This is a genomic window from Streptomyces sp. NPDC015131 (genome assembly GCF_043079975.1).
In the GTDB taxonomy this organism is placed as follows: Bacteria; Actinomycetota; Actinomycetes; order Streptomycetales; family Streptomycetaceae; genus Streptomyces.
The window spans coordinates 711208-940594 of sequence record NZ_JBIBVB010000001.1; the positions used below are offsets into that span (position 1 = coordinate 711208).

General features: G+C 74.4%; 197 protein-coding genes, 1 tRNA gene and 3 pseudogenes (2 of these 201 running past the window's edge). 99 read left to right on the forward strand and 102 right to left on the reverse strand.

Going from position 1 to position 229387, the window contains the following annotated elements; translation table 11 throughout:
- The 3 genes from ccrA to ACF08D_RS02875 all read right to left on the reverse strand — a co-directional run.
- Positions 1–311: the beginning of a crotonyl-CoA carboxylase/reductase gene (gene ccrA, locus ACF08D_RS02865; protein ID WP_392220705.1), read on the reverse strand. It extends 1027 nt beyond the left edge of the window; the window shows 311 of its 1338 coding nt (coding positions 1–311); the start codon lies at positions 309–311; its stop codon lies off the left edge, out of view.
- A gap of 406 nt (positions 312–717) precedes the next feature.
- Entirely contained in the window at positions 718–1566 is an 849-nt protein-coding gene (locus ACF08D_RS02870; RefSeq protein WP_392220706.1) for a TetR family transcriptional regulator, read from the reverse strand.
- Between the two features lie 149 nt (positions 1567–1715).
- A complete protein-coding gene (locus tag ACF08D_RS02875; protein ID WP_392220707.1) occupies positions 1716–3500 on the reverse strand; it encodes a 3-hydroxyacyl-CoA dehydrogenase family protein in 1785 nt (594 codons plus the stop codon).
- A 363-nt stretch (positions 3501–3863) separates the two neighbouring features.
- Here ACF08D_RS02875 and ACF08D_RS02880 point away from each other — a divergent pair, with 363 nt between their 5' ends.
- Positions 3864–4454, forward strand: coding sequence for a HEAT repeat domain-containing protein (locus tag ACF08D_RS02880; RefSeq protein WP_392221198.1), 591 nt, complete (start codon positions 3864–3866; stop codon positions 4452–4454).
- Between the two features lie 34 nt (positions 4455–4488).
- On the opposite strand, the gene ACF08D_RS02885 is transcribed toward ACF08D_RS02880, so the two are convergent.
- A complete protein-coding gene (locus ACF08D_RS02885) occupies positions 4489–6111 on the reverse strand; it encodes an alpha/beta hydrolase (RefSeq protein ID WP_392220708.1) in 1623 nt (540 codons plus the stop codon).
- Between the two features lie 108 nt (positions 6112–6219).
- Positions 6220–7254, reverse strand: a complete 1035-nt coding sequence (locus tag ACF08D_RS02890; protein ID WP_392220709.1) for an Rv2578c family radical SAM protein — start codon at positions 7252–7254, stop codon at positions 6220–6222.
- A gap of 143 nt (positions 7255–7397) precedes the next feature.
- Here ACF08D_RS02890 and ACF08D_RS02895 point away from each other — a divergent pair, with 143 nt between their 5' ends.
- The 3 genes from ACF08D_RS02895 to ACF08D_RS02905 all read left to right on the forward strand — a co-directional run bounded on the left by ACF08D_RS02895 (position 7398) and on the right by ACF08D_RS02905 (position 12096).
- A complete protein-coding gene (locus ACF08D_RS02895) occupies positions 7398–7841 on the forward strand; it encodes an SRPBCC family protein (RefSeq protein ID WP_392220710.1) in 444 nt (147 codons plus the stop codon).
- Between the two features lie 635 nt (positions 7842–8476).
- On the forward strand, positions 8477–10837 hold the full coding sequence (locus tag ACF08D_RS02900; RefSeq protein ID WP_392220711.1) for an MFS transporter: 2361 nt from the start codon (positions 8477–8479) through the stop codon (positions 10835–10837).
- Positions 10838–10920: 83 nt separating this feature from the next.
- A complete protein-coding gene (locus ACF08D_RS02905; RefSeq protein ID WP_392220712.1) occupies positions 10921–12096 on the forward strand; it encodes a glutamate--cysteine ligase in 1176 nt (391 codons plus the stop codon).
- On the opposite strand, the gene ACF08D_RS02910 is transcribed toward ACF08D_RS02905, so the two are convergent.
- Positions 12083–12826, reverse strand: coding sequence for a 2OG-Fe dioxygenase family protein (locus tag ACF08D_RS02910; RefSeq protein ID WP_392220713.1), 744 nt, complete (start codon positions 12824–12826; stop codon positions 12083–12085). The genes ACF08D_RS02905 and ACF08D_RS02910 overlap by 14 nt on opposite strands.
- A 137-nt stretch (positions 12827–12963) precedes the next feature.
- Here ACF08D_RS02910 and ACF08D_RS02915 point away from each other — a divergent pair, with 137 nt between their 5' ends.
- From ACF08D_RS02915 to ACF08D_RS02930, 4 genes are read left to right on the forward strand one after another with little or no spacing between them, the layout of a single operon-like run.
- A complete protein-coding gene (locus ACF08D_RS02915; RefSeq protein WP_392220714.1) occupies positions 12964–13797 on the forward strand; it encodes a M55 family metallopeptidase in 834 nt (277 codons plus the stop codon).
- The gene (locus ACF08D_RS02920; RefSeq protein WP_392220715.1) at positions 13790–15130 is read left to right on the forward strand and encodes a M20/M25/M40 family metallo-hydrolase; all 1341 of its coding nucleotides are present in this window, start codon (positions 13790–13792) and stop codon (positions 15128–15130) included. The genes ACF08D_RS02915 and ACF08D_RS02920 overlap by 8 nt, the downstream gene beginning before the upstream one ends.
- A 14-nt stretch (positions 15131–15144) precedes the next feature.
- Complete coding sequence (locus ACF08D_RS02925; protein ID WP_392220716.1) at positions 15145–17145, forward strand: prolyl oligopeptidase family serine peptidase; 2001 nt, start codon at positions 15145–15147, stop codon at positions 17143–17145.
- Positions 17142–18074 (forward strand): LD-carboxypeptidase, encoded by a 933-nt coding sequence (locus ACF08D_RS02930; protein ID WP_392220717.1) that lies wholly within the window; start codon positions 17142–17144, stop codon positions 18072–18074. The genes ACF08D_RS02925 and ACF08D_RS02930 overlap by 4 nt, the downstream gene beginning before the upstream one ends.
- Before the next feature lie 35 nt (positions 18075–18109).
- On the opposite strand, the gene ACF08D_RS02935 is transcribed toward ACF08D_RS02930, so the two are convergent.
- The 3 genes from ACF08D_RS02935 to ACF08D_RS02945 form a co-directional block, all read right to left on the reverse strand.
- On the reverse strand, positions 18110–19180 hold the full coding sequence (locus tag ACF08D_RS02935) for an AI-2E family transporter (protein WP_392220718.1): 1071 nt from the start codon (positions 19178–19180) through the stop codon (positions 18110–18112).
- Between the two features lie 247 nt (positions 19181–19427).
- Positions 19428–20522, reverse strand: a complete 1095-nt coding sequence (locus tag ACF08D_RS02940; RefSeq protein WP_392220719.1) for an adenosine deaminase — start codon at positions 20520–20522, stop codon at positions 19428–19430.
- Between the two features lie 75 nt (positions 20523–20597).
- Positions 20598–21356 (reverse strand): GntR family transcriptional regulator, encoded by a 759-nt coding sequence (locus tag ACF08D_RS02945; protein WP_392221199.1) that lies wholly within the window; start codon positions 21354–21356, stop codon positions 20598–20600.
- Positions 21357–21692: 336 nt separating this feature from the next.
- Here ACF08D_RS02945 and ACF08D_RS02950 point away from each other — a divergent pair, with 336 nt between their 5' ends.
- Positions 21693–23153, forward strand: a complete 1461-nt coding sequence (locus ACF08D_RS02950; RefSeq protein WP_392220720.1) for an MFS transporter — start codon at positions 21693–21695, stop codon at positions 23151–23153.
- Positions 23154–23298: 145 nt separating this feature from the next.
- Positions 23299–23865, forward strand: coding sequence for a GNAT family N-acetyltransferase (locus tag ACF08D_RS02955; RefSeq protein ID WP_392220721.1), 567 nt, complete (start codon positions 23299–23301; stop codon positions 23863–23865).
- Between the two features lie 37 nt (positions 23866–23902).
- Here the strand turns inward: ACF08D_RS02955 and ACF08D_RS02960 are convergent, their stop codons facing one another.
- The 13 genes from ACF08D_RS02960 to ACF08D_RS03020 form a co-directional block, all read right to left on the reverse strand.
- Positions 23903–24076 carry a CsbD family protein gene (locus tag ACF08D_RS02960; protein ID WP_392220722.1) on the reverse strand — a complete coding sequence of 58 codons (174 nt, stop codon included), beginning with the start codon at positions 24074–24076 and terminating at the stop codon, positions 23903–23905.
- A gap of 140 nt (positions 24077–24216) precedes the next feature.
- Positions 24217–24618: a gas vesicle protein K gene (locus tag ACF08D_RS02965; protein ID WP_392220723.1), complete on the reverse strand. Its 402-nt coding sequence runs from the start codon at positions 24616–24618 to the stop codon at positions 24217–24219.
- Positions 24608–24886: a gas vesicle protein GvpJ gene (gvpJ, locus tag ACF08D_RS02970; RefSeq protein WP_392220724.1), complete on the reverse strand. Its 279-nt coding sequence runs from the start codon at positions 24884–24886 to the stop codon at positions 24608–24610. Before gvpJ (ACF08D_RS02970) ends, ACF08D_RS02965 begins: the two co-directional genes overlap by 11 nt.
- Positions 24883–25734 (reverse strand): GvpL/GvpF family gas vesicle protein, encoded by an 852-nt coding sequence (locus ACF08D_RS02975; protein ID WP_392220725.1) that lies wholly within the window; start codon positions 25732–25734, stop codon positions 24883–24885. Before ACF08D_RS02975 ends, gvpJ (ACF08D_RS02970) begins: the two co-directional genes overlap by 4 nt.
- Positions 25731–26300 (reverse strand): gas vesicle protein GvpJ, encoded by a 570-nt coding sequence (gene gvpJ / locus ACF08D_RS02980; protein ID WP_392220726.1) that lies wholly within the window; start codon positions 26298–26300, stop codon positions 25731–25733. Before gvpJ (ACF08D_RS02980) ends, ACF08D_RS02975 begins: the two co-directional genes overlap by 4 nt.
- A gap of 33 nt (positions 26301–26333) precedes the next feature.
- Positions 26334–27473: an SRPBCC family protein gene (locus tag ACF08D_RS02985; RefSeq protein WP_392220727.1), complete on the reverse strand. Its 1140-nt coding sequence runs from the start codon at positions 27471–27473 to the stop codon at positions 26334–26336.
- On the reverse strand, positions 27470–28252 hold the full coding sequence (locus tag ACF08D_RS02990) for a hypothetical protein (RefSeq protein ID WP_392220728.1): 783 nt from the start codon (positions 28250–28252) through the stop codon (positions 27470–27472). The genes ACF08D_RS02985 and ACF08D_RS02990 overlap by 4 nt, the downstream gene beginning before the upstream one ends.
- A gap of 22 nt (positions 28253–28274) precedes the next feature.
- Entirely contained in the window at positions 28275–28526 is a 252-nt protein-coding gene (locus ACF08D_RS02995) for a gas vesicle protein GvpG (RefSeq protein WP_392220729.1), read from the reverse strand.
- 7 nt (positions 28527–28533) lie between these two features.
- The gene (locus tag ACF08D_RS03000) at positions 28534–29256 is read right to left on the reverse strand and encodes a GvpL/GvpF family gas vesicle protein (RefSeq protein WP_392220730.1); all 723 of its coding nucleotides are present in this window, start codon (positions 29254–29256) and stop codon (positions 28534–28536) included.
- Between the two features lie 3 nt (positions 29257–29259).
- Positions 29260–29739 (reverse strand): gas vesicle structural protein GvpA, encoded by a 480-nt coding sequence (locus ACF08D_RS03005; RefSeq protein ID WP_392220731.1) that lies wholly within the window; start codon positions 29737–29739, stop codon positions 29260–29262.
- A gap of 47 nt (positions 29740–29786) precedes the next feature.
- Positions 29787–30119: a gas vesicle protein gene (locus ACF08D_RS03010; RefSeq protein WP_392220732.1), complete on the reverse strand. Its 333-nt coding sequence runs from the start codon at positions 30117–30119 to the stop codon at positions 29787–29789.
- 140 nt (positions 30120–30259) lie between these two features.
- Entirely contained in the window at positions 30260–30607 is a 348-nt protein-coding gene (locus ACF08D_RS03015; RefSeq protein WP_392220733.1) for a VOC family protein, read from the reverse strand.
- A gap of 112 nt (positions 30608–30719) precedes the next feature.
- Entirely contained in the window at positions 30720–31526 is an 807-nt protein-coding gene (locus ACF08D_RS03020; RefSeq protein ID WP_392220734.1) for a methyltransferase domain-containing protein, read from the reverse strand.
- Between the two features lie 310 nt (positions 31527–31836).
- On the opposite strand from ACF08D_RS03020, the gene ACF08D_RS03025 reads away from it, so the two are divergent.
- The gene (locus tag ACF08D_RS03025; protein WP_392221200.1) at positions 31837–33165 is read left to right on the forward strand and encodes an NAD(P)/FAD-dependent oxidoreductase; all 1329 of its coding nucleotides are present in this window, start codon (positions 31837–31839) and stop codon (positions 33163–33165) included.
- A gap of 1 nt (position 33166) precedes the next feature.
- The gene (locus tag ACF08D_RS03030; RefSeq protein WP_392220735.1) at positions 33167–35029 is read left to right on the forward strand and encodes a transketolase; all 1863 of its coding nucleotides are present in this window, start codon (positions 33167–33169) and stop codon (positions 35027–35029) included.
- 148 nt (positions 35030–35177) lie between these two features.
- On the opposite strand, the gene ACF08D_RS03035 is transcribed toward ACF08D_RS03030, so the two are convergent.
- Complete coding sequence (locus tag ACF08D_RS03035) at positions 35178–35711, reverse strand: GNAT family N-acetyltransferase (protein WP_392220736.1); 534 nt, start codon at positions 35709–35711, stop codon at positions 35178–35180.
- An 83-nt stretch (positions 35712–35794) separates the two neighbouring features.
- On the opposite strand from ACF08D_RS03035, the gene ligD (ACF08D_RS03040) reads away from it, so the two are divergent.
- The 10 genes from ligD (ACF08D_RS03040) (at position 35795) to ACF08D_RS03085 (ending at position 41213) form a co-directional block, all read left to right on the forward strand.
- Positions 35795–36706 (forward strand): non-homologous end-joining DNA ligase, encoded by a 912-nt coding sequence (ligD, locus tag ACF08D_RS03040; protein ID WP_392220737.1) that lies wholly within the window; start codon positions 35795–35797, stop codon positions 36704–36706.
- Between the two features lie 66 nt (positions 36707–36772).
- Complete coding sequence (locus tag ACF08D_RS03045) at positions 36773–37177, forward strand: gas vesicle protein (protein WP_392220738.1); 405 nt, start codon at positions 36773–36775, stop codon at positions 37175–37177.
- A gap of 18 nt (positions 37178–37195) precedes the next feature.
- Positions 37196–37597, forward strand: coding sequence for a gas vesicle structural protein GvpA (locus ACF08D_RS03050; RefSeq protein ID WP_392220739.1), 402 nt, complete (start codon positions 37196–37198; stop codon positions 37595–37597).
- Positions 37594–38310 (forward strand): GvpL/GvpF family gas vesicle protein, encoded by a 717-nt coding sequence (locus ACF08D_RS03055; protein WP_392220740.1) that lies wholly within the window; start codon positions 37594–37596, stop codon positions 38308–38310. Before ACF08D_RS03050 ends, ACF08D_RS03055 begins: the two co-directional genes overlap by 4 nt.
- Before the next feature lie 60 nt (positions 38311–38370).
- Positions 38371–38607, forward strand: coding sequence for a gas vesicle protein GvpG (locus ACF08D_RS03060; protein ID WP_392220741.1), 237 nt, complete (start codon positions 38371–38373; stop codon positions 38605–38607).
- Positions 38604–38924, forward strand: coding sequence for a gas vesicle protein (locus ACF08D_RS03065; protein WP_392220742.1), 321 nt, complete (start codon positions 38604–38606; stop codon positions 38922–38924). Before ACF08D_RS03060 ends, ACF08D_RS03065 begins: the two co-directional genes overlap by 4 nt.
- Positions 38921–39739 (forward strand): GvpL/GvpF family gas vesicle protein, encoded by an 819-nt coding sequence (locus tag ACF08D_RS03070; RefSeq protein WP_392220743.1) that lies wholly within the window; start codon positions 38921–38923, stop codon positions 39737–39739. The genes ACF08D_RS03065 and ACF08D_RS03070 overlap by 4 nt, the downstream gene beginning before the upstream one ends.
- On the forward strand, positions 39736–39990 hold the full coding sequence (locus ACF08D_RS03075) for a gas vesicle protein (RefSeq protein WP_392220744.1): 255 nt from the start codon (positions 39736–39738) through the stop codon (positions 39988–39990). The genes ACF08D_RS03070 and ACF08D_RS03075 overlap by 4 nt, the downstream gene beginning before the upstream one ends.
- A complete protein-coding gene (locus tag ACF08D_RS03080) occupies positions 39987–40262 on the forward strand; it encodes a gas vesicle protein K (RefSeq protein ID WP_392220745.1) in 276 nt (91 codons plus the stop codon). The genes ACF08D_RS03075 and ACF08D_RS03080 overlap by 4 nt, the downstream gene beginning before the upstream one ends.
- A 171-nt stretch (positions 40263–40433) precedes the next feature.
- Positions 40434–41213, forward strand: a complete 780-nt coding sequence (locus tag ACF08D_RS03085) for a hypothetical protein (RefSeq protein ID WP_392220746.1) — start codon at positions 40434–40436, stop codon at positions 41211–41213.
- 16 nt (positions 41214–41229) lie between these two features.
- Here the strand turns inward: ACF08D_RS03085 and ACF08D_RS03090 are convergent, their stop codons facing one another.
- A complete protein-coding gene (locus ACF08D_RS03090) occupies positions 41230–42738 on the reverse strand; it encodes a bifunctional phosphatase PAP2/diacylglycerol kinase family protein (protein ID WP_392220747.1) in 1509 nt (502 codons plus the stop codon).
- A 182-nt stretch (positions 42739–42920) separates the two neighbouring features.
- Here ACF08D_RS03090 and ACF08D_RS03095 point away from each other — a divergent pair, with 182 nt between their 5' ends.
- Complete coding sequence (locus ACF08D_RS03095) at positions 42921–43508, forward strand: TIGR03086 family metal-binding protein (RefSeq protein ID WP_392220748.1); 588 nt, start codon at positions 42921–42923, stop codon at positions 43506–43508.
- A gap of 111 nt (positions 43509–43619) precedes the next feature.
- Here ACF08D_RS03095 and ACF08D_RS03100 read toward each other — a convergent pair whose 3' ends face one another.
- The 3 genes from ACF08D_RS03100 to ACF08D_RS03110 form a co-directional block, all read right to left on the reverse strand.
- The gene (locus ACF08D_RS03100) at positions 43620–44165 is read right to left on the reverse strand and encodes a type 1 glutamine amidotransferase domain-containing protein (RefSeq protein WP_392220749.1); all 546 of its coding nucleotides are present in this window, start codon (positions 44163–44165) and stop codon (positions 43620–43622) included.
- A 66-nt stretch (positions 44166–44231) separates the two neighbouring features.
- Positions 44232–44606: a DUF2795 domain-containing protein gene (locus ACF08D_RS03105; RefSeq protein ID WP_392220750.1), complete on the reverse strand. Its 375-nt coding sequence runs from the start codon at positions 44604–44606 to the stop codon at positions 44232–44234.
- A gap of 88 nt (positions 44607–44694) precedes the next feature.
- Positions 44695–46485, reverse strand: a complete 1791-nt coding sequence (locus ACF08D_RS03110) for a thiamine pyrophosphate-requiring protein (RefSeq protein WP_392220751.1) — start codon at positions 46483–46485, stop codon at positions 44695–44697.
- Between the two features lie 316 nt (positions 46486–46801).
- On the opposite strand from ACF08D_RS03110, the gene ACF08D_RS03115 reads away from it, so the two are divergent.
- From ACF08D_RS03115 to ACF08D_RS03125, 3 genes are all read left to right on the forward strand, one after another.
- Positions 46802–47596 carry an RNA polymerase sigma factor SigF gene (locus ACF08D_RS03115; RefSeq protein WP_392220752.1) on the forward strand — a complete coding sequence of 265 codons (795 nt, stop codon included), beginning with the start codon at positions 46802–46804 and terminating at the stop codon, positions 47594–47596.
- Between the two features lie 158 nt (positions 47597–47754).
- Positions 47755–48981: an aminotransferase class I/II-fold pyridoxal phosphate-dependent enzyme gene (locus tag ACF08D_RS03120; RefSeq protein ID WP_392220753.1), complete on the forward strand. Its 1227-nt coding sequence runs from the start codon at positions 47755–47757 to the stop codon at positions 48979–48981.
- Between the two features lie 13 nt (positions 48982–48994).
- Positions 48995–50038: an MBL fold metallo-hydrolase gene (locus tag ACF08D_RS03125; protein ID WP_392220754.1), complete on the forward strand. Its 1044-nt coding sequence runs from the start codon at positions 48995–48997 to the stop codon at positions 50036–50038.
- 17 nt (positions 50039–50055) lie between these two features.
- Here ACF08D_RS03125 and ACF08D_RS03130 read toward each other — a convergent pair whose 3' ends face one another.
- Together ACF08D_RS03130 and ACF08D_RS03135 are read right to left on the reverse strand one after the other, a co-directional pair.
- Complete coding sequence (locus tag ACF08D_RS03130) at positions 50056–50673, reverse strand: DedA family protein (RefSeq protein WP_392220755.1); 618 nt, start codon at positions 50671–50673, stop codon at positions 50056–50058.
- Positions 50670–51452 carry an MBL fold metallo-hydrolase gene (locus tag ACF08D_RS03135; RefSeq protein ID WP_392220756.1) on the reverse strand — a complete coding sequence of 261 codons (783 nt, stop codon included), beginning with the start codon at positions 51450–51452 and terminating at the stop codon, positions 50670–50672. Before ACF08D_RS03135 ends, ACF08D_RS03130 begins: the two co-directional genes overlap by 4 nt.
- A gap of 96 nt (positions 51453–51548) precedes the next feature.
- Here ACF08D_RS03135 and ACF08D_RS03140 point away from each other — a divergent pair, with 96 nt between their 5' ends.
- The 5 genes from ACF08D_RS03140 (at position 51549) to ACF08D_RS03160 (ending at position 56091) form a co-directional block, all read left to right on the forward strand.
- Positions 51549–51953: a hypothetical protein gene (locus ACF08D_RS03140; RefSeq protein WP_392220757.1), complete on the forward strand. Its 405-nt coding sequence runs from the start codon at positions 51549–51551 to the stop codon at positions 51951–51953.
- A gap of 18 nt (positions 51954–51971) precedes the next feature.
- Positions 51972–54077 carry a phage holin family protein gene (locus tag ACF08D_RS03145; protein ID WP_392220758.1) on the forward strand — a complete coding sequence of 702 codons (2106 nt, stop codon included), beginning with the start codon at positions 51972–51974 and terminating at the stop codon, positions 54075–54077.
- A gap of 66 nt (positions 54078–54143) precedes the next feature.
- The gene (locus tag ACF08D_RS03150; RefSeq protein WP_392220759.1) at positions 54144–55496 is read left to right on the forward strand and encodes an amino acid permease; all 1353 of its coding nucleotides are present in this window, start codon (positions 54144–54146) and stop codon (positions 55494–55496) included.
- A gap of 75 nt (positions 55497–55571) precedes the next feature.
- Complete coding sequence (locus ACF08D_RS03155; protein ID WP_392220760.1) at positions 55572–55901, forward strand: hypothetical protein; 330 nt, start codon at positions 55572–55574, stop codon at positions 55899–55901.
- A gap of 58 nt (positions 55902–55959) precedes the next feature.
- Positions 55960–56091, forward strand: coding sequence for a hypothetical protein (locus ACF08D_RS03160; protein WP_392220761.1), 132 nt, complete (start codon positions 55960–55962; stop codon positions 56089–56091).
- A 49-nt stretch (positions 56092–56140) separates the two neighbouring features.
- On the opposite strand, the gene ACF08D_RS03165 is transcribed toward ACF08D_RS03160, so the two are convergent.
- Genes ACF08D_RS03165 through tdh form a run of 3 tightly spaced genes read right to left on the reverse strand, consistent with a single transcriptional unit; the run spans position 56141 to position 59350 of the window.
- Positions 56141–57061, reverse strand: coding sequence for a LysR substrate-binding domain-containing protein (locus tag ACF08D_RS03165; protein ID WP_392220762.1), 921 nt, complete (start codon positions 57059–57061; stop codon positions 56141–56143).
- Between the two features lie 21 nt (positions 57062–57082).
- Positions 57083–58264: a glycine C-acetyltransferase gene (locus ACF08D_RS03170; RefSeq protein ID WP_392220763.1), complete on the reverse strand. Its 1182-nt coding sequence runs from the start codon at positions 58262–58264 to the stop codon at positions 57083–57085.
- A gap of 57 nt (positions 58265–58321) precedes the next feature.
- Positions 58322–59350, reverse strand: coding sequence for an L-threonine 3-dehydrogenase (gene tdh / locus ACF08D_RS03175; RefSeq protein WP_392220764.1), 1029 nt, complete (start codon positions 59348–59350; stop codon positions 58322–58324).
- Between the two features lie 138 nt (positions 59351–59488).
- Between tdh and ACF08D_RS03180 the strand changes: the two genes are divergently transcribed.
- Entirely contained in the window at positions 59489–60112 is a 624-nt protein-coding gene (locus ACF08D_RS03180) for a histone deacetylase (RefSeq protein WP_392220765.1), read from the forward strand.
- A gap of 150 nt (positions 60113–60262) precedes the next feature.
- Positions 60263–60679: a hypothetical protein gene (locus tag ACF08D_RS03185; protein WP_392220766.1), complete on the forward strand. Its 417-nt coding sequence runs from the start codon at positions 60263–60265 to the stop codon at positions 60677–60679.
- On the opposite strand, the gene ACF08D_RS03190 is transcribed toward ACF08D_RS03185, so the two are convergent.
- A complete protein-coding gene (locus ACF08D_RS03190) occupies positions 60676–61476 on the reverse strand; it encodes a helix-turn-helix domain-containing protein (protein ID WP_392220767.1) in 801 nt (266 codons plus the stop codon). The genes ACF08D_RS03185 and ACF08D_RS03190 overlap by 4 nt on opposite strands.
- Positions 61477–61580: 104 nt before the next feature.
- On the opposite strand from ACF08D_RS03190, the gene ACF08D_RS03195 reads away from it, so the two are divergent.
- The gene (locus ACF08D_RS03195) at positions 61581–61886 is read left to right on the forward strand and encodes a 4a-hydroxytetrahydrobiopterin dehydratase (RefSeq protein ID WP_392220768.1); all 306 of its coding nucleotides are present in this window, start codon (positions 61581–61583) and stop codon (positions 61884–61886) included.
- A gap of 83 nt (positions 61887–61969) precedes the next feature.
- Here ACF08D_RS03195 and ACF08D_RS03200 read toward each other — a convergent pair whose 3' ends face one another.
- The 3 genes from ACF08D_RS03200 to ACF08D_RS03210 form a co-directional block, all read right to left on the reverse strand.
- Complete coding sequence (locus tag ACF08D_RS03200) at positions 61970–62803, reverse strand: aldo/keto reductase (RefSeq protein ID WP_392220769.1); 834 nt, start codon at positions 62801–62803, stop codon at positions 61970–61972.
- A 114-nt stretch (positions 62804–62917) separates the two neighbouring features.
- Complete coding sequence (locus ACF08D_RS03205; RefSeq protein WP_392220770.1) at positions 62918–64741, reverse strand: AMP-dependent synthetase/ligase; 1824 nt, start codon at positions 64739–64741, stop codon at positions 62918–62920.
- Positions 64742–65036: 295 nt separating this feature from the next.
- Positions 65037–65912 (reverse strand): LysR substrate-binding domain-containing protein, encoded by an 876-nt coding sequence (locus ACF08D_RS03210; RefSeq protein ID WP_392220771.1) that lies wholly within the window; start codon positions 65910–65912, stop codon positions 65037–65039.
- 128 nt (positions 65913–66040) lie between these two features.
- Here ACF08D_RS03210 and ACF08D_RS03215 point away from each other — a divergent pair, with 128 nt between their 5' ends.
- On the forward strand, positions 66041–67081 hold the full coding sequence (locus tag ACF08D_RS03215; RefSeq protein WP_392220772.1) for a bile acid:sodium symporter family protein: 1041 nt from the start codon (positions 66041–66043) through the stop codon (positions 67079–67081).
- 85 nt (positions 67082–67166) lie between these two features.
- On the opposite strand, the gene fdhD is transcribed toward ACF08D_RS03215, so the two are convergent.
- The gene (fdhD, locus tag ACF08D_RS03220) at positions 67167–68009 is read right to left on the reverse strand and encodes a formate dehydrogenase accessory sulfurtransferase FdhD (RefSeq protein ID WP_392220773.1); all 843 of its coding nucleotides are present in this window, start codon (positions 68007–68009) and stop codon (positions 67167–67169) included.
- Positions 68010–68293: 284 nt separating this feature from the next.
- On the opposite strand from fdhD, the gene ACF08D_RS03225 reads away from it, so the two are divergent.
- The 16 genes from ACF08D_RS03225 (at position 68294) to ACF08D_RS03300 (ending at position 89419) form a co-directional block, all read left to right on the forward strand.
- The gene (locus tag ACF08D_RS03225; RefSeq protein WP_392220774.1) at positions 68294–69232 is read left to right on the forward strand and encodes a beta-ketoacyl-ACP synthase III; all 939 of its coding nucleotides are present in this window, start codon (positions 68294–68296) and stop codon (positions 69230–69232) included.
- A gap of 212 nt (positions 69233–69444) precedes the next feature.
- Positions 69445–70626, forward strand: a complete 1182-nt coding sequence (locus tag ACF08D_RS03230) for an ROK family protein (RefSeq protein ID WP_392220775.1) — start codon at positions 69445–69447, stop codon at positions 70624–70626.
- A 228-nt stretch (positions 70627–70854) separates the two neighbouring features.
- Positions 70855–72405, forward strand: a complete 1551-nt coding sequence (locus tag ACF08D_RS03235; protein WP_392220776.1) for a sugar ABC transporter ATP-binding protein — start codon at positions 70855–70857, stop codon at positions 72403–72405.
- Positions 72402–73418, forward strand: a complete 1017-nt coding sequence (locus tag ACF08D_RS03240) for an ABC transporter permease (RefSeq protein WP_392220777.1) — start codon at positions 72402–72404, stop codon at positions 73416–73418. Before ACF08D_RS03235 ends, ACF08D_RS03240 begins: the two co-directional genes overlap by 4 nt.
- A 53-nt stretch (positions 73419–73471) precedes the next feature.
- Entirely contained in the window at positions 73472–74509 is a 1038-nt protein-coding gene (locus ACF08D_RS03245; protein ID WP_392220778.1) for a substrate-binding domain-containing protein, read from the forward strand.
- Between the two features lie 172 nt (positions 74510–74681).
- Positions 74682–75842, forward strand: a complete 1161-nt coding sequence (locus ACF08D_RS03250) for a Gfo/Idh/MocA family protein (RefSeq protein WP_392221201.1) — start codon at positions 74682–74684, stop codon at positions 75840–75842.
- Positions 75843–75852: 10 nt separating this feature from the next.
- On the forward strand, positions 75853–76893 hold the full coding sequence (locus ACF08D_RS03255) for a sugar phosphate isomerase/epimerase family protein (protein WP_392220779.1): 1041 nt from the start codon (positions 75853–75855) through the stop codon (positions 76891–76893).
- A 398-nt stretch (positions 76894–77291) separates the two neighbouring features.
- The gene (locus ACF08D_RS03260; RefSeq protein WP_392220780.1) at positions 77292–80990 is read left to right on the forward strand and encodes a ThuA domain-containing protein; all 3699 of its coding nucleotides are present in this window, start codon (positions 77292–77294) and stop codon (positions 80988–80990) included.
- Between the two features lie 97 nt (positions 80991–81087).
- Positions 81088–82224: an inositol-3-phosphate synthase gene (locus tag ACF08D_RS03265; RefSeq protein WP_392220781.1), complete on the forward strand. Its 1137-nt coding sequence runs from the start codon at positions 81088–81090 to the stop codon at positions 82222–82224.
- Positions 82221–83390 (forward strand): SCO3242 family prenyltransferase, encoded by a 1170-nt coding sequence (locus tag ACF08D_RS03270; RefSeq protein WP_392220782.1) that lies wholly within the window; start codon positions 82221–82223, stop codon positions 83388–83390. Before ACF08D_RS03265 ends, ACF08D_RS03270 begins: the two co-directional genes overlap by 4 nt.
- Entirely contained in the window at positions 83387–84268 is an 882-nt protein-coding gene (locus tag ACF08D_RS03275) for a sugar phosphate isomerase/epimerase family protein (RefSeq protein ID WP_392220783.1), read from the forward strand. The genes ACF08D_RS03270 and ACF08D_RS03275 overlap by 4 nt, the downstream gene beginning before the upstream one ends.
- Positions 84265–84885, forward strand: coding sequence for an EboA domain-containing protein (locus ACF08D_RS03280; protein WP_392220784.1), 621 nt, complete (start codon positions 84265–84267; stop codon positions 84883–84885). Before ACF08D_RS03275 ends, ACF08D_RS03280 begins: the two co-directional genes overlap by 4 nt.
- Entirely contained in the window at positions 84885–85733 is an 849-nt protein-coding gene (locus ACF08D_RS03285; protein WP_392220785.1) for a TatD family hydrolase, read from the forward strand. Before ACF08D_RS03280 ends, ACF08D_RS03285 begins: the two co-directional genes overlap by 1 nt.
- A gap of 13 nt (positions 85734–85746) precedes the next feature.
- A complete protein-coding gene (gene eboE / locus ACF08D_RS03290) occupies positions 85747–86916 on the forward strand; it encodes a metabolite traffic protein EboE (RefSeq protein ID WP_392220786.1) in 1170 nt (389 codons plus the stop codon).
- Positions 86913–88301: an alkaline phosphatase family protein gene (locus ACF08D_RS03295; RefSeq protein ID WP_392220787.1), complete on the forward strand. Its 1389-nt coding sequence runs from the start codon at positions 86913–86915 to the stop codon at positions 88299–88301. The genes eboE and ACF08D_RS03295 overlap by 4 nt, the downstream gene beginning before the upstream one ends.
- Before the next feature lie 53 nt (positions 88302–88354).
- Positions 88355–89419 (forward strand): sugar phosphate isomerase/epimerase family protein, encoded by a 1065-nt coding sequence (locus tag ACF08D_RS03300; RefSeq protein ID WP_392220788.1) that lies wholly within the window; start codon positions 88355–88357, stop codon positions 89417–89419.
- 126 nt (positions 89420–89545) lie between these two features.
- Here ACF08D_RS03300 and ACF08D_RS03305 read toward each other — a convergent pair whose 3' ends face one another.
- Positions 89546–90847: a DUF2254 domain-containing protein gene (locus ACF08D_RS03305; protein ID WP_392221202.1), complete on the reverse strand. Its 1302-nt coding sequence runs from the start codon at positions 90845–90847 to the stop codon at positions 89546–89548.
- 257 nt (positions 90848–91104) lie between these two features.
- On the opposite strand from ACF08D_RS03305, the gene ACF08D_RS03310 reads away from it, so the two are divergent.
- A tRNA-Leu gene (locus ACF08D_RS03310) sits at positions 91105–91192 on the forward strand.
- A 58-nt stretch (positions 91193–91250) separates the two neighbouring features.
- Here ACF08D_RS03310 and ACF08D_RS03315 read toward each other — a convergent pair.
- From ACF08D_RS03315 to ACF08D_RS03345, 7 genes are all read right to left on the reverse strand, one after another.
- The gene (locus ACF08D_RS03315; protein WP_392220789.1) at positions 91251–91469 is read right to left on the reverse strand and encodes a hypothetical protein; all 219 of its coding nucleotides are present in this window, start codon (positions 91467–91469) and stop codon (positions 91251–91253) included.
- Between the two features lie 121 nt (positions 91470–91590).
- Positions 91591–94446: an NHLP bacteriocin export ABC transporter permease/ATPase subunit gene (locus ACF08D_RS03320; protein WP_392220790.1), complete on the reverse strand. Its 2856-nt coding sequence runs from the start codon at positions 94444–94446 to the stop codon at positions 91591–91593.
- Between the two features lies 1 nt (position 94447).
- Positions 94448–96688 carry an NHLP family bacteriocin export ABC transporter peptidase/permease/ATPase subunit gene (locus ACF08D_RS03325; protein ID WP_392220791.1) on the reverse strand — a complete coding sequence of 747 codons (2241 nt, stop codon included), beginning with the start codon at positions 96686–96688 and terminating at the stop codon, positions 94448–94450.
- A complete protein-coding gene (locus tag ACF08D_RS03330; RefSeq protein ID WP_392220792.1) occupies positions 96685–97491 on the reverse strand; it encodes an HlyD family efflux transporter periplasmic adaptor subunit in 807 nt (268 codons plus the stop codon). Before ACF08D_RS03330 ends, ACF08D_RS03325 begins: the two co-directional genes overlap by 4 nt.
- A 125-nt stretch (positions 97492–97616) precedes the next feature.
- Positions 97617–97838, reverse strand: coding sequence for a type A2 lantipeptide (locus ACF08D_RS03335; RefSeq protein ID WP_392220793.1), 222 nt, complete (start codon positions 97836–97838; stop codon positions 97617–97619).
- 462 nt (positions 97839–98300) lie between these two features.
- Positions 98301–99593: a polyprenyl synthetase family protein gene (locus ACF08D_RS03340; RefSeq protein WP_392220794.1), complete on the reverse strand. Its 1293-nt coding sequence runs from the start codon at positions 99591–99593 to the stop codon at positions 98301–98303.
- Positions 99590–100633 (reverse strand): tetratricopeptide repeat protein, encoded by a 1044-nt coding sequence (locus ACF08D_RS03345; RefSeq protein WP_392220795.1) that lies wholly within the window; start codon positions 100631–100633, stop codon positions 99590–99592. The genes ACF08D_RS03340 and ACF08D_RS03345 overlap by 4 nt, the downstream gene beginning before the upstream one ends.
- A gap of 390 nt (positions 100634–101023) precedes the next feature.
- Between ACF08D_RS03345 and ACF08D_RS03350 the strand changes: the two genes are divergently transcribed.
- Together ACF08D_RS03350 and ACF08D_RS03355 are read left to right on the forward strand one after the other, a co-directional pair.
- The gene (locus tag ACF08D_RS03350; RefSeq protein ID WP_392220796.1) at positions 101024–101776 is read left to right on the forward strand and encodes an HAD family hydrolase; all 753 of its coding nucleotides are present in this window, start codon (positions 101024–101026) and stop codon (positions 101774–101776) included.
- Positions 101773–104172, forward strand: a complete 2400-nt coding sequence (locus tag ACF08D_RS03355; protein WP_392220797.1) for a glycoside hydrolase family 65 protein — start codon at positions 101773–101775, stop codon at positions 104170–104172. The genes ACF08D_RS03350 and ACF08D_RS03355 overlap by 4 nt, the downstream gene beginning before the upstream one ends.
- 26 nt (positions 104173–104198) lie before the next feature.
- Here ACF08D_RS03355 and ACF08D_RS03360 read toward each other — a convergent pair whose 3' ends face one another.
- From ACF08D_RS03360 to ACF08D_RS03405, 10 genes are all read right to left on the reverse strand, one after another.
- Positions 104199–104975: a helix-turn-helix domain-containing protein gene (locus ACF08D_RS03360; protein WP_392220798.1), complete on the reverse strand. Its 777-nt coding sequence runs from the start codon at positions 104973–104975 to the stop codon at positions 104199–104201.
- Between the two features lie 112 nt (positions 104976–105087).
- On the reverse strand, positions 105088–106521 hold the full coding sequence (locus ACF08D_RS03365; RefSeq protein ID WP_392220799.1) for a family 2B encapsulin nanocompartment shell protein: 1434 nt from the start codon (positions 106519–106521) through the stop codon (positions 105088–105090).
- 273 nt (positions 106522–106794) lie between these two features.
- Complete coding sequence (locus tag ACF08D_RS03370) at positions 106795–107460, reverse strand: lactate utilization protein C (RefSeq protein WP_392220800.1); 666 nt, start codon at positions 107458–107460, stop codon at positions 106795–106797.
- Positions 107457–108875 carry a lactate utilization protein B gene (locus tag ACF08D_RS03375; RefSeq protein WP_392220801.1) on the reverse strand — a complete coding sequence of 473 codons (1419 nt, stop codon included), beginning with the start codon at positions 108873–108875 and terminating at the stop codon, positions 107457–107459. The genes ACF08D_RS03370 and ACF08D_RS03375 overlap by 4 nt, the downstream gene beginning before the upstream one ends.
- Positions 108872–109582: a (Fe-S)-binding protein gene (locus ACF08D_RS03380; protein WP_392220802.1), complete on the reverse strand. Its 711-nt coding sequence runs from the start codon at positions 109580–109582 to the stop codon at positions 108872–108874. The genes ACF08D_RS03375 and ACF08D_RS03380 overlap by 4 nt, the downstream gene beginning before the upstream one ends.
- Before the next feature lie 198 nt (positions 109583–109780).
- On the reverse strand, positions 109781–112834 hold the full coding sequence (locus ACF08D_RS03385; RefSeq protein WP_392220803.1) for a tetratricopeptide repeat protein: 3054 nt from the start codon (positions 112832–112834) through the stop codon (positions 109781–109783).
- The gene (locus tag ACF08D_RS03390) at positions 112831–114669 is read right to left on the reverse strand and encodes an HSP90 family protein (protein WP_392220804.1); all 1839 of its coding nucleotides are present in this window, start codon (positions 114667–114669) and stop codon (positions 112831–112833) included. Before ACF08D_RS03390 ends, ACF08D_RS03385 begins: the two co-directional genes overlap by 4 nt.
- 294 nt (positions 114670–114963) lie before the next feature.
- Positions 114964–115350, reverse strand: coding sequence for a barstar family protein (locus ACF08D_RS03395; protein ID WP_392220805.1), 387 nt, complete (start codon positions 115348–115350; stop codon positions 114964–114966).
- A gap of 46 nt (positions 115351–115396) precedes the next feature.
- Complete coding sequence (locus ACF08D_RS03400) at positions 115397–116596, reverse strand: ABC transporter substrate-binding protein (RefSeq protein WP_392220806.1); 1200 nt, start codon at positions 116594–116596, stop codon at positions 115397–115399.
- 79 nt (positions 116597–116675) lie between these two features.
- A complete protein-coding gene (locus ACF08D_RS03405; RefSeq protein WP_392220807.1) occupies positions 116676–117629 on the reverse strand; it encodes an NADP-dependent oxidoreductase in 954 nt (317 codons plus the stop codon).
- A gap of 70 nt (positions 117630–117699) precedes the next feature.
- Here ACF08D_RS03405 and ACF08D_RS03410 point away from each other — a divergent pair, with 70 nt between their 5' ends.
- The gene (locus ACF08D_RS03410) at positions 117700–118686 is read left to right on the forward strand and encodes a GlxA family transcriptional regulator (protein ID WP_392220808.1); all 987 of its coding nucleotides are present in this window, start codon (positions 117700–117702) and stop codon (positions 118684–118686) included.
- Positions 118687–118701: 15 nt separating this feature from the next.
- Here the strand turns inward: ACF08D_RS03410 and ACF08D_RS03415 are convergent, their stop codons facing one another.
- Both ACF08D_RS03415 and mmuM read right to left on the reverse strand, forming a co-directional pair.
- Positions 118702–120582 (reverse strand): DUF2264 domain-containing protein, encoded by a 1881-nt coding sequence (locus tag ACF08D_RS03415; protein ID WP_392221203.1) that lies wholly within the window; start codon positions 120580–120582, stop codon positions 118702–118704.
- Positions 120583–120666: 84 nt separating this feature from the next.
- Positions 120667–121611: a homocysteine S-methyltransferase gene (gene mmuM / locus ACF08D_RS03420; RefSeq protein ID WP_392220809.1), complete on the reverse strand. Its 945-nt coding sequence runs from the start codon at positions 121609–121611 to the stop codon at positions 120667–120669.
- A 102-nt stretch (positions 121612–121713) separates the two neighbouring features.
- Between mmuM and ACF08D_RS03425 the strand changes: the two genes are divergently transcribed.
- Positions 121714–121947 carry a DUF5133 domain-containing protein gene (locus ACF08D_RS03425; protein WP_392220810.1) on the forward strand — a complete coding sequence of 78 codons (234 nt, stop codon included), beginning with the start codon at positions 121714–121716 and terminating at the stop codon, positions 121945–121947.
- Positions 121948–122044: 97 nt separating this feature from the next.
- Here ACF08D_RS03425 and ACF08D_RS03430 read toward each other — a convergent pair whose 3' ends face one another.
- The 5 genes from ACF08D_RS03430 to ACF08D_RS03450 form a co-directional block, all read right to left on the reverse strand.
- A complete protein-coding gene (locus tag ACF08D_RS03430) occupies positions 122045–122743 on the reverse strand; it encodes an ester cyclase (protein WP_392220811.1) in 699 nt (232 codons plus the stop codon).
- Between the two features lie 92 nt (positions 122744–122835).
- Entirely contained in the window at positions 122836–125607 is a 2772-nt protein-coding gene (locus ACF08D_RS03435) for an AAA family ATPase (RefSeq protein ID WP_392221204.1), read from the reverse strand.
- Positions 125608–125885: 278 nt separating this feature from the next.
- On the reverse strand, positions 125886–127694 hold the full coding sequence (locus ACF08D_RS03440) for a S8 family serine peptidase (RefSeq protein WP_392221205.1): 1809 nt from the start codon (positions 127692–127694) through the stop codon (positions 125886–125888).
- Positions 127695–128482: 788 nt separating this feature from the next.
- The gene (locus ACF08D_RS03445) at positions 128483–128914 is read right to left on the reverse strand and encodes a hypothetical protein (RefSeq protein WP_392220812.1); all 432 of its coding nucleotides are present in this window, start codon (positions 128912–128914) and stop codon (positions 128483–128485) included.
- Positions 128908–129378: an ATP-binding protein gene (locus ACF08D_RS03450; RefSeq protein WP_392220813.1), complete on the reverse strand. Its 471-nt coding sequence runs from the start codon at positions 129376–129378 to the stop codon at positions 128908–128910. Before ACF08D_RS03450 ends, ACF08D_RS03445 begins: the two co-directional genes overlap by 7 nt.
- Positions 129379–129587: 209 nt before the next feature.
- Between ACF08D_RS03450 and ACF08D_RS03455 the strand changes: the two genes are divergently transcribed.
- The 3 genes from ACF08D_RS03455 (at position 129588) to ACF08D_RS03465 (ending at position 131580) form a co-directional block, all read left to right on the forward strand.
- Positions 129588–130451, forward strand: coding sequence for a helix-turn-helix domain-containing protein (locus ACF08D_RS03455; RefSeq protein ID WP_392220814.1), 864 nt, complete (start codon positions 129588–129590; stop codon positions 130449–130451).
- Positions 130452–130697 carry a DUF397 domain-containing protein gene (locus ACF08D_RS03460; protein ID WP_392220815.1) on the forward strand — a complete coding sequence of 82 codons (246 nt, stop codon included), beginning with the start codon at positions 130452–130454 and terminating at the stop codon, positions 130695–130697. It begins immediately after the preceding gene.
- A gap of 94 nt (positions 130698–130791) precedes the next feature.
- On the forward strand, positions 130792–131580 hold the full coding sequence (locus tag ACF08D_RS03465) for an SAM-dependent methyltransferase (protein ID WP_392220816.1): 789 nt from the start codon (positions 130792–130794) through the stop codon (positions 131578–131580).
- Here ACF08D_RS03465 and ACF08D_RS03470 read toward each other — a convergent pair.
- The 5 genes from ACF08D_RS03470 to tgmA all read right to left on the reverse strand — a co-directional run bounded on the left by ACF08D_RS03470 (position 131577) and on the right by tgmA (position 138027).
- On the reverse strand, positions 131577–133487 hold the full coding sequence (locus ACF08D_RS03470; RefSeq protein ID WP_392220817.1) for a M64 family metallopeptidase: 1911 nt from the start codon (positions 133485–133487) through the stop codon (positions 131577–131579). The genes ACF08D_RS03465 and ACF08D_RS03470 overlap by 4 nt on opposite strands.
- A 66-nt stretch (positions 133488–133553) precedes the next feature.
- Positions 133554–134876: a 6-phospho-beta-glucosidase gene (locus ACF08D_RS03475; protein WP_392220818.1), complete on the reverse strand. Its 1323-nt coding sequence runs from the start codon at positions 134874–134876 to the stop codon at positions 133554–133556.
- Positions 134877–134908: 32 nt separating this feature from the next.
- A complete protein-coding gene (locus tag ACF08D_RS03480) occupies positions 134909–136690 on the reverse strand; it encodes an FAD-dependent oxidoreductase (protein ID WP_392220819.1) in 1782 nt (593 codons plus the stop codon).
- A gap of 171 nt (positions 136691–136861) precedes the next feature.
- Positions 136862–137809 carry an ATP-grasp ribosomal peptide maturase gene (gene tgmB, locus ACF08D_RS03485; RefSeq protein WP_392220820.1) on the reverse strand — a complete coding sequence of 316 codons (948 nt, stop codon included), beginning with the start codon at positions 137807–137809 and terminating at the stop codon, positions 136862–136864.
- 23 nt (positions 137810–137832) lie between these two features.
- On the reverse strand, positions 137833–138027 hold the full coding sequence (gene tgmA / locus ACF08D_RS03490; RefSeq protein ID WP_392220821.1) for a putative ATP-grasp-modified RiPP: 195 nt from the start codon (positions 138025–138027) through the stop codon (positions 137833–137835).
- A gap of 130 nt (positions 138028–138157) precedes the next feature.
- On the opposite strand from tgmA, the gene ACF08D_RS03495 reads away from it, so the two are divergent.
- Positions 138158–138637: a YchJ family protein gene (locus tag ACF08D_RS03495; protein WP_392220822.1), complete on the forward strand. Its 480-nt coding sequence runs from the start codon at positions 138158–138160 to the stop codon at positions 138635–138637.
- A 133-nt stretch (positions 138638–138770) separates the two neighbouring features.
- Here the strand turns inward: ACF08D_RS03495 and ACF08D_RS03500 are convergent, their stop codons facing one another.
- Positions 138771–139031, reverse strand: coding sequence for a hypothetical protein (locus ACF08D_RS03500; RefSeq protein WP_392220823.1), 261 nt, complete (start codon positions 139029–139031; stop codon positions 138771–138773).
- 194 nt (positions 139032–139225) lie between these two features.
- Positions 139226–140455, reverse strand: a complete 1230-nt coding sequence (locus ACF08D_RS03505; RefSeq protein ID WP_392220824.1) for a helix-turn-helix domain-containing protein — start codon at positions 140453–140455, stop codon at positions 139226–139228.
- A 591-nt stretch (positions 140456–141046) separates the two neighbouring features.
- Between ACF08D_RS03505 and ACF08D_RS03510 the strand changes: the two genes are divergently transcribed.
- The 16 genes from ACF08D_RS03510 (at position 141047) to ACF08D_RS03585 (ending at position 157083) form a co-directional block, all read left to right on the forward strand.
- Positions 141047–141700 carry a hypothetical protein gene (locus ACF08D_RS03510; protein WP_392220825.1) on the forward strand — a complete coding sequence of 218 codons (654 nt, stop codon included), beginning with the start codon at positions 141047–141049 and terminating at the stop codon, positions 141698–141700.
- Between the two features lie 490 nt (positions 141701–142190).
- Complete coding sequence (locus ACF08D_RS03515) at positions 142191–143576, forward strand: DUF6801 domain-containing protein (protein ID WP_392220826.1); 1386 nt, start codon at positions 142191–142193, stop codon at positions 143574–143576.
- A gap of 186 nt (positions 143577–143762) precedes the next feature.
- Positions 143763–144746 (forward strand): ABC transporter ATP-binding protein, encoded by a 984-nt coding sequence (locus ACF08D_RS03520; RefSeq protein WP_392220827.1) that lies wholly within the window; start codon positions 143763–143765, stop codon positions 144744–144746.
- Complete coding sequence (locus ACF08D_RS03525) at positions 144743–145618, forward strand: MlaE family ABC transporter permease (RefSeq protein WP_392220828.1); 876 nt, start codon at positions 144743–144745, stop codon at positions 145616–145618. Before ACF08D_RS03520 ends, ACF08D_RS03525 begins: the two co-directional genes overlap by 4 nt.
- Positions 145619–145620: 2 nt before the next feature.
- Positions 145621–146427 carry an MlaE family ABC transporter permease gene (locus ACF08D_RS03530; protein WP_392220829.1) on the forward strand — a complete coding sequence of 269 codons (807 nt, stop codon included), beginning with the start codon at positions 145621–145623 and terminating at the stop codon, positions 146425–146427.
- Positions 146424–147659 (forward strand): MCE family protein, encoded by a 1236-nt coding sequence (locus tag ACF08D_RS03535; protein ID WP_392220830.1) that lies wholly within the window; start codon positions 146424–146426, stop codon positions 147657–147659. The genes ACF08D_RS03530 and ACF08D_RS03535 overlap by 4 nt, the downstream gene beginning before the upstream one ends.
- Complete coding sequence (locus ACF08D_RS03540) at positions 147656–148687, forward strand: MCE family protein (RefSeq protein WP_392220831.1); 1032 nt, start codon at positions 147656–147658, stop codon at positions 148685–148687. Before ACF08D_RS03535 ends, ACF08D_RS03540 begins: the two co-directional genes overlap by 4 nt.
- Positions 148684–149808 carry an MCE family protein gene (locus tag ACF08D_RS03545; protein ID WP_392220832.1) on the forward strand — a complete coding sequence of 375 codons (1125 nt, stop codon included), beginning with the start codon at positions 148684–148686 and terminating at the stop codon, positions 149806–149808. Before ACF08D_RS03540 ends, ACF08D_RS03545 begins: the two co-directional genes overlap by 4 nt.
- Entirely contained in the window at positions 149805–151046 is a 1242-nt protein-coding gene (locus ACF08D_RS03550) for an MCE family protein (RefSeq protein ID WP_392220833.1), read from the forward strand. Before ACF08D_RS03545 ends, ACF08D_RS03550 begins: the two co-directional genes overlap by 4 nt.
- Positions 151043–152176: an MCE family protein gene (locus ACF08D_RS03555; RefSeq protein WP_392220834.1), complete on the forward strand. Its 1134-nt coding sequence runs from the start codon at positions 151043–151045 to the stop codon at positions 152174–152176. Before ACF08D_RS03550 ends, ACF08D_RS03555 begins: the two co-directional genes overlap by 4 nt.
- Complete coding sequence (locus tag ACF08D_RS03560; protein ID WP_392220835.1) at positions 152176–153333, forward strand: MCE family protein; 1158 nt, start codon at positions 152176–152178, stop codon at positions 153331–153333. The genes ACF08D_RS03555 and ACF08D_RS03560 overlap by 1 nt, the downstream gene beginning before the upstream one ends.
- Positions 153334–153344: 11 nt before the next feature.
- Positions 153345–153833: a hypothetical protein gene (locus ACF08D_RS03565; protein ID WP_392220836.1), complete on the forward strand. Its 489-nt coding sequence runs from the start codon at positions 153345–153347 to the stop codon at positions 153831–153833.
- Complete coding sequence (locus tag ACF08D_RS03570; protein WP_392220837.1) at positions 153830–154381, forward strand: hypothetical protein; 552 nt, start codon at positions 153830–153832, stop codon at positions 154379–154381. Before ACF08D_RS03565 ends, ACF08D_RS03570 begins: the two co-directional genes overlap by 4 nt.
- 27 nt (positions 154382–154408) lie before the next feature.
- Complete coding sequence (locus ACF08D_RS03575; protein ID WP_392220838.1) at positions 154409–154933, forward strand: hypothetical protein; 525 nt, start codon at positions 154409–154411, stop codon at positions 154931–154933.
- A gap of 12 nt (positions 154934–154945) precedes the next feature.
- Complete coding sequence (locus ACF08D_RS03580; protein ID WP_392220839.1) at positions 154946–155788, forward strand: hypothetical protein; 843 nt, start codon at positions 154946–154948, stop codon at positions 155786–155788.
- Positions 155785–157083, forward strand: a complete 1299-nt coding sequence (locus ACF08D_RS03585; protein ID WP_392220840.1) for a lytic transglycosylase domain-containing protein — start codon at positions 155785–155787, stop codon at positions 157081–157083. The genes ACF08D_RS03580 and ACF08D_RS03585 overlap by 4 nt, the downstream gene beginning before the upstream one ends.
- On the opposite strand, the gene ACF08D_RS03590 is transcribed toward ACF08D_RS03585, so the two are convergent.
- On the reverse strand, positions 157057–158136 hold the full coding sequence (locus ACF08D_RS03590; protein WP_392220841.1) for an ATP-dependent DNA ligase: 1080 nt from the start codon (positions 158134–158136) through the stop codon (positions 157057–157059). The two genes, ACF08D_RS03585 and ACF08D_RS03590, sit on opposite strands and share 27 nt — an antisense overlap.
- 74 nt (positions 158137–158210) lie before the next feature.
- Here ACF08D_RS03590 and ligD (ACF08D_RS03595) point away from each other — a divergent pair, with 74 nt between their 5' ends.
- Positions 158211–159221 (forward strand): non-homologous end-joining DNA ligase, encoded by a 1011-nt coding sequence (ligD, locus tag ACF08D_RS03595; RefSeq protein ID WP_392220842.1) that lies wholly within the window; start codon positions 158211–158213, stop codon positions 159219–159221.
- 112 nt (positions 159222–159333) lie between these two features.
- On the opposite strand, the gene ACF08D_RS03600 is transcribed toward ligD (ACF08D_RS03595), so the two are convergent.
- Positions 159334–161544 carry an OmpL47-type beta-barrel domain-containing protein gene (locus ACF08D_RS03600; RefSeq protein WP_392220843.1) on the reverse strand — a complete coding sequence of 737 codons (2211 nt, stop codon included), beginning with the start codon at positions 161542–161544 and terminating at the stop codon, positions 159334–159336.
- A 14-nt stretch (positions 161545–161558) separates the two neighbouring features.
- A complete protein-coding gene (locus ACF08D_RS03605) occupies positions 161559–164054 on the reverse strand; it encodes a ThuA domain-containing protein (protein ID WP_392220844.1) in 2496 nt (831 codons plus the stop codon).
- A gap of 195 nt (positions 164055–164249) precedes the next feature.
- Between ACF08D_RS03605 and ACF08D_RS03610 the strand changes: the two genes are divergently transcribed.
- The 3 genes from ACF08D_RS03610 to ACF08D_RS03620 all read left to right on the forward strand — a co-directional run bounded on the left by ACF08D_RS03610 (position 164250) and on the right by ACF08D_RS03620 (position 166948).
- A complete protein-coding gene (locus tag ACF08D_RS03610; protein ID WP_392220845.1) occupies positions 164250–165218 on the forward strand; it encodes a multicopper oxidase domain-containing protein in 969 nt (322 codons plus the stop codon).
- A gap of 174 nt (positions 165219–165392) precedes the next feature.
- Positions 165393–166421 carry a helix-turn-helix domain-containing protein gene (locus tag ACF08D_RS03615; protein WP_392220846.1) on the forward strand — a complete coding sequence of 343 codons (1029 nt, stop codon included), beginning with the start codon at positions 165393–165395 and terminating at the stop codon, positions 166419–166421.
- Between the two features lie 257 nt (positions 166422–166678).
- Positions 166679–166948 carry a WhiB family transcriptional regulator gene (locus ACF08D_RS03620; protein ID WP_392220847.1) on the forward strand — a complete coding sequence of 90 codons (270 nt, stop codon included), beginning with the start codon at positions 166679–166681 and terminating at the stop codon, positions 166946–166948.
- 84 nt (positions 166949–167032) lie between these two features.
- Here the strand turns inward: ACF08D_RS03620 and ACF08D_RS03625 are convergent, their stop codons facing one another.
- Positions 167033–167449, reverse strand: a complete 417-nt coding sequence (locus ACF08D_RS03625) for a DoxX family protein (protein WP_392220848.1) — start codon at positions 167447–167449, stop codon at positions 167033–167035.
- 204 nt (positions 167450–167653) lie between these two features.
- Here ACF08D_RS03625 and ACF08D_RS03630 point away from each other — a divergent pair, with 204 nt between their 5' ends.
- Entirely contained in the window at positions 167654–169024 is a 1371-nt protein-coding gene (locus ACF08D_RS03630) for an SDR family NAD(P)-dependent oxidoreductase (protein WP_392220849.1), read from the forward strand.
- On the opposite strand, the gene ACF08D_RS03635 is transcribed toward ACF08D_RS03630, so the two are convergent.
- The 5 genes from ACF08D_RS03635 to ACF08D_RS03655 form a co-directional block, all read right to left on the reverse strand.
- Positions 168996–169928, reverse strand: coding sequence for a chitosanase (locus tag ACF08D_RS03635; RefSeq protein ID WP_392221206.1), 933 nt, complete (start codon positions 169926–169928; stop codon positions 168996–168998). The two genes, ACF08D_RS03630 and ACF08D_RS03635, sit on opposite strands and share 29 nt — an antisense overlap.
- 302 nt (positions 169929–170230) lie before the next feature.
- On the reverse strand, positions 170231–171202 hold the full coding sequence (locus ACF08D_RS03640; protein ID WP_392220850.1) for an acyl-ACP desaturase: 972 nt from the start codon (positions 171200–171202) through the stop codon (positions 170231–170233).
- A gap of 372 nt (positions 171203–171574) precedes the next feature.
- Positions 171575–173863, reverse strand: a complete 2289-nt coding sequence (locus ACF08D_RS03645; RefSeq protein WP_392220851.1) for an ATP-binding cassette domain-containing protein — start codon at positions 173861–173863, stop codon at positions 171575–171577.
- A gap of 136 nt (positions 173864–173999) precedes the next feature.
- Positions 174000–175634 (reverse strand): ABC-F family ATP-binding cassette domain-containing protein, encoded by a 1635-nt coding sequence (locus tag ACF08D_RS03650; protein WP_392220852.1) that lies wholly within the window; start codon positions 175632–175634, stop codon positions 174000–174002.
- 359 nt (positions 175635–175993) lie between these two features.
- On the reverse strand, positions 175994–176410 hold the full coding sequence (locus ACF08D_RS03655; RefSeq protein WP_392220853.1) for an SsgA family sporulation/cell division regulator: 417 nt from the start codon (positions 176408–176410) through the stop codon (positions 175994–175996).
- Between the two features lie 149 nt (positions 176411–176559).
- Here ACF08D_RS03655 and ACF08D_RS03660 point away from each other — a divergent pair, with 149 nt between their 5' ends.
- Both ACF08D_RS03660 and ACF08D_RS03665 read left to right on the forward strand, forming a co-directional pair.
- The gene (locus ACF08D_RS03660) at positions 176560–177783 is read left to right on the forward strand and encodes an oxidoreductase (RefSeq protein ID WP_392220854.1); all 1224 of its coding nucleotides are present in this window, start codon (positions 176560–176562) and stop codon (positions 177781–177783) included.
- Positions 177784–177830: 47 nt separating this feature from the next.
- Positions 177831–178523, forward strand: a complete 693-nt coding sequence (locus tag ACF08D_RS03665) for an endonuclease V (protein WP_392220855.1) — start codon at positions 177831–177833, stop codon at positions 178521–178523.
- Positions 178524–178648: 125 nt separating this feature from the next.
- On the opposite strand, the gene ACF08D_RS03670 is transcribed toward ACF08D_RS03665, so the two are convergent.
- Positions 178649–179866, reverse strand: a complete 1218-nt coding sequence (locus ACF08D_RS03670; RefSeq protein ID WP_392220856.1) for a saccharopine dehydrogenase family protein — start codon at positions 179864–179866, stop codon at positions 178649–178651.
- 172 nt (positions 179867–180038) lie between these two features.
- On the opposite strand from ACF08D_RS03670, the gene ACF08D_RS03675 reads away from it, so the two are divergent.
- The 4 genes from ACF08D_RS03675 to ACF08D_RS03690 all read left to right on the forward strand — a co-directional run bounded on the left by ACF08D_RS03675 (position 180039) and on the right by ACF08D_RS03690 (position 185839).
- Positions 180039–181184 (forward strand): CaiB/BaiF CoA transferase family protein, encoded by a 1146-nt coding sequence (locus tag ACF08D_RS03675; protein ID WP_392220857.1) that lies wholly within the window; start codon positions 180039–180041, stop codon positions 181182–181184.
- On the forward strand, positions 181181–182323 hold the full coding sequence (locus ACF08D_RS03680) for an acyl-CoA dehydrogenase family protein (protein WP_392220858.1): 1143 nt from the start codon (positions 181181–181183) through the stop codon (positions 182321–182323). Before ACF08D_RS03675 ends, ACF08D_RS03680 begins: the two co-directional genes overlap by 4 nt.
- Before the next feature lie 89 nt (positions 182324–182412).
- A complete protein-coding gene (locus ACF08D_RS03685; RefSeq protein ID WP_392220859.1) occupies positions 182413–183627 on the forward strand; it encodes an acetyl-CoA C-acetyltransferase in 1215 nt (404 codons plus the stop codon).
- Positions 183628–183667: 40 nt separating this feature from the next.
- Complete coding sequence (locus ACF08D_RS03690) at positions 183668–185839, forward strand: 3-hydroxyacyl-CoA dehydrogenase NAD-binding domain-containing protein (protein WP_392220860.1); 2172 nt, start codon at positions 183668–183670, stop codon at positions 185837–185839.
- 172 nt (positions 185840–186011) lie between these two features.
- On the opposite strand, the gene ACF08D_RS03695 is transcribed toward ACF08D_RS03690, so the two are convergent.
- Together ACF08D_RS03695 and ACF08D_RS03700 are read right to left on the reverse strand one after the other, a co-directional pair.
- Entirely contained in the window at positions 186012–186422 is a 411-nt protein-coding gene (locus ACF08D_RS03695; RefSeq protein WP_392220861.1) for a RidA family protein, read from the reverse strand.
- A gap of 142 nt (positions 186423–186564) precedes the next feature.
- Positions 186565–187352: pseudogene (locus ACF08D_RS03700) on the reverse strand (maleylpyruvate isomerase N-terminal domain-containing protein).
- Positions 187353–187915: 563 nt separating this feature from the next.
- On the opposite strand from ACF08D_RS03700, the gene ACF08D_RS03705 reads away from it, so the two are divergent.
- Both ACF08D_RS03705 and ACF08D_RS03710 read left to right on the forward strand, forming a co-directional pair.
- Positions 187916–188323, forward strand: coding sequence for a hypothetical protein (locus ACF08D_RS03705; RefSeq protein WP_392220862.1), 408 nt, complete (start codon positions 187916–187918; stop codon positions 188321–188323).
- Positions 188324–188516: 193 nt separating this feature from the next.
- Positions 188517–194720, forward strand: coding sequence for an SDR family NAD(P)-dependent oxidoreductase (locus ACF08D_RS03710; RefSeq protein ID WP_392220863.1), 6204 nt, complete (start codon positions 188517–188519; stop codon positions 194718–194720).
- 437 nt (positions 194721–195157) lie between these two features.
- Here ACF08D_RS03710 and ACF08D_RS03715 read toward each other — a convergent pair whose 3' ends face one another.
- From ACF08D_RS03715 to sph, 7 genes are all read right to left on the reverse strand, one after another.
- The gene (locus tag ACF08D_RS03715; RefSeq protein WP_392220864.1) at positions 195158–195925 is read right to left on the reverse strand and encodes a MerR family transcriptional regulator; all 768 of its coding nucleotides are present in this window, start codon (positions 195923–195925) and stop codon (positions 195158–195160) included.
- Between the two features lie 159 nt (positions 195926–196084).
- On the reverse strand, positions 196085–197209 hold the full coding sequence (locus ACF08D_RS03720; RefSeq protein WP_392220865.1) for a methyltransferase domain-containing protein: 1125 nt from the start codon (positions 197207–197209) through the stop codon (positions 196085–196087).
- A 1-nt stretch (position 197210) separates the two neighbouring features.
- Positions 197211–197339 carry a hypothetical protein gene (locus ACF08D_RS03725; RefSeq protein WP_392220866.1) on the reverse strand — a complete coding sequence of 43 codons (129 nt, stop codon included), beginning with the start codon at positions 197337–197339 and terminating at the stop codon, positions 197211–197213.
- Between the two features lie 27 nt (positions 197340–197366).
- Positions 197367–197537: a hypothetical protein gene (locus ACF08D_RS03730; protein WP_392220867.1), complete on the reverse strand. Its 171-nt coding sequence runs from the start codon at positions 197535–197537 to the stop codon at positions 197367–197369.
- Complete coding sequence (locus tag ACF08D_RS03735) at positions 197534–197701, reverse strand: hypothetical protein (RefSeq protein WP_392220868.1); 168 nt, start codon at positions 197699–197701, stop codon at positions 197534–197536. The genes ACF08D_RS03730 and ACF08D_RS03735 overlap by 4 nt, the downstream gene beginning before the upstream one ends.
- Positions 197702–197787: 86 nt before the next feature.
- Positions 197788–199035 carry a helix-turn-helix domain-containing protein gene (locus tag ACF08D_RS03740; RefSeq protein WP_392220869.1) on the reverse strand — a complete coding sequence of 416 codons (1248 nt, stop codon included), beginning with the start codon at positions 199033–199035 and terminating at the stop codon, positions 197788–197790.
- A gap of 124 nt (positions 199036–199159) precedes the next feature.
- Positions 199160–200164, reverse strand: a complete 1005-nt coding sequence (sph, locus tag ACF08D_RS03745; protein WP_392220870.1) for a sphingomyelin phosphodiesterase — start codon at positions 200162–200164, stop codon at positions 199160–199162.
- Between the two features lie 146 nt (positions 200165–200310).
- Between sph and ACF08D_RS03750 the strand changes: the two genes are divergently transcribed.
- Complete coding sequence (locus ACF08D_RS03750; protein WP_392220871.1) at positions 200311–201279, forward strand: oxygenase MpaB family protein; 969 nt, start codon at positions 200311–200313, stop codon at positions 201277–201279.
- Here ACF08D_RS03750 and ACF08D_RS03755 read toward each other — a convergent pair.
- From ACF08D_RS03755 to ACF08D_RS03770, 4 genes are all read right to left on the reverse strand, one after another.
- A complete protein-coding gene (locus ACF08D_RS03755; RefSeq protein WP_392220872.1) occupies positions 201251–202621 on the reverse strand; it encodes a GH1 family beta-glucosidase in 1371 nt (456 codons plus the stop codon). The two genes, ACF08D_RS03750 and ACF08D_RS03755, sit on opposite strands and share 29 nt — an antisense overlap.
- Before the next feature lie 182 nt (positions 202622–202803).
- Complete coding sequence (locus tag ACF08D_RS03760; RefSeq protein WP_392220873.1) at positions 202804–203643, reverse strand: carbohydrate ABC transporter permease; 840 nt, start codon at positions 203641–203643, stop codon at positions 202804–202806.
- Positions 203640–204581: a carbohydrate ABC transporter permease gene (locus ACF08D_RS03765; protein ID WP_392221207.1), complete on the reverse strand. Its 942-nt coding sequence runs from the start codon at positions 204579–204581 to the stop codon at positions 203640–203642. Before ACF08D_RS03765 ends, ACF08D_RS03760 begins: the two co-directional genes overlap by 4 nt.
- 61 nt (positions 204582–204642) lie before the next feature.
- Entirely contained in the window at positions 204643–205974 is a 1332-nt protein-coding gene (locus ACF08D_RS03770; RefSeq protein WP_392220874.1) for an ABC transporter substrate-binding protein, read from the reverse strand.
- Between the two features lie 362 nt (positions 205975–206336).
- Here ACF08D_RS03770 and ACF08D_RS03775 point away from each other — a divergent pair, with 362 nt between their 5' ends.
- Positions 206337–209141: a glycosyl hydrolase gene (locus tag ACF08D_RS03775; protein ID WP_392220875.1), complete on the forward strand. Its 2805-nt coding sequence runs from the start codon at positions 206337–206339 to the stop codon at positions 209139–209141.
- A gap of 23 nt (positions 209142–209164) precedes the next feature.
- Here the strand turns inward: ACF08D_RS03775 and ACF08D_RS03780 are convergent, their stop codons facing one another.
- Positions 209165–210220: a LacI family DNA-binding transcriptional regulator gene (locus tag ACF08D_RS03780; protein ID WP_392220876.1), complete on the reverse strand. Its 1056-nt coding sequence runs from the start codon at positions 210218–210220 to the stop codon at positions 209165–209167.
- Positions 210221–210371: 151 nt separating this feature from the next.
- Positions 210372–211898, reverse strand: a complete 1527-nt coding sequence (locus ACF08D_RS03785) for a M1 family metallopeptidase (protein ID WP_392220877.1) — start codon at positions 211896–211898, stop codon at positions 210372–210374.
- Positions 211899–212100: 202 nt separating this feature from the next.
- On the opposite strand from ACF08D_RS03785, the gene ACF08D_RS03790 reads away from it, so the two are divergent.
- From ACF08D_RS03790 to ACF08D_RS03800, 3 genes are all read left to right on the forward strand, one after another.
- On the forward strand, positions 212101–214095 hold the full coding sequence (locus ACF08D_RS03790) for a Xaa-Pro dipeptidyl-peptidase (protein WP_392220878.1): 1995 nt from the start codon (positions 212101–212103) through the stop codon (positions 214093–214095).
- Positions 214092–215501 carry a M14 family zinc carboxypeptidase gene (locus tag ACF08D_RS03795; RefSeq protein ID WP_392220879.1) on the forward strand — a complete coding sequence of 470 codons (1410 nt, stop codon included), beginning with the start codon at positions 214092–214094 and terminating at the stop codon, positions 215499–215501. The genes ACF08D_RS03790 and ACF08D_RS03795 overlap by 4 nt, the downstream gene beginning before the upstream one ends.
- 109 nt (positions 215502–215610) lie before the next feature.
- Positions 215611–217335: a BCCT family transporter gene (locus ACF08D_RS03800; RefSeq protein WP_392221208.1), complete on the forward strand. Its 1725-nt coding sequence runs from the start codon at positions 215611–215613 to the stop codon at positions 217333–217335.
- A 58-nt stretch (positions 217336–217393) separates the two neighbouring features.
- Here ACF08D_RS03800 and ACF08D_RS03805 read toward each other — a convergent pair whose 3' ends face one another.
- On the reverse strand, positions 217394–218326 hold the full coding sequence (locus ACF08D_RS03805) for an NAD(P)/FAD-dependent oxidoreductase (protein WP_392220880.1): 933 nt from the start codon (positions 218324–218326) through the stop codon (positions 217394–217396).
- A 100-nt stretch (positions 218327–218426) separates the two neighbouring features.
- Here ACF08D_RS03805 and ACF08D_RS03810 point away from each other — a divergent pair, with 100 nt between their 5' ends.
- Together ACF08D_RS03810 and ACF08D_RS03815 are read left to right on the forward strand one after the other, a co-directional pair.
- On the forward strand, positions 218427–220067 hold the full coding sequence (locus ACF08D_RS03810; RefSeq protein WP_392220881.1) for an ABC-F family ATP-binding cassette domain-containing protein: 1641 nt from the start codon (positions 218427–218429) through the stop codon (positions 220065–220067).
- Positions 220064–220489 (forward strand): hypothetical protein, encoded by a 426-nt coding sequence (locus tag ACF08D_RS03815; RefSeq protein WP_392220882.1) that lies wholly within the window; start codon positions 220064–220066, stop codon positions 220487–220489. The genes ACF08D_RS03810 and ACF08D_RS03815 overlap by 4 nt, the downstream gene beginning before the upstream one ends.
- Positions 220490–220725: 236 nt before the next feature.
- Here the strand turns inward: ACF08D_RS03815 and ACF08D_RS03820 are convergent, their stop codons facing one another.
- The 3 genes from ACF08D_RS03820 to ACF08D_RS03830 all read right to left on the reverse strand — a co-directional run bounded on the left by ACF08D_RS03820 (position 220726) and on the right by ACF08D_RS03830 (position 224348).
- Positions 220726–223188 carry a Tex family protein gene (locus ACF08D_RS03820; RefSeq protein ID WP_392220883.1) on the reverse strand — a complete coding sequence of 821 codons (2463 nt, stop codon included), beginning with the start codon at positions 223186–223188 and terminating at the stop codon, positions 220726–220728.
- Positions 223189–223273: 85 nt separating this feature from the next.
- The gene (locus tag ACF08D_RS03825) at positions 223274–223405 is read right to left on the reverse strand and encodes an LPFR motif small protein (RefSeq protein WP_260604312.1); all 132 of its coding nucleotides are present in this window, start codon (positions 223403–223405) and stop codon (positions 223274–223276) included.
- A 79-nt stretch (positions 223406–223484) separates the two neighbouring features.
- Positions 223485–224348, reverse strand: a complete 864-nt coding sequence (locus ACF08D_RS03830; protein ID WP_392220884.1) for a hypothetical protein — start codon at positions 224346–224348, stop codon at positions 223485–223487.
- A 143-nt stretch (positions 224349–224491) separates the two neighbouring features.
- On the opposite strand from ACF08D_RS03830, the gene ACF08D_RS03835 reads away from it, so the two are divergent.
- Positions 224492–225475, forward strand: coding sequence for a GlxA family transcriptional regulator (locus ACF08D_RS03835; protein WP_392220885.1), 984 nt, complete (start codon positions 224492–224494; stop codon positions 225473–225475).
- 36 nt (positions 225476–225511) lie between these two features.
- Positions 225512–226144, forward strand: a complete 633-nt coding sequence (locus tag ACF08D_RS03840) for a DJ-1/PfpI family protein (RefSeq protein WP_392220886.1) — start codon at positions 225512–225514, stop codon at positions 226142–226144.
- A 25-nt stretch (positions 226145–226169) separates the two neighbouring features.
- Here ACF08D_RS03840 and ACF08D_RS03845 read toward each other — a convergent pair whose 3' ends face one another.
- Entirely contained in the window at positions 226170–226916 is a 747-nt protein-coding gene (locus ACF08D_RS03845; protein ID WP_392220887.1) for an enoyl-CoA hydratase/isomerase family protein, read from the reverse strand.
- Positions 226917–227113: 197 nt separating this feature from the next.
- On the opposite strand from ACF08D_RS03845, the pseudogene ACF08D_RS03850 reads away from it, so the two are divergent.
- Positions 227114–227560: pseudogene (locus ACF08D_RS03850) on the forward strand (ATP-binding protein); the annotation flags it as partial.
- A gap of 265 nt (positions 227561–227825) precedes the next feature.
- Here the strand turns inward: ACF08D_RS03850 and idi are convergent.
- From idi to ACF08D_RS03865, 3 genes and pseudogenes are all read right to left on the reverse strand, one after another.
- Complete coding sequence (idi, locus tag ACF08D_RS03855; protein ID WP_392220888.1) at positions 227826–228419, reverse strand: isopentenyl-diphosphate Delta-isomerase; 594 nt, start codon at positions 228417–228419, stop codon at positions 227826–227828.
- 101 nt (positions 228420–228520) lie between these two features.
- A pseudogene (locus ACF08D_RS03860) lies at positions 228521–229096 on the reverse strand (GNAT family N-acetyltransferase); the annotation flags it as partial.
- A 128-nt stretch (positions 229097–229224) separates the two neighbouring features.
- Positions 229225–229387: the end of a cation diffusion facilitator family transporter gene (locus ACF08D_RS03865; RefSeq protein WP_392220889.1), read on the reverse strand. It continues 785 nt past the right edge of the window; 163 of the gene's 948 nt are visible here — the last part of the coding sequence; its start codon lies off the right edge, out of view; the stop codon is at positions 229225–229227.

Here is a 229387-nt window from a genome sequence, read left to right on the forward strand (position 1 = left end):
GACGTCCTGCCGTACCGCTCCAGGAAGCCGAAGGTCGGCAGCGGCTCGAAGAGGGCGGTCCACACGGAGTTGTAGTTCACCGAGGAGGCCATCACGGCCACCAGCGCCTCACCCGGGCCCAGGGCGGGCAGGGGCACCTGGTCGAGGTGCAGGGACGCACGGGGGTCCTTCTCGCGGGTGGTGAGACCGGCGAACATCCCGGTCTCGTCCTTGTGCACGGTCACCGCGCGGAAGGACTCGGGGAGCGGCAGAGCGGCGAAGTCCGCGGACGTGGTGTCCGGCGACTGGATCGCGTCCAGGATTTCCTTCACGGTGTCGCCTCCGGTGAGGAACGTCTTGAGGGGCGGGCGGGGCCGCGGGGGAGGGGTGCCGTCGGTCCGGCGGGGCGGGGCGGGAGGGTGCCTGTGACGCAGGCGTCCGGGCGCGCGGGGCGCGGTGGCTCCCGCGGGGACAGCCGGCGTACGGAGGTGTCCGCGGGCCGGCCGCCCGGACACCCTCAACGTATGACACCGGGTGTCAGGCGACAAGACACTCAGTGCCAACAATTTCTCTCAGATGTCATCTGCCGATCACGGATGAGCGATGATCGAGCGGGTGGGGCCCGGGTACGCGGACGGCCCGACCGTCCCGGCGGAGGTCGCCGGGCCGGACGGGCCGTGGAAGCGGGGGCGGGGGCCGGGGGTCCGGCCGTCGGGGGAGTGCCGTCAGGGGGTGACGTCAGGGGGTCTTGAGCGTCTGCTCGATGGTGCGCATGATCTCGGCCAGCGGGGTGTCCGTGCGCGCCACCGTCACCAGGACGTCGCCCGAGGTGCTCGCCGTCGCGGTGGGGGGCTTGGCCGGGGCGCTCGCGCCGGCCGTGCGCCCCGCGCCTATGCCCGTGCCGAAGGTGTCCCGGACGATGGCGAAGGCGTGGTCGAGCTGGGTCTCCAGGTCCCCCTGGCCGCCCGCCCGCAGCCAGCGCCGCAGCACATGGTTGTGCGCCGTGACGACCGCCGACGCGGCCACCTCCGCCAGCAGCGGGTCGTCGTTGCCGTCGTGGTGGTCCCGCTCGTCGAAGTGACCCAGCAGATACCGGGTGAACAGCCGCTCGTAGCGGGCCACCGACGCGATCTCCCGCTCCCGGAGGGTGGGCACCTCCCGGGTGAGGCGGTAGCGCTCCACCGACACCGCCGGGGAGGCCGCGTACATCTTCATGACCTCCTTGATGCCGCGGCACACCGTGTCGAGCGGATGCTCGTGCGCGGGGGCGGCGTGCAGGACGGCCTCGGCCCGCACCAGCGTGTCGTCGTGGTCCGGGAAGATCGCCTCCTCCTTGGAGCGGAAGTGGCGGAAGAACGTACGGCGGGCCACGCCGGCGGCGGCGGCGATCTCGTCCACCGTCGTCGCCTCGTACCCCTTGGTCGCGAACAGCTCCATGGCGGCGGCGGCCAGTTCACGGCGCATCTTGAGCCGCTGGGCGGCGGCACGGTTGCCCGCGGCGCTCTCCGGGGCGTCGGGCGGAGAGAGGGTACGGGCGGGTCGGCGGGCGGCGTCAGCGGGCTGGGACATGACCTGAACGTACTGCATTTGTGCAGGACCGCGCCCGTGGGGCCGGGCCGCCCACCGGCCCCGGGGCCCGCCCGGACGGCCCGCCGCGCGGCCCGGGAGGCGGCCCTGGTGGCCCGCTCCGGTGACCGGACGGCCGCCCTGGTGGCCCGCCCCGCCGGCCGCCCGGTTCAGCGCCGGGCATGCTCACGGAAGCCGCGTCCCGTTTTGCGGCCCAGGCACCCCGCGGCCACCAGGTGCTCCAGGAGGGGCGCCGGGGCGAGGCCCGGGTCGCGGAACTCGCGGTGCAGCCCGCGCTCGATCGCCAGCGAGACGTCCAGCCCGACCACGTCCAGCAGCTCGAAGGGGCCCATCGGGTAGCCGCCGCCCAGCTTCATGGCCGTGTCGATGTCGTCGGGCGACGCGTAGTGCTGCCCGACCATCTTGATCGCGTTGTTCAGGTACGGGAACAGCAGCGCGTTCACGATGAAACCGGCCCGGTCGCCGCAGTCCACCGGGTGCTTTCCGGCCCGGGTGGCGACCGCGCGGGCGGTGGCGCGGACGTCGTCGGCGGTCAGCACCGTGCGCACGATCTCCACCAGCCCCATCGCCGGGGCGGGGTTGAAGAAGTGCATCCCGACCACGTCCTGCGGGCGCGAGGTGGCACGGGCGCAGGCGACGACCGGGAGGGACGAGGTGGTGGTGGCCAGCACCGCGCCCGGCCGGCAGACCTTGTCCAGGATCCCGAACAGCTCCCGCTTGACCGCCAGGTCCTCCGCGACCGCCTCCACCACCAGGTCCGCGCCGCCCAGCGCGTCGGGCGACCCCGCCGGGACGATCCGGGCCAGGACCTCGTCCCGGGCGCCGGACGCCATCCGCCCCCGGGCGACCGCGCGGCCGAGGGACGCGGCGACCCGGTCCCGCGCCGCCGCCGCCCGCTCCGGCGACCGGGCGGCCAGCACCACCCCGTATCCGGCCCCGGCGCACACCTCCGCGATGCCGGCCGCCATCACGCCCGAGCCGGCGACCCCCACCGACCGGACCTCGCGCGCCCCGGCCACCGGGCCGGTCACCGCCGGCGGGGTCAGCGCGTCCCGCACCACCGCACCGCTGCCCGGCGCCTCGTAGGTGTAGAAGCCCCGTCCCGTCTTCCGCCCGGCCAGGCCCGCCTCGCCGAGCTGCCCCAGGATCGGCGCGGGCGCGTGCAGCCGGTCGTGCGACTCGGCGTACATGGCCTCCAGGACCGTACGGGCGACGTCGATGCCGATCAGGTCCAGCAGGGCCAGCGGGCCCATCGGCAGCCCGCAGCCCAGCCGCATCGCGGCGTCGATGTCCTCCCGCGAGGCGTACCGGGACTCGTACATCGCGGCGGCCTGGTTGAGATAGCCGAACAGCAGGCCGTCCGCCACGAAACCGGGGCGGTCGCCGACCGCGACCGGCTCCTTGCCGAGCAGCCGGGCCAGCTCGGTGACGGCGGCGACGGCCCGGGGAGCGGTCAGCACCGAGGAGACCACCTCGACCAGCCTCATCGCCGGCGCCGGGTTGAAGAAGTGCAGGCCCAGCACCCGTTCGGGGCGCGCCGAACCGGCCGCCAGCCGGGTCACCGACAGGGCGTTGGTCCCGGTGGCGAGGATTGTGTCCGGGCGGACGACGGCGTCGAGCGCCCGGAAGACCTGCTGCTTCACCTCGTACGACTCCGGCACGACCTCGATCACCAGGTCGGCGCCGGCCGCCGCGTGGATGTCGGTGTACGTGCGGAAGCGGGCGAGGGCGCCGCGGCGCTCCTCCCCGGTGATCCGCCCGCGCGCCACCGACCGGGCGGTGGACGCCTCCAGGGCGGCGGTGGCGCGGGCGGCGGCGCCCTCGGCGGTGTCGATGCCGACGACCTCGCGTCCGGCCCGGGCGAGGACCTCGGCGATTCCGGCGCCCATCGTGCCGAGGCCGACGACGGCGACGGTGGAGAGAGGGATGTCCATCAGGGGACTCCAGGGATGAGTGACGACTGATGAGGGGTGCGCGGTACGGGTGGCGCGCGCGGCGGTACGGCCACGGAGGGCGTACGTACCGGAATGCCGCGGAGGAGGGCGCGGGCCGCCCGGGGGCGGGCCGCTGTCGCGGTGGGAGAAGGCGGCGGGCTCTGTCCCGGAGTCCCGCCGTACCACGTGCCGAACCGACTGGGTACTCGCGGCGGCTGCGTCACCAGGCCGCCGGCGAGGACGCGGGGGATACCCGCTCCCGCGAGCTTAACCGGCGGGTAACGTCCGCGCCAGACCCGGGAACCGGCCCGAAAACGGTGATGGCGAACCCGCCCGCGCCGGATACTGGCACCCATGGACGCCATGGACGAGGAGTTCCGGTCGCTCACGCACCGCCTGGCGCCGGAGGCGGCCGGGGCGCCCGCCTTCGCCCGGCTGGCCGCCGCCCGCGACCCCGACGAACTGGCGGCCGTGCTCACCCGGCCCGGCGAGCCGCTGTGGGCCCGGGAGATGGCCGCCTTCCGGCTCGGCCTCGCCGGCGACCGGCGCGCCTTCGAGGCGCTCGTCCTGCTCCTCAACCACCGCGACCCCGACCGCTGTGTCTCCGCCGCCTACGCCCTCACCCGGCTCGGCGACCCGCGCACCCCGAGGGCCGCGGCGGCGCTCGCCACCAATGAACTCCGCGTCGCCTACGCCCTGTTACCGGTACGGCTCCTGGCCGACCTGCGCGCACCGGAGTCCGTACCGGCGCTGATCACCGTCCTGGAACGCCGGCTGGCCCTCGGCGACCCGCACTGGCGCGTCGGCGTGGCCTGCGCCGAGGGCCTGGGCGCCCTGGGCGACCCCCGCGCCCGCCCGGTCCTCGAAGCCGCCCGCGCCCGCCCCCGGCTCGCCGCAGCGGCAGCGGCCGCCCTCCGCCGCCTGCCCCCTCACCCGGCCGGCCCCCGGACGTAACGCACCTCCGCCACGGTGACGCCCTCCGGGGCGGTCAGGCGCGGTGGCCGCCGTGGCCCAGGAGGCCGTGCAGGACCGCGCCGCCGGTTCTGCCCGCCGAGCCCGGCGCCTTCGGCGTGCCGGCGGCGCGTGCCGTGTCGTCCGGGAGCGGGTCGGGGAGCGCCGCGCAGGTCGCGTCCGCCGCCGCGCCGGTCCCGGCCGCCGGGGGAAGCGCGCCCGCCTCCAGGTACCGCACCAGGTGCCGGTCCAGGCAGGTGTTGCCGCCCAGCGTCACCGCGTGGTTGCCGCCGCCGCGCTCGACCACCAGGCGCGAGCCGCGCAGCGCCCGGCGGACGGCGACACCGCCCTCGTACGGGGTGGCGGCGTCCTCCGTCGCCTGGAACAGCAGGACCGGCGGCAGGGCGTCGTTCGTCACCGCCATCGGTTCCCCGCCCGGCACCGGCCAGAACGCGCACGGCGCGTTGTACCAGGCGTTGTTCCAGGTGGAGAAGGGCGCCTTGCCGTACACGGACCAGTTGTCCCGGTGCCAGACGCCCCAGTCCCGGGGCCACCGCGCGTCCCGGCACTGGACGGCCGTGTAGACCGAGTAGCTGTTGTCGTCCGACGCGTCGGAGGCCGCCAGCGTCCGGTGGGCCGCCACGAGCGGCTCGGCGTCCTTGTCGTTGGCGTACGCGGAGAAGGCCCCGGCGAGCATCGGCCAGAAGCCGTTGAAGTACCCGCCCGGCAGGAAGGTGTCCTCCAGCTCCGCCGGGCCCACCTTCCGCCCGGCGGGCTTCCGGCGCAGCGCCTCCCGCATCGCGTACCAGCGGGCCTCCACCTTCGCCGGGTCGGTGCCCAGCCGGTACGTCCCGTGGTGCTTGGCCACCCAGGCCATGAACGCCTTGTGGCGGGCGTCGAAGGCCACGTCCTGGGCCAGGTTGAGGCGGTACCAGACCCCGCGCGGGTCGACCACCGAGTCCAGCACCATCCGCCGTACCCGCTGCGGGAACAGCTTGGCGTACACCGTGCCCAGGTACGTGCCGTACGAGTACCCGAAGTAGTTGATCCGCTCCGCGCCGAGCGCCCGCCGGATCACCTCCAGGTCCCGGGCCGCGTCCACCGTGCCCATGTGGGCCAGCAGGCTCCCGTGCCGCTCCCCGCACGCCCGGGCGAACGACGCCGCCCGCGCCAGGTTGACCCGCTCGTCCCGCTGGTCGCGCGGCACCGAGTCCGGCCGTACGGGCGCGAAGTACCCCGGCTTGCAGTCCAGCGCCGGCCGGCTCGCGCCGACGCCCCGGGGGTCGAAGCCGATCACGTCGTACTGCGCCGCGACCCGGGCGGGCAGCGACGCCGCCACGAACCCGGCCATCGACCGCCCCGACGCCCCGGGGCCGCCCGGGTTGACGAGCAGGGGGCCCTGGAAGGTCTTCGCGGTGTGCGGGATCCGGGACAGCGCCAGGGTGACCCGCGCGCCGTCCGGGTCGGCGTGGTCCAGCGGGGCCCGGACCGTCGCGCACTGGAGCCGCGGGTACTGCTTGGTGGCGCACGCCTGCCACGCGAGCGTGGCGCCCCGCTCCTGTCCGGCGGCGGCGGCCGGTTCCGCCGCCGACGGGGCGGCCGTGACGGCCCCCGCCACCAGCGCTCCGGCGGCGATCAGCACTCCAGCGCGTTTCTGCATACGGGCCTCCCGGACGAGCGGAACGAAAGCGGCGAGGGCGTGCGGCCCTCGGCGGATCGTCCCCCCATCCGGGCCCTCGCGGGCCCGCCCGCCGCAGACTTGACCCGATCAGAGGAGGGTGAGTTGTGTGCCCGCGGTCCCGGCGTCCTCCCCGCGCGCCGGGGTCACGCGCCGCGACGCGCCCGGCCGGGCCGGGCCCATGCCGAACTCGGCCGCCAGTTCGTGCACCTGACGGGTGATCCGGCGCTGGTACCACTTCGGGGCGTAGGCGCCGTCCGCGTACAGCCGCCGGTAGCGCGGCACCAGGAGCGGATGGGTGCGCTCCAGCCACGCCATGAACCACTCGCGGGCCCCCGGCCGCAGATGCAGGACGAGCGGGGTGACGGAGGTGGCCCCGGAGGCGGCGATCGCCCGCACGGTGGCGCGCAGCTGCTCCGGGCGGTCGCCGAGGAACGGCACCACGGGCGCCATCAGGACCCCGCAGCCGATGCCGTGCTCGCCGAGCGTCCGTACGACGTCCAGCCGGCGCTCGGGGGAGGGGGTGCCCGGCTCGACGGTCCGCCACAGCTCGGTGTCGGTGAAGCCGACGGAGACGGAGATCCCCACGTCGGTCACCTCGGCGGCCCGCACCAGCAGGTCGAGGTCGCGCAGGATCAGCGTCCCCTTGGTGAGGATCGAGAAGGGGTTCGCGCGGTCGCGGAGGGCGTCGATGATGCCGGGCATCAGCCGGTAGCGGCCCTCGGCGCGCTGGTAGCAGTCGACATTGGTGCCCATGGCGATGTGCGCGCCGTGCCAGCGGGGCGAGGCGAGCTGCTTGCGCAGCAGCTCCGGGGCGTTGGTCTTCACCACGATCTGGCTGTCGAAGCCCAGCCCGGTGTCGAGGTCCAGGTAGCTGTGCGTCTTGCGGGCGAAGCAGTACACGCACGCGTGCGTGCAGCCCCGGTACGGGTTGACCGTCCATTCGAACGGCATGCGCGAGGCGCCGGGCACCCGGTTGAGGATCGAACGGGCCCGCACCTCGTGGAAGGTGATCCCGCGGAACTCGGGCGTGTCGAACGTACGCGTGGTCACGGCCTCCGCGCCGAACAGCGCGGCGTCCCCGGTGGCGGCGGTGGGGTGGTCGCTCAGGTTGTCCCAGCGCATGACGCCTCCTCGATAGCACTGGCCCCCACAATAGAACATCTGTTCGCATGATCGCCTCTGCCCGCCGGGCCCAGGATTTGGGCGGCAACCGCGCAGGTGGTTGGCTGGTGCTCCCCTGAGGAACGAGTGCTGGAGGACGAGGCATGGCGCAGGTCGAAGCCACCACGGAGCGGGTCGTCGCGGCGGACGCGGAGACGGTGTTCGATGCTCTGGCCGACTACAAGGAGACCCGCGAGAAGCTGCTCCCCGAGCACTTCAGCGAGTACGAGGTGCGCGAGGGCGGCGACGGCGAGGGCACCCTCGTCCACTGGAAGCTCCAGGCCACCAGCAAGCGCATCCGCGACTGCCTGCTGGAGGTCACCGAGCCCTCCGACGGCCGGCTGGTCGAGAAGGACCGCAACTCCTCGATGGTCACCACCTGGACCGTCACCCCGGCCGGCGAGGGCCGGGCGAAGGTCGTCGTGACCACCGTCTGGAACGGCGCCGGCGGCATCGGCGGGTTCTTCGAGAAGACCTTCGCCCCCAAGGGCTTCGGCCGTATCTACGACCAGGTGCTCGCCAGGCTCGCCACCGAGGTCGAGAAGTAGCGACACGGTCACCCGGTCGGGTGGTCTTCCCGTCCGCCCCCGGCCCCTGACGCTCCCCGGTCCCCGCGCGGGGACCGGGGAAAAGCGCCTGGTGAGGCCCCGGACGCACGGCGGACGGCCCCTCCCCGGCCCGCGCCGCGACCCCCGGCTCCCCGTCGCTCCCCGACGGCGCGCGAAGCGAAGAATGACGCCGCCGTGTCGGTACGACTGAGGGGAGCGGTCACGTGGGTGGGAGCACGCCGGCGAACGAGGGCCGGACACCGCCCGCACCCGGGCGCGGCGGCGCGCCCGCGACCGGGCACCCGCTTCCGCCCGGCGAGCCCCGGGCCCGCCCCCAGGCGCCGGAGACGGCCGGGTGGGCGGCGCACGGCGTACCGGCGCCCAGAGGAGCGGCCACCGGCGCGGCCCGCGACCCCGGTCCCGGGCCTTCGCCGGACTCCGGTGCCGGCGGGTTTCTTCCGGGTGCGGGTCCGGGCCCCGCTACCGGTTCCGCCGGGTTCCTTGCGGGCCGGAGCGCCGGCCCCGGGTCTTCTCCGCCTTGCGGTCCCGGCCCCGGGGCTTCGCCGGGGCCCGGACCTTTCGCGGGGGAGGCGGTGGACCTCTCGGGCGGGACGGCGACGACCGTTACGGAGGCGGTGACCCCGCCGCACACGGACCCGCCCCCCGCGGACCCCGCCGCACGGCCCGCCGACGGACCGCCCCTCGGTCCGCGCCGTACGCGCCTCGCCGCCCTCGGGCCGGCCCTCGCCCTGGCGCTCGCGGTGCTGGAGCACCCGGTCACCACCACCGCCCTCCCCGCGATCACCGGCGACCTCCCGGGAGCGGGCCGGGCGGCGTGGGTGACGACCGCCTACCTCCTCGCCGCCGCCGTGACCCTCCCGGTGTACGCCAAACTCGGCGACCTGCACGGGCGCGTGAGGCCCCTGCGCTTCGCCCTGCTGACCTTCCTCGCCGGATCGGTACTGGCCGGCTGGGCGAGCACCATGGACCAGCTCGTCGCCTTCCGCGCCGTCCAGGGCGCCGGGGCCGGCGGGCTGCTGGTGGGCGCTCAGGCGCTCACCGCCGACCTCGCCCCCGCCCGGCGGCGCGGCCCGCTCCTCGGCGCCATGTGCGCCGCCCTGGGCCTCGCCTGCGTCGCCGGGCCGCTCCTCGGCGGGCTCGTCACCGAGCACGTCTCCTGGCGCTGGTGCTTCTGGGGCGCCGTCCCGCCCGGCCTCGCCGCGCTGCTCCTCACCGGTGCCGCGCTGCGCCCGCTCGCCGCGCGCCCGGCGCCCGCCCGCGGACGGCCCGACGTCCTGGGCGCGCTCCTGCTGGGCGCCGCCACCGCCTTCCTGGTGCTGCTGGCCGGCCGCGCGGGGGACGGCCACGCCTGGGACTCCCGCACCACGCTGGGGCTCGCCTGCGGCGCGGCGGGCACGCTCCTGCTGTTCGTCGTCGTGGAGAACCTCGCGCCCGAACCGGTCGTCCCGCCCCGCCTGCTGCGCGACGCGACGTTCCTGGCCGGGGGCGTCGCCGCCGCCACCGCCGGTACCGCCCTGTTCGTCGTCGCCGACTGCCTGCCGGCCTACCTCCGGCTCACCGGCGGGGCGAGCGCCACCGGGGCCGCACTGTCGCTGCTGCCGCTGGCGGGCGGCGCGGTGGCCGGCTCCCTGCTGTCGGGGCACCTCATCGGCCGGACCGGCCGCTGGACGGTCCCCCCGGTGCTCGGCGGCGCGATGGCGGTGGTCGGCGCCTGGCTGCTGTCCCGGCTGGAGCCCGGCACCCCGTACCTCACCCACGGGGTGTGGCAGGCCCTGCTCGGCGCCGGTGCCGGTCTCGTCCTGCCCGCGCTGGTCCTCGCCGTCCAGAACACCGCGCCGCCCGGCACGGCCGGCGCCGCCACCGGCGCGCACACCCTGCTGCGCTGGACGGCCGGCCTGGCGGGCGCCTCGGCCGTCGGCGCCCACCTCGACCACCGCCTGGCCCGCGCGCTCGGCGCGACGCTCCCGGACGGCACCGCCCCGCCCGGCCCCTGGGGCGTCACCCCGGCGCTCCTGGAGGCGCTGCCCCCGGCCGTACGGGACGCGTACACCGAGGCGTACGCCGAGACCCTTCCCCGGACCTTCCTCCATCTGGTGCCGCTCCTCGGCCTGGGCCTGCTCGTCGCCTTCCTCCTCAGGGAACAACCGCTGATGACCCACGACACCACCCCCACCCCCACCCCCGCCCCCGGCCCCACTCCCACTCCCACACCCGCCCCCGCCGTCCCGGTCCGCGGCACCGTCCGGCACCACGACGGCACGCGCGTGCCCGGCGCCGCCCTCACCCTCGTCGACGCCCGGGGCCGGCAGGCCGGGCGCGGGACCAGCGGCGAGGACGGGCGGTACGCGCTGAGCGCGCCCGGCACCGGCCCGTACCTGCTGATCGCGGCGGCGGGCGGCCACCAGCCGCAGGCGGTGCCCGTCGCGGTGGGCGAGGGGCCCGTCGAGGTCGACGTGGTGCTGGGCGGCGCGGGCCGCCTCGCCGGCACCGTCCGCACCGCCGGGGGCACCCCGCTGGGCCAGGCCGTGGTCACCCTCACCGACGTCCACGGGGAGGTCGTCGCCGGCACCCGCAGCGGACCGGACGGCGGGTACGCCCTGACCGCGCTGGTCGCGGGCGAGTACACGCTCGCGGCCAGCGCGCCCGGCTGCCGTCCGGCCGCCCTGCCGGTGAGCGTCCAGGCGTCCCGGGAGACCCGGCAGGACGTCGAGCTGGCGGGCGGCGCGATGCTGCGCGGGACGGTCCGGGCGCCCGACGGGCGGGTCGTGGGGGACGCGCGCGTGACGCTGCTCGACGCGGCGGGCGACGTCGTCGGCACGCTCACCACCGGCCCGGACGGGGCGTTCCGCTTCGTGGACCTCCCCTCCGGCGAGTACACCGTGCTGGCGGCCGGCTACCCGCCCGCCGCCACCGTGCTGCGGGTGGCGGCCGGCGGACGCACCGAACGCGACCTCCGCCTGAGCCACGGGGACTGACGGGCGGTCGGGCGGCGGTGTCTCGGGGGAAGGTCGGGAGCCTTCCCCGAGACACCGCCGCCCGGAGGCGTGATGCTGAAGCGGTGAACGGTCCCCCGAGCACCCCGAGTCCCCCGAACACCGCGAGTACCCCGGCCACCCCGCCCTCCCCGCCCACCATCGGCGTCGAGGAGGAGTACTTCCTCGTCCACCCCACGACCCGTCAGCTGGAACCGGCGGCGCCCCGCGTGCTCGCGCGCGCCTCCGCCACCGTCGGCGACCTCGTCACGGGCGAGTTCACCGCGTACCAGATCGAGGGCAGGACCCCGCCCTGCGCGGGCGCCGGGGACCTCAGGGAGGAGCTGCGCCGGGTGCGGGCGGCGGCCGTGTCGGCGGCCCGCGCCGAAGGACTGCGGCTGTACGCCTCGGGCACGCCCGTCCTGGGCGCCCCCGGCCCCGCCTCGTCCCGCGACGGGCTGGGCGACCACCCCCGCTACCGTGCCGGTGCCGACCAGTACCGGGCCATGCTGGACGACTTCGCCATCGGCGCCCTCCACGTCCATGTGCACGTCCCGGACAAGGAGCTGGCCGTCCTCGCCGGCAACCACCTGCGGCCCTGGTTGCCGCTCCTGGTGGCCCTGAGCGCCAACTCGCCGTTCCACGAGGGCACCGACACCGGGTACGCCAGCTGGCGGGCCGTCATCCGGGGGCGCTTCCCCTGCCTGGGGCCCCCGCCGTACGCCGAGTCCCTCGACCACCACGAGCGGCTGGCAGTGGCGATCGCCGGGACGGAGGCGATGCTGGAGCCGGGCATGCCGTTCTGGGACCTCCGCCCCAACCCGCGCCTGCCCACGCTCGAAGTGCGCTCCATGGACGTCCTCCCCGGCATCGACGACACCGTGGCCCTGGCGGTGCTGGTCCGGGCGCTGGTGGTGACGGCGGCCGAACGGGTCGTGCGCGGCGACCCCGGCCCCCCGGTGGGCGCCGAACTGCTGCGCGCCGCCTACTGGAGGGCTGCCCGCGACGGCTGGGCCGGCGGCGGTGTGGACGCGCTCTCCGGCCGCGTCCTGCCGGCGCCGGAGCAGGCGGAGCGGCTGGTACGGCATGTGCGGCCGGTGCTGGAGGCGTACGGCGACCTGGACGAGGTGACGGCGTTCCTGCGGCGCCTCGCGGAGCGGGGGAGCGGCGCCGAGCGGCAGCGCGCCCGGGCCCGCGAGACGGGCCCGGCCGGGGTGGTGGACGCCCTGGTGGCCGCCACCGAACGGGTCAGCGGGCCGTGAGGGTGGTGACCAGGACGTCCCGGTGGGCGGGCCGGGCCGGGTCGGCCGGCCGGATCGGCGACACCCCGTGCAGGGTGGCCCGGTCGTCGCCCAGCATCAGGGTGCCCCGCTCCGCGAGGGTGGTGGTGAGCACCTCGCGGCCGTCCGGGTCGTACACGGTGCTCTCGCCGCCGGCCGCGTTCTCCCGGCCGATCAGCAGCGACGTCACCAGGGTGACACCGTCGCGGTGCCTGCCCTCCGGAGTGGGCGCGCCCTCCGCGCCGGAGGAGGCGACGACCCGGAAGGGGTGCACCTTCACGCTCCACTCGGCCGCGTCGTCGAGGCAGGCCGCCACGTCGCCCAGCATCCTCAGCAGCGGGGTCAGCAGCGGATCGGCCAGGAACGCCTCGGTCAGGGGCTCGAAGTGCCGGTCCCTGTCCACGTACAGCGGATTGGTGTCCTCCGGCTGGACGAACGCGATGTGCGGCTGCGCGGTCAGCTCCCCGCCGCGGGTCAGCAGGAAGTGCCCGTAGCGCCGCAGCCGGCGGGTGCCCCGCTCCGCCGCGTACGCGTCCGGCGCCAGGTCCTCCCAGTGGGCGGCGAAGGCCGCCCAGTCGTGCTCGTCCACGCCGAGGCACGCCGACAGGGCGGCCGGCGGCATCACATACGCGCCCTCCGACAGCAGCGCCCGGTGGGCGCCGGCGACGGGGGAGGCGGGTGCCGTGCTCGGGTCTTCGGCCACATCGTCCATGGCCCCATGGTCCGGTGTCCGCCGCGCGAGCGCATCCGGCGCGCCACCACGGGTTCCCCGGCCCCGTCCGCGGGGCGCGGCCGGCGGTTATCCACAGACCTGGGCAGACGCGGCGCGACCGCGTACGGTTTCGAGGCATGAAGATCCTTGTCAGCGCCGACATGGAAGGCGCCACCGGAGTGACCTGGCCGGCCGACGTGCTGCCCGGCTCCCCCCAGTGGGAGCGGTGCAGACCGATGTTCACGTCCGACGTGGACGCGGCGGTGCGGGGATTCTTCGACGGCGGTGCCGACGAGGTCCTCATCAATGAGGCGCACTGGACGATGCGCAATCTGCTGCTGGAGCGGCTGGACGAGCGGGCGGAGATGCTCACCGGCCGGCACAAGTCCCTGTCGATGGTGGAGGGCGTGCAGTACGGCGACGTGGACGGGGTCGCCTTCGTCGGGTACCACACCGGGGCCGGCGCCGAAGGGGTCCTCGCCCACACCTACCTCGCCAACTCCGTCACCGGCGTCTGGCTCAACGGTGTGCGCGCCAGCGAGGGCCTGCTCAACGCCCATGTCGTCGCCGAGTACGGAGTGCCCGTCATCCTCGTCACCGGCGACGACCTCACCTGCGAGGACGCCCTCGGATACGCCCCCGAGGCACGCAAGGTCGCGGTCAAGGACCATGTGTCGCGGTACGCGGCGGTGTGCCGCACCCCCACCCGGACGGCCGCCGACATCCGCGCCGCAGCCAAGGAGGCGACCGCTCTCGCCGTACGGTACGAACCGGTGCGCGGCGGACCGTTCACCGTGGAGCTGGAGTTCGACGCGGCGCACCTCGCGGCGGCGGCCACCGTCGTCCCGGGCGTCGTGGCCGGAGGGGAGCGGCGCGTCGCGTACACCAGCGAGACGATGTACGAGGCCATCCGCACCTTCAAGGCGGTCACCACGATCGTCTCGGCCGCAGTGGAGGAGCAGTATGGCTGACGTGACGGCACCTTTCGACACGGATTCCCAGGCGCTCGACGAGGTGGTGACCTTCACCTCCGAGCTGATCCGCATCGACACCACCAACCACGGCAGCGGCGACTGCCGGGAGAGGCCCGCCGCCGAGTACGTGGCCGAGCGGCTCGCCGACGCCGGGCTGGAACCGGTGATGCTGGAGCGCACCCCGGGCCGCACCAACGTGGTCGCCCGCATCGAGGGCACCGACCCGTCCGCCGACGCGCTGCTCGTCCACGGACACCTGGACGTGGTCCCGGCCGACGCCGCCGCCTGGCAGGTCCACCCCTTCTCCGGGGAGATCCGCGACGGGCTGGTCTGGGGCCGGGGCGCCGTCGACATGAAGAACATGGACGCGATGGTCCTGTCGGTGGTCCGCGAATGGGCCCGCCACGGCATCCGGCCGCGCCGCGACATCGTCATCGCCTACACCGCCGACGAGGAGGCCAGCGCCGCCGACGGCGCCGGATTCCTCGTCCGGCAGCACCGCGAGCTGTTCGAGGGCTGCACCGAGGGCATCGGCGAGTCCGGCGCGTACACCTTCCACGCCGGACCCGACCTGGAGATCTACCCCGTCGGGGCGGGGGAGCGGGGCACCGCCTGGCTGCGGCTGACGGCGGAGGGCCGGGCCGGCCACGGATCGAAGGTCAACCGGGAGAACGCGGTCAGCCGCCTCGCCGACGCCGTCTCCCGGATCGGGCAGCACGAGTGGCCGGTGCGGCTCACACCGACCGTGCGCGCCGCCCTCACCGAACTGGCCGCGCTCCACGGCCTCGAACCGGACCTCGACGCCGAGGACTTCGACGCCGACGCCCTGCTCGCCAAGCTCGGCCGCGCCGCCGCCCTCGTCGAGCCGACCATCCGCAACAGCTCCAACCCGACCATGCTGCACGCCGGTTACAAGGTCAACGTGATCCCGGACAGTGCCAGCGCCCATGTCGACGGGCGGGTGCTGCCCGGAGCGGACATCGAGTTCGCCGAGACCATGGACATGCTCACCGGGCCGGACGTCCAGTGGGAGTTCCAGCACCAGGAGATCGCCCTCCAGGCACCGGTCGACTCGCCGACCTTCGCCAAACTCCGCGCCGCGCTCAAGCACTTCGAGCCGGACGCGCACGTGGTGCCGTTCTGCATGTCGGGCGGCACCGACGCCAAGCACTTCGCCCGGCTCGGCATCACCGGCTACGGCTTCGCACCCCTGCGGCTGCCCGTCGGCTTCGACTACCAGGCGCTGTTCCACGGCGTCGACGAGCGGGTCCCGATCGAGGCCCTGCACTTCGGCATCCGCGTACTCGACCACTATCTGCAGACCGCCTAGGGGGGAAACCCGGCATGGTGCCCACGGGGGCTTACGGAACCTGGCCGTCACCGATCGACGCGCGTCTCGCCGCCGCGCACGACGGACGTCCCGAGTACGTCGGAGTCGTCGGCGACGAGGTGTGGTGGACCGAGCCGCGCCCCGCCGAGGGAGGCAGACGCACCCTGGTGCGCCGGCGCGCCGACGGCACCGAGGAACCGGTCCTGCCGGCGCCGTGGAACGTCCGCAGCAGGGTCGTCGAGTACGGCGGGACGCCCTGGGCCGGAGCCGTCCGGGAGGAGGGTCCGGGCGCCGGCGGCCCGCTGGTCGTCTTCAGCCACTTCCCCGACCAGCGGCTGTACGCCTACGAGCCCGACAACCCCGGCGGCGGCACCGGGCCGGTGCCGCTCACCCCGGTGTCACCCGTGGGCGGCGGGCTGCGCTGGGTGGACCCCGTCGTCCACCTCGACCGGGGCGAGGTCTGGTGCGTACTGGAGGAGTTCACCGGCCCCGGGCCCGGTGACGTCCGGCGGGTCGCCGCCGCCGTCCCCCTCGACGGGTCGGCGGCCGCCGACCGGGCCGCCGTACGGGAACTGACCCACGGACACCACCGGTTCGTCACCGGGCCGCGCCTCTCGCCCGACGGCCGGCGGGCCGTCTGGCTCGCCTGGGACCACCCCCGGATGCCGTGGGACGGCACGGTCGTGATGACCGGCGAGGTGACCGACGGCGGCCCGTTCGCCGAAGTGCGGGCCGTCGCCGGGGGACCCGAGGAGGCCGTCTGCCAGGCCGACTGGGCACCGGACGGCTCCCTGCTGTACGTCTCCGACGCCGGCGGATGGTGGGAGCCCTACCGGGTCGCGCCGGGCCGGGAGCCCGCCCCGCTGTGCCCGGGCCGGGCCGAGGAGTTCGGCGGGCCCCTGTGGAAGATCGGGATGAAGTGGTTCCAGCCGCTGGACGACGGGACCATCGCCGTCATCCACGGCCGGGGCGCCACCGCCCTCGGCATACTCGACCCCGAGACCGGCGAGGTCGTCGACGCCGCGGGCCCCTGGACCGAGTGGGCCGCCACCCTCGCCGGCCAGGGCTCCCGCGTCGTCGGCGTGGCCGCCAGCCCCCGCAGCGGCTACGAGGTCGTGGAGCTGGACACCCGCACCGGACGCACCCGGGTCGTCGGCGCCGCCCACCACGACGCCGTGGACCCCGCGTACTACCCGGAGCCGCAGATCCGCACCTTCACCGGCCCGGACGCCCGCGAGATCCACGCCCACATCTACCCGCCGCACAACCCCGACCGGATCGCCCCCGACGACGAACTGCCGCCCTACGTGGTCTGGGCCCACGGCGGCCCCACCGGGCACGCGCCGCTCGTCCTCGACCTGGCGATCGCCTACTTCACCTCCCGCGGCATCGGCGTCGCCGAGGTCAACTACGGCGGCTCCACCGGCTACGGCCGCTCCTACCGCGAGCGGCTGCGGGAGCAGTGGGGCGTCGTCGACGTCGAGGACTGCGCCGCCGTCGCCGAGGCGCTGACCGCCGAGGGCACCGCCGACCCCGGCCGCCTCGCGATCCGGGGCGGCAGCGCCGGCGGCTGGACCGCCGCGGCCTCGCTCGCCGCCACCGGCGTCTACGCCTGCGGCACCCTGATCTACCCCGTCCTCGACCTCACCGCATGGGCGGACGAGACACACGACTTTGAATCCCGCTACCTGGAGTCGCTGATCGGACCGCCCGCCGAGGTTCCCGGCCGCTACCGGGAGCGCGCCCCGCTCGCCCAGGTCGAGCGGATCGACCGGCCGTTCCTGCTGCTCCAGGGGCTGGACGACGTGATCTGCCCGCCCGCCCAGAGCCGGCGGTTCCTGGCGGCGATGGCCGGGCGGGGCATCCCGCACGCCTTCATCGCCTTCGAGGGGGAGGGCCACGGCTTCCGGCGGGCCGACACCGTGACCCGCGCCCTGGAGGCGGAACTGGCGCTGTACGCCCGGGTGTTCGGCATCAACCGGCTCGACGTCCCCCCGCTGGAGCTGCGGAAATGACGCCGGCCGAACTGGCCAGGCCGCGGCGGCTGCGCCCCGGCGACCGGGTCGCCCTCGTCTCGCCCAGCGGGCCGGTGCCCGAGGACCGCGTCCGGGAGGGCGCCGCCGTGCTGCGCGGCTGGGGGCTCGACCCGGTGGTGATGCCGCACGCCCTGGACGTCCACCCGGAGCTGCCCTACCTCGCCGGCACGGACCAGGACCGGGCCCGCGACCTCACCGACGCCTGGTGCGACCCGTCCGTGGCCGCCGTGATCTGCGCCCGCGGCGGCTACGGCGCCCAGCGCATGGTGGACCTGCTCGACTGGCCGGCCATGCGCGCCGCCGGCCACAAGGTCTTCGTCGGCTACAGCGATGTGACCGCGCTGCACGAGGCGTTCGCCACCCGCATGGGCCTCGCCACCCTGCACGGGCCGATGGCCGGCGCGGTCACCTTCCTCAAGGACGCCACCACCCGGGAGTCCCTGCGCGCCACCCTGTTCGAGCCCGAGACGGTCCGCACCCTGGGCCTGCCCGGGGCCCGCACCATGGTGCCCGGCCGGGCCCGGGGCGTCACCCTCGGCGGCTGCCTCGCCCTGCTCGCCGCGGACCTCGCCACCCCGCACGCCCGCCGCTCCCTGACGGGCGGGCTGCTCCTGCTGGAGGACGTCGGGGAGGAGGCGTACCGCGTCGACCGCATCCTGACCCAGCTGCTGCGCTCCGGACTGCTCGACGGGGTCGCGGGCATCGCCCTCGGCTCCTGGGAGGAGTGCGGCCCCTACGCCGAGATCCGCGCCACCCTGCTGGACCGGCTCGCCCCGCTCGGCGTGCCGGTGGTGGAGGAGCTGGGGTTCGGCCACGGCCCGGTCGGTCTGACCGTCCCCCTGGGCGTCCCCGCCGTCCTGGACGCGGACGCGGCCACGCTCACGCTGGAGGTGCCCGCACTGCGCTGACCCGCGCCCCCCGGGCCGCACCGGGCGCGCGGGGCTCAGGGCGTGTCCGCCACCGGGCTCGGGCCCGCGCGGCGGTGGTCGCGCAGCGCGGTGAAGACCGACCAGACCACCGACACCAGCGGCACCGCGACCACCGCGCCCACCACCCCCGCCGCGATGGCGCCCCCGATCACCGAGACCGCCACCACCAGCGGATGGAGCCGGACCGCCCAGCTCATCACCAGCGGATGCAGCAGATGCCCCTCGATCTGGCCGATGATCACGATCAGCGCGATCACGATGGCGGCCGTCAGCGGCCCCTTCGCCGCCAGGGCCACCACCGCCGCCACCGCCAGCGCGACCGGCGACCCGATCAGGGGGACGAACGCGGCCACGAACTCCAGCAGCGCCAGCGGCACGGCCAGCGGCACCCCCAGGAAGTACAGCGCCACGCCGACCAGGATCGCGTTGGTCGCGGCGACGAGCACGATCCCGCGCGTGTAGCCGGTGAAGGTGTGCCACGCCGCCCGGCCCGCGATCGCCCACCGCTCCCGTACCCGCTCCGGGAGCTGGCCGGTGAACCAGTCCCACTGCCGGTCGCCCGAGTGGATGAAGAACACCGAGGCGAACAGGCCGAGCGCGAGGGCCGTCAGCACGTGCACCGCCTCGCTCGCCCCGCTCACCGCCTTGCTCAGGAGCGTGGAGCGATGGGCGGAGAGCCACTGGGTGACCCGGCCGTGCAGATCGGACAGCACATCGGGGTTCAGCCGGAACGGCGGCTTCTCCAGCCACTCCTCGATCCGGTCGATGCCCTCGCGGAACTCCCGCACCAGGGTCGTCGTCTCGCCCGCGACCGCCTCGCCGACCCCCGCCAGCACCCCGAGGACCAGCGCGATCCCCGCGATCAGCGTCACGGCCACGGCGAGCCCCCGGGGCAGCCGGCGCGCCACGAGGTCGGCGACCGGCCGCAGCACCGCCGTGATCACCAGGGCGAGGAAGAGGGCCACCCCGATCTCGTGGAACCTGCCGAGCACGGCGAACACGGCGTAGACGGCCACGCCGACCACCAGAAGGCGCCACGCGTGGGCCGCGGCCGAGCGGAGGAACGGTGACACCTGGGGCTCCATGCCCAGCGAGGTACCACCCCGGGGCGCGCCCGCCACGCGCCCGGGCGGACGTTCGCCCGGCCGGGCGCCCCGGCCGGCGCGGATGCCACACGGGCCCGCCACCCCCGAGGGGGCGGCGGGCCCGGGCGCCGGTCGTGAACCGGGGCCGCGCGACGCGCGAGGAGACGAGAACCGCGCGAGGAGACGAGAACCGCGCGAGGAGCGGGAACCGCGCGAGGGACCGGGGCCGTGCCCGGCCCCGGGCGGCTCAGAGCGCGGCGTACCCCGGGCGGATCACCTCGTCGATGATCCGGCGGCGCTCCGGGAGCGGCAGGAAGGCCGACTCCACCGCCGCGACGGTGAACTCCTCGAACACCTCGGGGCCGTACCCGAAGGCGTCCGCCATGTGCCGGAACTCCTGGCTCATGGTGGTGCCGGACACCAGCCGGTTGTCGGTGTTCAGGGTGACGCGGAAGCCCAGGCGGCGCAGCAGGTCGATGGGGTGCGTCGCGTAGTCCTTGGCGGCGCCGGTCTGGAGGTTGGAGGTCGGGCAGACCTCCAGGGCGATGCGGTTGTCCCGGACGTACGCGGCCAGGTGGCCCAGGGTGGCCGTGCCGTCCTCGGCGACCTGGATGTCGTCGGTGATCCGCACCCCGTGGCCGATCCGCTCGGCGCCGCACACCTGCACGGCCTCGTGGATCGACTCGGCGCCCACGGCTTCGCCGGCGTGGATGGTGAAGTGGCAGTTGTGCCGCTTGAGGTGCTGGAAGGCCGGGAGGTGGCGCGAGGGCGGGTTGCCGATCTCGCCGCCCGCGATGTCGAAGCCCGCCACCCCGCGCTCGCGGTGGGCGACAGTCAGCTCGGCTATCTCCAGCGACCGGTCCGTGTGGCGCATCCCGGTCAGCAGGGTGCCGACGGTGATCCGGCCGCCGGCGCGGCGCTCGCCCTCGCGGAAGCCCTCGTTCACGGCCTCGACGACCTCGTCGAGGGTCAGCCCGCCCTCCAGGTGCTGCTCGGGGGCGTACCGCACCTCGGCGTAGACGACACCGTCGGCCGCCAGGTCCTCGGCGCACTCGGCCGCGATCCGGAACAGCGCCTCGCGGGTCTGCATCACCGCACAGGTGTGGGCGAACGTCTCCAGGTAGCGCTCCAGGGAGCCGGAGTCGGCGGCGTCCCGGAACCAGACGCCCAGGGCGTCCGGGTCCTCGGTGGGCAGGCCGGTGTAACCGCACGCGCGGGCCAGCTCGATGATCGTGGCGGGGCGCAGGCCGCCGTCCAGGTGGTCGTGGAGGACCGCCTTGGGGGCGCGGCGGATCCAGTCGGCGGAAGGAGCGTCGGCAGCGACGTTGTCAGACAAGTGCATGCTGCGGGAGTGTACGGCACCCCCGGCGGTGGCGCCGTGACGCAGCCGACAGCGCCTCGCCGCCCCGCCGCCGCGTCAGTTGGACTGCAGGACCGGGAGGGCCGCCGCGCCCGTCGGGAGCATGTGCTTGGCCGCCAGGACGGGGGTCTCGCCGACCCGTACGACCTGCGTGATCAGCACCGCCGGGGTGTCGGCGGGCCGGCCGAGCTGCTCCCCGCGCCGCTGGCCCACCAGGGTCGCGGTCACACTGCTGTGCGCGCTCAGGGACACCCCGCGCGAAGCCCCGGCGAGCACCGCGAGCATCGACGTCCGCCCGGCGTCCGGGGTGGCCGCCACCGCGTCCAGCGCCCGGGCGAAGGCGGGGTGCGCCCGCTCCAGCACGTCCCCGGCCGCCGCCCACTCCTGGCTGAGCGCGGCGGCGGTGCCGTCCGCCGCCAGCAGCGACTCCCAGAACCGCAGCCCGGCGCGGGCGGCGGCGAGCAGGTGCTGGGTGGTGAAGTCGGTGGGCTCCTCGACGGCCCGCAGCAGGGCCCGTACGCGGACCGGGGCCCCGGCGCCGATCAGCTCCTCCAGCGGCTGGATGTGCTCGAAGCCCCGCCGCGGGGGCCGGTCGGCGACCGTCCGGCCGACGCCCCGGCGCACGGACAGCAGCCCGTCCTCCTGGAGGAGCAGCAGCGCCTCGCGCAGCGCGGGCCGGCTGACGCCCAGCTCCGCGGCGAGCCGGGGCTCGGACGGAAGGGTGGACCCGGGCGGGTAGGTGCCGGCGTGGATGGCGTCCACGATCCGCTCGTACAGCACCACCACCGGTCTGCGCCGCTCCGCGCTGCTGACCACCACTGCCCCTCCTCGGTTCACTTGTCTGCAAGCTAAGCCCCCGGCGAGGGGGCGGGCAATGACCCCGAGGTCTCGATTCGGCCGCGTGGACCGGGCCCTGAGCGCCGGGCCTGAGCTGCCGGAACGGCGCCGCTGAGCTGCGGTGACGGTGCCGGTGAGCCGTCCCGGCGACGACGAAATCCGAAAAGTTCTCCGGGAGGTATTGACGTTTACGCGCGTAGATCTCAGAGTGACTCAGCGGTACTTGTCTGACAAGAGATCGGCATGTGCCGCTGTGCGCGGTTTCGCCGTTCCCGGCACCGCACCCGACATGACATCAGAGGCAAAGGGGCCGACATGTCCATCTCGCTCGGCCGGACACGTTCCGGAGCCGACTCCGACCTCGCGGGCCGCGGCCCGATGCTGCTGGCGATGGTCCTGGCCGTACTCGGCTACCAGATCAACGCCACCATGCTCAGCCCCGCACTGCCCGATGTCATCGAGCGCCTCGGCACCACCACGGCCGCCGCCGGACTGTCGCAGACCCTGTTCTTCCTGATGGCCGCCATCGGCCAGGTGACGATCGCCCGCCTCAGCGACCAGCGCGGCCGCAAGCCGATGATGGTCGTCTGCGCGGTCGTCCTGATCGCGGGCAACCTGCTCTGCGTCTTCGCCCCGAACATCGAGATCTTCATCGCCGGCCGCGTCCTCCAGGGCGTCTCGGCGGCGATGTTCACCCTGGCCTTCCTCACCCTGAACCAGCTCCTCACCCCGGCCGGCTTCGGCAAGGCCGCCGGAATCATCACCGCCGTCAACGGCGGCCTCGCCGGGGTCGACGCCATCGCGGGCGGCCAGATCGCCGACACCATCGGCTTCCGCGGCATCTTCGTCTGCTCCACCCTGATCGCCGTCGCCGGCCTGATCGGGGTCCGCCGGTACGTCCCCGACGTCCCGCCCACCGCAGACGCCGGCGCCCGCTTCGACTCGCGCGGCATCGCCGCCCTCGCCCTCGGCCTCACCGGCGTCCTCGTCGGCCTCGCCCAGGGCGGCGCCTGGGGCTGGACCTCGGCCCTCACCCTCGGCTTCCTGCTCGGCGGTCTCGCCTCCCTGGTCTTCTTCGTCGTCTCGCAGAAGAGCGCCCCCAACCCGGTCATCGACCTCGACGTCCTCGCCTCGCGGCGCGCCTGGCCGCTGCTGCTCACCACCGTCTGCACCCTCGGTGGCGCCTTCGGCGCGATCGCGCTGACCATCCCGCTGTTCTCGCAGGACGCCCGGGTCGGCCTGGGTCTGAGCGCCGTCACCGCGGCGGTCCTCTTCCTCACCCCGATCCAGCTGATCGGAGTGATCTCCGCCCCGCTGACCGGCCGCCTCGGTCCCCGGATCGGCTGGCGGAAGGTCGTGGTCGCCGGAGCCGTCGCCAACTTCGTGATCTTCGTCTTCGCGACGGTGTTCCTGCACAGCGAGTGGATCCTGGTCGCCGCGCTGGCGGCGCTGGGTGTCACCTACGGCGGCTTCATGCTCACCGGCCTCAACGGCCTCGCCGTCACCACCGCGCCCAAGGACAAGCCCGGGTCGCTGTCCGGCCTGAACGGCGCCTGCTTCGGCATCGGCGCCTCCCTCGGCATCGCCCTCGCCTCCGCCATGATCAGCGCGGGCAGCGACGCCCGGGGAGTCACCGAGGCCGGGTACCAGCACGCGATGTACGCCGCCCTCGCCCTGCTCGGCATCGGCGTCGTCACCGCGCTGCTCATCCAGCGCCCCGACCCGGCGGACACCGCCGAGGACGGCGAGCAGCGGCTGGTCGTCGCCCACCACTGAGGCCGCCGCCGCTCATCCGTACGGCCCCTCACACCGCCCCCGGCGACCGGGATCCACCGATCCTGGTCGCCGGGGGCGGCAGTCGTGCAGCACCCGGCACGCGCCGCTGCCGTCGCCGGCCCGGCCCCGTCACTACCCTGACCGGATGTCCATGAAGGCACCCCGTCCCCCGTACGTCGCCGAAGGCGGGCGCGTCGGCATCCGGCCCTTCCGGCACGAGGACGCCGACGAGTTCACCGCCCGCGCGCGCGAGAGCCGTGCGCTGCACCGGCCGTGGCTGTTCCCGCCGGACACCGCGCAGGCGTACGCGGCCTACGCGCGCGCCCGCATCGAGAGCCCGGACGCCGAGCCGCTGCTGGTCTGCGAGCGCGACGCGGACGGCGCCATCGCCGGGTACATCAGCATCAACAACATCGTCCGCGGCGGCTTCCTCAACGGCACCCTCGGCTACGGCGCCTTCGCGCACGCGGCCGGGCGCGGTCTGATGGGGGAGGGGCTCGGGCTCGTCCTCCGCCACGCCTTCGGCCCGCTCGGGCTGCACCGGCTGGAGGCGAACATCCAGCCCGGCAACGAGCCCTCCCGGGCGCTGGTGCGCCGCGCCGCTTTCCGGCTGGAGGGGTTCTCCCCGGCGTTCATCCTGGTCGACGGGGCGTGGCGGGACCACGAGCGCTGGGCGATCACCGCCGGTGAGGTGCCGGCGGCCGGCGGGTGAGGTCGCACCCGCCGGCCGCCGGCCCGTACTCCCGCGGTCAGTGCCTGAACGCGTCCTTGGTCTTCTCCACCGCCTGTCCGGCGTCACCCTTGGCCTGCTCGGCCCGGCCCTTCGCCTCCAGGCTCTCGTTGCCGACCGCCCTGCCGGTGGCCTCCTTGGCCTTGCCCTTGGCGGTCCGCGCCACATTCTTGGCCTTCTTGCCCGTGGCCATGTGCGTCACCTCCCGGGCGGTCGCTCGCAACGGCGGGGCGCCGGTGCGGAACACGCCCCACGGGGCCTCCTACCCGTCGGTCACCCGGTGAAGCGGGCAAATCGTACAAATTTCCCGGTGGTGAGCGCGGTCGGGAGCGGTCAGGGCTGATCGGCCGGCGGCAGCAGGGTGCCCAGCGGGCCCAGGTCCAGGTTCAGGTCGTCCATCGTCAGCCCGTACTGCGCGCACAGGCCGGTCATCCGGTCGTACAGCACCATCAGCGTCGACCCGAGGCGCTCTTCCTCCTCCTCGCTGAGGTCGCCCGCGTCCACCCGGTGCAGGGCCTGCCGCTCCATCAGCTGCCGCAACAGCTCCACCAGGGTCAGCACCAGCTTCATCAGGTCCCGCTCCACGGTGTCCGGGTCGGCGTTGATCCGCCGGGCCGGATGCGCCGGCCGCTCCCCGGCCGGCCGGGGCAGCTCGCCCGGAGCGGCCGGCAGCAGCCGGAAGGCGCGGCCCGCCGCGTCGGCGACCTCCTGGTAGCGGTCCGGGTCAGGCGGCATGCCGCTCCCGCGCCCCGCCGTCCCCGCCGCCACCACCGGGGAGGGCATCGCGGGGGAGGGCCCGGTCGAAGGGGCTCGGCGTCTCGGCGCTGATGGAGACGATCAGCGCGCGCAGCGACACCCGGACGAGGTCGATGTCGGCGATCGACAGGACGACGTCCCCCGTCACCACCACCCCGCCGGTCAGCAGCCGGTCCAGCAGGTCGATCAGCGCGACCTGGCGCTGGGGGAGGGGCGCGGAGCCGGACGCCCGGTCGTCCAGGGTCATCGGGGAGCCGCCTCCTCCCGGTCCGTCCCGCCGGACCCGGGCACCCCGGCCTCCGGCACGTCCGCCGCGAAGGAGTACGGAGCCCAGGGCCCGGTGATCTCCGCCCGTACCGGCGAACCGCTCCCGGCCGCCTCCCGCACGGCCGCCAGGAAGGCGTCGGCGCGGCCGGACGGCACGAGGTAGGCGTCATTGCCGACGTTCTCCGCCGGGCCCCCGGCCAGCGGGCCCTGCTGGACCCGGTGGCGCACATGGTCGACGGCGTACGCCAGCGCGGCCTCGTCGACGCGCCGCGCGGCGTCGGCGGCGGCGCGGTGGGCCTCGTCCCGGGCGGTACGTTCGTTACGGCGGCTGCGCAGGTACGCCCGCCCCGGGCTCAGCCCCGGCGCCCCGCCGCTCCCGCCGCCCTCGTCCTCCGTGGCGCCCCCGGCCGGCGGGGCGTCCAGGTACAGCTTCACGCCCCACTCGACATGGCCGGCGAGCCGTGCGAGGCGGGAGCGGAACGCGGCGCCCGAGGCGTCCAGCAGGGCCCCGACCCCCGCGTCGTCCCGGTAGATGGTGGCCAGCCGCAGCGGGAGCACGGTGACCCGCGCGGCGACCGCGTCGACCACCCCGTGGTGGGCCCGTGCCACGGCCTCCAGCCAGGTCAGGTCCTCCAGGTGGGCGGCCAGCGGCCGTTCCTCGAACTCGGCGGCCGGCACCCCGCTCACCACGGCCGCGACGCCCTCGCCGGACAGGACGCGCACCGGCGCGCCCCCGACGCCCCGGAGGTCCCGCACCGTCTCGCGCAGGGCGGGCGCGTCGTCCGCGACGGCGTAGAGATACGTGACCTCGCCGGACCCGCCGGTCATGACTCGTCCGCCTCGGGGCCACCGGTCCGCCGCCGGCCCTCGGCGCGTCCGCGCTCACCGCGCCCGTTCGCACCGCGCCCGTTCTCGGTGCGCCGCGGCTCCGTGCGCCGGGGCTCCGCGCGCCGTCCTTCCGTCCGTCCGCGGGCCGGGCGGTCCTCGGTGCGCCGGCCCTCGGCGGAGCGGCCCTCCACGGAGCGGCGGCGGGCGGAGGGAGCGCGGTCGAGCGGCGCCCGCTCGTCGCGCAGCGCCTCGATCTCCTCCCGCAGCCGCCGGTTCTCCTCGGCGAGGCTGGGGCGGTCGTCGGCGCGCGACGAGAGCGACGGGTCGTGCTCCCACCAGTCGATGCCCATCTCCTTCGCCTTGTCGACCGAGGCGACGAGCAACCGCAGCTTGATGGTGAGCAGTTCGATGTCGAGGAGGTTGATCTGGATGTCGCCCGCGATGACGATGCCCTTGTCGAGGACGCGTTCCAGGATGTCGGCGAGGTTGGCGGACGAGCCCTGCCCGTAGGCGGGCGCCGCCCGCGACGGATAGGAGCCGAGATTGCTGGGGACGGGTTCTGTCACGGCCGGTCGACCTCGATTCGGCGTCGGAGTCGGTCAGCGCCGGGTTCCGGCCCGGCGGCGTGGGCGGTCCTCTTCGAATGGCTCCTCGTCCTCCTCCTCGTCCCACTCCTCGTCGTCGTCCCGCGGGGCGTCCTCGTCGTCCTCCTCCCAGTCCTCGTCCTCCTCCCGCGGATCGCGCTCGTACGCTTCGTCCTCGTCCTCGTCGCGGTACTCGCCGTCCTCCTCCTCGTCGTAACCGTCGTCCTCGTCGTAGCCGTCCTGGTCGTCGTGCTCGTCCGCCGCCCCGCCGGAGTCCTCGCCGGAGTCCTCGCCGTCCCGCTCCTCGTCCGCCACGGCCTCGTCGTGGTCGCGGACGACCTCGCCGTCGCGGATCTCACCGCGCCAGCCCTCGGCGGGCTCGCCCTGCATGGTGACGAACTTGCGGAACAGCTTCAGGTCCAGCCGGGCGCGCCGGCCCTGGGCCCGCCAGATGTTGCCGGTCTTCTCGAACAGCCCCTTGGGGAAGTACTCCAGGACCAGCAGCACCTTGGTGAGGTTGTCGCCCAGGGGATGGAAGGTCACCGCGCCCTTGGTGGTGCCCTTGGCGCCCTCCGAGCTCCACACGATCCGCTCGTCCGGGATCTGTTCAAGGGTCTTGGCCTGCCAGCTCCGGTTGGACTTGGCGACCTTGGCCTGCCAGTTGGTGGTGACCTCGTCGGACTGCTCGACGTTCACCACGCCCTTGGCGAAGCGCCCGAACTCCTGGAACTGCGTCCACTGCCCGTACGCCTGGCGTACGGGCACCCCCACGTCGATGTCCTCGATGACGACGACGCTCTTCCCGCGGGTCTCGCCCTTGCCGCTCTTGCCGGTGAGCTTGCCGACCAGCCCGGACACCTTGTCCTTGACGCCGCCCGCCACATGGGACAGCGCCATCGACGCGGCGGCGCCGCCCGGCGACTTGCCCTTGCCGAGGGCCTCGCCGCCCTTGGAGAGGGTGCCGAGCACATTGCCGAGGGAGTTGCCCGGGTCGCCGAGCTGCTTGGTGGCCTCGCCCAGGCGCTCGCCCATGGTGCCGACCGCCCGCTCGGCGCGGGCCTCCAGGTACTGGCGCAGCTCGTCCTTGAGCCGGTCGCCCGCGCCGGCGACCGCGTCCGTGGCCCTGTCGCCGTTGTCGCCCTTGTCGGCGGTCATGTCCGGGACCTCCTCGCCGTACCGCCGCCACGGCCCTCACCTCGCGCCGAGGCGGACGTGCCGGTCTTCTTGCTGGTGGACTTGCTCGCCGTCCTGCCGGCGGTGGACTTGGCCGCGGAGCCCGCGCTCGCCGTCTTCTTCCGGGCGGCCGTGCCGGTGGACTTCGTGCCGCTCCCCGTGCCGCTGCCCGACCTCGATCCGGTGGACTTCTTCGCGGGGGCCTTCTTCGCCGCGGGCTTCGCTCGGCCGGTCCCGGTTCCGGTGGACTTCGCGCTTCCGGCCCCGCCGGTAAGGGACTTGGTTCCGGTTCCGCGACCGCCGCGCTCCTCCTCGTGCTCCTCGCGCTCCTCGTCCTCGTCGTGCTCGTCGGACTCGTCGGACTCGTCGTGCTCCTCGTGGTCGTCGTCCCGCTCGTCGAACTCGTCGTCCCGTTCGTCCCGTTCGTCCTCGTACTGGTCCTCGTCCTCGTCCTCGTCGGAGCCCGCCGCCGGGAGGTCGCGCAGCCCCCGGGTGCGGTCGTGCAGGGAGTCGGCCAGCCGGTCGGCCCGGGCGGCGACGGCGGTGGCCGCGGCCTGCTTCCCGGCCGCGAGGAGGTCGTTGCGCACCCGGTCGCCGAGGGCGTCGAACGCCGGCGACCCGGTCACGGCCGAGGCGACGTCCTTGGGGTTGATCTTCTTGCGGAGCATCCAGGTCGCCACGGCGATGGCGAGCTTGCCCTTCTTGGTCCGTCCCAGCACATAGCCGCTCAACAGGGCCGCGCCGGTGGTGGCGTTGTTCATCGCGGGAAGTCCTCCTCGCACGTCATGGTCCGCGGCCTTCCCAGAAGCGCTGGATCTCCTCGAGCCGGTCAAGCAGCTCGTCCTCGCGCCGGTCGAAGGTCTCCTGGTCGATCTCTCCGGATGTCAGTTGCTTCTCCAGCTCCGCCAGTGCCGCCACTACCGGCCGCGCGTCGTAGTACTCCTCCTCGGCGGCCTCGGTGACCCGCTGGATCACCCATCCGAAGCCCCGCACGGGCGCGAGCGGGAGGGTGACCAGCTGTGTGAAGAGACCCATGGCCCGCTCACTCCCCCTCGACGAAGCTGTACGGCGGCAGGGGGCCGTGCAGCCGGAAGGAGAACTCGTCCCCGTACTCGGCGGCGATCTCGCCATGGCGTTCGAGGAAGGCGCTCTGCCGGGCGCGTTCGACGAGGAAGGAGACGCTCACGAAGTCGTCGCCGGCGGCGTCCGACATCCGCAGCTCCCGCGCCAGCGGCCGCAGGGCCGAGACGACGGCGGAGCCCAGGGCCTCGCGGCGGGCGGTGACCTCGGCCGACACCAGCTCGCCGAGGGCCATCTTCAGCTGCTGGCCGCCGTGTCCGCCGCGTATCTCTTCGTTCATCCGCCGGGCGTCCTCCGACTCGGTCAGCACGTCCCGCAGCAGGACGTCCTCCTCGCAGGACGCCTTCAGGTGGTACTCCGCGCAGCCGTCCAGCGCCGCGAGCCGCTCCTGATAGGCGCCGGCCCGCTCGCCGAGCGCCGAGCGCACCGCGTCGGTGTCCGGGGCGAGGGCGCCGAACCGCAGCGGCAGCACACCGCCCTGCTCCTGGAGTCCGGCGAGCACCTCCTGGTGGGCCAGGACGTCCCGGCGCTTGGCGCGCAGCCCCTCCGGGGCGTCACTGACCACCGCGGCCAGGTCGCCCTCGGTCACCAGGCTCAGCTCCTCGGCGGGCTCTCCCACGCCGGTCATCCCGTCCAGGTGGAGAGGATGGCTGGTGGGGGCGATGGCGTACACGTAGACCGGCATGGCTCAGTCCTCCCGGTCGTCCCGGCTCTCCCGGCGGCGGGACGGCCGGCGCGGCCGTGACCTCTCCCGCTCCCGTACCGGCTCGGGCTCCTCTTCCTCTTCCTCGTCCGCGTCGTCGCGGCCCTTGCCGAAGGCGTCGGAGACGGCCTCGACCGCGCCGCTGAGCGCGCCCTTGCTCTTGCCCCGGGCCCCGCCCTCGGTCATCTCGCCGACCAGCTCGGGCAGCTGGGTGGGAGCCTTGCGCCCGCTCTCGAGGTCGAGCCGGTTGCACGCCTCCGCGAACCGCAGATACGTGTCCACGCTGGCGACCACCACACGGGCGTCGATCTTGAGGATCTCGATGCCCACCAGGGACACCCGCACGAACACGTCGATGACGAGTCCGCGGTCCAGAATCAGTTCGAGTACGTCGTACAGCGACGACCCGCCGCCGCCCCCACCCTGTGCGACGGGGCCTCCGCCTCCCTGCGGCACCACCGTCATGGTGCCTCCTTCCACGGGCCGCCCGGTGTGCGGCCCGGTCCGGTGCCTCAGGCGCGCCGGTCGATCTGGCCGCGCGTGTAGCGGCGGATCCGTTCGTACGCCATGAGCTCGCCCTCCGTGTCGAGCGTCACCCGGTAGCTGGCCAGCACGCTGGTCGTCTCGGGGATCCGCTCCAGCTCCAGCACTTCCACCTCGGCCTCCCACCCGTCGTCGGTGGGCCGGATCGCGGAAACCGACTCCGGTGACCTGCCCAGCAGCTCGTGGAGTTGCTCGGCGGCGGAGCGCATGGCCTTCGGCGCCGACACCCGGCGAGGGCGGCCCTCCCCGTGGCCGCGGCTTCTGCGCGGCGGAGGTCCGTCACCGTGTCGTTCCGAAGGCATCACAGTCACTCACCCAGTGTCACAACAGACATAGGGGCCTATTACCCATCTTCATCAGCATATCGGACAAGAGGGGTGGGTGACGGGGGCGCGTGACGGGGGTGAGTGGCAGGGGAGCGGGGGCGGAGGGCCGGGTGCGCTCAGCGGCGCTGGTCGACGTATTCGAAGACCGACCCGTCGGGGTGCACCGCGATGAGATTGCGCCCCGCGGGCGTCGGCACCGGGCCCGCCAGCACCCGCGCGCCCGCGTCGGTGAGCGTGGCGTGGGCGGCGTCCACGTCCTCGACCGCGATCGTCGCCGCCACCTTGCGTAGGATCTCCAGCTCCGCCTCCGGGCCGCTCATCAGCAGGAAGCAGCCGACGGCCGCCACCGACACACCGCCGCGCTCGAAGCGCAGCGCGGGGCTGCCGGTGAGGCGTTCGTAGAAGACCACCGAGGTCTCCAGGTCGTCGACGCAGACGCGCAGCGTGGTGCCGAGGATCTCCATGACGGTGAGGGTAGTTGACGGCGCGTGGGCATGAGATCGGTTCCGGGGGCGGCCTGTTGCCGCCCCGCCCCGCCCCGCCCGGCCCCGGCCCGTTCCGCCGTCGACCGCGGTGTCACACCCGGCAGAGCACCTCGCCGTGCGGGACCAGGAACCAGCCGTCCTCCCGCCGCCCCCACGCGCGCCAGCCCTCCGCGATCGCGGCCAGTCCGGCCCGGGTGGCGTGGCCGCCGTCGACCGCGCGGGTCGCGTAGTCCGAGGACGTCGTACGGTCCGCCCACAGCCCGCTCCACCAGGCCCGCTCCTCCGGCGAGGCGAAGCACCAGACGCCGGCGCCGGCCGTCACGTCCGTGAAACCGGCCCGCCGGGCCCAGGACGCCAGGCGGCGGCCCGCGTCCGGCTCGCCGCCGCACCCCCGGGCCACCCGCCGGTACAGCGCCAGCCAGGTGTCCAGCTCCGGGACCTCCGGGTACCAGGCGAACGCCGCGTAGTCGCTGTCCCGCGCGGCCACCAGGCCCCCGGGGCGGCACACCCGCCGCATCTCGGCGAGCACGCGCACCGGATCGCCCACGTGCTGGAGCACCTGGTGGGCGTGGACCACGTCGAAGGAGGCGTCCGGGAAGGGCAGCGCCCCGGCGTCGGCGACCGTGAACCGCACCTGGTCCAGGCCCCGTTCGCGGGCCACCTCCCGCGCCCCCTCCAGTACGCCGGGCGCCGCGTCGACCGCCGTCACGCTCCCGCCCGGGGCGACGAGCGCGGCCAGGTCGGCGGTGATGGTGCCGGGGCCGCAGCCCACGTCCAGGACGTCCAGCCCGGGGCGCAGCTCTCCGACGAGGTACGCCGCGGAGTTGGCGGCCGTGCGCCAGCGGTGCGAGCGCAGTACCGACTCGTGGTGCCCATGCGTGTAGACAGCGTCGGCCATCGCCGTGCCCCCTCGGGGTGGAAGGTGGGTGGTGGCCCCACCGTACGCCGCCCGGACCGCATGGTGATACGCGCATCTCGGATGTCAAGACGGCGGATGAGTTCCCCGCGCCGGTCCCGGACCGGTATGCCGCGTTTGGGAGGCGGGGTCGGGGGCACCGGGAAGGTCCGTCCGCTTCACGCGGCCGTGCCGTGCCCGCAGACATGACGCTGGAGGCCCTGTGACCCCGTCCGTCAGCCCGTCCGGCCCCTTCCCGGGCCCCTCCGGCCGCGCCGGCCGGCCCGGCGGCTCCCGCGCCCTGCCGCGCGTCGTGATCGTCGGAGCCGGCTTCGCCGGTTACCAGACCGCCCGGCACCTGTCCCGCACCCTGCGGGGCCGCGCCGAGATCGTGCTGCTGAACCCCACCGACTACTTCCTGTACCTGCCGCTGCTGCCGCAGGTCACCGCCGGTGTGCTGGAGCCCCGGCGGATCACGGTCTCGCTGCCCGGCACCCTCCGCCACGTACGCCTCGTCCTCGGCCAGGCCGACCACGTCGACCTCGACGCGCGCGCCGTCCACTACACCGACCCCGAGGGCACCGAGGGGACGCTCACCTACGACCGGCTCGTGCTGGCCGTCGGCAGCGTCAGCAAGCTGCTGCCGATCCCGGGTGTCGCCGAGAACGCCACCGGCTTCCGCGGTCTGCCCGAGGCGCTGTACCTGCGCGACCACATCACCCGCCAGATCGAGCTGGCCTCCGCCTCCGGCAACCCCGCCGAGTGCACCTCGCGCTGCACCTTCGTGGTCGTCGGCGCCGGCTACACCGGGACCGAACTGGCCGCGCACGGCAAGATGTTCACCGATGCCCTGGTCCGCAGGCAGCCCGCCTGGCCGGCCGGTGTACGGCCCCGGTGGCTGCTCCTCGACGTCGCCGACCGCGTCCTGCCCGGACTGGACGAGAAGCTCTCCCGCACCGCCGACGAGGTGCTGCGCGCCCGCGGGGTCGACGTACGCGTCAAGACGTCCGTGAAGGAGTCCACCGCCGACGGAGTCCTGCTGGACGACGGCGAGTTCGTGGAGACCCGGTCGCTGATCTGGTGCGTCGGCGTACGCCCCGACCCGCTCGTCTCCGAACTGGGCCTGCCCGTCGAGCGCGGCCGGCTCGTGGTGACCCCGCAGCTCGGGGTGCCCGGCCACCCGGACGTCTTCGCGTGCGGCGACGCCGCCGCCGTACCCGACCTCACCCGGCCCGGCGAGTACACGCCCATGACCGCCCAGCACGCCTCCCGCCAGGGCAAGGTCGCGGCCCGCAACGTCGCCGCCTCCCTCGGATACGGCGAGCCCGCCCCGTACCGGCACCACGACATGGGCTTCGCCGTGGACCTCGGCGGGGTCAAGGCGGCGGCCAACCCGATGGGCGTCAAGCTGTCCGGCCCGGTCGCCGGCGCCGTGACGCGCGGCTACCACCTGGCCGCCATGCCCGGCAACCGGGTCCGCGTCGCCGCCGACTGGCTGCTGGACGCCGCCCTGCCGCGCCAGGCCGTCCAGCTCGGCCTGCTGCGTTCCTGGCAGGTGCCCCTCGACACCGCCTCGCCCGAACTGGTCCGCACCCCCGCGGGCCCCGGCGGCGGCACCGGCACCAGCACCGGCAAGGAGTGACATGCGGAACGACGAACTGGCCACCCTCGGACAGCAGTTGCGGGTCGACGCCGTACGCGCCGCCGACGCCGCCGGCTCCGGCCACCCCACCTCGTCCATGTCGGCGGCCGACAGCGCCGCCGTCCTCCTCGCCCACCACCTGCGCTTCGACTTCGCCCACCCCGAGCGCCCCGGCAACGACCGGCTGGTGCTCTCCAAGGGGCACGCGTCCCCGCTCCTCTACGCCCTGTACAAGGCCGCCGGAGCCGTCGACGACGACGAACTGCTCACCTTCCGCACCCTGGGCAGCCGCCTCGAGGGGCACCCCACGCCCCGGCTGCCCTGGGTGGACGTCGCCACCGGCTCCCTCGGCCAGGGCCTGCCCGTCGGCGTGGGCATCGCGCTCGCCGGGAAGCGCCTGGACGAGGTGCCCTACCACGTTTACGTCCTGTCCGGCGACAGCGAGATGGCGGAGGGCTCCGTCTGGGAGGCCGCCGAGCACGCCGCGTACAACCACCTCGACAACCTGACCCTGATCGTGGACGTCAACCGGCTCGGCCAGCGCGGCCCCACCCGGCACGAGCACGACCTCGCCGCCTACGAGCGGCGGCTGCACGCCTTCGGCTGGCACACCATCGAGGTCGACGGCCACGACGTGGAGGCGCTGGACCGGGCGTTCGCCGAGGCGCGCTCCACGATCCGGCAGCCCACCGCGATCCTCGCCGCCACCCGCAAGGGGCGCGGCGTGGCCGCCGTCGAGGACCTGGAGGGCTTCCACGGCAAGCCGATCAAGGACGCGGCCGCCGCGATCGACGAGCTGGGCGGCCCGCGCTCGATCCGGGTCGAGGTGCAGGCCCCGCCCGAGGCGCCCGGCCGCAAGCCGGCCGTCGACGGCGACGGCGAGCCGCCCCGGGCCGAGCTGCCGCGCTTCGACGTCGGCGACACCGTCGCCACCCGTACCGCCTACGGGCACGCCCTCGAAGCGCTCGGCTCGGCGCGCGCGGACGTCGTCGCGCTGGACGCGGAGGTCAGCGACTCCACCCGCACCGAGTTCTTCGCCAAGGCGCACCCCGACCGGTACTTCGAGTGCTACATCGCCGAGCAGCAGCTCGTGGCGGCCGCCGTCGGCCTCCAGACGCGCGGCTACGTGCCGTACGCGTCGACCTTCGCGGCCTTCCTGACCCGGGCGTACGACTTCGTCCGGATGGCCGCCGTCAGCCGGGCCGGGATCAACCTCGTCGGGTCGCACGCGGGCGTCGCCATCGGCCAGGACGGGCCGTCGCAGATGGGCCTGGAGGACCTCGCCATGATGCGCGCGGTGCACGGCAGCACCGTGCTGTACCCCTGCGACGCCAACCAGACCGCCCGGCTGGTCGCCACCATGGCCGACCTGGACGGCGTCCGCTATCTGCGCACCTCCCGGGGCGACATGCCCGTCCTGTACGGGCCCGACGAGACGTTCCCGGTGGGCGGCAGCAAGGTGCTGCGCACCCACGGCGCCGACGACAAGGCGACGGTCGTCGCGGCCGGGGTCACCGTCCACGAGGCGCTCCAGGCGGCCGACCTGCTGGAGGAGTACGGCATCCCGGTCCGCGTGATCGACCTGTACTCGGTCAAGCCGGTGGACACCGAGGCGCTGGAGGCCGCCGCCGGGGACACCGGGTGCCTGCTCACCGTGGAGGACCACCACCCGGAGGGCGGCCTCGGCGACGCGGTGGCCGAAGCCTTCTCCGACGGCCGCCCCGTGCCCCGGCTGGCCCGCCTCGCGGTGCGCGACATGCCGGCGTCGGCGACCCCCGAGGAGCAGCTCGGCAAGGCGGGCATCGACGCCGAGTCGATCGTGGCGGCCGTGCGGCTGCTGGTCGACCGGGTGATCGCGCCCTAGCAGCGGCCCGCCCCGGCCCTGCCTCCGCACCGGAGCCCGAGCCCCGGGCACAGGAGCCCCCCGCCCCGGGCACGTGAGCCCCGAGCACAGGAGCCCCGCGCCCCGCGCCCCGGTCCCGCAGTCGGCGGGGCCGGGGCGCGGGGGCCTGTCAGGGGCGTGCGCGCAGCCACTCCTCGCGGGTCAGCGCGTACTCCACGTCCCCGTGCTCGGAGCCCTCGATCACCTCGGGCCACTCCTCGAAGAACGTCCGCACGTGGCGCAGCCCGCACTTCTCCATGACGCGCCGCGACCCGGCGTTCACCGTCATCGTGGTCGCGGTCACCCGCCGGACGGCCGGGTCGCGGAACGCCGCGCCGACCAGGGCGCGCGCGCCCTCGGTCGCGTACCCCCGGCCCCAGGCCGACCGCCGCAGCCGGTACCCCAGCTCCACCACCCCCGGCTCGACCGGCTCCAGGGCGAACCAGCCCAGCCACGCGCGCGTGGCGCGGTCCTCCGCCGCCCAGAAGCCGGGCCCCATGAGCCGCCGCAGCGACCCCGTCCGCACCTCCTCGCGCGTCACCGGCCGCCCGCCGTTCAGATACCGCATCACCTCGGGGTCGCCGTCCAGCGCCACCACCTCGTCCAAGTCGCTCTCCGCGACCGTGCGCAGCCGCAGCCGGGCCGTTTCCAGGAAGACGTCCATGCCCCGATCCCTACGCCCCCGCCCCCGGGCCGCGCAACGGGATTGCGGCGTGTGCGCCCGGTCCGCCCGGGTACGCGCAGACGATGAGGACGAGCAGCGCCAGGGCCGTGCGAGCCGGCCGCCGGACCGTCGACGTCCACCGTCCCGACAAGGTCCTCTTCCCCGAGGACGGGATCACCAAGGCGGACCTCGCCGACTACTACCGCTCCGTCGCGCCCTTCATGCTCCCGCAGCTGCGCGGCAGGCCCCTGATGCTGGAGCGGCACCCGGACGGCATCGACGGGCCCCGCTTCATGCAGAAGGACACGCCCGACCACTACCCGGACTGGGTCCACCGCGTGGAGCTGCCCAAGGAGGGCGGCACCGTCACCCACACCGTGTGCGACGACACCGCCACCCTGGTCCACCTCGCCGACCAGGCGTGCGTCACCCTGCACCGCTGGCAGTCCCGCGCCGCGACGCCGCACCGGCCCGACCGGATGGTCTTCGACCTCGACCCGCCCGAGGACGACTTCGAGGCCGTACGGCGCGCGGCCCACCGGCTCGGCGAACTCCTCGACGCGATCCGGCTGCCCTCGGCGCTGATGACGACCGGCTCCAAGGGGCTGCACGTCATCGTCCCGCTGGACGGACGCGGCGACTTCGACGACGTCCGCGCCTTCGCGCACGACGTCGCCGAGACCCTCGCCGCCGCCCACCCGGACGAACTCACCACCGCCCCGCGCAAGAAGGCCCGAGGCGACCGCCTCTACCTGGACGTCCAGCGCAACGGCTACGCCCAGACCGCCGTCGCCCCCTACTCCGTACGGGCGCGGCCCGGCGCGCCGGTGGCCACCCCGCTGCGCTGGGACCAGCTGGACGACCCCGCCACCCACGCCCGCCGCTGGACCGTCGCGACGGTGCTCGAACAGGCCCGCAGCACCCCGTGGGAGGGCGCCGCGACCCGGCCGCGCGCCCTCGGCCCGGCCCGCCGGCGCCTCGACGCGCTGCGCTGAACCGCACCAACCACAGGCCAAGGGTTTGCGGACCCGAGTCACGGCAACCAGAAGAGCGAGGCAACCATGGCGAACACATCCGAAGACACCCAAGACACCCCAGACACCCAGAAATCCGGGAGCGGCTCCTCCGGCACATCGAGGAGCGGCACACGGAAGACCACCAGCGCCCGGGCGAAAAGCGCCCGGGCACAACAACAGCCCGAGGAACGACCGCCGAGCCCCATGCAGGTGCTGCGCGGCGCATGCGCCCAGCTCGCCGAACTCACCGGCATGGAAGCCGAGTCGGTGTCGTCGTTCGAACGCACCGACGACGGCTGGAGCCTGAACGTCGAGGTGCTCGAACTGGCCCGTGTCCCCGACACGATGAGCCTGCTCGCCTCCTACGAGGTCGAACTCGACGAAAACGGCGAACTCAGTGGCTACCGGCGTGTCCGCCGCTACGAGCGCGGCAGGTCGGACCGTTCCTAGGGAGGGAGGCACTCCACCATGACCGTAGTCCCGGCACAGCAGAGCGGCGGCGGCAGCAGCGGCCTGTACGACGTCCTCGAACTCGTCCTCGACCGGGGACTCGTGATCGACGCGTTCGTCCGGGTGTCGCTGGTCGGCATCGAGATCCTGAAGATCGACGTGCGGGTCGTCGTCGCCAGCGTCGACACCTACCTCCGCTTCGCCGAGGCGTGCAACCGCCTCGACCTGGAGGCCGGCCCCCGCAAGAACCCCGGACTCCCCGACCTGGTCGGCGAGATGACCGAGTCCGGCGCCCGCGGGAAGTCCAAGGGGGCGCTGTCCGGCGCCGCCGAGACCATCTCTGACGCACTGAAGGGGTCGTCCACCGGCGGCAGCTCGTCCAGCCGCTCGACGTCCCGCAAGAAGGAGGAGCAGGAGTGAGCACGTACGTCTACGGAATCGCGCGGAGCTCACACCCCGGACTCCCCGAGAAGATGGGCGGCATCGGCGACCCGGCGCAGCCCGTCCGGGTGCTCAAGCACGGCGCGCTGGCCGCGCTCGTCAGCGACGCCCCCGACGACCTGCGGCCCAAGCGCCGTGACCTGATGGCCCATCAGAACGTGCTCGCCGAGGCGGGCGCGGGCGGTGCCGTCCTGCCCATGCGCTTCGGCGGCGTCTCGCCCGACGACGACGCGGTCCTCACCGTCCTCTCGGAGCGCGAGGAGCACTACCTCGAACGGCTGCGCGCCCTCGACGACAAGGTCGAGTACAACGTCAAGGCCAGCCACGACGAGGAGGCCGTCCTCCACCGCGTGCTCGCCGACAACCCCGAGCTGCGCAAGCTCAGCGAGGCCAACCGCGCCGCGGGCGGCGGCACCTACGAGCAGAAGATCGCCCTCGGCGAGCGCGTCGCCGCCGCCGTGCAGCAGCGCGAGTCCGGCGACGCCGTGCTCATCCAGCAGACGCTGGAGACCGAGGCGGCCGACCTGCGGCCGGGACCCGAGAGCGGCGGCTGGCTGGCGAACATCTCGTTCCTGGTGGACCGTGAGCGCGCCGACTCCTTCGTCGCCGCGATCGACTCGTTCCAGAAGACGCACACCCACCTCGTGCTCCAGGTGAACGGACCGCTGCCGCCCTACAGCTTCGTGGAGTGAGCCCGCGGGGGCCGACCCCGCCGGGCGCGCTCACCGGAGCGACGACCGGAAGGACCGAGCATGGGCCTGCTGGGTGAGCTGCTGCTCCTGCCCGCCGCCCCCCTGCGCGGCACCGCCTGGGTGCTGCGCCAGGTGGTGGCGGAGGCGGAGCGGCAGTACTACGACCCCGCCGCCGTGCAGCGCGAACTCGCCCGCCTCAACCAGCTCCTCGAGGCGGGCGAGATCGACGAAGAGGAATTCGACCGCCGGGAGGACGAGCTGCTCGACCGCCTGGAGAAGGGCCCGAGACAGCCATGACCACCCCCCGCCCCGGCGGACTGCCCAGCCCGTACGCCTCCGAGGGCAGCAGCGCCAACCTGGCCGACATCCTCGAACGCGTCCTGGACAAGGGCGTCGTCATCGCCGGCGACATCAAGATCAACCTGCTGGACATCGAGCTGCTCACCATCAAGCTGCGCCTCGTCGTCGCCTCCGTCGACCGGGCCAAGGAGATGGGCATCGACTGGTGGGAGAGCGACCCCGCCCTCTCCACCCGCGCCCGGAGCAGCGAACTCGCCCGGGAGAACGCCGATCTCCAGCGCCGCATCGCCGAACTGGAGGAACGCACCGCATGAGCACCGACCGGCTGCGTTACGTCTACGCCGTCACCCGCCCCTTCGACGGCGTCCTGCCCGAGGGCGCCCACGGCATCGGCGGCGAACCGCCCCGGCTGCTGCGCCACGGCGACCTGGTGGCCGTGGTGGGCGCCGTGCCCGCCGAGGACTTCGACGAGGCGCCCCTGCGCGCCCGGCTGGAGGACCTCGACTGGCTCGCCGCCACCGCGCGCGCCCACGACGCGGTCGTCGCCGCCCTGTCCACGGTGACGTGCCCGCTGCCACTGCGGCTCGCGACCGTCTGCCGGGACGACAGCGGGGTGCGGCGCCTGCTGGAGGACGGCGAGGAGCGGTTCGTCCGGGCGCTGGAGCGGCTGGACGGCCGGGTCGAGTGGGGCGTCAAGGTGTACGCGGAGCCCGGCGCGCCCGCCGCGCCGGAGGCCGGGCAGCCGGACGCGCCGGCCGCCGGGGCGAGCGGGCGCGACTACCTGCGCCGCCGGCTCCAGGAGCGCCGCAGCCGTGACGGCGACTGGCAGCGCGCGGACGCCGTGTGCCGCCGGCTGCACCAGGAGCTGGCCGGGCGCGCCGAGGCCGCCACCGTCCACCGCCCGCAGGACACCCGCCTGTCCGGCGCGGCCGGCGTCAATGTGCTGAACGCCGCCTATCTGGTGGACCGCGACCACAGCGAGCGGTTCGTCGAGCTGGTCGAGGCGGTCGCCGAGCCGGGCGTACGGGTGGAGCTGACCGGGCCCTGGGCCCCGTACTCCTTCGCCGGGATCGCCGAGGAGGCCCCCGCACCGCACGGCGGCCCCGCGCCGCAGGAGGCGGGCCGATGACCGTCCCGGCCCCCACTGTCCCCGAGCCCCTCGCCGAACGGCGCATCGCCTTGGTCGACCTCCTCGACCGGCTGCTGGCCGGCGGCGTGGTCCTCGCGGGGGACCTCACCCTCCGGATCGCCGACGTCGACCTCGTACGCGTCGACCTCAAGGCCCTCATCAGCTCGGTCAACGAGAACGTCCCCTCGCCCTGGGGGGACGCGGCCGACGAGGAGCCCGGGCGGCAGCAGCCCTGGGAGGTGCGCCCATGACCACGTCACGCCGCCGGGTGGAGCTGGACCCCGACACCGTCGAACGCGACCTCGCCCGGCTCGTCCTCACCGTCATCGAGCTGCTCCGCCAGCTCATGGAGCGCCAGGCCCTGCGCCGGGTCGAGGGCGGCGACCTCACCGAGGAGCAGGAGGAGCGGATCGGGACCACGCTCATGCTGCTGGAGGACCGCATGGAGCTGCTCCGCACCCGCTTCGGACTCGAACCGGAGGACCTCAACCTCGACCTCGGCCCGCTCGGCCCCCTCCTCTAGCCGGGCCGGGCGGGGCGCGGGCGGAGCCCCGGGCCGCTACGGGGACCGGGGGAACTTGCCGCGCGTCGCCCCGCCACCGCCGTGCTCCGGCGGCCGGATCAGCCGATCATCGGACCCGTGGTCGCCAGTCCGCGCCGCACGGCCGCCGGCAGATGAGGGAAAGGCTCCGACATGCCCGCCGATTCGCCCGTCGACACGCCCGTCGTCACCCGCGCGGGACGCCGCGCGCTCATCGGCGCGGCCTGCGCCGGGCTCCTCCTCGCCGGGTGCGCCGGCCCCCAGGCCGGGCAGCGGCCCGCCGGGGGCCGCACTCCGGCGGCCAGCGCCCCGGCGCCCGGAGCCCCCGCGCTCACCGCGCCCGCCGAGATCCCCGGCATCGGCCCCGCCACCCGCGCCCGCATCCCCGGCTCCAGCTCCCAGGCCCTGGTCGTCAAGGGCGACGGCCCCCACGCGCACCAGTCGACCGCCGTGCTGTACGAAAGGGACCCCGCGACCGGCTGGAAGGCCGTCAGCCAGCCCTGGCCCGCGCACAACGCGCTGCGCGGCTGGACCGCCGACCACCGCGCCGGGGACCTGCGCTCGCCGATCGGGGTGTTCGCCCTCGGTGACGCCGGCGGACGCCTGCCCGACCCCGGGACCAAGCTGCCCTACGATCGCAGCGAGGAGTTCAACATGCCCGGCACGGGCTTCCTCGGCGAACCGCTGGAGGGCTCCTTCGACCATGTGGTGGCGATCGACTACAACCGCGTCCCCGGCACCTCGCCACTGAACAAGGTCCGCCCCCTCGGCGCCGCCAAGGGCGGCGGCGTCTGGATCCACGTCGACCACGGCGGGCCCACCCGGGCGTGCGTCTCCCTGCGGCGCGACGACATGCGCCGGCTGCTGCTCGCCCTCGACCCGGCCAAGGAGCCCGTCATCGTCATGGGCGACACCGGGACCCTCGGCCGCTGACGCGCCTTCAGGAGCTTCAGGAGCCGGTGCGCGGGCGGTAGACCGTCAGCGCCTCGTCCGCCTTGTCGATCAGCAGCTCCCGCGGCGCCCGGGTCACCTCGCCGTCGTACGCCAGGGGCGTCCCCGGCGCCAGGCCCGTCACGCGCAGCCGCCGCAGGTGCTCCGCCGCGTGCACCGGCGAGCGGCTGAGCGGGCCCGCCAGCGCCGCCGCCAGCAGCCGCAGCCCCGGCAGCCGGCCGCCGTGCACCACCCGCACGTCCAGCACCCCGTCCGCCAGGTCGTGGCGCCGGCCCGGGGTCGGGCCCATCCGCCGGTAGGCGCAGTTCCCGGCGAACAGCAGCCACAGCGGGCGCCGCCGCCCGTGCACCTCCGCCTCCAGCGGGTGCTCGCCGCGCAGCACCCGCAGCGCCGCCAGCACCCCGGCGGGCCAGCCGCCCACCCGGGGTGCCCAGCGCTCCCGGAGCCGTACCAGCTCCGGGTAGACACCCAGGCTGAAGGTGTTGACGAAGTAGCCGTGCGCGGCGCCCTCCGGGCCCGGGGTGAAGCGCCCCAGGTCCACCCGGACCGCGTCGCCCCCGGCCAGCGCGCGGCAGGTGTCGTGGACCGTCTCGATGCCCAGGTCGTACGCGAAGTGGTTGAGCGTGCCGCCCGGGAACACCGCGAGCGGCAGGCCGTACCGGGCGGCCAGCGCCGCCGCCCGGTTGACGGTGCCGTCGCCGCCCAGCACGCCCAGCGCCCGGCACCGCCCGGACGCGGCGGCCTTCTCCATCGCCTGCGGCATGTCCTCGGGCGCGCACTCCAGCACCTCGGCGCGCGGCAGCGCGTCCCGGACCAGGGCGGCCTGGTCGGCGGAGCCGGAAGCCCGGTTGACGACGACCACCAGCTCCTCGCCACCGGGCAGGGCGGGCGCGTCGGCGTGCGGACGGCCCGGCGCGGGCAGCTGCGACCGGGTGGGCACGATGCCGCGTACGGCGAAGGCGGCGCCGACCCCGAGGGCCGCGCCGGCGAGTACGTCGCCCGGGTAGTGCACGCCCGTGTAGACGCGGGACAGCGCCACCGCGGCGGCGACCGGCACCACCGCCGCGCCCCAGCCCCGGGACTCCAGCAGCACACCGGTCGCGAAGGCGGCGGCCGAGGCGGAGTGCCCGGACGGGAACGACGTGGTGAACGGCTGCTTCTTCAGCTGCCGCACCATCGGCACGGCGTCCCGCACCGGCCGGGCGCGGCGCACCGAACGCTTGCCGACCGTGTTGATGGCCGCCGACGCCAGGGCCAGGGACGCCACCCCGCGCACCGCGGCCCGGCGGGACCGGGCACCCCGGCCGAGGACGGCCATCCCGGCGGCGGCGCCGAACCACAGCAGCCCGTGGTTGGCGGCGTGGCTCAGCCGGGGCAGCACCAGGTCGCCACCCGGCCAGTGCCGGGTGGCGACCCGGTGGAAGACCTCCCGGTCCCAGTCGCCGAGCCGGGCGGTCACCCGGTCGCGGACGGAGTCGGCCGGCTGCGGGGCAGAGGTGTCGGACATGCCCGGCGCGTACCCACTCGCCCCACCGCCCACGCGTACCGCCCCGCCCTGGCGACGAAGATCACACCGGAGGAGGGCGGTACGGCGTCCGTCCGCCGCACAGGTCCCCCGCGTGGCGCGGGGCGGCGGTGCCGGGAAGAGTGGACCGGGTGACAGCAGCGGAACGACGGAGGTGACCAGCGGTGCCGAACCCCCATGTGCCCAGCACGCTCCTCGCCCGGCACGGCGAGGCTCTCGACCTGTTCGGCGCGCGGGTGCACGCCGTACGGCAGGACCAGTGGGACAGGCCGACCCCCTGCACGGACTGGTCGGTGCGGGACCTGGTCAACCACCTCACCGCCGAGCAGCTGTGGGTGGCGCCCATGGTCCGGGAGCACCGCACGATGGAGCAGGTCGGCGACGCCTTCGACGGGGACGTCCTGGGCGACGACCCGGTCGGCGTGTGGGACCGGGCCGCCGCCGAGTCCCGGGACGTCTTCCTGGAGAAGGGCGCCCTGGACCGCACGGTGCACCTCTCGTCGGGCCAGGCCCCGGCCACCGCGTACTGCGCCCAGATGGTGGCCGACCTGGTCGTCCACGCCTGGGACCTGTCGCGGGCCATCGGCGCGGACGAGCGGCTCCCGCACGACCTGGTGGCGTTCACCCTGCGGGAGGTCTCGCCGTACGCGGACAGCCTGGCCGGGAGCGGGCTGTTCGCCCCGCGGCTCACCCCGCCGCCGGACGCCGACGACCAGACGAAGCTGCTCGCCCTGGTGGGCCGCCGGGTCTGACCGCACGCCGGCCGGGCCGGCCGGCGGGGCGGTCCGGCGGGGGTCCGTACACGACGAGGCTCCTCGTCCGCCGCGCGGGACGAGGAGCCGGTCCGGGGGAGTCCCGGGGCCTCAGCCGTCCGAGACCTTCGCGAACTCCGCCGTGAACGCCTCGCAGAACGCCTTCAGGTCGTCCGGCTTGCGGCTGGTGATGAGCGTGCCCGGCCGCGCCTCGCACACCTTCACCTGCTCGTCCACCCACTCGCCGCCGGCGTTGCGGATGTCGGTGCGCAGGCTCGGCCACGAGGTGAGCGTCCGGCCGCGCACCACGTCGGCCTCCACGAGGGTCCAGGGCGCGTGGCAGATGGCCGCCACCGGCTTCCCCGCCTCGAAGAAGTCCCGGACGAAGGCGACGGCCTTGTCGTCCATCCGCAGGAAGTCCGGGTTGGCGACACCGCCGGGCAGCACCAGGCCGCCGTAGTCCGCGGCCGAGGTGTCCGCGACGGTGCGGTCGACCGGGAAGGTGTCCGCCTTGTCCAGGTGGTGGAACGCCTGGATCTCACCGTCGTCGGTCGAGACGAGGACGGGGGTATGTCCGGCGTCCTTCACCGCCTGCCAGGGGTCGGTGAGCTCCACCTGTTCGACGCCTTCGGGCGCCACGAGAAACGCGATCTGCACAGTGGTTCCTTTCTGGCTGTCGGGCCGGTACGGGTACCCGTACCGGCCGTCGGCATGTCCGGCCGGTCAGGCCGGGTGCGGCGGCCGCTCCAGGGCCACCGCCACGTCCTGGACGCTCCGGTAGGTGCGGTCGCCGGACAGCGCCGCCACCCGCTCCACGAGCGGGTCGGGCGCGTGCCGCTCCCGCAGCATCCGCAGCAGGTCGCCGCGGTGGGCGGGGAACGGCGTCCGGGCCAGGTGCCGGCCCAGCTCCAGGCGCAGCGCCTCGAACCGGTCGGTGTGGGCCCGGGGCGGTGCCAGCTCCGGGTCGTCCTCGGCAACCGGCTCCGGGTCGTGCCACTCCTCGGTCCGCGTCGGGTGCCCGGACCTGAGCAGCCCCTTGAGCTGGTGCTTCATCTCGTCGTCCTGGCGGCGGCTGAGCCGGTCGCTGCCTCGCTGCATGGGGGGCCCTCCACGATCTTCCGTGTGCGGTCGCCCGGCGGGTACCCGGCGGGACGGCCGCAAACCCGGGTGGACCCGCCCGGATCGGTCACGTCCTGCGGCCCGGCAGGAACTCCTGGACCTTCGCCTTCAGTCCCTGCTTCACCACCGCGCCCCGGTCGGCGTCGCCCTTCACCAGGGCCGCGACGGTCGACTCCATCTGCTGCCAGGTGGCGTGCGGCGGGATCGGCGGTACGGACGGGTCGGTGACGAACTCGACGACCGCCGGGCGGTCCGCCGCCAGCGCCGTCCGCCAGGCGCTCTCCACCTCGTCCGCCTTCTCCACCCGCAGGCCCATCAGCCCGACGGACTCCGCGAACAGCGCGTACGGGACGTCCGGCAGCTCCTGCGAGGGCAGGAACGACGGGGAGTCGCCCATCGCGCGCAGCTCCCAGGTCACCTGGTTGAGGTCCCGGTTGTTCCACACGCCGATCACCAGGCGCGGATCGTCCCACTGGTGCCGGTACTTCGCCGCGGTGATCAGCTCGGCCAGCCCGTTCATCTGCATCGCCCCGTCGCCGACCAGGGCCACCACGGGCCGGTCGGGATGGGCGAACTTGGCGCCGATCGCGTACGGCACCCCGCAGCCCATGGTGGCGAGCGTGCCGGACAGCGAACCGCGCATGTCGCCGCGCATCGTGACGTGCCGCGCGTACCAGTTCGCCACCGAGCCGGAGTCGCAGGTCAGCAGCGCCCGGTCCGGCAGCAGCGGCGACAGCGTCCGCGCCACGTACTCCGGGTTGATCAGCTCGCTGCTCACCGCCGCCCGCCGGTCCATGACCTCCGCCCAGCGGCGCACCGACTTCTCGGTTTTCTCCCGCCAGCCGCGCTTCCGGTTGCGCCGCAGCAGCGGGATCAGCCGGCGCAGCGTGGCGCGCGCGTCGCCGATCAGGTTCACCTCGTACGGGTAGCGCATCCCGGCCATGTGCGGGTCGATGTCGATCTGCACCGCACGCGCCTGCCCGTACTCCGGCAGGAACTGGCTGTACGGGAAGCTGGAGCCGACCGTCAGCAGGGTGTCGCAGCCCTGCATCAGCTCCCACGACGGCCGGGTGCCCAGCAGCCCGATCGACCCGGTGACATAGGGCAGTTCGTCGGAGAGGGCGTCCTTGCCGAGCAGCGCCTTGGCGACGCCCGCGCCCAGCAGGTCGGCGACCTCCTCGACCTCCGCGCGCGCCGTCGCGGCGCCCTGCCCGATCAGGAGGGCGGGCTTCTCCCCGGAGTTGAGCACCTCGGCGGCCCGCTCCAGGGCGTCGTCGGAGGGCACCGCGGTCCACGCGCTGCGGTCCAGGCTGGACGGCACCATCTTGAACTCGTGGGTGGGCGGGGTGTATTCGAGCTCCTGCACATCGCCCGGGACGATCACCACGGTGGGGCAGCGGCGCGCGTAGGCGGTGCGGACGGCCCGGTCGAGGACGTTGGGCAGCTGCTCGGGCACGTTGACCGTGGCGATGAAGTCCGACGCGACGTCCTTGAACAGGGAGTGCAGGTCGACCTCCTGCTGGTACGAGCCGCCCATCGCGCTGCGCGCGGTCTGGCCGACGATCGCGACGACCGGGACGTGGTCCAGCTTGGCGTCGTACAGCCCGTTCAGCAGATGGATCGCGCCCGGCCCGGAGGTCGCCACGCACACCCCGAGGCGGTGGGCGAACTTCGCGTACCCGACCGCCTGGAAGGCGGCCATCTCCTCGTGCCGGGCCTGGACGAAGCGGGGCCGGTTCTCCGCGCGGCCCCAGGCGGCGATGAGCCCGTTGATGCCGTCGCCCGGATAGCCGAACACGTACTCCACGTCCCACTCGCGCAGCCGTTCGAGGATCTGGTCGGCGACGTCCTTGCTCATCTGCGGTCCTCCCGGGCCTCACGGTGGTGTCCGCGCGGAAATCCGCGCACGGAACTACTCGTCGGTAACGGCAATGCGCCGGAGCAGTACCAGCCCGGGTACCGCGCCCCCGAGGGGCGGAAACGCCCGATCGCGGCCAGCATGGAAGCACGGAGTTTGCCCGGGACCGCCCAGGGCAGGCGCACCTCGTGCTTCGGACCGGAGGCACGTCCGTGGGAGCGGCGAACCGTTCCGGGCGTGTCCTGTGCCCGGGGAAAGGAGCTCTCCTCGGGGTGACAGTCAACCGTCAGCGCCGTTCAGGGAGCTGAAAAGCATCATGCGTACTCTCGCTCACACGAAGCATCCGCACGACGACGCCCCGGACACCGCCGCGGCCTTCCAGCGCCTGGCGACCCTGCCCGAGGGCGAGGAGCGGGAAGCCGTCCGGCAGGACATCGTCCGTGCCTGGCTCCCCATGGCCGACCGGCTCGCCGGCCGGTTCCGCAACCGGGGCGAGTCCCTGGAGGACCTCCGGCAGGTCGCCGCCCTCGGGCTGGTCAAGGCCGTCGACCGGTACGACCCCGAACGCGGCGCCGCCTTCGAGAGCTTCGCCGTCCCCACCATCACCGGCGAGATCAAGCGCCACTTCCGCGACCACATGTGGACCCTCCACGTCCCGCGCCGCGTCCAGGACCTGCGCGGCCGCGTCCGCGCCGCCTACCAGGAGCTCTCGCACACGGTCGGAGGCCGCGCTCCCACCGTGTCCGAGATCGCCAAGAAGGCCGGCATGACGGAGGAGGAGGCGATGGCCGGGCTCGAAGCCCTCGACAGCTTCACCGCCCTCTCCCTGGACGCCGAACTCCCCGGCACCGAGGACGGCTACACCCTCGTCGACGCCCTCGGCGGACCCGACCCCGCCCTCGACGTCGTCATCGACCGCGAGTCGGTCAAACCGCGCCTGCGCAGCCTGCCGGAGCGCGAGCAGAAGATCCTCTACATGCGGTTCTTCCGCGACATGACGCAGAGCAGGATCGCCGAGGACCTCGGCATCTCCCAGATGCACGTCTCCCGCCTGATCAGCCGCTGCTGCACCCAGATGCGGGAGGACATCATGCGGGACGTCGCCGCCTGAGGAGCCCGCCGCCCCCGCCACCGCGGGGGCGGCACGCTCTGGAGCGGCGCGCCGCGCGGAACCTCCGTATAAAGGGCCGTGGGGCCGGGCACCTGCCCCCGCCCCGGACCACCAGCGGACCACCAGCGGCACGGCTCCACGGCGGCGGAGGTGAGCACATGCGGCAGCCGGACACGCGAGGACGCGGACCCGTCCGGTACGGACCGCCCGCACCCGGCACCGGGCTCCCCGTCCTGCCCGAACTGGCCGGCGTGCTCGCCCGGGCCGCCCACCGCACCGAACCCGAACCGCCCGGCGGCGGCCCCGTCCTGCGCGACGCCGCCTGCGGCTACTGGTGGCGCCGCGGACTGCGCTGCCACCCCGAGGACCTCGCCGCCGCCCCCGGCGCCCAGCCGCTGCTGTCCGCCCTGATGGCCGCGCACGGCGGCGACGTCCTGATGCCCCGGCCCTGCCCCGCCTGGTGGACCCCGCAGGCCCGGCTCCTGGGGCTGCCCGCCTACCACGTGCCGACGCCCGCCGAGTGCGGCGGAGTGCCCGACCCGTTCGCGCTCCTGGAGACCGTACGGCGCGTCCGCGCCGAGGGCGGCCACCCGGCGGTCCTGCTGCTCTCGGTGGCCGACGACCCCACCGCCACCGTCGCCCCGCCCGAGGTGGTCCGCGAGACGTGCGAGGCCGCCGTCGCCGAGGGCCTGCACATCATCAGCGACGAGACCTGGCGCGACACCCTGCACGACCCCCACGACACCATGTTCGTCAGCCCCGCCGAGATGTGCCCCGAGGACGTCACCGTCCTGCACGACCTCGCCGGCGCGCTCACCCCCGCCGCCTGGCCCGTCGCCGTGGCCCGCTTCCCGCCCGGCGCGCCCGGCCGCGCCCGGACGGCCCGCACCCTCGACCGGCTCACCGCCATCGGCGCCCAGGTGGCCGCCCCCGTCGCCGCGGCCGCCGCCCACGCCCTGGGCGAACCCGGCCCCGTCACCGCCCGCACCGCCGCCGGCGCCGCCCTGCACGCCCGGGTCGCCGCCGCCCTGCACCGCACCGTCCTGGACGCCGGCGCCCTGGCCCTCCCGCCCCGCGCGGGACGCCACCTCTACGCCGACCTGAACCCGCTGCGCGGCCGGCTCGCCGCCCGGGGCGTCACCGACTCCATGGAGCTGGAGACCTGGCTCGCCGACCTGCTGGGCGTCCCCGCCCCCGGCGGCCACCGGTTCGGCGACGAACTCGGCGCCCTGCGGGTACGCCTGGCCACCGGCCCCCTGCTGGGCGCGACGCCCGAGGAGCGCGCCGAGACCCTCGCCGCCGCCGACCCGCTCGCACCGGCGCACGTGGCCCGGGCGCTGGACGGCATCGGTGCGGCACTGCTCGACCCGCACGACCCACGGTGAACGGAGCTGGCAGATGACGGAACAGACGGCACCCACCGGCGAGCAGCCCCGCGCGGACCGGCCCGGCACCGCCGACGACCCCGGCCGCCCCCGCGCCACCGACCCCCACCTGCCCGCCCGCGACCGCCCCTGGCCCCGGACCTTCGCCGACCGGCTCACCGCCCCGCTCCCCGGCGTCCGCGCCATGGCCCGGCTCGCCCGGGAGGGCACCCTGCGCCCCACCGCCGAGGGGCTCCGCGACATCCCGCACCTCCCGTACGCCCCCGGGCCGCTGCCCGCCGCCGGCCCCGGCACGGTCGCCGTCACCTGGGCCGGGCACGCCAGCTGGGTCGTCCGCATCGGCGGGCTCACCGTCCTCACCGACCCCGTCTGGTCCCGCCGCATCCTCGGCACGCCCGCCCGTGTCACCCCCGTCGGCGTCCCGTGGGAGGACCTCCCGCCCGTCGACGCCGTCGTCATCAGCCACAACCACTACGACCACCTCGACGCGCCCACCGTCCGCCGGCTGCCCCGCGACACCCCGGTCCTGGTCCCCGCCGGCCTCGGCCGCTGGTTCCGCCGCCGCCGCTTCACCCGCGTCACCGAACTCGACTGGTGGGAGAGCACCGAGGTGGGCGGCGTCCGCTTCGACTTCGTCCCGGCCCACCACTGGTCCAAGCGGACCCTCACGGACACCTGCCGCACCCTGTGGGGCGGCTGGGTGCTGCGCGACCCGGGCGGGCACCGCGTGTACTTCGCCGGGGACACCGGCTACGGCCACTGGTTCCGCGAGATCGGCCGCCGCCACCCCGGCATCGACCTCGCGCTCCTGCCCATCGGCGCGTATGCCCCCCGCTGGTGGCTCCGCGACGTCCACACCGACCCCGAGGAGGCCGTCCAGGCGTTCCAGGACCTCGGCGCCCGCACCATGGCCCCCATGCACTGGGCCACCTTCGTCCTCTCCTCCGAGCCGGTCCTCGAACCGCTCCTGCGCGTCCGCGCCGCCTGGGAGAGGGCGGGCCTGCCCCGCGACCGCCTCTGGGACCTGCCGGTCGGCGGCTCCGCCGTGCTCGGCTGAGCCCCGGGCCGCGACCCTCAGGCCGGCGCCCGCACCCGCCGCCAGGCCGACGGCGCCGTGGCCACGACCACCGTCAGCACGACCGCCGCCAGCACCCCCTGCCACGGGTGGGGGAACAGCGAGCCGCCGAGGACCCCGATGAGCTGGTACGTCGCCGCCCACGCCAGGCACGCCGGCAGGTTGCCGCGCACGAACCGGCTCAGTGGCATCTCCGCCAGCAGGCACGCCAGCATCACCGGTATCCGCCCGGCCGGCACCAGCCGCGACAGCACCAGCACGGAGACCCGGTGCTCCGCGAGCCGCGCCTGCGCCTGCTCCAGCCGGTCCGGCGCGGCCCGCTCACGCAGCTTCGCCAGCCGGCGCGAACCGATCCGGGAGTGCGCCCCGCGCCGCCCCAGCCAGTACAGCGCCACGTCCCCCGCGAACGCCGCCCCCGACGCCAGCAGGAACACCACCAGCAGCGACACCGCGGGCGCCGACTGGTGGAACGCCACCACCGCGGCCGAACTGACCACCGCCCCCGTCGGCACCACCGGGACCAGCGCGCCCACGACCACCAGCAGGAACAGCGCCGGATAGGCCACCGCCTGCTGGGTCGACTCGGAGGGCACCGCGCCCACCAGGGACTCGATCACCCGGACACCTCCGGCCGTACCGTCTCGCCGTGCCCCGGTCGGAGCACGGCCACCTCCGGCGCGAGCCGCGCCGCGTGGCGCGCGAACTCGTCACCGGGGGAGTGGAACTCGTGCGGGCGCACCCCGTCCATGCCGATCGGCCAGTACGTGCCGTAGTGCACCGGGACCGCCACCCGGGGCGACAGGGCCGCCAGCGCCTCGGCCGCCCGGTGCGCGTTCAGGTGCCCCGGCCCCAGGAACGGCCCCCAGCCGCCCACCGGCAGCAGCGCCACGTCCACCTCGCCCACGGCCGCGGCCATCCCGTCGAACAGCCCCGTGTCACCGGCGAAGTACGTCCGGGCCGTCCCGCGGATCACATACCCGAGCGCGGGGGAGCGGTGCGGCCCCACCGGCAGGCGCCGCCCGTCGTGGCGGGCCGGCACCGCCCGTACCACCAGCTCCTCGACCTTCACCTCGTCCCCGGCCACCACCTCCGTGACCGGCAGCCCGCGGGCCGCCGCCAGCCGCCGCAGCCCCGGCACCGCGGCGGTCGCCCCGCGCGGCACGACCAGCCGGGTCCCCGGGGCGAGCCGGGCCAGGGACGGCAGGTGCAGATGGTCGGAGTGCAGGTGCGACACCAGCACGGCCGCCGCCCGCGCCGCCTCCGGGGGCGGCAGGGCCCCGCGCCGCCGCCTCAGGTGCGCCAGCCGGCGCGCGAACAGCGGGTCGGTCAGCACCCGCACCCCCGAGTCCCGCACCGTACAGGTGGCATGACCCCACCACGTGACCTCCACCGCCACCGCCCGCCCTCCTCGCTCCCGCACCGCCCGTCCACGCTCCTACGAGCGTAGATGCGCGCCTCCTACCCCGGACACGTTCGGAGTAGTGTCGGCGGCATGAACGACGTACGCGTGGCGGCGATCGCGAGCCTGACGCCGCTCGAGGAGCTCGACCTCGACCCCTTCCTGGTCGACACCCGCAGCCAGCACGCCATGTGCGAGCGGTGGGCCGCCGGCCGGGGCTACGTCGTCCGCCGCGAACTGCTCCTCTACGACATGCGGCCCGACCACCGGGTGCTGTGGGCCGACGTGGAGTCCGGCGCCGTCGACCTGTTCGTCGCGCCCAACGCCCGTGTCCTCGACCGCGCCCTCACCTCCGCGCGCGACTTCACCGCGGAGTGCGCCCGCCGGGGCGTACGGCTGGAGACGGCGGGCCTGGACGAGCCGGCGTACGACGCCGCGATGAAGGCCCACGTCCACCGCCGGCTCTCGATGCCGACCGCGGGCTACGACGGCTGCTGAGCGGGCGGAGCGAACGGCGTGAGAAAGGCACGATGGCGTACGGCGAGCGGTGCCCTGCTGCGCGTGGTCGTGGTGTGGGCGGTCTCCACCCTCACCATGCTCGCGCTCGCCGGGCTGCTGCCCGACTTCCAGCTCCAGTCCCACGACGGCGAGGCCATCACCCGCACCGCCGGCACCGCCGCCTGGGCCGCCGGGGTGTTCGGCCTGCTCGGCGCACTGGTGTGGCCGCTGGTCGTCCGGGCCCTGCTGCTGGTGCCCGCCCTGGTGCTGGGGCTGCTCGTCTTCTTCCTCAACGGCTCGCTGCTGCTGTTCGCGCTCTGGCTCGTCCCCGACGGGCGCGGCGAGGCCGACCCGCAGAACGCGGTGGCGGTCGCCGCCGTGATGTCGGCCGTCGCCTCCGCCACCTCCACCGCGCTCGCCGTACGCGACGACGACGCCTACCGCCGCCGCCTCTACCGGCTCGCCGGCCGGCGCAGGACCCGGCCGCCGGAACTCGGCCCGGACAGCCCGCCCGGCACCGTGTTCCTCCAGCTCGACGGCGTCGGGCACCGGGTCCTGCGGGACGCCGCCGCCACCGGGACGATGCCCACCGTCGCCGCCTGGCTGGGCACCACCCACCGCCTCACGTCCTGGCGCACCGACTGGTCCAGCCAGACCGGCGCCAGCCAGCTCGCCATCCTGCACGGCACCAACCACGACGTCCCGGCCTTCCGCTGGTACGAGAAGGACACCGGCCGGCTCATGGTCAGCAACCGGCCCGCCAGCGCCGTCGAACTCCAGCGCCGCGCCATAGAGCGCACCGGCGACGGCGGCCTGCTCACCCTCGACGGCGCCAGCCGCGGCAACCTCTTCAGCGGCGGAGCCGACCAGCTCGCCCTGGTGCTGTCCGTCTCCGCCCGCCGCGGCCGCCGAAACCGCTCCCGCGCCGGCTACGTCGCCTACTTCCGCGACCCGGCCAACGCCGTGCGCACCGCCGTCTCCTTCGTCGCCGAGGTGGGCCGCGAGATCGGCCAGTCCACCCGCTCCCGCCTCCGCAAGGAGACGCCCCGGGTCGGCCGCGGCGGGCTCTACCCCTTCATCCGGGCCTTCGCCACCGTCGTGGAGCGGGACGTCGTCGTCGCCGCCGTCATGGGCGACGTCCTCGCCGGCCGCACCGCCGTGTACGCCGACCTCGTCGCGTACGACGAGGTCGCCCACCACTCCGGACCGCACAGCCGCGACGCCGCGCACGTACTGCGCCGCCTCGACCGCTCCCTGGCGCTGATCGCCGAGGCCGCCGAGCACGCGCCCCGCCCGTACCGCATCGTGCTGCTCTCCGACCACGGCCAGAGCCCCGGCGAGACGTTCGCGTCGGCGTACGGGCTCACCCTGCGCGACCTGGTCCGCTCCGGCTGCGGACTGCCCGTCCCGCGCGGCGCCCGGCACACCCCCGGCGGCGCCGAGGCCCGGGGCGCGCTGCGCAGCGCGGTGCGCCTGCCGGTGGAGGAGGGCCGCGAGGAACGGGCCCCCCGCACCTCCGACCCGATCGTGCTGGCCTCCGGGAACCTGGGCCTGGTGTCCTTCCCGGACGTGACGTACCGGCTGTCCCGGGAGGAGATCGAGCGCCGCCACCCGGCCCTGCTGCGCACCCTCGCCGACCACCCCGGCATCGGCTTCCTGCTGGTGCGCAGCGAGCGGCACGGCTCGGTGGTGCTCGGCCCGGGCGGCTTCGAGGCCCCGGTCGACGACCTCACCGACGACGACGGCCCGCTCGCGCCGTTCGGCCCCGGCACGGCCGACGCCGTCCGGCGCACCGACTCCTTCCCGCACGTCGCGGACATCATGGTCAACTCCCGCTACGACCCCGCCACCGGGACCGTGCACGCCTTCGAGGAGCAGATCGGCTCGCACGGCGGCCTCGGCGGCGAGCAGTCGGAGGCGTTCCTGCTGTACCCGTGCACCGTGTCCCCGCCCGCCGGTGACGGCGCGGAACTGGTGGGCGCCGAGGAGGTGCACCGGGTGCTGCGGCGCTGGCTGAGGGAGAGCCAGGGACCCCAGGTGCCCCTTCAGGAAGTCCCGTCACGCCCTCTGCCGGACGAAGCATTTCCGGTCGCCGGCCGCGTCGTGCCGGACAAACACTGCTGATTTGGTGCAGCGTTCGCCGTCCCCGACCATGTTCAGGTTTGCACGGCGAAAGGCGCACCACCCCCCATGACCAGCACTCCCCCCATCACCGACCCCACCCCCGACGAGAAGTCCCCGCACGCCCGCAGCTTCGGACTGCCGATCGCCACCGCCCTGGTCATGGGCAACATCATCGGCGGCGGGATCTTCCTGCTCCCCGCCTCGGTCGCCCCCTATGGCACCATCAGCCTCGTCGCGTTCGCGGTCCTCACCGCCGGCGCCATCGCCCTCGCCCTGGTCTTCGGCCGCCTCGCCCGGCGCCACCCCCTCACCGGCGGCCCCTATGTGTACGCGCGCGAGGCGTTCGGCGACTTCGCCGGCTTCCTCGCCGCCTGGTCGTACTGGATCACCACCTGGGTCTCCAACGCGGCCCTCGCGGTCGCCGCCGTCGGCTACCTCGACGTCCTGCTGCCCGTCCAGGACTCCACGGCCGCCACCATCGCGGCGGCCCTGGTCCTCCAGTGGCTCCCCGCCCTCGCCAACCTCGCCGGCACCCGGTACGTCGGCGCCGTCCAGCTCGTCGCGACGGTCCTCAAGTTCGTCCCGCTGCTCCTGGTGGCCGTCGGCGGACTGTTCTTCTTCGACTCCGCCAACCTGGGCCCCTTCCAGGCCGGCGACTCCGGCGCCGTCGGCGCGATCTCCGCCTCCGCCGCCATCCTCCTCTTCAGCTACCTCGGCGTGGAGTCCGCGGCGGTCAGCGCCGGCGAGGTCCGCGACCCGGAGCGCAACGTCGGCCGGGCCACCATCCTCGGCACCCTCGGCGCCGCCGTCATCTACCTGCTGGGCACCCTCTCCGTCTTCGGCCTCGTCGCCCACGACCGGCTCGTCGAGTCCACCGCGCCCTTCTCCGCCGCCGTCAACACCATGTTCGGCGGCTCCTGGGGCGGCACCGCCGTCGCCTGCATGGCCCTGGTCTCCATGGTCGGCGCCCTCAACGGCTGGACCCTGCTCAGCGCCCAGACCCCCTACGCCGCGGCCAAGGACGGCCTCTTCCCCCAGGTGTTCACCCACAAGCGCCGGGGCGTGCCCACCTACGGCGTCCTCGTCACCGTCGTCCTCGCCTCGCTGCTGACGGTCTACAACTACACGGCGGGCTCACAGCGGGTGTTCGAGATCCTGGTGCTCGTCACCACCTTCACCGCCACCGTCCCCTACCTGCTGTCCACGGCGGCCCAGATCTACTTCCTCGCCACCGGCCGCACCGACCGCGTGCACCGCCCGCGCCTCGTCCGCGACGCCGCGCTGGCCCTGATCGCCTTCGCCTTCTCCATGTGGCTGGTCGCCGGCTCCGGCTACGCCGCCGTCTACCAGGGCGTCCTGTTCCTCTTCGCCGGGGTCCTGGTCTACGCCTGGATGGCGGCCCGCAAGCAGCGCGGCTGACGGCCCGCTCCGCCGATCGGGGGGTTCTCGGGGCGGAGCGGCACAACGGGGGCGGGTGCGGGCAAAGGAACGCCCATGACCAGCACGCTCGGGTTCGCCGTCGCCACGCGCCGGGCCGTGCTGGTCGCGCTGCTGGTGCTGGCCGCGCTGCTCGGGGTGGCCGGGGGCACCGCGGCCGTCACGGGCGCCGAGCCCCGGCCCGCCGCCTCCGCCGCGCCCGACCCCGACCTCACCGAGGCGGAGGCGGCGGCGCCCCGCCGCGACGGGCGGCGCCACCGGAGGGCCGTCCGCCCCCGGGGGCCACGCCGCGCACGGCCCCCGGCCGCCCCGCGGCCCCCCGCCGCGCCCCTCCCCGCGAGCCGGCCCGGGGAGCGCGCCCTCCGGTGCGTGGTCCTGCGCTGCTGAGCGGCACCCCGCCGCACATCAGCCCCCACCACGTCACCCGAGCAGGAGGCACTCCGCCATGCCCATCGACCCCTTCGCGGCCCTCAACGCCCTGATCCGCGCCGAGGCCACCCGTACCGCCGACTCCGAACCGGCACCCGCCGGCACCGACACCGACCCGGCCCAGCCGCCCGAACCCGACGAGAAGTAGCGCCCACGGCCGGGGCGCGGACCGGCCGGTCCGCGCCCCGGCCCGCGCCTCAGCCGTCCGCCGCCGGCAGCCCCCGCGCCGCACCCGCCAGCGCGTCCAGCACCGGCCGGATCAGCGGATGCTCCTCCGCGCCCCGCCGCACCGCCGCGAACACCCGCCGGAACGCCGCCGGGCCCGCCACCGGGCGGACCACCACGTCCTTCAGCTCGATGCCCCGCAGCGCCGACCGCGGCACCAGCGCCACCCCGGCGCCCGCGCCCGCCAGGGCCACCGCCGCCCGGAAGTCGTCCGACGAGTGCACCAGCCGCGGCTCGAAACCGGCCAGCTCGCACGCCAGCAGCACCATGTCGTGGCACGGATTGCCCGGGTAGGGCGCGATCCAGTCGGCGCCCGCCAGCGCGTCCAGGGCCACCTCCGGCTCCTGGCCCAGCGGATGCCCCGCGTGCAGCACGGCGTCGAACGGCTCCGCGTACAGCGGCACCCGCGCCAGCCGCCGGTCACCCTCGCGCGGCGCGCCCCGGTACTCCACCGCGAGCGCCACGTCCGCCTCGCCGTCCAGGACCAGCGGCAGCGACTCGTCGCCCTCCGCGTCCCGCACCCGCACCCGGATGCCTGGCCGCGTCGCGGCGAGCCGCCCGATCGCCGGGGCCAGTACCTCGGCGATCCCGGTCGCGAACGCGGCGACCGTCACCTCACCCGCACGGCCGCCCGCGTACGCCGCCAGCTCCGCCTCCGCCCGCTCCAGCTGCGCCAGCACCTCGTTGGCGTGCTCCAGCAGGATCTCGCCGGCCGCCGTGAGCCGTACGCCCTTGCCGCTGCGGGTCAGCAGCACATGCCCGGTCTCCTGCTCCAGCGCGGCGAGCTGCTGCGACACGGCGGACGGGGTCAGATACAGCGCCGCGGCCGCGGCGGTCACCGTACGGTGGTCCGCCGCGGCCCGCAGCACACGCAGTCGCCGGGGGTCGATCACCCCGCCATTGTCCCCCAGCCGTCAGCCGGCCATCGCGGCCCGCGCGTCCACGAACGCCGCCACCGCCCGCTCCACGTCCCGCGTCGAGTGCGCCGCCGACAGCTGCACCCGGATCCGGGCCTGGCCCATCGGCACCACCGGGTACGAGAAGCCGATCACGTACACCCCGCGCTCCAGCAGCAGCTCCGCCATCCGCGCCGCCTCGGCCGCGTCACCGATCATCACCGGCGCGATGGCGTGGTCGCCCGGCAGGATCTCGAAGCCCGCCTCCGTCATGCTCGTACGGAACAGCTTGGTGTTGGCCTCCAGCTTCTCCCGCAGGTCACCGGCCGACTCCAGCAGGTCCAGCACCTTCAGCGACGCGGCGGCGATCACCGGCGCCAGCGAGTTGGAGAAGAGGTACGGGCGCGAACGCTGGCGCAGCAGCTCGACGATCTCCGCCCGCGCCGCCACGTACCCGCCGGACGCGCCGCCCAGCGCCTTGCCCAGCGTGCCCGTGATGATGTCCACCCGGTCCATCACCCCGTGCAGCTCGGGCGTCCCGCGCCCGCCCGGTCCGGTGAAGCCCACCGCGTGCGAGTCGTCCACCATCACCATGGCGTCGTACCGGTCGGCGAGGTCGCAGATCTCCGGCAGCGGCGCGACATAGCCGTCCATCGAGAACACGCCGTCGGTGACGATCAGGCGCCGGCGCGCGTCCTGCGTCTCCTTGAGCTGCTTCTCCAGGTCCGCCATGTCGCGGTTGGCGTAGCGGTGGCGGCGCGCCTTGGACAGCCGGATGCCGTCGATGATCGACGCGTGGTTGAGGGCGTCGGAGATCACGGCGTCCTCGGGGCCGAGCAGGGTCTCGAAGACACCGCCGTTGGCGTCGAAGCAGGAGGAGTACAGGATCGTGTCCTCCTGCCCCAGGAACGCCGACAGCCGCTGCTCCAGCTCCTTGTGGATCTCCTGGGTGCCGCAGATGAAGCGCACGGACGCCATGCCGTAGCCCCAGCGGTCCAGCGCCTCCTTCGCGGCGGCGACCACCTCGGGGTGGTCGGCGAGGCCCAGGTAGTTGTTGGCGCAGAAGTTCAGCACGTCGCCGGAGGGCACGGACACGGTCGCGCTCTGCGGGGTGCCGATGACCCGCTCCGGCTTGTAGAGCCCGGCGTCGCGGATCTCGCCGAGGGTGGCGCGCAGCTCGTCACGGACGGACGCGTACATGAGGAATGCTCCTTGCGGGGGTGGTGAGGGGGAGGGGGCTCGGCGAGTGAGCCGAAATCAGGCGGTCCAGTCGAGGATGATCTTGCCGCTGCGGGCCGTCGCCGCCTCGTCGAACGCGGCGTCGAAGTCCCGGTAGCCGTAGCTTCCGGTGATCACGGGCGTCAGATCGAGGCCGCCCTCCAGCAGGACGGTCATCGCGTACCACGTCTCGAACATCTCCCGGCCGTAGATGCCCTTCACCGTGATCATCGAGGTGACGATCTTCGACCAGTCGACGGCGAACTCCTCCGCCGGCAGGCCCAGCATCGCGATCCGGCCGCCGTGGGTCATGTTGGCGACCATGTCCCGCATCGCCTCGGGCCGGCCGGACATCTCCAGGCCGACGTCGAAGCCCTCCTTGAGCCCCAGCTGCCGCTGCGCCGCCTCGATGGTCGTGCCGGCCACGTTCACCGCCAGCGTCGCGCCCACCTTGCGGGCCAGCTCCAGCCGCGACTCGCTCACATCGGTGATCACCACATTGCGCGCACCCGCGTGGCGGGCGACCGCCGCCGCCATGATGCCGATCGGGCCCGCGCCCGTGATCAGGACGTCCTCGCCGACCAGCGGGAACGACAGCGCGGTGTGCACGGCGTTGCCGAACGGGTCGAAGATCGCGGCCACGTCCAGGTCCACCTTCGTCCGGTGCACCCACACGTTCGACGCGGGCAGCGCCACATACTCGGCGAACGCACCGTCCCGCCCGACGCCCAGGCCGACGGTGGCGCGGCACAGGTGGCGGCGGCCCGCCAGGCAGTTCCGGCACTTGCCGCACACCAGGTGGCCCTCGCCGCTGACCAGGTCGCCCACCGCGATGTCCGCCACGTCGGCGCCGACCCGCGCCACCTCGCCCACGAACTCGTGCCCCAGCACCAGCGGCGCCGACACCGCCTGCTGCGCCCACCCGTCCCACGACCGGATGTGCAGGTCCGTGCCGCAGATGCCGGTGCGCAGCACCCGGATCAGCACGTCGCCGGGCCCGGTCTCGGGCTCGGGCACGTCCATGAGCCAGAGACCGGGCTCGGCCTTCTGCTTGACAAGTGCCTTCATCGGTGCGGCTCCAGCCGGGGGAGAGGGAGATCTTCGAACCCGCACCAATCTGCCCACCCGCGCCCGCCGCGTCCATCGAGGTTTTCTTAAGCGGGTCAACAGCGGAGCTTCACGCGCCACGCCCGTTACGTTCGACGCATGACGGCGGAGGTCTGGTACACGTCCTACGGCTCCAACACCCATGTCGACCGGCTGGCCCATTACATCCTCGGCGGGGCGCCCCCGGGCGGCGCCCGCGCCTGCCCCGGGTGCCGCGACCGCCGCATGCCGGCCGCCTCCGTGCCGGTGGAGCTGCCGGGCGCGCTGTACTTCGCCACCGAGTCCGCGGTATGGACCGGCGGGCGCGCCTTCTACGACCCGGACGCGCCCGGCCGCGTCCTGGCCCGGGCGCACCGGGTCACGGCCGGGCAGTTCTCCGACATCGCGGCCCAGGAGATGTACCGCGAGCCCGGGCCGGACACCGACCTCGACCTCACGGAGGTGCTGCGCGAGGGCAGGGCGGTGCTGGGCGGCGGACGGTACGAGACCCTGGTCCGCCCCGGCACCCTCGACGGGCTGCCGATGCTCACCTTCACCGCCCCCTGGCGCATGGACGACGTCGAGTGGAACGCCCCGGCCGCCGGCTACCTCCGGCACCTGGCCGCCGGCCTCATGGCGACGGGCGCCTGGACGGCGGACGAGATCGCCGGCTACCTGGCATCGCGGCCGGGCGCCGCCGGCCACTGGACGCCCCGCCTGGTCCTGGACCTGATCGCCGCCTGACCCCCGGCCGCGGCGCCCGCATGACCTCGCGGGTAATCGACCGGCCCCCGGCGGCGCGGGCATCGTTGCGGTCACCGGAACCCGGCCGGCGCACTCCGGCCGGGATCCGGGCCCGCACCCGGCCGTACGAACCCCGACGGAGGCTCCACCATGTCCCACGCCCTGCTCGCCGGCATCTCCCGCACCACCGAGCCGCGGACCATGCTGCGCCGCTTCCTCGCCCTCGACGCCGTCGTCACCGGGGCCAACGGGCTGGCCTACGCGGTCGCCGCCGGGCCGCTCGGGCGGCTCCTCGGGGTCGACGCGACGCTCCTGCTCGCACTCGGCCTGTTCCTGACCGCGTTCGCCGCCGGGGTCGGCTACCTCGCCTCCCGGCCGCAGCCGCCCGCCGCGCCGGTCAAGCTGGTCGTCGACGCCAACGCGCTGTGGGCGGTGACCAGCGTCGTCGCGCTCGTCGCCTGGCTGACGCCCAGCACCGCCGGGGCCGTGTGGATCCCGATGCAGGCCGCGACCGTGGCGGGGTTCGCCGTGCTGCAGTGGTCCGCCCTGCGGGCGGCGGAGGGCTAGAGCGACCGGAGGTACGCAACCGTCGCCGGGTCGGCCGGGAGCAGCGTCTCGATGGCCAGCTCGGCGACGGTCACGTCCATCGGCGTGTTGAACGTCGAGATCGACGACACGAAGGACAGCAGCCGCCCGTCGTGCTCGATCCGCAGCGGCAGCGCGAAGTACGGGTACGGATGCGGGTCCTCCCGGTCGTCCGGGCCGGCGGCCGCGGGCAGCGGGTAGGCGGCGACCTCCTCGTACAGCCGCCGCAGCGGCTCGGAGCGGACCAGGGCGATCTGCCGTTCCATCTGCGCCAGCAGGTGCCCGCGCCACTCCCGCAGGTTGCGGATCCTCGGGGCGAGGCCCTCCGGGTGCAGGGTGAGGCGCATGACGTTCAGCGGCGGCGTCAGCAGATGCGCGGGCAGCCCGTCCATCAGCAGGGTGACGCCCCGGTTCGCCGCCAGCACGGTGTACGTGGCGTCGACGACGACCGCCGGGTACGGCTCGTACCCGGTCAGCAGCTGCTCGATGCCCGCCCGCAGTGTGCCCAGGGACGGGTCGTCCAGCGACGTCTCGGAGTAGCGGGGGGCGTAGCCCGCCGCCAGCAGCAGGGCGTTCCGCTCGCGCACCGGCACCTCCAGGTGCTCGGCCAGCCGCAGGACCATCTCCTCGCTGGGCCGCGACCGGCCGGTCTCCACGAAGGAGATGTGCCGGGCGGACGAGTCGGCGCGCAGCGCCAGCTCCAGCTGGCTCAGCCGCCGCCGCTCGCGCCAGCCGCGCAGCAGGGGCCCTACTCCGGTACCGGTCACGGCAGTTGTCATACCGCAGACCGTAACCCACGTGTTGACCACGGGCGCGGGGCGGCGGACCGTATCGTCACGGTCACGTCGTCAACGCCCGCCCCGTACCGGAGGGAGCACCGGACATGCCCACTGAGCCGCTGTCGCAGAAGGAGATCGAGGACCGGCTGCGCGAACTCCCCGGCTGGTCCCAGGAGGGCGACCGGATCGCCCGCACCTACCGGCTCGGCACGCACTTCGCCGCCGCCGCCATGGTCGTCCACGTCGCGCGCATCCAGGAGGAGCTGAACCACCACTCCGACCTGACGCTCGGCTACAACACCGTCAACATCACCGTGAACACCCATGACGCGGGCGGCGCCGTCACCGAGAAGGACTTCGGGCTCGCCGCCCGGGTCGAGGAGATCGCGCCCGCGCACGGCGCGGAATAACCCCGGGGCCCACATGGCGCGGCGCCCGCCCCCGTACGCGACGGGAGCGGGCGCCGGACGGGCGCCGGGCGGGCGCCGGGCTGTCAGGCCGCGGCGAAGGTGGCCGGGTCCGGGCCCAGCCGCTTGCCCTCGTCGAGCGCGGCGAGGGCCGCCAGGTCGTCGGCGTCCAGCTCGAAGCCGAACACGTCGATGTTCTCCGCGATCCGCGACGGCGTCACCGACTTGGGGATCACCACGTTCCCCAGCTGGAGGTGCCAGCGGAGCACGACCTGCGCGGGCGTCCTGCCGTGCTTGCGGCCGATCGCCACGATCGTCGGCACCTCCAGCAGGCCCCGGCCCTGGCCGAGCGGCGACCACGCCTCGGTGCGGATGTCGTGCCGGGCGTGGAAGGCCCGCGCCTCGGCCTGCTGGAGCTGGGGGTGCAGCTCGATCTGGTTGAGCACCGGCACCACGGAGGTCTCGCCGAGCAGCCGCTCCAGGTGCTCGGGCAGGAAGTTCGACACACCGATCGCCTTGGCGCGGCCGTCCGCGTGGATCTTCTCGAACGCCTTGTACGTCTCGACGTACAGGTCCTTCGAGGGCACCGGCCAGTGGATCAGGTACAGGTCGACGTAGTCCAGGCCGAGGCGGTCCAGCGACGCGTCGAACGCGCGCAGGGTCGCGTCATGACCCTGCTCCGCGTTCCACAGCTTGGTGGTGACGAACAGCTCCTCGCGGGCGATCCCGGAGGCGCGCAGGGCCTCGCCGGTGCCCTTCTCGTTCTCGTAGATCGCTGCGGTGTCGATGCTGCGGTATCCGGCCTCCAGGGCCGTGCCCACCGCCTTCGCCGCCTCGTCGTCGGGCACCTGCCAGACACCGAAGCCGAGCTGCGGCATGGTGACGCCGTTGTTGAGGGTGATGGAGGGGACCTTGCTCACGAGCGGTCGATCCTTTGCGTCGTCGGTTGGTACTCCCAGCATCAACGATCACAGCCGCGCACCTGTTCCCGCGGCACCCGGTCGTGTCCGGTCGCGTCGGCGGCGCCCGGTCCGTCACCGGTACAGCGCCTCGACCTCCGCCGCGTACGCCGCCTCGATCGCCTTCCGCTTCAGCTTCAGCGACGGCGTCAGCAGCCCGTGCTCCTCGGTGAAGGGGTGCGCCAGGATCCGGAACGTGCGGATCGACTCGGCCTGGGACACCAGGGTGTTCGCGGCGACCACCGCCCGCCGGATCTCGGTCTCCAGCGCCGGGTCGCGCACCAGCTCGGCGGGCGGCAGCGGCGGTCTGTTCTGCATCGCCAGCCAGTGCTCGACCGCCTCCTGGTCGAGGGTCACCAGCGCCGCGATGTACGGGCGGTCGTTGCCGACGACGATGCACTGCGCCACCAGCGGGTGGGACCGCACCCGCTCCTCCAGCCCGCCGGGCGGCACGCTCTTGCCGCCCGACGTCACCAGGACCTCCTTCTTGCGGCCGGTGATGGTCAGATAGCCGTCCTCGTCCAGCGCGCCCAGGTCGCCGGTGGCCAGCCAGCCGTCGCGGAGCACGGCGGCGGTCGCGGCCGGGTCCCCCAGGTACCCCGAGAAGACGTGCGGGCCCCGCAGCCACACCTCGCCGTCCTCGGCGATCCGCACGGTCGTGCCGGGGATGGGCGGGCCGACCGTGCCGTACCGGGTGCGCTCCGGCGGGTTGGCGGTGGCCGCCGCGGCCGACTCGGTCAGCCCGTACCCCTCGTACACGGTGACGCCCGCGCCCGCGAAGAACAGCCCCAGCCGCCGGGCCATCCCCGAGCCGCCGGACATGGCGTGCCGCATCCGGCCGCCCAGCGCGTCACGGACCCGGCCGTACACCACCTTGTCGAAGAACTGGTGCTGCACGCGCAGCGCCGCCGACGGGCCCGGCCCCATCCCGAACGCCTTGTTCTCCAGCGCCTCCGCGTACCGCACCGCCACCTCGACGGCCTTGTCGAAGGGGCCCACCCGGCCGTCGGCCTCCGCCCGGCGCCGCGCCGCCTGGAAGATCTTCTCGAAGATGTACGGGACGGCCAGCACGAACGTCGGCCGGAACGCCGCGAGGTCCGCCAGCAGCGGACCGGCCGCCAGCTCCGGCTGGTGGCCGAACTTGACCCGCTTGCGGACCGCCGCGACCTCCACCATCCGCCCGAAGACGTGCGCCAGCGGCAGGAACAGCAGCGTCGACGCCTCGTCGCCCGGCCGGGAGCGGAAGACCTGCTCCCAGCGGCCGACCAGGGTGTCCGCCTCGAACATGAAGTTCGCGTGGGTCAGCACGCACCCCTTGGGGCGGCCCGTCGTCCCGGAGGTGTAGATCACGGTGGCGACCGACTCGGGTGTCACCGCCCGCCGGTGCCGCTGCACGACCTCCTCGTCGATGCGCTCCCCGGCGGCCACCAGCTCGGCGACCGCGCCGGCGTCCAGCTGCCACAGCCGCTTCAGGTGCGGCAGCCGGTCGATCACCGACCCGACGGTCATGGCGTGGTCCTCGTGCTCCACCACGCACGCCGTCACCTCGGCGTCGTGCAGCATCCAGTGGACCTGGTCGGCGGAGGAGGTCGGATAGACCGGCACGGACTGCGCGCCCACCGTCCACAGGGCGAAGTCGAACAGCGTCCACTCGTAGCGGGTGCGCGCCATGATGGCGACCCGGTCGCCGAAGCGGACCCCGTCCGCGAGGAGGCCCTTGGCGAGCGCCAGCACCTCGTCCCGGAAGCGGGCCGAGGTCACATCGGTCCACCGGCCGTCCGCGCCCTTGCGGCCCAGCACCACCCGGTCCGGATCGTCCTCCGCGTGCGTGAACACGGCGTCGGCCAGCCCGCCGACCGGGGGAGCCGTCGCCAGGGGCGGGACAGTGAACTCACGCAAGGGGCTGCTCCTCGGGGTGGCGCTCCGCACGGCGGAGGGTGACGGTACCCCACGCCGGACCCGTGCGGGAGGGGCTTCACGAACCCCGCGCCTACCCCATCGCCACAGGTCAGACGCCTCGTGCCCGGCCAGAGGCGCGGGGGCGCCGAGACTACTGACCGCCGGGTAAGTAGTGGGTGGGGGAATCTCCACGAAAACCCACCGCATCTGCACGCCCCGCTCACCGCCGCCCCGGGCGGGCCGACACCGCCCCGCCCGGGGCGTCACCGGGACGGGGGCGTGGGGAGCGGCCGTGTCACCGGGACGGGGGCGTGGTGTGCAGCCGGTCGCCGCCCGCGAGCAGCGCCGCCGACAGCGCGTCCGCCGCCTCCTGGGCGGACCCGCGCGGGCGGCCGTGCAGCAGGACGAAGTCGACGTCGCCCAGCTCCGGCAGGCCCGCCCGCGCGGGCACCGGCACCAGACCGGGCGGGATCAGCCCCCGGGTGTGGGCCATCACGCCCAGCCCGGCACGCGCGGCGGCGATCAGCCCGCTCAGGCTCGAACTGGTGCACACGATCCGCCAGGGCCGCCCGTGCGCCTCCAGCGCCTCCAGCGCGCGGGCCCGGGTGATCCCGGGCGGCGGGAAGACGATCAGCGGCACCGGGCGGTCCGGGTCCAGCCGCAGCCGGGGCGCGCCGATCCAGGTCAGCGTCGAGTGCCAGACCAGCCGGCCGGGCGCGTCACCGCCCCGCCGCTTGGCCAGCACCAGGTCCAGCCGCCCGGCGGCCAGCTTCTCGTGCAGGGTCCCGGACAGACCGACCGTCAGCTCCAGGTCCACCTCGGGGTGCTCGCGCCGGAACGACTCCAGCACCTCGGGCAGCCGGGTCAGCACGAAGTCCTCCGACACCCCGAACCGCAACCGCCCGCGCAGCCGCGTCCCGGCGAAGAAGGCCGCCGCCCGCTCGTGCGCCGCGAGGATCGTCCGGGCGAAGCCGAGCATCGCCTCGCCGTCCTCGGTGAGCGCCACACTGTGGGTGTCCCGGGTGAACAGCGCCCGCCCCGCCGCCTCCTCCAGTCGCCGCACATGCTGGCTGACGGTCGACTGGCGCAGCCCGAGACGCCGGGCGGCCCGCGTGAAGCTCAGGGTCTGCGCCACGGCCAGGAAGGTCCGCAGCTGCGTCGGCTCGTACACCCTCCCCACGCTAGCGCGCGGTCATCGTGATCCGTGATGGCAGTCAGAGCGGTGTACGGGTTTCCCGATCGGCGGCGCCCGGTGGACGATGGACCGGGCCCGACCCGAACCGAGAGCGCGTGGAGCACATGAGCCGCCCAACCCTGTCCCGGCCGCCGATCGACCCGTACATACTGGCGCTGCTCGGCACGGTGGCCCTCGCGGCCCTCCTCCCCGCCTCGGGCACCGCCGCCGAGGTCACCGGCGGCCTGTCCACCGGCGCCGTCGCCCTGCTGTTCTTCCTGTACGGGGCGCGGCTGTCCACCCGCGAGGCGCTGGACGGACTGCGCCACTGGCGGCTGCACGTCACCGTGCTGGCCGCGACCTTCGTCGTCTTCCCGCTGCTGGGGCTGGCCGCCGCCCCGCTCGTCCCGGCGGTCCTCACACCCGCGCTCTACGGCGGGCTGCTCTTCCTGTGCCTGGTGCCGTCCACGATCCAGTCGTCGATCGCCTTCACCTCCCTCGCGCGCGGCAACGTCCCCGCCGCGATCTGCGCCGGCTCCTTCTCGTCGCTCGCCGGGATCGTCCTCACCCCGCTGCTCGCCGCCCTCCTGCTGCCCGGCTCCGGCGGCGGCCTCTCCGCCGACGCGCTGGTGCGGATCGTCCTGCAGCTGCTGGTGCCCTTCCTCGCCGGCCAGGCGCTGCGCCGCTGGATCGGCGGGTTCCTCGCCCGGCACCGCAAGGTCCTGGGGTACGCCGACCGGGGCTCGATCCTGCTCGTGGTGTACGCCGCGTTCAGCGAGGGCATGGTGAGCGGCGTCTGGCACCGGGTGACCCCCGGCCGGCTGGCCGCGCTCCTGGGCGTCGAGGCGGTGCTGCTCGCCGTGATGCTGGCGCTCACCTGGTACGGGGCCGGGCGGCTGGGCTTCGGCCGGGAGGACCGGATCGCCATCCAGTTCGCCGGGTCGAAGAAGAGCCTCGCGGCGGGGCTGCCGATGGCGAGCGTGCTGTTCGGCGCGCACGCGTCCCTCGCGGTGCTGCCGCTGATGCTGTTCCACCAGATGCAGCTGATGGTGTGCGCGGTGATCGCCCGGCGCCGGGCGGGCGACCCGGACCGGGCGGGCGAGCCGGACCCGTCGGGGGAGCCCGGCCGTACGGCGGACCCGGCCGCCCCCGCCGCACCCCGCTGACCGCCGGGCGGCCGGGGGGACGGGGCCGGCGGCCGTCACGGGGCGGGGCCGGCGCGGCCGGTCGCGGTCCGGCGGCCGGGCGCGGTCAGGCCCGGGCGTCCGGCAGGACGATCCGGTGCTCGCCCGCGTACACGTTCATGTCCGGGCCCCGCAGGAAGCCGACCAGCGTCAGGCCCGTCTCGGCGGCCAGGTCCACGGCGAGCGACGACGGCGCCGACACCGCCGCGAGCATCGGGATGCCCGCCATCACCGCCTTCTGGGCCAGCTCGAACGACGCCCGCCCGGACACCAGCAGGATCGCCCGGTCCAGCGGCAGCAGGTCCTCCCGCAGCGCCCGGCCGACCAGCTTGTCCACCGCGTTGTGCCGCCCCACGTCCTCCCGCACGTCGAGCAGCTCGCCGTCCTCCGAGAACAGCGCCGCCGCGTGCAGCCCGCCGGTCGACGCGAAGACCCGCTGCTCCCGGCGCAGCCGGTCCGGGAGGGCCGCCAGCACCCCGGACCCGACCCGCAGCGGGGGAGTGTCGGCGACCGGGAACCGGGTCCTGGTGCGCACCGCGTCCAGACTGGCCTTGCCGCACAGGCCGCACGACGAGGTGGTGTAGACGTTCCGCTCCAGCGAGATGTCGGGGAGGGCCACCCCGGGCGCCAGCCGCACGTCCACCACGTTGTAGGTGTTCGACCCGTCGTCCCGGGCGCCCGCGCAGTACACGATGGAGCGCACGTCGGCGGCCGATCCCAGCACGCCCTCGCTGACCAGGAAGCCGGCCGCCAGCGCGAAGTCGTCCCCCGGGGTGCGCATGGTGATGGCGAGGGGCTTCCCGTCGAGCCGGATCTCCAGCGGTTCCTCGGCGACCAGGGTGTCGGGGCGGGTCGAGACGGCTCCGTCCCGGACGCGGACGACGCGGCGGCGTTCGGTGACCCGTCCCATGCTGATCGATCCCGTTCCCTCGTACGGCGGCCCTGACCACCTCATTGTCCTCCGGCCGCGAGCCGCCACCGCCCGCGGGCCCGCCGCGGCGGGGCCCCGCCGGTTCCGTACGGCCTTGCCCCGGTTCCGTACAGCCTTGCCCCCGTTCACCGGCCGGGACGGGCGATGTTGCGGACTCTCCAAGAGGCGGGCGGGAATCCTGTCGATTCGCCCGACCGGTTACTCATCAGTCGCTGGCGAGACTGGGAGGCTCCTGCACATCGCCAGCCAAGGGGGTCCCGGGCATGACGGGCACTCGTATCGCCGCGCTCGGGCACTACCAGCCCGCCAAGGTCCTGACCAACGCCGACCTGGCCGACCTCGTCGACACCAGCGACGAGTGGATCACCAGCAGGGTCGGCATCAGGACCCGCCACGTCGCCGGGCCGGACGAGCCCGTCGACGAGATGGCCGCCCACGCGGGCGCCAAGGCCCTCGCCGCCGCCGGGCTCACCCCGGCCGACGTCGACCTGGTGCTGGTGGCGACCTCCACCGCGATCGACCGCTCCCCGAACACCGCCGCCCGCGTCGCGGCCCGGCTCGGCATGGGCGCGCCCGCGACCATGGACCTCAACGTCGTCTGCGCCGGGTTCACCCACGCGCTGGCCACCGCCGACCACGCGGTACGGGCCGGGTCCGCCGCCCGCGCGCTGGTGATCGGCGCCGACAAGATGACCGCCATCACCGACTGGACCGACCGGACCACCTGCGTCCTGGTCGGCGACGGCGCGGGCGCCGCGGTCGTCGAGGCCGCGCCCGACGCGGGCATCGGACCGGTGCTGTGGGGCTCCGTCCCGGAGATGGGCCACGCCGTCCGGATCGAGGGCACCCCGCCGCGCTTCGCCCAGGAGGGCCAGACCGTCTACCGCTGGGCCACCACCCAGCTGCCGCCCATCGCGCGCCGGGTGTGCGAGCGGGCGGGCGTCGCGCCCGAGGACCTGGCGGCGGTGGTGCTGCACCAGGCGAACCTGCGGATCATCGAGCCGGTGGCGCAGCGGATCGGCGCGGTCAACGCGGTGGTGGCCCGCGATGTCACCGAGTCCGGCAACACCTCGGCCGCCTCCATCCCGATGGCGCTCAGCAAGCTGGTCGAGCGCGGCGAGGTCCCCTCGGGCGCGCCCGCCCTCCTCTTCGGCTTCGGCGGGAACCTCTCGTACGCCGGACAGGTCGTCCGCGTGCCCTGATGCCCCGATGTCCTGACCGCGGCCGGTGACCGCCCCACGGAGGGCGGCCACCGCACGGCCGGGCCTCCGCCGCCGGGCTTTGTCCTGGCCGTGGAGAAAGTAAGCATGGATCGGTGCGCAACTTCTTCCCCCCGCGGCGAAGCGCTGCTACGTTCCCTCGCAAGCAGCACACCGAGGCCGGACACGACGGCGGGGAGGGGCGCGTGAGACGTATGACGGCTCGACCCGCCAACGCGCACCAGGCCCGGCTGTTGCGGCTGTTGCGCGACGGCGGGCCCAACTCCCGTGCCCAGCTGGGCGACCAGGTCGACCTGTCCCGCTCCAAGCTGGCCGTCGAGGTGGACCGGCTGCTGGAGACCGGGCTCGTGGTGGCCGACGGTCTGGCCGCCTCGCGCGGCGGGCGGCGGTCGCACAACATCCGGCTGGCGCCCGGGCTCCGCTTCCTGGGCGTCGACATCGGCGCCACCTCCGTGGACGTGGCCGTCACCAACGCCGAGCTGGAGGTCCTGGGGCACCTCAACCACCCCATGGACGTGCGCGAGGGGCCGGTCGCCGTGTTCGAGCAGGTGCTCGCCATGGCGGCCAAGCTCACCTCGTCCGGCCTCGCGGACGGGTTCGACGGCGCCGGGATCGGCGTCCCCGGGCCGGTCCGCTTCCCCGAGGGCGTCCCCGTGGCTCCGCCGATCATGCCCGGCTGGGACGGCTTCCCCGTACGGGAGGCGCTCAGCCAGGAGCTCGGCTGCCCGGTCATGGTGGACAACGACGTGAACCTCATGGCGATGGGGGAGCAGCACGCGGGCGTCGCCCGCTCGGTGGCGGACTTCCTCTGCGTCAAGATCGGCACCGGGATCGGCTGCGGCATCGTCGTCGGCGGGGAGGTCTACCGCGGTACGACGGGCAGCGCCGGCGACATCGGGCACATCCAGGTCGTCCCGGACGGCCGGGCGTGCGCGTGCGGCAACCGGGGCTGCCTGGAGGCCCACTTCAGCGGCGCCGCGCTCGCCCGGGACGCCGAGGACGCCGCACGGGCGGGCCACTCCGAGGAGCTGGCCGGGCGGCTGGCGGCGGCCGGGCGGCTCACCGGCGCGGACGTCGCCGCCGGGGCGGCCGCCGGGGACGCCACCTCGCTCGCCCTGATCCGCGAGGGCGGTGACCGGGTCGGCCAGGTCATCGCCGCGCTCGTCAGCTTCTTCAACCCGGGCCTGGTGGTGATCGGCGGCGGGGTGACCGGCCTTGGCCACAACCTGCTCGCCGCCGTCCGCACCCAGGTCTACCGCACCTCGCTGCCGCTGGCCACCGGCAACCTCCCCATCGTGCTGGGCGAGTTGGGCGCCGCCGCCGGGGTGACCGGCGCGGCCCGGCTCATCAGCGACCACCTGTTCTCGCCGGCCTGACCCGTACGCACGGGCCGGTGGCGCACCACCGCGTACCCGCACGTCCCGCACGTCCCGCACGTCCCGTTGCACCCCGCACGTCCCGGTGAGTGACCACGCCCACCGGCCGCCCCGCCCTGCCCGCGCGCCCCGCCGTACACCCCGTACGCCCCGTACCTCTCCGTACGCCCTGTACCTCTCCGCACCTCCTCGTACCTCTCCGTACCGCATCCGCCGAGGGGATTCGTCATGGCACCACCGGAACCACCCCTGCTCACCATGTCCGGCATCACCAAGTCGTTCCCCGGCGTCCGCGCCCTCGACGGCGTGGACCTGGAGGTCCGGCCCGGCGAAGTGCACTGCCTCCTCGGCCAGAACGGCGCCGGCAAGTCCACCCTCATCAAGGTCCTCGCCGGCGCCCACCAGCCCGACGGCGGCACGATCACCTGGCGCGGCGAACAGGTCGCCCTGGGCTCGCCCAGCGCGGCCATGCGGCTCGGCGTGGCCACCATCTACCAGGAACTCGACCTGGTGGAGGGGCTGTCCGTCGCCGAGAACGTCTTCCTGGGCCATGAACCCACCACCGCCCGGTTCGTCGTCCGCGCCCGGGCCGCCCGCACCGCCACCCGCACGCTGCTGCGCCGCCTCGGCCACCCGGAGATCGACCCCGCGCGGGCCGTCGGCGAACTGTCCGCCGCCCAGCGGCAGATCGTCTCCATGGCCCGCGCGCTCTCCCACGACGTACGCCTCATCGTCATGGACGAGCCGTCCGCCGCGCTCGACCCCGACGAGACCGCCAACCTCTTCCGGATCGTCGAGGAGCTCACCGCCGCCGGGGTGGCCGTCGTGTACATCTCCCACCGGCTGGAGGAGATCCGCCGCATCGGCGACCGGGTGACCGTCCTCAAGGACGGGCGGGCCGTCGCCGTCGGGCTGTCCGCCCGGGACACCCCCACCGCTGACATCGTTGCCATGATGACCGGCCGGAATGTCGCATACGTCTTCCCCGAGCGCCCCGCCCCGCCGCCGGACACCACCGGCACCACGGGGGGCACCTCCGCCGCGCCGCCGGTCCTCGCGGTCGAAGGGCTCGCCCGGGACGGCGAGTTCGCGCCGGTCGACCTCCGGGTGAGGGCCGGGGAGATCGTCGGCCTCGCCGGACTCGTCGGGTCGGGGCGCTCCGAGATCCTGGAGACCGTCTACGGCGCCCGGCGCCCCACCGCCGGACGCGTCCTCGTCGACGGCCGCCCGCTGCGCCCCGGCAGCGTCCCCGCCGCCGTCCGCGCCGGGATCGGCCTGGCGCCCGAGGAGCGCAAGGCGCAGGGCCTGCTGATGCTCGAATCCGTCACCCGCAACGTCTCCGTGTCGTCCCTGTCCCGCTTCGCGCGCGCCGGCTGGATCGACCGCGCCGCCGAACGGTCCGCCGCCCGCGCCGCCACCCGCGCGCTGTCCCTGCGCCCCGACCGCCCCGACGCCCCGGTCCGCACCCTGTCCGGGGGCAACCAGCAGAAGGCCGTGCTCGCCCGGTGGCTGCTGCGCGGCTGCCGCGTCCTCCTGCTCGACGAACCCACCCGCGGGGTCGACGTCGGCGCCCGCGCCGAGCTGTACGCCGTGATCCGCCGGCTCGCCGACGAGGGGCTGGCCGTGCTGCTCGTCTCCAGCGAGGTCCCCGAAGTGCTGGGCCTCGCCGACCGGGTGCTCGTCCTGCGGGAGGGCCGCGTGGTGCACACGGCGCCCGCCCGCGACCTCGACGAGCACCGCGTACTCGACCTCGTGATGGAAGGGAGCCCGGCGTCATGACGCAGCCCGCCCCGGTCACCACCGACGCACCACCCGCCGCCGGCACCGGCGGCCGGACGCCCCTGGGACTGCGGGCCGACGTCCGCAACCTCTCCCTCCTCGGGGTCCTCGCCGTGCTGATCGCGGTCGGCGGCATCACCCGGCCCGACCAGTTCCTCGCCACCTCCAACCTGCAACTGGTGCTCACCCAGGCGTCCGTCATCGGGGTCGTGACCGTCGGGATGACCTTCGTCATCACCGGCGGGGGGATCGACCTGTCGGTCGGCGCCATCGTCGCCCTCGCCTCGGTGTGGGCGACCACCGTCGCCACCCAGGAGTACGGCTTCGCCGGCATCCTCTTCACGGCCGTGGTGGTGGGCCTCGGCTGCGGCCTGGTGAACGGCGTGCTCATCGCGTACGGCGGGATGGTCCCGTTCATCGCCACCCTCGCCATGCTCGCCTCCGCGCGCGGCCTCGCCCTCCAGATCACCGAGGGCCGGACCCAGATCGTCACCGTGCCGTCCGTCCTCGACCTCGGCGTGCCCGACGCGTACGTCCTCGGCGTCCCGCCGCTCGTCCTGGTCTTCGCCGCGGTCACCGCCGCCGGCTGGCTGCTGCTCAACCGGACCACCTTCGGGCGCCGCACGGTGGCCGTGGGCGGCAACGCGGAGGCCGCCCGGCTCGCCGGGATCGACGTCCGCCGCCAGCGCCTCGCCCTCTATCTGCTGTCCGGGCTGTGCTGCGGGATCGCGGCCTTCCTGCTGATCGTCCTCGCGGGCTCCGGCCAGAACACCAACGGCAATCTGTACGAACTCGACGCGATCGCCGCCGCGATCATCGGCGGCACCCTGCTCAGCGGGGGCCGCGGCACCATCGTCGGCTCCGTCCTCGGGGTCCTCGTCTTCACCACGATCACCAACATCTTCGCCCTCAACAACCTCCAGAGCGACGTCCAGCAGATCGCCAAGGGCGCCATCATCGTCGCCGCCGTCCTCGTCCAGCGCCGCACCGCACGCGGCTCCGGCGACCTCTGACGCCCAGTCACCTCCGCCCCCCCGAGCGTCCCGACCGGAAGGGTTCCCCCGCCATGCCACGGACCAGCCGCAGAAACCTGCTCTTCGGCACCGCCGCCGTCTCCGCCGGCGCCCTGCTGACCGCCTGCACCAGCAACGAGCCCAAGAACGCCGCCCCCGCCACCGGGGGCGCCCCCGCCGCCGACGACAAGCCCGGCACCCCCGTCACCATCGGCTTCGCCGGGCCGCAGGCCGACCACGGCTGGCTCAACGCCATCAACGACAACGCCAAGCGCCGGGCGGAGAAGTACTCCGAGGTGACGCTGGAGATCACCGAGGGCTCCAACGACACCGCCGCCCAGATCGGCCAGATCCAGACCCTCATCAACAAGAAGGTCGACGTCCTGGTGGTGCTGCCGGCCGACGGCAAGGCCCTCACCCAGGTCGGGCTCCAGGCGATGAAGGCCGGCATCCCGGTGATCAACCTCGACCGGGTCTTCGCCTCCCCGCAGGCGTACCGCTGCTGGATCGGCGGCGACAACTACGGCATGGGCCTCAACGCCGGCCGCTACATCGGCGAACGGCTCAAGGACAAGCCGGATGCCAAGGTCGTCGAACTGGCCGGTCTCGACAACCTGGAGCTGACCAAGCAGCGCACCCAGGGTTTCGACGACGCCCTGAAGAACTACCCCAACATCACCAAGGTGGCGCGCCAGGCCGCCGAGTTCACCGTCGAGTCCGGCCAGGCCAGGATGGCCCAGCTGCTCCAGGCGCAGCAGCGGTTCGACGCCCTGTGGAACCACGACGACGACCAGGGCGTGGGCGCGCTGCGCGCCATCCAGCAGGCCGGGCGGGACGACTTCCTGATGGTGGGCGGGGCCGGCGCCAAGTCGGCGATGGACGCCATCAAGGCGGACAGCGGTGTGCTGAAGGCGACCGTCCTCTACCCGCCGACCATGGCCGCCTCCGCCATCGACCTGGCCCGCGCGCTGGGCCAGAAGAAGGGCGTCGGAGGGATGGCGGAGCTGGAGATCCCGGCCTCCATCACCCTCTACTCCGCGGTGGTGACCAAGGAGAACGTCGACGAGTACCTGCCGACGGGCTTCAGCTGAACCGGCCCGCCCGCCCCCACCGAGCAACCGACGAGGAGGAACCCGTATGGCGCAGGAGGAACGGCCGGCGGCACGGCGGCCACGGACGGCGCGGCCGGCGGACGTACGGCAGGAGGAAGCGGACGTACGGCACGCGCCGGAGTCCCGGCGGGAGCGGACCCTCGGCATCGGCATGGTTGGGTACGCGTTCATGGGCGCCGCCCACTCGCAGGGCTGGCGCACTGTCGGGCGCGTCTTCGACCTGCCGCTGCGCCCCCGCCTCGCCGCGGTCTGCGGCCGGGACGCGGCGGCCGTGCGGGCGGCGGCCGACCGGCACGGCTGGGCCGCCGCCGAGACCGACTGGCGGGCCCTCGTCGTACGCGACGACGTGGACGTGGTGGACATCTGCACCCCCGGCGACAGCCACGCCGAGATCGCCGTCGCCGCGCTGGAGGCGGGCAAGCACGTGCTGTGCGAGAAGCCGCTGGCCAACACCGTGGCCGAGGCGGAGGCGATGGTGGCCGCCGCCGAACGGGCCCGCGCCCGCGGCCGGGTGGCCATGGTGGGCTTCAACTACCGGCGGGTGCCCGCCATGGCGTACGCGCGGGGGCTCGTCGCCGGCGGCCGGCTCGGGGCGCTGCGCCACGTCCGGATCACCTACCTCCAGGACTGGCTGGTCGACCCGGACTTCCCGCTCACCTGGCGGCTGGAGCGGAAGCACGCCGGGTCGGGCGCGCTCGGCGACCTCGGCGCGCATGTGGTGGACCTCGCGCAGTACCTGGCGGGGGAGCCGCTGGTGGGCGTCTCGGCGCTCACCGAGACCTTCGTCCGTGAGCGGCCGCTGCCGGCCGGGGCGGCGGCCGGACTCACGGCGCCCGGCGGCGGGTCCGGGGGCTCCGGGCGCGGGGAGGTGACGGTGGACGACGCGGCGGTGTTCACCGGCAGGCTGGCGTCGGGCGCCCTGGTGTCGTGCGAGGCGACCCGGATGGCCGCGGGCCGCAAGAACGCGCTGCGGCTGGAGCTCAACGGCGAGCGGGGCTCGCTCGCCTTCGACCTGGAACGCCTCAACGAGCTGCTGTTCTACGACGGCGGCGACCCGGCGGAGTCGGCCGGCTTCCGGCGCATCCTGGTCACCGAGCCCGACCACCCGTACCTGGAGGCGTGGTGGCCGCCCGGCCACGCCCTCGGCTATGAGCACACCTTCGCCCACCAGGCCCGCGACCTGGTGCACGCCATCGCCTCGGGCACCGCTCCGGAGCCGTCCTTCGCGGACGGGCTGCGGGTGCAGCGGGTGCTCGCCGCCGTGGAGGAGAGCGCCGCGAAGAACGCCGTCTACACCCCCGTACCGCAGTAGGAGGTCCGCCGTGCCCCGTCCCTTCACCCTCTTCACCGGCCAGTGGGCCGACCTTCCGCTGGAGGAGGTCTGCCGCCTCGCCCGCGACTTCGGCTACGACGGCCTGGAACTCGCCTGCTGGGGCGACCACTTCGAGGTCGACAAGGCGCTGGCCGACCCGTCCTATCTGAAAGGGCGGCGTGAACTGCTCGACGCCCACGGCCTGACGTGCTGGGCGGTCTCCAACCACCTGGTGGGGCAGGCCGTGTGCGACGACCCCATCGACGAGCGCCACCGCGCCATCGTGCCGGCCCGGATCTGGGGCGACGGGGAGCCCGAGGGCGTACGGCGCCGGGCGGCGCGCGAGCTGGCCGACACCGCGCGGGCCGCCGCCGCCTTCGGGGTGCGGACGGTCGTGGGCTTCACCGGCTCGTCGATCTGGCACCTGGTGGCGATGTTCCCGCCGGTGCCGGAGGCGATGGTGGAGCGGGGGTACGAGGACTTCGCCGCCCGCTGGAACCCGATCCTGGACGTCTTCGACGCCGAGGGCGTGCGGTTCGCCCACGAGGTGCACCCCAGCGAGATCGCCTACGACTACTGGACCACCCGGCGGGCCCTGGAGGCGGTGGACCGGCGCCCCGCCTTCGGGCTGAACTTCGACCCCAGCCACTTCGTGTGGCAGGACCTGGACCCGGTCGGCTTCCTCTACGACTTCCGCGACCGGATCTACCACGTGGACTGCAAGGACGCGCGGCGGCGGCTCGACGGCCGCAACGGACGGCTCGGCTCCCACCTGCCGTGGGGCGACCCCCGGCGCGGCTGGGACTTCGTGTCGGCCGGGCACGGGGACGTGCCGTGGGAGGACGTCTTCCGGATGCTGCGCTCGATCGGCTACGACGGGCCGGTGTCGGTGGAGTGGGAGGACGCCGGGATGGACCGGCTGACCGGTGCCCCGGAGGCGCTGGCCACGCTGAAGCGGTACGACTTCGACCCGCCGGCGGCCTCCTTCGACGCCGCCTTCGAAGGCGCCTCGCGGGACGTCTCCGGGGGCACCTCCGGGGGCTCCGCGTAGGTGTCGGGGCCGGTCGGGGGCCCGGCGGCGGTGGCCGCCGCCGGGCGGTCCGGCCTGCCCGGCGGCGCTTTGTCCCGGTGCGGGAAAAAGTACGGTCCAACTCCCGCGCAAGGGCTTCTCGCCGGGGACCAACCCGGCTAACGTCCCTCCCTGACACGGCCATTGAGGTGTACAGGACACCCCCGTGGGGTGTTCCGGCACCCCCGGCACACCCGGGCCGGTGTCCCGACCGCACCGACGACCGGCGTGACGGCGCACGCCGGTCCCGGAACCTCCCGGCGCGGACCCACCGCGCGGGCACCCCCGCCCGCCGGGCCCCGCCCGAACGAGCCAGCTCCGCCCACGCCCCCCGAGCGGGGCCGGGCGCACCCGCAGTACGGCCTTCCCGGAGGACACTCGTGCGCAGAAAACGGACCGGGGCGCGCAAGGCGCTCGCACTCCTCACCGGCGGCCTTCTCACCGTGACGTCGTTCACGCTGGGAGCCCCGCCGGCCGCGGCGGACCACCCCGCCGCGCCGCCGGCCGCCGAGGAACAGTTCCAGCAGGTCACCCTCGCCAAGGGCGCCGAGGAGGTCGGCGAGCCGATGTCGCTCGCCGTCCTGCCCGACCGCAGCGTGCTGCACACCTCGCGCGGCGGCGAGCTGCGGCGCACCGACGCCGCCGGCACCACCACGGTCATCGGCACCGTCCCCGTCTACTCCCACGACGAGGAGGGCCTCCAGGGCATCGCCCTCGACCCGGGCTTCGCCACCAACCGCGCGATCTACCTGTACTACGCGCCCCCGCTCGACACCCCCGCCGGGGACGCCCCCAGCGACGACACGGCCGCCGACTTCGCGCCGTACGACGGTGTCAACCGCCTCTCGCGCTTCACCCTCAAAGCCGACGGCACCCTCGACAACGCCAGCGAGAAGAAGGTCCTCGACATCCCGGCGACCCGCGGCATCTGCTGCCACGTCGGCGGCGACATCGACTTCGACGCCCAGGGGAACCTGTACCTCTCCACCGGCGACGACTCCAACCCCTTCGCCTCCGACGGCTTCACCCCCATCGACGACCGCCCCTCGCGCAACCCCGCCTACGACGCCCGCCGCACCTCCGGCAACACCAACGACCTGCGCGGCAAGATCCTCCGCATCAAGGTCGCCGACGACGGCTCCTACACCGTCCCCGACGGCAACCTCTTCACCCCCGGCACCGCGAAGACCCGGCCCGAGATCTACGCCATGGGCTTCCGCAACCCCTTCCGCTTCAGCGTCGACAAGAAGACCGGCGCCCTGTACGTCGGCGACTACGGCCCCGACGCGGGCGCCGCCGACCCGGCGCGCGGCCCCGCCGGACAGGTCGAGTTCGCCCGGGTGACCGGGCCCGGCAACTTCGGCTGGCCCTTCTGCACCGGCGACAACGACCCGTACACCGCCTACAACTTCGCCACCGGGACCTCCGGCGCGCCCTTCGACTGCGCCGCGCCGAAGAACCACTCCTGGCACAACACCGGCCTCGTCGACCTCCCGCCCGCCCAGCCCGCCTGGATCCCCTACGACGACGCCTCCGTCCCCGAGTTCGGCTCCGGATCCGAGTCACCGATGGGCGGGCCCGTCTACCGCTACGACCCCGCCAACCCCTCACCGGTCAAGTTCCCCGAGGCGTACGACGGGGACTTCTTCGCCGGCGAGTTCGGCCGGCGCTGGATCAAGCGCGTCGAGCACGACGCCGACGGAACCGTACGGTCCATCAACCCCGTGCCCTGGACCGGCACCCAGATCATGGACATGGCCTTCGGCCCCGACGGGGCGCTGTACGTCCTCGACTACGGCACCGCCTGGTTCGGCGGCGACGAGAACTCCGGCCTCTACCGCATCGAGAACGCCACCGGGGGCCGCTCCCCGGTCGCCGAGGCCGCGGCCGGCAAGACGTCCGGGAAGGCACCGCTGCGCGTCGCCTTCTCCTCGGCCGGCACCGAGGACGCCGACGGCGACCCCCTCACGTACCAGTGGGACTTCGGCGACGGCACCGCCACCTCCACGGCCGCCCACCCCACCCACGTCTACCGCAAGAACGGCACCTACACCGCCACCGTCACCGCCCGCGACCCCTCCGGCCGCACCGGCTCCGCCAGCGTCCGCGTCGTCGTCGGCAACACCGCCCCCACGGTGACGCTGCAACTCCCGGCGGACGGAGCCCTGTTCGGCTTCGGCGACGAGGTCCCGTTCAAGGTGACCGTCACCGACCCCGAGGACGGCACCATCGACTGCGCCAAGGTGAAGGTCACCTACATCCTCGGCCACGACAGCCACGGCCACCCCGTCACCTCCGCGCACGGCTGCACCGGCACCATCAAGACCACCTCCGACGGCGGCCACGACCCCAACGCCGACATCTTCGGCGTCTTCGACGCCGAGTACACCGACGGCGGAGGCGGCGGCCAGGCCGCACTGACCGGCCACGACCAGGCCAAGCTCCAGCCGCGCCACCGGCAGGCCGAGCACTTCTCCGCCCAGTCCGGCATCCGCACGTACGACAAGACGACCGCCCACGGCGGAAAGACCGTCGGCGACATCCACGACGGCGACTGGATCTCCTTCACGCCCTACCGCCTCACCGGCACGACGAAGCTCACCGCCCGGATCTCCTCCGCCGGCGCGGGCGGCTTCCTGGAGGTACGCGCCGGATCGGCCACCGGCCGACTGCTCGGCTCCGCCCCGGTCCCGGTGACCGGCGGCTGGGAGACCTTCCAGGACGTCGACGTCCCGCTGCGGGGCGCCCCGGCCACCACCACCCAGCTCTTCCTGGTCTTCAAGGGCGGCACCGGCGCCCTGTACGACCTCGACGACTTCACCCTGTCCACCACCCCGGTGGACCGCACCGCCAAACGCGTCCTCGTCTTCTCCAGGACCACCGGCTTCCGCCACGACTCCATCCCGGCGGGCATCGCCGCCCTGAAGGAACTCGGGGCGTCCAGCGACATCACCGTCGACGCCACCGAGACCGCCGCCCAGTTCACCACCGCCAACCTCGCCCGCTACGACGCCGTGGTCTTCCTCTCCACCACCGGCGACGTCCTCGACGACACGCAGCAGAAGGCGTTCGAGCAGTACATCGCCCACGGCGGCGGATACGCCGGCATCCACGCCGCCGCCGACACCGAGTACGACTGGGACTTCTACGGCGGCCTCGTCGGCGCCCGCTTCGCCTCCCACCCGCACATCCAGCCCGCCACCGTCCGCGTCGAGGACCGGACGCACCCGGCGACCAGCCACCTGGACGCGGCCTGGGAGCGCACCGACGAGTGGTACGACTACCGCACCAACCCGCGCGGAACGGCCCGGATCCTCGCCACCCTCGACGAGACCACCTACGAGGGCGGCACCATGAAGGGCGACCACCCCATCGCCTGGTGCCAGACCTACCGGGGCGGGCGCGCCTTCTACACCGGGGGCGGCCACACCGCCGCCTCGTACGGCGAACCCGCCTTCCGGCAGCACCTGCTGGGCGGCCTGCGCTACGCCACCGGCCAGGTGCGCGCCGACTGCACCCCACAGACCGGCCACCGCCCGCTGTTCAACGGCCACACCCTCGACGGCTGGAAGCAGGCCGGACCCGGGAGGTTCACCGTCGCGGACGGCGAGCTGCGCACCGAGGGCGGCATGGGACTGCTGTGGTACGGGGCGAAGCCGTTCGCGTCGTACTCCCTGAAGCTCGACTGGAAGACCGCCGGTGACGACAACTCCGGTGTCTTCCTCGGCTTCCCCGCCTCCGACGACCCCTGGTCGGCCGTGAACCACGGCTACGAGATCCAGATCGACGCCACCGACGCCCCCGACCGCACCACTGGCGCCGTCTACGGCTTCAAGTCCGCCGACCTCAGGGCCCGCGACCGGGCGCTGCGCCCGCCGGGCCAGTGGAACAGCTACGAGATCAGGGTCCGGGGTGAACGGCTCCAGGTCCTCCTCAACGGGGTGAAGATCAACGACTTCACCAACACCGACCCGGCCCGCAGCCTCGCGGACGGCCACATCGGCCTCCAGAACCACGGGGCGGACGACCAGGTCTCCTTCCGGAACATCCAGCTCAAGGAGCTGTCCCCGGCACCCTGAGGGCCCCGGCCCGGCAGCCGCACCAGCCGGCGGCGGGCGGGGAGGCGCCGTACCCCCCGCCCGCCGTCTCCACCGCACCACACCCAGGGAGGCAGGCATGTCCCAAGGATCCCGTCGCACCGGAGACGCCCCCAGGACCGGCGTCTGGCTGGTCGGGGCCCGCGGCTCCGTCGCCACCACCGCCGTGGCCGGCTGCGCGGCCGTCGCCGCCGGGCTGCACCCTCCGACCGGCATGGTCACCGAGACACCGCCCTTCCCCGCGTGCGGACTGCCCGCCCTCGCCTCCCTGGTCTTCGGCGGCCACGACACGGCGGCCTGCCCGCTGCCCAAACGGGCCGAGGAACTCACGGCGGCCGGTGTCCTCCCGTACGGCCTGGCCGCCGCCGTGCACGCCGAACTGGCCGCCGCTGACGAGGAGATCCGCCCCGGCGGCCCCACCCCCGGCGACACCCGCACCGACGAGGAGCTGATCGCCGCCTTCGCCGCCGACATCACCGGCTTCTCCCGCCGCCACGGCCTCGCCCGTACGGTCGTGGTCAACGTCGCCTCCACCGAACCGGCCCCGGACCCGGCGGACACCCGGCTGCCGGCCGGCTCCCTCTACGCGGCCGCCGCCCTGGACGCCGGCTGCCCCTACGTCAACTTCACGCCCTCCACCGGGCTGCGCCACCCCGCCCTCGCCCCGCGGGCCGCCGCCTCCGCCCTGCCGCACGCGGGCCGCGACGGGAAGACCGGCCAGACCCTGCTGCGGTCCGTCCTCGCCCCGATGTTCGCCCAGCGCGCCCTGGCCGTCCGCGCCTGGTCCGGCACCAACCTGCTGGGCGGCGGCGACGGCGCCGCCCTCGCCGACCCGGCCGCCGCCGCCGCGAAGAACGCCGGCAAGGAACGGGTCCTCGCCGACACCCTCGGCGCCGTCCCCGAGGGAGCCGTCCACATCGACGACGTCCCCTCCCTCGGCGACTGGAAGACCGCCTGGGACCACATCGCCTTCGACGGCTTCCTCGGCTCCCGCATGGTGCTCCAGACCATCTGGCAGGGCTGCGACTCGGCGCTCGCCGCGCCCCTCGTCCTGGACCTGGCCCGGCTGGCGGCCCGCGCCCACGAGACCGGTCACACCGGGCCCCTGCCCGGGCTCGGCTTCTACTTCAAGGACCCCGACGGCGGACCGGCGGCCCTCGCCGACCAGTACGCCGCGCTCCTGGCCCTCGCCGAGCGCCTGCGGGACGCCCGATGACGGCGGGAGGCGGGGTGGGTGGGGGGCCGGTGGGGGGTGCGGTGCCTGGGGGAGGTCCGGTGTCCGGGGGACGCCCGGTGCCCGGGGGGCGTCCGGTGGCGGTGGGGGGTGCGGTGCCTGGGGGGCTTCCGGCGGCGACGGGGCTCGCGGTGACGGCGGGGGGCGCGGTGCCTGGGGGAGGCGTGCCTGCTGCCACTGGGCCCGCCCGGCCCGGGGCGCCGCGCCGGGGGGCCCGCGTCCGGGCCTGGGCCGAACTGCTGCGCGTGTCCGCCCTGTTCTCCGTGCCGGGCGACGCGCTGGCGGGGGCCGCCGCGGTCGGTGCCCGGCCCGGCCGGGGCACCGCGCTGGCCATCGGCGCTTCCCTGTGCCTGTACGAGGCGGGCATGGCCCTCAACGACTGGGCCGACCGCGCCGAGGACGCCGTCGACCGCCCGCACCGCCCCCTCCCGTCGGGCCGCGTCGCACCGGGCGCCGCCCTCGCCGCGTCGGCCGCCCTGACGGCCGGGGGCCTCGCGTTCGCCGCCCGCGCGGGCCGCGCCCCGCTGGCCGTGGCCACCGCGCTGGCCGCCACCGTCTGGGCGTACGACCTGCGCCTCAAGCACACCCCCGCGGGCCCCGCCGCCATGGCCGCCGCCCGCGCCCTGGACCTCCTCCTCGGCGCCACCGCCACGGCACCACCCGCCACGGCACCGCCCGGCGCGGGCCTGCAGGGCGCCCCGGCCGCGCGGGCGCTCGCCGCCGCCGGGGTGCTCGGGGCGCACACCTGGGCGGTCACCGCCGTGTCCCGGCACGAGGCGCACGGCGGCTCGACGGCCGCGCCGCTCACCGCCCTCGCGGTCACCGCCGCCCTCGGCGCCCGCGCCGCCCGCCCCCACCGGCCCGCAGGGGCGCCGGGCCGGCCACCCGGGGCGGGAACCGGCCACCGGGCGCCCGCCGCCGCCCTGGGCGCCGCCGCCTACCTCCGTACCGCCGGCCCACCCCTGCTGCACGCCGCGCTCAACCCCTCCGCACCCCTCACCCGGCGCGCGGTCGGCGGCGGCATCCGCGCCATGATCCCCCTCCAGGCCGCGCTCGCCGCCCGCGCCGGGGCCCCCGGCACCGGCCTCGCCCTGCTGGGCCTCGCGCCCCTCGCCCGCGCCCTCGCCCGGAAGGTGAGCCCCACATGACCGCCGCCCCCCTCCGGTTCGGCTACGGCACCAACGGCCTCACCGACCTCCGGCTCGACGACGCCCTCGCCCTGCTCGCCGACCTCGGCTACGACGGCGTCGGCCTGACCCTCGACCACATGCACCTCGACCCGTTCGCCCCGGACCTCGCCGCCCGCACCGCGCGGGTCGCCCGCCGGCTCACCGCCCTGGGCCTCGGCGTCACCGTCGAGACCGGCGCCCGCTATGTGCTCGACCCGCGCCGCAAGCACGGCCCCTCCCTCCTCGACCCCGACCCGGGGGCCCGCGCCGCCCGCACCCGCCTCCTCGCCGACGCCGTACGGGTCGCCGCCGACCTCGGCGCCCACGCCGTGCACTGCTTCAGCGGGACCGCCCCCGCCGACCTCCCGCCCAGCGACACCACCACGGCGTGGCAGCGCCTCGAAGAGTCCCTCACCCCCGTCCTGGACGCCGCCGCGGCCGCCCGCGTCCCGCTCGCCGTCGAACCCGAACCCGGCCACCTCCTCGCCACCCTCGCCGACTTCCACCGGCTGCGCGCCCTCCTCGGCGACCCCGACCCCTCCCTCCTCGGCCTCACCCTGGACATCGGCCACTGCCAGTGCCTGGAACCGGCACCCCCGGCCGACTGCGTCAGGGACGCCGCCCCCTGGCTGCACCACGTCCAGATCGAGGACATGCGGCGCGGCGTGCACGAACACCTCCCCCTCGGCGACGGCGAGATCGACTTCCCGCCCGTCCTCTCCGCCCTCGCCGCCAGCGGCTACCGGGGACTGACGGTCGTCGAACTGCCCCGCCACTCCCACGCGGGCCCCGAACTCGCCCGCACCTCCCTCGACTTCCTCCGCCGGACCGGCACGAAGGGAACACCGGCACCGTGACCACCACCCGCGAGGAGCTGGAGAAGCGGCTGAGCGCGCCCGCCCGCGCCTGGCTGGACGAGGCCCTCACCGAGGCGGCACAGGCCGCCGACACCCCACCCGGGCCCGCGAGCCCCTACCTGTCCGCGTCCTGGGAGCTGCGCTTCGCCTCCGCCGGCCGCCACTGCGGCCACGAGCACGCCGACGCCGTCCGCACCCTCCTCCTCCACGAGGTCCGGGCCGGCACCGGCACCCTCACCCGCCTGTACCGGCACGGCACCGCCGCCGAACGCCGCGCCGTCCTGCTCGCCCTCCCCGCCCTCGTCCCCGGCCCGCAGGCCCTGCCCCTGGTCGAGGACGCCCTGCGCACCCACGACACCCGGCTCGTCGCCGCGGCGGTCGGCCCCTACGCCGCCACCCACCTCCCCCCGCACGCCTGGCGCCACGCCGTCCTGAAGTGCCTCTTCACCGGCGTCCCCCTCGACGCCGTCGCCGACCTGCCCCGGCGCGCCCACGGGGACACGGAACTCGCCCGGATGCTCGCCGACCACGCCGCCGAACGCACCGCCGCCGGCCGCGACGTCCCCGCCGACCTCTCCCGCGCCCTCGCCCTGACCACCACCCCGCAGGAGTCCTGATGCGCATCTTCGATCCGCACATCCACATGACCTCCCGCACCACGGACGACTACCGGGCGATGTACGACGCCGGGGTCCGCGCCCTGGTCGAACCGTCCTTCTGGCTCGGCCAGCCCCGCACCTCCCCCCACAGCTTCTACGACTACTTCGACGCGCTGCTCGGCTGGGAACCCTTCCGCGCCGCCCAGTACGGCATCGCCCACCACTGCACCCTGGCCCTCAACCCCAAGGAGGCCAACGACCCCCGCTGCACCCCCGTCCTCGACGCCCTGCCCCGCTATCTCGTCAAGGACTCCGTCGTCGCCGTCGGCGAGATCGGCTACGACTCCATGACGCCCGCCGAGGACACCGCCCTGGCCGCCCAGCTCCAGCTGGCCGCCGACCACGGCCTGCCCGCCCTCGTCCACACCCCGCACCGCGACAAGCTCGCCGGGCTGCGCCGCACCCTCGACGTGATCCGCGAGTCCGCCCTCCCTCCGGAACGGGTGCTGCTCGACCACCTCAACGAGACCACTGTCAAGGAGGCCGCCGACAGCGGCGCCTGGCTCGGCTTCTCCATCTACCCCGACACCAAGATGGACGAGGACCGCATGGTCGCCGTCCTCGAACGGCACGGCACCGACCGCGTCCTGGTCAACTCGGCGGCCGACTGGGGCAACAGCGACCCCCTCAAGACCCGCGCCGTCGGGGACGCCATGCTCGCCGCCGGGTTCACCGACGACGACGTCGACCAGGTGCTGTGGCGCAACCCCGTCGCCTTCTACGGCCTCAGCGGACGCCTCCACCTCGACCTCCCCTCGCCCGGCCCTCTCCACGAGGGCAACTCCGTCCTCCGCGGCGGGGAATGAGACGGAGCCGGCCATGCGCTTCCGCCACCCCGACGGCTCCACCGTCCACCTCGCCTACTGCACCAACGTCCACCCCGCCGAGACCCTCCCCGGAGTCGTCGCCCAGCTCCGCGACCACTGCGAACCCGTCCGCAAGCGCCTCGGCCGCGACCGCCTCGGCATCGGCCTCTGGCTCGCCCGGGACGCCGCGCACGCCCTGACCGCCGACCCCGCCGCCCTGCGCACCCTGCGCGCCGAACTCGACCGCCGCGGCCTGGAGGTCGTCACCCTCAACGGCTTCCCCTACCAGGGCTTCGGCGCCGACGAGGTCAAACACCGCGTCTATCAGCCGGACTGGACCCGGCCCGAACGCCTCGCCCACACCACCGACCTCGCCCGCCTGCTCGCCGCGCTCCTCCCCGACGACGTCACCGAGGGCTCCGTCTCCACCCTGCCCCTCGCCTGGCGCACCGCCTACGACACCACCGGGGCCCGCCGCGCCCACACCGCCCTGACCACCCTCGCCGAGCGCCTCGAGGCGCTGGAGGACCTCACCGGCAGGTCCGTCCGCGTCGCCCTCGAACCCGAACCCGGCTGCGCCGTCGAGACCACCGCGGACGCCATCGCGCCCCTCCTGCGCATCGGCAGCCCCCGCATCGGCGTCTGTGTCGACACCTGCCACCTCGCCACCTCCTTCGAGGACCCGGACACCGCCGTGGACGCCCTGCTCGCCGCCCGCGTACCGATCCCCAAGGCCCAGCTCTCCGCCGCCCTCCACGCCGAACACCCCCATCTCCCCGAGGTCCGCGAGGCGCTGGCGGCCTTCGCCGAACCGCGCTTCCTCCATCAGACCCGCACCAGCACCGCCGCCGGCCTGCGCGGCACCGACGACCTCCCCGAAGCCCTCGCCGGTCACGCGCTCCCCGACGGCGCCCCCTGGCGGGCCCACTTCCACGTCCCCCTGCACCGCCCGCCCGCCCCGCCGCTCACCTCCACCCTCCCCGTGCTCCGCGCTGCCCTGGCCCGGCTCGTCGGCGGCCCCGTCCCGCACACCCGCCACCTCGAGGTCGAGACCTACACCTGGCAGGCCCTCCCACCGGCCCTGCGGCCCCGCACCCGGGCCCGCCTCGCCGACGGCATCGCCGCCGAACTCACCCTCGCCCGCGACCTCCTGACCGACCTCGGCCTCAAGGAACTCCCATGAACCGGCCCACCCCCCTCCTGGTCCTGGACGTCGTCGGCCTCACCCCCCGCCTCCTCGACCACATGCCCCACCTGCGGCAGCTCGCCGACACCGGCTCCCGCGCCCCGCTCGGCACCGTCCTGCCCGCCGTCACCTGCGCCGCCCAGTCCACCTTCCTCACCGGCACCCTCCCCTCCGAACACGGCATCGTCGGCAACGGCTGGTACTTCCGCGAACTCGGCGACGTCCTGCTGTGGCGCCAGCACAACGGCCTCGTCGCCGGCGACAAACTCTGGGACGCCGCCCGCCGCGCCCACCCCGGCTACACCGTCGCCAACATCTGCTGGTGGTACGCCATGGGCGCCGACACCGACATCACCGTCACCCCCCGCCCCGTCTACTACGCCGACGGCCGCAAGGAACCCGACTGCTACACCCGGCCCCCCGCCCTGCACGACGAACTCACCGCCGCCTACGGCACCTTCCCCCTCTTCCACTTCTGGGGCCCCGGCGCCGGCATCGCCTCCAGCCGGTGGATCACCGGCGCCACCCGCCACGTCCTGCGCACCCGCGCCCCCGACCTCGCCCTCAGCTACCTCCCGCACCTCGACTACGACCTCCAGCGGTACGGCCCTCACGACCCCCGCTCCCACCGGGCCGCCGCCGAACTCGACACCGTCCTCGCCCCGCTCCTCGACGACGCCCGCGCCGAGGGCCGCACCGTCGTCGTCCTCTCCGAGTACGGCATCACCCCCGTCGACCGGCCCGTCGACATCAACCGCGCCCTGCGCCGCGCCGGCCTGCTGGAAGTCCACAGCCAGGACGGCATGGAGTACCTCGACCCGATGGCCTCCCGGGCCTTCGCCGTGGCCGACCACCAGATCGCCCACGTCTACGTCCGCCACCCCGAGAACCCCGCGAACCTGGCCGCCGCCCGGGAAGCCCTCGCCCAACTACCGGGCGTGGAGTGCCTCCTGGACGACGCGGGGAAGAAGGCCCACGGCCTGGACCACCCCCGCTCCGGCGAACTCGTCGCCCTCGCCGAGCCCGACGCCTGGTTCACGTACTACTACTGGCTGGACGACGCCCGCGCGCCGGACTTCGCCCGGCTCGTCGAGATCCACCGCAAACCCGGCTACGACCCGGCCGAACTCTTCATGGACCCCCTGGACCCCTACGTCCGGGTCCGGGCGGCCACGGCGATCGCCCGCAAGAAGCTCGGCATGCGCTACCGCCTCGCGGTCGTCCCCCTCGACCCCTCTCCCGTCCGCGGCAGCCACGGCCGCCTCCCCGCGAGCGACGACGACGGTCCGCTCATCGTGTGCTCCACCCCCCGCGCCGTACCGGACCGCGTCGCGGCCACCGATGTGAAAGCCCTGCTGCTCCAACTCGCCGGTCTGCACTGATTCCCAGCGACTTCCAGTGAAGCAGACACCACCGACAACGAGGAGTTGTCCACATGCCCCGCATCCCCAGGCCCACCGACCCCGAACTCGCCCACCGGCTCACCAGGCGTCACATGCTCGGCGTCGCCGCCGGCACCACCGCCGCCGCCCTCTTCGGGGCCGCGGCCACCACCCCCGCGGCGGCCGCCACCACCCCCGCCCCCGCCACGGCCGGCCGCACCGGCCGGGGACGGGGCCGCCCGGTCCTGCCCCCGGGCCGCCTCGGCATCCAGCTCTACTCCCTGCGCGACAAGGTCTCCACCCTCGGCTTCGCCACGGTCTTCGAGGAGCTGAGGCGCTTCGGCTACGACGAGGTCGAGTACGCCGGCTACACCCAGGGCTCCGCCGGCCCCATCAGCCTCGCCCGGCTCAGGCGCCTCACCCGCGACCACGGCCTGCGCGCCATCGGCAGCCACGTCGGTTACTACTCCACCGACCCCGGCGCCTACACCTTCGCCCAGAACCTCACCAAGGTCCTGGACGACGCCGATGCCCTCGGCCTCAAGCACATCGGCACGGCCTCCGGCCCCTGGCGCTACGGCGCCACCGTCGACGGCTGGAAGCGCTGCGCCGAGGAGTTCAACCACTACGGCGCCGAGGCGCGCAAACGCGGCATGACCTTCTACCAGCACAACCACGCCGAGGAGTTCTCCTTCGCCACCGACCGGCCCGGCGTCCGGCTCTACGACGTCCTGCTGGCCGAGACCGACCCCCGCCTCGTCGCCCTGGAGATGGACATCTACTGGGCGTACGCCGGACGCCACCGCTACAGCCGGCGCCCCGACGGCACCCCCGCGCCCTTCGACCCGCTCGACTACGTCCTGCGGCAGCCCGACCGCTACCCCCTGTTCCACGTCAAGGACGGCGTACGCGACGACACCACCACCGACGGCTACCGCATGGTGGACGTCGGCGACGGGGACATCGACTACCAGCGGTTCATCTCCGCCGTCAGCCGCACCCACGGCGGCCGGCGCGACCACCACTGGCAGGCCGAGCACGACAACCCCGCCGACTCCCTCGCCTTCGCCCGCAAGTCGAGCGCCCACCTGCACGGCCTGCGCGAGGACGACTGCTGAGACATCTGCTGAGACGACGGCCGAGGCGACTGCCGACAGCGCCCCGGGCGCCCCGCGGACGCTCCCGTGACCCCCGGGCCCCGTGACCACCGCGCCCCCTGGGGCCACGGTGACCCAACGGGCCCGTCAGCCGATGCCCTGCCGGTCCGGCACCAGCCCGAACGCCCGGTCCGCGGCCTGCGCCACCGCGCGCTCCACACCCTCGACCAGGAGCGCGCGGTGGCGCTGCAGTACCCCGCACCGGTCCGGCGGCACCAGCCGCAGCAGGTCGTCGATGCCCGCCAGCATCCGCCGGGTCACCTGGGGGCTCAGCGCCGAGCAGACCCGCAGCTCGGTGAGGCCGAGGTCCACCAGCTCGTCCCAGCCCGGCACGTCCTGCACCAGCCGCACCACGCCCCGCCGGTCGCGGTGCGCCACGGCGCCCAGCGGACGGCCCGCGACCACGGCCAGGAACTGCACGATCCGGTCCAGGCACTGCACCGCCGTCGTCGGGTCGTTCACCGCCGGCGACAGGGCCCGCAGCGCGATGTCCACCAGCTGCCGCAGCCCGAACCCCACGTCCTGGTGGAACGTCCGCTCCACCCCCACCGACAGCGCCCGGTCCCACCCGCCCGGCGCCGCCCGCCCGTCCGGAGCGCCGCCGTGCACCGCCAGCACCGGCGTCCCCGGCACCACATGGTCACCGATGCGCGGGATCAGCCGCAGCACCACGCCCCGCCGCCGCGCCCGCCGCACCAGCCGCGCCACCGGCACGTCCCGCAGCACTCCCGCCCGCCCCCGGTGCGCCACCCGCCCGGTCTCGGGCGGCAGCTCCGGCCCCGCCCCGCCGGGCGGCAGCCGTACGAGCACTCCCAACGCCTCCCGGGCGATCCGGTCCACCACCGGCCCCACCTGCATCAGCCGCAGTGTCGTCGTGACGTACGCGATGAACAGCAGCAGGCTCAGCCCCACCAGCACCAGGGTCAGCACCGACTGCACCAGCGGCACGGAAGTGATCCGCTCCGGTGAGGTCTCGCTCTCGTACGCCGTCATCACCAGCAGCGAGAACAGGAACGTCGACAGGAACACGGTCAGCGTCAGCTTGCTGATCCGGCTGCGCACGAAGATCCGCACCACGCGCGGGGTGAGCTGCCCGGCGGCCATCTGCACCGCCACCAGCGAGATGCTGAAGACGACACCGATGAAGGTCATCATCGCCTGGCTGACCGTGGTGACGATCGTCTTGGCGTCGTCGGCGATCGAGGTGAGGGTACGGATCTCCGCGTACGCCCCCGCCTCCCGCAGCCCGTCGACGATCGCCGCGTCGAGGGCCGTCGCGCCCACCCACAGGGCGACCACCAGCACCAGCCCCGCCGTGGGGGCGAACCAGAAGGTGTCCCGCAGGTGCTCGCGCAGCGGGGAGAGCGCCCGGGGCCTGCGGTACACCAGGGACGACGCGAAGAAAGAGGGCGCAGACGAGGGCGGGGACGAGGACCGGTGAGGGAGCGAGGGAGAGGGCACGCCCGCACGCTACCGACACGTTCCGTACGCACCCGGGGGCAGCGCGTGTGTGTCGCCCGCCCGTCCCGTCCCGGGCCTCCGGTCCGGCCGTCTGACCACGGGATATACGGGTGAAGGGCACTCCGAACCCCTGGTAGAGTTGTCCATGTCGCCGCGGGGAGCACCGCGCGAGCGACAGACACCTTGTCCGGGTGGCGGAATGGCAGACGCGCTAGCTTGAGGTGCTAGTGCCCTTTATCGGGCGTGGGGGTTCAAGTCCCCCCTCGGACACCACACACGGAATGCCGGTCGGGTTCGCCCCGACCGGCATTCCGCGTTCGTACGGGATCGGCTACCACTCGGCGCCGATGGCCCCGCCCTCGCTGAACCCGCCGGCGGCGATCTTCGAGCCGCCCGCCGACTCCAGGGCGGCGAACTTGCCCTTGCTCCACTCGACGGCGTGGAAGCTGCCGTGGTCGTCGTCTCCACCGCCGAAGGCGGCGGCGGGGGCGGTGCCGACCGCCATGGCGGCGGCGACGAGGGCCGTGCAGGCGAGAGCCTTCCTGAGCATGTGTTCCTCCGTGGACGCGCCACCCGGTCCGTCCGGGCGGGGTTCATGGGGAGGGGTTCCCGCGTTTCCCGGGACCGGCGCGCCCCCCGGGGCGGATCCCACCCTTTCGAGGGGTGCCCGCTCAGCGCATTTGGCGGCGTACCAGCTCGTACAGGTGCCCGCCCGGGTCGGCGAGGAGCGCGGCCGGGGCGCCCTGCTCCACGATCCGGCCCGCCGACATCACGATCACCCTGTCGGCGTCCATCACCGTCGACAGCCGGTGGGCGATCACCAGCCGGGTGGCGTCGAGACGGCGCGTGGAGTCGATCACGATGCGCTGCGCCTCGTTGTCCAGCGCGCTCGTCGCCTCGTCGAGGAAGAGGATCCGCGGCCGGCGGATCAGCGCCTGGGCGATCATCAGCCGCTGCCGCTGGCCGCCGGAGATCGCCCCGCCGCCCGCGATCATCGTGTGCAGGCCCATCGGCATCCGCCGGACGTCCTCCGCCAGGCCCGCCATCTCCGCCGCGGCCCACACCTCCTCCTGCGAGAAGGACTCGGCCCCGCTGATGCAGTCCAGGATCGACCCGGTGAGCGGCTGGGCGTTCTGCAGGACCACCCCGCACTGGCGGCGCACCGCCGCCCGGTCGAGCGCGGCCAGGTCCTGGCCGTCGTACAGGACGCTGCCGGAGGACGGCCGGTCGAAGCCGATGAGCAGGCGCAGCAGCGTCGACTTGCCGCAGCCGCTGGGGCCGACCACCGCGACGAACTCACCGGGCTCGACGCGCAGCGACACGCCGTCGAGGACGAGCGGGGCGTCGTCGGAGTACCGGAAGGACAGGTCCCGGGCCTCCAGGGCGCCGGACAGGACACCGGGCGCGGTGGTGGAGCCGGCCACCTCGGGGGCCTCCTCCAGCACCGGCTTGATCTGCTCGTACAGCGGCAGCGCCGCCGCGGCGGACACCAGCGCCCCGGTGACCTGGGTGACGGACGTCAGCAGCATCGTCACCGAGGTGCTGAACGTCAGGAACTCACCCGCCGTCATGGAGCCGCGCGCCGGGCCCGCCAGCAGCATGAACATGATCAGCGAGCAGAGCGGCAGGTAGACCGCGTCCAGCACGGTGGTCACATTGCGGATCCGCCCCGCGCGCTGCTGGAGCTCCCGGGACCGGGCGAACTCCCGCGCCCACGCGGCGTAGGCGAAGCTCTCCGCCGCCGCGACCCGCAGCTTGGGCAGTCCGCGCAACGTCTGGAACGCCTGGTTGTTCAGCTTGTTCGTCAGCTCGACCAGCCGCCGCTGCCAGCGCACCTGCCACAGCCCGAGCCCGAGGAACACCACCGCGATGACCAGCAGCATCGCCATCGCCGCCAGCGCGAGCGGCACGCTGTAGCAGAGCAGCAGCACCACGTTCACGGCGCCGACCGTGCCCGCCTGCACCGCCACCGGCCCCACCCCGGTGAGCACCCGGCGGATCGCGCTGATCCCCATGGCCGCACTGGCCAGCTCCCCGGTGGAGCGCCCCGCGAAGAAGCGCGTCGGCAGCCGCAGCAGCCGGTCCCAGACGGCCGGCTGGAGGATGCTCTCGACGCGCCCCTCCATCCGCAGCACCGTCAGGTTCTGCATCAGCATGTACGCCGCCGACACCACGCCCGCGATCATCACGGCGAGCGCCATCTGCCGGATCGCGCCCGTCTGCGCCGCCGGGACGTACTCGCCGAGGACGCGCCCCGTGGCGACCGGAACCAGCGCGCCCAGACCCACCGTCACCAGACCGGCCAGGGCCAGCCTGCGGGCGTCGGCCCCGGCGCCGCGCAGCCCGAACAGCATCAGCCGCGCCGGGCCCGGCGGCCGGTCCGGCAGCGGGCGGTAGAACATCACCGCCCGCTGCTCCAGCTCCGCCGCCTTCTCCGCGCCGATCCGCAGCCGCAGGCCCGAGGCCGGGTTCACCGCCTCGTACCGGCCGCGCCGCCACAGCAGCGCCACCGGCGCGCCGGACTTCGCCCAGTGCCCCACCAGCGGTCCGGAGTCGGTGCGCCACCAGGCGCCCTCCAGCCGGACCGTCCGGGTGCGCACCCGGGAGGCCACGGCGATCCGCTCCACCGCGCCGGTCCGCTCGTCCGCGGGCCCGCCCGCCGACGGCTCGGCGAGGGTGATGCCCGCCGCGCGGGCGACCCTTCGGCACACCGCGTAGGTGGCGTCGTCGTCGGCCGCCGAGCCCCTGCCGCGCCCGCCCGAGCGGTCCGGCCGGCCGATCGACGCCAGCAGCGCCTGGTCGGCACGCGCGCGTACCGCCTCGCCCGCCCGGATGCCCGCCGCCGCGCGGTCCTCGTGGGCGCGCTCCGACTGCTCGATCCAGCGGTCCACGGCGGACAGCAGCCGGTACTGCTGGTTGAGCATTCGCTGCCACAGCGCGCCGTCGATCAGCAGGTCGCCGGCCGCGTCGGGGCCGTAGGCGGCCGGGTGCGCGGCGCCGAGGCGCACGCTGCCGGGCGGCACCGGCATCCACAGCATGTCCTCGTCGGTGACGGCGTCCTCGGCCGGGCCGCGCCCCTCGCCGAGCGGTGCCTCGAAGAGCACGCCCAGGCTGCGGGCCGTGCCCAGGGCGACGGCGTGTTCGAGCGGTGATCCGTCGTACGGGGCGGCACCGGCGTACGCGTCGTACGCCTCGTACCCGGCGTGCCACTCGCGCAGGGCGATCCGGCGCAGCACGCAGTCCTGCGTGGGGCGGCCCACCAGGGTGTGCCGGGGGCCCTCGACGGGGCCGAGGAGCAGGCTCCCGGTCTCCAGCCGCCCCAGGAAGTGCCAGTGCCCCTGCCGGGCGGCGTCGACGGCGAACAGGTCGAGCCCGCCCGTAACGACGAGCCACAGCACGTGCGGGCCCTCCAGCGGTACGGTGCGCAGCCCGGCGCCGCCGACGGGGGTGCCCAGGGCGCCGAGGGCGTGCAGCACCGGGTCGGCGGGCCCGGCCGCCACGGGGACCTGCTGCGGGTGGACGGACATGTCAGCGCTCCTCGACCAGCCGGGCGTACGCCCCCCGGGCGGCGAGCAGGTCCTCGTGCCTGCCCCGCTCCACCACGGTGCCGCGGTCCAGCACCACGATCTCGTCGCTGTCACGGACCGTGGAGAGCCGGTGGGCGATGACCACGCACGCGCAGCCGCGCCGCCGGAGGTTGTCGATGATGACCTGCTCGGTGCGGGCGTCCAGCGCGCTGGTCACCTCGTCCAGCACCAGGACGCTCGGCCGCCGCACCAGCGCGCGGGCGATCTCCAGCCGCTGGCGCTGGCCGCCGGAGAAGTTCCGCCCGTCCTGCTCCACCGCGCTGTGGATGCCGCCGGGCCGGCGCGCCACGACGTCGTCGTACACGGCGGCGTCCCGCAGCGCCGCGACGACGGCCTCGTCGGGGATGGACGGGTCCCACAGGGCGACGTTGTCCCGGACCGTCCCCTCGAACAGGAACACGTCCTGGTCGACGAACGACACGGAGGCGGCGAGCGCCCCGCGCGGGATGTCCTCCAGGCGCCGCCCGTCGATCCGGACGGTGCCCTCCCAGGGGGCGTACAGGCCCGAGATCAGCCGGGAGACGGTGGACTTGCCACTGCCCGAACCGCCGACCAGTGCCACCTGCTGCCCGGGGCCCACGGTCAGCGAGAACCCGCTCAGCAGGGGCTCGTCCAGTGGGCTGTAGCCGAAGGTGATGTCCTCCAGCTCCACATGCCCGGTCAGCCGGCGGGTGCTCGTGCCCGGGTCCACGCGCGCGTGGAGCGGGTCCGCCGGGAAGTTCTCCACGTCCTTCAGCCGGGCCACGTCGGCGGCGAAGTCCTGGATGCGCCCCGCCACCCCGTTCAGCCGGGTGATGGGCGCCGTGAACCGGGTGACCAGCGCCTGGAAGGCGACGAGCAGGCCGATCGACAGATGGCCCTCGACGGCCCGCAGTCCGCCGATCCACAGGATCAGGGCGCTGTTGAGCGTCGCCAGGGTGGGGGCGACGACGGCCAGCGCCGCGCTCGGCACTCCGAGCCGCTGCTGCACCTCCAGGGTCGCCGCGTGCTGCCCCGCCCAGCGCCGGAAGTAGCCGTTCTCGCCGCCGGTCGCCTTCATGGTCTCGATGAGCTGGAGGCCGGTGTACGAGGTGGTGGTGAGCCGGGCGCTGTCGGCGCGCAGCTTCTGGGTGTGCGTCGCCCGCAGGCGGATCACCACCCGCATGGCGACGATGTTCAGCAGCGCCATGAGCACCCCGACGACGGTGAGTTGCGGGTCGTACGTCCACAGGAGCACCGCGTACAGCACGACCACCACACCGTCCACCCCGGCGGCGGCCAGGTCCCGTGCCAGGGTCTCGGCGACCGCGTCGTTGGACTGGAGCCGCTGCACCAGGTCCGCCGGGCTGCGCTGGGCGAAGAAGGTGACCGGCAGCCGCATCAGGTGCCGCAGGAAGCGGGCGCTGCCCAGGGTGGAGGCGATGATCCGCCCGCGCAGCAGGTTCGCCTGCTGGAGTCCGGTGAGCAGGGCGGTCAGGACGACCGTGGCGGCCATCGCCGCGAACAGCGGGCCCAGCACCGACGTCTCGTGCCCGATCAGGAACGCGTCGATGTACGTCCGGCTCAGCGCGGGCACGGCCGCGCCGACCACCACCAGCAGCAGGCTCGCCAGCAGCGCGGCCAGCAGGGTGCCCGTCGTCCCGCGCAGCCGGGCGGGCAGGGCGCCGAGCACGCCCGGCCTGCGCCCGCCCCGGGTGAAGTCCGGCCCCCGCTCGAAGACCAGGGCCACCCCGGTGAAGCTGGTGTCGAACTCCTCGGGGGAGACGAAACGGCGGCCCTTGTCCGGGTCGTTGACGTGCACGCCCCGGCGGCCGAGACGGCGCCCCGTCCCCTCGTACACCACGTAGTGGTTGAACTCCCAGAACAGGATGGCCGGGCCCCGCACCTCGGCGAGCGCGGCGGGTTCCATCTGCATGCCCTTGGCCGTCAGGCCGTAGGTGCGGGCCGCCTTCAGGAGGTTGCTGGCGCGTGAGCCGTCCCGGGAGACCCCGCAGGCGATGCGCAGCTCCTCCAGCGGGACGTGCCGGCCGTGGTGGGCCAGCACCATCGCCAGGCAGGCGGCGCCGCACTCCACGGCCTCCATCTGGAGGACGGTCGGCGTACGGGCGGTCCGGGGCCGGGCGGACCGGGGCGCCGTCCCGCGGGCGCGGGTCCTGGCTCCGGGGGACGGCTGGGCGCGGCGGCGGCCGGCGGGGGCGCTCACGGCAGCAGCCAGTCGACGGGGTGCTGGGAGGCCAGGCGCACCGAGGCGTTCACGGGGGTCATGGAGTCCAGGGGGTGTCCGGGGCCGCCGGAGGTCGACCAGGCGTAGCCGGTACGGGTCGTGGCGGAGCGCTGCAGCTCGACGGTGACCGCCACGGGCGGCCCGCCGCGCGAGAACTGCTCGCCGAGCTGGCCGCTGCCCAGGAAGGCGCCGATGCGCCGGCTCGACTGCGCGGTCCTGCCGACGGACTTCACGGTGCCGCGCAGCACGCCGTACGTCCGCGAGGGCACGGACTGGACGGAGAGGTCCACGGCGGCGCCCACGGGCACGGTCGCGCCGCGGTCGGCGGGGACGTACACCGTCGCCGTCAGGGGCGCGTCGCCGCTCTCGACGCGCTCGACGGCGGCCACGTCGGAGCCGGTGGTGACGATGGAGCCGATCGCCGTGGCGAGCGCGGTCACCCGCCCGGCGGCGAGGGTGCGCACGGCCGAGGTCCCCTCGGCGGTACGGACGTTCAGCAGCGGGGCCCCGGCGGGGAGGTGGTCGCCCTCGTCGGCGTACACCTTGGTGACCTGTCCGGCGACGGGGCTCTGGAGCACATAACTGCCGTGGCCGTGGGTGAGAATTCCGGGTGCCGTGAGCGTGGAGGTCACCGTTCCGGTGACGGCCCAGACGGAGGCGGCGGCCATGGCGACGATGGTGACGGCCAGCACGAGAAGACCCTGCGGGCGGGCGAATCGCACCGGCAGGTCGATTTCCTCGGGGGATTGCAGCTTGGAAAGGGCCTTTTGGCGGAACTGCACGTCAGACTTTCCTCAACTGCACGCGCCGCCCCACCGGGAGGGGCGGACGGAGGGGAAGGAAACGGGGAGGACGGACAGCGGAGAGAGCCCCGGAACCGTGTGTCCCGGGGCTCGTCCACGCCGTCTCAGAGACCGGCGACCAGGCCGGTGACGGCCGAGGTGTTGAGGCCCGCGAAGGACTCGACGGCGCCGACGGCCGAGGTGGCGACGGTGGAAACCGGGGCGACCGAGTCCAGCGTGGCGGTCGCGCTGCCCACGACACCGCTGGCGACGGCGCTCTGGAGGCCACCGGACACGGCGTCCAGGTCGGCGTCGGAGATTTCCTGGGTCTGGATCTGGGGGTTCATGTTGTTCCCTTCGCGCGAATAACTCGAAATGACTACGGAGCAAGCCTTTGTGTGACTGCCGCAGTGCGAAGGATCAAAGCACGGGGGCGCGTTGCTCAGCCAATCCCGTGCGCGTTGCCGAAGCCCTTTCCGTGGTGCCGGATTACGTTGCTGTGCAGGTCCGTTCATCGCTTGGTGGCAGCTTCTTCACACCTGGGCTGGTGCGCCTTTCCCGGACACGCGCGGCCGGTGTTTCGGAACGGGACATTCCGGTACCAAGAGCGGGAGAGCCCGGGGCCCGTCATGACGGGCCCCGGGAGGCGGTGTGACGCCTGTACATTCGGTGTGCAGATTCGCTGGCAAAGCCCCATAACGGATCTGCCCGCCAGGCGGTGAATCAGCCGGTTTCCCGGTGTTGACCGGCTTTGCCGGTGCGTCCCCGGCCCACCCGGCCGGGGACGCACCGCCGTACGCACCGGGCGGTCACCTCACCCGGCCCACGACGAGGGGCATCAGGGCCAGCAGCCGCCCGGCGGGCTCCTCCGCCAGCGGTACGCCGGCCACCGCGGCCCGCGCCCGGTCCAGCCGGTTCCGCGCCTCCGCCAGGGCCGCCCGCCGGCCGCCCGCCTCCTCCACGAGCGCCGCCGCCCGCCGCAGCGCGGTCCCGTCCAGCGGCCCCGGCACCGCCAGCAGGGCGGCGAGCCGCCGCGACGCGGGTGTGTCCGACGCGAGCGCGGCCAGCACCGGCAGGGTCTTCTTGCGCCGCCGCAGATCGCCGTGGACCGGCTTGCCCGTCGCCGCCGGGTCGCCCCACAGCCCCAGGACGTCGTCGACGGCCTGGAAGGCCACCCCCAGGTGCCGGCCCGCCGCGGACAGGGCGTCCACCGTCGCGGCCGGCGCGCCCGCCAGCACCGCGCCCAGCGCCGCCGCGCAGCCCAGCAGCGCCCCCGTCTTGTGCTCGGCCATCCGCAGATACGCCCCGGCCGGCACGGCACCGGCGCCCGCCCACGGCCGCCCCTCGAACAGCAGGTCCTCCGCCTGACCGCCCACCAGGTCCGCCAGGTCCCGGGACAGCCGCCGCACCGCGGCCCCGCCGTGCGGGCCCGGCGAGGAGGCGAGCACCTCGAAGGCCAGCGCGAACAGCGCGTCACCGGCCAGCACGGCGGGCCCCGTCCCGTACGCCTTCCACGCCGCCGGGCGCCGCCTGCGCGTCTCGTCGCCGTCCATGATGTCGTCGTGCAGCAGGGAGAAGGTGTGCACCAGCTCCACCACCACGGCCGCGTCGACCGCGCTCCGGGCCGAGGCCCCCGCCGCCTCGGCGCACAGCACGGCCACCGCCTGCCGCACCCCCTTCCCGGACGACCCGGCGCGGGGGCTCCCGTCGCGTTCGCGCCACCCGAAGGAGTACGCGGCCATCTCGGCGGGCCACGCGTGCATCCCCGCCACCCGCGCCCGCAGCTCGGGCTCCACCAGGGCACGGCACCGCGCCAGCTCGTCCACCACCCCGGGGCTCAGCGCGGCGGGGTCCACCGCGTGCCGCACCTCCGCGCGCCGGTCGTCGTCGCGCCGGTCCCTGTCCCCATGCCGGTGCCGGTCCTCGGCCATGTGCCGGTCGTCGTCGTGCCGGTCCCTGTCCCCATGCCGGTCCTTGTCCCCGTGCCGGTCCTCGGCCATGTGCCGGTCCCTGTCCCCGTGCCGGTCCTCGGCCATGTGCCGGTCGCCCTCCGGGCCGGCCGGGCCGGATGCGGGCCGGCCCACCGCGTGCGGCGCGCTCATCGGCGCGGCTCCCCGGCGGGCAGGCCCAGCTCCGCGTGCGCCTTGTCGACCATCGCGCGCGCGTGCCGCAGGCCCATGCGGTCCAGCACGCCCCGCAGCTCGGCCAGTTCGGCGGCCGTGCGGTGCGGATCGGCCCCGAGGCGGGCCCGCGCCTTCACCGCGCCCAGCCGGGACAGCGCCGTCCCCCGCGGCTCGTCCATCGCCCGGAACTCGGCCAGCGACCGCTCGTACGTCTCCAGCGCCTCCGCGTACCGCCCCGCGCGGTACAGCACATTGGCGCGCATCTTGTGGTTGTAGGCCAGCGCGCTGGACAGGTCCATCTCCCGGCACCCCTCCTCGGCCCGGGAGAGCAGCTCCAGCGCGCGGCCGGTGTCCCCGTCGCGCACCGAGACGATGTCGGCGAGCCCGCGCAGCGCCCAGGCGTGGCCGCGCCGGTCGTCCGCGGCGGCGGCTATCCCGGCGGCCTCCTCGAAGAGCGCGTACGCCGTGTCGTACCGGCCGCTGTTGCGGTGCATCTGGGCGATGCCCTCCAGCGCCCACACGGTGTGCCGCGCCTCGCCCCGCTCGCGCGCCGCCGCGAGCAGCTCGTCGTGCAGCGCCCCGACCGCCTCGTAATCGCCCTGGATGCGGCCCGTCTCGGCGAGCCCGGCGAGCGAGTAGCCGTGCGCCACCACGTCCCCGCCGCGCCGGCCGGTGTCGGCCGCGTACCGCAGCAGCCGGAACGCCAGCGCGAGCGCGCCCCGCTGCCGGGCCAGCGTGCCGCCGCTCCACAGCGCCCACGCCATCGCCGGGACGTCCCTGGCCGACCGTGCCGTGCGGTAACTGTCCTTCCACGCCCGGTCCGCCGCCTCGACGTGCCCCAGCCTGCGGTGCGCCTCCGCCACCGCGAGCGCGGCGCGGGCCGTCTCGTGGGCGTCGCCCGCCTCCCGGGCGGCGGCGAGCTGCTCGGTCGCGGTGCTGAGCACGTCCGTGAGCGAGGAGTTCACCGACAGCGCGCTGAGCGCCCCCTGGTACTCGGGCGCGAGAGCCTTGCTGAACATGCGTGCCTTCTCTTCTCTCTCGTCGGGTGGGTCCCCGTGGACCGCTGCGCGCGCTACGCGGAGGAAGAGGATCAAGGAGCGGGGAGGGGTTCCCCTTTCGGGTGACGTCACGACTTCGGGATGACGGCGGTCGTACCGGAGACGTACGGCACCGGTCGGACGGTGGTACGGGAGAGGGACGGCGCCCGCCCAGGGGCCAGAGCTTCCGGCGCGCAGAAAGGCGCCCCCGGCCCCCGCGCCCCCGGCCCCCGCGCCCCGGCCCGGCGCGCCCACACCCACCGCGTCCCCGGCCCGGCGCGCCCCCGCCAGAAGGGCCGCCCTTTCTCCGCGTACCGCGCCCGTGGCAGGGAACTCGCCGGGGTCCGGGGCACCGACCCAGGAGGACCGGCCATGACCCCACAGGCCCCCGCCCGCCGGCCGCGGCCGGTGCGGGCCGCGGTGTTCGACACCGACGGCGTGATCACCGACACCGCGACGACGCACGCCACCGCCTGGAAGGCCGCGTTCGACGCCCATCTGGGCACCGGGCCGCACGCGGGGCGCGTCCGCCCGTTCGACCCCACCGAGGACTACCTGCGGTACGTCGACGGGAAGTCCCGCCTCGACGGCGCGGCGGCCTTCCTCACCGCCCGGGGACTGCGCCCCTCCGCGGCCGAGGTGGAGGCGGTCGCCGCCGCGAAGGAACGCCTGTTCACCCAGGAGCTGCGGGAGCGGGGCGCCACCGCCCTGCCCGGGGCCGTACGCCTGCTGCACGCCCTGCGCGGCGCCGGAACCCCGATCGCCGTGGTCTCCGCGTCCCGGCACGCGCGCGAGGTCCTCGCCGCCGCCGGGGTGCTGGACCTGTTCCACGCGTGCGTGGACGGCACCGAGGCCGCCCGGCTGGGCCTGCCCGGCAAACCCGATCCCGCGCTCTTCCTGGAGGCCGCCCGGCGGCTCGGGGTGCCGCCCGCCGCCTGCGCGGTGGTCGAGGACGCCCTCGCGGGCGTCGAGGCGGGCCGGCGCGGCGGATTCGGCCTGGTCGCCGGGGTCGACCGCACGGCGGGACCCGATACGGCGGACGCGCTGCGCCGGGCGGGCGCCGACGTCGTCGTGCGCGACCCGGCCGAGCTGCTCGCGGCCCTCACCGCCGGGGTGCCGTCGTGACCGACTGGACCTGGGAGTACGAGGGGTACACCCCGGCCCGGGAGAGCCTGCGCGAGGCGCTGTGCACGCTCGGCAACGGCTACTTCGCCACCCGTGGCGCCGCCCCCGAGTGCACCGTCGACGACGTCCACTACCCCGGCACGTACGCCGCCGGCTGCTACAACCGCCTGACCTCCGACATCGCCGGGCGCACCGTCGAGAACGAGGACATGGTCAACCTCCCGAACTGGCTGCCCCTGCGCTACCGCGTCGACGACACCGACCCGCCCGGCCCCTGGCTGACCCCCGACGGGGTGGAGCTGACCGACCACCGCCAGACCCTCGACCTGCGCGCCGGCACCCTGGAGCGCCTGATCCGGTACGAGGACGACGACGGCAGGCGCCTGGCGGTGCGCCAGACCCGTCTGGTGCACATGGCGTCCCCGCACCTGGCCGCCCTCCGCACCGAGTTCACGGCGGAGAACTGGGCGGGCACCCTGGAGGTCGAGGCCCGTATCGACGGCGACGTCACCAACTCCGGGGTGGCCCGCTACCGGCAGCTCGCCTCACGCCACCTCACCCATGTGGAGACCGGTGACGCCGGGCACGACACCGTGTGGCTGCGCTGCCGCACCCGTACCTCCGACATCCGGGTCGGGCTGGCCGCCCGGACGACCGCCACCGGCGCCGAGGGGACCACCCGCACGGTCCGGCACGGGCACCGGAGGGCCGCCCAGCGCCTGCGGCTGGACCTGCGGCCCGGCAGCCCCGTCGTGGTGGTGAAGACCGTCGCCCTGCACACCTCGCGGGACGCGGCCATCAGCGACCCGCTGAGCGCCGCCGTCGACCGGGTGACCCGCGCGCCGGGCTTCGAGGACCTGCTGGCCTCGCACCGCACCGCCTGGCGGCAGCTGTGGCGCCGGGCGGCGCTGGAGGTGCCGAACCAGGCGGGCCGCATCCTGCGCCTGCACCTTTTCCACGTCCTGCAGACCCTCTCCCCGCACACCGCCGAGCTGGACGCGGGCGTCCCGGCGCGCGGCCTGCACGGCGAGGCGTACCGCGGCCACATCTTCTGGGACGAGCTGTTCGTCCTGCCCTACCTCAACCTGCACTTCCCCGAGGTCTCCCGGTCCCTGCTCACCTACCGCCACCGGCGGCTGGAGCGCGCCCGCGCCGCCGCCCGGGACGCGGGCGCGGCCGGGGCCATGTACCCCTGGCAGAGCGGCAGCGACGGCCGCGAGGAGACCCAGCGCCTCCACCTCAACCCGCGCTCCGGACGCTGGCTGCCCGACCACTCCCACCTCCAGCAGCACGTCGGCTCGGCCGTCGCGTACAACGTGTGGCAGTACTGCGAGGCCAGCGGCGACACCGAGTTCCTGCACACCCGCGGCGCGGAGATGCTGCTCCAGATCGCCCGCTTCTGGGCCTCCCGCGCCACCTGGGACGACGGCCTGCGCCGCTACCGCCTCCGGGGCGTGGTCGGCCCCGACGAGTACCACGACGCCTACCCGGACGCCGACCGGCCCGGCCTCGACGACAACGCCTACACCAACGTCACGGCCGCCTGGGTGCTGGCCCGCACCCTGGAGCTGCTGCGCGACCTGCCCGACCCGCGCCGCCGCGAACTCGCCGAGCGGACGGAGCTGGACCACGGCGAGCTGGAGCGGTGGGAGGACGTCTCCCGCCGGCTCCACGTCCCGTACCACCAAGGCGTGATCAGCCAGTTCGAGGGCTTCGGCGACCTGGCGGAACTCGACTGGGAGGGCATGCGGAGCCGGTACGGCGACATCCGCAGGCTCGACCGCATCCTGGAGGCCGAGGGCGACTCCGCCAACCGCTACCAGGCGTCCAAGCAGGCCGACGTGCTGATGCTCGGCTACCTCTTCTCGCCCGCCGAGCTGCGCGCGCTGCTGCGCCGCCTGGGCCACGACCTGGACGACGACGGCTGGCACCGCACCGTCGACTACTACCTGCGCCGCACCAGTCACGGCTCGACGCTGAGCGGCCTGGTCCACGGCTGGGTGCTGGCCCGGGTGCGGCGCGCCGAGGCGTGGCGCTTCTGCCAGGAGGCGCTGGAGGGGGACATCGCCGACCTCCAGGGCGGCACCACCGGCGAGGGCATCCACCTGGGCGCCATGGCGGGCACACTCGACCTCGTCCAGCGCGGCCTGACCGGGCTGGAGACCCGCGGCGGCACCCTGCGCGTGGACCCGGTGCCGCTGCCGGAGCTGTCCGAGTACGACTTCACCCTCCGCTACCGGGGCCACTGGGGCGTCCGGCTGCGGATGTCACCGGGCCTGCTGCGCATCGCCGTACCGGGCTCGGGCAGCGAGCCGATCACCGTGGAGCCCGCCGACGGGCCGGCCGTCCTGGTCGAGCCGGGCGAGGTCCGCGAGCTGCCGCTGCCCGGCTGCTGATCCGCCGCCGGGGCCCGCGGCGGTGCTCAGGTGTGGGCGTACGGCGCGTCCACCCGGCGCCCGGTGACCCGCGCCGGCGTCACGGCCACCCAGCCGGCGTCCGCGCCGCCCCGCCACGGCATGCCGTACGCCTGGTCGTCCAGCCGCCGCACCGTGTCCGGGTCGGTGACCTCGTGGGGCGCGCCGACGACCAGGACGCTCCAGCCCCGGCACAGGGCGTCGTCGATGTGGTCGACCTCGAACGCCATCCGGCTGTCGCCGGCGAGCGGCGCGAGGGTGCCGGGCGCCACCCGGAACGCCACCTCACCCTCGGTGACCAGATAGTTCACCGGCAGGATCGCCGGCCCGTCGGGCGTGGTCACGGCCACGTGCCCGACGCCATGGCTGCCGAGCAGGGTGCGGCACTGCTCCAGGTCGAGATCGACCAGCTCGGGGCGGGACGGCGGGTGGCCGGTGCCCGGCGGCAGGTCGGCGAGGCCGCCGGTCAGCTCCACCACGCTGGTCTCCAGCGCGTCCGCGAGCCGCAGCAGGAAGCCGATCCCGGGCGTGGCCGGCTGTTCCTCCAGGTACTGGAGGTATCCGGGCGCCGAACCGGCCCGGACCGCGACCTCCTCGCGGGTCAGGCCGAGCTGCTCCCGGCGGGCCGCGACGCGCCGGCCGATGTCGCCGCGGCACGGCCCGTGCGCGGGGGCCCCGGCGGTGGACTCCAGCAGCGGCGACCGCCCGGGCGCGGCAGGGGCGCCGCCCGGCGGGCCGGCTGGGCCGGGAGGGCTGTGTGGGCTGGGAGGCGGGCTCGAAGGCATGGGAGGCACCGTCCCTTCCGGGTGCGCGACGGTGGGCTGCCTACCCAGCCCACCGTACGCCTCGGCGCGCCCGGGCACCCGGGCGCGCCGAGGCTAGGGAGCACCCGCCCGGCTACTCGGCGCGGGGGCGCACCTCGACGTTCTCCAGAATGCCGATCGCGTCCGGGACGAGGATCGCGGCCGAGTAGTAGGTGCTGACCAGGTACGAGATGATCGCCTTCTCGTCGATGCCCATGAAGCGGACGTTCAGGCCGGGCTCGTACTCGTCCGGGAGGCCCGTCTGGTAGAGGCCGACGACGCCCTCGTTGTCCTCGCCGGTACGCATCGCGATGATCGACGACGTGTGGTGGTCGGTGATCGGGATCTTGCCGCACGGCAGGATCGGGATGCCCCGCCAGGCCGGGATCTGGTGCCCGCCGACGTCGACGCTGCCGATGTAGAGGCCCCGCTTGTTGCACTCCTTGCCGAACGCGGCGATCGTGCGCGGGTGCGCGAACAGGTACTGCGTGTTGCGGCGCATGCTGATCAGGTCGTCGAGGTCGTCCGGGGTGGGCGCACCGGCGTGGGCCTGAATGCGCTGGTCGTAGTCGGTGTTGTGCAGCAGGCCGAAGTCCCGGTTGTTGACCAGCTCGTGCTCCTGGCGCTCGCGCAGCGCCTGGATGGTCAGCTTGAGCTGCTGCTCCGTCTGGTTCATCGGCTGGTTGTAGAGGTCGGCGACCCGGCTGTGCACCTTGAGCACCGTCTGCGCCACGCTCAGCTCGTACTCGCGCGGCTCGACCTCGTAGTCGACGAAGGTGGTCGGCAGGTCCGGCTCGCCCTCGTGCCCGGAGAGGAAGCTGATCTCCGCCTCGCCGTACTTGTTCGTCGCCCGGTGCCCGTTGGAGGTGAGCCCCTGCACATGGTCGCGGAGGGTCGGGTACTGGCTCGCCACCTGCTTGTACGCCGCCTGCGTGAGCACCAGCGCGGTGGTCCGGGTGGTGGCGCGGACGGTGCACTCCCACGTCGCGCCGGTGTCCCCGGCCATCATCCGCCCGCCGAAGGAGTCGCCGTCGGCCATCATGCCCAGCCGTGTCTCGGCGTCGTCGTACTTCCCGGTGCCGATCTTCTCGACCTTGCCGTGCGCGATCAGGAAGACCTGGTCGGCCTTGCGGCCGCGCTCGGCGAGGAGCTGGCCCGGCTCGAACTCCTTCTGTGTGAACTTGTCCGCCAGCGCCGCCAGCGCGGTGGGGTCGGCGAAGCCGCGCAGCAGCGGCAGCTCGCCCAGCTCGGCCGGGACGACCTGCACCTTGGCGCCGGTCTGCACAAAGGTCACCCGGCCGTCGCCCACGGCGTACGACAGCCGCCGGTTGACCCGGTAGGCGCCACCGGGCACATGGACCCACGGCAGCTTGCGCAGCAGCCAGCGCGAGCTGATCTCCCGCATCTGCGGTTCGGACTTGGTGGTCGTCGCGAGGTTGCGCGCCGCCCGCGTGCTCAGGCTGAGCTGGATGTGCTCCTGCGTCTGGATCTGCGGCTCGGCGGGCGCGGGGCGGGTCTTCACTGCCATGGCGGGGGTGTTCCCTTTCGTCGGGTGATCCACCTGGCGGACCAGCGGTCGGGGCATGGGCATCGCCAGGTGTCGTCACGCTTAGTGAATCGGCGTGACGGACAGTGAGTGGGGATTGGCGCGCCTCCCCGCGTGTCGCGCCGCACCGCCCCGGCGGGCCCCAACACCCCTTGCAGAAGCGGCGAAACGTTCACTCGCCGGATCCCGGCGGGGGCGCGCACGGGGCGCTCGCGGGGCGCCCGGCGGAGGCCGACGCTCCGGTCACGCCGCCGCTCAGGAGGGCGCGGCCACCAGGACCACGTCCAGCGTGCGCGGACCGTGCACCCCCTCCACCCGGTCCAGCTCGATGTCACTGGTGGCCGACGGCCCGGAGATCCACGTCAGCGGGCGCCCCGGGTCCAGCCGCGGCAGAGCCAGCGGCACCGACGCCACCACCTGCCCCGGCGCCCGCACCACGCACACATGCAGATCCGGTACGAGAGTGAGAGCGCGCCGCCCCTGGCCCGCCGACCCGTCCAGCACGATCGTGCCCGTCTCGGCGATCGCCAGCGCGCACCCGGTGACGACGGCGTCCGTGCCGTCCAGTGCGTACGGGGACAGCGGGCGGCCCGGCGCGTCGTGGCGCAGCTCGGCGGCCGTGTCCGCCAGCCACGCGCCGGGCAGCCCCGGCGGGACCACGACCGACGCCGCGCCCCGTTCGGCGAGCAACCGGGCGATCAGCGACGGCAGTTCGCCCTCCGCCGCGCGGTGGACCCGGGCCCGGTACTCCGTCAGATTGCGGTCCAGCAGGTCCAGCAGGGCGCCCGGATCGCCGGGGGAGTGGCTCACCCGGTAGTCGCGGACCGGCTCGGGGGCGTCCGGCGCGCCGGACACGGCCGCCCGGACCCGGCCCAGGATCCGGTCGCGGGCGCCCTCGCCCGCGGGGCTCTCGCCGCTCATCCGCGGTTCCTCCTCCACCAGTCGCGGAATGGACGCTCCGGAAGCTCCGGCAGGTCACGGCCGCCGGTCCACGCCCCCGCGCCCGGCGGGCGGGCCGGGACCACCCCGCGGGCCGCCGACGCCAGGCGCTCGCCCGCCGCCAGGGCCGCCGGGTGGTCCAGCAGCCAGGTCGCCGCCCGGACCGCGGCCCGCTCCGCCCGGTGCCTCCGCCCGCCCCGCCCGGCCACCTCGCCGCGCAGATGGACCAGCACCTCGGGGATGTCGATGGCGACCGGGCACACCTCGTAGCAGGCCCCGCACAGCGTCGACGCGTACGGCAGGGAGGCGTCGATCTCGCTCGCCGTACCGCGCAGTTGGGGAGTGAGGATCGCGCCGATCGGGCCCGGGTAGACCGACCCGTACGCATGGCCGCCGGCCCGCTCGTACACCGGGCACACATTGAGGCACGCCGAACAGCGGATGCAACGCAGCGCCTGCCGGCCCACCTCGTCGGCGAGCGCGGCGGTCCGGCCGTTGTCCAGCAGGACCAGATGGAAGGCGCGCGGCCCGTCGGCGTCCGTGGTCCCCGTCCACATGCTGGTGTACGGATTCATGCGCTCGGCGGTCGACGAGCGCGGCAGCGTCTGGAGGAACACCTCCAGATCGCGCCAGGTCGGCACCACCTTCTCGATGCCCACCACCGAGATCAGGGTCTCCGGAAGCGTCAGGCACATCCGCCCGTTGCCCTCCGACTCGACCACCACCAGCGTCCCGGTCTCGGCCACCATGAAGTTGGCCCCCGAGATCCCGACCTTCGCCCGCAGGAACTTCTCCCGCAGGTGCAGCCGGGCCGCCTCCGCCAGGTCGGCCGGCTCGTCCGTCAGGTCGTCGGGCGCCGGCCTGCCCCAGGCGGCCATCCGCGCCCGGAAGACGTCCCGGATCTCCGCGCGGTTGCGGTGGATCGCCGGGACGAGGATGTGGGACGGCCGGTCCTCGCCCAACTGCACGATCAGCTCGGCGAGATCCGTCTCGTAGGCGTCGATCCCCGCCGCCTCCAGCGCCTCGTTGAGCCCCGTCTCCTGCGTGGCCATCGACTTGACCTTGACGACCTCCCGCTCACCGGTCGCCCGGACCAGCCCGGTCACGATCCGGTTGGCCTCGTCGGCGTCCTCGGCCCAGTGCACCGTGCCGCCGGCCGCCGTCACCGCCTCCTCCAGCCGGACCAGGTACGTGTCCAGGTGGCGCAGCGTCCGGTCCTTGATGCGCCGGCCCGCCTCCCGCAGCTGCGCCCAGTCGTCCAGCTCGGCCACCGCACGGGCCCGCTTGTCGCGGATGGTGTGCGTGGCGTGCCGCAGGTTCGCCCGGAGCACCGGGTCGGCGACCGCCGCCTCGGCGGCCCGGGGGAAGGACGGCATGCCCAGGAACGTTCCGCTCACCGCAGCGGCTCCTCCTCCGTACTCGCCAGGATCTCGGCGATGTGCACGGTACGGACCGGCTCGCCCGCCCGCCGCAGCACACCGTTCAGGTGCAGCAGGCAGGAGTTGTCCGCCCCGCACAGCACCTCCGCCCCGGTGCCCACGGCGGCGCGCACCTTGTCCCGGCCCATCGCCACTGACACCGCCGGGTTCTTCACCGCGAACGTGCCGCCGAAACCGCAGCACTCCTCCGCGCCGGGCAGGTCCACCAGCTCCAGCCCCCTGACCGCCTCCAGCAGCCGGCGCGGCCGGTCGCCCAGGCCCAGCAGCCGCAGCCCGTGGCAGGACGGGTGGTACGTCACCCGGTGCGGGAAGTACGCGCCCACGTCCGTCACGCCCAGCACGTCGACCAGGAACTCCGTCAGCTCGTACGTCCGGGGCCCGAGGCCCGGCGCGCCCAGCCCGGCGTACTGATCGCGCACCATGGCCGCGCAGGAGCCGGACGGGGTGACCACATGGCTGTACCCCGCGAAGGCGCGGGCCGTGCGGCGGGCCAGGGTGGCGGCCTGCGGCCGGTACCCGGTGTTGTACTGGGGCTGCCCGCAGCAGGTCTGGGCGGCCGGGAAGTCCACCTCGACGCCGAGCCGTTCGAGGAGCCGGACGGTGGCGATCCCGGTCTCCGGACACACCGCGTCGTTGACGCAGGTGACGAACAACGCGACCCGCATCGCGGCTCCTTCCTTCCCTCTCCTGCCCTCGCCCGCTCCCGGCCGGGGCGGGCGTCCGTCGAGGATAGGGCGTGGCGGCGGCCCGGTGCCGGGGCCCGCCGTACGGCGGCGAGCCCCGGCGACCGGACACCCGGCCGGACCCGGCGGCCGGCCCGGTCAACCGGTCACGTGGCCGGCCCGGTCGCGTGGCCGGCCCGGTCACCCGGCCACGTGGTTCCTGGTCACCTGGCCCACCAGCGACTCCAGGCGCGGCAGGAACGCCCGGGCCTCCTCCGAGTCCAGCGCGGACACCTCGGCGATCAGCGCCCGGACCGGAGCGGCCGGTTCGGCGCCGGCGCCCAGGTCCCGCAGGGTCCACGCCAGCCGGGCGACACACCGCACCCGCTCCTCCAGGACGTCCGGGCCGAGCGCGGCGAACGCCTCCTCCGCCCGTTCGAGGAGGGCCACCACCTCACGCCGGACGCCCTCTTCGTCCTTCGCGTCGGCGTCCTCCCCGGCGACCGTGACGCCTGTGGCGTCGTCGTGATCGTCGCCGTTGTCATCGTCATCGTCGTCCTCGTACAGCTCGTCGAGCAGCAGCTCGGCCGTCTGCGCCCAGGTCCGTGCGCGCTCCAGCAGCAGCTCGGGCGCGTCGCCGCGCACGGCGTCCAGCGCCCGCGCCATCAGCTCGCGCGCCGTGCCCCTGTCGCCGCCCTCCGCCTCCAGCCACGCCAGGGAACGCAGCGCCCGCGCGAGGGAGACCTGGGCGCCGGCCTCCTGCCACAGCTCCACGACCCGGCGGTACGCCGCGACGGCCTCCGCCCGCAGACCCGCCGCCGAGAGGCACTCGGCGGCCAGCGACGCGAAGTGGGCGTGCGCCCCGGGGTCGTCCCAGCCCTTGGCGACCTCGGCGGCCAGCACGTACTGCTCGGCCGCCGCCCGGTGGTCACCGAGCGCCCGCAGGCTCCGGGCGAGGGTGTCCCGCGCCCGTACCGCCCGCTCCTCGCCGTGCTCCAGCAGCTCCGGCAGCGCGGACTCCAGCACCTCGGCGGCCTCGGCGGCGCGGCCGGTCTCGCCGAGGGACTGCGCCAGGACCAGCCGGGCGTACGCCCCGCCGCCCGCCGAGTCCCCGGCGGCGTCGAACCAGTGGGCGGCCCGGAGCGCGTGGTCGGCCGCCTCCGCCTCCTTGCCGTCCTGCCGGTACAGCGCCTCGGCCAGGGTCAGCCGCAGCGCGCCCTGCTCCTCCGGCGCCACGATCTCGGAGCCGTGGGCGAGCGCCGTGCGCGCCGCGTCCTCGGCGGCCCCGAGGCGCCCGGTGTCCATCAGCAGCCGGGCGAGCCGCATCCCGGGGTCGGCCGCCTCCCACGGGCGGCCCGCGTCGGCGCACCGGCGCGCGGCGGAGGCCAGCAGCGCCTCCGCCCGCTCCACGGCACCGGCGCGCCAGGCGAGGGCGGCGCGCATCGACTCCGCCTCGGCGAGCAGGTCCTCGACGGTCGACCCTCCGGACACCGCCGAGAACTCCTCGACGAACGCGGCCAGTTCGGCGTCGACGTGCCGGTCGTGCCCCTCCGGCTCGCCTGCTCCTTCGCTCTCCGGCTCACCGGCCCCTTCGCTCTCCGGCCCGTCGTCCTGCGCCGGGTGGTCCGTCAGGAGCGGGCTCAGCTTGACCCGTGTCAGGGCGGCCGTGGCGATCCGCCGCGCCCTGCTGGGGTCGTCCGGGTCCAGCGCCTCCGCCGACGCCGAGGCCGACGCGAGCAGGCGCCGTACCTCGTCCGGGGCCGCTCCGGAGCGGACGGCCGCGATCACCAGCCGCAGCTCGGCCAGCACGGCCCGCCCCGGCTCGCCCACGCTCCGGTGGGCCGATGCCACCCGCTCGAACAGCTCCCGCGCGCCGTCCTCGTCGGCGTGCCCGGCCCGGACCGCCCGCGCGTCCAGCAGGTCGGCGGCGAGCCGCTCGTCGGGCGCCTCACCCGAGCGGGCCACCAGCTGCTCGACGCGCTCCCACGCGGCGGCCGCCCTCGGGTGCCCCTGGGCGCGCAGCTCCCTCGCCTCGGCGACCAGCTCCGGCAGCGCGTCACCGCCGGCGGCGGCCCCGGGCGCGGGGACGGGGGCGGCGGGGGCGGAGGGCTCCCAGGCCGTCCGGTCCGTCCGTACCCCCAGCGGAAGGCTCTCCAGCAGGGGCTCCCGCTCCAGCCTGGCCCGCAGCCGGCCGGACTCGTAAGTGTTGCCGTTCCGCTCGTCGAAACGCTCCGCGATGGCCCGCGCCTCCGCGTCGAGCGTGTCGTGCAGCTCCCGGACCGTGTGCCGCCGCCCCTCGTGGGCGATGGCGGGCCGGTCCCCGTGGCCGAGGACGAGCAGCCGCCGCAGCAGCACCAGCGTCCCACCGAGCAGGTCCAGCCGGGAGCCCGGGTCCCCGCCGGACGACAGGTGCGCGGCGTGGTCGGAGAGCAGCTCGAGGCCCCGGGCCTCGTTCCCGGTGAGGGCGCAGAACTCGATGTGGCGGGCGACCGTCGGCAGCAGGCTCTCGTTCCCCCGCGCCATCCGGTACCCGCGCAGGTGGTGGGCGCGCGCCTGGTCCACCCGCCCGGTCCGCACCAGCGGCAGCAGTGACTTGGCGAGCACCCGGTGCGGCTCCTCCATGCAGCTCGCACCGCCTTCGAGGACCGGCTCCCAGACGCGCAGCGCCTCCTCGTCCTGTCCCCGGTCCGCCCAGTACGCGCCCTGCGCGTTGATCTCGCAGGCGTGGCAGTTGGCCATCGCGTCCCGGTCGGCCGCCGTCCACGCGGCGAACGCCCGGTCCGCCCGCTCGGTGTCGCCGGTGTCGTCGGCGAGGTGGAACTCGCTCTGCCGCACGGCCCGTTCCGAGTAGCCGGCCACCCGGTAGCGGTACTCCATCTCGGCCAGCCACCGTTCCATGGAGGCGAGCGGGACGTCGGGCAGCCCCAGCATCCCGGAACTGGCCCACTTGAACATCCAGTGGAAGGCATGGCTGTCCTGCCGGTCGAAGGCCGACGGGTCCCGGTCCCACTCCTGCATCAGCCGGGCGAACGGCACCAGCAGCTTGCCGGCCTCGGAACTGAACTCGTACGCCTTGACGAGCCCGAACAGCGCCTGCCGCAGCAGGTCGCGGTCGCCGGTCGCCTCGGCGGCGGCCGTCAGCTCCTCGGCGCGCGCGTTGCGCAGGAGGCCGTTGGGCGCGGACTCGTTCTCCCACAGGGCGCGCCGGATCGCCTCCGGGGTGCGGTCGGGGGAGTTCGCGGGGATGGTGGTCACTGGTCGCCCTCCGAAGGCGCGGTGGTGGGGTGCGTGGCCCATTCGAGGAGCCCGAGGAACGCCCGGTTGAGCAGGGAGGTGTCGGCGGGCCGCAACGGGCGCTGGGCCATCAGCAGAGCCTGCCCGTACAGCGACTCCACCGCCGTCCCGGCCAGGTCGGTGTCGGTGATGCCCGCGATCCTGCGCACCAGCGGGTTGTTGTGGTTGAGGACGAGGCGGGCGCGTGGCGCCGAGCCGCGCAGCGCGCCGAGGATGTCGCTCCACAGCCCGTCGGCCCCCTCCTCGGCCTCGGCGCGGTCCCGCTCGTGGCGGGCCTCCCGGTCGTCGAGGAACAGCGCGGGCACGCTCACGGGCTGGAAGGCGCGCAGCGCCACGTCGCACCCCAGCGGGTCCAGCCGGGTGCGGGCGGTGGCGAGGAAGGCGGCGAGAGCCAGCTCCTCGGCGGGGCCGACCGGGTCGAGGTGGGCCGTGACGGCGCCCGCGTCCAGCTCGGCGACGGTGACGCCGTCCCGCACCCGGGGGAGCAGGGCGACGAGGTCGGAGTCGTAGGTGTATCCGCCGTTGACGACGCCGAGGCCGTGCGCGGCGGCGATCGGGGCGACCTGCCGGAACTCCTCGACGGTCCGGGTGAAGTGCACCCGAGGATGGGCGCGGGTGAACTCGTCGAGCGTGACCCTGCCGTCGCTGGTCTCGAAGGGCAGCCAGGACAGCATCAGCGAGAACAGCTCCGCGTCGTGCCGGGCCAGCGACTTCACGCCCAGGTGGTGGACGGCGAGGAACGCCGCCAGCCGCTCGGGGTCGCCGGCCGCCAGGTCGCCGAGCCAGGCCCGGATGCGGGTGCCCAGGGCGTCCCGGACGGCCGCCAGGGTCTCGTCGTCGTAGAGGTGCTCCCGGGAGGCGGTGGGCCGCAGGGTGTCGGTGTCGAGCACGACGCGGACGAAGAACGCCCAGTCGGGCAGCAGGTTGTCGGCCCGCTCGGTGAGCAGCATGCCCTTGAGGTACACCCGGTGGGCGGCCCGGCCGGCCGGGCTGGTGGCGGACGGAAGGACGTAGGCCACGCCCCGGACGCCGGCGAGCGGGATGTCCAGGTCGATGGAGTCGAGCGGGGTGAAGCCGAAGACCTGGGCGCAGTGCCCGGCGAGGGCGACCCGGCGGGCGGTGGGGGTGGGGTACGGGCGGTCCCAGACCGCCGGACGCTCGGTGAGCGGGCGGGCGGCGTCGTCGGGACCGGTGAAGGTCACGTCGTGGGGGAGCAGCGACCCGAAGTCCCGGGCCAGTGCGCGGACCCGCTCCGGGTCGGTCCACTCCTCGGCGCCGGGCCTCGGCTCCAGCCGGACGGTGGTGCCCGGTTCGGTACGGGCGTCGTGCGGCAGCGTCCGGACCGTGTACGAGCCGTCGTCGCTCGCCACCCACTCGACGGGCGGCTCCTCGGGCCGGCGCGCCGAGCGCGACACCACCCGGATCTGCCGGGCGACGACGAAGCAGGCGAGCAGCCCGATGCCGAACTGGCCGAGGAACTCGCGCCGGGCGCTCTCCAGTCCGTCGCGCTTGGAGCTGCGGCCGATGGTGGCGAGGAGGCTGTGCACCTCCTCGGAGGTGAGGCCGATGCCGCTGTCCTCCATGACGACGGCGTCCCCGGTGGCCGAGAGCCGGATGGCCACGGGGGCGGCGGGGTCGTGGGCGAGGCGCGCGGTGACGGCGTCCACCGCGTTCTGGAGGAGCTCGCGCACATAGACGCGCGGGCTGGAGTAGAGGTGGTGGGACAGCAGGTCGACCAGGCCCCGGAGGTCCACCTGGAAGGTGTTCACCGAGGAGTCGGACGCGGAAAGGTTCATGGGTACGGGGAGCCACCGCACGGCACCTGACGGCCGCCGTGGGCGCGGGTCGGGCGATCGCGGGGTCCCCCCCTCACGAATCGCGATGGGCCCGGCCCTGACCCGGCGGCCCGCACGGGCATCCGCGCAGGTCACCGAGGAGGACTCGGAATTGGTGACCATCGTAGGGAGACCCACTGACAATGCCCAGGGATTACTTCTCCCGACCGGCCGGCCGCGCACCCGCCGAGCTGCCGCAGCCCGGCCCGGGCACCCCCCGGCCCGCCGGGAGCGGCAAGAGCCGGTGGGCACGGCCTACATGAGCCGCAGGACGCCCGGGACGCGCTCCTCGAAGATCTCCACCAGCTCGTCGAACAGGGTGGGCCCGCGCCCGGCGCGGGCGTCCTCCAGCCGGGCGCGGACCCCGGCCCGGTGGGACGGGTGACCGCGCGTCAGGAGGGACTCCAGCCGGCGGGCCGTCTCGGCGTGGCCGAGGTGTTCGGCGGAGATCCGGTGGTCCCGCCACTCGACGGTGTAGTCGCCGTCGCCGGGCGTGCCGAACCCTCCGCCCAGGCAGTCGGCGAAGGAGTCGAGGTTTCGGCCGAAGTAGCCGCCCGGACCGTTCACGGCCTCCCCGACGGCCCGCCAGAAGTCGTCCAGGGACCTGATCCCGCTGCCGTCCAGCACATAGGTGACCGTCACGTCCCGCACGATACGCGCCGCCCGCCGCCCCGCCCGTGCCGGGCCCCTACGGCGCTTCCGGCGGCAGCAGCGCGCCGGTCACCGGGAGGCCCGCCACCTTCCGGTTGTCGACGACCACCAGTTCCCAGGGGTGCTCGCGGCCCCGCTGCCACTGGCCGCCCGCCAGGGTGACGGTGGCGATGCCGGGGACCGGGCCGGCCGTCCAGTCCAGCGGGCCCGCGACGGTGGCGAGCCGGGTCGCGCGGATCGCCCCGGCGAGCGACTCGGGGGAGGCGGGGTCGGCGGCCGTGGCCAGGGCGTGCGCCGCCACCTCGATCAGGGCGTGGGCCAGCCCCAGGGGCTGGAGCCACTGCCGGCCGGTGGCCCGCTCGTAGGCGTCGGCCAGCTCGGCGGCGGTCGTGCCGTCGAGGGACGAGCGGTAGGGGTGGGCGGGGGTCCAGTAGACGAGCGTCGCCACGTTCGCCACGGACGCCGCGGAGCCGTCCCCGGGGGCGGGCGGGTAGGCGAGCCAGCGGGAGCAGGTCAGGATCCGGGGCCGCAGCCCCTGGCGGGCGGCCTCCCGGCGGAACAGCCCGAGGTCCGCCCCGGTCGCGGCGCTGGTGACCACGTCGGCCCCCGCCGCCCGGAACGCGGCCACCTGGTCCGCCATCGTCGCCGCCGGCTCCCGGTAGCCGGGGGAGGGGTCCACCAGCCGGTGTCCACGCGCGCGTGCGGCGGGCGCGAACCCGTGCTCGGGGTGGCGCGACCAGCCGCCCTGCGGGCCGTCGTTCCACAGGCACCCCACGGTGCGCTCCGGGCCGGCCGCCGCCTCCCACAGGCCGGCGAAGGTCTCCGCGATGTCGTCGAGGCCCCAGCAGAAGTGGAACGTCCACCGCCGGGGCCCGCCGCCGTAGTGGTAGACCTGCCAGGGGAAGGTGCTCGACAGGCACGGTACCCCTGCCTCCTCGCAGGCATCGGCGACCGCGGGCAGCACCTCCGTACCGGCCAGGGTCAGCACGATCCGCGCCCCCTCGGCCTCCACCAGCTCCCGCACCGCCCGCCGCGCGCCGTCCGCCGTGGAGCGGCTGTCCCGCCCCACCAGGCGCAGCCGCCCGCGCAGCTTCGGGGCCAGCAGGTCCATGACGTACGCCAGCGGGTCCCCGAGCCGCGCCAGCCGGCCCGTCCGTGCGACGACCACGCCCACCACCGGCGTCCGCCCGGCAGGGCCGCCCGAGAACCGTTTCTCTTCACTGTTCGTGCGCTTCATGCCCCGCACAACGCACGGGCGCCGAGGGTGTCACGCCCCGCCCCGGGGAGCGGGGAGCGGGGCGGGGCGTGCGCCGGCGTCAGGCGACGGTGAGGACCAGCTTGCCCGCCGTGCGCCCCGTCTCGCCCAGCTCATGGGCCTTGGCGGCGTCCGCGAGGGGGAAGGTGCCCGCGATGGCGGCCCGCAGCCGGCCCTCCTCGGCGAGCCGGGCGATCGCGTTCATGCCCGCGTGGTCGGCCTCGACCAGCATCAGCGCGGTCCGCACCCCGAGCGGCTCCGCCCGGGCGGCCAGCTCCTCGCCGCCCATGGGCAGGATCGACACCAGCAGGCCGCCCCGGCGCAGCGTCCGCAGTGAACGGGCGCGGTAGTCGTCGTCGCCGATGGTGTCCAGGACGACGTCCACGTCGCTCACCGCCTCGGCGAAGTCGACCGACCGGTAGTCGATCACCTCGTCGGCGCCCAGCTCGCGCAGGAAGTCGTGCTTCCCGGCGCTCGCCGTGCCGATCACATACGCGCCGCGCGCCTTGGCGATCTGCACGGCGAGGTGGCCGACACCGCCGGCGGCGGCGTGGATCAGCACCCGCTGCCCGGCCTCCACGCGCGCGGTGTCCACCAGCGCCTGCCACGCGGTGAGTGCGGCCAGCGGCAGGGCGCCCGCCTGGACGTGGTCGAGCCCGGCGGGCTTGCGGGCGAAGGCGCGCGCCGGGCCGGCGACGTACTCGGCGTGGGAGCCGACCCCGTACGGGTAGGGCAGCATGCCGAAGACCTCGTCGCCGGGCTGGAACAGGGTGACGCCCATCCCGACGGCCTCCACCGTCCCGGAGACGTCCCAGCCGAGGACGTGGGGCGGGTCGCCGAGGAACATCCGGCCCCCGCGGTGCTTCCAGTCGGTCGGGTTGACGCCGGCCGCGTGCACCCGGACCAGCACCTGGCTGGGGCCCGGCTCGGGCCGTGCGAGCCGTACCTCCTTGAGTACCTCGGGGCCCCCGTGGGCGTCCTGGCTGATCGCGCGCATGGTCTCTGTCGTTGTCATGCGCTCCACCCTGCCGGGGGAGAGGCGGCCAAAAAATGGCACGATTGCCAATGTCCGATAGAATCGTGCCATGCATCGTGTGGTCGTCCTCGCCCTCGACGGCGTGTATCCCTTCGAACTCGGCATCCCCAACCGCGTCTTCGGCTGGGCCGACGGGCGGTACGAGGTGCTCACCTGCTCCGTCGACGGCGGGCCGGTGCGCACCGGATCCGACTTCTCCATCACCGTCGAGCACGGCCCGGAGGCGCTGGCCACGGCCGGCACGGTGGTGATCCCGCCGTACGACATGACGATGGCCACCGCCGGGGAGCTGCCCGGGCCGGTCGCCGACGCGCTCGCGCGGATCCGCCCCGGCACCCGGATCGTGTCCATCTGCACCGGGGCGTTCCTGCTGGCGGCGGCCGGCCTGCTCGACGGGCGCACCGCCACCACCCACTGGTCCCTGGTGCCGCTGTTCCGCCGGCTGTACCCGCACGTACGGCTCGACCCGGACGTGCTGTTCATCGACGGCGGGGACGTCCTCACCTCGGCGGGCGCCGGCTCCGGGGTGGACGTCTGCCTGCACATCGTCCGCGAGGACCACGGCAGCGAGGTGGCCAACCAGGTCGCCCGCGCATGCGTGGTGCCGCCCTGGCGGGACGGCGGCCAGGCCCAGTACATCGAGCAGCCCGTCCCCGAGACCTCCGACAGCGGCACCGGCGCCACCCGCCACTGGGCCCTGGAGAACCTGCACCTGCCGCTGACGCTCGCCGACCTCGCCCGGCACGCCCGGATGAGCAGCCGTACCTTCGCCCGCCGCTTCGGCGAGGAGACCGGTATGAGCCCCGGACGGTGGCTCACCCGGCAGCGGGTCGCCCGCGCCCGCCAGCTCCTGGAGTCCACCGACCTGCCGGTGGACCGCGTCGCCGGGGAGGTGGGGTTCGCGACGGCCACCTCCCTGCGGCAGCACCTGCACGCCGCGATCGGCGTCTCCCCGCTCGCCTACCGCCGCACCTTCCGGGCCGCCGACCGCACACCCCCGGCACCCTCCCGGGCCGGGGAAGCCCTCGCACGGTAGGGCCCGCGACCCTCGTCAGGGCCCGTGCGCCACCACCGGCGCCGGGCCGCCGAACGCGACCCGGGTGCGCGCCCCGTCGCCCGCCCACCGCACCACCACCTCGTCCGCCCCGCCCGCCACCCGCTCCACCGCCGCCACGCCCTCCGGCGGCTCCGGGGACGGCTCGCCCGTCAGCGAGGCCAGCGCCACCAGCAGGGCCGTACCGCCGCCCGGCGCCCGCGCCGTCAGCCGGGGCAGCACCGCCCAGCGGGTGAACGCCGTGCCCTGCGGGGCGCGCACCTCGCCGGGCTCCGGGGCCTCCCACCCGTACAGGCCGCGCAGCTGCGACACCAGCGGCTCCCCCGGGCCGGCCGCCCAGCCGGTCAGCCGCACCCGCGCCCCGGGCGGCAGGCGGACCGCCCGGTGGACGCGCAGCTCGTACCGGCCGCGCACCACCGTCACGCTCTCCACCCGCAGCCCCGGCACCACCGCCGGCCCCGAGGGGAACACCGGCCGGTGCCAGGAGGCCGCCCAGCCCCACCCGTCGCCCTGCCCGGCGCCCAGCGGCCGGATGCGGCAGCGCACCGAGGCCACCCCGCCGACCTCGACGGACAGATGGTTGTCGGCCGGGTTCGCCGCGGACGTGGGGCCGGTACGGGTCGAATAGGCGAACCGCCCGTACAGCGCGTCCCCGCCCTCCGCCGTGTCGCCCCCGGCCGGGTGGACGTGGTCGCTGCCGTGGTTGTGCAGCCGGGCGATCCCGTCCGCCGCCGTCGTCTGCACCAGCAGCCCCGGCGCCGGCAGCGCCCGCACCCGGTCGCCGCCGGCCTCGGCGGGCCCCGGCTCCTCCCGCGCCGTCCACAGCGGATCGCCCGCCGGCACGAGCAGCGCCACGAACGCCTTGGACGCCCAGTACGGCGAGGCCGGGCCCGAGTACGGCTGGAGCGTCGCCGCGTGCGGTCCGTGCCAGCCCGGCGTCAGCAGCCCGTCCCGCGCGTCCACCGCGCCTCGGTCCAGGAAGTACCGCAGGCAGCCGCTCAGCAGCCGCCGGGAGGCCCCCGGCGCGAGCGGCGTGTGCCCGGTCAGCGCGCCCAGCCCCACCGCCGCCCCCGCGGCGAACCGGTAGGTCAGCGACCGCCCGAAGTACACCGGCGCCCCGTCCCCGCCGAACAGCAGCGAGAACCCCTCCAGATGCTCCCGCAGCCTCGGCCCGTACACCCCCAGCAGGGCATCGTCGCCCGACAGATGGGCGTGCAGCACCGGATACAGGTGCAGGGCCCAGCCGTTGTAGTGGTCGAAGGCCCGCCCGTCGCCGTCCGCGTACCAGCCGCCGCCCCGGTACCAGCCCTCCAGCAGCCCCAGGCCCCGCTCCACCGCCCGGTCCGTCTCCGCGTCCCCGCGCCCCACCGACCGGAGGAACCCGGCGACGGTCAGCGGGAAGAGGTACCAGTTGTTGGGCGCCGGCGTGTGCCGCAGCGCCCCGCGCAGCCACTCCTCGGCGCGGTCCCGCGTCCCCTCGCCGAGCCGGTCCCACAGCCACGGCCGGGTCAGCCGCAGCCCCAGCGCCACCGACGCGGCCTCGACCATCGGCTGGCCCCCGGCGTGGTGGTCGCGGACCGGCGGCCACGACTCGGTGTCGTCCCGGCCCGGGGTGCGCGTCCCCGCCGCGAGCCCCTCCGCGTACCGCTCCAGCAGCCCGTACGGGTCCTCGCCGCCCGCCCCGGCGACCCGGAACGCGGCGGCCAGGAACGTCCGCGCGTACCCCTCCAGCCCGTCGGACCGCACCCCGGAGACCGACGGCCGCCCCGGCAGGTCCAGCAGCGCCCCGCCCGGCGTCGCCCACCGCCAGGCGGCCCGCACCAGCCCGTCGGCCACCGCCTCCCAGTGCGCCCGGGTGAACCCGGTGCACGGGCTCATCTCCCGGTCGTCCGGCGGCAGTCGGAGGCGGGCGTCCACCCCGGCAGGATCACCGCCCGACGAAGACGGGTCAAGGCGGCCGGGTCAACGATCCGGCCCCCGCCCCTCCACCAGCCGTGCCACCTCACCGATCCGGTCCGGCCCGACCCGGCAGCAGCCGCCCACCAGCCGGGCGCCCGCCCGGACCCAGCCGTCCACCCGGGCGGCCGTGAACGCCGGGCTCCCGCGCCACGCGCGCGTACCGGCGTCCCACGCCTCGCCGCTGTTCGGGTACACCACCACCGGCTTGCCCGTCACCCGCGCGGCCACCGCCACCGCCCGGTCGGCGTCCGCCGGGGCGCAGCAGTTCACCCCGACCGCGACGATCTCCTCCGACCCGGCCACCACCGCGAACGCCTCCTCCAGCGGCTGCCCCGCGCGCGTGGCGCCGCCCGCCACGCTGTACGACAGCCACGCCGGCACGCCCAGCCCGCGCACCGCCCGCACCAGGGCCCGCGCCTCCACCGCGTCCGGCACCGTCTCCAGGGCCAGGACGTCAGGGCGGGCGGCGGCGAGCACCTCCAGCCGGGGCCGGTGGAACCGCTCCAGCTCGGCCACGCCCAGCCCGTACCGGCCCCGGTACTCCGAGCCGTCCGCGAGCATCGCCCCGTACGGCCCCGCCGAGGCGGCCACCCACAGGGGCCGGCCGGGCGCCCGAGCCCCGGCGCGCCGGGCCGCCTCCCGGCCCAGCTCGACCCCGAGCGCCAGCAGTCCGGCCGCCCGGTCGTGGCCGATGCCGCGGCGGGCGAACCCCTCGAAGGTCGCCTGGTAGGTGGCGGTCGTCGCCACGCGCGCGCCCGCCCGGAAGTAGGCGAGGTGCGCCGCCACGACCGCGTCGGGACGGTCGGCGAGGAGCCGGGCCGACCACAGGGCGCCGGTCAGGTCGTGGCCGACCGCCTCCAGCGGCACGGTCAGTCCGCCGTCGAGCACCAGAGGGGCGTCCGGCGAGGTCAGGGCCTCGGCGAAGCCGGGAACGGGGGCGCTGGTCATGGGACGGAGCCAACCATGGTCGGCGGGTATGCGGAACGGATCACCGGGTAGCAGGGCCGCACGAGACAACCGGCGCCTGGCGTCGCAGGAAGGAGACCGGCCGTGCTGATGGCTCACCCCGCGGTCCTGAACAACCTGGTCGAGCAGTACGAGACGCTCCGGCTGCTGCACGCCGAGGAGGGCGCCCCCGCGGTCCGGGAGCGGATGGACGAACTCGCCCGCACCCTGTGCGTCGCCACCGGTACGGCGGACGTCGACACGGCCCTGATAGCCGCCCGCCACCGTCTGCCGGGCGCCCGGCCGGAGGACGACTCGCTGCTGACGGCCCCCTGCTGACGCCCCCTGCCGAGGCCGGCGCCCCCCGGGAACGGCACCGGCGGACCGGCCGGCACGGGCGCGGCACCGTGACCGGCCGGTCCCCGGCCGCGTACGGCTACTCCTGGGTCACCACGCCCAGCTGCCGCATCAGGCCGAGGTCGTCCACGTTCCACCAGCTCTCCGCGATCTTCCCGCCCTCGCAGCGGAAGGTCGCCTGCCCGGTCCCCGAGAGGTCGCGGCCGGTGGCCTCGATGCCCTTGTACGCGGCCCGGTGGTGGCCCCGGTACGACATGCGCATGCACACCGTGTCACCCTCGGCCACCAGGGACTCGATCACGCAGTGCGGGGCGAACGCGTCGAACAGCTCCTGGTTCTCCGCCTTCGCGGTGGCCAGGTCCACGTCGTAGGACGACAGGGACGGGTCGTGCTCCCGGTAGTCGCCGGTGCACAGCCGGTCGGCCGCCGACGGGTCGCCGTTGTTGATCACTTCTTCCACGAAGCTGCGCACGACCAGCTTGTTGAGCTGCTCGTCCCGGACGACGTCCAGGTCGGTGAAGGTCGGCTCACCGTCGCACAGCGCCGTCATCTCCCGGAAGATCCGGTCGGTCTCCGGCAGCTTCGAGTTCTCCATCGCCTCCTCGTACGAGGGGAATTCCACGATCTCCAGCACATGGGTGGAGTCGGAGCGGTCCCGGCCCATCATCGCGTGGGTCGCCGTCCGCTTGCCGCGGGTCGCCTCGGCCCAGCTGTCGAGCAGCTGGTTCATCTCGTCGACCCGGTCCGTCTTGCAGTCGATGATCTGGACGAATGTCATGACGCCTCCCGCCGTCGGGAACGACTGCGCTCCTTTCAGCCTATGCCGCCCGGGCACCTCCGGCAGAAGCCCGGCGGACCCGGACCGGGAGGTCACCGCGCCGTGGCGCCGGACCCGTTGAGCGCCGTCGCCAGCTGGGCGCGGGACCGCACGTCGAGCTTCTGGTAGATGCGCGTCAGCCGGGCCTCCACCGTCTTCACGCTCAGGTACAGCCGCGCGGCGGCCTCCTGGTTGCTGGCGCCCTCCCCGACCAGCCGCGCGAGGCGCAGCTCCGCCTCCGTCAGCCGGGACAACGCGCTGCCCGCCGCCGGCGCCGGGGCGCGGTCACCGGCGGAGGGGGCCTCCGCGGTCAGCCCCAGCCACGGCACGGCGCCCGCCCGCTCGAAGACCCCCGCCGCCGCCTGCATCGCCGCCTGCGCCGCCGACCGTCTTCGCCGCCGCCGCTCCACCCGCGCGAGGGCCACCAGACAGCGCCCCTGCTCCAGCACCAGCCCGTGCCCGGCGAACCGGTCCGCCGTCTCCACCAGCAGGTCCACCGCCTCGTCCGTCTTCCCGCCCGCCGCCAGGCACAGCGCGTACACCCGGTCGCAGCCCAGCAGCACGGTGGTACGGCCCAGCCGCTCGGCGACCGGGCCCACGTCGGCGAGCAGCGCCTGCGCCTCGTCCGGGGCGTCGGCCGCCAGCAGCGCCTCCGCCAGCTCCTCGTGCCAGCGCAGCATGGAGGGGTCCACCGCGCACTGGGTGCCCTCCCCGTCGCGCACCCGCCGCAGCGACTCCAGCGCCCCGGTCACGTCCCCGGTGACCAGCTGGACGCGCCCCAGCGCGTACAGGCTCCGGGACAGGAAGACATGGTCGCCCTCCTCCTCCGACGCCCGTACGCTGCGCAGCGCGTACCCCGCCGCCCGGGCGAAGCTGCCCCCGGCGGTCTCGGCGAGCGCCAGCGCGTACCACGCGGGCCCCGGCGACAGCCCGGCCTCCAGCGTCAGCGCGAGCGACCGCCCGGCGTGCGCCAGGGCCGCCGCGCACTGGCCGCGCCGGGTCTCCACCTCGGCGAGGGTGCGGAACAGCTCGATCGCGTCCTCGACGGGACCGCGCCGCTCCACCAGCGGCAGCAGCGCGTACAGCTGGTCGCGGGCCTCCGCCAGCCGGTCGTCGAACAGCGCGTGACGGATCGTCAGGATCTGGGCGGCGTTGCGCACGCCCAGCGGCCGGTCGGTCATCTCCAGCGCGCGCGCCTCGGCCAGGGTCCGCTCGGCGCCCGGCGACCCCAGCACCCGGTCCATCCTGGCCTGCTGGGTCAGCGCCTGCGCGGCGGTGTGCCGGTCGCCCACCGACCGCGCCAGGGCCGCCGATTCGACCGCCGCCGTGCGGGAGCGCACCGGATCGCCGTCCGCCACCACGTACTTGACCGCCAGCCGCAGCAGGACGGCGGCCCGCAGGGCGGGTTCGCCCTCGGAGTCCTCCATGGCGTGCACATAGATCTCGTCCAGGTCGGTGAGGCCCTGGCCCGCCGTGTCCAGCACCGCGAGCCGCGCCCTGACCCGGTCGGCGGGCGACGCGTCCCGGGCCAGCAGGTCCGCCGCCGCACGCATCGCCAGGTCCGCGCGCGCCGCCCGCGCCGCCTCCTCGGCGGCGTCCACCAGCCGGTCCAGCCGGCGGCGGCCCAGCCCCGCGGGGGTGGTCTCGGCGGCCAGCAGGGCCAGTTCGGCGGCGAGCGTGCTGTTGCCGCGGCGCCGCGCGGTGTCGGCCGCCGCGGCGACCTCGGCGGCCAGCTCCTCGTCGGGCACGTCATTGGCCAGCGCCCGGTGCCGGACCGCCTCCACCGGGTCGTCGGCGACCCGGGCGAGCGCGGCGTGCCCCCGGCTCCGCTCGGTCCAGCAGGTGTCGTGCACCAGCGTGGTCGGCAGCAGCCCGGCGGTGAACGCCACCGTGCCGTCCTCGGTCAGCGAGATCAGCCCGGCCCGCTCCGCCGCCGCCAGCTCCGCCTCGGCCGTGGGCCGTCCCGCGCGCCGCAGCAGCGCGGTCGTCGGGCGCAGCGCCAGCGCCGCGAGCAGCAGCGTCGCCCGTACGGGGGCGGAGACCGGCGCAAGCATCCGGCGCGCCACGTCGCGGGCCCGCCCGGACAGCGGCAGCGCCTCGGCGTGGTGCACGGGCGCGGTGGCGTCGGCCAGCGAGCGGCCCACGGCGAGCGCGAGCCGGGGGTTGCCGCCGCTCGCACGGTGGATCCGCCCGGCCAGCCGGGAGGGCAGCCGGTGGTGGACGAGCAGCTCGGCCATCTCGTCGGCGTGCAGCGGCGGCACCAGCAGGACGTCGGCCTCCGGGGCCACCCACAGCGGCAGGGGCGCGCCCCCGCTGTCGGCGCCGCCCCCGGCGTACGGCGCGGGGGTCTCCACGGCGACCACCCGCAGCGCGGGCGGCGCGAGATGGAGGGCGAAGCGCAGCAGGTCGGCGCTGTCGGGGTCGATGCGCTGGGCGTCGTCCACCACCAGGAGGACCGGCGCCCGCTCGGCCAGCGTCCGCAGCATCCCGGCGACGGCCAGCCGCAGCGCGATCGGGTCGCGGGCGCCGTCGAGGGCGGCGGACTCGCGGCACAGCACCGCGACGGCCTCCCGCTGCGGGCCGGGCAGACCGTCCAGCGCGAAGGCGGGCACCGAGGCGACGAGGGCCGCCGCCGCAGCCCCGGCCATGGCCTGGTCGGCCGGCTGGGGGGCGAGCCACACCACGGTCTCGCCGCGCGCCGCGGCCCGGTCGGCCGCCGCCCGGGCGACCTCCGTCTTGCCGGCGCCGGGCGGGCCGGTGAGCAGGGCCCGGCCGCGGCCCGCGAGGACCCGGTCGAGACGGGCGAGGAGGTCGGCCCGTCCCACGGGCGCGGCCCGGCCGGGCTGCCGGCCGGCGCCGTACGGCGTGGCCGCGGCGGACGGCGTGGCGGGGTACGGCGTCGACCTCACCTGCGACCACCACCCTCCGGCGCACGGATCCCCTGCCCGCGCCGCGATCTCCCTCGGGAGCGCAGCATACGAACTCGGCCGCCGGAGTCCAGGTGTGCTGTCCGGTATGTGGACGAACACACAAGCGGGCGTGCCTGCGGCGGATCGCCGCGGGCACGCCCCTGACCTGTGCGGATGCCGGTCCTCCGGGGGGATCAGAAGGTCAGGCCCCAGGAGTCGATGTAGCCGGTGTCACCCGTCGCCACGTCCCGCACCTGGAGCTTCCAGGTGCCGTTGGCCGCCTCGCTCGACGCGTCGACCGTGTAGGTGGTCTGGACGTTGTCGGCCGAGTCGTTGCCGCTGGAGTTCTTCAGCCGGTACGCGGTGCCGTCGGGCGCCACCAGGTCGACGACCAGGTCGCCGCGCCAGGTGTGCTTGATGTCCACGGCGACCTTCAGGGCGGCCGGGGCGCTGCCGGTGCGGCCGGAGACCGCGAGCGGGGAGGTGACGGTGGCGTTGTCCGCGATCGCCACGTCCGTGGAGTTCGTGAACGCCGCTCCGGTGCCGGGGGTGGTAGCACCGGTCACGGCGTTCACGGTCTTGGTGGCATCGGCGATGCCGGTTCCGCAGCCGCCCGTGCAGGTGCCGGGCAGCGGGCGGGCGTTGGCCTTGATCGCGGACTCGATCTCGGCCGGGGTCAGGGCGGGCTTGGCCGACTCCATCAGCGCGGCGAGGCCGGCGATGTGCGGGGCGGCCATCGACGTGCCCTGGTAGGGCTTGTAGTTCTCCGCCGACCGGGTGGTGGTGCCGGAGTTCAGCGTGGAGAGGATGCCGTTCTCGGGCGTGGTGACGGTGCCGGGCGTGTCGGTGCCGCGCCGGGTCTCGCCGCCGGGCGCCGAGACGTCCACGGAGGAGCCGAAGTTGGAGTAGAAGGACCGGTTGCCCTCACGGCTGGTGGACGCCACGTTGATGACGTTCGCGCAGTTGGCGGGGGTGGAACCGGAGGCGTTGGCGTTGCTGTTGCCCGCCGCGACGACGACGGTGGTGCCGCGGGAGACGGCTCCGTCGATGGCGTTGCGGTAGACGCTGGGGCAGGACGAACTGGGGCCGCCCAGGCTCATGTTGATGACCTTGGCGGGCGTGGGGTTCGCCGGGACGCCCGGGACGCTGCCGCCGGAGGCCCAGGTGATGGCGTCGGCGATGTCCGAGGACGCGCCGCCGCACTTGCCGAGCACCCGGACGTGCTGGACCTTCGCGCCGTACGCGATGCCCGCGACGCCCTTGGCGTTGTGGGTGGTCGCCGCGATGGTGCCCGCGACATGGGTGCCGTGCCAGGAGGAGTCGCTCGCCTTGGAACCGGGCCCGCACTCGCCGTCGGTGGCGTTCCAGTCGCCCTCGTCGGCCGGGTTCGCGTCGCGGCCGTTGCCGTCGCGGGCGTCGGCGGAGGCGGAGATGAAGTCGTAGCCGGAGACCGTGTTGCCGCTCAGGTCGCCGTGGGCGGCGTAGCCGGTGTCGATGACGGCGACGGTGACGCCGCTGCCGGTGGACTTGTCCCAGGCGCCGGGCACGTTCATGCCGCCGGTCGGCTCGAAGAGGTCCCACTGCTTGGCGTACTCGGTGTCGTTGGGGGCGACGGCCATCGGGTACGCGCGGAGGTCGGCCTCCACGGACGCCACCTGGGGGTCGGCGCGGAAGGCGGCCATCACCTCGGAGACGTCCTGCCCGGTCGCGTCGCCCAGGTCGACCAGGGCGCCGCCGCCCGCGAGGCGGCGTTCGAAGCTGAGCGTCTCGCCCGTCGCCGCGCCCTTTGCCGTGGCGTCGGTCTTCGCCGCGGTGTTGGAGGTGGCCTCGGCGGTGCGGGACTTGTAGGTGACGATGACCTTGTCCACGGGGGCGCTCGGCGGCGTGGTCGCGGACATGGCCTGCGAGGCCGGGGCGACCGGCTTGGGGGTGGGGGTGGCCTCCGTGGCGAGGGCCACCGCGGAGGTGGCGGTCACGCCGAGGATCGTGGCGCTCGCCGCCACGACGGATATGAGTCTCCGCCTGGAACCGTTCAAGGTGTTCCCTTTCAGGGCAGCTCCGGCGACTCCCGGAGCGGCTGACGGTGCGGGACGCGACGGGCGGCGGGCGCGTGGTGGCCGCGGGTGGTGCCGTGGGGGTGGCACGTCGCGGTACCGGGCCGGGTATGCCCCTCGCGCCGCCGCCGGCGCGACGGCCCCTGGGGCGGGACCGTCACCGGCGGCTCCCTTTACATGCACCTGACATCCAGGTGCACGGGAACCCCCGGTGCGGCAGACAGTAGGGAAACCCGCGGCGGACCCGATACGGGGAAAACCCTTGTCACCCCCCGAGGGGCGGGGGAGGGGGCGTCACGACGGCCGGGCGGGCGCGGGGGAGCGGTTCACCGGACGGAACGGCACGGTGACGGAGTGCGTACGTGACGGGAGTACGGACGGGAGTACGGGCGGGCGCCCCGTGTCGCCCGCCCGGCCCGGGGCTCCGGAGCGGAACCCACCCGGCTGGGGCCCCGGAGCGGAACCCGCTCGATCCCCCGGGCCCGCGAGGGGGCACCCGCGGCTCGCGCGGCCCCGCCCCCCAGCCGGGGCCGCGCGAGCCGGGCGCCCCGGGCCCGGGGGGGGGGGCGCGGCGGGGGGGGGGGGCCCATGGCGGGGGGGGGCCCCGGGCGGCCCCCCCGCCCCCCCCCGGGGCCCGGGGGGGGCCCCCCGGGGCCGCGCCCCCCCCCCCCCCCCCGGGGGGCCCGCGCCCCCCGGCCGCCGCGGGCCCTGGCGGAGGGCCGCGGCGGTGAGGTGGGTCAGAGGGGGGTGCCGACGCCCGGGACGGACCAGGCGGGGGCGACCCCGGTGAGCTGGCAGATCATGAGGTACAGCGGGATCGGCGGGGTGTACGGCGACGTCGTGTCGGGCCGGTGGATGAGCCGCGGGCGCCGGTCCGGGACGCGCGCCTCCACCGCGTAACAGGCGGGCAGCGGCCAGCGCAGATCGGCGTCCGAGCCCGCCGGGACGATCCACCACCACCAGTCCGTGTCGGCGAAGACGCAGCCGTTGCCGGGCAGCCGGGACATCAGCCGGAAGCCGTGGCGCGCCGGCACACCGACGGCGTCGCAGCCCAGGGCCGCGGGGAGGGAGGCGGGCAGGGACAGGCGTATCTCGCCCTCGGGCGCGTCCTGCCGGACCGGTCCCGGACGGCCACGCGCCGACAGCAGCGTGGCCATCGTCCTCAGCACGTGCCCCCCAGGTCCGAGCCGTGCGCCAGCTCCGCCCAGACCACGCGTCCCGCTCCGTGCCGCGCGTCGTGGGCGCCCCACGCGCTGCTGACCGCGTCCACCAGCAGCAGGCCCCGGCCGCCCTCCTCCGGGGAGCCGCGCCGCAGCCGCGGCGCCGCCGCCGGGCACCCCTCGTCCTGCACGGTGACCCGCAACCGCTCGCCGCAGTCGCGCAGTTCGCACACCACCCGGTGGCTGGCCGTGTGCACCACGGCGTTGGTGACCAGCTCGGAGACCACCAGGGTCACGGCGTCGCTCACGGTGGCGTCGACGTCCCAGAGCAGCAGGCGTTCCTCGACCAGGTGCCGCGCTCTGGCCGCGGACCGGGCGAGTGCGGGAAGCTCGAAGGAGAAGCGGCGGACGTCGGCGGAGATCGGCGGTCGTGGGGCCATGAGCCGGGGGGTGAGCGCGTTACCAGGAGCCACGACCGATTCCTCACAGTGGGGGAGCGGTGCCGCCCCGCCTCTCCATGGCGGTTGCGGCGACCGAGTGAACTGGTTCACCAACTGGTTCACCGGAATACTTTCCTCCCGACTCGGACACTTGGCAAGTGGCACTCTGAAAATTGCAGAGTGCGGTGTTCTCTCTGCCCGTCGCATGGCACACTCGGGGAAACAGCGTGGGGAGGTCACCAGTGAGCGAGCCGCGGTCCGCCCCCACCGTGGGACAGGTCGTACTCGGCAAGCGTCTGCAGGATCTGCGGGAGCGCGCGGGCCTCAAGCGTGAGGAGGCCGCGAAGGTGCTCCGCGTGGCCCCGGCCACGATCCGCAGGATGGAGACCGCGGAAGTCGCGCTGAAGATCCCGTACGTGCAGCTGCTGCTGCAGGCGTACGGGGTGCCCGCCGACGAGGCGGAGGGCTTCGTCCGGCTGGCCGAGGACGCCAACAGACCCGGCTGGTGGCAGCGCTTCCACGACGTCCTGCCCGGCTGGTTCAGCATGTACGTGAGCCTGGAGGGCGCCGCCAGCGTCATCCGGGCCTACGAGCCGCAGTTCGTCCCCGGCCTCGTCCAGACCGAGGACTACGCGCGCGCCATCCTGCGCGGCGGGGCCCTCGGGCAGGTCGGGCAGGACGACATCGAGCGCCATGTCGCCCTCCGGATGGAACGCCAGTCGCTGCTCACCCGCCCCGACGCCCCCAAACTGTGGGTGATCATGGACGAGACGGTGCTGCGCCGACCCGTGGGCAGCGGCCCCGCCGTCATGCGGGCGCAGATCGACCGGCTGCTGGAGGCGGCCGAACTGCCCAATGTCACCCTCCAGCTGGCCGAGTTCGCCACCGGCCACCACCCCGGCACCTACGGACCCTTCGTCCTCTTCCGCTTCGCGATGCCGGAGCTCCCGGACATGGTCTACAGCGAGTACCTGACCGGCGCCGTCTATCTCGACGCGCGCCCCGAGGTGGCCTCGCACCTGGAGGTCATGGACCGCATGGCGGCCCAGGCCGCCACGGCACAACGCACGAAGGAAATCCTCCGGGGTTTCCGCAAGGAGCTGTGAATGGATAGCGCGAAGCGCATATACAACGGCATGCCCGCCGCCGAACTCGGGGCGGAGGGGTGGCACAAGCCGTGGAGCGGGGGGAACGGGGGCAACTGCGTCGAGGCGATGAAGCTCGCCGACGGCCGGGTCGCGGTCCGCCAGTCCGCCGACCCCGACGGGCCCGCGCTGATCTACACCCACGGCGAGATCGCCGCCTTCATCCAGGGGGCCAAGTCCGGCAAGGCCGACTTCCTCCTCACCTGACGGCGCCGCCGGCCGGCCCGCACGTGCCCCGCCACCACCCGCCGAGCACCATCCGCACCGACCAGTGTCCGCAGCAACCAGGGGGAGCGCCCGTATGACCCGGATCGACACCAGCAAGCCGCACCCGGCCCGCATGTACGACTGGTTCCTCGGCGGCAAGGACAACTACCCGGTCGACGAGGAGATGGCCAAGCAGCTCCTCACGCTCGACTCCCGCGGCCGGGACATGGCCCGGGTCAACCGCGCGTTCATGCACCGGGCCACCCGCTGGCTCGGTGCGGGCGGCGTCCGCCAGTACCTGGACATCGGCTCCGGCATCCCCACCGAGCCCAACCTCCACCAGATCGCCCAGCAGGTCGCCCCCGAGTCCCGGGTCGTCTACTGCGACAACGACCCGATCGTCCTCGCCCACGCCGAGGCGCTGCTGCGCTCGACGCCCGAGGGGGCCACCGAGTACATCCAGGCCGACGCCCGCGAACCGGAGGGCATCCTCGAACGGGCCGGGACCATACTGGACTTCACCCGGCCCGTCGCCCTCTCGCTCCTCGCCCTGCTGCACTTCGTGGACGACGAGGACGGCGCCTACGAGCTGCTCCGCCGGCTCGTCGAGCAGCTGCCGTCCGGCAGCTACCTGGTCCTGTCGCACGTCACCGGCGACTTCGACCCGGCGGGGGCCGAGAAGGCGCGTGCGATGTACCGGGAGCGGGGCCTGACCCTGCGGCCCCGCTCCCGCGAGGAGTTCACCCGCTTCTTCGAGGGGCTGGAGCTGGTCGAGCCCGGGGTGAGCCTCACCGCGGACTGGCACCCCGAGCTGGGCGAGGCCGTCCCGGTCGCCGGCGACGCGCCGATCCCGGGGTACGCGGGCGTGGCGCGCAAGCCCTAGCGGGTGGCAGCCGGGCGCACCAGCGTGACGAGGAACCTCTTCGCCGGGCCGGTGTTACCGGCCGCGTCGATCGTCCGGTACTCCACGGTGTGCGTGCCGTACTCGGGGGTGGCGTCGTCCCACGGCACCGCCCGGGGCGTGCCCAGCCTGCCGTACACCAGGCCGTCGATCTCCGTGCCGCCCGGGGTGAACCGGAACGGCGCGGAGGCGTCGGTGGGCCAGCCGTAGTACGTGTACCAGCCGTCGCCGTCCACCCGGAACCGGCACACCACCGGGCCGCCCCGGTCGTCCCGCGCGGTGAGCCGCAGGGTGAACGGGCCGTCGTAGACGTACTCCACGGGCCGTCCGGGACGCCGGACCGTGCGCAGGGGTTCCGACAGCTCGTACGCGGCCCTGGCCGGAGTCGCGTCCACCGCCCAGCGCAGCTCCCGTCCGGTGCCCGCGATCCGGGCCGTCAGGGTGTGCGGGGTGCCGGGCCGCAGCCGCAGCGCCGCCAGGTCCAGGTCGCGGTCGTTGCCGGGGTTGGCCAGCGGGCGGCCGTCCAGCCGCCAGTGGACGGCGAGGGTGCGGTCGTCCGGGTGGGTGGTGTCGGCGTACACCACCTGACGGGCGCCCACCGGCGCGCCGGTCGGCGTGTGCCCGGTGAACCGGGCGGCCACCGGCTCCGGGCGGGTGGTGACCGAGGTGTCGACGGTCCACGACACCCTGCGCGTCAGCGCCGCCGACCCGCGCACCGCCGGGTCCCGCACGAACGGTGTCGGGTCGGTCACCGTGGCCGTCAGGGTGTGCCGGCCGGGGGCCACGCCCAGCCGCCGCAGGTCGACCGTGCGGGCGCCCGCCGTCCGCGGCACGGGCCGGCCGTCCAGGGTCCAGGTGACGTCCAGTTCGCCGCCCAGCGGGTGCAGGGTCTCGACCCACACCGTGCGGTCGGCCCCCACCGGTGCGGTGTTCGGGGTGTGGCCCTGCACCAGGTTCACCTTCGCGGAGACGGCCCGGACCATCACTTCGCGGGACACCTGGTCGAAGGCGTACCCGAGGGTCTTCATCAGGGAGTGCCGGCTGGGGCGGGCCACGCCCGTGGTGCTGTACAGGCCGCCCTCGTACCGCCCGATCACCCCGCCGGACTCGCTCTCCTCGCCGAGCCAGCGCCACCACTTGGCCTTCCGCTCCCGCATCTGCCGCTCGGTGAGCACGGTGTGGTGGGCGGAGTCCGGCTCGCCGCCCTCGTGGGCGCCGCCGGGTATGCCTCGCCGGTAGTAGTCGTACTCGTCCTGGAGCCCGCCCAGGGAGTGGCCGATCTCGTGCGGGGTGATCAGCGACGACAGGGCGTTGCCGCCGGACGCGGTGGCGTAGGTGCCGCCCGCGCCGCCGTAGGTGTCGCTGTTGGCGAGCGCGACGATCTGCCGGTTGCCGGGGGTGGTGCCGGGCACCAGGTCGGCCAGCGCGGTCGCCGCGCCGCTGTCGACGGTCAGCAGCCGCCCCACGCTCCCCGGGTCGCAGCCGCCCCAGAAGCCCATCCCCAGCGGGGTGTCGCGGCGCGGCGCGTCCAGCCCCGGGTCGCAGTCCACCCCCGACTCGGGCGACGGCACCTCCACCGCCCAGACGTTGACGTACGAGCGGTACGAGGCGAACGGCTCGATGCTCCACAGCACGCCGAGGTGCTTCTCGACGTCCGCGCGGAACTCGGGGAGCTGGCCGGCGGTGTAGCCGTCCCCGAGCAGCACCAGGTTGAACCGCCGGTCGGCGGGGCCGGTGGTCTGCACGGGGACGACGGTGGCGCCGGCGGTGACGCCGGGGCCGGGCGGGCGCTCCCCGGCGGTGGCCGGGGCGGGACCCACCAGGGCGGTGGTGAGGAGGCAAGCCGCGCCGGTGAGCGCGGCGACACGTCCGGGGCGAGGGGCAACCATGGGGCCGGAGCGTACGGTGCGCCCAATGGACCGTAAAGACACGGTGTTGGCCGCCCGTGGCCGCTTTCACGCCAGGTACGACAGGCCCGGGTGCTCCCGGGTGTACGCGTCCAGCAGCCGCCGCGCCACCGCCACCGAGTCCACCAGCGGGTGCAGCGCGAAGGCCCGTACCGCCGCCGCGCGCGACCCGGTCCCGGCCGCCGCCAGCACCTCGCGCTCGGCGGCCTTGACCGAGGTCACCAGCCCCACCGCGTGGTACGGCAGCGGTGTCACCGCCAGCGGGCGGGCGCCGCCCGCGTCCACCGCGCACGGCACCTCCACCACGGCGTCCTCGTCCAGCACCGGAAGGGTCCCCCGGTTGCGGACGTTCAGGATCAGCGTGGCGCGCTCGTCCCGGGCGACGGCCCGCATCAGGGCCAGCGCCACCTTCTCGTACCCGCCCGGCTCCAGGTCCTCCCCGGCCCGCTCCCCGGCGCCCGCCGCGTCCCGGTTGGCGGCCATGTAGGTCGCCTCCCGCTCGGCCAGGGCCGTCCGCCAGGTGGTGAGGGACGGCCGGCCGTAGAACCCGGCCTGCTGCTCGCTCAGGTAGGCGCCGCGGGTGAGGCGGGCCTCCCGGTAGGCGGCCACCGCCTCCCGGTTGAAGTAGTAGTAGTGCAGGTACTCGTTGGGGATCGCGCCCAGCGACCGCAGCCAGTCGGCGCCGAACAGCTTCCCCTCCTCGAAGGAGCCCAGCGCCTCCGGGTCCGCCAGCAGCAGGGGCAGCCGGTCCCGCCCGTCCACCCGCACGCCCCGGAGCCAGCCCAGGTGGTTGAGGCCCGCGTAGTCGAGGAACGCCTCGTCCGGATCGGCGCCCAGCAGCCGCGCCACCCGCCGCCCCAGCCCCACCGGCGAGTCGCAGATGCCGATCACCCGGTCGCCCAGCACCCGGGACATCGCCTCCGTCACCAGGCCCGCCGGATTGGTGAAGTTGATGACCCAGGCGTCCGGGGCGACCGCGGCGACCCGGCGGGCGATCGCCACCGCCACCGGTACCGTCCGCAGCCCGTACGCGATGCCGCCCGCCCCGACCGTCTCCTGTCCCAGCACCCCCTCGGCCAGCGCCACCCGCTCGTCCGCCGCCCGCCCGGCCAGCCCGCCGACCCGGATCGCCGAGAACACGAAGGCGGCGCCCCGCAGCGCCTCGTCGAGATCGGTGGTGGCCGTCACCTCCGGCGCGTCCGGCACGCCCCGCGCCTGCTCGGCCAGCACCCCGCCGATCGCCGCGAGCCGGCCCGGGTCCACGTCGTGCAGCGTGACCCGGGTGACCCGCCCCTCGGCCCGGTCGGCCAGCAGCGCCCGGTACACCAGCGGCACCCGGAATCCGCCACCGCCCAGAATCGTCAGCTTCATACCGGTCACGCTACTCGGCGGCCCCGGGCCGGTCAGCCCAGGTCGAGCGCGTTGCGCAGCCCCAGCCGGTAGCGGATGAGGTCGTGCCGCTTCAGCGCCTCGATCTCCGGCGCGCGGAACAGCGGCTTCACCACGCACCGGGGCGCGTCCGAACCGGCCCGGTCCAGCAGCGCGTTGACCGCCTGGCGGGCGGCGGCGTTGGCACCCTCCATCGTCGCCAGGTCGATGTCGACCGCCACGTAGTCGCCGGCCAGGAAGAAGTTGGGCACCGCCGTCGCCGCGGGCGGGCGCAGGTGGAAGGAGCCCACCGGGTGGATCAGCAGCTCGTCCTCGTTGGTGGGGTTCGGGGTGCCGAGACCGTCCACCCCCGGATCGAGGAACCAGGAGTGCAGCGCCCCGTCCTTGAGCACGGTCCGGCCCGTGTCGTTGAGGGCCGCCTTCAGCTGCGCCCACACCTCCCGCGCCACCTGCTCGCGGGTGCACTGCCTGGCCGGTTTCCCGTACAGGATCCCCGGCTTGTCCCACTCCGAGATGTCGACGGACAGGCAGTCCACCACGGTCCCGTCGCCGTAGTCGGCCGGGAAGTCCCGCCCGGGCCAGTGCCCGGCCTGTGCGATACCCGTCAGCGACCAGGGCGAGTCCACGCAGTTCACATGGCCGTGCACCATCGGCGGGCGCTCGGTCAGATAGAACTGGATGCCCGTCATCCAGTCCGTCCGCAGCAGGTCGCACCGCGCCAGCCGGGGGTCCGCCGCCCGCAGCGCCGTGCCCCAGGTGCGCCGGGCGTGCTCCACCGGCAGGGCGCTGACGTAGTGGTCGGCGGTCACCGTGGAGCGGACGCCCCCGGGGTCCTCCACCAGCGCGCCGGTGACCCGCCCCTCCCCGTACCGCACCTCCCGCAGGGTCCACCCGATCCTGAACTCCACGCCCAGCGACCGCAGATGGGCCTCCCACGGGTCGATCCACGCCTCGTTCGTCGGGGCGTCGAGGATCCGGTCGGGCGGGCCGTCCGCGCCGCGCCCCAGCGCGTTGAAGACGAACGCCTCGCCCAGGGTGCCGACCGTCCGGGTGCTGGCCTCCTCGGCCCTGGTCGCCACGATGTTGCGGGTGACGCCGATCGCCAGGATCCGCTGGTACGTCTCCGACATCCGCGCCGCCCGGGTGAACTCCCACCACGGGGTGCGCTCCCACACCTCGTCGCGCCGCTCGTCGCAGCTGGTGAGGAACACCAGGGCGCGGTTGACGAAGTACACGGCCTCGTGGAGGGGCAGCCCGGTGGCCGTCTCGACGAGGGCGGTGAGCGCCCGGCGGATGTCCTCCAGCGTCAGCCGGGCGGGCTGGTGGCCCGGCCACGGGATGGGCATGCGCAGGTCCTCGCGGCCCGTGCGGGCGAACATCATCTCGGGCGGTGCGACGAGGTTGCCGAAGACGCCGTCGGGGTTGCCGGGGAAGGGGATGCGCCGCATCGTGTCCGGCAGGTTGTGGTAGATGCCCGGGATGAACCGGAACCCGTGCTCCGCGGGCAGCGGTCTGCGCCCGCCCCTCGCGCTGCCGGGCACGTCCATGCTGCGGGCCTTGCCGCCGAGCGCCCGCCGCTCGTAGACGGTCACGGAGAAGCCCCGTTCCGCCAGCTCGTGCGCGGCGGTGAGCCCGGCCACCCCGCCGCCGAACACCGCGACGGAACGGCCCGGTGCGGCCCGCCGCGCCGCCGCCGCGCGGGCGGGCGCGGTGGACAGGGCGCCCACCCCGGCCGCCCCGGTGACGGCGGTGGCGCCCGCCATGAAGGTGCGTCGCGTCGTACCCGTACGGTGCATGCCCCACCCACCCCTGTCCCCGCTTTACCCGCGGTAACGGTCACGTCGGACGCAGGAGCATAGGGCCGCCCCGCCCGGCCCGATAGCACTGCGGATGCCAACCACCCGGTTATGGCGCATTACTGACGGGTCGTCGGGCGACGCGGGCCGCAACGGGAGGGCCCCCGGCGGTCACCGGGCGAGCGCGCCCGCCCCCGGAGGAGCCCCCAGCCACTCCGCCACCGAGGCCGCGATCGGCAGCCCGGTCTCCAGCTCCACGAAGCCGAACTGGCCCCCCTGGTTGCACTCCAGGAACCACCACACCCCCTCGGCGTCCTCGGCGAAGTCGAACGCCGCGTACGCCAGTCCGGCCAGGTCCATGTACTCCCGCACCGGCCGGGCGACCCGGTCGGGCACCGCCACCGGTTCCCAGCGGTGCCCCGTCTCCCCGAAGCGCCCGTCCACCTGGTCCTCGGCGGCGGCCTTGCGGGCGGCGAACATCCGCCCGCCGACACAGGTGAGCCGGACGTCCGCCCGCTTGGCCACCAGGCGCTGGAGCAGCGTCGGACCCGCCGCCACCCCGGAGAAGTCGGTGCCGGGCTCCACCAGCGTGGTGGGCAGCGCCACCGGCGGGTCGGTCCGCGGCGGCCCCGACAGGGACTTCACCACCACCGGCCCGTGCCGGGCCGCGAACTCCTCCGCCACCCGCGGGAAGGTCGTCACCAGCGTGGGCGGCACGGCGAAGCCGCTGTGGTGCGCCACCCGCAGCTGCCAGGGCTTCAGCCGGGCGCGCGCCGCCTCCCGGGGATGGTTCATCCAGCGCGCCGTGGTCGCGTACAGCACGCCGTAGAGCGCCTGCGCCGTCTCGGCGGTCAGCCACGCCGACGCCTCCGGCGCGTGCGCGGCCGGCTCCCCGGGGCGGCGCACCCACACCGAGCGCAGGGCCCCCGAGCCCGCCATCCGCCCCTCGGAGGAGAGGTAGCAGTGGAAGTCCCCCGAGACGTACTCGGCCGACAGGTCCGCCCCACCGGGCAGATCGGCGGGATCGAGCCGGACGAGCGGCACGCCCCGCTCGTGCAGCTCCGCCACCACCATGTCGGCCGTGACGTCCTGAGCGCTCGTCAGGATGAGAACGGTCATCAGCGTGTGCCCGGCCGGGTCGCTCAGTCGTCGAAGTGCGTCTGCGAGCCGGCGGTGGACGTGGTCGTACCGGCGGCCAGCAGCAGGGCGCGGTCGCTGATCGCCGGGCGGCCGTCGGCCAGGACGTTGAGCTGGAGCGCCGGGTCGTAGTGGTAGAGCGCGCTGACGTCCTCCGAAGCCTTCTGCGGACGCGCGTAGCTGCACGCGAACGGCTGCATGATCCCCTCCATCACTCGTCAACTTCGGTCATTGTGACGGTACGCGTTCGAAGTGCGGTGATCTCATTACGCTCCGTGGCGGTCCCGCCACCGGTCCGCGCCCCCGCCGGCGCCCGGCAGAATGGGAACCATGTCCCGACGCAGCCCCGCCCGCCGTGCCTCCCCCCGTCCGACCTCCCGTAACGCCCGTCCCGAGGGATCCGGACGAACCGCCTCCGCAGTCGGCCCGGACAGCCCCTGCCCGTGCGGACTGCCCTCCCCGTACGCGGCCTGTTGTGGCCGTTTTCACACCGGTGAAGCCCTCGCTCCGACCGCCGAGCTGCTGATGCGGTCCCGCTACAGCGCCTTCGTCGTCCGTGACGCCTCGTACCTGCTGCGCACCTGGGCGCCGGCCACCCGCCCCCGGACCGTGGACTTCGACCCGGACATGCGCTGGACCGGCCTGGAGATCACCGCCACCACCGAGGGCACCCCGTTCCACACCACCGGCACCGTCACCTTCGCCGCCGGCTACACCCACCGGGGCGAGCCGGGCGCCCTGCGCGAACACAGCCGGTTCGAGCGGGCCGACGGGGCATGGGTGTACGTGGACGGGACCTTCACCGACTGATGTACCCCGGGCCGGGACCCGCCTACCGCCGCCACCGCCCGGGGCGGCCGGTTCGTGCCGCCGTCGTGCCGTGCCGCCGCGGCCGGCCTCGTGCCGCCGCCCCGCCGTCCCGCCGCGGCCGGCCGGGGCGTGCTCAGCGCCAGGCGGCGCCCGGCCGCAGCAGCAGCCCCGGGTTGTACGCGCCCAGCACCTTGTTGGCGCGGGCCAGCGCCGCCAGCGCGTGCTCCCGGTCCGCCTGGTCCTCCGGGCACAGCGGGCCGCGGAACCGGTAGACCTCACGCGCCGCGCACTCGGCGTCGACCTCCGCCTGAAGGATGCCGATCGGCATGCACGCCCCGATGAGGGCGGCGACCCGGTCGGGGATCGGGACGGGGACGAGGGGGGACGCGGTCACGTGGTGTCCTTCACTGCTGTGCGCTGCTGGTGGCAGCAGTCCGTTTGCTGTGCTCCCTCCATGGGTACAGCATCAGGTTCGCGTTTTCCCCAAGGGTTTGTATCTGTGCTGCAACCGTTTACCCATGAGACCGCTGTCTTACGGTTCTGCCGGACTCGCCACCGGGTCCGGCTCGGCGTTGTACGGTGGCGAGTTCAGCGCCCGGCGCGGCGCCCGCCGCTCCCCGCCGCCCGCAGGTGCAGCGCCCGCAGCACCGCCTCGGTGGCGAACCGGGACCTCGGCTCCGCGAGCCGGCCGCCGAAGCGGGCCTCCAGATTCCGCATCCGGTAGCGCACCGTCTGGGGATGGACGTCCAGCAACTCCCCCATCTGTGCGGCGGTCCCATGGGTGTCCAGCCAGATGCGCAGGGTCTCCACCAGCCGGTCGCGGCGCGTCGGGGTGAGCCCGGCGAGCGGGGCCAGCTCCCGCTCGGCGAGCTGGTCCACCAGGGCCGGGTCGGCCAGCAGCCAGAGGGTGATCAGATGGTCGGCGCACAGGGTGAGCGGGGCGTCCTCGACGACCCCGGTGTCGATCAGCTCCAGCACCCGGCGCGCCCAGCGGAGCGAGTCGGCGGCGGAGGCGAGCGGCACGGTGAGCCCCGCGGCGGCCCGGGCCGAGGGCAGCGCGGCCTCCAGCGCCTCCCGGCGCGCCTCGTCCAGCGGGCCGGGCAGGAGCAGATGCGGCTGAGGGTCGCTCAGGTCGACCAGGACATCGTTGTCCAGTTTCCCGGACCGGGAGACCCGGGCCGGCGGGCGCAGCGCGACGAGCGTCACCCGGTCGGGCAGCGGCCACCCGGTCTGCTCGGCCAGCTCGGCGACGGCGGCGCGCGGCACCGGCGGCCCGGCGAGGACCAGGTGCAGCAGCCGTCTTCGTAACGACTCCGCCTGCTCCACCGTCTCCGCCCGCACCTGGAGGTACCCCTCGCGGGACAGCGCCTCCAGCTCGTCGACATAGGCGAACAGCGCGTCGGCGAAGCTCAGCATCAGGGTGGGGGAGAGGTTGTAGCGCCGGCCCACCTTCTTCGCCCGCCGCAGCGCGACCCGCGCGCCCAGCCGGTAGGCGCCCTGCAGGGTCTCCAGGCTGCGCCCCTCGTACGCCTCGAAGCGGCCGAACCGCCGGCACATCTCGTCGCGCAGGGTGGTGGGCGCCGAGGGCGAGGCGACCAGGTCGGCGAAGGCGGAGATGCTCTGCTCCACGCCGAGCCGGATCGCCTGCCCGTACGGGCCGTTGAGCAGGCGGGCGTACTCCGGATAGGCCCGGGTGACCTCGATGCCGATCTCCTGGATGAGGCTCGGCAGTTCGGGCCGGATGATGGCGGCGAACTCCTGGGGCAGCGGCCCCAGTGGCTCGCCCGCCTCCGACGGCTGGGTGATGGATCGCGCCATGGCGGATGGCCTCTCCTTCTCCGGATCGTCTGCTGGGTCCGCGGCGACCCGTCCGCGGAGGTCTCTCCGGACGGACCGGTGGGGGAGCGGGGCGGGAGTGGGGCGGGAGCGCGTGTGGGGGGAAGCGCTCCCACGTACGGGGGAGTTGAGCACTTCGTGAGTGCCGAACATAGACCAGGAGCCGTCCCGTGCGCACCGGTCCGGACCTTTGCCGGGCGCCTCGTGGACCGATCTGGCCGAACCGCGACCGTCGCGCCCCGGCGGGGGCGGCCCGAGGGGCGGGAGGGCGGCGTCCTTGCTCACTTCCCGACAAGAACTCTTGGCGATCTGTGGCCCGGTGGACAAGAAAATACCCGCCGGTAAGAGGACCCGGGAAAACTTACGGGCGAGTATTGCGCGGCCCGGTTACTCGCTCGTAGCGTCAATCGCGCAAGGTGCTCCACCCGGTGGCCGAAGGAATTGGGCCACGGGCTCCGTGAATCCGCGTTCCGTGCAATGAGCCGCCCTCGCTCTCCCCGGCGCGTACGAGCCGCATACGCGCCGGTGATGAGCGGACGTCAGGTACGCCACGTCCCCTCAGGAGGAAAATCCGTGCGACGCATCACCAGAATTTCCGCCATTTCCGCCGCCGCATTACTCGCCGCCGCCGGAATCTCCGCGACGACCGCGTCGGCCGCCCCCCAGGCCCAGTGGACCGTCAGCAACCCGGCCGCCAGCGACGCCTTCAGCGCCACGAACGTCCCGGGCGTCACCGCCGTGCTCACCAACGTGACCACCGGCGCCACCATCACCTGCACCGTCTACGCCGCCAACGGCACCGCCGTGGACGGGGTCTACAGCAGCGGCACCGGGCTCGCCACCCTCGCGAGCGCCACCTTCGGCACGGCCGCCACCAAGTGCAACGGGCCCCTCGGGTCCAAGTGGGTCTCCTCGTCCGCCCAGCCCATGAAGCTCAACGGCGTCTCCTACAGCGGCGGCGTCACCAAGGGCACCCTCACCGGCGTCAAGGTGAACCTCACCGGCACCAGCCTGCTGGGCACCTGCAACGCGACCATCGAGGGCTCGGCGAACACCGGTACGTACACCAACTCCTCCGGTGTCCTGGAGATCGTGCCCGACACCACACCGGCGCTCACGGTCACCAGCGCGTCCGGCTCCTGCGCCGGTCTGATCAACACCGGCAACAAGGCGAAGTTCGGCGCGAAGTACAAGGTCGCGCCGGTCATCACGGTCACCAGCCCGTAACCGCGGCGCGGGCGATCCCCGCGGCGGGTCGTGCGGCCGGCGGACACCGGCCGCACGCTCGCGCGCGGGGACACTCGGCGGGGCGGACGGCGACGGGCGAGGTGGGGTGGACCGATTGGGCAGCAGTACGAGCGGTGGGCACGGACGCCGGCGCACCTGGGCGCGCACCGCGTCGGTGGGGGCGGCCGTCCTGGTGGCGGGGCTCGTCCCCGGGACCGGCACCGGTGTGGCCGTGGACGAGGGCACCCGGGCGATCGAGGCGGACTTCGCCTACCGGTGCACCGTGCCGGGCGGCCCGCCTCCGGGCGGCCCGCCGGCGGAGGGCGGGGCTCCGGGTGGTGGCGGCGCGCCGGACGGATCTGGTGGGTCGGGTGGATCTGGTGGGTCGGGTGGGTCGGGTGGGTCGGGTGGGTCGGACAAGCCTGGCGGATCGGACGGGCCAGGCGGGTCTGGTGCGTCTGGCGGGTCCGGGGCGTCCGGCGGGCCGGATGTGCCGGGCAGCGAGGGCGCCGAGGGCGGTGCCGGGTCCCCGGCCCCGCCCCGGGAGACCGAACCGTCCCCACCGCCCGAGGTCCGCTTCCCGGCCCGGGTGCGCGTGACGGCCGCCCTGCCCCGGCAGGCCGCGGCCGGCCGCCCCGTGCGCCCCACCGGCGTCCGGGTCGCCGTAGAACTGCCCCCGGAGGCGGTGGCCCGCCTCACCGCCCTCGGCGCGGCGTCCGCGAGCGGGGCGCTGCGCCTGGACGGGCGGGTGGCGCAGGGCGACCACACCGCCGCCCTGCCGTGGGACCGGCTGGCCGTCCCGGACGGGGCACTGCCCGCGACCGGGCCGTACACCGCCGAGGGCGCCGGCGGGGTGCCCACGGTGACCCCGTCCTCCGGCGGGCGGCTCACCTTCACCACCGGGCGCGTCACCCTGGACCTGCTGCTCCGGACCGCCGGCAACACGCCCACGGTGCCGCCCGGCCGCTCCGTGACCTGCGCACCCGAGCCGGACCAGGACCTGACCATCGGGACGGTCGCCGTCCTCGCGGTCCCCGGCGCGGGCGGCCGGCCCCCGGCCGTGGACGAACCCGCACCCGCCGGGCCGGGAGCGCCGGCGGGCGGGCGGCCGGTCCCCGGCGCGGGGCGGGGCCAGGGGCCCGGGGCGGCCGACGAGTGCGTGGAGAACCCGCCGGTGCCCCAGGAACCGGTACCCAGCCACGGCTACATCGCCGGGTACGCCAACGTGGCCAAGCTGGGCTCCGCCATGTTCCTCAAGGACCCCGGCCTCATGCGGGTCGACATGGCCAAGGCCACCCAGCTCTACCAGTGCCCCCGCGACGACGGGCTGATTTTCACCATGTACAGCGACGCCACCTTCGAGTACCGGGGGAAACCGCAATTGCCGCCCGCCCGCTCGACTTTCCTCACGTTCGGTTTCATGCCGACGACCGCCACCGCCGAATTCACCCTCGACGGGCCGATGGAGATCGCCACGGGGAGCTATTTCTCGCCCGACGGGCAGTTCTCGGAGGTGACCCGGGCGACCGCCAGGCTGTGGGTGCGGCTGCGTGACGTGGAGGTCAACGGCACCCCGCTGGACGTCGGTCCGGCCTGCCGCACCGCGCGGCCCATGGAGCTGACCCTCACCGGCCGGGGCTCGTACGACGCCGAGGGCCGGCCCCAGGGGTACACGGTGGTCACCGGCGGCCCGCTGACCGGCACCGCGACCCTCCCCGCGTTCCGGGGCTGCGGGGTCACGGAGGACCTGGACCGGCTGTTCACGGCGTCCCTGTCCGGCTCCGGCAACTACACCCGGATGACCCAGGGCGTGCTGTGCTCACCGGGCCAGCCGGAGTTCTGCCCCGACCCGCCGAAACCCCGGCCGGAGAGGTGAGGCGTCCGTCCCGTACGCACCGGGCGACAAGAATCCCGGCGCCGTTTGTCACGCGGTGACAAACCGTCCGGTCACCGGTGATTCATGCCGCCGCACCGCTTGTCGGGAGGCTTCACGCGACCGTAACGTGCGCTCCCCGACGCACTTTTGTCACTTCCTCAGCAAGAGCGGGACCCGGGAGTTGTGGTGGGAACAGAAGTGGTCGTCGAAGGACTCACCAAATCCTTCGGCAAACAGAACATCTGGCAGGACGTGACCCTCACCCTGCCCGCCGGAGAGGTGAGCGTGATGCTCGGCCCCTCCGGAACCGGGAAGACCGTCTTCCTGAAATCCCTCATCGGGCTGCTGAAACCGGAGCGCGGACGCGTCCTCGTGGACGGCGTCGACATGGTGAACAGCCCCGAACGCGACATCTACGAGGCCCGGAAACTCTTCGGGCTCATGTTCCAGGACGGGGCGCTCTTCGGCTCGATGTCCCTCTTCGACAACATCGCCTTTCCGCTGCGCGAGCACACCCGCAAGAAGGAGTCGGAGATCCGCCGTGTCGTGATGGAACGGATGGACATGGTCGGGCTCGTCGGAGCCGAGGGGAAACTCCCCGGGGAGATATCCGGCGGCATGCGCAAACGCGCCGGGCTGGCCCGCGCCCTGGTCCTCGACCCGCGGATCATCCTGTGCGACGAGCCCGACTCGGGCCTCGACCCGGTCCGCACCGCCTACCTCTCGCAACTGCTGATCGACCTGAACGCCCAGATCGACGCCACCATGCTGATCGTCACCCACAACCTCGACATCGCGTCCACGGTCCCCGACAACATGGGCATGCTGTTCCGGCGCAATCTCGTCACCTTCGGGCCCCGCGAGGTGCTCCTCACCAGCGACGAGCCGGTCGTGGCGCAGTTCCTCGGCGGGCGGCGCGAGGGGCCCATCGGGATGTCGGAGGAGAAGGACGCGGCCACCCTGGCGCGGGAGCGGCGCACCCCGCAGGCCGCCGCGCCCCGGGTGCTCGCCCCGCAGCTGGAACCCTCGCCCGGCCTGCCGCCCCGCGCGGCCGTCGCGCGCCGCCGCGAACGGGTCCTCGGCATGCTGCCCCGCCTCCCCGAGGCGGCCAGGACCGCGATCCTGCGCAGCTACAGCCCCGCGGGCCCGGTCGGCGGAGCCGCCTCATGACCCCGGACCGCACCCCGGCCCCGCCGCACGAGCCCGCCCCCACCACCGGCGCCGGGGCCGCGCCCCCGCCGGGCGCCACCGCCGCCCCCGCCGGCCGGGCACCGTCACGGGCCCTCGCGCCCCTGCGGGAGACCGGGCGGCTGTTCGCCCTCGCCGCCACCGTCACCCGCGACACCTTCCGCCGCCCGTTCCAGTTCCGCGAGTTCACCGAGCAGTTCTGGTTCGTCGCCAGCGTCACCATCCTGCCCGCCGCCCTGGTCTCCATCCCGTTCGGCGCGGTGATCGCCCTCCAGGTCGGCTCGCTCACCCAGCAGCTGGGCGCCCAGTCGTTCACCGGCGGGGCCAGCGTGCTGGCCGTGATCCAGCAGGCCAGCCCGCTGATCGTGGCCCTGCTGATCTCCGGCGCCGCCGGCTCCGCCATCTGCGCCGACCTCGGCTCGCGCACCATCCGCGAGGAGCTGGACGCCATGGAGGTCATGGGCGTCTCACCGGTCCAGCGGCTCGTCGTGCCCCGGGTGCTGGCCACCATGTGCGTGGCCGTCCTCCTCAACGGCATGGTCTCCGTCGTCGGCACCCTCGGCGGCTACTTCTTCAACGTGATCATGCAGGACGGCACCCCCGGCGCCTACCTCTCCGGCTTCTCCGCCCTCGCCCAGCTCCCCGACCTCTGGATCAGCGAGATCAAGGCACTGATCTTCGGCTTCCTGGCCGGCATCGTCGCCGCCCACCGGGGCCTCAACCCGCGCGGCGGGCCCAAGGGGGTCGGCGACGCCGTCAACCAGTCCGTCGTCATCACCTTCCTCCTGCTCTTCTTCGTCAACATGGTCCTCACCGCGATCTATCTCCAGGTCGTCCCCGCGAAGGGGGCGTGACCATGGCCTCCCCGCTCGCCTGGCTCGACCGCTCCGGCGACCACCTCGTCTTCTACCTCAAGGCGCTCGCCTGGATCCCGCGCACCCTGCGCCGCTACTTCCGCGAGGTCCAGCGGCTGCTCGCCGAAGTCGCCTTCGGCAGCGGCGGACTCGGGGTGATCGGCGGCACCATCGGCGTGATGATCGCCATGACCCTGTTCACCGGCACCGTCGTCGGGCTCCAGGGCCACGCCGCGCTCAACCAGATCGGCACGTCCGCCTTCACCGGCTTCATCTCCGCGTACTTCAACACCCGCGAGATCGCCCCGCTCGTCGCCGGCCTCGCGCTCTCCGCCACCGTCGGCGCCGGCTTCACCGCCCAGCTCGGCGCCATGCGCATCAACGAGGAGGTCGACGCCCTGGAGGCGATGGGCGTGCGCTCCATGCCGTACCTCGTCACCACCCGCATCATCGCGGGCGTCGTCGCGATCGTCCCGCTCTACGCGATCGGGCTGCTCTCCTCGTACGTGGCGTCCCGCACGGTCACCGTCGTCTTCAACGGCCAGTCGGCGGGCACGTACGACCACTACTTCGGCCTGTTCCTCTCCCCGGACGACGTGCTGCTCTCCATCCTCAAGGTGCTGGTCTTCAGCGTCATGGTGATCCTGGCCCACTGCTACTACGGCTTCCGGGCCACCGGCGGGCCCGCCGGTGTCGGCGTCGCCGTCGGCCGCTCCGTACGCAACGCCATCGTGCTGATCAGCGTGACCGACTTCTTCCTCTCGCTCGCGCTGTGGGGCGCGACCACGACCGTGAAGGTGGCCGGATGACCGCGCGCACGCTCCGCAGACGCCTCGCCGGGGTCGCGTTCCTGCTCGTCCCCGTCCTCCTCGTACGGCTGTCACTCGCCGTGTACGACAAGGAGTTCAGCCGCGACGCCACCGTCACCGTCCTCACCGGCAGCGTGGGCAACGAGATGCACCGGGGCGCGGAGGTCAAGCTGCGCGGCGTCGTCGTCGGCGAGGTGCGCGACATCCGCGCCGACGGCACCGGCGCCCGCCTCACCCTCGCCGTCGACCCCGGGCACCTCGGCCGGATACCCGCCGACGTCACCGCCCAGATGCTGCCGACCACCCTCTTCGGCGAACGGTTCGTCGCCCTCGTACCGCCCGCCCGCAACCCCTCCCCGCACGCGCTCGCCGCCGGGGCCACCATCACGCAGGACCGCTCCCGCAACGCCATCGAACTGGAACAGGTCCTCGACCAGCTGCTCCCGCTGCTGACCGCCGTCAAACCCGAGAAGCTGTCCGCCACCCTCACCGCCGTCGCCCAGGCCCTCGACGGGCGGGGCGCACAGCTCGGCCGCACCCTCGTCACCCTCGAAGCGCACCTGAAACGGCTCAACCCCCACCTGCCCGCGCTCAACCGCGACATCACCCACCTCGTCGAGGTCAGCCGGGTGTACGCCGACGCCGCCCCCGACGTCCTCGACGCGCTCACCGACTTCACCACCACCAGCGGCACCCTCGCCGACCAGCAGGCCCGGCTCGCCGACCTGTACGGCGCCACCACCACGGCCTCCCGGGACCTCACCGCGTTCCTCCGGGACAACCGGCACAACATCATCCGCCTCTCCGCGGCGTCCCGCCCCACCCTGGAGAGCCTCGCCCGCCACTCCTCGTCCTTCCCCTGCACCCTGCGCACCCTCGCGGGCTTCGTCCCCGCCATGGACAAGGCGCTCGGCAAGGGCACCGGCGAACCCGGCCTCCACGTCAACGTCCGCACCGTGCCCTCCCTCGGCGCCTACACCCCCGGCAAGGACCGCCCCGTGTACGACGCGACCGGCGGCGCGCACTGCTACGCCGTCCCCTACACCGGCAGGCCCGCCGTCGTCCCCAGGGCCGGCGACAAGGGCCTCGGCCTGCCCAACTCGCCGCAGGAGAACCAGCTCGTCAACGAACTGATCGCACCCGCCCTCACCACGTCGCCCCAGGCGCTGCCCGACTGGAGCACCGTGCTGACCGGGCCCCTCTTCCGCGGGGCGGAGGTGACCCTCAAGTGAAGCGCCGCTCCCTGGCCGGGCCGCTCCTCAAGTCGCTCGCCTTCGTCGTGGTGACCGTCCTCGCCACCACCGTCCTCGCGTTCTCCGTCGCCGACACGGGCGTCGGCGACACCGTCACGTACAAGGCCCGCTTCACCGACGCCACCGGCCTGGTGGAGGGCGACGGCGTCCGGATCGCCGGGGTGAAGGTCGGTCAGGTCGAGTCCGTCCGGGTCGCCGACCGCCGGGTCGCCGAAGTCGCCTTCGCCGTACGGAAGGACCGGGCGCTGCCCGCGTCGGCCACCGCCTCGATCAAGTACCTCAACATGGTCGGGCGGCGGTACGTCGACCTCGACCGGGGCCCCGGCCCCGTCGGCCGCACCCTGCCCGCCGGCGCGGTCATCCCGCTGGAGCGCACCACCCCCGCCCTCGACCTCACCCAGCTGTTCAACGGCTTCCGGCCGCTCTTCCAGGGCCTCGCCCCGGACGAGATCAACAGCCTGGCCGGGTCCATCGTCCAGGTGCTCCAGGGCGAGGGCGGCACCGTCGACTCCCTCCTCGCCCACATCGGGTCGCTCACCACCACCGTGGCCGCCAAGGACAAGGTGATCGGAGAAGTGATCAGCAACCTCACCACGGTGCTCACCACCGTCAACGCGCGCGAGGCCGGCTTCAACGACCTCGTCGTCACCCTCCAGAAGCTCGTCAGCGGCTTCGCGGGCGACCGCGAACCCCTCGGCGAGGCCATCGCCGCCATGGGCTCGCTGAGCACCGCCACCGCCGGGCTCCTGAAGGACGGGCGCGCCCCGCTCAAGGAGGACATCCGCCACCTCGGCCGGCTCTCCGGCCAGCTCGCCGACAGCAGCGACCGGATCGAGACCTTCCTGCGCACCACCCCCGCCAAGATGCAGGCCGTCGGACGCCTCGCCTCGTACGGATCGTGGCTCAACCTCTACCTCTGCGAGGCCACGGTCACCGGTGTCACCACCGACGACGGCTCCCGGCCGCCCACCGGCATCGCGATCACCGAACCGAGGTGCCGCGCATGAGACGCCCCCGCCTCACCCTCCCGGCTCTCCCGCGCCCCCGGTCGCGGCGGGCCCCCGACGGCACCGCCCGGCGGCCCGCCGCGACCGGCCGGAAACGGCCCGCCTTCACACCCGTGCGGGAACGGGACCCCGCCGTCGTCGGAGTCGTCGGCCTGATCCTCCTCGCGCTCGTCGCCCTTGCCGCGTTCCGGGCCGACGCGCTCACCGGCTCCACCACCACCTACACCGCCGACTTCAGCGAGGCCGCCGGGCTCGACACCGGCGACGAGGTCCGCATCGCCGGAGTCAAGGTCGGCGAGGTCACCGGAATCGGACTCGACGGGCCCAAGGTCAAGGTCACCTTCGAGGTCGGCGACACCACCTGGATCGGCGACTCCAGTACCGCCGCCATCGCCATCAAGACCCTCCTCGGCGAGAAGTACCTGGCCGTCGACCCGCTCGGCACCCGGCCCCAGGACCCCGGCACCCGCATCCCCGCCACCCGCACCACCTCGCCCTACGACGTCACCCAGGCCCTCACCGGCCTCGGCGAACGGCTGGACGCCCTCGACACCCGCGCCCTCGCCGAGAGCTTCCGCACCATCTCCGCCACCTTCGCCGACTCCCCGCCCCACGTACGCAGCGCCGCCACCGGCCTGTCCGCGCTGTCCCGCTCGGTCTCCTCGCGCGACGCGCAGCTCGCCGAACTCCTCAAGGGCAGCAAGCGGCTGACGAAGACCCTGGAGGGCAAGAACAGCAGCATCGCCACCCTCCTGGAGGACGGCGGCCTGCTCCTCGGCGAACTCCAGGCCCGCCGCGACGCCATCCACCAGCTGCTCACCGGCGCCCGGAACCTCGGCACCCAGCTCACCGGCCTCGTCCAGGACAACCGGCGGCAGCTCGGACCGACCCTGGCCGCGCTCGCCCGGGTCACCGGCGTCCTGGTGCGCAACCGCGACAGCCTCGACCGGACCCTCGCCCTGGCCGGCCCCTACTACCGGCTCGTCGGCAACACCCTCGGCAACGGCCGCTGGTTCGACACCTACGTCTGCGGACTCGTCCCCAAGACCTACCTGCCCCCCGGCACGCCCCCGGCCACCGGATGCATGCCGCCCAAACCCACCGGAGGCGGTGCCCGGTGACCCCCCGACGCGCCCTCGGCATCACCACCGCGCTGGCCCTCGTGGCCGTCGCCGGAGTCTTCGGCACCACCGCCCTGGACGACTCCGGCACCACCCGGATCACCGCCCGCTTCGACCGCGCCACCGGCGTGTACGAAGGGTCCGACCTGCGCGTCCTCGGGGTGCGGGTCGGCACCGTCGGCACCGTGCGCCCCCGGGGCCGGGAGGTCGAGGTGACCCTGCTGATCGACGAGGGCGTCCGCGTCCCGGCCGCCGCCCACGCCGTGATCGTCGCGCCCAGCGTCGTCGCCGACCGCTACGTCCAGCTCGCCCCCGCGTACACCGGCGGACCCGAGATCCGGGACGGAGCCGTCCTCCCCGCCGCCCGCAACGCCGCCCCCCTGGAGGTCGACCAGCTGTACGCCTCCCTCACCGAACTCACCGAGGCCCTCGGACCGCGCGGCGCCAACGCGGACGGCGCCCTGGCCGGGCTCGTCGCCACCGGCGCCGCCAACCTCGACGGCAACGGCAAGGCCATCGGCGACTCCGTCGAGCAGTTCGGCAAGGCGGCCCGGACCCTCGACCGGAGCAGCGACGACCTCTTCGGCACCCTCGCCCACCTCCAGTCCTTCACCAGCATGCTCAAGGACAACGACACCGAGGTCCGCACCGCCGAGCGGCGGCTCGCCGCCGTCACCGGCTTCCTCGCCGAGGACAAGGAGAACCTGGCCGCAGCGCTCCGGGAACTGGGCACCGCCCTCACCCAGGTCAAGACCTTCGTCCAGGACAACCGCGGCAGCCTGAAGAAGAACGTCGACCAGCTCCTCCCGCTCACCCGCACCCTCGTCGACCAGCGCGCCTCGCTCGCCGAGGCGCTCGACACCGCGCCCCTCGCCGCCGGCAACGCCCTCGCGGCGTACGACCCGGTCCACCGCACCCTCAACGGCCGCGCCAACATCAACGAACTCAGCTTCGGCCCCGGGGCGGTCGCGGGCGCGGGCGCCGGCGCCTCCGCCCGTACGCCGGCGACGGCACCCGGCGCGGCATCCGGCACCGTCCCGGACCCCGCCGCCCCCGCCGGGCTCACCCCGCTGGACACCGCCCGCCGCCAGGCGCTCCCGCCCCTACCCCTGCCCGCCGTCGGCACCGTCTACGGCACGCCAGGCACCCCAGCCGGCGGCTCCCCGACCGGCGGATCCACAACACCCGGCGGTTCCACGCCCGGCGGCTCCCCGCACGGGAAGGGAGGCGCGCGGTGAACCGGCCCACCCGCACCGCCCTCCGCACGGCCGCCCTCGCCCTGGCCGTCGCCCTCCCGGCCACCGCGACCGGCTGCGACGTCCCGCCCGGCGCCACCGGCCTGTCCGGGGTCGAGCAACTGCCGCTGCCCGGCGGCGCCGACCTCGGGGACCACCCGTACGAGATCACCGCCGAGTTCGCCGACGTCCTCAGCCTCGTCCCGCAGTCCGCGGTCAAGGTGAACGACGTCGCCGTCGGCCGGGTCACCCGCATCACGCTCGACCCCGGCGACTGGTCCGCCACCGTCACCATGCGCGTCAACGGCGAGGTGAAACTCCCCGCCAACGCCTACGCCCGCCTCGAACAGTCCAGCCTGCTCGGCGAGAAGTACATCCAGCTCGCCCCGCCCGCCAGGGCCACCGGCACCCTCCGCGACGGCGCCCGCATCCCGATGAGCCGCACCAACCGCAACCCCGAGGTCGAAGAGGTCTTCGGCGCCCTGTCGCTGCTCCTCAACGGCGGCGGCATCCAGCAGCTGAGGACCATCACGGCCGAGCTGGGCACCGCGCTGCGCGGCAACGAACCCGAGATCCGATCCCTGCTGAAACGCCTCGACACCCTGGTCGGCACCCTGGACGGCAACAAGACCGCCATCACCGCCGCCCTCGACGGCGTCAACCGCCTCTCCGCCACCCTCGCCGCCCGCGACAAGGACGTGGACACCGTCCTCACCGGCCTCAGCCCCGGCCTGAAGGTCCTGGAGAAGCAGCGCGCCTCACTGCTGACCATGCTCCGCGCGCTCGACACCCTGTCCGCGGTGGCCGTCGACACCGTCGACCGCAGCAAGGCCGACCTGATCGCCGACCTCAAGGCCCTCGCCCCGGTGCTCGACGCCCTCGCCGACTCCGGCAAGGCCCTGCCCGACTCCCTCCAGGCGCTGCTCACCTACCCGTTCACCGACGAGGTGCTGCGCGGCGTCAAGGGCGACTACCTCAACGTCTACCTCGACGTCACCGCCGCGCCCGGCACCCAGATCGTCCCCGCCCTCACCCCGCCGGGCGACGGCCCCACGCCCCCCGCCGGGACCACCGCCGGGACCACCGCTGCCGCTGGACTGCCCCTGCCCCTGCCGTCCGCCGGGAGGAACTGATGCTCACCCGCGCCACCCGGCTCAAGAACCTCGCCTTCCTCCTCGTCGGCGCCCTCGTCGTCGGACTCGTCGGCGTCCGGTACGCCGACCTCGGCCACCTCGTCGGCCTGCGCGACCACTACACCGTCCGCGTCCGCCTCGACTCCACCGGCGGCCTGTTCACCCACTCCGACGTCACCTACCGCGGGGTGTCCGTCGGCCGGGTCGGCCCCATCCGGCTCACCGACGACGGAGTGGAGGCGGAGCTGCGCATCGAGGACTCGGCGCCCCCCATCCCCGCCGACCTCGAAGCCGTCGTCGCCAACCTGTCCGCCGTCGGCGAGCAGTACATCGACCTCCGCCCCGCGTCCGGCGGCGGCCCGTACCTGCGCGACGGCTCGGTCGTCGCCCGCTCCGACACCCGCGTCCCCGCGCCCGTCACCAGCGTGCTGACCGGCGTGAGCGACCTGGCGTCCTCCGTCGACCTGGAGGCCCTGCGCACCGTCGTCGACGAGTTCGGCACCGCGCTCGACGGCCGGGGCGACGACCTCCAGGCGCTGCTGGACAGCGGCGACGACTTCGTCCGCGCCGCCGACGAGGCACTGCCCGCCACCACCCGCCTGATCACCGACGCGGAGACCGTGCTGCGCACCCAGGCCGAGGAGGGCGAGGCCCTCGCCTCCTTCGCCACCGGCGCCCGGGAACTCGCCGCCCGGCTCGCGGACTCCGACGCCGACCTGCGCACCCTGATCGCCGCCACCCCGGCCGCCGCCGGACAGGTCAGCGCCCTGCTGAAGGACCTCGACCCGGCGTTCGGCGTGGTCCTCGCCAACCTGCTCACCACCTCGGAGGTCGCCGTCACCCGGCAGCGCGGCATCGAGGAGTTCCTGGTCACCATGCCCGCCCTCGTCGCCGCCGGGGCGACCGCCGTCACCCCCCAGGGCGTCAACCTCGGGATGTCGGTGACCTTCTTCCAGCCGCTGCCCTGTACGGCGGGGTACGGCGGTACGGCGTACCGCAACGGCCTCGACCTCGGCGCCCCGCCCGGCCTCAACACCCGCGCCCGGTGCGCCTCCCCGCCGTCCAGCGGGATCAACGTCCGCGGCTCCGCCAACGCCCCCGGCGGCGGCCCGCTCCCGCCCCCGGCGACCGCCCCCGGCGCCCCGGAGGGCCGGTGAGGCCCCGCGCGGTGCCGCGGTCGACCGCCTGGGCCGCCGTCGCGGTGGCGGCGCTGCTCTGCGGGCTCGCCGGCTGGGCGTACGCCCGGGCCGCGGGCGACGGCACGCGCGCGTACGCCGAGGCGCGGGACGCCGCCCTCGCCGCCGGCCGCGGCCACCTCGCCCGGCTCAGCAGCGTCGACGCCGCACACCCGGAGGAGGCCCGGCGGGAGTGGCTCGACGCCACCGCCGGGGACCTCCACCAGGAGCTGCGCGACGACCCGCCCCGCCCGGACACCAAAGGCGCCTCCACGCGCGCGACCGTCACCGACGCCGCGCTCACCGCCCTGGACGACCGGGCCGGCACGGCCGAACTCATCGCCACCGTACGGGTGGACACCACACCGCCCCGGGGCGGGCCCGCCGCCGCCGACCGCACCCGGCTCGCCGCGACGCTCACCCGCACCGCAGGCGGCTGGAAGGTCAGCGCCCTCACCGCCCTCCCGGTGGGCGGACCATGACGAGCCCCGACGCGCCGACGACCCCGGCCCCCGGGCCCGGCGACCCGCCCCGGGCCCCCCGGCCCTGGGCCGCGCTCACCCTCGTCCTGGTCCTGCTCGCCTGCGGCGCCGGACTGCTGCACCGCACCCAGCAGCTCACCGGCGCGCCCGCGCTGCGCAACCACGCACTGACCGACACCGGCGCCACCGACCGTGTGATCCGGGACGTCACCGGGGCGCTCACCCAGGTCTTCTCGTACGCGCCCGGCGACACCGCCGCCACCCGGCAGGCCGCCGGGCGGCTCCTCGCGGGCAAGGCGGCCCGGCAGTACGCGGCCCTGTTCGGCCAGGTCGAGCAGCGGGCCGCGCGGCAGCGGCTCACCCTCACCACCCATGTCGTACGCGCCGGGGTGACCCGGCTCGACGCACGCGGCGCGCACCTCCTGGTCTTCCTCGACCAGGTCGCCCAGCGCGCCGGCACACCCGCCACCACGGTCGCCGCCCAGCTGTCGGTCGTCGCCGAACGGCAGGACGGCACCTGGCGGATCACCGACATCCGATCGCGATAGGGGGCACCCGCACCGATGGCCCGCACCATGAGAGGCAACCCGCTCCTGACGGCGGCGGCCGCGCTGGCCCTGCTCGCGGCCGGAGGCGCCGGCTGGGGCGGCTGGTCCTGGTACGCGGCGGCGCACGACGAGTCCGCCGCGTACGCCGGCACCCGCGACGAGGTCCTCGCCGCCGGCGAGCAGGCCGTGCAGAACATGAACACGCTGGACCACCGCGACCTGCGGCGCGGGCTGGACACCTGGCAGCAGTCCGCCACCGGCGACCTGCTGGCCCAGCTCCGCGACGGCCGCCCGCAGTTCGAGCGGCAGATCCAGCAGGCGAGGACGGTCACCAGCGCGAAGGTGCTGTCCGGCGCGGTGACCGAACTGGACACCCGGGCCGGCCGGGCGAGCGTGATGGTCGCCCTCCGCATCACGGTGACCCCGCCCGAGGGCAAACCCGCCGCCAAGGAGAGCCGGATGCTCGGCGAGCTGACCCGCACCGCCGAGGGCTGGAAGCTCAGCGCCCTCGGCCAGGCACCGGTCGGCGGCACCGCGCCCGCCGCCGACTGAGAGGACCGGACCATGCCGACGACCCGTCACCTCGTCAACCGGCAGCGCCGGCTGGCGAGCACGCAGACCCCCCGCCCCGCCGAGCCCCGGCCCCCCGGCGCCCGGGAACGCCCGGACTCCCGGGAGCGCCCGGACTCCCGGCAGCGCCCGGACTCCCGGGAGCACCCGGTCTCCCGGGAAGGCAAGGACCGGCGGAACCGCAAGGACCGGCGGGACCGCAAGGACCCGCGTGACCGCCAAGACCCGCGTGACCGCGAGGACCGCCCCCGCGACCGCCCGGGCCGGACCGCCGGCGCCCGGCGGGACGAGCCGGCCCCGGCACCCCGCCGCACCGCCGGGCGCCGCCTGCCCGCCGCCCTGGGTGTCCTCACCGTCCTCCTGGGCGGTTTCGCCGCCTGGGCCGGCGGGGAGGCGGCGGCCCTGCGCGACGCGCCCGCCGCCCGTAACACCGCCCTCACCGACATCGCCCGCACCAGCGAGGTCAAGGGCCAGGTCACCAAGGCGGTCAATGAGCTGTTCTCGTACGACTACACCGCGCCCGCCCGTGCCGACCGGGCCGTGCGGGACCGGCTGACCGGCCGGGCCGTCGCCCAGCACCGCGCCATGCTGGCCCCGGTCCGGGCGCAGGGGGCGAAGCAGAAGCTCGTCCTCACCACCACCGTCACCGAGAGCGGCGTGGAGCGCATCGACGGCGACCGCGCCCGGGTGCTGATCTACGCAGACCAGAGCAACACCCGTACGGCGGCGAAGAAGCCGGAGACGACCCACGGTGCCGCCATGTTCGCCGTGGAGGCCGTGCGCGGCGACGGCACCTGGCGCATCTCCGCCATCGACACCCTGGGAGCGGGCTCATGACGGAGCGCGGTACGCAGCGGCGGTGGAGGCGGGCCAGGACGCGCCGGGGCCTCACCGGCACGGCGGCGGCGGTCACCGCGATGGCCGCGCTGACCGCCTCCCAGGCGCCCGGCCTGCTGCCCCCGCCCACGACGGCCGCGCAGCAGCGGGCGGCCGACGGCGGCGGCGCCGGGGCGTTCGCGCCACCGCTCCCGTACGACGGCGTCTACCACACCGAGCTGCCGCCGCTCGGCCCGCCCGCCGCCCTCGCGCCGCCCCGCCCGGTCACCGGCCCGGCGCCCCTGAACGCGGCGCCGGTCGGCCCGCCTCCGAGCGCGGCCGCCGTGCAGGCCGGGATCCCCGCCACCGTCCTCGCCGCGTACCGGCGCGCCGAGGCCGCCGTCGCCCGTACCGACCCGGGCTGCCGGCTGCCGTGGCAGCTGCTCGCCGCCATCGGCCGGGTCGAGTCCGGGCAGGCGCGCGGCGGGCGGGTCGACGCGCGCGGCACCACGCTGGAGCCGATCCTCGGGCCGGTGCTGGACGGGGCCGGGTTCGCCAGGATCACGGACACCGACGGCGGCGCGTACGACGGCCACACGGTGTACGACCGGGCCGTCGGGCCCATGCAGTTCATCCCCTCGACCTGGGCGCGCTGGCGGGCCGACGGCAACGGCGACGGCCGCGCCGACCCGGGCAACATCTTCGACGCCGCCCTCGCCGCCGGGCGCTACCTGTGCGCGGGGGAGCGGACCCTGACCGTGCGGGCCGACCTGGACCGGGCGGTGCTCAGCTACAACCACTCGGGCGCCTACCTGCGGACGGTCCTGTCGTGGCTGGCCTTCTACCGGCACGGCGCGCACCCGGTGCCCGACCGCACGGGTGTGCTCCCGGCGAGCCCGGGGGCCGGCCGGGGCGGTGGCGGCGGCCCGGCCGGGGGCACCGGGCCCGCCCGGCCCCCGGCCACGAAGCCGGGCGGCGGCCTCGTGGTGGGCCCGGGGCCGACCGCCCGCCCGACGCCGCCTCCCCGCCCGCCGACGCGTCCGCCCGCCCCGCCCACCACCCCGCGCCCCTCACCGCCCGCCCCCACACCCAAGCCCACGCCCACCCCGACACCCACGCCCACCCCCACCCCCACGCCGACCCCCACGCCCACCCCGACCCCGACACCCACCCCGACCCCCACGCCGTCCCCGACGCCGACCCCCACACCGACCCCGACCTGCCCGTCCCCGTCCCCCACCCCCACCCCGACCCCCACCGCCCCCGGAACGGGCGGCGGCGAGCCGTGCTCACCCGCCGCCGGCCGCCCCTCCTGACAGCACCTCACCGAGGTCGTACGAGACGGGCTCCTCCAGCTGGGCGTAGCCGCAGCTCTCCGGCGTACGGTCCGGCCGCCACCTGCGGAACTGGGCCGTGTGCCGGAACCGGCTGCCCTCCATGTGGTCGTACCCGACCTCGCACACCCGCTCGGGCCGCAGCGCCACCCACGACAGGTCCTTCTTGCCGGTCCAGCGGCTCGGCGCGCCGGGCAGCCGGGCGGTCTCGTGCGCGGCCTCGTCCGCCCACGCGGCCCACGGGTGGCCACCGGGCGTCTCCATGCGCAGCGGCTCCAGCTCCTCGATCAGCTCCGCGCGCCGCCGGGCGGTGAACGCCGCGCACACGCCGACGTGCTGGAGGGCGCCCCCGTCGTCGTACAGGCCGAGCAGCAGGGAACCCACCACCGGGCCGCTCTTGTGGAAGCGGTAGCCCGCCACCACGACATCGGCGGTCCGCTCGTGCTTGATCTTGTACATCAGGCGTGCGTCGGGCCGGTAGCGCAGGTCCAGCGGCTTGGCGATCACCCCGTCGAGACCGGCGCCCTCGTACTGGTCGAACCAGCCCCGCGCCTCCTCGACGTCCCGGGTGGCCGGTGCCAGGTGGACCGGCGCGTCGACGCCCCGGAGCGCCTCCTCCAGGGCCGCCCGGCGCTCCACCAGCGGGGTGTCCAGCAGCGAGGCGTCGCCGAGGGCGAGCAGGTCGAAGGCGATGAAGCGGGCGGGGGTGCGCTCGGAGAGCATCGCCACGCGCGAGGCGGCCGGGTGGATGCGCTCGGTGAGCCGGTCGAAGTCCAGCCGCCCCTCGTGGGCGATCACGATCTCGCCGTCGACCACGCACCGCTCCGGGAGCCGGGGCGGCAGGGCGGCGGCCAGCTCGGGGAAGTAGCGGGTGAGGGGCTTGCCGGTACGGCTGCCGATCACCAGCTCGGGCCCGTCGCGGTGGACGACGGCCCGGAAGCCGTCCCACTTGGCCTCGTACTGCATCCCGGGCGGGATCTTCTTCACGGACTTGGCCAGCATCGGCTTCACGGGGGGCATCACCGGCAGGTCCATGGCTCGATTCTGCCGGACAGCCCGGTGATATGCCCGATATGCGAGGGCTGTCCGAGGGCTCTACTGTGACGCCCATGGGAAACGCGGTGGAGCTGGAGGCCGGCGGGCGGACCGTACGCCTGTCCAACCCGGACAAGGTCTACTTCCCGGAGCGCGGCTTCACGAAGCTGGACGTGGCGCGCTACTTCCTCGCCGTGGGCGAGGGCATCACCCGCGCGCTGCGCGACCGGCCCACCACCCTCGAACGCTTCGTGGACGGCGTGGAGGGCGAGTCCTTCTTCCAGAAACGCGCCCCCAAGAACCTCCCCGACTGGATCCCCACCGCCCACATCACCTTCCCCAGCGGCCGCTTCGCCGACGAGATCCGCCCCACCGAGCCCGCCGCCGTCCTGTGGGCCGCCAACCTCGGCACGCTCACCTTCCACCCCTGGCCCGTGCGCGGCGACGACACCGACCACCCCGACGAGCTGCGCATCGACCTCGACCCGCAGCCCGGCACCGGTTTCGCCGAGGCGGTGGCCGCCGCCCACGAGCTGCACGCCCTGCTCGGGGAGCACGGGCTGCGCGGCTGGCCCAAGACCTCGGGCGGGCGCGGCCTCCACGTCTTCGTACCGATCGAGCCGCGCTGGGACTTCACCCGCGTGCGCCGCGCCGCCATCGCCGTGGGCCGCGAGCTGGAGCGGCGCATGCCCGGCCGGGTCACCACCGCCTGGTGGAAGGAGGAGCGCGGCGAGCGGATCTTCGTCGACTACAACCAGACCGCCCGCGACCGGACCATCGCCTCCGCCTACTCGATCCGCCCCCGGCCGCACGCCCCCGTCTCCGCGCCCCTGCGCTGGGACGAGCTGGACGACATCGACCCCCGGGACTTCGACCTGGCGACCATGCCCGTGCGGTTCGCCGACCACGGCGACATCCACGCGGACATGGACGACCACGCCTTCTCGCTGGACAGCCTCCTGGAGCTGGCCGCCAAGGACGAGCGCGACCACGGCCTGGCCGACCTGCCGTACCCGCCGGACTACCCGAAGATGCCGGGCGAGCCCAAGCGGGTACAGCCGAGCCGGGCCAAGAAGGCCGACTGACCTCAGGACGGGCCGACTGGCCTCAGGAGAGGCCGACTGACCTCAGGACGGGCCGACTGGCCTCAGGAGAGGCCGACCGGCCTCAGGACGGGTCCCGGGGCAACGGGGCACCTCACAGCTCCTTGATCCGGATGTCGCGGTACGAGATCACATCCGTCGTGCCGTGCACCTGGAGACCGAGGTGACCGGTGGCGTACCGCCGGCCGTCGGTGCCCGGGTCGTCCGCGCGCGGCGGTGAGAACTCCTGGCCGCCGGTGTTGTCGAACTCGTTGATCAGGACGCCGTTGCGGAAGACCGAGTACCGCTGGCCCACCACCCGGATCTCGTAGTCGTTCCAGGTGCCCTTCGGGGTGACGCCCGCGCCGCCGAGGCCCACCCGGTCGAAGCCGTACACCGAGCCGGTCTTGTACAGGTCGCCGTCCGGCCGGTCCAGGATCTGCACCTCGTGGCCGTATTTGATGGCGACCCACTCGGGCCGGGACTCCTCCGGGTGGTCGTGCACCCCCGGGAAGCGCACGAAGACGCCGGAGTTGGCGTTGCCCGTGCCCGGGGCGTCGTCCCGCCAGCGGAGCTTCAGCGAGAAGTCCCCGTACTGGCGCTGCGGGAACCACAGCATGCCCATCCCCGGAACCGTGGCATCGCTGGTCATCGAGCCGTCGCCGTTCAGCCCGAACCGCCCGCCGCCGACGTGCTGCCACCGGGCGAAGGACGCCGCCGAACCGTCGAACAGGTCCCGGTACCCGGTGTTCTGGCCGGGCCTGCCGATCCCGGACTGCTTCGCCGCGCGGTACACCACCCGGTGCTCCCGCGCGTCGAGCACGCCCTCGGCGAGCAGCCGGTCCAGGACCGTGTCCACGTGCTTCAGGAACAGGGCGTGCGAGGACCAGTCCTTCTCGTCCTCGATCAGCTCGTTGACCGTGCACCGGCCGCGCGTCATCCGGTTCGGTACGCCGCTGTCCACCGTGCCGACGATGACCGTGAGCCGCTCGTCGTACTCGGGGCAGCCGGGCGCGGGCACACCGCCGCCCTCGGCGACGTCCAGGCTCACCCGCCCGGCCCCGGAGGTGTTGCCCGCCTTGTCGGTGGCCCGGTGCAGCAGCGTGTGGTGGCCCACCCGGTCCAGCACCACCGGGGCGGTGTACGCCAGGTACGGCCCGCCGTCCAGGGAGTACTCCACCCGGTCCACCCCCGACCCGCCGGTGTCGGCCGCGCTCACGGTGACCGTGGCGCTCCCCACGTACGCCCCGTCGGAGTTCCTCACCCCGGTGACGGAGGCCGAGGTGGTGGGCGGGGTGGTGTCCTCGGCGGGCGGGACGACCACGGTGAAGCGGACCGACTTCTCCGCCGCCGTGTTCCCCGCCCGGTCGGTGGCCCGGTAGCGGACGGTGTGGTCGCCCGCCCGGTGCACCATCACCGGCGCGGTGTACGGCTGCCAGGCGCCGTCCGCCCCGAGCGCGTACTCCACGGTGTTGACGCCCGAGCCGGCGTCCGACGCGGTGACCGTGACCGTCGCCATGTCCACGTACTCGCCCTGCGGGTTCTTCTCGCCGGTGACCGTCGCCGAGGTGTCCGGCGGGGTCGTGTCGTCGCCGGGCGGTGCCACGACCGTGAAGTCCACCGACTTCGCCGCCGAGGTGTTGCCCGCCTTGTCGGTGGCCCGGTGGCGGAGCGTGTGGGCGCCCACCTGGTGGACCATCACCGGCGCGGTGTACGGCTGCCAGGGGCCGTCCGCGCCGAGCGCGTACTCGATCCGGTCGACGCCCGAGCCGCCCGCGTCGGTGGCCGACACGGTGACGGCGGCGTGCCCGACGTACGCGCCGTCCGTATTCCGCTCGCCCTCCACCTTCGCGGAGGTCTCGGGCGCGGTGGTGTCCTCCCCGCCGCCGCCCTCGGTCACGGTCAGGATGCCCTGCATCGCCCCGTGGCCGGGGATCGTGCAGTGGAAGCGGTAGCGCCCGGGGGTCAGGGTCACCTGCGCGGTGTGCCTGCCGCCCTGGTCGTCGGAGGGGTTGGCGAGGATGTTCAGCCGGACGTCGTTATTGAACTCCGGGTCCGACACGTCGAACGTCAGGGTGTGCGGCATCCCGGTGGTGTTCCCGGTGGCCGCGCTGTTCTCGAAGACGATCGTCGCCGGGCCGGCGGTCGCCGTGGTGGGGAAGGTGAGATAGCGGTCGATGGGGTCGCCGGCGGTCCAGGTCAGCACCTGTTCCGCCGCCCCCTCGGGGCCGTTGTCGGGCCGGCCGTGAGCGGCGGTCGACGTCAGCCCGAGGACCATCAGCACGGATGCGAGCAGAGCCGTCCACAGCCGGAACGGGCGGCTCATCACGGTACGGTCCCTCACTGTCCGGCCGCCTTCCTGGCGAGGCCGTCGGCGGCGGGCGTCGGCCCACCGCCCTTGTAGGTCACGCGCCACAGCGCGGACGCGGAGTCGGAGGTGAAGAACCCGCGCCCGTAGTCCAGGACGTAGAGGGAGCCGTCCGGAGCGAACTTCCAGTCCATCAGGTTCCGGATGCCGTTCGCCCCCACCGGAATGATCTTCTTCAGGGACTCGGCGTGCACCGGCAGCCCGCCCTTCCCGACCGTCCTCGGGTCGGTCAGCACCGCGTGGCGCGGCTGGTCGCCGTCGTAGAAGTCGCCGACGAACCACTTGCCGTCCCAGTACGCCGGCCACTTCACCGTGCTGCCGCTCGCCGCGTCGTAGCGGTACACCGGCCCGTTCATGGTCGCCTGGCCGCCGCCCTTCAGCCACGGCAGCAGCAGCGTCTGCTCCTCGGGCTTGTAGCTGGGCACGCCGTTGGCGTCGCGCGGGTAGTCCACCCCGCCGCCCTGCGGCGAGTACCAGATGGTGTTGGGCGTGACCGGGGGCAGGTTCACCAGGCCGTCGTTGTTCGGCGACTCGTTCTTCGGGCGGGCGCAGTCGTACCAGCCCAGCGGCTCGGCCGGGTCCGGCAGATTGCGGTCCCGATAGGGCTGGTTGTTGCCCATGCAGTACGGCCAGCCGTGGTTGCCCGCCCGGGTGATCGCGGCGAAGGTGTCGTACTTGGCCGGACCCCAGGTCGTGGACGGGGCGCCCGCGTCGGGGCCGACCCACCCCGCGTACAGGATGTCGGTCGACTTGTCGACGAAGATCCGCGCCGGGTTGCGCACGCCCATCACATAGATCTCGCCCCGGGTCTTGCCGCCGCCCTCGTCCGGCTCGTCGCCGGTGAACAGGTTGCCCTCCGGGAGCGTGTACGTCCCGTCGTCCTCCGGGTGGATGCGCAGGATCTTGCCGTTGAGGTTGTTGGTGTTGCCCGCCGTGCGGCGGGCGTCGGCGAACGACACGCCCCGGAAATCCGGCTCCGGGTTGTTGCCCGAGTAGCCCGAGCTGAAGCCGCTGGAGTTGTTGTCACCGGTGGCGATGTAGAGGTTCCCCTTCGAGTCCCACGCCATCCCGCCGCCCGCGTGGCAGCAACTGTGGATCTGTACCGGCCACTTCAGCAGCACCTTCTCGCTCGCCGGGTCGAGGGTGTTCGTCGCCAGGTCGAGGGTGAACCGGGAGACGTACCGCTCGGCCATGCGCGTCGCCCGGTCGATCCGTGCGTGCGGGGTGTAGTGCAGGTAGACCCAGCCGTTGGTCATGAAGTCCGGGTCCAGCTCGATGCCGAGCAGCCCCTCCTCGTTCTTGGTCAGCTCGTCACCGCCGCCCTTGTTGCCGAAGACCGCGAGCGCGCCGGCCAGCCGGACCTTCCCGGTGCCGGGGTCGTAGACGTGGATCTCGCCCCGCCCCTTGCCGACCTCCGGGTCGTCCCAGTCGGTGACCACGGGCCGGGAGGAGTCGGCGCCGCCGCGCCCGATGTAGAGGACCCGGCCGTCCGGGGCCACCACCAGGCCGTGCGGCTCACCGATCTGGTCGTTCTGGCCGGGCTGGTTGGGGCGGGTCACCCGCTCCGCCGTGTAGTGGGCGGCGATGGTGGCCGTGCAGTCCGCGCGGGAGAGCCGGGTCGTCCACAGCAGGGCGCCCCGCAAGTGCTCCCGGAAGTCGGTCTCGGCGTACGACGCGGGCGTGCCGCCCATCCCGGTGTAGAAGGAGCGGCCCCCGTCGTAGTCGCGGCACCAGGAGACGGGGTGGTCCCACCCGTTGGCGCCGGGCCCCGGCCGGTAGGTGCTCTCCCGGACCCGGGCCACCGTGTGCACGGTCCCGGACGGGTTGACCGCCCAGTTGAGCCACCGGTCCGGGCGCTTCCAGGTGAGCGGGAGCTTCTCCGTGGCCGGATGGCGGCGGTCGCCGACCTCGACGGTGGCCCGCTGGACGGCGGGGGCGGCGCCCGGCGCGGGGCGCGCACCGACCAGGCCGGTGAACCAGTCGGAGTACGGCTCGGTGCGCGCCGCGTCGTGGACGCCGAGGAAGCCGCCGCCCGCCTCCATGTACGCCTCCAGGCCCGCCTCCTGCTCGGGGTCGAGCACATCGCCCGCGCCGGTCAGGAACACCACGGCGTTGTACCGGCCGAGCCTGCGCCCGTCGGTGAAGACGGTGGCGTCGTCGGTCGCCTCGGTACGGAACCGCTGGGCGGCCGGACCGGACAGGCCGATCGCCTCGACCGCCGCGATGCCCGCGTCCACGGTGGGCGACTCGGGGGCCGCCGAGGCGTGGAAGACCAGCACCCGGACGTCGGCCCCGCCGGGCGGCGCAGCGATGGACAACGTTGTCCGAGAGCCCGGCCGGGGCTCCCCGGGATTGGGCTCGGCGGTCGCCGCCGTACCGCCGAGCAGGGAGGCCGCCAGGGCGCCGGCGGCGAGTGCGACCACCCCCCGGCGGCGGGTTCTTGACCGCTGACGTGGTGCGTGGTGCATGTGGTCACCCACCCCTCTGTGGTCACAGCAAACGACGACGAAGCTAGACCCGATTCCGCGACTCGCCAATAGCCTGGCACGAATTGGGCGAACTTTGTCCTGGCTGTGGATGAACACGGGTGGCCCCGGTTACGGTGTGCCCGTTCCCGGGGCCGCCCGGCCCGTCATCCTCCGCACCGCACTGGGGAGTTCGGCATGGACAGACGGAGTTTTCACCGGCGGCTGCTGGCCGGGGGAGCGGTGGCCGCCACCACGGTGACATCGTTGTCGCACTCCTCGGTGCCGCGCGCCGTCGCGGCCGGGACCCCGCCGCCCACCGCCCCGGCCGGCGGACAGGTACGGCATCTCAAGCTGTACGCCGAGAAGCTGCCGGACGGTCAGATGGGATACGGCCTGGAGAAGGGCCGGGCGACCATCCCCGGGCCCCTGATCGAACTCAACGAGGGCGACACCCTGCACATCGAGTTCGAGAACACCATGGACGTCCCGTGCAGCCTGCACGTCCACGGGGTGGACTACGACACGGCCAGTGACGGCACCCGGATGAACCGCAGCCACGTCGAGCCGGGCGCCACCCGTACGTACACCTGGCGCACCCACGCCCCCGGCCGCCGCAAGGACGGCACCTGGCGGGCCGGCAGCGCCGGGTACTGGCACTACCACGACCATGTCGTGGGCACCGACCACGGCACCGGAGGCATCCGCAAGGGGCTGTACGGGCCGGTGGTCGTCCGGCGCCAGGGAGACGTCCTGCCGGACAAGCAGTTCACCATCGTCTTCAACGACATGACCATCAACAACCGCCCGGGGCACCAGAGTCCGGACTTCCGGGCCACCGTGGGCGACCGGGTGGAGATCATCATGATCACCCACGGCGAGTACTACCACACCTTCCACATGCACGGTCACCGCTGGGCGGACAACCGCACCGGCATGCTCACCGGCCCCGACGACCCCAGCCAGGTCATCGACAACAAGATCACCGGCCCGGCCGACTCCTTCGGCTTCCAGATCGTCGCGGGCGAGGGCGTGGGCGCCGGGGCCTGGATGTACCACTGCCATGTGCAGAGCCACTCGGACATGGGGATGGCCGGCCTGTTCCTGGTGGCCAAGCCGGACGGCACGGTACCCGGCCACGACCCGCACCACGGCGGCGCCCACTGAGGGGGCGGGACGCGGCCCCGGACCCTTGCCGGAGGCGGAGGACCCATACCGGAGCCTCCGCCTCCGGCACGCGCGCGTGCCTTCGCTACCCTCGCTGCGGGCGACGGGGGAGGGAAGAGCCCGACGCGAGACCGCCGGCAGCGCCGCGCGGCGGGGTGGACGAGGAGTACAACGATGATCGGGACCGTGTTCCGCAGCGAGGACGTGCCCGCGCCCGACCGGTTCGACTTCTGGCGCGAACTGGTCGGCAGGAACCGCTCCAGCGACATGAACAGCGCGCACCTGGCCGATTTCCGCGCCGAGATGCGCCTGATGGAGCTGGGCCCGGTCACCGTGTGGCCGACGACCTTCTCGCCGACCCGCTACTGGCGCGGCTCCCGGGCGGCGCGCCGCTCCGACGCCGAGCGGTACCACCTGACGCTGCTGCTGGAGGGCGGGCTGGGCCTCCACCACGCGGGCCGCACCGACACGTTCGGCCCCGGTGACCTGCATCTCGTGGACGACGCCCAGTCGTTCGACCTCCGGCCGTACGACGTGGTCCGTGACCGGCCGTACGACCTGGCGCCCGCCAACGCCCGGGACGGCGAGGTCGTCCGGGGCATCGGCGTCGACTTCCCCAAGGCGCTGCTGCCCCTGCCCCCGCACCGGGTGGGTGACGTGCTCGGGCGGCGGCTGTCCGGACGCGAGGGCACGGGCGCCCTGCTGGCCCAGTTCCTCACCGGGCTGGAGGGGCAGGCCGGCGTGCTCCGCCCGTCCGACGCCCCGCGGCTGGGTACGGTCGTGCTCGACCTGGTCTCCGCCTGTGTCGCCCAGGTGCTGGACGCGGAGGACGCTCTGCCGCCCGAGACACGCCAGGAGGCCCTGGCCCGCCGGGTCAAGGCGTTCATCCGGCAGAACCTGCACGACCCCGAGCTGTCGCCGCCCGTGGTCGCCGCCGCGCACCACATCTCGCTCAGCTACCTGCACCGGATCTTCGAGCAGCAGTCGCGGGGCGAGACCGTCGCGGCCTGGATCCGCGCCCAACGGCTGGAGAGCGCCCGCCGGGACCTGGAGAACCCGTCCCTCGCCGGCACCCCCATCCACGCCGTCGCGGCCCGCTGGGGCATCCCCCGGGCGTCCGACTTCACGCGCGCGTTCCGCGCGGCGTACGGCATCCCGCCCCGCGAACACCGCCTGCGCGCCCTCTCCGGAGCCCGGTGGTAGATGCCGGTCGCAGGGGTGGGGCGGGGCGGTGTGGACGCGGTGCCAAGGAGGTGTGGACGCGGTGCCAAGCCGGGCGCTCCGGGCCGGGGCATCCTCGGTGTCGCGCGGCCACGGCCGTGGACAGGACACGGGAGGGGCGCGGAGCCCGGCACCGCCGAGACGGGGCGGCGGAGCCGGCGGCCGCGCCCCTGACCGTGCGCGCGGACGTTGATGGTTCGTTGAGGCCCCGTTTATCGCGGCGGGGCAGCCTGTCCGGCATGCCGATCAACCGCACCGCCCCCGCCGACCACGAACTCGCCTGGCAGGAAACCGCCCTGTGCGCTCAGACGGGCGCCGACTTCTTCTTCCCCGACCCGGGCTCCTCCACCCGTGACGCCAAGCGCCTGTGCGCCGCCTGCGAGGGCCGCGCGGCCTGCCTGGAGTACGCCCTGGCCAACGACGAGCGCTTCGGCGTCTGGGGCGGCCTGTCGGAGAAGGAGCGGTACGCGCTGCGGCGGCGCGACAGCCGGAGCGCCGCCCGCGACTGACGCCCGCCCCACGCGCGCGTGCGTCAGCCGCGCCGCGCCGTCGCGCCCGCCGCCGACGCCGAGCCCGCCCCACGCGCGCGTGCGTCAGCCGGCCGGCGAGGCGCCTGACGGGGCGTCCGCCGAACGGGCCGCCGCGCGGGCCCACAGGTAGAGCGGCACCTGGAGCGGCAGCCGGCCGTAGGCCACCGCCCGTGCCGGGACGGACCGGTCCCGCCAGTCGTGGGCCATCTTGACGTTCGCGGGGAACACGCCCACGAAGAAGAGCGCGGTGGCCCGGGCGCTGAGCCGCCGCGTACGGGGCACGGCCAGCCCCGCCGCCAGCGCCAGTTCCACAGCGCCGCTCGCCCGTGTCCATGCCCGGGGGCTGCCCGGCAGGGCACGCGGCACGATCGCGTCGAACGACCTGGGGGCGGCGAAGTGCGCCACCCCCGCCGCCGCCATCAGACCGGCCAGCAGCAGGGGCGAGCGCGACGCACGGGAGGTGCGGGGACGGTGGGCCATGGAGGCTCCTCGGGGGCGGCGGCACACGGGTGTTGCTCGACGGGACGAATGTACGGGGCGAGGACGCCCAGCCATTCAGGGGGCCCGCACGGGGCCGCACGCGCGCGTGGCTGGGGAGCCCCGGCGGCCCCGGAGGCCCGGCGGCGGGCCCCCGGGGATATCCGGATGCCGTCCCCCCGACGCGCCCCGTAGGATCACATGCGCATGGAGCAGCAGTACGACCCGGTGACGGACGACGAGTTGGCGGCCTTCGGCCGCATGGTGGGGCGCCTGCGGGCGCTGCCGCTGGAGGACCCCCAGCGGATGCGGGGCGAGGAGATCGCCGCCTCCTTCGCGCGCGAGAGCCGCAACAACCGCCGCAAGGCACGGCGGCGGGCCCGCTCCGATGCCGACGCCGTGCTGACCGCCGCCACCGCCACCGGCGCGCTCGACCGCCGCGAGGACGCCCCGCTGACCACCCGGCACGGTACCGTCGGCACCTTCCTCAAGCCCCGCCACTGCTACGTCTGCAAGGCGCTGTACCAGCGGGCCGACGCGTTCTACCACCGCCTGTGCCCCGGCTGCGCGGCCGACAACACCGCCCGCCGCGCCCTGACCACCGACCTCACCGGGCGGCGCGTGCTGCTCACCGGAGGGCGGGTCAAGATAGGTTTCCAGCTCGCCCTGATGATGCTGCGGGACGGCGCCGAACTGCTCGTCACCAGCCGCTTCCCCCAGGACACCCTGCGCCGGTTCGGCGCCGCCCCGGGCAGTGAGCAGTGGCTGGACCGGCTCACCGTCGTCGCCGTGGACCTGCGCGACCCGCGCCAGGTGCTCGGCCTGTGCGACCGGCTCCTGGCCGAGGGACGGCCGCTGGACATCCTGGTCAACAACGCCGCGCAGACGATACGCCGCCCACCCGAGTCGTACGCCGCGCTCCGCGCGGGGGAGCGGGGCGAACTGCCCGCGCGGGTCGTCACCGCGCCCGGCTTCGCCCCGGAGCTCCCGGTGGCCGGGAACGGCGCCCTCGCCCTCGTACTGGACGAGGAGGACGGCGACGCCCTCGCACTGAGTCCGCGCCCGGACGAGGCCGGGCTGCTGCCCGACCCGGCGCCGCGCAACTCCTGGTCCGTCCAGCTGGGCGAGCTGGACCCGGCGGAGCTGCTGGAGACCCAGCTCGTCAACGCCCTGGCGCCCGCCCTGCTCTGCGACCGCCTGCTGCCCCTGCTGCTGGCGTCCCCGCGCCCGCGCCGCTACATCGTCAACGTCAGCGCGGTGGAGGGGCGGTTCACCGTCCGCAACAAGACGCCCGGGCACCCGCACACCAACATGGCCAAGGCCGCGCTCAACATGCTCACCCGCACCAGCGCCGGCCCGCTCGCCGAGCGGGGCGTCCACATGTGCAGCGTCGACACGGGCTGGATCACCGACGAGAACCCCGCGCCCCGCAAGGCGCGGATCGCCGCCGCCGGCACCCGTACCCCGCTGGACGTGGTGGACGGCGCCGCCCGCCTCTACGACCCGATCGTCCGGGGCGAGGCGGGCGAGCCGTACAGCGGGGTCTTCCTCAAGGACTACCGGCCGGCTGCGTGGTGACCGAGTAGGTCTCGCCATACGTCTTCCACGTCAGCGGCACCTTCAGGTCCATGTTCCCGGCCCGCAGGAAGACCCGCTGGGCGGTGTCGATCCGCGAGGTGTCGCGCTCCCGCTCGGTCTTCTGCCCCTTCATCACGGCGCGGCTGGCGTCGAGGAAGGTGTTCAGGTACGCCTCCTCGTCGCCGCCCGCCGCCGGGGTCTTGGTCCCCTTCAGCGCCGTGGTGCGGATGCCGTAGAAGGCGTTCGGGTCCACACCCGGCCCGTGCAGCACCATCGCGTCGTAGTAGATGAACTGGCCGAGGGTGGACAGCCCGTCCATCTTGGCCAGCCGCACCGCCGGGTCGAAGTAGATCCGGTCCCGGATCTCGTCCTGGGCGCGGCGGAAGGCGGGGTCCTTCGCCGCCGTCTTCCAGGCGTCGGTGAAGCCCGGGTCGAGGCCCTCGTGCGAGTCGGTGCCGTCGACGGCGCGCAGGGCCGGGAGGTACTCGGCCAGCGGGTTGCCCGGGTGCTCCTTGGTGTAGTGCTCGACGAGCTGGAGCATGTCGTTGGTGCCGGAGCAGAAGCCGATGACCCCGGCGGTGTAGCCGTTCCCGTCGCCGATGTCCTCGATGTCGTCGTACTCGCCGCGCCAGTCGAGGGTGGAGTTGTCCGCGCTGGCCACCAGCTGGGCCGCCAGCTCCTTCATGCCGGGTGCGGCGAGGCCGGGCGGCATCTTCGCGATGCGCTCCTCCAGGGCCTTCTGCTCGTCCATGGTGCCCGCCTTGAGCGGGTTCACGGCCCCGGTCACCGAGGGTGCCGGGGACTCGTCGGCGGCGTCGGCGGGGCGTACGGAACCGTCCCCTCCGCCGAACACGACGGCGGCGGCGACGGCTATCGGGGCACCGATCAGGAAAAAGCGGGTCACAGGCTTCACGCGCCACAGCGTACGACGCGCCTGCGCGCTCCCTGTGCGCGCCCTGTGCGCCGTTCGCCCCCGGCCCAAGCGGAGCCCCGCCCTCCAGCGGTAGGCCCCCGCTCCCGGCAGTGCGGGGCGGGGGCCGACGGCGGGGGCGGGGCGCCCCGGGCTCGGCGTACGCACGCCGGCGGGCCCGGCCCCGCGCGCATACCGCCTGCGGACGTACCGCCCGGCACGTACCGCTCCCGGGCGCGTACCGCCCGGGAGCGGCGTCAGCGGCCCTAGAGCAGCGTCAGTGGCCCGGGGGCGGCTCAGCGGCCGCGGGCCGCCAGGCGGGCCTTCCGGGCCGCCAGCCGCTCGTCGAACTTGGCCGCCTCGGCGTCCAGCCCGCCCATGTACAGGCCGAGCTCCTCCTGCGCCTTCAGGCCCTCCGGGCCGAGCCCGTCGATCTCCAGGACCTTGAGGAAGCGCAGCACCGGCTGGAGGACGTCGTCGTGGTGGATGCGCAGGTTGTAGATCTCACCGATGGCCATCTGCGCCGCCGCCCGCTCGAAGCCCGGCATGCCGTGCCCCGGCATCCGGAAGTTCACGACGACGTCGCGCACGGCCTGCATGGTCAGGTCCGGGGCGATCTCGAAGGCCGCGCCCAGGAGGTTCCGGTAGAAGACCATGTGCAGGTTCTCGTCGGTGGCGATCCGCGCCAGCATCCGGTCGCAGACGGGGTCGCCCGACTGGTGGCCGGTGTTGCGGTGCGAGATGCGGGTCGCCAGCTCCTGGAAGGCGACGTACGCGACCGAGTGCAGCATCGAGTGCCGGTTGTCCGACTCGAAGCCCTCGCTCATGTGGGCCATCCGGAACTGCTCCAGCTTGTCCGGGTCCACGGCGCGCGACGCGAGCAGGTAGTCGCGCATCACGATGCCGTGCCTGCCCTCCTCGGCGGTCCAGCGGTGCACCCAGGTGCCCCACGCGCCGTCCCGCCCGAAGAGCGTGGCGATCTCGTGGTGGTAGCTGGGCAGGTTGTCCTCGGTCAGCAGGTTGACCACGAGGGCGATCCGGCCGATGTCGGTGACCTTGGACTGCTGGGGCTCCCACGCTTCTCCGTCCTCGAAGAAGCCGGGGAAGTTGCGGCTGTCCGACCACGGTACGTACTCGTGCGGCATCCAGTCCTTGACGACCTTGAGATGGCGGTTGAGCTCCTTCTCGACCACCTCCTCCAGGGCGTACAGCAGCCGGGCGTCGGTCCACGCTTCCGAACTGCCGAGATGGGGAGAGGTGAGGGTCATACGGGTTCTCCTGGGGACGGGAGTTTTACCTACGGGCTCGTAGGTTACGAAACCGTAGGTTAAGGGCGGGGTAAGGCTCCGCCAAGCCCGGGTCCGGTGGACGGCCGCTCACCCTGCGTCATGCCGGGAGGTCGCGGGGGTGCGTATCCGCCCGCACCGGGCGCCGTGCGCGGCGCGAGCCGGGGCCGGCTATGAGGCACATCACGTCCGGCCCGCGCCGCGCATCCGGAGGAGCCGCCCCCGGGCCCGCGCGGGCGCCGCCGCGCCGGGCCCCGGAGGTGCCGCCCCCGGCCGCCGCAGGGGCGGCTTCCCCGCTCCCGTACGGCTCTTTGCATCCGCGTACGACAGCGGAACGCCGTCACGCCCCCCGCGTCACACCGCCGCCGGCTCCGCCACGCCCAGGTCCCGGCGGAGGTACGCGGCGGTCACCGAGGTGCGGTGTTCCAGCAGCCCCGCCGGGGTCCCCTCGAAGACCAGTTCGCCGCCGTGCTTGCCGCCGTCCGGGCCCAGGTCGATCACCCAGTCCGCCCGCTTCACCACGTCCAGGTCGTGCTCCACGCACACCACCGTGTTGCCCGCGTCGACCAGCCGGTCCAGCAGCGCCACCAGCGTGTCCACGTCCGCCATGTGCAGCCCGGTCGTCGGCTCGTCCAGCACATACACACTGCCCGACCTGTGCAGTTGCGTCGCCAGCTTGATCCGCTGCCGCTCGCCGCCCGACAGCGAGCTGAGCGGCTGCCCGAGGGTGAGGTAGGTGAGCCCCACGTCGTGGAGCGCCCGCAGCGGCCGGGCCGTGGCGGGGTCGCCGAAGAACGCGATCGCGTCCTCCGCCGTCATCTCCAGCACGTCGGCCACGGACCTGCCCCGCACCGTGTGCTTCAGCACGTCCTCGTGGAACCGCCGCCCCCCGCACGCCTCGCAGGTCGTGGTGACCGGGTCCATGAACGCCAGATCCGTGTGGATCACACCCCGGCCCGCGCACACCGCGCACGCCCCCGCCGAGTTGAAACTGAACAGGGACGCCGGGACACCGTTCGCCTTGGCGAAGACCTTCCGGATGGCGTCCATGACTCCGAGGTACGAGGCGGGGGTCGACCGCGACGAGGCGGTGATCGCCCCCTGGTCGATCACGACGGCCTCGGGGTACGTGGCGGTGAAGACCTCCGACACCAGCGTGGACTTGCCCGAACCCGCCACCCCGGTCACCGCCGTCAGCACCCCGGTGGGGAAGCGGACGTCGACGCCCTTCAGATTGTGCAGGTCCGCCCCGGTCACCGGCAGCCACCCGGTGGGGGAGCGGAAGGTCTCCTTCAGCGGCGTACGCCGGCGCAGGCACCGCCCGGTGAGGGTGTCCGCGTCCCGCAGCGCCGCGTACGGCCCCGCGTACACCACCCGCCCGCCGCCGGTGCCGGCCTGCGGCCCCATGTCCACCACATGGTCCGCGACCGCCATGACGTCCGGGTCGTGTTCCACCACCAGCACCGTGTTGCCCTTGTCCCGCAGCCGCACCAGCAGGTCGTTGAGCCGCCCCACGTCACGCGGGTGCAGTCCCACGCTCGGCTCGTCGAAGACGAAGGTGAGCCCCGTCAGCGAGCTGCCCAGGTGCCGCACCATCTTCAGCCGCTGCCCCTCGCCGCCCGACAGGGTGGTGGTCTCCCGGTCCAGGCTCAGATAGCCCAGCCCGATCCCCACCAGCCGCTCCAGTCGCTCCCGTGCCGCCGCCGCGACGGGCGTGGCGACCGGGTCGTCGATCCGCGCCAGCACACCGACCAGGTCGGCGACCTCCATGCGCGCGTGGTCGGCGATGTTCAGCCCGTCGATCCGGGTCGCGAGCGCCGCCTCGTTCAGCCGCGCCCCTCCGCACGCCTCGCAGGTCCCCTGCGCGGTGACCTCGCCGACGGTCTCCTTGTACGCGTCGGAAAGCCCCGCCGTGTCCCGCTTCAGGTACAGCCGGTCGAAGCGGTCCACCAGCCCCTCGAACCGGACGTCCGCCGTGCCGGACTTCATCGTCAGCCGCACCTTCGCCCCGGCGCCCGCGCCCGTCCCGTACAGCAGGGTCGCGCGCTCCGCCTCCGTGTAGCGGCCGAGCGGCTTGTCCGGGTCGAAGAACCCCGAGTCGGCGTACAGCTTCCACTGCCACCCGCCGACGGACGTCCCCGGGAGCCGCAGCGCGCCCTCGTTGAGGGACTTCGACCAGTCGATGGCCTTGTCCAGGTCCAGCCGCACCGTGCGCCCCACCCCGTCGCAGACCGGGCACATCCCGGCCGGGTCGTTGAACGAGTACGCGGTCGCCGGCCCGGCGGACGGTGTCCCGTACCGGGAGAACAGCACCCGCAGCACCGCGTGGATGTCCGTCATGGTGCCGACCGTCGACCGGACGTTCCCGCCGATGGGCCGCTGGTCGACCACGATCGCCACCGACAGGTCGTCGATCACGTCCACGTGCGGCCGCTCGTACTTCGGCAGCCGGTTCCTGATGAACCAGGTGAAGGTCTCGTTGAGCTGCCGCTGCGACTCCACGGCGATGGTGTCGAAGACGACCGACGACTTCCCCGAGCCGGACACCCCGGTGAAGACGGTGATACGGCCCTTGGGCAGGGTGAGGGAGACGTCCCGGAGGTTGTTCTCGCGGGCGCCCGCGATGACGATGTTCGATGCCATACGACGGACGCTAGGGCGGATACCCGACAGCTCCTGTCGGGTATCCGCCCCGGGATCACCGGCGCGGGCATCCGCCGGGGGACCACCGGCGCCGGTGTCCGCCCCGGAATCACAGGCGCCGGTGTCCGCCCTGGGATCACCGGTCGGCGAGCACCTCCTCCGCCGACGTGGGGCGCAGCTCGCCGTCCTCCAGCAGCAGCCACCGCGTGATGCCGAGCGACTCCAGGAACGGCACGTCGTGGCTGGCCACGATCAACGCCCCCTCGTAGGCGTCGAGCGCGGCCGTCAGCTTCCGTACGCTCGCCATGTCGAGGTTGTTCGTCGGCTCGTCCAGCATCAGCAGCTGCGGTGCCGGCTCGGCCAGCAGCAGCGCGGCCAGCGCGGCCCGGAACCGCTCCCCGCCGGACAGCGTGCCGGCCGGCTGGTCCGCCCGGGCGCCCCGGAACAGGAACCGGGCCAGCCGCGCCCGGATCATGTTGTTGGTCGCCCGGGGCGCGTACCGCGCGACGTTCTCCACCACGCTCAGGGAGTCGTCGAGCACGTCCAGCCGCTGCGGCAGGAAGCGCAGCGGGACATGCCGCTCCACCTCGCCCGCGACCGGCTCCAGCTCGCCCGCCACCGTGCGCAGCAGCGTCGTCTTGCCGGACCCGTTGCGCCCCACGAGCGCGACCCGCTCGGGGCCGCGCAGCTCCCACTCGCCGCCGACCCGCGCCCCGTACCGCAGCTCCAGCTCCTTCAGGCGCAGCACGCCCCGGCCGGGCGGGACGCTGGTGTACGGCAGCTCCACGCGGATCTCGTCGTCGTCCCGTACCGCCTCGACGGCCTCGTCCAGCCGCTCCCTCGCCTCGGCGAGCTTCTGGGAGTGCATGATGCGGTGCTTGCCGGCCGACTCCTGCGCGGCCCGCTTGCGGGCGTTCATCACGATCTTCGGTTCGCGCTTGCTGTCGTACATCTTCTGGCCGTACCGCTTGCGCCGTGCCAGTTTCACCTGCGCGTCGGCCAGTTCGCGCTTCTGCCGCTGGACATCGGCCTCGGCGACCCGCACCATGCGCTCGGCCGCCTCCTGTTCGGCCGCGAGCGCCTCCTCGTACGCCGAGTAGGCGCCGCCGTACCAGGCCACCTCGCCGTCCCGCAGGTCGGCGACCTGGTCGACGCGCTCCAGCAGTTCGCGGTCGTGGCTGACCACGACCAGGACGCCGGACCACGCCTCCACGGCCGCGTACAGCCGCCGGCGGGCGTGCAGGTCGAGGTTGTTGGTCGGCTCGTCGAGCAGCAGCACATCGGGGCGGGCCAGCAGCAGGGCGGCCAGCCGCAGCAGCACGCACTCGCCGCCCGACACCTCGCCGATGGTCCGGTCCAGGCCGATGTGGCCGAGGCCGAGCTGATCGAGGGTGGCACGCGCGCGTTCCTCCACGTCCCAGTCGTCGCCGACCGCCGTGAAGTGCTCCTCGCTCGCGTCACCGCCCTCGATCGCGAGCAGCGCCGCGCGCGTGGCGGCGATCCCCAGGGCCTGGTCGACCCGGAGGGCGGTGTCCAGTGTGGCGTTCTGCGGCAGGTACCCGACCTCGCCCGAGGTGCGGACGGTCCCGTCGGTGGGGCTCAGTTCGCCCGCGATCAGCTTCAGCAGGGTGGACTTGCCGGAGCCGTTGAGACCGATCAGGCCGGTCCTGCCGGGACCCACCGCGAGCTGGAAGCCGTCCAGCACGACGGTGCCGTCCGGCCACGCGAACGACAGGTCGGTGCAGGTGACACTGGTGGGGAAGGTAGACATGGGGGTCTCCCGGTTGCGATGAGAAGAGAAAAGGGCAACGGGTGAGACACCGGGGACGGCTCATACGGCCGAGGTCGCACACCACAAGGCGCACAGCGCGGACAGCGGCTGTGCGACACGGTGTCTCGAGACCTCAGACGAGCAACGTCCCGCTCCATTCGACGACAACAGGGCCAGTGACGACGCTACGCACGCCGCTGTCCGGGAGCAACGCATTTATTTCCGGCCGTCCGTCCGGACCGTTCGAACGGCCGCCGAACGGCCACCGTCCGCCACCGGCACGCGGGCACCCGCACGCGCGCGTGAGGGCGGGCGGTTCGGGGTGATCCGTGCGTGGTCAGCGGGCGGTCAGCGCGTGGTCAGCGGGCGTCGCGCAGAAGCTCCGTCAGATCCTGGTCCAGGTCCAGGAACTCGTGCTCGCGCCCCTCCGGCACCAGGTGCAGGGCCCGCCGGAGGAAGCGGCGCACCTCGCTGGTGCGCACATGCACCACCGCCACCCCCTCCAGGGCGTGGAACTCCACCACCGTCCGGTCGTAGCCATAGGGCCGTACGCGGACGTCGCCGAGCCCGGCCGGCTCGTCGACGCCCGCCGCCAGCAGCTCCCGTGCGAACTCCCACGCCACGTCGACCCCCTCCAGCGTGGCCCGCGCGGGGAAGGCCATCTGGACGGCGTACGGATTGCGGCGGTCGTAGCGCAGGGTCGCGGCGACGTCGTCCGTACGGGGAGCGGAGGCGACCAGGCGGACCTGTACGGCCTGCTCGATGACGGTGGACAAGGCCAGCTCCCTCACACGGCTGCGGGCGGTACGACTCGGACACCTGGAAGGACGACGGAATCCGTCGTCGCGTGCATTGCGGCCGGGTGTGACTCCCGTCACCGAGGCGCCCTGGACGCCCCCGCCGGGGTGGGCTACCTTCCCGCGCCATGACGTCCAAGGGGAAGACGAGACGAGCGGTGGCGGCGGGACTGTGCGGGGCGGCGCTGGCGGCGGTGCTCACCGGCGCCCCGGCCCAGGCCGCCCCGGGGACGGCCCCGGCCCAGGCATCCCCCGGGAAGGCCCTGGCCCCGGAGCGGGGCGTTTCCGCGGCCGCCCCTGGGCGGGTCGTTTCCGCGGCGGCCCCCGGGCGGGGCGTTACCGCAGGGGCCCCCGGGTGGCGGCTGAAGGGGACTGGCTCCCAGGCGCGTTTCCGGGGCCTCGCGGCCGTCAGCCGCACCAGCGCGTGGGTGGCGGGCTCCGCCGGCACCGTGCTGCGCACCGCGGACGGCGGGCGCACCTGGCGCGACGTCTCGCCTGCGGGCGCGGCGGCGCTGGAACTGCGCGACATCGAGGCGTTCGACGACCGGCGCGCCGTCGTCCTGGCCATCGGCGAGGGCGAGGCGTCCCGCGTGCTGCGCACCGACGACGGCGGCGCGAGCTGGACCGAGTCCTTCCGCAACACCGACCCGCGCGCCTTCTACGACTGCGTGGCCTTCTTCGACCACCGGAACGGCCTGGCCATGAGCGACCCGGTCGACGGGAAGTTCCGCATCCTGTCCACCCGGGACGGCGGCCGGAGCTGGACGGTGCTGCCGGACACCGGCATGCCGGCCGCGCTGCCCGGAGAGGCCGGGTTCGCGGCGAGCGGCCAGTGCCTGGTGACCGCCGGGCGCCGGGACGTGTGGCTGGCCACCGGAGGCGGGGCCCACGCGCGCGTGCTGCACTCCGCCGACCGGGGCCGCACCTGGACGGCCGCGACCACGCCCCTCCCGGCGGGCGACCCGGCACGGGGGGTCTTCGCCCTGGCCTTCCGCGACCGGGCGCACGGCATCGCCGTGGGCGGCGACTACCGCACCGGGGAGCCGTCGCCCCGCGCCGCCGCCACCACCCGGAACGCCGGCCGCACCTGGCGGGAGGCCACCACCGCGCCGCCCGCCTACCGGTCGGGCGTGGCGTGGCTCCCCGGCACCCGGGCGGCCGCCCTCGCGGTCGGCCCCACCGGCACGGACCTCACCACCGACGGCGGGCGCACCTGGCGGACGGTGGACACCGGTTCGTACGACACGGTCGACTGCGCGGCCGCCGGTACGGGCCGCCACGCGCGCGTGCCCGGCTGCTGGGCGGCGGGCGAGAAGGGCCGGGTGGCCCGCCTGGAGGCCGGGGAACGCTGACCGGGCGGGCGGGCCCCGGGGGCGCCGGGCATAGGGTGGCGGTCACCATGAGGATCATCGACACGCCCGCCGACTGGCCCGCCGACGAGCAGGAGGCGCTGGCCGTGCAGGACGAACTGCGCGGCCGGGTCGTCCTGGACGAACCGGGCCCGCCGCCCGGCACCGGCCGGGTCACCGGCGTCGACGTGGCCTACGACGACGAACGGGACCTGGTCGCCGCCGCGGCGGTCGTCCTGGACGCCGCCACCCTCGCGGTGGTCGAGGAGGCCACCGCCGTGGGCCGCGTCTCCTTCCCGTACGTGCCCGGCCTGCTGGCCTTCCGGGAGATGCCGACCGTGCTGGCCGCGCTGGGCGCCCTGGACGGCGACCCGGGCCTGGTGGTCTGCGACGGGTACGGGCGGGCGCACCCGCGCCGCTTCGGCCTCGCCGCCCATCTGGGCGTCCTGACCGGCCTCCCGGTGATGGGCGTCGCCAAGAACCCGTTCACGTTCACCTACGAGGAACCGGCGCCCGAACGGGGGGCGTCCAGCCCGCTGCTCGCCGACGGGGAGGAGGTCGGCCGGGCGCTGCGTACCCGTACCGGTGTCAAACCGGTCTTCGTGTCGGCCGGCCACCGGGTGACCCTGGACAACGCCTGCGCCCACACCCTGCGCCTGACGCCCGACTTCCGGGTGCCGGAGACCACCCGGCGCGCCGACGCCCTGTGCCGGCGCGCCCTGAAGGAGGCGGCGGGAGCCTGACCGCGCCGCCCACCGTCCTGAAGGAGGCGGCGGGAGCCTGACCCCCGCCGCCCGCCGCCCTGAAGGTGCAGGCGGGAGCCTGACTCCCGCCGCCGCACCGTCCCGGTGCTCCCCGCGGCCCGGCCTCAGCGGGAGTCGGCCACCCGGAAGCGGATGCCCGCCTTGCTCAGCCGCTCCAGCAGCGCGTCGCCCATCGCCACGGCGGTGGTGAGCTGTCCGGCCGCCGCGGGCAGCTCGTCGAGGGCGAGGCACAGCGCCGACTCGGCGAGCATCTTCGCCGTCTCGCCGTAGCCGGGGTCACCGCCCGACACCTCGGTGAAGACCCGCCGCCCGCCGCCCTCGCCGACGAACCGCACCGTGAACCAGCTGCGGGCGCGGCGCTCCTCGTCCGGACCCTGGCCCGCCTCGTAACGGTTCATCAGCCACCGCCGGGCGGGCGGCACCTGGGCCAGCGCGGCCAGGGCGCCCACGGCGGCGCTGCCGCCCAGGGCCATGGGCAGGGTCTTGACCGCCGCGTAGTGCCGGTAGCGGAAGTCCGGGCCGTAGCGGGGCAGCGCGGCCGCGGACCGGGCCACCACGCTCGCGTCCAGCGTCGGCAGCGGCAGCGCCCACGTCCCGGTCTCCCGGCTGAAGCGCGGTGTCCCCAGCGGGGCCCGCGCCCGGCGCCCCACCAGCCGCGGTTCGTGCAGCCGCCGCTCCCGGGCCGCGCGCAGCGTCTGCGGGCCGCGCCCCATGGCGGTGAGCGCCGAGGCGAACGTACCGCCGGAGAAGAAGGCGTTGGAGCGGACGAAGCCGTCCACGGCCAGCGGGACGCCCTCCGGCAGCTGCGACACCGTGTAGTACACGCCCAGGTCGTGCGGGACCGAGTCGAAGCCGCAGGCGTGCACGAGGCGCGCCCCCGTCTCACGGGCCCGGGCGTCGTGGCGGACGTACATCAGGTCCACGAACTCCGGCTCGCCGGTCAGGTCCACGTAGTCGGTGCCGGCCTCGGCGCACGCCGCGACCAGCGCCTCGCCGTACCAGACGTAGGGCCCCACCGTGGTGGCCACCACCCGGGCGGAGGCGGCGAGCGCCCGCATCGCGTCCGGGTCCGCGGCGTCGGCCGTGACGAGGGGCAGCTCCGCGCACCGGGGGTGTGCGGCGGCCAGCCGGTCGCGCAGCGCCTCCAGCTTGCCCCGGCTGCGCCCGGCGACCGCCCACCGGCAGTCCGCGGGGGCGTACTCCGCGAGGTACTGGGCGGTCAGCTCGCCGACGAAGCCGGTGGCCCCGAAGAGCACGACGTCGTACGCCCGTTCCCCGCGGTCTCGTCCGTCTCGTCCGTCTCGTCCGTCCCGACCGTCCATTCAGACCTCCGCCGTCCGCGCCGTTGTCGGAGGCAGAGGCTAGCGTGCGAAGCGGGGATCGAGCGTCCGGGGCCCCGCTGAGCGGCCGCTTGTCCACAGGGCTTGTGCGGAGTGGAACACGTTCTTAGCATCATCACTGTTACAGCAGTTGTGTCACAAGGCTGGGGGTCACATGGCGGCGACAGGCAAGGGCCCACTGGCCGGGGTGCGCGTGGTCGAGCTGGCGGGCATCGGCCCCGGCCCGTTCGCCGCCATGCTCCTGGGCGACCTGGGCGCCGACGTCGTCCGGGTCGACCGGCCGGGCGGCGCGGGCCTCGGCATCGACCCGGCGTACGACCTGACCAACCGCAACAAGCGCTCGGTCCTCCTCGACCTCAAGGCCGACGGCGGCCCGGAGCGCGTCCTCGACCTGGTGGAGCGCGCCGACATCCTGATCGAGGGGTACCGCCCCGGAGTCGCCGAGCGGCTCGGGATCGGCCCCGAGGAGTGCCTCGCCCGCAATCCCAGGCTGGTGTACGGCCGGATGACCGGCTGGGGACAGGAGGGCCCGCTCGCCGACAGCGCCGGGCACGACATCGCGTACATCGCCGTCACCGGCACCCTCTCCATGATCGGCAAGGCCGGTGAACCCCCGGTCGTCCCCGCCAACCTGGTGGGGGACTACGCGGGCGGCTCGCTGTACCTCGTCGTCGGTGTGCTCGCCGCGCTGCACCACGCGCGCGCGGAGGGCGGCGCCGGACAGGTCGTCGACGCCGCGATCACCGACGGCTCCGCCCATCTCGCCACGATGATCCACGGCATGATGGCCGCCGGCGGCTGGCAGGACCGGCGCGGCGCCAACCTGCTGGACGGCGGCTGCCCGTTCTACGGCACCTATGAGACCGCCGACGGCCAGTACATGGCGGTCGGCGCCCTGGAACAGCGGTTCTACGACGAGTTCATCACCCTCCTCGGCATCTCGGACACCGTCCCCGCCCGCAAGGACTTCGACCGCTGGGACGAGCTGCGCGCCGCCGTCGCCGCCCGCTTCAAGGAGCGCACCCGCGCCGACTGGACGGCCGTCTTCGAGGGCTCCGACGCCTGCGTCGCACCCGTCCTCTCCCTGCGCGAGGCCCCCGCCCACCCCCACCTCGCCGCCCGCGCCACCTTCACCGAGCACGGCGGGATCACCCAGCCCGCCCCCGCGCCCCGCTTCTCCGCCACCCCCGGTGCCGTGACCCGGCCCCCCGCCCGGCCGGGCGCGGACACCGGCGAGGTCGCCCGCGACTGGGACGTACCGAGCATCCGCACCGACCACGACGACAGGGGGACCAGGTGAAGCGCCTGATCTTCGAGGCCGAGCACGACGCCTTCCGCGCGACCGTCCGCGCCTTCCTCGCCAAGGAGGTCCTCCCGCACTACGAGCAGTGGGAGAAGGACGGCATCGTCTCGCGGGACGCCTGGCTCGCGGCCGGCCGCCAGGGCCTCCTCGGCCTCGCCGTCCCGGAGGAGTACGGCGGCGGGGGCAACCCGGACTTCCGCTACAGCGCCGTCCTCGCCGAGGAGTTCACCCGCGCCGGCGCCCCCGGACTCGCCATCGGGCTGCACAACGACATCATCGGCCCCTACCTCACCTCGCTCGGCACCGACGAGCAGAAACGGCGCTGGCTGCCGGGCTTCTGCTCCGGCGAGACCATCACCGCCATCGCCATGACCGAGCCCGGCGCCGGCTCCGACCTCCAGGGCATCCGCACCACCGCCGAGGACAAGGGCGACCACTGGCTGCTCAACGGCTCCAAGACGTTCATCTCCAACGGCATCCTCGCCGACCTGGTGATCGTCGTCGCCCGCACCACCCCGGAGGGCGGCGCGCACGGCCTGTCCCTCCTGGTCGTCGAGCGCGGCGCCGAGGGCTTCGAACGGGGCCGCAACCTCGACAAGATCGGCCAGAAGTCCCAGGACACCGCCGAGCTGTTCTTCCACGACGTCCACGTCCCCAAGGAGAACCTCCTCGGCGAGCTCAACGGCGCGTTCGTCCACCTGATGACCAACCTCGCCCAGGAGCGGCTGAACATCGCCGTCGCCGGGATCGCCGCCGCCGAGCACCTGCTGGAGATCACCACCGCGTACGTCAAGGAGCGCGAGGCGTTCGGCCGCCCCCTGGCCCGGCTCCAGCACATCCGCTTCGAGATCGCCGAGATGGCCACCGAGTGCGCCGTCACCCGCGCCTTCCTCGACCGCTGCATCACCGACCACGCGGCCGGCGGGCTCGACGCCGTCCACGCCTCCATGGCCAAGTGGTGGGCCACCGAACTGCAGAAGAAGGTCGCCGACCGCTGCCTGCAACTGCACGGCGGCTACGGCTACATGGCCGAGTACCCGGTCGCCAGGGCCTTCACCGACGGCCGGATCCAGACCATCTACGGCGGCACCACCGAGATCATGAAGGAGATCATCGGCCGCTCCCTCCTCGGCTGACCCTCCGCCGGCCCCCGCCGCCCGGACCGGCCCCACTGCCCGAGCCGACCACGCCGACCACGCCGACCCCTCCTCGAAAGGCTTGACCAGTGAGCACCGAAGCGTATGTGTACGACGCGATCCGCACCCCGCGCGGGCGCGGAAAGGCCAATGGGGCCCTGCACGGCACCAAGCCGATCGACCTGGTCGTCGGCCTCATCCACGAGCTGCGCGGCCGGTTCCCCGGACTCGACCCCGCCGCGATCGACGACATCGTCCTCGGCGTCGTCGGCCCCGTCGGCGACCAGGGCTCCGACATCGCACGGATCGCCGCGATCGCCGCAGGGCTGCCCGACACCGTCGCCGGAGTCCAGGAGAACCGCTTCTGTGCCTCCGGCCTCGAAGCCGTCAACATGGCGGCCATGAAGGTCCGCTCCGGCTGGGAGGACCTCGTCCTCGCCGGCGGTGTCGAGTCGATGTCCCGCGTCCCCATGGCCTCCGACGGCGGCGCCTGGTTCGCCGACCCGATGACCAACTTCGACACCAACTTCGTCCCCCAGGGCATCGGCGCCGACCTGATCGCGACCCTCGGCGGCCACACCCGGCGCGACGTCGACGAGTACGCCGCGCTCTCCCAGGAGCGGGCCGCCGCCGCCTGGAAGGACGGCCGCTTCGACCGCTCCGTCGTCCCCGTCAGGGACCGTGCCGGCCTGGTCGTCCTCGACCACGACGAGCACATGCGCCCCGGCACCACCGCCGACTCGCTCGCCTCGCTGAAGCCGTCCTTCGCCACCATCGGCGACATGGGCGGCTTCGACGCCGTGGCCCTCCAGAAGTACCACTGGGTCGAGAAGATCGACCACGTCCACCACGCGGGCAACTCCTCCGGCATCGTCGACGGCGCCGCGCTCGTCGCCATCGGCTCCAAGGAGGTCGGCGAGCGGTACGGGCTGACGCCCCGCGCCCGGATCGTCTCCGCCGCCGTCTCCGGCTCCGAACCCACCATCATGCTCACCGGCCCGGCACCCGCCTCCCACAAGGCGCTCGCCAAGGCCGGCCTGACCATCGACGACATCGACCTGGTCGAGATCAACGAGGCGTTCGCCGCCGTCGTGCTGCGCTTCGTCCAGGACATGGGCCTGTCGCTGGACAAGGTCAACGTCAACGGCGGCGCCATCGCCATGGGGCACCCCCTCGGCGCCACCGGCGCGATGATCCTCGGCACCCTCGTCGACGAACTGGAGCGCCAGGACAAGCGCTACGGCCTCGCCACGCTCTGCGTCGGCGGAGGCATGGGCATCGCCACCGTCGTCGAGCGCGTCTGACCCCGTCCTTTCCCGTACGGCCTAACGGAGCAGCCACACCATGAGCCAGTCCACCACCATCCGCTGGGAACAGGACGAGACCGGCGTCGTCACCCTCGTCCTCGACGACCCCGACCAGTCCGCCAACACCATGAACCAGGCGTTCAGGGCCTCGATCGCGGCCGTCGCCGACCGCGCCGAGGCGGAGAAGGACTCCATCCGGGGCATCATCTACACCTCCGCCAAGAAGACCTTCTTCGCGGGCGGCGACCTCAAGGACATGATGAAGGCCGGGCCCGCCGACGCCCGGCAGATCCGCGACGCCTCCCTGGAGATGAAGCGCGCCCTGCGCCGCATCGAGACCCTCGGCAAGCCGGTCGTCGCGGCGATCAACGGCGCCGCGCTCGGCGGCGGTTACGAGATCGCCCTCGCCTCGCACCACCGCGTCGCCCTCGACGCGCCCGGCTCGAAGATCGGCCTGCCCGAGGTCACCCTCGGCCTCCTCCCCGGAGGCGGCGGCGTCACCCGCACCGTCCGCCTGATGGGCATCGCCGACGCCCTGCTCAAGGTGCTCCTCCAGGGCACCCAGTACTCGCCCCGGCGCGCCCTGGACAACGGCCTCGTCCACGAACTGGCCGCCGACCACACCGAGATGATCGCCAAGGCCCGGGCGTTCATCGACGCCCACCCCGAGTCCCAGCAGCCCTGGGACGCCCCCGGCTACAAGATCCCCGGCGGCACCCCGGCGCACCCCAAGTTCGCCGCCAACCTGCCGGCCTTCCCCGCCAACCTCAAGAAGCAGCTCGGCGGCGCGCCCTACCCGGCCCCCCGCAACATCCTGGCCGCCGCCGTCGAGGGCTCCCAGGTCGACTTCGAGACCGCCCAGACCATCGAGACGCGGTACTTCACCGAGCTGGTCACCGGCCGGACCGCGAAGAACATGATCCAGGCGTTCTTCTTCGACCTCCAGGCCGTCAACTCCGGCGCCAACCGCCCCCGGGGCATCGAGCCGCGCCCGGTCCGCAAGGCCGCCGTCCTGGGCGCCGGGATGATGGGCGCAGGCATCGCCTACGCCTGCGCCAGGGCCGGCATCGAGGTGGTCCTCAAGGACGTGTCGGCCGAGGCCGCCGAGAAGGGCAAGGCGTACTCCGCCAAGCTGCTCGACAAGGCGCTCTCCCGGGGCCGGACCACCGAGGCGCAGCGCGACGCCCTGCTGGCCCGGATCACCCCGACCGCCGACCCAACCGACCTCGCGGGCTGCGACGCCGTGATCGAGGCCGTCTTCGAGGACACCGCGCTCAAGCACAAGGTGTTCCAGGAGATCCAGGACGTCGTCGAGCCCGACGCGCTGCTGTGCTCCAACACCTCCACCCTGCCCATCACCGTCCTCGCCGAGGGCGTCGAGCGGCCGGCCGACTTCATCGGGCTGCACTTCTTCTCCCCGGTCGACAAGATGCCCCTGGTCGAGATCATCAAGGGCGAACGGACCGGGAACGAGGCGCTCGCCCGCGCCTTCGACCTCGTACGGCAGATCAACAAGACGCCGATCGTCGTCAACGACTCCCGGGGCTTCTTCACCTCGCGTGTCATCGGCCAGTTCATCAACGAGGGCGTGGCCATGGTCGGCGAGGGCGTGGAGCCCGCGTCCGTCGAACAGGCGGCGGCCCAGGCCGGCTACCCGGCCAAGGTGCTGTCCCTGATGGACGAGCTGACCCTGACCCTGCCGCGCCGCATCCGCGACGAGACGCGCCGCGCCGTCGAGGAGGCGGGCGGCACCTGGCCCGGCCACCCGGCCGACGCGGTGATCGACCGGATGGTCGACGAGTTCGGCCGCCCCGGCCGCAGCGGCGGGGCGGGCTTCTACGAGTACGACGAGTCCGGCGCCCGGCAGGGCCTGTGGCCGGGGCTGCGCGAGCACTTCACCCGCGAGGACACGGCCGTCCCGTTCGAGGACATGAAGGAGCGGATGCTCTTCGCCGAGGCCCTCGACACGGTGCGCTGCCTGGAGGAGGGCGTGCTCACCTCGGTCGCCGACGCCAACATCGGCTCCATCATGGGCATCGGCTTCCCCGCGTGGACCGGCGGTGTCCTCCAGTACATCAACGGCTACGAGGGCGGCCCGTCCGGCTTCGCCACCCGGGCCCGCGAACTGGCGGAGCGCTACGGCCCCCGCTTCGAGCCCCCGGCGCTGCTGCTGGAGAAGGCCGAGCGGGGCGAGCCGTTCCGCGACTGAACCCGCCCACCCATGGGCGGCGGCCGTCAACCAATCGGCACGGCCGCCGCCCGGGGCTCTGCTGGGCGTTTGTCCGACCTGCACCAGACCGCGGGTGCGACGCGCGCGGCGAGCCCGCTTTGGCAGCCGGGGCAACGAAGCGAGACGCGTTCGAAGCCGCAGTTGCGGAGACTCAGTCCGGCAGTGCCACGGTGAGATCCACCTCGACAAGCTGGCCTGAGAAGCCCAACTGTGCGACGCCCAACAGCGTGCTGGCGGTGGTGAACGCCGGCCCGAGGGCAGAGTCGGTGAGCCGAAGCCACGCGGCTCCCAGAACATCTCTGTCGTCGCTCCGCACGTAGATCACCGACCGCACCACGTGGTGCGGCTGAGCACTCACCGCCGCCAGGGCAGCAAGTGCGTTCGCGACAACCTGGTCGACTTGCATCTCTAAAGAACCGGCCCCAACGAGGTCACCGCTCTGATCAAGCGGGCACTGCCCGGCCAGATAGGCGGTGCGGCCGCTCTCGACCACGGTGATGTGGTGATAGCCGGGCGTCTCATGCAGCTGCTCGGGGTTGATACGGGTGATCTTCACAGTCATGACCGCGAGTCTGACCACAGTGCTGTGAGCGCGCACCGCAATTTTCCCCCCGGCGAGCACTCGGTTCCGGCACCGTCGAACGGCTGCTCAATCTGAAGGTCGGCGCTGGGCGGACGTCCAAAGACCGGCCCTCCGGACGGTCCTACTCCATGTCCCACTCCTCCAGAAGATCGAAGAGATGCCGATCTCCTTCGAGCTTCAGAGAGTCCAGCGGGATGCGACCGTAGAAGGCCAGCACCAGGTCACTCGCCGTGCCCCGGGCAGAGACGTCGACCGACTCCGAGTCCCCGCCGGCGGCGGGCACACCGCCTGATGCGGGCAGACGGAAGGCCCGCGAGCCTTCGGCGGAGACCGATTGGCGCCAGGAGCCGCCCTCAGTGACGTGGTAGTCGATGACGGCGGGCTTGTGCGGCCAGGCGACCGTCGTGGTGCAGCAGGTGAACAGGAACTCCTCGACACCATCGAGCGCCACTTCCTCCGGCAGCGGCTCCGGGGCGCCCACGGTGAGCTGGGCGTCATAGGTGTGCATCGCGATCTCCTGGAGCTGGTGCCGGGCGACGGCGCCGCAGGTCCGCGGCGACTGCGACGAGCCCCACCACGTCCAGCAACCGCGCTGCGGGCCAGCCTCCCGCAACGCGTTCAGCATCTGCTGCGTCGATTCGGCCAGCCAAGCGAGCAAGGCCTCGCGCTCCTGCGGTGCGGCCAGCCCTCGCCCGCCAACTTGCCCGAGGCGTCCGGCCCAGCCGCGACCGTGGCCGCCCAGGCGCGACGCCCCTCGCCCAGATGGTGCACCAGGTCGAGCAGCGTCCACTCGGGACAGGTCGGCACCTGCACTTCAAGGCTGGGCGCGGAGGCGATCACGGCCCCGAAGGCGGCCGACCGCTCATCGATCAGGCGCAGCAGCTCGGGGAATTCCAGGGTTTTGGTCACCCGGGTCTTGTATCACTGGCGGCGGGAACTGAACAGCGATTTTCGCAGGCCTGCACCCTGACTCCCAGCCCGGCCGGTCTGGCGGGCGTAGCCAAGCAGCATCGCAGACCATCAACCGGAGCGAGCCGCGCACGCGGCCGACCTGGTTCGTCTCTCCAAGGGCATGGCTTCTATCGCCATGCGCCTCGACGACACTCCTGTGGGCAAGCCTGGACTGCACTGGAGGTCGTTGGACCTCCCGATCGCCACCCTTTTACGCTCCGGCGCCAGAAGTCTTTCTACTTCGCGCTCCGAATGTGCAGTGCGCGCGCGGCGTGAAAACCGGTCGTGCACGTGCACCACGCTGGTGCCGGCTGGCTCAACCGCATCGCCTTCGAAAGCCAGTTCCCTTCCCTGATGTTGTGAAAGGGGTGCCTCGGCGCTGGGTGTGCTGGTGAGACAGGCTTCCGTCAACTTAGGTGTGCGATCACCTGTTGTTCGGATTTGGCGGATTGCGCATTCCTCCTCTCTGTTTTTGAGCTGTATATCAATGAACAGGGAACGTTTTCTCGAAGGGGAGCGGAATGACCGGAAATCGGATCGCCGAATTGCGCACCAAGATCAATGCAACCCGCGTGGTGAGCACCGAGAATGATGTGATCACCTTGGAGTTCTCCGCCAAAGCGGCCGGTACCGTCGACGGGCACGCGGTGCAGGGCGTGGCGACGCATGTCTCCAAACGCTATCCCGACGGCACGGAGACGGCGACGGCCCAGTTCGTCCTGAACGCAGAAGGGTGCCCGGACCAGCTGGTCCTCACCGGGATGGCCGCCGGTACTTTGCAGGACGGCGGCGCGGTGTCGTACGAGGGCTTCTTCGTGGCCCGGGCCACGCGAGGCCGGTTCGTCGACCTGAACGGCAAGGCCATCGTGGGCACCGCCCGGATGGAAGCCGACGGGAGGGTCACTCACGTCTGGTACTTGTTCAGCTGAGCAAGTCCACAGGCTGGAGCGGGACGGCCGGGGGGATGGCGCTCCAGTCGTCCACCCCGTGCAGGCAGGATCACGGGCGAACCGGACGTCGCCTCCCGCCTACCTCGCCCCACCCGGTGTGGGTACCAAGTCGGTGGTCGGACGGGCCCGGTAGCCGCCGCTTTCGTCTACATCGGTCGAAAGGGAACCGCAGATGGGCAAGTCGACGAGCCGGACCCCGGTCGAGCCGGTGGCGGTGGTAGGGGCAGCGTGCCGGTTGCCGGGCAATATCGATTCCCCGGCGGCCTTGTGGCGGCTGCTGCAGCAGCGGCAGGAGGTGGTCGGGCCCGTACCGGTCGACCGATGGGACGCCTCCGCAGTGGCGGCGGGCTTGGCCGGTGGGGTGGGTCGGCAGATCGTCCATGGCGGCTACCTGCCGGAACGATCCCTTCGCTTCGATGCTGCGTTCTTCGGGATCAGCGGCGAAGAAGCACGGTGGCTGGACCCGCAGCACCGGTTGTTGATGATGGTGGCGTGGGAGGCGTTCGAGCACGCCGGTATCCCCGTCGAGAGCGTGCGGGGCAGTGCGGCGGGCGTGTACAGCGGCATGTACACCATGGACCACTTTCTCCGGGGTCACCGCCGGGCGGAGGAGGTGTCCCCCTATTGGACGACCGGGGGGATGCACGGTGTCGGCGTGGGTCGGTTGTCGTTCTTCCTGGACCTGCATGGGCCGTGCATGGCGGTGGACACGTCTTGCTCGTCCTCGTTGGTCGCTCTTCATCTGGCCTGCCAGGCGCTGCGAGCGCGTGAGTGCCCGCTGGCGCTGGTGGGAGGTGTGTCGGCGGGGTTGGGACCTGAGATCACTGTGGCCGAGGCCCGTTGGGAGATGTTCTCGCCCACTGGGCACATCCGGGCCTTCGACGCGGACGCGGACGGCTTCGTGCGTTCGGAGGGCTGCGTCGTTGTCGTGCTCAAGTTGCTGTCCGACGCGCAGCGGGACGGTGACCGGATCCTGGGGGTGGTGCGCGGTTCGGCAGTCAACCAGGACGGCCGGTCGGTGCGGTTGACGGCTCCTTCCTCCGAAGCGCAGGCGGCGGTGTTTGCTCAGGCGCTGCGGCGGGCTGGGCTGGATGCCGGCAGGGTGGGCATGGTCGAGGCGCATGGGACCGGGACGCCTGTCGGTGATCCTCTGGAGTTTGCGGCGCTGAAGAAGGTGTACGGCGCCGGCGGCGCCCGGTGCGCGCTGGGGTCGGTGAAGACGAACGTGGGACACACCGAACCGGCGTCCGGTCTCGTCGGTCTGCTGAAGGTGCTGCTCAGTCTGCGGCATGCCACCGTGCCGGCGACGCTCCACTTCCGCCGGTGGAACCCGCAGATCGAGGCTGACGACTGCCGGCTGTTCGTCCCCACCGAAACGATGTCGTGGCCGGTGGAGCGCGGGCCCAGGGTGGCGGCCCTGTCCTCCTACGGGGTGAGCGGCATCAATGCCCATGCCATCGTCGAGCAGGCCCCCGCGGCACGGCCTCGTCCCGGCCGCAGGCAGCCCCGAACGAAGACCTTTTTGCTGAGCGCCGGCTCCCCGGCGGCACTGCGCGAGTCGGCGGCGCGGGTGGGGCGCTGGCTGGAGACGGAGGGCAAGGAGGTGCCGCTGGCGGATCTCGCGCACACGCTGGCGGTGCGCCGCTCCCATGCGAGCCACCGTGCCGCGGTCGTCGCCGATGACAGGCAGGCGCTAGCAGCCGGGCTCCAGGTGTGCGCGGACGGGCAGGCCGCGCAGGGAATGGTGACTGGTCGGGTCCTTCCGCCCGGGCGGGGGCCGGTGTTCGTCTACTCCGGTCACGGCTCGCAGTGGGCTCGGATGGGCGGGCGCCTGTGGGGTCGTAATCGGGCATTCACGCGTGCCATGGAGGAGTTGGAGACGGTGATCCTGGCGGAGGGCGGGTTCTCCGTACGGCAGGTGCTGGATGCCGAGGACGTCGTCACCGGCTCAGAGCGGGTTCAGCCGGTGCTCTACGCCCTCCAGGTCGCATTGACGGCGATGTGGCGCTCCCACGGCATCGAACCGGAGGCGGTCATAGGCCACTCGATGGGTGAGATCGCCGCCGCTGTCGCCTGCGGCGCCCTGTCGGCCGCCGACGGGGCACGGGTGGTGTGCCGCCGGGCCCGGCTGCTGACTCGCGTCATCGGTCAGGGCACGATGGCGGCCGTCAACGTATCCGGCGACCGGGTCGAGCGCGACCTGCGCGAAGCCGGGGAAACGGGCGTGGAGATCGCTGTCCTGGCCGGCCCCCGGAACACCGTGGTCGCCGGAGACACCGCCGCGATCGACCGCATGGTCGACCACTGGCTCGGCCGAGACGTCGCGGCCTCCAAAGTGCCCGTCGACTACGCCTCCCATTCTTCGTACATGGACCCGCTGACACCCCGCATCCGCACCGCGCTGTCGGACATCCGGCCGAGGCCGGCGCGCTGCACCTTCTACACCACGGTCCGGGAGGATCCACGTGCCGAGGTGATCCTGGACGCGGGCTACTGGGCCGACAACCTTCGCCACCCGGTCCGCTTCGCCGACGCCGTCGCGGCCGCGGCACGCGACGGCCACCGCCACTTCGTCGAGATCAGTCCGCACCCTCTGGTGTCAGGAGCGATCAGCGCCACACTGGAGCAGGACCTGCCCGGACAGACAGCTGTGCTGCCCACCCTCCACCGCGAGCAGGACGAGCACGTCGCATTCGCCACGGCGCTGGCAGCCCTGCACTGCGCCGGCGGACCGGTGCCGTGGCAACGGTGGTACGCACGAGGCGCTCTCAGCGAACCACCGGCCACCAGCTGGGAGACGGGCGAGTACCTGACCAAACCCAGCGCCCTGACCACCCCCGCCTCCTCACCCCACCCTTTGCTGGGCACACCGGCCACGGACCCAGACGACGGTCACCGCCGCGTATGGCAACACCCGCTCCCCGATTCCCTGACCGCCTGGCTGCGAGACCACCGCATCGCCGGCGTGGCCGTCATGCCCGGAGCGGGATTCTGCGACATGGCACTGGCTGCCGCCGAGCACATCCTGCCGCCCGGCGAAGGGGACGTGCACCTGCGCGATGTCACCTTCGACTCCTACTTCCCGCTCGACACCGACCCCGATCCCGTCACCACCCTGTGCGCCGCCACCTACAGCCCCCATGACTCATCAGCGCGCTGGCAGGCCGGTGCCCCGGCGAGCGACGCGCGGACGATCACGCACAGCACCGCCACGCTCTTGCGAGCCGAGGACTCGCCCAGGCCGGCGCCCCTGGACGTGAGCGGACTCGAAGAGCGCTACCCGCGCCTGGTGCCGTCTGCCGAGTTGTACGACCGCTGGCGCCACACCCTGCGCCTGGAATACGGGCCTGCTTTCAGGTCCCTGATGTGGGTGCGCCTCGAGGGCACTGCAGGCGCCCAGGCCGTGGCGCGGCTGCGCATCCCCGATGAAGCGCGGCCCCACGCAGGATCCTTCACCTGCCACCCGGTACTGCTGGACGGCGCCCTGCAGACGCTGCTGGCCCTGTGGACCCTGTACGCCGACCTACCTGCCGGACGCGCTCACCCCATCGGCATCGGACGGCTGCACCTCCTCGGCGACACCCGACGTACGGTGCTTTGCCGCGCACGGGCCGACAAGGTCTCGGCCACGCGCATTACCGGATCGCTGGAACTGCTCGACGAGGACGGCCTGCCGCTGCTGACCGCCGACGACATCCGCTTCGCCCACGAGGCACACGCCGGGGACCCGGACGAAGGCCGCCTCTACCAGCACCGGTTCGAGCAAGCCTGCGCCCCGACCCTCCGGCACAGCGCAGGGCGGTGGCTGGTTCTCCTTGAACAGCAACCCGGCTCGTGGGAAAGCGCCCTGCTCGATGCGCTGCGCACCCACGGCGCCGCCCTCACCCTGACCACGACACCACTGGCCACCGCCACGGACGACATTGCGGGCCTCCCACAGCGTCTGAGGCGAGCCCTGGATGCCGCCCCCCAGCCGTTCACCGACGTCCTGCAGTTGACCCCGCCACCCACCGGCGACGCACCAGGGCCATGGGCACCGCACGCCGCCTGTGCCCGCACCACCCGCCTGACCCTCCTGGCCCGAGCCCTGGCCGAAACGGACGCGGCCCCACCCCGCTTGCAGGTGGTGACCCACCACGGGCAGCCCGTCCTGGACGGTGAAGACGTAGCACTGGAGAACGCCGGCCTGCGCGGCCTGCTGCGCAGCCTCGCCTACGAGCACCCGGAATTGCGCGCCCGCCTGATCGACACTGACATCGTGACCCCGGCCGGGCACCTCGCGACCGAACTCCTCGCCGAGCCGGACGGAAACGACGAGGTGGCGTGGCGCGCGGGCCGCCGAAATGCCGCCCGCCTCACCCCCGCCCCCCTGCGACCCGACGAACGCCGAACACGCACTCTCACACCGGGGGACCACGCCGTCACCGCCGAACCCGCAGCAGTGCCCGGCCATCTCACCTACACCCTCTGCCCCGACACCGACACCGACGATTCGGCCCGCACTCAGGACCGCCTACGCATCGCGGTGACACACACCTGCCGCTGCGACAGCGACACGCAACTGCCGGTACGGGCCTGCGCCGGACGCACCCTGCCCGGCGCCGGCGAGTCGAACACCGGCCACCCGGTGGCAGCCCTGATTCCTGCCCCTGGCCTGGACAGCCGGGTCACCGTGGATGCGCGGTCGACGGTGACCGTACCCAGCCACTTGGACCCGGCCGCTTTCGCCGGCAGCTTGCTGCCCTACCTCACCGCCCACCACATCCTCCACGACCTTGCCCGCCTCACCCGGCACGAGCGGGTTCTGCTGCTGGGCACGAACACCGCCACCTTGCTGGCAGCAGCCCACGTGGCCTGTGCAGCGGGCGCCCACACCCACTCCGCCACGAGCGGACCGGACGTCCCGATGCCCGAACACGTACACCCCCACCGTGCAGACGAAGGCCTCGCCTACGACGTCGTCATCGACGCCACAAACCACCCCGACCCCCACGCCCTGCCCCCGCTCAAACCCGGCGCCCGCTGGATCACCACATCCACCCCCACCTCCCGGCTCGCGCGCCCGGGCACGCTGACTGCACACCCCGACCTGGCCGCCGTCCTGGCGACACCCGAGCAGGCCGCCGAGCACCTGAGCCGGACAGCGCACGCCCTGGCCGAAGGGACCTTGCCCCTCCTACCGATCAGCCGCCTCCCCCTCGCCGACCTCACCACCGCCACCCCACCCCCCTCAGGGCCGAACAGCAGCGTGGCCTACACCTGGCCCCGCACCCCGATCGCCGCGTACATCCCGCCCGCCGGCCTGCGCACCGTCCACGATGACGGCGGCTACATCATCACTGGCGGCCTCGGCGGCCTCGGCCTGATCCTGTGCCGATGGCTGGCCGAGCGCGGTGCCGGCCGCATCATCCTCAACAGCCGCTCCACCCCCGGCCCCGAGACCCTCGCCGAGATACGCCACCTCCGAGAGACAGGGGCGCGCATCGACGTCCTCAACGCCGACCTCGCCGAACCCGGCACCGCCGAACGCCTCGTCGACCTCGCCACCCGGACAGACCTGTCCCTGCGCGGCATCATCCACGCCGCCGCGGTCGTCGACGACGCCACCGTCACCCGCACCGAACCCGAACTCATCGAACGGGTCTGGCGCCCCAAAGCCCTCGGGGCCTGGCTGCTGCACCAGGCGACCCTCTCCCACCCGGTGGACTGGTGGGTCGCCTTCTCCTCCTTCGTCTCTCAGATCGGTTCTCCGGGCCAAGGCCCATACGCCTCGGCCAGTGCTTGGCTCGACGCACTGATCACCCAGCGCCATGCTCAGGGGCTGCCCGCGCTCGGCATCAACTGGGGCCCCTGGGGAGAGCGGGGCATCGGTGCCCGCACCATCGGCACCCGCGGATTCGCCACCATCGCCCCCGCACAAGCCCTTCGCGTCCTCGAACGTCTCCTGGCACATTCCCGCCCCACCACTGGCTGCATCGACCTCGATGTCACCGCCTGGCTGCAGCCCTACCCCGATGCAGCAGCCTCCGCCTACCTCTCGCCGCTTCTGCGCACAGGCACGCCAGGCCAGCCGGACCAGCCCCAGGAACCATCGGAGGGTGTCCTCGCCGAACTCCAGGCCACCACCGACACGCATGCCCGGATCCGGCTCCTGGCCGCACACATCCGCGACCTGGCCGCCGACGTCCTGCACACCGACCCGGCCCGCATCGACCTCCACACCTCCCTCGTCGCTCTCGGCATGGACTCCCTCCACACCATCCGCCTACGCCGACGCCTGCAAACCGGCCTTGGCATCGACATCCCCGTCACCGCCATGTACAAGGCCTCCAGCGTCCATGCCCTCACCGTCCACATCGACCAGCACCTCAATTGACCCGGCACTTCACTCCCGAAGGATGAGCGCGCCTCACCGCTGACTCGACGTTTCCACCCGAGTGCCGCCTGCCCAGCTGTGCCAGTGCCGCGTGCGGCTGTGTGACTGCCCAGCAGCCGAACCCGCCGGCCCCCAGGGGTGGCCAGAAAGTGGGCCCTGGTGGGGTGTCCACGCCAGCCGGATGTGGGCGGCACTCACGCCGTGGGCGCGGGTGATGGCGTGTATCGCCGGGTAGTGGTCGCTGGTCGCGCCGGTGGCGCATCCGGTGCGCGATCAGTCTGCGACGCTCGCGCAGGCGCCGCAGGTAGGCCGGCGGCTTCCGTCCCCGGAGTGTGCCGACCGGGGACGGCGAGGGCACTGGGCATCGTCACCATCGTCCCGGTGAAGCTGGACCGTCCTGTATGCCTTCTGAACGCCCACCCACCGCCCGCCCCGTGTCACTGCGCGCGGAACGCGGCCCCCAGCTCCTCCTTCAGTGACCGCTGGAACGCCGTGACCAGCGCCTGTACCACCAGGGGCTGCACATGGGCGGAGAGCGACTTCATCGCCGCGACGTGCTCCGGGTCCGACTCCCGCTCCCGGTAGGGGCCCCACACCTCGTCGCGGAAGAGCCGCGTCAGCTCCTGCGCGGCCGCCCGGGTGTGCTCCACCAGGACCGTGCGGGACGCCAGGATCGTCTCGTGCGCGATGGGGACGTCCAGCAGCCGCATCCCCAGCCGCAGCAGGCCCGGGTCCACCCGGTAGGCGTCCTCCGCCTCCGTGCGGGCCAGCACGTCCATCGCGGCCAGCCGGTCCAGGTCCTCGTCCCGCAGCGCCCGCCCGGCGCGCCGCTCCAGCTCCGCCCGGGTCATCTCCTCGGGCGCGTCCGGCGCCCAGGTCGCCACCAGCGCCCGGTGGATGGCCAGGTCGTGGGCGCTCAGATCGGCGGGGAGCTGCTCCAGGTACCGTTCGATCGCCGCGAGCGTCATGCCCTGGTGCTGGAGCTCCTCGATGAGCGCGAGCCGCGAGAGGTGCTCCGGCCCGTAGTGCCCCACCCGACGCGGACCGATCACCGGCGGCGGCAGCAGCCCCCGGGTCCCGTAGAACCGGATGGTGCGTACGGTGACACCCGCCCGCGCGGCCAGCTCGTCCACGGTCAGCGTCGGCCGGTCCTCCCCGGACCCGGACGCCGCCGCCCCGGTGGCCTCGGTCGCCTCGGTCGCCATGCGGGCCTCACTTCCGACGGGTGCGCTGCGGTCCGTACAACAGTATTGCTGTCGCACCATCGCTGTGAAAGCCGGAGGCGGGTAGAGCACGGTCGGCCGGCACGGCACTCCTACGGCGAGCCCCGGCCGGCGCGGCGGCGGGCCGGCCGGGGCGGCCGCTCACCGAGCGGGCTCGCGTACCGGTGCGGGCTCGATGATCCGCTCCGGGTGCTCCAGCCACACCCGCTGACCCCGGGCGGTCACCGTGAGCCCGAAGTCGCCGCCCCCGGGCGATCCCAGAGCGACGTACTCCTCGTGTACGCGCTCCACCTCCTGCCACAGGTCGCGCGCCCCGTACTCGTACGCGTCCTCGCCGGTGATCGCCGTGGCCGCGCAGCCGTCCTCGTCCTGGAGCCACACCTGCGCGCCGTCGGCCCCGTCGGCGTGGACCATCCGCACGCCCGGCAGGCGCGTGCCGGCGTACAGCGCGAAGCCCAGCGTCAGCAGCTCGCGCGGGTCGGTCCGGGTGGGCACCGTCCGGCATGTGGCGGTGTCGACCGGCGCCGGGGCGCCCGTACGGTGTGCGCGCATCGGCATGTACGACGCCCCGCCGCGGAACCGGCCGCGGGCCGTCCCCTCGCCGTCGGCGGTGAGCCGCACGACGGCACCGCTCCAGAAGTCGCGGGCCATCGGCGCGACCAGGACTCCTCCCGGCCGGAGCTGCCGCACCAGGGCGTACGGGACGTGCCGGAGCGCGCAGGTGGCCAGGACCCGGTCGAACGGCGCCTCGTCCGGCCACCCCCACTCGCCGTCCGCCACCGCGAGGTTCGGCGTGCAGCCGGCCGCGCGCAGCGTGGTGACCGCGCGGTGCGCGAGGCCCGGGTCGATCTCGACGCTGTACACGGCGGAGTCGCCGAGCCGGCGGGAGAGGAGCGCGGTGACGTACCCGGACGCGGTGCCGATCTCCAGCACCCGGTGCCCGTTGTCGCCGTCGATGCTGAGCAGGCGCAGCATCCGGGCGACCATACGGGGCTGGGAGTTGGACGAGGTGGCGATGCCGGGGCCGCCGGGCTCGCCGTCGTCGAGCTGGATGACGACCGGCTCGTCGGAGTGGATCAGTGCCAGGCGCTCGGCCGCGGTGGTGAGCGGCTCGCACGCGGTCGGCCTCTGGCGCCAGGCCTGTTGGGGGATGAACGGTTCGCGGGGGACGGCGTGCCAGACGGCCCGCCAGGTCTCGTCGAGCAGACCGCGCGCGTAGAGGTGCTCCACGAGCGCGGCGTGCCCGCCCGGTTCGGTCGCCGTCACCTCAGCTCCCGTCCGTCTCGGTGTGCGTGCCGGGGCCGGAACCGTCGGGGGACGGCGGGGCCGGTGGCGTCCACGGCTTGTCCGACGGCTCGCCGCCGTGCTTGCCGCCGTCGTTCATGGTGTCGCTCATCTGGAACCTCCTGTGGTGGTGGAGCCCTCAGCGGGTGCGGCGGCGGCTCTGGTAGTAGGCCAGGGCGGCGAGCATGTCGTCGGCGGGCGCGGCCAGTTGGCGCGCGTGCGCGCGGCACGCCCACACGTCCTGGCCCTCGCGTACGGCGACGACGCGTACGTGCTCCCCGGAGCCGCAGTGGGCGCACCGGCCCGTCACTGGGCGGGCTCCCGGTCCGGCAGCACCTCGTACAGCGTCTGCTCGCCCCGCGCCCGGGCGCACGCGCGGTGCGCGTACACCGGGTGGTCGGGACCGCTGTTGCTGGGCAGCGACCGGACGCAGACGTCCGCGCCCGGCTCGGGGCAGTAGGCGCACACACGCACGGCCCGCTCCTTTCGTTCAGTGACTCGGTGCACACTGACCGTAGGTGCGGGCCGTTGGGGGAGGGGTCAGGAATCCATACCCCTGCTCACGCGGCCAGGAGGCCGACCTTCTCCGCCAGCTCCGCGGCGCGGCGGCGACGCCCGGCGGCGGGCGCTTGGGTCTCCTCCAGGATGATGCTGCGCGCGTACCCGTTGTAGCGGACCGTCTCCGGGGCCGCCTCGTGCGCCTGCGCCAGCGTCGCCAGCGCCACGTCCGGCTGCCCGTCGAGCCGGAAGCCGCGCGCCTCCTCGATACGGTGACGCGCTCGGCGCGGGCGGGACGGGATCGTCGCCGCGTCCGCGCGCGCGGCCTGCCGCACCGACTCCCCGCCCTGGTGCAGCTCCACCGCCACGGTCACCGCGTGCGCGCCCATGATGGCGCGGGAGAACGACGTCACCGGGTGGAAGTAGCCGGCGGGCAGGCGGTCGGCCATCTGCCGGGCGGTGTCCCAGTGCCGCCACGCCGCGCCCGTCTCCCCCCGGCGAGCCGCCGTGTATCCCGCCTCGAACTCGAGCGCCCCGGCGATGGCGAGCACGTCGTCCCCGGCGTCCGGCAGCAGCGGGGTGAGGTAGGCGAGCGCCTCACGGGTGACGGCGTCGGCCGGGTCGTAGTGCGCCGGACCGGAGTCGCGGTGCGCCTGGGCGAGGAGCCAGGCGGCGATGCCCACGGTGTGCGGGTCGTCGGACTGCTGCGCGGCGACCATGCTCCGCTCGGCGATCCGCCACAGCAGCGCGGCGTCCGGCTGGTAGGCGACGAAGAACTGGGCCAGCGAGTACACCTCGCTGAGAACCGCCTGCGCGGCGCGCCAATCGGCCGGCCGCTCCGCCTGCCGCACGGCGAGCAGAGCGTCCCGGATCAGGTCCGGCAGCAGCGCCCCGACCACCTCACGGTGGTGGGGCGAGGAGTGCCGCGCCGACCATGCCCGCGCCAGACGGGCCCGCAGGTGCTCAACCGGCGGAGCCTGCAGGGCAGTCGTCAGGGGCAGGGCGTCGACGGCCGCGCGCACGGCCGCGAGCCGCGGGTGCCCCGGCCCGGCGAACAGGTCGATGCGCACGGGCAGTCCGGTGAGGTCGGCGAGGTCGCGCACGCGCAGCGCCTCCGCGATCCGAAGGACGGTCTCGACGCCGGGCGCCTGGATCTGCCCCTTTTCCACCTGCTTAACCCAGGCGGGTGACCGCCCGAGGAGGCCGGCGAGGACGACACGGCTCATGCCGCGGCGCTCACGGAGGATCTGCATCCTCTGGCCGAAGACCAGGGGATCGGTGAACGGGTCCGGCGTAGCATCAGATGGCATGGCCTTGCCTTTCTCTGCGCAGCTCGACACTCCGCACGCTACTCCCTGCCGGTGACAGGGAAATGACGAAGCCGCCCCCTCCCGGCCCGCCGGCCGGGAGGGGGCGCGCCCACCGCCCCGCCCGCTACTTCGCGTACCCCGTCACCGGGTAGTGGTCGGACAGGTTGGTGTACGTGTACTGCTTGCCCCAGCTGGACACCGTCCAGGGCGCGCTCTGCTCCTTGATCACGTCATTCGTCCAGCCGGCCGGCTTCGCGTGGCCCGCCCGGTGGAGGACATAGTCGAGGTCCTCGCGGGGGTCGTCGGGGTAGCGCTCGGAGGCGATCGAGTTCAGCTCGGTGTCGAAGGAGTACGGGTGGCCGGTGCGCGCGTCCGCGCCCGCCAGGCCCGCGTCCGACAGCATCGAGGCGTACTCGCCGCTGTGCGAGTCCACGTTGAAGTCGCCCGCCACGATCACCTGCTCCGACGCCGGGATCTTCTTGGCGTCCAGGAAGGCGTCCATCGCACGGAACTGGCGGCTGCGCATCTGGGCCGCCTCCCCGCTGCCGCAGCCGGGGTCGGTCGACTGGGCGTGCGTACCGACGACGTGCACCCGGGCGCCGTTCACGTTCAGCACGGCATAGACGAAGCCCTTGTTGGAGTACCAGTCGGCGCCGCACGCGTCCTTGTAGACGTACTGCTCCTTGCGGACGATGGGCCACTTGCTGAGCACCGTGACGCCCCCGTCCTCCGGGGTGGTCGCCGAGTAGGAGCCGCCGGTGGCGTCCCACCCGCTCTTGCTCCGGCCCATCACCGGCGTCTGGTACGGGTACTGGGCGGCGGCGTCCCGCATCAGGGTGTCCGACGCGCCGTTGTCGAACGCCTCCTGGAGGACCACGACGTCCTGGCCCCGGAAGAAGGGCGCCGCCGCTATCTGCTTCGCCCGGTGGTCCTGGCCCCAGTTCGGGTAGAGCGTCTTGCTGAAGAGGAACGCGTTGTACGACAGCACCTTGAGCGCGGGCGTCGCGGCCGCGGCGGGGGCGGCCTGCGGCGCGGCCGACGCGGACGGGACGGCCACCGCCGTGGCACCGGCGGCCAGTACGGCCGACAGGGCTGCGGACAGCAGAGTGCGCTGGGGGGATCGCGGCACGGAGACTCCAGAGGAGAGCGGGGATCGGGCCTTGGCGCCGCACATCCAAGCAGCCCGGGGTTACCTCCCGGTAGCCATTGGGCGAAGCGAAATCCGCCGCCGGGCACCCTCGCCGACCACCACCTCCGGGGGCGGATAATGGGATCATGAGCAGCAAGCGGCCCGCCCACCACGATCACGCGCCGCACGACCACGCGCCGCACGACGTGCCGCACGATCACGCGCCGCACGACCGCACCCCGCGGGATCCCGCACCGCCCCCGCCCGGCGGCGTGCTCTGGACCCTCGCCGGAGACATCCGGGGCCTGATGATGCTGCCCGCCGCCTTCACCCTCCAGGTCGCCCACCCCGCCGTCGGCGCCGGCGTCGACGAACACTCCGTGTTCCGCACCGACCCCTGGGGCCGCGGCGAGCGCTCCCTGCGCTCGGTCCAGCTCTGGGTGTACGGAGGCGAGGCCGCCGCCGCGGAAGGGCGCCGGCTGCGCGCCCTGCACGCCACCATCAGCGGCACCGACACCCGGGGCCGCCGCTACCACGCGCTCACCCCCGCCCACTACGCCTGGGTCCACGCCACCGGCTTCCCCGTCTACCACCACGCCGCGCGCTACCTGATCCGCCCCCTCACTGAGGCCCAGGAGCGGCAGCTGTACGCGGAGTGGCTCCAGGTCGGCCGCATCCTCGGGATACGCGACCGGGACATGCCCCCGACGATCGAGGAGTTCTGGCCCTACTACCGCCGGATGCTCGCCGAGGAGGTCGAGGCCACGGCGGTCGCCCGCGAGCTGGTCGCGGCCGACGGCCCGCTGCCCCCGTTCGACCGGGGCCCGCTGCCCGCGCGGCTCCTGCTGCGGGCCCTGTGGCCGGTGGTGGTCCCGGCCTTCGCCCGGGTGCGCCGCTTCCTCACCGTCGGGCTGATGCCCCCGGACGCGCGCGAGGCCATCGGGCTGGAGTGGACCGACGCGCAGGAACGCCGCCTGCGGCGCTTCGGGCGGGTCGTACGGCTCGTCGTACCCGCCCTCCCCGAGCGGCTGCGCTACCTCCCGCTCGCCCGCCGGGCCCGCCGCCGGCACCGGGAGCAGCTCCGGCTCACCCGCGCGGCCCGCCCCGGGCGATGACGTCCGCGTACCAGCGCGCACTGTCCTTCGGCGTACGGCGCTGCGAGGCGAAGTCCACGTGCACGATGCCGAACCGCTTCCCGTAGCCGTACGCCCACTCGAAGTTGTCCAGCAGCGACCACAGGAAGTAGCCCCGCACGTCCGCCCCGTCGGTGAGCGCCCGGTGCACCGCCGTCACATGGGCGTGCAGGTAGGCCACCCGCTCCGGGTCGTGCACCTCGCCCGAGGGGTCGGCGTAGTCGTCGTACGCCGCGCCGTTCTCGGTCACCATCAGCGGCACCCCCGGCAGGTCGTCCCGCAGCCGGGTCAGCACCTCGTACAGCCCGTCCGCGTCCACCGGCCAGTCCATCGCGGTGCGCGGCCCCGGCGCCGGCACGAAACGCACATGGGGCTCGGCGCCCGGCCACGGCGACGGGGCCTCGCAGGACCCCGCCGCGACCACCGTGGGGGAGTAGTAGTTGACCCCCAGCGAGTCCACCGGCGCGGCGATCGCCTCCAGGTCCCCGTCCCGGACGAACGACCAGTCCGTCAGCGCCGCCGTGTCCGCCACCAGATCCGCCGGAAGCCGGCCGTGGAACACCGGGTCCAGGAAGATCCGGTTCCCCATCGCGTCCACCCGCCGCGCCGCCTCCCGGTCCGCCTGGTCCGCCGACAGCGGGCGTACCGCGTGGGTGTTCAGCGTCAGCGACACCTCCGCCGACGCCGGCACCGCCCCGCGCAGCACCGCCACGGCCCGCCCGTGCGCCAGGTTCAGATGGTGCGCCGCCCGCAGCGCCGCGGCGGCGTCCGTACGGCCCGGGGCGTGGACCCCCGCCGCGTACCCGAGGAACGCCACGCACCACGGCTCGTTCAGCGTCGTCCAGGTGGCCACCCGGTCGCCCAGCGCCCCGGCGACCAGGCCCGCGTACTCCGCGAACCGCCCGGCGGTGTCCCGGTGCGGCCAGCCGCCCGCCTCCTCCAGCTCCTGCGGCAGGTCCCAGTGGTAGAGGGTGGCGACCGGCCGGATGTCGGCGGCCCGCAGCTCGTCGACGAGCCGCCGGTAGAAGTCCAGCCCCTTCTGGTTGGCCGGCCCCCGCCCGCCCGGCTGCACCCGCGGCCACGCCACCGAGAACCGGTAGTCCGTCACCCCCAGGTCCTTCATCAGCGCGACGTCGTCGGCCATGCGGTGGTAGTGGTCGGCGGCGATGTCACCGGTGTCGCCGTTGCGGACCCGGCCCGGCGCCCGGCTGAACGTGTCCCAGACGGACGGCGTCCGGCCGTCCTCGCCCGCGGCACCCTCGATCTGGTACGCGGCCGTCGCCGTACCCCAGCGGAAACCGGCCGGGAAGATGAGCTCGGTCATGAGCGGGAGACTCCCAACGCGAAGAGGATCAGGACCTGGAGAATTCCGGGGCGCGAGGGCCCGGAGCCCGGGAAGGGGCCTGTGAGAGCGGGAAGCCCCGCAGGCCCCGTGGACCCACGAGGACCCGAGGCTCCACGAGCCCCGGAGACCCCGCGGCCCCGGTGGACAGGGGGCGCGTGCCGTCAGCCCTTGACCGCGCCCTGCATGATGCCGCCGACGATCTGCCGCCCGAGCAGTCCGAACACCAATAGCACGGGCAGCGTCCCCAGCAGGGTGCCCGCCATGATCACCGACTGGTCGTGGACGTAACCACCGCCCAACTGGCGCAGTGCCACCTGCACCGTGGGATTCTGCGAGGACAGCGCGACGATGGGCCAGAAGAAGTCGTTCCACGCCGCCATGAAGGTCAGCAGCCCCAGCACCGCCATACCGGGCCGGGCGATCGGCACCACCACCGACCAGAAGATCCGCGCCGGGGACGCGCCGTCCACCCGCGCCGCCTCGATCAGCTCGTCCGGCAGCGCCTGGACCAGGAACTGCCGCATGAAGAACACCCCGAACGCCGACACCAGACCCGGCAGGATCACCGACTGCAGCTGGTTCACCCACTCCAGCTCGGCGATCAGCATGAACAGCGGGATCACCCCGAGCTGCGGCGGGATCATCATCGTCCCCACCGTCACCGCCAGCAGCGCCCCCCGGCCCCGGAAGCGCAGCTTGGCGAAGGCGAACCCGGCGAGCGTGCAGCACAGCACCGTGCCGACGGTGATCGACCCCGACACGATCAGCGAGTTCAGCAGGGCCGTCCCGATGTCGGCCTCCTCCACCACCGCCTCGATGTTCCGGAGCAGGTTCGGCCCCGGCAGGAGCGACGGCGGCACCTTCGCCAGCTCCGCGTTCGAGCGGCTCGCGGCGACAAGGGTCCAGTAGAACGGGAAGGCCGACACCAGCACGGCGACGACGAGGATCGCGTACGCGACCCGGCCCCCGTGCAGGGTGCCCCCGGCGCGGCGCGCGCTCATCGGCCCGCCTCCTTCCGCGTACGGCGGCGCGCGATCAGGGCGTTGACCCCCACCAGCACCAGGATCAGCAGGAACATCACCCAGGCGATGGCGGCGGCCCGCCCCAGGTGGAAGAAGCCCCAGCCCTGCTCGTACAGGTACAGCCCCAGCGTCTGGTACTGGTGCGAGATCCCGCCCGAGATCGACCCCTCGAACAGCAGCGGCTCGCCGAACAGCTGGGTGGCGCCGATCGTGGACACCACGGCCGTGAAGACGATCGTGGGCCGCAGCCCGGGCAGCGTGACGTGCAGGAACTGCCGCCACCGCGACGCGCCGTCCATCTCGGCCGCCTCGTAGAGCTCGCCCGGGATGGACTGCATCCCCGCCAGATAGATCAGCGCGTTGTAGCCGGTCCACCGCCAGACGACGATCGTCGACACGGCGATCTGCGAGGCGACGGTGTTGGTCTGCCAGTCCACCGGCCCGACGCCGGCCAGCCCCAGCACGTAGTTCACCAGCCCGAAGTCCCGGCCGAAGAGCTGCGCGAAGACCAGCGTCGCGGCGGCCACCGAGGTCGCGTACGGCAACAGCATCGCCGTCCGGAAGAAGGTCCGCCCGCGCAGCCGGTAGTTCAGCAGGTGCGCCAGCCCGAGAGCCATCACCAGCTGCGGCACCGTCGAGAGGACCCCGATGGTGAAGGTGTTGCGCAACGAGATCCAGAAGTACTCGTCGGTGAACAGCGCGGCGTAGTTGCCGAGGCCGCGCCACTCCATGTCGCCCGGGGTCTGGAGCTCGACACGGTAGAGCGACACGAACGCCGTGTAGAGCAGCGGGAAGAGGCCGAACGCGGCGAACAGCGTGAAGAACGGGGCCAGGAACGCGTACGGCGAGGCGGCCCGCCACGCGCGGCGCGCCGCCGTCCCGGCCGGAGCGGTGAGGGTCACGGTGCGGCCCTTCAGGGGTCGTTGGACGGATGAACGAGAGCCAGGGCGAGGGTGGGAGGGTGGAGGCCGGGGAACGTCAGCCCGTGACGTTCTCCACGCCCTTCCTCGCGTTGGACCACGCCTTGTCCGGCGCCGTCCCCTTCCGCTCCACCTCGCTCAGCGCGTTGGTGATCTGATCCGCCACGTTCTTGTCGTGGACGCCCAGCACCTGCACCGGGGCCGCCTTGGCGGCGTCACCGAAGATCCGGCCGATGGGGGCGCCGGAGAAGTACGGGTCCTTGGCGCCGGCCACCTTGGCGATGGCGCCCGTGGAGGAGGGGAAGTTGCCCTGCTTCTCGAAGAGCCGGGCCTGCTGCTCCGGCGCCGTGAGCCACTTGATCAGCTCGTACGCCTCCTTCTTGTGCTTCGCCGCGCGGGGGACGCTCAGGTACGAGCCGCCCCAGTTCCCGGCGCCGCCCGGCAGCCTGGCGATGTCCCACTTGCCCTTGCCGGCGTCCCCGGCCTGGCCCTTGATGTAGCCGAGCATCCAGGCGGGGCAGGGGATTGTGGCGAACGACCCGGCGGCGAACGCCTGGTTCCACTGCGGGGACCACTGGTCCAGCTTGGCGCTCAGGCCCGCGGCGGCGGCCTCGGTCGAGGCGTTCCAGGCGTTCTCGACGGCGGGGTTGGAGTCGTAGATCAGCGTGCCCGAGGCGTCGTAGTACCGCTCCTCCTCCTGCCCGATCATGATGGTGAACAGGCTGCCCACGCTGTCCAGCCAGGCGCTCTTGGCGGGGGCCTTGGCCTTGTACTGCTTGCCCAGCTCCAGATAGCCGTCCCAGGTGGCCCACGTGCGGGCCAGGACCTCGCGGTCGGTCGGCAGGCCCGCCTGCCGCAGCAGGTCCGTGCGGTAGCACATCGCCTCGGGGCCGACGTCGGTGCCGAGCCCCAGCACCCGGCCGTCCCCGGTGGTGGCCGCCGACCACTTGGCCTCGGCGAACTCGCCCTTCAGCGCATCCGCGCCGTACCGCGTCAGGTCCTCGAACTTGTCCGCCTGCCGCTGGGTGACCGACGCGATGCGCCCGACCTCGATGGCCTGGACGTCGGCGAGTCCGCCCCCGCCGGCGAGCCGGGTCTGGAGGGACTTCCAGTAGTCCTGCTCGTCCTCGGTGTCCGTCTGCTTGATGGTGACGCCCGGGTGCAGCTTCTCGTACTCGGCGTACAGCCCCGCCTCCTTGTAGCCGAACGAGCCGAAGAGGTCCACGGTCAGGGTGACGCCGCCGCCGGACGCCCCGTCGGAGGGGCCGGAGCCGCAGCCGGCGAGCAGGGCGCCGGCGAGCGCGAGCGCACCGAGCCGGACGGTGGCCCCGCGGCCGGACGTCCTCCGGGTGAACGCCCTCCGGACGGTGGCGGCTCTGACGTAGGGCATGGGGGCCTCCCTGGGCATCGGACCGGCGCCCCGGCAGCGAACGGGACGAGCGGGGCCGGCTGGCTCAAGCGGATGAAGGAGCTGAAGGAGCTGAAGGAGCTGAAGAAGATCAATGCGATAGGGCGATCGAGGAGCTGAAGCGGTACGGAGTGAGAGCGCTCTCAGAACGAGGTGCCTGGAGCGTGCCCGACCTGCTCGGCCCCGTCAAGACTCGAACGCATAACAACGGCTCCGGGAGGCAACTTCCGCCCACGCGCTCTGTATTGACGGCGTATTGACAGCCTCGTTTCAGGAGTTTTACGTTCCAGGGCATCTGAGAGCGCTCTCCGAACGCTCCTCCACCCCTCCCACGAGGTGCCGCCATGCCATCCCCCCGCACCCGGCCCACCCCCCGAAGAGCTTCCCGCCCCGCCGCCCTCCTCCTCGTCACCGCCCTGGCCGCGTTCGGCCTCACCGCGACCGCCGCCACCCCCGCCGAGGCCGCCACCGTCCCGGTGGGCGCCGGGAGTTACTCCGACACCCGCCCGCCCGGCACCTCCGGCCCCACCACCCACACCGGCACACCCGTCACCCCCAAGCTCACCCCCGCCGCCCAGGGCCGGCCGGTGCCCACCAACGACTGGTGGTCCTCCCTCGCCTTCCAGCGCTACGGCGACAACCCCTGGTCCACCCCCATGTACGGCCACCCCCTCACCTACCAGGCCACCGCCTCGGGCCTCGACATCGGCTACCCGACCATCCCCGTGATCACGGGCGACGGACGGCAGTACGAGTACGCCCACCGGCGCGACCTCACCCTGGGCCTCACCGGCCTCAACTCACCCGACACCAAGGCCGACGCCTGGTCCGACTGGACCGTCACCCCCTACTGGTCGGACGGCGCCCGCACCCTGCGCACCACCATCGGCCACGGCTCGCCCTTCGTGTACGCCAAGGGCACCGGCGGCGACGCCCGGATCACCACGGCCACGGCCCCCACCCTCTTCGCCGACCAGGGCAACGTCCTCGGCATCACCGTCGCCGGGCACCACTACGCCCTCTTCGCCCCCACCGGCACCGACTGGACGGTCTCCGGCTCCACCCTGACGGCCGGCCTCGGCGGCAAGGACTACTTCTCGGTGGCGGTCCTGCCGTCACAAGACGCGCTGGCCACCTACCGGACCTACGCGTACAGCTTCGTCACCGGCTCCCGGGTCGACTGGAGCCTCAACGCCGGTACGGTACGGGCCACGTACACGCTCACCACCCAGCCCCAGGAGGGCACCCAGACCGGCACCCTTCAGGCCCTCTACCGGCACCAGTGGCTCCACACCACGGACGCCCTGACCCCGTACACCTATGTCTCGCCGCGCGGCACCATGAAGGTCCGGGCGTCCACCACCTTCACCACCAGCCAGCGGTCCGCCGCCGTCCTGCCCGGGCTGCCGAAGTCGTCCGGCGTCGACGCCGCCCGGCTGCGCGGATACCTGAACGAAGCAGCGAACGCCGCCGACCCCTTCCAGGGCGCCACCGACACCTACTGGACGGGCAAGGCCCTCGGCCGCCTCGCCCAACTCGTACCCGTGGCCGAGCAGATCGGCGAGACCGCGACCCGCGACAAGCTGCTCGGCCTGATCAAGGGGCGGCTCCAGGACTGGTTCACCGCGGGCGGCGCCAACGAGTTCTCGTACGACCGGACCTGGAAGACCCTGACCGGCTACCCCGCCTCGTACGGCAGCGACACCGAACTGAACGACCATCACTTCCACTACTCCTACTACGTGTACGCCGCCGCGATCGTCGCCCAGTACGACCCGGCCTGGGCCGCCGGCTCCGCGTGGGGCGGCATGGTCAGGACCCTCGTCCGCGACGCCGCCAACCCCAGCCGCACCGACACCGCCTTCCCGTTCCTGCGGGGCTTCGACGTGTACGCCGGCCACAGCTGGGCCTCCGGCCACCAGGGCTTCGCCGCCGGCAACAACCAGGAGTCGTCGTCCGAGTCCACCAACCTCAGCGCCGGGCTCGTCCTGTGGGGCGCCGCCACCGGCGACACCGCCCTGCGGGACCTCGGCGCCTACCTCCTGACCACCGAGTCCGAGGCGATCGCCCAGTACTGGTTCGACGCCGACCAGCAGGTCTTCCCGGCCTCCTTCGGGCACGACACCGCCGGGATGGTGTGGGGGAGCGGCGCCGCCTACGCCACCTGGTGGACCGCCAACCCGGAGGAGATCCACGGCATCAACGTCCTGCCGGTGACCGGCGGTTCCCTGCACCTGGGCGGGCACAAGGCGGCGATTCGCCGCAACCTCGCCGAGATGGAGCGCGAGAACGGCGGCCCGGCCGCCGAATGGCGCGACATCCTCTGGGAGTTCCGGTCCTTCGCCGACCCCGCCGCCGCCCGGGCCGCGTGGGACGCCGGGCACGCCGCGTACACCCCGGAGGCGGGCGAGTCGAAGGCGCACACCTACCACTGGATCACCACCCTCGACGCGCTCGGCGCGCCGGACGCCACCGTGACCGGGGACATCCCCACCTCGGCCGTCTTCACCAAGGGCGCGGTACGCACCTACGCCGCCCACAACCACGGCTCCACCGCCCGCACGGTCACCTTCTCCGACGGTGCGAGGCTCACCGTCCCGGCCCGCTCGACGGCCACCGGGACGGGAACGGGCACCGACCCGGGCGACCCCGGCGACCCGGGGCCGTCCACCGGAAACACCTTCCAGCTCCGCACCGGCGGCACCCTCACCACCGCGACCGGCGCGGCGGCGGGCAGCGACACCGTCGCCTCCGCGGGCGGGGCCAACCACGACGGCACCCCGCACCAGCCCCTGGTGTACGAGGCGAGGAACGTCACCGGGACGCTCACGCCCGGCGCCGCCACCGCCTTCCGCCTCCAGGTCGACGCGGGCACCACCGTGGGCCTCGGCCAGCAGGCCCGGGTGAGCTACGACCTCACCGGCGACGGCACCTTCGACCGGACGGAGACGTACCACTACTTCGCCACCGACCCGGTGACCGGCTGGGAGGAGTACGGCCACGGGCGCGGGCTCAAGGCCGCGACCGGCACCCTCGGCGACCTGAGGGGCGGCACCGTGCGCCTGGAGGTGTGGCACGCCATCGGCACCGGCACGGCCAGGCTCCAGACCGGCACCGACCGGTCGGTCCTGGTCGTCCCGTACCACTGAGCGGCGCCCCCGAGGCGTAGGCCCTACGCCGAAGCCCGCCGCACCAGTTCCGTCGGAGTGATCACCGAGCCCGGGGCGCCGCCCGCCCCGGGCTCGGCCTCCTGACCGCCCAGCACCCGCATCAGCAGCCGGACCATCAGCCGGCCCATGCCCTCGATGTCCTGACGGACCGTGGTCAGCGGCGGATCGGTGGCCTCCGCGATCGAGGTCATGTCGTCGAAGCCGACCAGCGCCACGTCCTCGGGCACCCGCAGCCCCCGCTCCCGCAGCACCCGCAGCGCGCCCGACGCCATCAGGTCGTTGGCCGTGAACACGGCGTCCAGGCCGGGCCGCCGCTCCAGCAGTTCGGCCATCGCCCGCGCCCCGCTGCGCTCCGTGAAGTCACCCTGCGCGATCAGCCCGGGGTCGGCGTCCAGCAGGACGTCGCGGTAGCCGTCGAGCCGGTCCATCGCGGAGGTCTGGTCGGGCGGGCCCGCGATGTGCGCGACGCGCTCGCGCCCCAGCGACAGCAGGTGCCGCACGGCCGCCCGCGCCCCGCCCCGGTTGTCCGCGTCCACATACGGCACGGCCGGCGCGCCCGGGGCCCCGGCCCCCGGCCAGCCGGGCCGCCCGCCGAACACCGTCGGCACATGGGCGCGCCGGATGACGGAGGGCAGCGCGTCGTCGTTGTGCACCGAGAAGGCGAGCGCGCCGTCGACATGGCCGCCGCCCAGGTAGCGCCCGATCCGCTCGTGGTCGCCGGGCCCCTCGACCCACAGCAGCACGAGCTGCGCGTCGTGCGCGGTCAGCTCCCGGCTGATGCCCCGCACCTGCTTCTCGAAGAAGGGGTCGGAGAACACCCGGAACTCCGGCTCGGCGATGATCACGGCCACCGCGCCGGTGCGCCGGGTCACCAGCGTGCGGGCCGCCTGGTTCGGTATGTAGCCCAGCTCCTCGACCGCGCGGCGCACCTTGTCGGCGAGGGGCCGGCGGACCCCGGCGCCCCCGTTGACCACACGGGAGACCGTCGCCCGGGACACCCCGGCGCGGGCCGCGACGGCTTCCAGGGTGGGACGGGAGCCGGATGCCGGCTCGGGCATGGGGGACAAGGGCGCTCCTCGGAGGCGCGGCGACACTGCGGACAGCAGCAGGGTAGCCGGTCGGCCGATCTTCTGAGAGCGCTCTCTGCCGGTGGGATCCGTTGGTATGACGCGGGTGCCGCCCCGGCCCGGCGGCACCCGCGGGGCGCGGTCAGTGGCCGTGGTGGCCCCGGTCGCCGTGGTCGTGGACCGTGTTCGTCGCGGCGATCTTCTTCCACGACTTCGGCTGCGCCGGCTTCGCCGCGGGCGCCGCCGCCCGGGAGCGCGCGGCGGGCGACGCCGCCGCCGGGGCCGCCGGCTTCGCGGGCTCGTACAGCCAGGTGTCGAACAGCTCCGCCAGCGGCTTGCCCGAGACGCGCTCGGCGTACTTCACGAAGTCGGACACCTTGGCGTTGCCGTACGCCCGCTCCGCCGGCCAGCCCTTGAGGAGGGTGAAGAAGTCCTCGTCACCGATGGCGTTGCGCAGCGCCTGGAGGGCCAGCGCGCCACGGTCGTACACGGCGAGGTCGAACTGCTTGTCCGGGCCCGGGTCGCCGGGCGCGACCGTCCAGAAGGGGTCGTCGGCCGGGTGCTGCGCGTACACGTAGTCCGCCAGCTCCTGGGCCGTGCCCTCACCCTCCTTCTCCGACCACAGCCACTGGCTGTAGCGAGCGAAGCCCTCGTTGACCCAGATGTCCTTCCAGCCGTGCACCGACACGCTGTCGCCGTACCACTGGTGCGCCAGCTCGTGCACGACCACCGACACATTGGACCCGTTGGCGAACTGGCGCGGGCTGTAGAAGGGCCGCGTCTGCGTCTCCAGGGCGTAACCGCTGGGCACGTTGGGGACGTAGCCGCCGAGCGCGTTGAAGGGGTACGGGCCGAAGACCTCCTCCAGCCACTCCGCGACCTCCGCCGTGCGCTCGATGCTGGCGCGCGCCGCGCCCGCGTGGGCGCCGAGGTCCTTGCTGTAGGCGTTGAGGACGGGCAGGCCCTTGTCGGTCTTGTCGGTGGTGATGTCGAACTTGCCGACGGCCAGCGTGGCCAGGTACGTGGCCTGCGGCTTGTCGGAGCGCCAGTTGAAGCGCGTCCAGCCGAGGCGGGAGGACTGCGACGTCAGGACGCCGTTGCTGATGGCCTGCGTCCCGTCCGGCACGGCGACCGAGACGTCGAAGGTCGCCTTGTCCAGCGGGTGGTCGTTGGACGGGAACCACCAGACGGCGGAGTCCGGCTCCTGGGCGGCGACCCCGCCGTCGGGGGTGCGGTGCCACGCGGTCCAGCCGCCGATCTTCAGCTCGGACGGCTTGCCCGCGTACCGTACGACGACGGATATCGCCCGGTTCTTCGGCAGTGGTGACGCCGGGGTGACCTCCAGCTCGTGGTCGCCGGTGGCGGTGAACCGCGCCTTCTTGCCGTTCACCCGCACCTCGCTGACCGAGAGGCCGAGGTCGAGGTTGAAGCGGGACAGGTTCTGGGTGGTGGTGGCGAGGATCGTCGCCGTGCCCTCCAGCAGGTCCGTCTTCGGCTGGTAGGTCAGGCGCAGGTCGTAGTGCGACACGTCGTAGCCGCCGTTGCCGCTGGCCGGGTAGTAGGGGTCGCCGATACCCGGGGCGCCCGGCGCGTAGTCGGCGGCCGACGCCGGGATCGCCAGCAGGAGGGAGGCCGCCAGAGCGCTCGGGACGATCAGTCTGCGGTGCACGTCAAGCTCTCCAAGTCGTGTGGACGGAAGATCTCTCGCAGGCTATTCAGCACCGTGTGTCTCCGTCATGTCCATGGCCGCAAACGACACATGATCGCCATTCGGCCGACATGGAACACCACCGCCGCGACCTCCCCCTCTGTCGTGTTCGTCCCCGTACTGCCCTCTGTCACACGGGAGTTGACGCGTGTACCGTCCGCCCATGCCGATACGTGCGCGGAAGATCCCGCTGCCGAACGCGGTGGCGACGGCCGCGGCCACCGCCGCCCTGCTGTCCGTCCTCGTCCCGCCCCCGGGGGCCCAGGCGGCCCCGCCGCCCGTACGGGAGTCGAGACCCGTCCACTCGTACGCCGACGCCGTCCGGGAGTCCGTCTGGGTCGACACCGGCCTCGACGGCGACGCGGACGGCCGCACCGACCGGGTCGCGGTCGACATCGTCCGGCCCCGCGCCTCCGGCCGGGACGGCTACCGGGTCCCGGTCATCATGGACGCCAGCCCCTACTACTCCTGCTGCGGACGCGGCAACGAGAGCCAGCGCAAGACGTACGACACGAACGGCGACCCGGTCCACATCCCGCTGTACTACGACAACTACTTCGTACCGCGCGGATACGCCGTCGCCGCCGTCGACCTGGCCGGAACCAGCCGGTCCGACGGGTGCGACGACGTCGGCGGACGCTCCGACGTCCAGTCCGCCAAGGCCGTCGTCGACTGGCTGAACGGCCGCGCCCGCGGCTACACCACCCGCACCGGCCCCGAACGCGCCCGCGCCACCGGCTGGTCCACCGGCGACACCGGCATGATCGGCAAGAGCTGGGACGGCACCGTCGCCAACGGCGTCGCCGCCACCGGCGTCGAGGGGCTGCGGACCATCGTCCCGATCGGCGCCATCTCCTCCTGGTACGACTACTACTTCGCCCAGGGCGCGCCGCTCTACGACTCCGGACCCGAGCGGCTCTCCGCGTACGTCAACAGCCCCGACGCCCGCGCCCGCTGCGCCCACGTCCAGCGGCGGCTCGCCGAGGGCGCGCCCCGCAGCGGCGACTGGACGCCGCTGTGGCAGGAGCGCGACCACGTCAAGGACGCCCGCAAGGTGCGGGCCAGCGTCTTCGCCGTGCACGGGCAGCAGGACCTCAACGTCCGCGCCAACCACGCCGGCCAGTGGTGGGACGCGCTCGCCCGGCACGGCGTCGAGCGGAAGATCTGGCTCTCGTCGGCCGGGCACGTCGACCCCTTCGACTTCCGCCGCGCCGAGTGGGTGCGCACCCTGCACCGCTGGTTCGACCACCACCTGCTCGGCATCGACAACGGCGTCGACCGCGAGCCGATGGCCGACATCGAGCGCGCCCCCGGCGAGTGGAGCACCGACCGCGTCTGGCCGCCCCGCGCCGCCACCCCGACCACGCTCCGCCCCCGGACGGGCGCCGCCCCCGGCGTCGGCACGCTGGGCCTCGCCCCGGCCCGGCCGGGCGCCACGGAGACGTTCACCGACGACCCCGCGCTCGGCGAACTGGACTGGGCGGCGCGGGCCGATGAGCCCACCCCGGCCAAGGCGGGCTTCCTCACCCGGCCGCTCGCCCGCGACCTGCGGCTCTCCGGCTCCTCCACGGTCACCGTCACGGTCACCCCGACCACCACCAGCGCCCACCTCACGGCCGTGCTGGTCGACCTCGGGCCCGCCACCATCCGCGACTACGGCGCGCCCGGCGAAGGCATCACCACCCTGGCCGCCCGCACCTGCTGGGGCGCGAGCACCCCCGGCGACAGCGCCTGCTACAAGGAGACCGCGCCCGACACCACGGACGTCACCGCCACGGTGGTCAGCCGCGGCTGGGCCGACCTCGGCACCTGGGCCGACCCCCGCGAGGGCCGCCCGCTCACGCCCGGCAGGCCGCACACCCTCACGGTGGACCTCGCCGCCGCCGACCACGTCGTCCCGGCCGGCCACCGCCTGGCCCTCCTCGTCGGCGGCACCGACCGGCACCTCATCGACCCGCCGCCCTCCCGCCCGGCCCTGACGCTCGACCTGCGGCGCACCTCCGCCACACTGCCCCTGGTCGGCGGCGCACCGGCGTTCGCCACCGCCACCGCCGGCGCCGTGCCACCCGCCGCCGCCCACCCGCGCACCGCCCGCCCGCCGGCCGGGGTCACCGCGCCGCGCCCCGCACCGCCGATCCCCGGAGGCAGCACCCGATGAACCGCCTTCCGCGCGCCCTCGCCGCGGCCCTCGGCGCCACCGCGCTGGCCCTCCCGCTCGTCACCCCCGCCGCACAGGCGAGCCCCGCGGTCCTCGACGCACCGGCCGCGGCCGGAGCCTCCGCCGCGTCGGCACCGGCAGCGGCCAGAGCCTCCGCCGCGTCGGCACCGGTCGCGGCCAGTGCCTCCGCCGGGTCGGCCGGCACCGGTCACGGCGGCCCGCCCCGCACCGGCTTCGAGACCAGCGACGGCGCCCGCTGGACCTCCCAGGCGGAGGAACAGCGCTTCCTCGCCGACGTCGACCGGGGGAGCGACCGCGTGTCCCTCACGCGCATCGGCACCACGCGCCAGGGCCGCCCGCTCCAGCTCGTCCGGATCTCCACCGCGCCCAGCGCCAGCACCGTGCTCCTGCTGTGCAGCCAGCACGGTGACGAGCCGTCGGGCCGGGAGGCCTGCCTGTCGACCGTCCGCGACCTCGCGTACGCCCGGGACGCCGGCACCCGCCGCTTCCTCTCCCGTACCACCGTCCTCGTCGTCCCCTCCGCCAACCCCGACGGCCGCGCCGCCGGCACCCGGGGCAACGCCGACGGCGTCGACGTCAACCGCGACCACATCACCCTGGCCACCGCCGAGGCCCGCGCCGTGGCCGCCGTGATCCGCGACCACCGCCCCGACGTGGTGTACGACCTGCACGAGTACGGCGCCACCCCGCCGTACTACGACAAGGACCTCCTGGCGCTCTGGCCGCGCAACCCCAACACCGCCGCGGGGGTCCACGACGAGGCGCACACCCTCTCCGAGTCGTACGTCCGCCCCGCCGCCGGACGGGCCGGCCACACCCACGGCGTCTACGGCATCTGGACCGACCCCGTCACCGGGGAGCCCGCCAAGCAGGTCGCGGGCGACGGCCAGGAACGCATCCTGCGCAACACCGCCGGCATCAAGCACGCCGTCGGCCTGCTCGTCGAGACCCGGGTCGACCCGCTCACCGACGAGGAGAAGGCCGACCCGGCCCACAACAACCGCCGCCGGGTGGACGGCCAGCTGGCGGCCCTGGACGGCCTCTTCGCCCATGTGGCCGACCGGCGGACCGCCATCGAGCGGGCCACCGCCGCCGCGCGCCTGGCGGGCCTGCGCGACCGGGGCCCGGTCCACCTGGGCGGCGCCGACAACGACCCGCCCGAGCCCGGCGAGACGCTCCAGGACCCGCCCTGCGGGTACCGCCTGACCCCGGGCCAGTACGCCGGAGTCGCGGACGAGCTGGCGCTGCACGGGGTGCTGGCCCTGCCGGACCGCGACGGCGCGTTCGTCCCGCTGCGCCAGCCGTACCGCGCCCTGGTGCCGCTGCTCCTCGACACCCGTGCGGCCCATCACCTCACAGAAGGACGCCCGGTGGACGCCTGTTGATACCGGGACAGGTGTGAAACGCGTGGTAGGGGGTATCAGGAGCGAATTCAGGCCATGATCGCGAAAGGTACCGCCTGTGTCTCAGGAGCAACGCAAACCGGGGCAGCGGATGCGCCTGCCGGTGAAGGCGGCCCTTCCCGGCCGCCACCCGCACGAGGACAAGGCACCCGTCACCGACCGGGTGGTCTTCGGGGTGACGGCCGTCCTCACCCTGGTCTTCGTCGTCTGGGGCGCCACGGCCACCGGAGCGCTGGAGAGCGTCTCCGACACCCTGCTGAACGGCCTGATGCACAACGGCGGCTGGGCCTTCGTCCTGGCCGCCTCGGGCTTCGTCGTCTTCGCGCTCTGGCTCGCCGTCAGCCGGTACGGGCGGATCGAGCTGGGCCAGGAGCACGAGGAGCCCGAGTTCAGCACGGTGTCGTGGGTCGCCATGATGTTCAGCGCCGGCATGGGCATCGGCCTGATGTTCTACGGCGTCAGCGAACCGCTCGCCCACTACACCACCCCGCCGCCGGGCACCGACCCCGCCGACTCGGCGGACCGCATGCAGACCGCGCTGGCCACCACCCTCTTCCACTGGACCCTGCACCCCTGGGCCATCTACGCGGTGGTCGGCCTCGCCATCGCGTACAGCACCTTCCGGCGCCGCAGGCGGCAGACCATCAGCGCCGTGTTCGTGCCGCTCCTCGGCAAGAAGCGCGCCGAGGGCACCCCCGGACGGATCATCGACATCCTGGCGATCTTCGCCACGCTGTTCGGCTCCGCCACCTCGCTGGGCCTCGGCGCGCTGCAGATCGGCAGCGGCATGAACGAGGTCGGCTGGCTGGACGAGGCGGGCACCGGGCTGCTGGTCGCCATCATCGGCGTCCTCACCGTCTGCTTCGTCTTCTCCGCGGTCTCCGGTGTGGAGCGGGGCATCCAGTGGCTGTCCAACACCAACATGGTGCTGGCCGTCGTCCTGGCCGTCTTCGTCTTCGTCGTCGGCCCCACCATCCTGGTCCTCGACCTCATCCCCACCTCCCTGGCGGCGTACTTCGACGAGCTGCCGCAGCTGATGGGCCGCACCGAGGCGTCCACCGGCGGCGGTGACGTCGCCGACTGGCTGAGCAGCTGGACGGTCTTCTACTGGGCCTGGTGGATCTCCTGGACGCCCTTCGTCGGCATGTTCATCGCCCGCATCAGCCGCGGCCGCACGATCCGCCAGTTCGTCGGCGGCGTCATCCTGGTGCCCAGCACCGTCAGCCTCATCTGGTTCGCCGTCTTCGGCGGTACGGCCATGCGGCTGAAGGAGCAGGGCGACCTTGGCGACGCCACCACCCCCGAGGCGCAGCTGTTCGGAGTCCTCCAGGAGTTCCCCATCGCCGGAGTGATGAGCCTCCTGGTGATGATCCTGGTCGGCATCTTCTTCATCTCCGGCGCCGACGCCGCCTCGATCGTCATGGGCACCCTCTCCCAGAAGGGCACCTTCGAGCCCGCCCGGTTCGTCGTGATCTTCTGGGGCGTCGTCACCGGCGCCGTGGCGGCCGTGATGCTGCTCGTCGGCGAGGGCAAGGGCGACGCGCTCGCGGGGCTCCAGCACCTCACCATCCTGGTCGCCGCGCCCTTCGTCCTGGTGATGATCGGCATGTGCTGGGCGCTGATGCGCGACCTGCGCCGCGACCCGCTGATCGTGCGCGGCGAACTGGCCGAGGAGGCCGTGGAGGAGGCGGTGATCGCGGGCCACGAGAAGTACGCGGGCGAGTTCGAGATCCGGATCGGCCCGGCCCAGGACGAGGAGACGGAGGCGGAGCGCGACCGCAGGGACCCGGGCCCGCCGCCCGCGTCCGCCCCCTGACCGCCGCCGCACCGCCGCACCGCCGCCCGCCGACCCTTCGGCGGGCGGCGGGCGCGTCTCAGGCACCCGCCACCAGCCGGGCCACCTCCCGGGCGCAGCCCCAGGCCACGGTGACGCCCGCGCCGCCGTGGCCGTAGTTGTGCACCAGGAGCCCCCCGCCCGGCCCCACCCGTTCGGCCACCAGCCGTACGCCGCCCGTACGCACCGGCCGCAGGCCCACCCGGTGCCCCAGCACCCGGGCGCGGCCGATCTCCGGGCGCAGCCGGGCGCACCGCGCGACGATCGCGGCGGCCGTCCCGGCGTCCGGCTCCGTGCGCCAGTCGTCCTCCTCCGCCGTCCCGCCCAGCACCAGCCGCCCGGGCTGCGGGAAGAAGTACGTCGCCGAACCGGTCGAGGTGTCGGGCGCGACGAACCACTCCTCCACGCCCGGGTTGTCCACCAGCACCAACTGCCCCCGCACCGGCCGCAGCGCCGGGTCCGGTACGAGGTCCCGCGCGCCCAGCCCGGTGCAGTTCACCACCACCGGAGCCCGAGCCTCATCCAGCGATGCCACCGCCCGCCGCTCCACGCACCCGCCCGCCGCCTCCAGCCGCGCGACCAGCCACGCCAGGTGCACCGGCATGTCCACCAGCGGCAGCACGGCCGCCAGATCACCCGACGGCAACTGCCGCAGCGCCGCCACCTCACGCGCCCACGGCCCGAGCGCGCCCAGCTCCGTGGCCGCCTGCACCCCCGCCACCCTCCGCACGCCCGTCGCCACCGGGTCGGCCGCCAGCCGCTCGTACACCTCCAGCGACGCCAGCGCCCACGCGCCCACCCGCTCCACCGGTTCGATGCGGTACGGCCACCACAGCGCACCCGCCACCGCGGAGGTGGTGGCGCCCGGCGCGTCCCGGCTCCACACCCGCACCCGCATCCCCCGCTCGGCCAGCGTGACCGCCGTCGTCAGCCCCACGACCCCGCCGCCCACCACGATCACGTCACCGCCCATGCCGGGACGGTAGCCTGGCCGCGGCGCGCGCGCCCGCGCTTCCGGACGGGCGCTCCCGATCGGGCCCGGTCCGGGGAGAGGCCCTAAAATCGATCCCCTGATGACAGCAACCCTCGTCGCCAAGGACCTCGCCGCCGGCCACGGCGAACGCACCCTCTTCTCCGGCCTCGACCTCGTCGTCGCCCCCGGCGACGTGATCGGCCTCGTCGGCGTCAACGGCGCCGGGAAGTCGACCCTGCTCCGGCTGCTCGCCGGGCTCGACCGGCCCGAGCACGGGGAGCTGCGCCTGTCCCCGCCGGCCGCGACCGTCGGCCACCTGCCGCAGGAGCCGGAGCGGCGCGCGGGGGAGACCGTACGGGACTTCCTGGCCCGCCGTACCGGCGTCGCCGCCGCCCAGGCCGCCATGGACACCGCCACCCAGGGCCTCGTCGACGGCACCCCCGGCGCCGACGACGCCTACGCCACCGCCCTGGAGCGCTGGCTGAACCTCGGCGGCGCCGACCTCGACGAGCGCGCCGAGGAGGTCGCCGGCACGCTCGGCCTGACCGTCGGCCTCGACCGGCCCATGACATCCCTCTCCGGCGGCCAGGCAGCCCGCGCCGGCCTCGCCTCGCTCCTCCTGTCCCGCTACGACGTCTTCCTGCTCGACGAGCCGACCAACGACCTCGACCTCGACGGCCTCGAACGGCTGGAAGGATTCGTCCAGGGCCTGCGCGCCGGGACGGTCGTCATCAGCCACGACCGCGAGTTCCTCGCCCGTACCGTCACCAAGGTCCTGGAACTGGACCTGGCCCAGCAGCAGATCCGGCTCTACGGAGGCGGCTACGAGGCGTACCTGGAGGAGCGGGAGACCGCCCGCCGGCACGCCCGCGAGGACTACGAGGAGTACGCCGACAAGAAGGCCGCGCTGGAGGGCCGCGCCCAGATGCAGCGCTCCTGGATGGACAAGGGCGTCAAGAACGCCCGGCGCAAGGCGGGCGCCGACAACGACAAGCTCGGCCGCAAGTTCCGCAGCGAGGCGAGCGAGAAGCAGGCGGCCAAGGCCCGCCAGACCCAGCGCATGATCGAGCGGCTCGACACGGTCGAGGAGCCCCGCAAGGAGTGGGAGCTGCGCATGGAGATCGCCGCCGCGCCGCGCTCCGGCGCGGTCGTCGCCACCCTGCGCGACGCCGAGGCCGCCCGCGGCGGCTTCCGCCTCGGCCCCGTCTCGCTCCAGGTCGACTGGGCCGACCGGATGGCCATCACCGGGGCCAACGGCGCCGGCAAGTCCACCCTGCTCGCCGCGCTCCTCGGCCGCCTCCCGCTCGACGCCGGCCACGCCGCCCTCGGCCCCGGCGTCGTCGTCGGCGAGGTCGACCAGGCGCGCCGCCTCTTCCACGGCGAGGAGACGCTGCTCGAGGCGTTCTGCACGGCGGTGCCCGACACCGAACAGGCCGACGTACGCACCCTGCTGGCCAAGTTCGGGCTCAAGGCCCACCACGTCACCCGCTCGGCGACCTCCCTCTCGCCCGGCGAGCGCACCCGGGCCGCCCTCGCCCTGCTCCAGGGCCGGGGCGTGAACCTGCTGGTGCTGGACGAGCCGACCAACCACCTCGACCTGCCGGCCATCGAACAGCTGGAGTCGGCCCTCGACACGTACTCCGGCACGCTGCTCCTCGTCACCCACGACCGGCGGATGCTCGACGCGGTCCGCACCACCCGCCGCATCGAGGTGGCCGACGGCAAGGTGACCGAGCTGTGACGGCCGAGAACGCCGTCCGCCGGCTGGTCGCCCTGCTGGACGACCCCGACTCGGACGTGGACGCCACCATCCGGCTGGCCGACGAGATCGCCGCGTCCGGCGACCGGGGGCCGCTGCCGCTGCTGGAGGCGGAACTCGACCGCGCCGTCCGCGACCGCAACCCCTACGCCCGTGAGGTACTGGGCGGGGTCCTCGGGCAGCTCGGCGGCGCCCCGGTGCTGCCCGTGCTGCTGCGCGCCTCCGCCGTGGACATGGGGGAGGCCGACCAGGACGGCCTGGCCACGGAGATCGTCGACGTGGCGCTCACCGACCCGGTCACGGCCCGCGCGCTGCTGGTCCCGCTCACCCGCGACCCGGACGCCGCCGTCGCGGTCCGCGCGGAGTGGGCCCTGCGCTTCCTCCCGGCGCCCCCGGACGCGTGACGGCCGGGCCGGTATCGGTGGCCCGACACAACGCCAGGCCCGGCGCCCGGCGGCACGGGCCGACCACCGGCGCCCGCCGCCCGGACACGCCCCCGGACGCGTAACGGCCGAGCCGGGGTCGGTGGCCCGACACAACGCGAAGCCCGCCGCCCGGCGGCACGAGCCGCCCACCGGCGCCCGCCGCCCGGCCCCGGGGGCCACGTCCACACCCCCGGGACCGGGCCGACCGCCTCGCCTCAGCGGCGGCCCTTGGCGCCGTCGCCGCCGCCCAGCAGGCCCGCCTTGCGGAGGGCGTCGGCCATCGCGCTGTTGGCGGGCGCCGGGGCCTGACGGCCACCCGCGCCGCCCCGCGCACCGCCGCCGTTCCCGCCGCCCCGCGCACCGCTGGCACCACCGCCGCCGTTCCCGGCGCGCCGGTCGCCGCGACCGCCGCCACCGCGCCGGTCACCGCCACCGCTGCCGCCCTGGCGCTGCTGCGGCGGGCGGCCGCCCCGCTCGCGCCGGGGCGCGTCGGAGGAGCCCGAGCCGCCGGGCTCGTCGTCCAGGCGCAGGGTCAGCGAGATCCGCTTGCGCGGGATGTCGACGTCCAGCACCTTCACCTTCACCACGTCACCCGGCTTGGCCACCTCGCGCGGGTCCTTGACGAAGGTCCGCGACATCGCCGACACATGGACCAGCCCGTCCTGGTGCACACCGATGTCCACGAAGGCACCGAAGGCGGCCACATTGGTGACGACGCCCTCCAGCACCATGCCCGGCTCCAGGTCGCCGATCTTCTCGACGCCCTCCTTGAAGGTGGCCGTCCGGAAGGCCGGCCGCGGGTCGCGCCCCGGCTTCTCCAGCTCGCGCAGGATGTCGGTGACGGTCGGCAGGCCGAAGGTCTCGTCCACGAAGTCGTCCGCCCGCAGCGACCGCAGCACCGAGGTGTTGCCGATCAGGGAGGCGACCTCGGCGCCCGTCGTCTTCACCATCCGCCGCACCACCGGGTACGCCTCGGGGTGCACGCTGGACCCGTCCAGCGGGTCGTCACCGCCCCGGATCCGCAGGAAGCCCGCGCACTGCTCGTACGCCTTCGGGCCCAGCCGCGCCACGTCCTTGAGCGCCCGCCGCGACCGGAAGGGGCCGTTGGCGTCGCGGTGGGCGACGATGTTCTCGGCGAGGCCCGCCCCGATGCCGGACACCCGCGAAAGCAGCGGCGCCGAGGCGGTGTTGACGTCGACCCCGACGCCGTTCACACAGTCCTCGACGACGGCGTCCAGCGACCGGGACAGCTTCACCTCGGACAGGTCGTGCTGGTACTGGCCGACGCCGATCGACTTGGGGTCGATCTTGACCAGCTCGGCCAGCGGGTCCTGGAGGCGGCGCGCGATCGACACGGCGCCGCGCAGCGAGACGTCCAGCTCCGGCAGCTCCTGCGAGGCGAAGGCGGAGGCCGAGTACACCGAGGCACCCGCCTCGGACACCATGACCTTGGTGAGCTTCAGCTCCGGGTGGCGGGCGATCAGGTCGGCGGCCAGCTTGTCGGTCTCCCGCGAGGCGGTGCCGTTGCCGATGGCGACCAGCTCGACCGCGTGCTCCTTCGCCAGCCGGGCCAGCGTCGCCAGCGACTGGTCCCACTTGTTGGCCGGGACGTGCGGGTAGATCGTGTCCGTGGCGACGACCTTGCCGGTCGCGTCCACGACGGCGACCTTCACGCCGGTACGGAAACCGGGGTCGAGCCCGAGCGTCGCGCGCGTCCCGGCCGGTGCCGCGAGCAGCAGGTCGCGCAGGTTGGCGGCGAAGACCCGTACCGCCTCGTCCTCGGCCGCCGTCCGCAGCCGCAGCCGCAGGTCGATGCCGAGGTGGACCAGGATGCGGGTGCGCCAGGCCCAGCGGACCGTCTCGCCGAGCCAGGCGTCGCCCGGCCGGCCCCGCTGCGCGATCCCGAAGCGGGAGGCGACGATCCCCTCGTACGACGACGGGCCCTCGACGGGCTCCTCCGGCTCCAGGACCAGGTCGAGGACCTCCTCCTTCTCGCCGCGCAGCATCGCGAGCACCCGGTGCGAGGGCAGCTCGGTGAAGGGCTCGGCGAAGTCGAAGTAGTCGGCGAACTTCGCCCCCGCCTCCTCCTTGCCGTCCCGGACCTTCGCCGCCAGCCGCCCGCGGGTCCACATCCGCTCACGCAGCTCGCCGATCAGGTCGGCGTCCTCGGAGAACCGCTCGGTGAGGATGGCGCGCGCGCCCTCCAGAGCCGCCGCCGGGTCCGCGACGCCCTTGTCCGCGTCGACGAACGCGGCGGCGGCGGCGAGCGGCTCCACGGACGGGTCGCCGAGGAGCCCGTCCGCGAGCGGCTCCAGCCCGGCCTCGCGGGCGATCTGCGCCTTGGTGCGCCGCTTCGGCTTGAACGGCAGGTAGACGTCCTCCAGCCGCGCCTTGGTGTCGGCGGCGAGGATGCGGGCCTCGACGTCCTCGGTGAGCCTGCCCTGTTCGCGTACGGACGCGAGGACGGCGGCCCGCCGGTCCTCCAGCTCCCGCAGGTACCGCAACCGCTCCTCGAGCGTGCGCAGCTGCGCGTCGTCGAGCATCTCGGTCGCTTCCTTGCGGTAGCGCGCGATGAACGGCACGGTCGACCCGCCGTCGAGCAGCTCGACGGCCGCCCTCACCTGTCGCTCGCGTACGCCGAGCTCCTCGGCGATCCTGCCTTCGATGGACGTCGTCACGGTGTCCCGACTCGCCTTCTCGTGCCTGTCAGCTTGAGCCTGCATTCTGCCGGGTCACCGTGCGGCGTGTCCGTCTGCCCCGTCGTCAGGCGCGGCGCGCCCGGCCTCCGCCCCGCGACGCCCCGCCGAAGAGCCGGGCCAGGAGCCGGAACGGCAGGGTGACGACGGTGGCGACGGCCGAGCCGATCATGCGGAAGAAGTCGGCGATGGTACGCACGGGGCACCTCCATGTGCTGTCGGTTGCCCCCTGCGGGTTGCCGCCGTCACCCCGGCGAAACGTGCCGCCCCGGCGTGGTTCAGCCCCGGCCCACCAGGTCCGCCGGGAAGGCGCCCGCCGCGACCGCCGTGCCCAGGAAGCCGCGGGCCAGGTCGGTGAGGCGCTCCACGTCCGCCGCGCCGAGGTGCTCGTACGGGGCGGCGTCCAGGCGGTCGGTGTGGTCCTCGACCGCCGCGCGCAGCCCGGTGCCCGCCTCGGTCAGCTCGCCGGCCGCGTCCAGCAGGCCCCGCCCGCGCAGCCGCTCGGCCGCCGCGTCCCAGTCGGCGCGCCGCCAGCCGCGGGTGGCCAGGATCCAGCGGGGCGCCATGCCCTTCCCGGTGGCCGTGTGGCTCACGAGCGCCTCCAGCGGGTCGAGGCCCGCGTCCAGCAGGGCGATCAGGTGCGCGTCGCCCCGGTGCTCGCGCAGCAGGGTGGCCGCGTGCCAGTACGCCAGGTGCGGCGCCTCGGGGACGGGCAGGTCGGCGTGGGCGGCGTACAGCGGGCGGGCGTGCCGGGTGCAGCCCTCGGCGGCGCGCAGGGCGAGCCGGGCGGCCTCCGCCATCGTCTCGGACTCCACCGCCTCGTCGCCGAGCAGCCGGCGCAGCGTGGTGTCGGCGGCGCGCAGCCGGGCGGCGAGTACCGCGGCGGGCGACGCGGTGTCCCAGACGGCCGGCAGATGGCGGGCGACCAGTTCGTGGTTGAAGTTGTAGAACGCCGCGGTGACCACGCCGGGCCCCACGGCGCCCATCGCGGCGGCGCGGCCGGCGAAGTACGCGGCGCTGGAGTCGGTGACCCCGAGGCCGGCCATCTCCCGGGCGAAGTCGGGCGAGAAGTACACCGTCGAGTGGAGCGGGTTCACGGCGTTGTGGCAGCGGCGGCCTGCGCGCGGCGGGAGAGTCGTCATGCGCCGCAGGTTACCGACTGGTTGGTACGCCCTGGAAGGCCGGGGCGCCGTGAGGCCCGCCGCCCCCGGGCCGGACCGGATGGCAGGAAAGGCGGGATCCTCGTCATTGCGGCCATGGCGGCGGGCCCCGAAGGATGAGGGGCATGACGCAACGACCCGTCCTCGTCGTCCTCTTCGACGGCGTGCAGAGCCTGGACGTCACCGGACCGGTGGAGGTGTTCGCGGGCGCCTGCCACATCGCCGCGGACGCCTATCCGATCCGTACCGCCTCGCTCGACGGCGGGCCGGTGCGCACCCAGAGCGGGCTGAGCCTGGCCGCCGACACCTCCCTCGCCGGGGCCGGACCGGCCCACACCCTGCTGGTGCCGGGCGGCGAGGGCAGCCTCGACCCCGACCCGCGCCTGGTCGACTGGCTGCGCGTCCATGCGCCGCGCGCCGAGCGCCTGGTCTCGGTCTGCACGGGCGCGCTGCTCCTGGCCCGGGCCGGCCTGCTGGACGGCCGGCGCGCCACCACCCACTGGGCGTTCTGCGAGACCCTCGCCGCGGGCCACCCGGAGGTCGAGGTGGACCCGGACCCGATCTTCGTACGGGACGGCCGGATCGCCACCTCGGCGGGCGTCACCGCGGGCATCGACCTGGCCCTCGCCCTGGTCGAGGAGGACCTCGGGCGGGACGCGGCGCTCGTCGTCGCCCGCCACCTGGTGGTCTTCCTGCGCCGCCCCGGCAACCAGTCCCAGTTCAGCGCCCAGCTCTCCGCCCAGACCGCCCGGCGCGCACCCCTGCGCGAGGTCCAGCGGTTCATCACCGAGCACCCGGACGCCGACCTGTCCGTGGACGCCCTGGCCGCCCGCGCCCGGCTCTCCCCGCGCCACTTCGCCCGCGCCTTCCGGGCGGAGACCGGCACCACACCGGGCCGCTACGTCGACCGCGTACGCCTCGAACACGCGCGGCGCCTGCTGGAGGACGCCGGCGGCGGCGTCCAGGAGGTCGCCCGCGCGGCGGGCTACGGCACCCCCGAGGCGATGCGCCGGGCCTTCGTCAAGGCGCTCGGGACCCCGCCCGCCGAGTACCGGCGCCGCTTCCACGCCCCGCCGCACCCCGCCCCCGCCCCCGCCCCCGCCCACTGACCCCGCACCCCGCACTCCGAGAGGACACCGGTACCCATGCGCATCGCCATCCTGCTGTACCCCGGCTTCACCACCCTGGACGCCACCGGCCCGTACGAGATCATCAGCCGGCTGCCCGGCGCCGAGACGGTGTTCACCGCCAAGGAGGCCGGCCCGGTCCGCAACGATCAGGGCAACCTCGCCCTGGTCGCCGACCGGCCCCTCACCGAGGTGACCGACCCGGACATCGTCGTCGTCCCGGGCACCGGCGACTGGGAGCCGGTCCTGCGCGACCGGGAGACCCTCGACTGGCTCCGTGCCGCCGACGCCACCAGCACCTGGACCACCTCGGTGTGCACCGGCTCGCTGATCCTCGCCGCCGCCGGCCTCCTCCGGGGCCGCCGCGCCACCAGCCACTGGCTCGCGCTGGACCTGCTCAAGGAGTACGGGGCCGAACCGACCGGGGAGCGGGTCGTCACCGACGGCAAGTACGTCACGGCCGCCGGGGTCTCCTCCGGCATCGACATGGGCCTGAGCCTGGTGGGCCGCATCGCCGGCGACCGGCACGCCCAGAGCGTCCAGCTCCTCACCGAGTACGACCCGCAGCCCCCGTACGACGCGGGCTCCCCGGACAAGGCCCCGGCCGAGATCGTCGCCTTCTGGCGCGAGGAGATGCGCCGCACCACCTGACCGCACCGGAGCTGCGCCCGGCGGCTCAGAGCGTGTACGTGAAGCGCGGGGCACGCCGGGCCAGGAAGGCGGCGACGCCCTCCGCGGTGTCGCCGCTGCCGCGCGCCTGCTCCGCCCAGTGGGCGTCGCGGTCGGTGCGGCCCGCCGCGAACTCCTTGGCCGACGCCTGGGTCAGCAGCGACCGGGACGCCAGGACCGCGGTGAACTCCCGCACCCGGCGGTCCAGTTCGCCGGGCGGGAGCACCTCGTCCACCAGCCCGGTGCGCAGCGCCCGGCCGGTGTCGACCAGCTCGCCCGAGAACAGCAGGTACTTCGCGGCGGAGGGGCCCACCAGGGCCACCAGCCGCCGGGTGGAGGAGGCGGGGTAGACGATCCCGAGCTTCGCCGGGGTGATGCCGAAGAGGCTGCCCTCCTCGGCGAACCGCAGGTCGCAGGCGGCGGCGAGCTGGCTGCCGCCGCCCACGCAGTAGCCCCGGACGGCGGCCAGCGAGGGCTTGGGGAAGGCGGCGAGCGCCTCCTCGGCGCGTACCGCGAGGGACTGCTGCTCGTCGCCCGGCTCGCCCAGCGACGCGATGTCGGCCCCGGCGCAGAAGGTGCCGCCCGCGCCGGTCAGCACCAGGACCCGTACGTCCCGGTCCGCGGCCAGGCGGTCGAGCAGCCCGGGCAGCGCGCGCCACATGCCGGCCGTCATGGCGTTGCGCTTGGCGGGGTTGCTGATCACGACGGTGGCGACCCCGTCGGTGACGGAGTGCTCCAGCTGCGGCTGTTCCATGGGCCGGATGCTATCGGGCCGCTCCCGCACGCCCGATCAGACAAGGGCAGGAGTGGTCGAAGCCGCGATCCGGTCGTACATCCGCGGTCGCCGTCCGTCGAATAGCCGCTGACTTCTGGTCAGTAGCCCTGTTCCGGCCATGAGGGGCCAACACTCGATGCGTGGCGACAATCGAGCACGAGGGTGGAAACCGGACCATGGAGAACCCCGGGAGCGTCCCCGTCCGGCCTCCCTCCTACGAAGGGGTATGGCGATTCACCGCTCCCGCCGTCGACGTCTCCGTACCGCAGGCCAGGCGTGCCGTACGGGATCTGCTGAAACGTCAATGCGTGCCGGCGCACGACGATGTCGTCCACGGCCTGCTGCTGATCGTCTCGGAACTGGTGACCAACGCCGTGCGGCACGCGGCCCTGCTGTCGCCCGAGCTGGCCGTCGAGGTGGCCATCGGGGCGGAGTGGATCCGGGTGTCGGTGGAGGACAGCCACCCGTACCGGCCCAAGGCGCTGGAGACCGACTACGGCCGCACCGGCGGACGCGGGCTGCTGCTGGTGCGGGAGATCACCGGCGAGGCGGGCGGGGAGTGCGACGTCGAGCACACCGCGAGCGGCGGCAAGATCATCTGGGCGGCGCTGCCGATGAGACCCGGGGCGGGCGGACGCGCCCCCGCGGCGCGGGTCCCGTCCGCCGTACCGCCGCCCGGCCCCGGGCCGCTCCCCCCGGCTGTGCCCACCGCCCCCGTCACCCCGGCCGCGCCGCCCGCAGACCCCGTCACCCCCGCCGTGCCGTCCGCGGCCCCCGTCACCCCGGCCGTGCCGTCCGCGGCCCCCGCGCCACCGCCGCCGTCCCTGCCGACGGCAGCGGCCGGCCCCCCGTCGCACGGGGGACCGGCCGCGGAGGACGGGGCGGGCGTCACCAGCCGCCGGTCTCCCCTGTCAGCTCCTTGATCGCCGGACGCGCCGCGTCCAGCACCGTCATGAACCACGCGGAGAACGGCCCGGCCTCGTGCCGCTCGGCCAGCTCACGCGCCGTCACGAAGGCGGTCTCCTCGATCTCCTCCGGGTCCGGCCGGAGCGGAGCCTGCACCATTCCCACGAAAAGGTGGTTGTACTCCTGCTCCACCAGCCCCGAGGCGGGGTCCGGGTGGTTGTAGCGGACCGTGCCGGCCTCGGCGAGCAGCGACGGCGAGACGCCCAGCTCCTCGTGGACCCGCCGGGCCGCCGCCGCGAACGGCGCCTCACCCGGATACGGATGCCCGCAACAGGTGTTCGACCAGACGCCGGGGGAGTGGTACTTCCCCAGCGCCCGCCGCTGGAGCAGCAGCCGCCCCTCCTCGTCGAAGAGGAACACCGAGAACGCCCGGTGCAGCTGCCCGGGCGCCTGGTGGGCGGCCAGCTTCTCCGCGGTGCCGATGGTGGTGCCGTTCTCGTCGACCAGTTCGAGCATGATCGACGGCGCGGTCCCGTTCGACGAGCTGTTCGCCGCGGTGGCTGGTGTGGTCGGCATAACCATCCTTCGCTTCGGTTCTCGGCCCGTTGGGCACGCCTTAGTGTGCCGTACAAAGAGCTGCTTGTCGGCACACGACCGTCCCCGCCCGACATGTCGGATCAGACACCGAACGCCGGTGGGTAGTGGATCGTGCCCACCGGCAGACGCCCGGAACCCTCCAGGTCGAGCGCCATCATGGCGTCGTCCGGCACCTCGAACGGCGCCCTGATCCCGTACCGCGAAGCGGGCGTGAAACCGAACCTCGGGTAGTACTCCGGATGACCGAGCACCAGGACCAGCCGCTCCCCGCGCAGCCGGGCCGCGTCCAGCACCGCCCGCACCACCGCCTGCCCGGCGCCCCGCCCCTGGTGCCCGGGCGCCACCGCCACCGGCGCCAAGGCCGCGGCGGGGGCGTCACCCACCCGGCAGCGGGTGACCAGCGCGTGGGCGGCGACCGTGCCGTCCGGTGCCTCGGCCACGTACGACAGGCCCGGCAGCCACGCGGACCGGTCCGCGCGCAGCCGGTCGACCAGCGCGGCCTCGGCCCCCGTGCCGAACGCGGCGGTGTTCACCGCCCGCACGGCCGCCACGTCCGCGTCCGTCTCCGGCCGGGTGCGCCAGCGGGGATCGGCCGGGCGCAGCACGAACCCGGCGTACCCGTACTCCGCGCCGTGCTCCCGGCGCATCGCGATCTCCGAGAGGAGCCGGCGCGTGGTGGCGTCGGAGCCGGGGCCCTGCCGCGGCAGACCGTGGCGCAGGGCGAAGAAGGCGTCGTGCGTGGTGTGGCCGGACAACATGGGAACCCCTTGCAGCCTCACGGCGGTCAGTGACAGAGCCGTGCCTCGTGCTCCGCGTGACCCCTCGGCTCCAGCTGGAACGTGCAGTGCTCGACGTCGAAGTGGTCGCCCAGGCATCCCTGCAGCTCGTGCAGCAGCTTCTCGTGCCCCACCGAGTCCAGCGCCTCCTGGTGCACCACCACGTGCGCC

Coding starts and splice junctions, on each gene's coding strand:
- ACF08D_RS02870 (WP_392220706.1), bottom strand. CDS start 1,566: ATGCAGTACGTTCAGGTCATGTCCCAGCCCGCTGACGCCGCCCGCCGA.
- ACF08D_RS02875 (WP_392220707.1), bottom strand. CDS start 3,500: ATGGACATCCCTCTCTCCACCGTCGCCGTCGTCGGCCTCGGCACGATG.
- ACF08D_RS02880 (WP_392221198.1), top strand. CDS start 3,864: ATGGACGAGGAGTTCCGGTCGCTCACGCACCGCCTGGCGCCGGAGGCG.
- ACF08D_RS02885 (WP_392220708.1), bottom strand. CDS start 6,111: ATGCAGAAACGCGCTGGAGTGCTGATCGCCGCCGGAGCGCTGGTGGCG.
- ACF08D_RS02890 (WP_392220709.1), bottom strand. CDS start 7,254: ATGCGCTGGGACAACCTGAGCGACCACCCCACCGCCGCCACCGGGGAC.
- ACF08D_RS02895 (WP_392220710.1), top strand. CDS start 7,398: ATGGCGCAGGTCGAAGCCACCACGGAGCGGGTCGTCGCGGCGGACGCG.
- ACF08D_RS02910 (WP_392220713.1), bottom strand. CDS start 12,826: ATGGACGATGTGGCCGAAGACCCGAGCACGGCACCCGCCTCCCCCGTC.
- ACF08D_RS02915 (WP_392220714.1), top strand. CDS start 12,964: ATGAAGATCCTTGTCAGCGCCGACATGGAAGGCGCCACCGGAGTGACC.
- ACF08D_RS02920 (WP_392220715.1), top strand. CDS start 13,790: ATGGCTGACGTGACGGCACCTTTCGACACGGATTCCCAGGCGCTCGAC.
- ACF08D_RS02925 (WP_392220716.1), top strand. CDS start 15,145: ATGGTGCCCACGGGGGCTTACGGAACCTGGCCGTCACCGATCGACGCG.
- ACF08D_RS02930 (WP_392220717.1), top strand. CDS start 17,142: ATGACGCCGGCCGAACTGGCCAGGCCGCGGCGGCTGCGCCCCGGCGAC.
- ACF08D_RS02935 (WP_392220718.1), bottom strand. CDS start 19,180: ATGGAGCCCCAGGTGTCACCGTTCCTCCGCTCGGCCGCGGCCCACGCG.
- ACF08D_RS02940 (WP_392220719.1), bottom strand. CDS start 20,522: ATGCACTTGTCTGACAACGTCGCTGCCGACGCTCCTTCCGCCGACTGG.
- ACF08D_RS02950 (WP_392220720.1), top strand. CDS start 21,693: ATGTCCATCTCGCTCGGCCGGACACGTTCCGGAGCCGACTCCGACCTC.
- ACF08D_RS02955 (WP_392220721.1), top strand. CDS start 23,299: ATGTCCATGAAGGCACCCCGTCCCCCGTACGTCGCCGAAGGCGGGCGC.
- ACF08D_RS02960 (WP_392220722.1), bottom strand. CDS start 24,076: ATGGCCACGGGCAAGAAGGCCAAGAATGTGGCGCGGACCGCCAAGGGC.
- ACF08D_RS02965 (WP_392220723.1), bottom strand. CDS start 24,618: ATGCCGCCTGACCCGGACCGCTACCAGGAGGTCGCCGACGCGGCGGGC.
- gvpJ (WP_392220724.1), bottom strand. CDS start 24,886: ATGACCCTGGACGACCGGGCGTCCGGCTCCGCGCCCCTCCCCCAGCGC.
- ACF08D_RS02975 (WP_392220725.1), bottom strand. CDS start 25,734: ATGACCGGCGGGTCCGGCGAGGTCACGTATCTCTACGCCGTCGCGGAC.
- ACF08D_RS02985 (WP_392220727.1), bottom strand. CDS start 27,473: ATGACCGCCGACAAGGGCGACAACGGCGACAGGGCCACGGACGCGGTC.
- ACF08D_RS02990 (WP_392220728.1), bottom strand. CDS start 28,252: ATGAACAACGCCACCACCGGCGCGGCCCTGTTGAGCGGCTATGTGCTG.
- ACF08D_RS02995 (WP_392220729.1), bottom strand. CDS start 28,526: ATGGGTCTCTTCACACAGCTGGTCACCCTCCCGCTCGCGCCCGTGCGG.
- ACF08D_RS03000 (WP_392220730.1), bottom strand. CDS start 29,256: ATGCCGGTCTACGTGTACGCCATCGCCCCCACCAGCCATCCTCTCCAC.
- ACF08D_RS03005 (WP_392220731.1), bottom strand. CDS start 29,739: ATGACGGTGGTGCCGCAGGGAGGCGGAGGCCCCGTCGCACAGGGTGGG.
- ACF08D_RS03010 (WP_392220732.1), bottom strand. CDS start 30,119: ATGCCTTCGGAACGACACGGTGACGGACCTCCGCCGCGCAGAAGCCGC.
- ACF08D_RS03015 (WP_392220733.1), bottom strand. CDS start 30,607: ATGGAGATCCTCGGCACCACGCTGCGCGTCTGCGTCGACGACCTGGAG.
- ACF08D_RS03020 (WP_392220734.1), bottom strand. CDS start 31,526: ATGGCCGACGCTGTCTACACGCATGGGCACCACGAGTCGGTACTGCGC.
- ACF08D_RS03030 (WP_392220735.1), top strand. CDS start 33,167: ATGCGGAACGACGAACTGGCCACCCTCGGACAGCAGTTGCGGGTCGAC.
- ACF08D_RS03035 (WP_392220736.1), bottom strand. CDS start 35,711: ATGGACGTCTTCCTGGAAACGGCCCGGCTGCGGCTGCGCACGGTCGCG.
- ligD (WP_392220737.1), top strand. CDS start 35,795: ATGAGGACGAGCAGCGCCAGGGCCGTGCGAGCCGGCCGCCGGACCGTC.
- ACF08D_RS03045 (WP_392220738.1), top strand. CDS start 36,773: ATGGCGAACACATCCGAAGACACCCAAGACACCCCAGACACCCAGAAA.
- ACF08D_RS03050 (WP_392220739.1), top strand. CDS start 37,196: ATGACCGTAGTCCCGGCACAGCAGAGCGGCGGCGGCAGCAGCGGCCTG.
- ACF08D_RS03060 (WP_392220741.1), top strand. CDS start 38,371: ATGGGCCTGCTGGGTGAGCTGCTGCTCCTGCCCGCCGCCCCCCTGCGC.
- ACF08D_RS03065 (WP_392220742.1), top strand. CDS start 38,604: ATGACCACCCCCCGCCCCGGCGGACTGCCCAGCCCGTACGCCTCCGAG.
- ACF08D_RS03070 (WP_392220743.1), top strand. CDS start 38,921: ATGAGCACCGACCGGCTGCGTTACGTCTACGCCGTCACCCGCCCCTTC.
- ACF08D_RS03075 (WP_392220744.1), top strand. CDS start 39,736: ATGACCGTCCCGGCCCCCACTGTCCCCGAGCCCCTCGCCGAACGGCGC.
- ACF08D_RS03080 (WP_392220745.1), top strand. CDS start 39,987: ATGACCACGTCACGCCGCCGGGTGGAGCTGGACCCCGACACCGTCGAA.
- ACF08D_RS03085 (WP_392220746.1), top strand. CDS start 40,434: ATGCCCGCCGATTCGCCCGTCGACACGCCCGTCGTCACCCGCGCGGGA.
- ACF08D_RS03090 (WP_392220747.1), bottom strand. CDS start 42,738: ATGTCCGACACCTCTGCCCCGCAGCCGGCCGACTCCGTCCGCGACCGG.
- ACF08D_RS03105 (WP_392220750.1), bottom strand. CDS start 44,606: ATGCAGCGAGGCAGCGACCGGCTCAGCCGCCGCCAGGACGACGAGATG.
- ACF08D_RS03110 (WP_392220751.1), bottom strand. CDS start 46,485: ATGAGCAAGGACGTCGCCGACCAGATCCTCGAACGGCTGCGCGAGTGG.
- ACF08D_RS03115 (WP_392220752.1), top strand. CDS start 46,802: ATGCGTACTCTCGCTCACACGAAGCATCCGCACGACGACGCCCCGGAC.
- ACF08D_RS03120 (WP_392220753.1), top strand. CDS start 47,755: ATGCGGCAGCCGGACACGCGAGGACGCGGACCCGTCCGGTACGGACCG.
- ACF08D_RS03125 (WP_392220754.1), top strand. CDS start 48,995: ATGACGGAACAGACGGCACCCACCGGCGAGCAGCCCCGCGCGGACCGG.
- ACF08D_RS03140 (WP_392220757.1), top strand. CDS start 51,549: ATGAACGACGTACGCGTGGCGGCGATCGCGAGCCTGACGCCGCTCGAG.
- ACF08D_RS03150 (WP_392220759.1), top strand. CDS start 54,144: ATGACCAGCACTCCCCCCATCACCGACCCCACCCCCGACGAGAAGTCC.
- ACF08D_RS03155 (WP_392220760.1), top strand. CDS start 55,572: ATGACCAGCACGCTCGGGTTCGCCGTCGCCACGCGCCGGGCCGTGCTG.
- ACF08D_RS03160 (WP_392220761.1), top strand. CDS start 55,960: ATGCCCATCGACCCCTTCGCGGCCCTCAACGCCCTGATCCGCGCCGAG.
- ACF08D_RS03170 (WP_392220763.1), bottom strand. CDS start 58,264: ATGTACGCGTCCGTCCGTGACGAGCTGCGCGCCACCCTCGGCGAGATC.
- tdh (WP_392220764.1), bottom strand. CDS start 59,350: ATGAAGGCACTTGTCAAGCAGAAGGCCGAGCCCGGTCTCTGGCTCATG.
- ACF08D_RS03180 (WP_392220765.1), top strand. CDS start 59,489: ATGACGGCGGAGGTCTGGTACACGTCCTACGGCTCCAACACCCATGTC.
- ACF08D_RS03185 (WP_392220766.1), top strand. CDS start 60,263: ATGTCCCACGCCCTGCTCGCCGGCATCTCCCGCACCACCGAGCCGCGG.
- ACF08D_RS03190 (WP_392220767.1), bottom strand. CDS start 61,476: ATGACAACTGCCGTGACCGGTACCGGAGTAGGGCCCCTGCTGCGCGGC.
- ACF08D_RS03195 (WP_392220768.1), top strand. CDS start 61,581: ATGCCCACTGAGCCGCTGTCGCAGAAGGAGATCGAGGACCGGCTGCGC.
- ACF08D_RS03215 (WP_392220772.1), top strand. CDS start 66,041: ATGAGCCGCCCAACCCTGTCCCGGCCGCCGATCGACCCGTACATACTG.
- fdhD (WP_392220773.1), bottom strand. CDS start 68,009: ATGGGACGGGTCACCGAACGCCGCCGCGTCGTCCGCGTCCGGGACGGA.
- ACF08D_RS03225 (WP_392220774.1), top strand. CDS start 68,294: ATGACGGGCACTCGTATCGCCGCGCTCGGGCACTACCAGCCCGCCAAG.
- ACF08D_RS03230 (WP_392220775.1), top strand. CDS start 69,445: ATGACGGCTCGACCCGCCAACGCGCACCAGGCCCGGCTGTTGCGGCTG.
- ACF08D_RS03235 (WP_392220776.1), top strand. CDS start 70,855: ATGGCACCACCGGAACCACCCCTGCTCACCATGTCCGGCATCACCAAG.
- ACF08D_RS03240 (WP_392220777.1), top strand. CDS start 72,402: ATGACGCAGCCCGCCCCGGTCACCACCGACGCACCACCCGCCGCCGGC.
- ACF08D_RS03245 (WP_392220778.1), top strand. CDS start 73,472: ATGCCACGGACCAGCCGCAGAAACCTGCTCTTCGGCACCGCCGCCGTC.
- ACF08D_RS03250 (WP_392221201.1), top strand. CDS start 74,682: ATGGTTGGGTACGCGTTCATGGGCGCCGCCCACTCGCAGGGCTGGCGC.
- ACF08D_RS03265 (WP_392220781.1), top strand. CDS start 81,088: ATGTCCCAAGGATCCCGTCGCACCGGAGACGCCCCCAGGACCGGCGTC.
- ACF08D_RS03270 (WP_392220782.1), top strand. CDS start 82,221: ATGACGGCGGGAGGCGGGGTGGGTGGGGGGCCGGTGGGGGGTGCGGTG.
- ACF08D_RS03275 (WP_392220783.1), top strand. CDS start 83,387: ATGACCGCCGCCCCCCTCCGGTTCGGCTACGGCACCAACGGCCTCACC.
- ACF08D_RS03285 (WP_392220785.1), top strand. CDS start 84,885: ATGCGCATCTTCGATCCGCACATCCACATGACCTCCCGCACCACGGAC.
- eboE (WP_392220786.1), top strand. CDS start 85,747: ATGCGCTTCCGCCACCCCGACGGCTCCACCGTCCACCTCGCCTACTGC.
- ACF08D_RS03295 (WP_392220787.1), top strand. CDS start 86,913: ATGAACCGGCCCACCCCCCTCCTGGTCCTGGACGTCGTCGGCCTCACC.
- ACF08D_RS03300 (WP_392220788.1), top strand. CDS start 88,355: ATGCCCCGCATCCCCAGGCCCACCGACCCCGAACTCGCCCACCGGCTC.
- ACF08D_RS03315 (WP_392220789.1), bottom strand. CDS start 91,469: ATGCTCAGGAAGGCTCTCGCCTGCACGGCCCTCGTCGCCGCCGCCATG.
- ACF08D_RS03320 (WP_392220790.1), bottom strand. CDS start 94,446: ATGTCCGTCCACCCGCAGCAGGTCCCCGTGGCGGCCGGGCCCGCCGAC.
- ACF08D_RS03335 (WP_392220793.1), bottom strand. CDS start 97,838: ATGAACCCCCAGATCCAGACCCAGGAAATCTCCGACGCCGACCTGGAC.
- ACF08D_RS03340 (WP_392220794.1), bottom strand. CDS start 99,593: ATGAGCGCGCCGCACGCGGTGGGCCGGCCCGCATCCGGCCCGGCCGGC.
- ACF08D_RS03345 (WP_392220795.1), bottom strand. CDS start 100,633: ATGTTCAGCAAGGCTCTCGCGCCCGAGTACCAGGGGGCGCTCAGCGCG.
- ACF08D_RS03350 (WP_392220796.1), top strand. CDS start 101,024: ATGACCCCACAGGCCCCCGCCCGCCGGCCGCGGCCGGTGCGGGCCGCG.
- ACF08D_RS03360 (WP_392220798.1), bottom strand. CDS start 104,975: ATGCCTTCGAGCCCGCCTCCCAGCCCACACAGCCCTCCCGGCCCAGCC.
- ACF08D_RS03365 (WP_392220799.1), bottom strand. CDS start 106,521: ATGGCAGTGAAGACCCGCCCCGCGCCCGCCGAGCCGCAGATCCAGACG.
- ACF08D_RS03370 (WP_392220800.1), bottom strand. CDS start 107,460: ATGAGCGGCGAGAGCCCCGCGGGCGAGGGCGCCCGCGACCGGATCCTG.
- ACF08D_RS03380 (WP_392220802.1), bottom strand. CDS start 109,582: ATGCGGGTCGCGTTGTTCGTCACCTGCGTCAACGACGCGGTGTGTCCG.
- ACF08D_RS03390 (WP_392220804.1), bottom strand. CDS start 114,669: ATGAACCTTTCCGCGTCCGACTCCTCGGTGAACACCTTCCAGGTGGAC.
- ACF08D_RS03400 (WP_392220806.1), bottom strand. CDS start 116,596: ATGAAGCGCACGAACAGTGAAGAGAAACGGTTCTCGGGCGGCCCTGCC.
- ACF08D_RS03405 (WP_392220807.1), bottom strand. CDS start 117,629: ATGACAACGACAGAGACCATGCGCGCGATCAGCCAGGACGCCCACGGG.
- ACF08D_RS03410 (WP_392220808.1), top strand. CDS start 117,700: ATGCATCGTGTGGTCGTCCTCGCCCTCGACGGCGTGTATCCCTTCGAA.
- ACF08D_RS03415 (WP_392221203.1), bottom strand. CDS start 120,582: ATGAGCCCGTGCACCGGGTTCACCCGGGCGCACTGGGAGGCGGTGGCC.
- mmuM (WP_392220809.1), bottom strand. CDS start 121,611: ATGACCAGCGCCCCCGTTCCCGGCTTCGCCGAGGCCCTGACCTCGCCG.
- ACF08D_RS03430 (WP_392220811.1), bottom strand. CDS start 122,743: ATGACATTCGTCCAGATCATCGACTGCAAGACGGACCGGGTCGACGAG.
- ACF08D_RS03460 (WP_392220815.1), top strand. CDS start 130,452: ATGGATAGCGCGAAGCGCATATACAACGGCATGCCCGCCGCCGAACTC.
- ACF08D_RS03465 (WP_392220816.1), top strand. CDS start 130,792: ATGACCCGGATCGACACCAGCAAGCCGCACCCGGCCCGCATGTACGAC.
- ACF08D_RS03470 (WP_392220817.1), bottom strand. CDS start 133,487: ATGGTTGCCCCTCGCCCCGGACGTGTCGCCGCGCTCACCGGCGCGGCT.
- ACF08D_RS03475 (WP_392220818.1), bottom strand. CDS start 134,876: ATGAAGCTGACGATTCTGGGCGGTGGCGGATTCCGGGTGCCGCTGGTG.
- ACF08D_RS03480 (WP_392220819.1), bottom strand. CDS start 136,690: ATGCACCGTACGGGTACGACGCGACGCACCTTCATGGCGGGCGCCACC.
- tgmB (WP_392220820.1), bottom strand. CDS start 137,809: ATGACCGTTCTCATCCTGACGAGCGCTCAGGACGTCACGGCCGACATG.
- tgmA (WP_392220821.1), bottom strand. CDS start 138,027: ATGCAGCCGTTCGCGTGCAGCTACGCGCGTCCGCAGAAGGCTTCGGAG.
- ACF08D_RS03495 (WP_392220822.1), top strand. CDS start 138,158: ATGTCCCGACGCAGCCCCGCCCGCCGTGCCTCCCCCCGTCCGACCTCC.
- ACF08D_RS03505 (WP_392220824.1), bottom strand. CDS start 140,455: ATGGCGCGATCCATCACCCAGCCGTCGGAGGCGGGCGAGCCACTGGGG.
- ACF08D_RS03525 (WP_392220828.1), top strand. CDS start 144,743: ATGACCCCGGACCGCACCCCGGCCCCGCCGCACGAGCCCGCCCCCACC.
- ACF08D_RS03530 (WP_392220829.1), top strand. CDS start 145,621: ATGGCCTCCCCGCTCGCCTGGCTCGACCGCTCCGGCGACCACCTCGTC.
- ACF08D_RS03535 (WP_392220830.1), top strand. CDS start 146,424: ATGACCGCGCGCACGCTCCGCAGACGCCTCGCCGGGGTCGCGTTCCTG.
- ACF08D_RS03545 (WP_392220832.1), top strand. CDS start 148,684: ATGAGACGCCCCCGCCTCACCCTCCCGGCTCTCCCGCGCCCCCGGTCG.
- ACF08D_RS03560 (WP_392220835.1), top strand. CDS start 152,176: ATGCTCACCCGCGCCACCCGGCTCAAGAACCTCGCCTTCCTCCTCGTC.
- ACF08D_RS03570 (WP_392220837.1), top strand. CDS start 153,830: ATGACGAGCCCCGACGCGCCGACGACCCCGGCCCCCGGGCCCGGCGAC.
- ACF08D_RS03575 (WP_392220838.1), top strand. CDS start 154,409: ATGAGAGGCAACCCGCTCCTGACGGCGGCGGCCGCGCTGGCCCTGCTC.
- ACF08D_RS03580 (WP_392220839.1), top strand. CDS start 154,946: ATGCCGACGACCCGTCACCTCGTCAACCGGCAGCGCCGGCTGGCGAGC.
- ACF08D_RS03585 (WP_392220840.1), top strand. CDS start 155,785: ATGACGGAGCGCGGTACGCAGCGGCGGTGGAGGCGGGCCAGGACGCGC.
- ACF08D_RS03590 (WP_392220841.1), bottom strand. CDS start 158,136: ATGGACCTGCCGGTGATGCCCCCCGTGAAGCCGATGCTGGCCAAGTCC.
- ligD (WP_392220842.1), top strand. CDS start 158,211: ATGGGAAACGCGGTGGAGCTGGAGGCCGGCGGGCGGACCGTACGCCTG.
- ACF08D_RS03600 (WP_392220843.1), bottom strand. CDS start 161,544: ATGAGCCGCCCGTTCCGGCTGTGGACGGCTCTGCTCGCATCCGTGCTG.
- ACF08D_RS03605 (WP_392220844.1), bottom strand. CDS start 164,054: ATGCACCACGCACCACGTCAGCGGTCAAGAACCCGCCGCCGGGGGGTG.
- ACF08D_RS03610 (WP_392220845.1), top strand. CDS start 164,250: ATGGACAGACGGAGTTTTCACCGGCGGCTGCTGGCCGGGGGAGCGGTG.
- ACF08D_RS03615 (WP_392220846.1), top strand. CDS start 165,393: ATGATCGGGACCGTGTTCCGCAGCGAGGACGTGCCCGCGCCCGACCGG.
- ACF08D_RS03620 (WP_392220847.1), top strand. CDS start 166,679: ATGCCGATCAACCGCACCGCCCCCGCCGACCACGAACTCGCCTGGCAG.
- ACF08D_RS03625 (WP_392220848.1), bottom strand. CDS start 167,449: ATGGCCCACCGTCCCCGCACCTCCCGTGCGTCGCGCTCGCCCCTGCTG.
- ACF08D_RS03630 (WP_392220849.1), top strand. CDS start 167,654: ATGGAGCAGCAGTACGACCCGGTGACGGACGACGAGTTGGCGGCCTTC.
- ACF08D_RS03640 (WP_392220850.1), bottom strand. CDS start 171,202: ATGACCCTCACCTCTCCCCATCTCGGCAGTTCGGAAGCGTGGACCGAC.
- ACF08D_RS03645 (WP_392220851.1), bottom strand. CDS start 173,863: ATGGCATCGAACATCGTCATCGCGGGCGCCCGCGAGAACAACCTCCGG.
- ACF08D_RS03650 (WP_392220852.1), bottom strand. CDS start 175,634: ATGTCTACCTTCCCCACCAGTGTCACCTGCACCGACCTGTCGTTCGCG.
- ACF08D_RS03660 (WP_392220854.1), top strand. CDS start 176,560: ATGACGTCCAAGGGGAAGACGAGACGAGCGGTGGCGGCGGGACTGTGC.
- ACF08D_RS03665 (WP_392220855.1), top strand. CDS start 177,831: ATGAGGATCATCGACACGCCCGCCGACTGGCCCGCCGACGAGCAGGAG.
- ACF08D_RS03670 (WP_392220856.1), bottom strand. CDS start 179,866: ATGGACGGTCGGGACGGACGAGACGGACGAGACGGACGAGACCGCGGG.
- ACF08D_RS03675 (WP_392220857.1), top strand. CDS start 180,039: ATGGCGGCGACAGGCAAGGGCCCACTGGCCGGGGTGCGCGTGGTCGAG.
- ACF08D_RS03690 (WP_392220860.1), top strand. CDS start 183,668: ATGAGCCAGTCCACCACCATCCGCTGGGAACAGGACGAGACCGGCGTC.
- ACF08D_RS03695 (WP_392220861.1), bottom strand. CDS start 186,422: ATGACTGTGAAGATCACCCGTATCAACCCCGAGCAGCTGCATGAGACG.
- ACF08D_RS03705 (WP_392220862.1), top strand. CDS start 187,916: ATGACCGGAAATCGGATCGCCGAATTGCGCACCAAGATCAATGCAACC.
- ACF08D_RS03710 (WP_392220863.1), top strand. CDS start 188,517: ATGGGCAAGTCGACGAGCCGGACCCCGGTCGAGCCGGTGGCGGTGGTA.
- ACF08D_RS03715 (WP_392220864.1), bottom strand. CDS start 195,925: ATGGCGACCGAGGCGACCGAGGCCACCGGGGCGGCGGCGTCCGGGTCC.
- ACF08D_RS03725 (WP_392220866.1), bottom strand. CDS start 197,339: ATGAGCGACACCATGAACGACGGCGGCAAGCACGGCGGCGAGCCGTCG.
- ACF08D_RS03740 (WP_392220869.1), bottom strand. CDS start 199,035: ATGCCATCTGATGCTACGCCGGACCCGTTCACCGATCCCCTGGTCTTC.
- ACF08D_RS03750 (WP_392220871.1), top strand. CDS start 200,311: ATGAGCAGCAAGCGGCCCGCCCACCACGATCACGCGCCGCACGACCAC.
- ACF08D_RS03755 (WP_392220872.1), bottom strand. CDS start 202,621: ATGACCGAGCTCATCTTCCCGGCCGGTTTCCGCTGGGGTACGGCGACG.
- ACF08D_RS03760 (WP_392220873.1), bottom strand. CDS start 203,643: ATGAGCGCGCGCCGCGCCGGGGGCACCCTGCACGGGGGCCGGGTCGCG.
- ACF08D_RS03770 (WP_392220874.1), bottom strand. CDS start 205,974: ATGCCCTACGTCAGAGCCGCCACCGTCCGGAGGGCGTTCACCCGGAGG.
- ACF08D_RS03775 (WP_392220875.1), top strand. CDS start 206,337: ATGCCATCCCCCCGCACCCGGCCCACCCCCCGAAGAGCTTCCCGCCCC.
- ACF08D_RS03780 (WP_392220876.1), bottom strand. CDS start 210,220: ATGCCCGAGCCGGCATCCGGCTCCCGTCCCACCCTGGAAGCCGTCGCG.
- ACF08D_RS03790 (WP_392220878.1), top strand. CDS start 212,101: ATGCCGATACGTGCGCGGAAGATCCCGCTGCCGAACGCGGTGGCGACG.
- ACF08D_RS03795 (WP_392220879.1), top strand. CDS start 214,092: ATGAACCGCCTTCCGCGCGCCCTCGCCGCGGCCCTCGGCGCCACCGCG.
- ACF08D_RS03800 (WP_392221208.1), top strand. CDS start 215,611: ATGCGCCTGCCGGTGAAGGCGGCCCTTCCCGGCCGCCACCCGCACGAG.
- ACF08D_RS03805 (WP_392220880.1), bottom strand. CDS start 218,326: ATGGGCGGTGACGTGATCGTGGTGGGCGGCGGGGTCGTGGGGCTGACG.
- ACF08D_RS03810 (WP_392220881.1), top strand. CDS start 218,427: ATGACAGCAACCCTCGTCGCCAAGGACCTCGCCGCCGGCCACGGCGAA.
- ACF08D_RS03830 (WP_392220884.1), bottom strand. CDS start 224,348: ATGACGACTCTCCCGCCGCGCGCAGGCCGCCGCTGCCACAACGCCGTG.
- ACF08D_RS03835 (WP_392220885.1), top strand. CDS start 224,492: ATGACGCAACGACCCGTCCTCGTCGTCCTCTTCGACGGCGTGCAGAGC.
- ACF08D_RS03840 (WP_392220886.1), top strand. CDS start 225,512: ATGCGCATCGCCATCCTGCTGTACCCCGGCTTCACCACCCTGGACGCC.
- ACF08D_RS03845 (WP_392220887.1), bottom strand. CDS start 226,916: ATGGAACAGCCGCAGCTGGAGCACTCCGTCACCGACGGGGTCGCCACC.
- idi (WP_392220888.1), bottom strand. CDS start 228,419: ATGCCGACCACACCAGCCACCGCGGCGAACAGCTCGTCGAACGGGACC.